The 221,645-nt window shown below is 61.9% G+C and carries 198 protein-coding genes, 8 tRNA genes, 3 rRNA genes, 6 pseudogenes and 1 riboswitch (2 of these 216 cut by a window edge); of the genes and pseudogenes, 98 read left to right on the top strand and 117 right to left on the bottom strand.

Annotation, left to right across the window (positions count from 1 at the left end; all coding sequences use genetic code 11):
• Positions 1–335, top strand: a pseudogene (locus VXM67_RS22570) (RHS repeat-associated core domain-containing protein) (its annotated part extends 873 nt beyond the left edge of the window); the annotation flags it as partial.
• 368 nt (positions 336–703) lie between these two features.
• Positions 704–1,054, top strand: a complete 351-nt coding sequence (locus VXM67_RS22575; RefSeq protein ID WP_023382277.1) for a hypothetical protein — start codon at positions 704–706, stop codon at positions 1,052–1,054.
• A 145-nt stretch (positions 1,055–1,199) separates the two neighbouring features.
• Here VXM67_RS22575 and VXM67_RS22580 read toward each other — a convergent pair whose 3' ends face one another.
• Positions 1,200–1,409, bottom strand: a complete 210-nt coding sequence (locus VXM67_RS22580; protein ID WP_041925546.1) for a hypothetical protein — start codon at positions 1,407–1,409, stop codon at positions 1,200–1,202.
• A 5-nt stretch (positions 1,410–1,414) separates the two neighbouring features.
• On the opposite strand from VXM67_RS22580, the pseudogene VXM67_RS22585 reads away from it, so the two are divergent.
• The 9 genes and pseudogenes from VXM67_RS22585 to VXM67_RS22625 form a co-directional block, all read left to right on the top strand.
• A pseudogene (locus tag VXM67_RS22585) lies at positions 1,415–2,679 on the top strand (RHS repeat-associated core domain-containing protein); the annotation flags it as partial.
• Positions 2,680–2,880: 201 nt separating this feature from the next.
• Positions 2,881–3,111 (top strand): annotated as a pseudogene (locus tag VXM67_RS22590) (HNH/ENDO VII family nuclease); the annotation flags it as partial.
• A gap of 2 nt (positions 3,112–3,113) precedes the next feature.
• Positions 3,114–3,578: an SMI1/KNR4 family protein gene (locus VXM67_RS22595; protein ID WP_104883325.1), complete on the top strand. Its 465-nt coding sequence runs from the start codon at positions 3,114–3,116 to the stop codon at positions 3,576–3,578.
• Between the two features lie 231 nt (positions 3,579–3,809).
• Positions 3,810–4,787, top strand: coding sequence for an IS5 family transposase (locus VXM67_RS22600; RefSeq protein ID WP_367237383.1), 978 nt, complete (start codon positions 3,810–3,812; stop codon positions 4,785–4,787).
• Positions 4,788–4,991: 204 nt separating this feature from the next.
• Positions 4,992–5,381 (top strand): hypothetical protein, encoded by a 390-nt coding sequence (locus VXM67_RS22605; protein ID WP_367237384.1) that lies wholly within the window; start codon positions 4,992–4,994, stop codon positions 5,379–5,381.
• A gap of 2 nt (positions 5,382–5,383) precedes the next feature.
• Positions 5,384–6,007 (top strand): hypothetical protein, encoded by a 624-nt coding sequence (locus VXM67_RS22610; protein ID WP_023382284.1) that lies wholly within the window; start codon positions 5,384–5,386, stop codon positions 6,005–6,007.
• A gap of 76 nt (positions 6,008–6,083) precedes the next feature.
• Positions 6,084–6,620: pseudogene (locus VXM67_RS22615) on the top strand (RHS domain-containing protein); the annotation flags it as partial.
• Positions 6,621–6,656: 36 nt separating this feature from the next.
• Positions 6,657–6,854 carry a hypothetical protein gene (locus VXM67_RS22620; protein ID WP_148299933.1) on the top strand — a complete coding sequence of 66 codons (198 nt, stop codon included), beginning with the start codon at positions 6,657–6,659 and terminating at the stop codon, positions 6,852–6,854.
• 66 nt (positions 6,855–6,920) lie between these two features.
• Complete coding sequence (locus VXM67_RS22625) at positions 6,921–7,463, top strand: hypothetical protein (protein ID WP_148299934.1); 543 nt, start codon at positions 6,921–6,923, stop codon at positions 7,461–7,463.
• Here the strand turns inward: VXM67_RS22625 and VXM67_RS22630 are convergent.
• On the bottom strand, positions 7,457–9,040 hold the full coding sequence (locus tag VXM67_RS22630; RefSeq protein WP_367237385.1) for a PAS domain-containing methyl-accepting chemotaxis protein: 1,584 nt from the start codon (positions 9,038–9,040) through the stop codon (positions 7,457–7,459). The genes VXM67_RS22625 and VXM67_RS22630 overlap by 7 nt on opposite strands.
• A gap of 224 nt (positions 9,041–9,264) precedes the next feature.
• On the opposite strand from VXM67_RS22630, the gene VXM67_RS22635 reads away from it, so the two are divergent.
• The 7 genes from VXM67_RS22635 (at position 9,265) to VXM67_RS22665 (ending at position 19,161) form a co-directional block, all read left to right on the top strand.
• The gene (locus VXM67_RS22635; RefSeq protein WP_027907447.1) at positions 9,265–10,428 is read left to right on the top strand and encodes an efflux RND transporter periplasmic adaptor subunit; all 1,164 of its coding nucleotides are present in this window, start codon (positions 9,265–9,267) and stop codon (positions 10,426–10,428) included.
• Positions 10,425–13,517 (top strand): multidrug efflux RND transporter permease subunit, encoded by a 3,093-nt coding sequence (locus VXM67_RS22640; protein ID WP_367237386.1) that lies wholly within the window; start codon positions 10,425–10,427, stop codon positions 13,515–13,517. Before VXM67_RS22635 ends, VXM67_RS22640 begins: the two co-directional genes overlap by 4 nt.
• A 9-nt stretch (positions 13,518–13,526) precedes the next feature.
• The gene (locus tag VXM67_RS22645) at positions 13,527–14,201 is read left to right on the top strand and encodes a heavy metal response regulator transcription factor (protein WP_023382289.1); all 675 of its coding nucleotides are present in this window, start codon (positions 13,527–13,529) and stop codon (positions 14,199–14,201) included.
• The gene (locus VXM67_RS22650) at positions 14,176–15,588 is read left to right on the top strand and encodes a heavy metal sensor histidine kinase (RefSeq protein ID WP_023382291.1); all 1,413 of its coding nucleotides are present in this window, start codon (positions 14,176–14,178) and stop codon (positions 15,586–15,588) included. The genes VXM67_RS22645 and VXM67_RS22650 overlap by 26 nt, the downstream gene beginning before the upstream one ends.
• A gap of 132 nt (positions 15,589–15,720) precedes the next feature.
• Entirely contained in the window at positions 15,721–15,942 is a 222-nt protein-coding gene (locus tag VXM67_RS22655; RefSeq protein WP_023382293.1) for a hypothetical protein, read from the top strand.
• Positions 15,943–16,147: 205 nt separating this feature from the next.
• Complete coding sequence (locus tag VXM67_RS22660; RefSeq protein WP_023382294.1) at positions 16,148–17,479, top strand: OprD family porin; 1,332 nt, start codon at positions 16,148–16,150, stop codon at positions 17,477–17,479.
• 185 nt (positions 17,480–17,664) lie between these two features.
• On the top strand, positions 17,665–19,161 hold the full coding sequence (locus VXM67_RS22665) for a sensor domain-containing diguanylate cyclase (RefSeq protein WP_023382295.1): 1,497 nt from the start codon (positions 17,665–17,667) through the stop codon (positions 19,159–19,161).
• Here VXM67_RS22665 and VXM67_RS22670 read toward each other — a convergent pair.
• Complete coding sequence (locus tag VXM67_RS22670) at positions 19,158–19,634, bottom strand: PA2169 family four-helix-bundle protein (protein ID WP_023382296.1); 477 nt, start codon at positions 19,632–19,634, stop codon at positions 19,158–19,160. The genes VXM67_RS22665 and VXM67_RS22670 overlap by 4 nt on opposite strands.
• A gap of 200 nt (positions 19,635–19,834) precedes the next feature.
• Between VXM67_RS22670 and VXM67_RS22675 the strand changes: the two genes are divergently transcribed.
• Complete coding sequence (locus VXM67_RS22675; protein WP_023382297.1) at positions 19,835–20,056, top strand: DUF3820 family protein; 222 nt, start codon at positions 19,835–19,837, stop codon at positions 20,054–20,056.
• 83 nt (positions 20,057–20,139) lie between these two features.
• Here the strand turns inward: VXM67_RS22675 and VXM67_RS22680 are convergent, their stop codons facing one another.
• Genes VXM67_RS22680 through ptsP form a run of 3 tightly spaced genes read right to left on the bottom strand, consistent with a single transcriptional unit; the run spans position 20,140 to position 25,676 of the window.
• Positions 20,140–21,879, bottom strand: coding sequence for a PTS fructose-like transporter subunit IIB (locus tag VXM67_RS22680; RefSeq protein ID WP_023382298.1), 1,740 nt, complete (start codon positions 21,877–21,879; stop codon positions 20,140–20,142).
• Positions 21,876–22,823: a 1-phosphofructokinase gene (pfkB, locus tag VXM67_RS22685; RefSeq protein ID WP_023382299.1), complete on the bottom strand. Its 948-nt coding sequence runs from the start codon at positions 22,821–22,823 to the stop codon at positions 21,876–21,878. The genes VXM67_RS22680 and pfkB overlap by 4 nt, the downstream gene beginning before the upstream one ends.
• The gene (ptsP, locus tag VXM67_RS22690) at positions 22,824–25,676 is read right to left on the bottom strand and encodes a phosphoenolpyruvate--protein phosphotransferase (protein ID WP_023382300.1); all 2,853 of its coding nucleotides are present in this window, start codon (positions 25,674–25,676) and stop codon (positions 22,824–22,826) included.
• A gap of 284 nt (positions 25,677–25,960) precedes the next feature.
• On the opposite strand from ptsP, the gene cra reads away from it, so the two are divergent.
• Together cra and VXM67_RS22700 are read left to right on the top strand one after the other, a co-directional pair.
• Positions 25,961–26,956: a catabolite repressor/activator gene (gene cra, locus VXM67_RS22695; protein WP_023382301.1), complete on the top strand. Its 996-nt coding sequence runs from the start codon at positions 25,961–25,963 to the stop codon at positions 26,954–26,956.
• A gap of 2 nt (positions 26,957–26,958) precedes the next feature.
• Entirely contained in the window at positions 26,959–27,735 is a 777-nt protein-coding gene (locus VXM67_RS22700; RefSeq protein ID WP_023382302.1) for a TatD family hydrolase, read from the top strand.
• Positions 27,736–27,819: 84 nt separating this feature from the next.
• Here VXM67_RS22700 and VXM67_RS22705 read toward each other — a convergent pair whose 3' ends face one another.
• The 4 genes from VXM67_RS22705 to VXM67_RS22720 all read right to left on the bottom strand — a co-directional run bounded on the left by VXM67_RS22705 (position 27,820) and on the right by VXM67_RS22720 (position 33,633).
• The gene (locus tag VXM67_RS22705) at positions 27,820–29,832 is read right to left on the bottom strand and encodes a methyl-accepting chemotaxis protein (RefSeq protein ID WP_027907449.1); all 2,013 of its coding nucleotides are present in this window, start codon (positions 29,830–29,832) and stop codon (positions 27,820–27,822) included.
• A gap of 135 nt (positions 29,833–29,967) precedes the next feature.
• On the bottom strand, positions 29,968–30,798 hold the full coding sequence (ampE, locus tag VXM67_RS22710; RefSeq protein ID WP_027907450.1) for a regulatory signaling modulator protein AmpE: 831 nt from the start codon (positions 30,796–30,798) through the stop codon (positions 29,968–29,970).
• Positions 30,795–31,361, bottom strand: a complete 567-nt coding sequence (gene ampD, locus VXM67_RS22715; protein WP_287170118.1) for a 1,6-anhydro-N-acetylmuramyl-L-alanine amidase AmpD — start codon at positions 31,359–31,361, stop codon at positions 30,795–30,797. The genes ampE and ampD overlap by 4 nt, the downstream gene beginning before the upstream one ends.
• Positions 31,362–31,458: 97 nt before the next feature.
• Positions 31,459–33,633, bottom strand: coding sequence for a DUF1631 domain-containing protein (locus tag VXM67_RS22720; RefSeq protein WP_023382306.1), 2,175 nt, complete (start codon positions 33,631–33,633; stop codon positions 31,459–31,461).
• 242 nt (positions 33,634–33,875) lie between these two features.
• On the opposite strand from VXM67_RS22720, the gene nadC reads away from it, so the two are divergent.
• Positions 33,876–34,724, top strand: coding sequence for a carboxylating nicotinate-nucleotide diphosphorylase (nadC, locus tag VXM67_RS22725; protein ID WP_027907452.1), 849 nt, complete (start codon positions 33,876–33,878; stop codon positions 34,722–34,724).
• 86 nt (positions 34,725–34,810) lie between these two features.
• Here nadC and trxB read toward each other — a convergent pair whose 3' ends face one another.
• Positions 34,811–35,773 carry a thioredoxin-disulfide reductase gene (gene trxB / locus VXM67_RS22730; protein WP_023382308.1) on the bottom strand — a complete coding sequence of 321 codons (963 nt, stop codon included), beginning with the start codon at positions 35,771–35,773 and terminating at the stop codon, positions 34,811–34,813.
• A gap of 328 nt (positions 35,774–36,101) precedes the next feature.
• On the opposite strand from trxB, the gene cysZ reads away from it, so the two are divergent.
• The gene (cysZ, locus tag VXM67_RS22735; protein WP_023382309.1) at positions 36,102–36,830 is read left to right on the top strand and encodes a sulfate transporter CysZ; all 729 of its coding nucleotides are present in this window, start codon (positions 36,102–36,104) and stop codon (positions 36,828–36,830) included.
• Positions 36,831–36,904: 74 nt separating this feature from the next.
• On the opposite strand, the gene VXM67_RS22740 is transcribed toward cysZ, so the two are convergent.
• Positions 36,905–38,221, bottom strand: coding sequence for a PAS domain-containing methyl-accepting chemotaxis protein (locus VXM67_RS22740; RefSeq protein ID WP_023382310.1), 1,317 nt, complete (start codon positions 38,219–38,221; stop codon positions 36,905–36,907).
• 178 nt (positions 38,222–38,399) lie between these two features.
• Between VXM67_RS22740 and VXM67_RS22745 the strand changes: the two genes are divergently transcribed.
• Positions 38,400–39,602, top strand: a complete 1,203-nt coding sequence (locus VXM67_RS22745) for a glycosyltransferase family 1 protein (RefSeq protein ID WP_027907453.1) — start codon at positions 38,400–38,402, stop codon at positions 39,600–39,602.
• Here the strand turns inward: VXM67_RS22745 and VXM67_RS22750 are convergent.
• The 3 genes from VXM67_RS22750 to VXM67_RS22760 form a co-directional block, all read right to left on the bottom strand.
• Complete coding sequence (locus VXM67_RS22750; protein ID WP_023382312.1) at positions 39,571–40,674, bottom strand: NADH:flavin oxidoreductase; 1,104 nt, start codon at positions 40,672–40,674, stop codon at positions 39,571–39,573. The genes VXM67_RS22745 and VXM67_RS22750 overlap by 32 nt on opposite strands.
• A gap of 181 nt (positions 40,675–40,855) precedes the next feature.
• Complete coding sequence (locus tag VXM67_RS22755; RefSeq protein ID WP_023382313.1) at positions 40,856–41,338, bottom strand: glutathione peroxidase; 483 nt, start codon at positions 41,336–41,338, stop codon at positions 40,856–40,858.
• Positions 41,339–41,483: 145 nt separating this feature from the next.
• Positions 41,484–41,969, bottom strand: a complete 486-nt coding sequence (locus VXM67_RS22760; protein ID WP_023382314.1) for a peptidylprolyl isomerase — start codon at positions 41,967–41,969, stop codon at positions 41,484–41,486.
• On the opposite strand from VXM67_RS22760, the gene VXM67_RS22765 reads away from it, so the two are divergent.
• Positions 41,933–42,271, top strand: coding sequence for a DUF3565 domain-containing protein (locus VXM67_RS22765; RefSeq protein ID WP_104881259.1), 339 nt, complete (start codon positions 41,933–41,935; stop codon positions 42,269–42,271). The two genes, VXM67_RS22760 and VXM67_RS22765, sit on opposite strands and share 37 nt — an antisense overlap.
• Before the next feature lie 31 nt (positions 42,272–42,302).
• Entirely contained in the window at positions 42,303–44,390 is a 2,088-nt protein-coding gene (gene pta / locus VXM67_RS22770) for a phosphate acetyltransferase (RefSeq protein WP_023382316.1), read from the top strand.
• 81 nt (positions 44,391–44,471) lie between these two features.
• Here pta and VXM67_RS22775 read toward each other — a convergent pair whose 3' ends face one another.
• The 8 genes from VXM67_RS22775 to VXM67_RS22810 form a co-directional block, all read right to left on the bottom strand.
• Complete coding sequence (locus VXM67_RS22775; protein ID WP_023382317.1) at positions 44,472–45,191, bottom strand: OmpA family protein; 720 nt, start codon at positions 45,189–45,191, stop codon at positions 44,472–44,474.
• A gap of 109 nt (positions 45,192–45,300) precedes the next feature.
• Positions 45,301–45,942, bottom strand: coding sequence for an MBL fold metallo-hydrolase (locus VXM67_RS22780; protein ID WP_041925550.1), 642 nt, complete (start codon positions 45,940–45,942; stop codon positions 45,301–45,303).
• A 356-nt stretch (positions 45,943–46,298) separates the two neighbouring features.
• Complete coding sequence (locus VXM67_RS22785; RefSeq protein WP_023382319.1) at positions 46,299–46,991, bottom strand: sensor histidine kinase KdpD; 693 nt, start codon at positions 46,989–46,991, stop codon at positions 46,299–46,301.
• Complete coding sequence (locus tag VXM67_RS22790) at positions 46,988–48,595, bottom strand: tetratricopeptide repeat-containing response regulator (protein ID WP_023382320.1); 1,608 nt, start codon at positions 48,593–48,595, stop codon at positions 46,988–46,990. The genes VXM67_RS22785 and VXM67_RS22790 overlap by 4 nt, the downstream gene beginning before the upstream one ends.
• A 162-nt stretch (positions 48,596–48,757) precedes the next feature.
• A complete protein-coding gene (locus VXM67_RS22795) occupies positions 48,758–51,475 on the bottom strand; it encodes a LuxR C-terminal-related transcriptional regulator (RefSeq protein ID WP_367237387.1) in 2,718 nt (905 codons plus the stop codon).
• A 315-nt stretch (positions 51,476–51,790) separates the two neighbouring features.
• Positions 51,791–53,155 carry a DUF1329 domain-containing protein gene (locus VXM67_RS22800; RefSeq protein ID WP_027907455.1) on the bottom strand — a complete coding sequence of 455 codons (1,365 nt, stop codon included), beginning with the start codon at positions 53,153–53,155 and terminating at the stop codon, positions 51,791–51,793.
• 17 nt (positions 53,156–53,172) lie between these two features.
• Positions 53,173–55,110 carry a DUF1302 domain-containing protein gene (locus VXM67_RS22805; RefSeq protein ID WP_023382323.1) on the bottom strand — a complete coding sequence of 646 codons (1,938 nt, stop codon included), beginning with the start codon at positions 55,108–55,110 and terminating at the stop codon, positions 53,173–53,175.
• Positions 55,111–55,440: 330 nt separating this feature from the next.
• Positions 55,441–57,123 (bottom strand): fatty acid--CoA ligase, encoded by a 1,683-nt coding sequence (locus VXM67_RS22810; protein ID WP_023382324.1) that lies wholly within the window; start codon positions 57,121–57,123, stop codon positions 55,441–55,443.
• A gap of 160 nt (positions 57,124–57,283) precedes the next feature.
• On the opposite strand from VXM67_RS22810, the gene VXM67_RS22815 reads away from it, so the two are divergent.
• The 3 genes from VXM67_RS22815 to VXM67_RS22825 all read left to right on the top strand — a co-directional run bounded on the left by VXM67_RS22815 (position 57,284) and on the right by VXM67_RS22825 (position 60,133).
• Positions 57,284–58,249 (top strand): 2-hydroxyacid dehydrogenase, encoded by a 966-nt coding sequence (locus VXM67_RS22815; protein WP_023382325.1) that lies wholly within the window; start codon positions 57,284–57,286, stop codon positions 58,247–58,249.
• Positions 58,250–58,302: 53 nt separating this feature from the next.
• On the top strand, positions 58,303–59,298 hold the full coding sequence (locus tag VXM67_RS22820) for a class I SAM-dependent methyltransferase (RefSeq protein ID WP_104883316.1): 996 nt from the start codon (positions 58,303–58,305) through the stop codon (positions 59,296–59,298).
• A gap of 42 nt (positions 59,299–59,340) precedes the next feature.
• A riboswitch (yybP-ykoY riboswitch) is annotated at positions 59,341–59,460 on the top strand.
• 91 nt (positions 59,461–59,551) lie between these two features.
• On the top strand, positions 59,552–60,133 hold the full coding sequence (locus VXM67_RS22825) for a TMEM165/GDT1 family protein (protein WP_177325268.1): 582 nt from the start codon (positions 59,552–59,554) through the stop codon (positions 60,131–60,133).
• 38 nt (positions 60,134–60,171) lie between these two features.
• Here VXM67_RS22825 and VXM67_RS22830 read toward each other — a convergent pair whose 3' ends face one another.
• The 4 genes from VXM67_RS22830 to VXM67_RS22845 all read right to left on the bottom strand — a co-directional run bounded on the left by VXM67_RS22830 (position 60,172) and on the right by VXM67_RS22845 (position 62,143).
• A complete protein-coding gene (locus VXM67_RS22830; protein ID WP_023382328.1) occupies positions 60,172–60,987 on the bottom strand; it encodes a M48 family metallopeptidase in 816 nt (271 codons plus the stop codon).
• Positions 60,988–61,061: 74 nt separating this feature from the next.
• The gene (locus VXM67_RS22835; RefSeq protein WP_023382329.1) at positions 61,062–61,682 is read right to left on the bottom strand and encodes an SOS response-associated peptidase; all 621 of its coding nucleotides are present in this window, start codon (positions 61,680–61,682) and stop codon (positions 61,062–61,064) included.
• A 15-nt stretch (positions 61,683–61,697) separates the two neighbouring features.
• A complete protein-coding gene (locus VXM67_RS22840; RefSeq protein WP_023382330.1) occupies positions 61,698–61,958 on the bottom strand; it encodes a DUF2007 domain-containing protein in 261 nt (86 codons plus the stop codon).
• On the bottom strand, positions 61,958–62,143 hold the full coding sequence (locus VXM67_RS22845; protein ID WP_023382331.1) for a CPXCG motif-containing cysteine-rich protein: 186 nt from the start codon (positions 62,141–62,143) through the stop codon (positions 61,958–61,960). Before VXM67_RS22845 ends, VXM67_RS22840 begins: the two co-directional genes overlap by 1 nt.
• Before the next feature lie 122 nt (positions 62,144–62,265).
• On the opposite strand from VXM67_RS22845, the gene VXM67_RS22850 reads away from it, so the two are divergent.
• A complete protein-coding gene (locus tag VXM67_RS22850; protein WP_162144447.1) occupies positions 62,266–63,435 on the top strand; it encodes a 1-acyl-sn-glycerol-3-phosphate acyltransferase in 1,170 nt (389 codons plus the stop codon).
• A 36-nt stretch (positions 63,436–63,471) separates the two neighbouring features.
• Here VXM67_RS22850 and VXM67_RS22855 read toward each other — a convergent pair whose 3' ends face one another.
• A complete protein-coding gene (locus tag VXM67_RS22855; protein ID WP_023382333.1) occupies positions 63,472–63,732 on the bottom strand; it encodes a hypothetical protein in 261 nt (86 codons plus the stop codon).
• Between the two features lie 165 nt (positions 63,733–63,897).
• Positions 63,898–64,482 carry a YajG family lipoprotein gene (locus VXM67_RS22860; protein ID WP_023382334.1) on the bottom strand — a complete coding sequence of 195 codons (585 nt, stop codon included), beginning with the start codon at positions 64,480–64,482 and terminating at the stop codon, positions 63,898–63,900.
• Between the two features lie 764 nt (positions 64,483–65,246).
• Here VXM67_RS22860 and mqo point away from each other — a divergent pair.
• Positions 65,247–66,752, top strand: a complete 1,506-nt coding sequence (mqo, locus tag VXM67_RS22865) for a malate dehydrogenase (quinone) (RefSeq protein ID WP_023382335.1) — start codon at positions 65,247–65,249, stop codon at positions 66,750–66,752.
• A 122-nt stretch (positions 66,753–66,874) separates the two neighbouring features.
• Here mqo and VXM67_RS22870 read toward each other — a convergent pair whose 3' ends face one another.
• The 4 genes from VXM67_RS22870 to VXM67_RS22885 all read right to left on the bottom strand — a co-directional run bounded on the left by VXM67_RS22870 (position 66,875) and on the right by VXM67_RS22885 (position 68,850).
• Positions 66,875–67,165, bottom strand: a complete 291-nt coding sequence (locus VXM67_RS22870) for a PA4642 family protein (protein ID WP_023382336.1) — start codon at positions 67,163–67,165, stop codon at positions 66,875–66,877.
• 68 nt (positions 67,166–67,233) lie between these two features.
• A complete protein-coding gene (locus tag VXM67_RS22875) occupies positions 67,234–67,704 on the bottom strand; it encodes a hypothetical protein (protein ID WP_023382337.1) in 471 nt (156 codons plus the stop codon).
• Positions 67,705–67,816: 112 nt separating this feature from the next.
• Entirely contained in the window at positions 67,817–68,290 is a 474-nt protein-coding gene (locus VXM67_RS22880; RefSeq protein ID WP_023382338.1) for a WbuC family cupin fold metalloprotein, read from the bottom strand.
• 2 nt (positions 68,291–68,292) lie between these two features.
• Complete coding sequence (locus tag VXM67_RS22885) at positions 68,293–68,850, bottom strand: hypoxanthine-guanine phosphoribosyltransferase (protein ID WP_023382339.1); 558 nt, start codon at positions 68,848–68,850, stop codon at positions 68,293–68,295.
• Positions 68,851–69,012: 162 nt separating this feature from the next.
• Between VXM67_RS22885 and upp the strand changes: the two genes are divergently transcribed.
• On the top strand, positions 69,013–69,651 hold the full coding sequence (upp, locus tag VXM67_RS22890) for a uracil phosphoribosyltransferase (protein ID WP_023382340.1): 639 nt from the start codon (positions 69,013–69,015) through the stop codon (positions 69,649–69,651).
• 2 nt (positions 69,652–69,653) lie between these two features.
• Positions 69,654–70,928 (top strand): uracil-xanthine permease family protein, encoded by a 1,275-nt coding sequence (locus VXM67_RS22895; RefSeq protein ID WP_023382341.1) that lies wholly within the window; start codon positions 69,654–69,656, stop codon positions 70,926–70,928.
• 77 nt (positions 70,929–71,005) lie between these two features.
• On the opposite strand, the gene hemH is transcribed toward VXM67_RS22895, so the two are convergent.
• Entirely contained in the window at positions 71,006–72,019 is a 1,014-nt protein-coding gene (hemH, locus tag VXM67_RS22900; RefSeq protein ID WP_023382342.1) for a ferrochelatase, read from the bottom strand.
• Between the two features lie 13 nt (positions 72,020–72,032).
• On the bottom strand, positions 72,033–72,938 hold the full coding sequence (locus tag VXM67_RS22905; protein ID WP_023382343.1) for a TIGR01777 family oxidoreductase: 906 nt from the start codon (positions 72,936–72,938) through the stop codon (positions 72,033–72,035).
• Between the two features lie 199 nt (positions 72,939–73,137).
• Between VXM67_RS22905 and VXM67_RS22910 the strand changes: the two genes are divergently transcribed.
• From VXM67_RS22910 to VXM67_RS22930, 5 genes are all read left to right on the top strand, one after another.
• Positions 73,138–74,124 carry an NAD(P)/FAD-dependent oxidoreductase gene (locus VXM67_RS22910; RefSeq protein ID WP_023382345.1) on the top strand — a complete coding sequence of 329 codons (987 nt, stop codon included), beginning with the start codon at positions 73,138–73,140 and terminating at the stop codon, positions 74,122–74,124.
• A 106-nt stretch (positions 74,125–74,230) separates the two neighbouring features.
• Complete coding sequence (locus tag VXM67_RS22915; protein WP_023382346.1) at positions 74,231–75,199, top strand: DUF523 and DUF1722 domain-containing protein; 969 nt, start codon at positions 74,231–74,233, stop codon at positions 75,197–75,199.
• Positions 75,189–76,085, top strand: coding sequence for a MerR family transcriptional regulator (locus tag VXM67_RS22920; protein WP_023382347.1), 897 nt, complete (start codon positions 75,189–75,191; stop codon positions 76,083–76,085). The genes VXM67_RS22915 and VXM67_RS22920 overlap by 11 nt, the downstream gene beginning before the upstream one ends.
• On the top strand, positions 76,076–77,518 hold the full coding sequence (gene phrB, locus VXM67_RS22925; RefSeq protein WP_367237388.1) for a deoxyribodipyrimidine photo-lyase: 1,443 nt from the start codon (positions 76,076–76,078) through the stop codon (positions 77,516–77,518). Before VXM67_RS22920 ends, phrB begins: the two co-directional genes overlap by 10 nt.
• Positions 77,515–78,213: an SDR family oxidoreductase gene (locus VXM67_RS22930; protein WP_186598710.1), complete on the top strand. Its 699-nt coding sequence runs from the start codon at positions 77,515–77,517 to the stop codon at positions 78,211–78,213. The genes phrB and VXM67_RS22930 overlap by 4 nt, the downstream gene beginning before the upstream one ends.
• Positions 78,214–78,250: 37 nt before the next feature.
• On the opposite strand, the gene VXM67_RS22935 is transcribed toward VXM67_RS22930, so the two are convergent.
• From VXM67_RS22935 to hemA, 6 genes are all read right to left on the bottom strand, one after another.
• Complete coding sequence (locus VXM67_RS22935) at positions 78,251–78,769, bottom strand: acyloxyacyl hydrolase (RefSeq protein WP_367237389.1); 519 nt, start codon at positions 78,767–78,769, stop codon at positions 78,251–78,253.
• Positions 78,770–78,873: 104 nt separating this feature from the next.
• Positions 78,874–79,671 (bottom strand): glutamate racemase, encoded by a 798-nt coding sequence (gene murI, locus VXM67_RS22940; RefSeq protein ID WP_023382351.1) that lies wholly within the window; start codon positions 79,669–79,671, stop codon positions 78,874–78,876.
• Positions 79,664–80,419, bottom strand: a complete 756-nt coding sequence (locus tag VXM67_RS22945) for a molybdopterin-synthase adenylyltransferase MoeB (protein WP_023382352.1) — start codon at positions 80,417–80,419, stop codon at positions 79,664–79,666. The genes murI and VXM67_RS22945 overlap by 8 nt, the downstream gene beginning before the upstream one ends.
• Positions 80,413–81,243 carry a peptide chain release factor N(5)-glutamine methyltransferase gene (gene prmC / locus VXM67_RS22950; RefSeq protein ID WP_027907460.1) on the bottom strand — a complete coding sequence of 277 codons (831 nt, stop codon included), beginning with the start codon at positions 81,241–81,243 and terminating at the stop codon, positions 80,413–80,415. Before prmC ends, VXM67_RS22945 begins: the two co-directional genes overlap by 7 nt.
• Positions 81,243–82,325, bottom strand: a complete 1,083-nt coding sequence (prfA, locus tag VXM67_RS22955; protein WP_023382354.1) for a peptide chain release factor 1 — start codon at positions 82,323–82,325, stop codon at positions 81,243–81,245. Before prfA ends, prmC begins: the two co-directional genes overlap by 1 nt.
• A complete protein-coding gene (gene hemA, locus VXM67_RS22960; protein ID WP_023382355.1) occupies positions 82,322–83,599 on the bottom strand; it encodes a glutamyl-tRNA reductase in 1,278 nt (425 codons plus the stop codon). The genes prfA and hemA overlap by 4 nt, the downstream gene beginning before the upstream one ends.
• Before the next feature lie 187 nt (positions 83,600–83,786).
• Here hemA and VXM67_RS22965 point away from each other — a divergent pair, with 187 nt between their 5' ends.
• The 9 genes from VXM67_RS22965 to VXM67_RS23005 all read left to right on the top strand — a co-directional run bounded on the left by VXM67_RS22965 (position 83,787) and on the right by VXM67_RS23005 (position 92,523).
• The gene (locus tag VXM67_RS22965; RefSeq protein WP_023382356.1) at positions 83,787–85,508 is read left to right on the top strand and encodes a tetratricopeptide repeat protein; all 1,722 of its coding nucleotides are present in this window, start codon (positions 83,787–83,789) and stop codon (positions 85,506–85,508) included.
• A 4-nt stretch (positions 85,509–85,512) separates the two neighbouring features.
• Positions 85,513–86,130, top strand: a complete 618-nt coding sequence (lolB, locus tag VXM67_RS22970; RefSeq protein WP_023382357.1) for a lipoprotein insertase outer membrane protein LolB — start codon at positions 85,513–85,515, stop codon at positions 86,128–86,130.
• A gap of 4 nt (positions 86,131–86,134) precedes the next feature.
• A complete protein-coding gene (gene ispE / locus VXM67_RS22975) occupies positions 86,135–86,995 on the top strand; it encodes a 4-(cytidine 5'-diphospho)-2-C-methyl-D-erythritol kinase (protein ID WP_023382358.1) in 861 nt (286 codons plus the stop codon).
• 19 nt (positions 86,996–87,014) lie between these two features.
• Positions 87,015–87,089, top strand: a tRNA-Gln gene (locus VXM67_RS22980).
• 47 nt (positions 87,090–87,136) lie between these two features.
• Positions 87,137–88,078: a ribose-phosphate pyrophosphokinase gene (locus VXM67_RS22985; RefSeq protein ID WP_016391678.1), complete on the top strand. Its 942-nt coding sequence runs from the start codon at positions 87,137–87,139 to the stop codon at positions 88,076–88,078.
• A gap of 121 nt (positions 88,079–88,199) precedes the next feature.
• On the top strand, positions 88,200–88,793 hold the full coding sequence (locus VXM67_RS22990; RefSeq protein ID WP_023382359.1) for a 50S ribosomal protein L25/general stress protein Ctc: 594 nt from the start codon (positions 88,200–88,202) through the stop codon (positions 88,791–88,793).
• A 79-nt stretch (positions 88,794–88,872) separates the two neighbouring features.
• Complete coding sequence (gene pth / locus VXM67_RS22995; RefSeq protein WP_023382360.1) at positions 88,873–89,457, top strand: aminoacyl-tRNA hydrolase; 585 nt, start codon at positions 88,873–88,875, stop codon at positions 89,455–89,457.
• 22 nt (positions 89,458–89,479) lie between these two features.
• A complete protein-coding gene (ychF, locus tag VXM67_RS23000) occupies positions 89,480–90,580 on the top strand; it encodes a redox-regulated ATPase YchF (RefSeq protein WP_023382361.1) in 1,101 nt (366 codons plus the stop codon).
• Positions 90,581–90,801: 221 nt separating this feature from the next.
• Positions 90,802–92,523, top strand: coding sequence for a SulP family inorganic anion transporter (locus VXM67_RS23005; protein WP_027907461.1), 1,722 nt, complete (start codon positions 90,802–90,804; stop codon positions 92,521–92,523).
• A 102-nt stretch (positions 92,524–92,625) separates the two neighbouring features.
• On the opposite strand, the gene VXM67_RS23010 is transcribed toward VXM67_RS23005, so the two are convergent.
• The 8 genes and pseudogenes from VXM67_RS23010 to ycaC form a co-directional block, all read right to left on the bottom strand.
• A complete protein-coding gene (locus VXM67_RS23010) occupies positions 92,626–93,645 on the bottom strand; it encodes a DUF2955 domain-containing protein (protein ID WP_367237390.1) in 1,020 nt (339 codons plus the stop codon).
• Positions 93,635–94,735 (bottom strand): HlyD family secretion protein, encoded by a 1,101-nt coding sequence (locus VXM67_RS23015; protein WP_027907463.1) that lies wholly within the window; start codon positions 94,733–94,735, stop codon positions 93,635–93,637. The genes VXM67_RS23010 and VXM67_RS23015 overlap by 11 nt, the downstream gene beginning before the upstream one ends.
• Positions 94,732–96,246: an efflux transporter outer membrane subunit gene (locus tag VXM67_RS23020; RefSeq protein ID WP_027907464.1), complete on the bottom strand. Its 1,515-nt coding sequence runs from the start codon at positions 96,244–96,246 to the stop codon at positions 94,732–94,734. Before VXM67_RS23020 ends, VXM67_RS23015 begins: the two co-directional genes overlap by 4 nt.
• A gap of 12 nt (positions 96,247–96,258) precedes the next feature.
• Entirely contained in the window at positions 96,259–97,356 is a 1,098-nt protein-coding gene (locus VXM67_RS23025) for an AI-2E family transporter (RefSeq protein WP_023382366.1), read from the bottom strand.
• 82 nt (positions 97,357–97,438) lie between these two features.
• Positions 97,439–97,993 (bottom strand): NAD-binding protein, encoded by a 555-nt coding sequence (locus tag VXM67_RS23030; RefSeq protein WP_315693589.1) that lies wholly within the window; start codon positions 97,991–97,993, stop codon positions 97,439–97,441.
• A pseudogene (locus tag VXM67_RS23035) lies at positions 97,982–99,160 on the bottom strand (monovalent cation:proton antiporter-2 (CPA2) family protein); the annotation flags it as partial. The gene VXM67_RS23030 and the pseudogene VXM67_RS23035, both read right to left, overlap by 12 nt.
• Before the next feature lie 99 nt (positions 99,161–99,259).
• Positions 99,260–100,078, bottom strand: coding sequence for a polyphosphate kinase 2 (gene ppk2, locus VXM67_RS23040; RefSeq protein WP_023382368.1), 819 nt, complete (start codon positions 100,076–100,078; stop codon positions 99,260–99,262).
• Positions 100,079–100,183: 105 nt separating this feature from the next.
• A complete protein-coding gene (gene ycaC / locus VXM67_RS23045; RefSeq protein WP_023382369.1) occupies positions 100,184–100,804 on the bottom strand; it encodes an isochorismate family cysteine hydrolase YcaC in 621 nt (206 codons plus the stop codon).
• 242 nt (positions 100,805–101,046) lie between these two features.
• On the opposite strand from ycaC, the gene VXM67_RS23050 reads away from it, so the two are divergent.
• The 3 genes from VXM67_RS23050 to VXM67_RS23060 all read left to right on the top strand — a co-directional run bounded on the left by VXM67_RS23050 (position 101,047) and on the right by VXM67_RS23060 (position 104,476).
• A complete protein-coding gene (locus VXM67_RS23050) occupies positions 101,047–101,436 on the top strand; it encodes a nuclear transport factor 2 family protein (protein WP_027907466.1) in 390 nt (129 codons plus the stop codon).
• A gap of 96 nt (positions 101,437–101,532) precedes the next feature.
• Positions 101,533–103,032 carry a cytosine permease gene (locus VXM67_RS23055; protein ID WP_023382371.1) on the top strand — a complete coding sequence of 500 codons (1,500 nt, stop codon included), beginning with the start codon at positions 101,533–101,535 and terminating at the stop codon, positions 103,030–103,032.
• Between the two features lie 13 nt (positions 103,033–103,045).
• Positions 103,046–104,476, top strand: a complete 1,431-nt coding sequence (locus VXM67_RS23060; RefSeq protein ID WP_027907467.1) for an aldehyde dehydrogenase family protein — start codon at positions 103,046–103,048, stop codon at positions 104,474–104,476.
• Positions 104,477–104,705: 229 nt separating this feature from the next.
• On the opposite strand, the gene VXM67_RS23065 is transcribed toward VXM67_RS23060, so the two are convergent.
• From VXM67_RS23065 to VXM67_RS23075, 3 genes are read right to left on the bottom strand one after another with little or no spacing between them, the layout of a single operon-like run.
• The gene (locus VXM67_RS23065) at positions 104,706–107,108 is read right to left on the bottom strand and encodes a DUF3772 domain-containing protein (protein ID WP_023382373.1); all 2,403 of its coding nucleotides are present in this window, start codon (positions 107,106–107,108) and stop codon (positions 104,706–104,708) included.
• Between the two features lie 56 nt (positions 107,109–107,164).
• A complete protein-coding gene (ada, locus tag VXM67_RS23070; protein WP_023382374.1) occupies positions 107,165–108,223 on the bottom strand; it encodes a bifunctional DNA-binding transcriptional regulator/O6-methylguanine-DNA methyltransferase Ada in 1,059 nt (352 codons plus the stop codon).
• Between the two features lie 35 nt (positions 108,224–108,258).
• Positions 108,259–108,885, bottom strand: coding sequence for a DNA-3-methyladenine glycosylase (locus VXM67_RS23075; RefSeq protein ID WP_023382375.1), 627 nt, complete (start codon positions 108,883–108,885; stop codon positions 108,259–108,261).
• A 173-nt stretch (positions 108,886–109,058) separates the two neighbouring features.
• Between VXM67_RS23075 and VXM67_RS23080 the strand changes: the two genes are divergently transcribed.
• The 3 genes from VXM67_RS23080 (at position 109,059) to VXM67_RS23090 (ending at position 113,079) form a co-directional block, all read left to right on the top strand.
• Positions 109,059–109,574, top strand: coding sequence for a sigma-70 family RNA polymerase sigma factor (locus VXM67_RS23080; RefSeq protein WP_023382376.1), 516 nt, complete (start codon positions 109,059–109,061; stop codon positions 109,572–109,574).
• Positions 109,561–110,511, top strand: coding sequence for a DUF4880 domain-containing protein (locus VXM67_RS23085; RefSeq protein WP_367237391.1), 951 nt, complete (start codon positions 109,561–109,563; stop codon positions 110,509–110,511). The genes VXM67_RS23080 and VXM67_RS23085 overlap by 14 nt, the downstream gene beginning before the upstream one ends.
• Positions 110,512–110,607: 96 nt before the next feature.
• Positions 110,608–113,079, top strand: coding sequence for a TonB-dependent siderophore receptor (locus VXM67_RS23090; RefSeq protein ID WP_367237392.1), 2,472 nt, complete (start codon positions 110,608–110,610; stop codon positions 113,077–113,079).
• A 70-nt stretch (positions 113,080–113,149) separates the two neighbouring features.
• Here VXM67_RS23090 and VXM67_RS23095 read toward each other — a convergent pair whose 3' ends face one another.
• The 3 genes from VXM67_RS23095 to VXM67_RS23105 all read right to left on the bottom strand — a co-directional run bounded on the left by VXM67_RS23095 (position 113,150) and on the right by VXM67_RS23105 (position 115,882).
• Positions 113,150–114,310 (bottom strand): MFS transporter, encoded by a 1,161-nt coding sequence (locus VXM67_RS23095; protein WP_023382379.1) that lies wholly within the window; start codon positions 114,308–114,310, stop codon positions 113,150–113,152.
• 84 nt (positions 114,311–114,394) lie between these two features.
• The gene (locus tag VXM67_RS23100; RefSeq protein ID WP_167332800.1) at positions 114,395–114,538 is read right to left on the bottom strand and encodes a hypothetical protein; all 144 of its coding nucleotides are present in this window, start codon (positions 114,536–114,538) and stop codon (positions 114,395–114,397) included.
• Between the two features lie 129 nt (positions 114,539–114,667).
• A complete protein-coding gene (locus tag VXM67_RS23105; RefSeq protein WP_367237393.1) occupies positions 114,668–115,882 on the bottom strand; it encodes an MFS transporter in 1,215 nt (404 codons plus the stop codon).
• 181 nt (positions 115,883–116,063) lie between these two features.
• Between VXM67_RS23105 and VXM67_RS23110 the strand changes: the two genes are divergently transcribed.
• Both VXM67_RS23110 and VXM67_RS23115 read left to right on the top strand, forming a co-directional pair.
• A complete protein-coding gene (locus VXM67_RS23110; protein WP_238346454.1) occupies positions 116,064–116,996 on the top strand; it encodes a FecR domain-containing protein in 933 nt (310 codons plus the stop codon).
• A 95-nt stretch (positions 116,997–117,091) separates the two neighbouring features.
• Positions 117,092–117,168, top strand: a tRNA-Met gene (locus tag VXM67_RS23115).
• Between the two features lie 63 nt (positions 117,169–117,231).
• Here the strand turns inward: VXM67_RS23115 and VXM67_RS23120 are convergent.
• A complete protein-coding gene (locus VXM67_RS23120; protein ID WP_023382383.1) occupies positions 117,232–117,843 on the bottom strand; it encodes a LysE family transporter in 612 nt (203 codons plus the stop codon).
• A gap of 217 nt (positions 117,844–118,060) precedes the next feature.
• Between VXM67_RS23120 and VXM67_RS23125 the strand changes: the two genes are divergently transcribed.
• Positions 118,061–118,969, top strand: a complete 909-nt coding sequence (locus VXM67_RS23125; RefSeq protein WP_023382384.1) for a LysR substrate-binding domain-containing protein — start codon at positions 118,061–118,063, stop codon at positions 118,967–118,969.
• Here the strand turns inward: VXM67_RS23125 and VXM67_RS23130 are convergent.
• Complete coding sequence (locus VXM67_RS23130; protein WP_027907638.1) at positions 118,909–119,487, bottom strand: D-Ala-D-Ala carboxypeptidase family metallohydrolase; 579 nt, start codon at positions 119,485–119,487, stop codon at positions 118,909–118,911. The two genes, VXM67_RS23125 and VXM67_RS23130, sit on opposite strands and share 61 nt — an antisense overlap.
• Positions 119,488–119,554: 67 nt before the next feature.
• Between VXM67_RS23130 and VXM67_RS23135 the strand changes: the two genes are divergently transcribed.
• A complete protein-coding gene (locus VXM67_RS23135) occupies positions 119,555–120,712 on the top strand; it encodes a hypothetical protein (protein WP_023382386.1) in 1,158 nt (385 codons plus the stop codon).
• An 84-nt stretch (positions 120,713–120,796) separates the two neighbouring features.
• On the opposite strand, the gene rimI is transcribed toward VXM67_RS23135, so the two are convergent.
• Positions 120,797–121,252, bottom strand: coding sequence for a ribosomal protein S18-alanine N-acetyltransferase (gene rimI, locus VXM67_RS23140; RefSeq protein ID WP_023382387.1), 456 nt, complete (start codon positions 121,250–121,252; stop codon positions 120,797–120,799).
• Positions 121,249–122,037: a hypothetical protein gene (locus VXM67_RS23145; RefSeq protein WP_023382388.1), complete on the bottom strand. Its 789-nt coding sequence runs from the start codon at positions 122,035–122,037 to the stop codon at positions 121,249–121,251. Before VXM67_RS23145 ends, rimI begins: the two co-directional genes overlap by 4 nt.
• Before the next feature lie 298 nt (positions 122,038–122,335).
• Between VXM67_RS23145 and mksB the strand changes: the two genes are divergently transcribed.
• From mksB to mksF, 3 genes are read left to right on the top strand one after another with little or no spacing between them, the layout of a single operon-like run.
• A complete protein-coding gene (mksB, locus tag VXM67_RS23150; protein WP_023382389.1) occupies positions 122,336–123,613 on the top strand; it encodes an Mks condensin complex protein MksB in 1,278 nt (425 codons plus the stop codon).
• On the top strand, positions 123,603–124,310 hold the full coding sequence (mksE, locus tag VXM67_RS23155; RefSeq protein WP_023382390.1) for an Mks condensin complex protein MksE: 708 nt from the start codon (positions 123,603–123,605) through the stop codon (positions 124,308–124,310). The genes mksB and mksE overlap by 11 nt, the downstream gene beginning before the upstream one ends.
• Positions 124,307–127,138: an Mks condensin complex protein MksF gene (gene mksF, locus VXM67_RS23160; protein WP_104881248.1), complete on the top strand. Its 2,832-nt coding sequence runs from the start codon at positions 124,307–124,309 to the stop codon at positions 127,136–127,138. Before mksE ends, mksF begins: the two co-directional genes overlap by 4 nt.
• A 119-nt stretch (positions 127,139–127,257) precedes the next feature.
• Here mksF and VXM67_RS23165 read toward each other — a convergent pair whose 3' ends face one another.
• The 5 genes from VXM67_RS23165 to rplU form a co-directional block, all read right to left on the bottom strand.
• Positions 127,258–127,719, bottom strand: a complete 462-nt coding sequence (locus VXM67_RS23165; RefSeq protein WP_023382392.1) for a CreA family protein — start codon at positions 127,717–127,719, stop codon at positions 127,258–127,260.
• Entirely contained in the window at positions 127,716–128,834 is a 1,119-nt protein-coding gene (gene proB, locus VXM67_RS23170) for a glutamate 5-kinase (RefSeq protein WP_023382393.1), read from the bottom strand. The genes VXM67_RS23165 and proB overlap by 4 nt, the downstream gene beginning before the upstream one ends.
• 87 nt (positions 128,835–128,921) lie before the next feature.
• Complete coding sequence (cgtA, locus tag VXM67_RS23175; RefSeq protein WP_023382394.1) at positions 128,922–130,148, bottom strand: Obg family GTPase CgtA; 1,227 nt, start codon at positions 130,146–130,148, stop codon at positions 128,922–128,924.
• 188 nt (positions 130,149–130,336) lie between these two features.
• Positions 130,337–130,594, bottom strand: a complete 258-nt coding sequence (gene rpmA, locus VXM67_RS23180) for a 50S ribosomal protein L27 (protein ID WP_023382395.1) — start codon at positions 130,592–130,594, stop codon at positions 130,337–130,339.
• A 37-nt stretch (positions 130,595–130,631) separates the two neighbouring features.
• A complete protein-coding gene (gene rplU, locus VXM67_RS23185; RefSeq protein WP_011532169.1) occupies positions 130,632–130,946 on the bottom strand; it encodes a 50S ribosomal protein L21 in 315 nt (104 codons plus the stop codon).
• Between the two features lie 245 nt (positions 130,947–131,191).
• Here rplU and VXM67_RS23190 point away from each other — a divergent pair, with 245 nt between their 5' ends.
• The 3 genes from VXM67_RS23190 to VXM67_RS23200 all read left to right on the top strand — a co-directional run bounded on the left by VXM67_RS23190 (position 131,192) and on the right by VXM67_RS23200 (position 132,985).
• Complete coding sequence (locus VXM67_RS23190; RefSeq protein WP_023382396.1) at positions 131,192–132,160, top strand: polyprenyl synthetase family protein; 969 nt, start codon at positions 131,192–131,194, stop codon at positions 132,158–132,160.
• A gap of 153 nt (positions 132,161–132,313) precedes the next feature.
• Positions 132,314–132,655: a zinc ribbon domain-containing protein YjdM gene (locus VXM67_RS23195; RefSeq protein WP_023382397.1), complete on the top strand. Its 342-nt coding sequence runs from the start codon at positions 132,314–132,316 to the stop codon at positions 132,653–132,655.
• A gap of 84 nt (positions 132,656–132,739) precedes the next feature.
• Positions 132,740–132,985 (top strand): hypothetical protein, encoded by a 246-nt coding sequence (locus VXM67_RS23200; RefSeq protein ID WP_027907643.1) that lies wholly within the window; start codon positions 132,740–132,742, stop codon positions 132,983–132,985.
• Positions 132,986–133,073: 88 nt separating this feature from the next.
• On the opposite strand, the gene VXM67_RS23205 is transcribed toward VXM67_RS23200, so the two are convergent.
• The 5 genes from VXM67_RS23205 to VXM67_RS23225 form a co-directional block, all read right to left on the bottom strand.
• Complete coding sequence (locus tag VXM67_RS23205) at positions 133,074–133,691, bottom strand: FKBP-type peptidyl-prolyl cis-trans isomerase (RefSeq protein ID WP_023382399.1); 618 nt, start codon at positions 133,689–133,691, stop codon at positions 133,074–133,076.
• Positions 133,692–133,776: 85 nt separating this feature from the next.
• Positions 133,777–134,082 carry a DUF6482 family protein gene (locus tag VXM67_RS23210; RefSeq protein WP_023382400.1) on the bottom strand — a complete coding sequence of 102 codons (306 nt, stop codon included), beginning with the start codon at positions 134,080–134,082 and terminating at the stop codon, positions 133,777–133,779.
• A 141-nt stretch (positions 134,083–134,223) separates the two neighbouring features.
• Positions 134,224–134,712 carry a TIGR00645 family protein gene (locus VXM67_RS23215; protein ID WP_023382401.1) on the bottom strand — a complete coding sequence of 163 codons (489 nt, stop codon included), beginning with the start codon at positions 134,710–134,712 and terminating at the stop codon, positions 134,224–134,226.
• 131 nt (positions 134,713–134,843) lie between these two features.
• Positions 134,844–135,182 carry a hypothetical protein gene (locus tag VXM67_RS23220; protein WP_023382402.1) on the bottom strand — a complete coding sequence of 113 codons (339 nt, stop codon included), beginning with the start codon at positions 135,180–135,182 and terminating at the stop codon, positions 134,844–134,846.
• Between the two features lie 161 nt (positions 135,183–135,343).
• Positions 135,344–137,782 (bottom strand): Lon protease family protein, encoded by a 2,439-nt coding sequence (locus VXM67_RS23225; RefSeq protein ID WP_367237394.1) that lies wholly within the window; start codon positions 137,780–137,782, stop codon positions 135,344–135,346.
• Positions 137,783–138,034: 252 nt separating this feature from the next.
• Between VXM67_RS23225 and VXM67_RS23230 the strand changes: the two genes are divergently transcribed.
• The 4 genes from VXM67_RS23230 (at position 138,035) to VXM67_RS23245 (ending at position 141,528) form a co-directional block, all read left to right on the top strand.
• Positions 138,035–138,523 (top strand): DUF3015 domain-containing protein, encoded by a 489-nt coding sequence (locus tag VXM67_RS23230; protein WP_023382404.1) that lies wholly within the window; start codon positions 138,035–138,037, stop codon positions 138,521–138,523.
• Between the two features lie 75 nt (positions 138,524–138,598).
• Entirely contained in the window at positions 138,599–140,452 is a 1,854-nt protein-coding gene (locus VXM67_RS23235; RefSeq protein ID WP_027907644.1) for a DUF4105 domain-containing protein, read from the top strand.
• Positions 140,453–140,605: 153 nt separating this feature from the next.
• Positions 140,606–140,962, top strand: a complete 357-nt coding sequence (locus VXM67_RS23240; RefSeq protein WP_023382406.1) for a hypothetical protein — start codon at positions 140,606–140,608, stop codon at positions 140,960–140,962.
• A 68-nt stretch (positions 140,963–141,030) separates the two neighbouring features.
• Entirely contained in the window at positions 141,031–141,528 is a 498-nt protein-coding gene (locus VXM67_RS23245; RefSeq protein ID WP_367237395.1) for a GreA/GreB family elongation factor, read from the top strand.
• Positions 141,529–141,557: 29 nt separating this feature from the next.
• Here VXM67_RS23245 and gdhA read toward each other — a convergent pair whose 3' ends face one another.
• From gdhA to VXM67_RS23260, 3 genes are all read right to left on the bottom strand, one after another.
• On the bottom strand, positions 141,558–142,898 hold the full coding sequence (gdhA, locus tag VXM67_RS23250) for an NADP-specific glutamate dehydrogenase (RefSeq protein WP_023382408.1): 1,341 nt from the start codon (positions 142,896–142,898) through the stop codon (positions 141,558–141,560).
• A 313-nt stretch (positions 142,899–143,211) separates the two neighbouring features.
• Entirely contained in the window at positions 143,212–144,879 is a 1,668-nt protein-coding gene (gene ettA, locus VXM67_RS23255) for an energy-dependent translational throttle protein EttA (RefSeq protein WP_023382409.1), read from the bottom strand.
• Between the two features lie 316 nt (positions 144,880–145,195).
• Positions 145,196–145,591: a hypothetical protein gene (locus VXM67_RS23260; protein ID WP_023382410.1), complete on the bottom strand. Its 396-nt coding sequence runs from the start codon at positions 145,589–145,591 to the stop codon at positions 145,196–145,198.
• 258 nt (positions 145,592–145,849) lie between these two features.
• Between VXM67_RS23260 and VXM67_RS23265 the strand changes: the two genes are divergently transcribed.
• From VXM67_RS23265 to VXM67_RS23280, 4 genes are all read left to right on the top strand, one after another.
• Positions 145,850–149,680, top strand: a complete 3,831-nt coding sequence (locus VXM67_RS23265; RefSeq protein ID WP_367237396.1) for an EAL domain-containing protein — start codon at positions 145,850–145,852, stop codon at positions 149,678–149,680.
• 186 nt (positions 149,681–149,866) lie between these two features.
• On the top strand, positions 149,867–151,120 hold the full coding sequence (gene glyA, locus VXM67_RS23270; protein ID WP_023382412.1) for a serine hydroxymethyltransferase: 1,254 nt from the start codon (positions 149,867–149,869) through the stop codon (positions 151,118–151,120).
• Between the two features lie 139 nt (positions 151,121–151,259).
• The gene (locus tag VXM67_RS23275) at positions 151,260–151,853 is read left to right on the top strand and encodes a hypothetical protein (RefSeq protein WP_023382413.1); all 594 of its coding nucleotides are present in this window, start codon (positions 151,260–151,262) and stop codon (positions 151,851–151,853) included.
• Positions 151,854–151,977: 124 nt separating this feature from the next.
• Positions 151,978–152,931 (top strand): arsenic resistance protein, encoded by a 954-nt coding sequence (locus tag VXM67_RS23280; protein ID WP_023382414.1) that lies wholly within the window; start codon positions 151,978–151,980, stop codon positions 152,929–152,931.
• Between the two features lie 183 nt (positions 152,932–153,114).
• Here the strand turns inward: VXM67_RS23280 and VXM67_RS23285 are convergent, their stop codons facing one another.
• A complete protein-coding gene (locus VXM67_RS23285) occupies positions 153,115–153,999 on the bottom strand; it encodes a homocysteine S-methyltransferase family protein (protein ID WP_177325269.1) in 885 nt (294 codons plus the stop codon).
• A gap of 118 nt (positions 154,000–154,117) precedes the next feature.
• Between VXM67_RS23285 and VXM67_RS23290 the strand changes: the two genes are divergently transcribed.
• Together VXM67_RS23290 and VXM67_RS23295 are read left to right on the top strand one after the other, a co-directional pair.
• Positions 154,118–154,939, top strand: a complete 822-nt coding sequence (locus tag VXM67_RS23290; protein ID WP_023382416.1) for an ABC transporter substrate-binding protein — start codon at positions 154,118–154,120, stop codon at positions 154,937–154,939.
• A complete protein-coding gene (locus VXM67_RS23295) occupies positions 154,936–155,757 on the top strand; it encodes an amino acid ABC transporter permease (RefSeq protein WP_023382417.1) in 822 nt (273 codons plus the stop codon). The genes VXM67_RS23290 and VXM67_RS23295 overlap by 4 nt, the downstream gene beginning before the upstream one ends.
• A 41-nt stretch (positions 155,758–155,798) precedes the next feature.
• On the opposite strand, the gene arsH is transcribed toward VXM67_RS23295, so the two are convergent.
• The 5 genes from arsH to VXM67_RS23320 all read right to left on the bottom strand — a co-directional run bounded on the left by arsH (position 155,799) and on the right by VXM67_RS23320 (position 160,371).
• Entirely contained in the window at positions 155,799–156,500 is a 702-nt protein-coding gene (gene arsH, locus VXM67_RS23300; protein WP_023382418.1) for an arsenical resistance protein ArsH, read from the bottom strand.
• 82 nt (positions 156,501–156,582) lie between these two features.
• Positions 156,583–157,866, bottom strand: a complete 1,284-nt coding sequence (locus VXM67_RS23305) for an arsenic transporter (protein ID WP_367237397.1) — start codon at positions 157,864–157,866, stop codon at positions 156,583–156,585.
• 17 nt (positions 157,867–157,883) lie between these two features.
• Positions 157,884–158,231, bottom strand: a complete 348-nt coding sequence (locus tag VXM67_RS23310) for a metalloregulator ArsR/SmtB family transcription factor (protein WP_277686583.1) — start codon at positions 158,229–158,231, stop codon at positions 157,884–157,886.
• A gap of 72 nt (positions 158,232–158,303) precedes the next feature.
• Positions 158,304–159,926: a methyl-accepting chemotaxis protein gene (locus VXM67_RS23315; protein ID WP_027907651.1), complete on the bottom strand. Its 1,623-nt coding sequence runs from the start codon at positions 159,924–159,926 to the stop codon at positions 158,304–158,306.
• 208 nt (positions 159,927–160,134) lie between these two features.
• Positions 160,135–160,371, bottom strand: a complete 237-nt coding sequence (locus VXM67_RS23320) for a hypothetical protein (protein WP_023382422.1) — start codon at positions 160,369–160,371, stop codon at positions 160,135–160,137.
• 1,878 nt (positions 160,372–162,249) lie between these two features.
• On the opposite strand from VXM67_RS23320, the gene VXM67_RS23325 reads away from it, so the two are divergent.
• From VXM67_RS23325 to VXM67_RS23340, 4 genes are all read left to right on the top strand, one after another.
• A complete protein-coding gene (locus tag VXM67_RS23325; protein WP_023382423.1) occupies positions 162,250–162,903 on the top strand; it encodes a hypothetical protein in 654 nt (217 codons plus the stop codon).
• Positions 162,904–163,770: 867 nt separating this feature from the next.
• Positions 163,771–165,060 carry a hypothetical protein gene (locus VXM67_RS23330; RefSeq protein ID WP_367237398.1) on the top strand — a complete coding sequence of 430 codons (1,290 nt, stop codon included), beginning with the start codon at positions 163,771–163,773 and terminating at the stop codon, positions 165,058–165,060.
• Between the two features lie 398 nt (positions 165,061–165,458).
• Positions 165,459–165,683, top strand: coding sequence for a hypothetical protein (locus VXM67_RS23335; RefSeq protein ID WP_367237399.1), 225 nt, complete (start codon positions 165,459–165,461; stop codon positions 165,681–165,683).
• A 167-nt stretch (positions 165,684–165,850) separates the two neighbouring features.
• The gene (locus VXM67_RS23340; RefSeq protein ID WP_367237400.1) at positions 165,851–169,102 is read left to right on the top strand and encodes an ATP-binding protein; all 3,252 of its coding nucleotides are present in this window, start codon (positions 165,851–165,853) and stop codon (positions 169,100–169,102) included.
• A gap of 266 nt (positions 169,103–169,368) precedes the next feature.
• Here the strand turns inward: VXM67_RS23340 and VXM67_RS23345 are convergent, their stop codons facing one another.
• Together VXM67_RS23345 and VXM67_RS23350 are read right to left on the bottom strand one after the other, a co-directional pair.
• Positions 169,369–169,668: a hypothetical protein gene (locus VXM67_RS23345; RefSeq protein WP_367237401.1), complete on the bottom strand. Its 300-nt coding sequence runs from the start codon at positions 169,666–169,668 to the stop codon at positions 169,369–169,371.
• Between the two features lie 206 nt (positions 169,669–169,874).
• Positions 169,875–170,330 (bottom strand): hypothetical protein, encoded by a 456-nt coding sequence (locus VXM67_RS23350; protein ID WP_367237402.1) that lies wholly within the window; start codon positions 170,328–170,330, stop codon positions 169,875–169,877.
• A gap of 581 nt (positions 170,331–170,911) precedes the next feature.
• On the opposite strand from VXM67_RS23350, the gene VXM67_RS23355 reads away from it, so the two are divergent.
• The gene (locus tag VXM67_RS23355; protein ID WP_367237403.1) at positions 170,912–171,505 is read left to right on the top strand and encodes a hypothetical protein; all 594 of its coding nucleotides are present in this window, start codon (positions 170,912–170,914) and stop codon (positions 171,503–171,505) included.
• 99 nt (positions 171,506–171,604) lie between these two features.
• Positions 171,605–172,141, top strand: coding sequence for a super-infection exclusion protein B (locus VXM67_RS23360; RefSeq protein ID WP_081337071.1), 537 nt, complete (start codon positions 171,605–171,607; stop codon positions 172,139–172,141).
• Positions 172,142–172,409: 268 nt separating this feature from the next.
• On the opposite strand, the gene VXM67_RS23365 is transcribed toward VXM67_RS23360, so the two are convergent.
• The 11 genes from VXM67_RS23365 to VXM67_RS23415 all read right to left on the bottom strand — a co-directional run bounded on the left by VXM67_RS23365 (position 172,410) and on the right by VXM67_RS23415 (position 181,081).
• A complete protein-coding gene (locus tag VXM67_RS23365; protein WP_367237404.1) occupies positions 172,410–173,267 on the bottom strand; it encodes a hypothetical protein in 858 nt (285 codons plus the stop codon).
• An 89-nt stretch (positions 173,268–173,356) separates the two neighbouring features.
• Entirely contained in the window at positions 173,357–176,251 is a 2,895-nt protein-coding gene (locus tag VXM67_RS23370) for a DUF927 domain-containing protein (RefSeq protein ID WP_069943421.1), read from the bottom strand.
• A complete protein-coding gene (locus VXM67_RS23375; protein WP_069943422.1) occupies positions 176,248–176,532 on the bottom strand; it encodes a DUF3077 domain-containing protein in 285 nt (94 codons plus the stop codon). Before VXM67_RS23375 ends, VXM67_RS23370 begins: the two co-directional genes overlap by 4 nt.
• Entirely contained in the window at positions 176,529–176,813 is a 285-nt protein-coding gene (locus VXM67_RS23380) for a hypothetical protein (protein WP_069943423.1), read from the bottom strand. The genes VXM67_RS23375 and VXM67_RS23380 overlap by 4 nt, the downstream gene beginning before the upstream one ends.
• Positions 176,810–176,974 (bottom strand): hypothetical protein, encoded by a 165-nt coding sequence (locus VXM67_RS23385; RefSeq protein WP_192441623.1) that lies wholly within the window; start codon positions 176,972–176,974, stop codon positions 176,810–176,812. Before VXM67_RS23385 ends, VXM67_RS23380 begins: the two co-directional genes overlap by 4 nt.
• A gap of 379 nt (positions 176,975–177,353) precedes the next feature.
• Positions 177,354–177,686, bottom strand: a complete 333-nt coding sequence (locus VXM67_RS23390; RefSeq protein ID WP_367237405.1) for a hypothetical protein — start codon at positions 177,684–177,686, stop codon at positions 177,354–177,356.
• Positions 177,683–177,943, bottom strand: coding sequence for an AlpA family transcriptional regulator (locus VXM67_RS23395; protein WP_069943425.1), 261 nt, complete (start codon positions 177,941–177,943; stop codon positions 177,683–177,685). Before VXM67_RS23395 ends, VXM67_RS23390 begins: the two co-directional genes overlap by 4 nt.
• A gap of 69 nt (positions 177,944–178,012) precedes the next feature.
• Positions 178,013–178,801 carry a hypothetical protein gene (locus VXM67_RS23400; RefSeq protein WP_141729078.1) on the bottom strand — a complete coding sequence of 263 codons (789 nt, stop codon included), beginning with the start codon at positions 178,799–178,801 and terminating at the stop codon, positions 178,013–178,015.
• Between the two features lie 271 nt (positions 178,802–179,072).
• Positions 179,073–180,362 (bottom strand): integrase arm-type DNA-binding domain-containing protein, encoded by a 1,290-nt coding sequence (locus VXM67_RS23405; RefSeq protein WP_270149557.1) that lies wholly within the window; start codon positions 180,360–180,362, stop codon positions 179,073–179,075.
• 161 nt (positions 180,363–180,523) lie between these two features.
• Positions 180,524–180,599 (bottom strand) — tRNA-Thr (locus VXM67_RS23410).
• Between the two features lie 71 nt (positions 180,600–180,670).
• Positions 180,671–181,081 (bottom strand): pilin, encoded by a 411-nt coding sequence (locus VXM67_RS23415; RefSeq protein ID WP_023382437.1) that lies wholly within the window; start codon positions 181,079–181,081, stop codon positions 180,671–180,673.
• Positions 181,082–181,295: 214 nt separating this feature from the next.
• Between VXM67_RS23415 and VXM67_RS23420 the strand changes: the two genes are divergently transcribed.
• Genes VXM67_RS23420 through yacG form a run of 4 tightly spaced genes read left to right on the top strand, consistent with a single transcriptional unit; the run spans position 181,296 to position 184,193 of the window.
• Entirely contained in the window at positions 181,296–182,504 is a 1,209-nt protein-coding gene (locus tag VXM67_RS23420; protein WP_027907763.1) for a type II secretion system F family protein, read from the top strand.
• A 2-nt stretch (positions 182,505–182,506) separates the two neighbouring features.
• The gene (locus VXM67_RS23425; RefSeq protein WP_023382439.1) at positions 182,507–183,373 is read left to right on the top strand and encodes an A24 family peptidase; all 867 of its coding nucleotides are present in this window, start codon (positions 182,507–182,509) and stop codon (positions 183,371–183,373) included.
• On the top strand, positions 183,373–183,996 hold the full coding sequence (coaE, locus tag VXM67_RS23430; RefSeq protein WP_367237406.1) for a dephospho-CoA kinase: 624 nt from the start codon (positions 183,373–183,375) through the stop codon (positions 183,994–183,996). The genes VXM67_RS23425 and coaE overlap by 1 nt, the downstream gene beginning before the upstream one ends.
• On the top strand, positions 183,993–184,193 hold the full coding sequence (yacG, locus tag VXM67_RS23435) for a DNA gyrase inhibitor YacG (RefSeq protein WP_023382441.1): 201 nt from the start codon (positions 183,993–183,995) through the stop codon (positions 184,191–184,193). The genes coaE and yacG overlap by 4 nt, the downstream gene beginning before the upstream one ends.
• 135 nt (positions 184,194–184,328) lie before the next feature.
• On the opposite strand, the gene VXM67_RS23440 is transcribed toward yacG, so the two are convergent.
• Positions 184,329–185,012 (bottom strand): energy-coupling factor ABC transporter permease, encoded by a 684-nt coding sequence (locus tag VXM67_RS23440; protein ID WP_023382442.1) that lies wholly within the window; start codon positions 185,010–185,012, stop codon positions 184,329–184,331.
• Between the two features lie 105 nt (positions 185,013–185,117).
• Between VXM67_RS23440 and VXM67_RS23445 the strand changes: the two genes are divergently transcribed.
• The 3 genes from VXM67_RS23445 to VXM67_RS23455 all read left to right on the top strand — a co-directional run bounded on the left by VXM67_RS23445 (position 185,118) and on the right by VXM67_RS23455 (position 187,433).
• Positions 185,118–185,747: a DUF1780 domain-containing protein gene (locus VXM67_RS23445; RefSeq protein WP_023382443.1), complete on the top strand. Its 630-nt coding sequence runs from the start codon at positions 185,118–185,120 to the stop codon at positions 185,745–185,747.
• 132 nt (positions 185,748–185,879) lie between these two features.
• A complete protein-coding gene (locus VXM67_RS23450) occupies positions 185,880–186,053 on the top strand; it encodes a DUF3094 family protein (RefSeq protein WP_023382444.1) in 174 nt (57 codons plus the stop codon).
• A gap of 84 nt (positions 186,054–186,137) precedes the next feature.
• Complete coding sequence (locus tag VXM67_RS23455; RefSeq protein ID WP_023382445.1) at positions 186,138–187,433, top strand: NAD(P)/FAD-dependent oxidoreductase; 1,296 nt, start codon at positions 186,138–186,140, stop codon at positions 187,431–187,433.
• Positions 187,434–187,604: 171 nt separating this feature from the next.
• Here the strand turns inward: VXM67_RS23455 and VXM67_RS23460 are convergent.
• The 6 genes from VXM67_RS23460 to rluD form a co-directional block, all read right to left on the bottom strand.
• Positions 187,605–187,680 (bottom strand) — tRNA-Lys (locus VXM67_RS23460).
• A gap of 6 nt (positions 187,681–187,686) precedes the next feature.
• A tRNA-Pro gene (locus VXM67_RS23465) sits at positions 187,687–187,763 on the bottom strand.
• Between the two features lie 4 nt (positions 187,764–187,767).
• A tRNA-Asn gene (locus VXM67_RS23470) sits at positions 187,768–187,843 on the bottom strand.
• Positions 187,844–188,192: 349 nt separating this feature from the next.
• Complete coding sequence (clpB, locus tag VXM67_RS23475) at positions 188,193–190,757, bottom strand: ATP-dependent chaperone ClpB (protein WP_104881231.1); 2,565 nt, start codon at positions 190,755–190,757, stop codon at positions 188,193–188,195.
• A gap of 263 nt (positions 190,758–191,020) precedes the next feature.
• Positions 191,021–191,758 carry a peptidoglycan editing factor PgeF gene (gene pgeF / locus VXM67_RS23480; protein WP_041925555.1) on the bottom strand — a complete coding sequence of 246 codons (738 nt, stop codon included), beginning with the start codon at positions 191,756–191,758 and terminating at the stop codon, positions 191,021–191,023.
• Positions 191,755–192,717: a 23S rRNA pseudouridine(1911/1915/1917) synthase RluD gene (gene rluD / locus VXM67_RS23485; protein ID WP_023382448.1), complete on the bottom strand. Its 963-nt coding sequence runs from the start codon at positions 192,715–192,717 to the stop codon at positions 191,755–191,757. The genes pgeF and rluD overlap by 4 nt, the downstream gene beginning before the upstream one ends.
• A 147-nt stretch (positions 192,718–192,864) precedes the next feature.
• Between rluD and VXM67_RS23490 the strand changes: the two genes are divergently transcribed.
• The 10 genes from VXM67_RS23490 to VXM67_RS23535 all read left to right on the top strand — a co-directional run bounded on the left by VXM67_RS23490 (position 192,865) and on the right by VXM67_RS23535 (position 202,640).
• Positions 192,865–193,884 carry an outer membrane protein assembly factor BamD gene (locus tag VXM67_RS23490; RefSeq protein WP_023382449.1) on the top strand — a complete coding sequence of 340 codons (1,020 nt, stop codon included), beginning with the start codon at positions 192,865–192,867 and terminating at the stop codon, positions 193,882–193,884.
• Between the two features lie 94 nt (positions 193,885–193,978).
• Complete coding sequence (locus VXM67_RS23495; protein ID WP_023382450.1) at positions 193,979–194,209, top strand: PP0621 family protein; 231 nt, start codon at positions 193,979–193,981, stop codon at positions 194,207–194,209.
• 181 nt (positions 194,210–194,390) lie between these two features.
• Positions 194,391–195,155 carry a FadR/GntR family transcriptional regulator gene (locus tag VXM67_RS23500; protein ID WP_023382451.1) on the top strand — a complete coding sequence of 255 codons (765 nt, stop codon included), beginning with the start codon at positions 194,391–194,393 and terminating at the stop codon, positions 195,153–195,155.
• Positions 195,156–195,245: 90 nt separating this feature from the next.
• On the top strand, positions 195,246–196,448 hold the full coding sequence (locus VXM67_RS23505; protein WP_023382452.1) for an ABC transporter substrate-binding protein: 1,203 nt from the start codon (positions 195,246–195,248) through the stop codon (positions 196,446–196,448).
• A gap of 65 nt (positions 196,449–196,513) precedes the next feature.
• Positions 196,514–197,374, top strand: a complete 861-nt coding sequence (locus VXM67_RS23510) for a branched-chain amino acid ABC transporter permease (RefSeq protein WP_023382453.1) — start codon at positions 196,514–196,516, stop codon at positions 197,372–197,374.
• A gap of 1 nt (position 197,375) precedes the next feature.
• Positions 197,376–198,395: a branched-chain amino acid ABC transporter permease gene (locus tag VXM67_RS23515; RefSeq protein ID WP_023382454.1), complete on the top strand. Its 1,020-nt coding sequence runs from the start codon at positions 197,376–197,378 to the stop codon at positions 198,393–198,395.
• Positions 198,395–199,147 (top strand): ABC transporter ATP-binding protein, encoded by a 753-nt coding sequence (locus VXM67_RS23520; protein WP_023382455.1) that lies wholly within the window; start codon positions 198,395–198,397, stop codon positions 199,145–199,147. The genes VXM67_RS23515 and VXM67_RS23520 overlap by 1 nt, the downstream gene beginning before the upstream one ends.
• On the top strand, positions 199,147–199,842 hold the full coding sequence (locus VXM67_RS23525) for an ABC transporter ATP-binding protein (protein WP_023382456.1): 696 nt from the start codon (positions 199,147–199,149) through the stop codon (positions 199,840–199,842). Before VXM67_RS23520 ends, VXM67_RS23525 begins: the two co-directional genes overlap by 1 nt.
• A 100-nt stretch (positions 199,843–199,942) precedes the next feature.
• Entirely contained in the window at positions 199,943–201,220 is a 1,278-nt protein-coding gene (locus VXM67_RS23530; protein WP_367237407.1) for a Zn-dependent hydrolase, read from the top strand.
• Between the two features lies 1 nt (position 201,221).
• Positions 201,222–202,640, top strand: a complete 1,419-nt coding sequence (locus tag VXM67_RS23535) for an amidase (protein WP_367237408.1) — start codon at positions 201,222–201,224, stop codon at positions 202,638–202,640.
• Positions 202,641–202,732: 92 nt separating this feature from the next.
• Here VXM67_RS23535 and thiO read toward each other — a convergent pair whose 3' ends face one another.
• Genes thiO through VXM67_RS23560 form a run of 5 tightly spaced genes read right to left on the bottom strand, consistent with a single transcriptional unit; the run spans position 202,733 to position 205,594 of the window.
• Positions 202,733–203,830 (bottom strand): glycine oxidase ThiO, encoded by a 1,098-nt coding sequence (gene thiO, locus VXM67_RS23540; RefSeq protein WP_023382459.1) that lies wholly within the window; start codon positions 203,828–203,830, stop codon positions 202,733–202,735.
• A gap of 55 nt (positions 203,831–203,885) precedes the next feature.
• Positions 203,886–204,275, bottom strand: a complete 390-nt coding sequence (locus VXM67_RS23545; protein WP_023382460.1) for a type IV pilin protein — start codon at positions 204,273–204,275, stop codon at positions 203,886–203,888.
• Between the two features lies 1 nt (position 204,276).
• Entirely contained in the window at positions 204,277–204,750 is a 474-nt protein-coding gene (locus tag VXM67_RS23550; protein ID WP_367237409.1) for a hypothetical protein, read from the bottom strand.
• Positions 204,747–205,400: a PilW family protein gene (locus VXM67_RS23555; RefSeq protein WP_023382462.1), complete on the bottom strand. Its 654-nt coding sequence runs from the start codon at positions 205,398–205,400 to the stop codon at positions 204,747–204,749. Before VXM67_RS23555 ends, VXM67_RS23550 begins: the two co-directional genes overlap by 4 nt.
• The gene (locus tag VXM67_RS23560) at positions 205,397–205,594 is read right to left on the bottom strand and encodes a prepilin-type N-terminal cleavage/methylation domain-containing protein (protein ID WP_027907756.1); all 198 of its coding nucleotides are present in this window, start codon (positions 205,592–205,594) and stop codon (positions 205,397–205,399) included. Before VXM67_RS23560 ends, VXM67_RS23555 begins: the two co-directional genes overlap by 4 nt.
• Positions 205,595–205,705: 111 nt before the next feature.
• On the opposite strand from VXM67_RS23560, the gene VXM67_RS23565 reads away from it, so the two are divergent.
• Positions 205,706–206,197 carry a GspH/FimT family pseudopilin gene (locus VXM67_RS23565; protein ID WP_027907755.1) on the top strand — a complete coding sequence of 164 codons (492 nt, stop codon included), beginning with the start codon at positions 205,706–205,708 and terminating at the stop codon, positions 206,195–206,197.
• On the opposite strand, the gene ispH is transcribed toward VXM67_RS23565, so the two are convergent.
• The 6 genes and pseudogenes from ispH to murJ all read right to left on the bottom strand — a co-directional run bounded on the left by ispH (position 206,198) and on the right by murJ (position 213,532).
• Positions 206,198–207,145, bottom strand: coding sequence for a 4-hydroxy-3-methylbut-2-enyl diphosphate reductase (gene ispH, locus VXM67_RS23570; protein ID WP_023382465.1), 948 nt, complete (start codon positions 207,143–207,145; stop codon positions 206,198–206,200).
• Between the two features lie 14 nt (positions 207,146–207,159).
• Positions 207,160–207,597, bottom strand: a complete 438-nt coding sequence (gene fkpB, locus VXM67_RS23575) for an FKBP-type peptidyl-prolyl cis-trans isomerase (RefSeq protein ID WP_023382466.1) — start codon at positions 207,595–207,597, stop codon at positions 207,160–207,162.
• Complete coding sequence (gene lspA / locus VXM67_RS23580) at positions 207,590–208,105, bottom strand: signal peptidase II (protein WP_023382467.1); 516 nt, start codon at positions 208,103–208,105, stop codon at positions 207,590–207,592. The genes fkpB and lspA overlap by 8 nt, the downstream gene beginning before the upstream one ends.
• A pseudogene (ileS, locus tag VXM67_RS23585) lies at positions 208,098–210,928 on the bottom strand (isoleucine--tRNA ligase). Before ileS ends, lspA begins: the two are co-directional and overlap by 8 nt.
• Positions 210,925–211,875, bottom strand: coding sequence for a bifunctional riboflavin kinase/FAD synthetase (gene ribF / locus VXM67_RS23590; protein WP_023382469.1), 951 nt, complete (start codon positions 211,873–211,875; stop codon positions 210,925–210,927). The pseudogene ileS and the gene ribF overlap by 4 nt, the downstream one beginning before the upstream one ends.
• 118 nt (positions 211,876–211,993) lie before the next feature.
• Positions 211,994–213,532, bottom strand: a complete 1,539-nt coding sequence (gene murJ, locus VXM67_RS23595) for a murein biosynthesis integral membrane protein MurJ (RefSeq protein WP_023382470.1) — start codon at positions 213,530–213,532, stop codon at positions 211,994–211,996.
• A gap of 250 nt (positions 213,533–213,782) precedes the next feature.
• Here murJ and rpsT point away from each other — a divergent pair, with 250 nt between their 5' ends.
• Positions 213,783–214,061 (top strand): 30S ribosomal protein S20, encoded by a 279-nt coding sequence (gene rpsT / locus VXM67_RS23600; protein ID WP_023382471.1) that lies wholly within the window; start codon positions 213,783–213,785, stop codon positions 214,059–214,061.
• Positions 214,062–214,187: 126 nt separating this feature from the next.
• Here rpsT and VXM67_RS23605 read toward each other — a convergent pair whose 3' ends face one another.
• The 8 genes from VXM67_RS23605 to VXM67_RS23640 form a co-directional block, all read right to left on the bottom strand.
• Positions 214,188–216,488 carry an MlaD family protein gene (locus tag VXM67_RS23605; RefSeq protein ID WP_023382472.1) on the bottom strand — a complete coding sequence of 767 codons (2,301 nt, stop codon included), beginning with the start codon at positions 216,486–216,488 and terminating at the stop codon, positions 214,188–214,190.
• Complete coding sequence (locus tag VXM67_RS23610) at positions 216,481–217,104, bottom strand: paraquat-inducible protein A (RefSeq protein WP_023382473.1); 624 nt, start codon at positions 217,102–217,104, stop codon at positions 216,481–216,483. Before VXM67_RS23610 ends, VXM67_RS23605 begins: the two co-directional genes overlap by 8 nt.
• Positions 217,091–217,750 (bottom strand): paraquat-inducible protein A, encoded by a 660-nt coding sequence (locus VXM67_RS23615; protein ID WP_027907754.1) that lies wholly within the window; start codon positions 217,748–217,750, stop codon positions 217,091–217,093. Before VXM67_RS23615 ends, VXM67_RS23610 begins: the two co-directional genes overlap by 14 nt.
• A 148-nt stretch (positions 217,751–217,898) precedes the next feature.
• Positions 217,899–218,014: ribosomal RNA gene (gene rrf, locus VXM67_RS23620) — 5S ribosomal RNA — on the bottom strand.
• Positions 218,015–218,144: 130 nt separating this feature from the next.
• A 23S ribosomal RNA gene (locus VXM67_RS23625) occupies positions 218,145–221,036 on the bottom strand.
• 233 nt (positions 221,037–221,269) lie between these two features.
• Positions 221,270–221,345: transfer RNA gene (locus VXM67_RS23630), tRNA-Ala, on the bottom strand.
• Between the two features lie 6 nt (positions 221,346–221,351).
• Positions 221,352–221,428, bottom strand: a tRNA-Ile gene (locus tag VXM67_RS23635).
• Between the two features lie 77 nt (positions 221,429–221,505).
• Positions 221,506–221,645, bottom strand: a 16S ribosomal RNA gene (locus tag VXM67_RS23640); it runs 1,397 nt beyond the window's last position.
• Together the 16S, 23S and 5S rRNA genes with 2 tRNA genes alongside form the textbook arrangement of a ribosomal RNA operon.

Raw genomic sequence — 221,645 nt, forward strand, 5'->3', positions numbered from 1 at the left:
ATACGATTGCCTGGCACCACTGCGATCACCTCGGCACGCCGATGGAGCTGACCGATCCGCACGGCAACGTTGCGTGGGCGGGGCAGTACAAGGCATGGGGTGAGGTGCGGGAGGAGCGTTCGGAGTGGGCCAAGCAGCATAGTCTGGGTAACCCGATCCGCTTCCAGGGGCAGTACCACGATCATGAGACAGGGCTGCATTACAATCGACATAGATACTATGATCCCAATGTAAGGCGGTTTGTTAGCAAGGATCCCATCGGGCTCGTCGGCGGCATTAACGTCTATCAGTACGCGCCCAACCCGACGCAGTGGATTGACCCGCTGGGGCTGGCTCGATACCCTTGCGATCCGTGCTCGAAGTACGATGTTGGTACCTACGACGATCTCAAGAAGCGTTCCGCTTCTGGCGACGGTCTAGATATTCACCACGCGATGCAAAGCAAGCCGGCTGGTCAGGTCGTGCCGAATTACGATCATCAGACCGCACCGGCAATTGCTGTTCCGAGGCCAGAGCATTTGCGAATTCCGACGATCAAAGGCTCTTATACTGGCACCGCCCGGGATCTGCTCGCGAAAGATATTCGCGATCTCAGGAGCCGCACCGGAGCATCAAACGAATGCTTGCAGCGCTTGATTGACCTGAACAAGCAGACGTATCCCGGTGCGTTCGCGAGGAAATTACCAACGTGTGAGCTAAGCACATGAACACAGCCGAACTACTTTCATTGATAGACGAGCACGTGAGGGACGCGACGATCAATGACTTAATCGCACTCTTCACGTCTCCTCCCGGCAGGAAACCGGAAAAGTTCTTGGTAGATGTAGCCGCGTGGCGTTCGAACCTCAACGACCACGATCGTGAGCTGTTGGATCGGGTAATCGCGGAATCCGTAAAAGGCGCACTTTTTGGCCTATTTGCAGTTGTCGATGGTGCGCGCGTGGTAGATCAAACCGTTGAACGATTCGTTATCTGTACCGAAGACCATGACGGGAACAGAGTTCCAATCAACGATATGGGTTCGGATTTGCATAGCCACTTTGCGCCAGATTGATTGATGGACCGCATCCGAAAAGAGCGGTGAAACAACAGGGCTGCGTAAGGGGCCCTTGTTGTTGCCCAGAAATCGACCTCCGCGCGGTCACTTGTTTCTCCCTGATCGGGGAGAAGCGCAGCGGCAGCCGTCATTCTGTTGGTGACTAGAAAAGTCGTTCCGCAACCACCTGGCGCGCGTCGTCGTTGAGGTGCATTTGCTGAATTCCGGCGATCGCACGGTGCAGCCAGGTATCGGCAATTGCACGATGCTCGTCGTTCGTGTCGGCCAGCGCCGCCGACAATTGCCGAATTCCGGTGCTGGCCGTCGCGCTGTCGTCGGCGTTGTTTGCAGTGGAAATATCGTGCCGGCCCAAAACGCGAGCTGATCCAGGCCATCAATGCCGACAGCAAGCTGCAATGGTTCCATGACGAAGCGGGAAACCTCTCTCACGAGCATCAGTACTACCTCAAGACCGCTGTGCCGATGGTCGCATTGTGGAAGCAAGAGTACGACGCGCTGAACCTTCGCCCCGATGGCCATAAGTTCAGAACGCTCACCTACGGGAGCGGTCACGTGCTTGGCGTGACCCTTGACCAGCATGAGCTGCTGGCCTACGAGCGCGACGACCTGCACCGTGAAGTGGTCCGGCGGGTCGCCTGCTGCCAGCCACCAGTTGCCTGAGGGTCGAAACCTTCGCCTTCGACCCCGCCGGCAACCTGTTGGACCAGAAGCCCCAGGAGCTGAACCGCCCGCTGGAAGCCGACCCACGTCGCAACAAGTTGATGGACAACCTGCTGCGCGAATACGCCGGCACCCACTACAAGTACGACGAACGCGGCAACTTGGTGCACCGCTTACAAAACGGCGCGCACGCCCACTTCACCTGGGACCTGTTCGACCGGTTGGCCAGCTACAGCGACGACAAGCTCAAGGTCGACTTCGCCTACGACGCCTTGGGTCGACGTCTGTACAAGAACTCGGTCGCACATTACTGGGATAGGCCGGAAGCGGGTACCGGCTGGAACCAGATGCAGCGGGCCAAGCGCCAACGTGATCTCGGCTGTGGCTTCACCCTGTTCGGTTGGGACGGCGACACCCTGGCCTGGGAAAGCTCACCGCCAAGGGACGATGGCGATACCGGGCGCACGGTGCACTACCTGTATGAACCGGGCAGCTTCGTGCCGGTGGCCCAGGCCCTGCGCAAGCGCCCGATCGTGCTGCACAGGCAGCCGGATTGGCGTCAGCGGGAGTACGACTTCGATCAGGATCCGTTGTGGCAAACGACGATGCCGCCGCAGGCGTTCGATACGATTGCCTGGTACCACTGCGATCACCTCGGCACGCCGATGGAGCTGACCGATCCGCACGGCAACGTTGCGTGGGCGGGGCAGTACAAGGCGTGGGGTGAGGTGCGGGAGGAGCGTTCGGAGTGGGCCAAGCAGCATGGCCTGAGTAACCCGATTCGCTTCCAGGGGCAGTACCACGATCATGAGACTGGGCTGCATTACAATCGACATCGGTATTATGATACTCGGGGTGCTCGATTCATTTGTAAAGACCCCATTAGCTATGCCGGGGGGCTAAATCAATATGTACATGCTCCAAACCCTATAAGTTGGATTGATCCACTAGGACTAGCAAAAGAATGTTGCTGTGGTGCAAAAGGATTAGGGAACGCTACAGAGGCGGGCTCTGTTTTTACTCAGCAACGTAATTTTTGGTCAAAAGATCCTATTCAGTTTAGTGGGAATAAGGTCTATCAGCGGAATGATTTATTTGATCCTAATTTGCAAACTAGTTGGCGTGAAGGTGGCAAGGTCATAACCGGTAGTAATGCTGAGCGTATGGCCTCTGGTCGAGCGCCCATAGGTGTAGATGGCAAGTCGGTGAACCTGCACCATATGACACGAACACAGTCAGGGCCTATTGCAGAAATGACGCAAAGTTTTCACCAAACCAATAGCGCAACTATTCACATTAACCCTAATATAATTCCTTCTGGTAGTGATAGGGCAGCTTTTGATAAGTGGAAGGTGCAGTACTGGAAGCAACGACCTGCAGACTTTAGGAATTGAGAATGAGCCAAGTTACGACACATCAAATTGAGGAATTAGTATCACTGCATCCTGATATCGTGTGCTTTGGTAGCCAGGCCGATTGCGTGAGTGATGACTGGATTGAGAAGGCCGAGCAGCGGCTAGGGCTTGAACTGCCAGGGTCGTACAAGTGGTTTTTAAAGACGTATGCGGGTGGCGAGATTGGTACTGAAGAAATTTACAGTATCTATGGCGTGGACTTTGAGGGTGTCAATGGAGGGGATATTGTCTATCAGCATATTGTGGGCATAAAAAATAATCTGATAGATGGCAAAAAGCTTGTGATTAGCGAAACTGATATGGGGGAAGTCTTTTTCTTTGACTATTCGAAGTTTAAAGATGGTGAGTGCCCCGTGAGTCTTCGACTTCCGTCTGGTGAAAACGTTAATTACGCTTCAGATTTTTATGAGTTTTTATATAAACGAATTTCTGCTCATATTAGATAGATATTCTCATCCTGCACCGGCCATGCGCCGGTGTTGTTTTATCTGCTTACTGCAAAATCTCCTGTCCTTCGTTGCTGGCTTTAGTCGTGGCCTGAGCGATCAGGGCATCAAGCATCTGCGCAACGAATTTCTGTTGGCTCTTAGGGAGACACTGCATAAATAGCCAGCCGCCCCCACCCTTGGCACACTGAGCCCCCTCAACCAGCCTCCTCCGTGAGCTTTGTTACGCGCATGCAAAAGACCTTCTCCGAACTCGAATACACCGGCAAGAAAAAGCAGACTCGCCGAGATCGCTTCCTGGCGGACCTTGAACAGCTGGTGCCCTGGGCACAAGTGGAGGCGCAAGTGGCGCCGTTCTATAGCGACACCACAGGCACGCGTGGACGCCCTGCGATTGGGTTGTCGCGCATGCTGCGCATGTATGTCGTGCAGCAGTGTTTCGGTCTCTCCGATGAAGGTACCGAAGATGCCGTCTACGACAGCCAGGCCATTCGTGGTTTCATCGGCATCGACCTGGGCAGTGAGTCGGCACCGGATGCCACCACCTTGTTGCGGTTTCGCCGCTTGCTGGAAACCCATCAGCTAACGCGGGTGCTGTTTGAAACGATTAACCAGCATCTGGCCAGCCAGGGTCTGCTGCTCAAGGAAGGCACTATCGTCGACGCTACCCTGATCGCCGCGCCGCCTTCGGTCAAGAACCGAGAAGGCAAGCGTGATCCTGAGATGCATCAGGCCAAGAAAGGCAATCAATGGCACCTCGGGATGAAGGCCCACGTTGCTGTCGACGCCACATCGGGACTCGTGCACAGCGTGGTAGGGACTGCCGCCAACGTGGCGGATGTCACCCAGGTCGATCAGTTGCTGCACGGCGCCGAAACCTATGTTTCGGGTGACGCTGGATACACTGGTGCGGCCAAGCGACCGGAGCATGCTGAACGGGACGTTATCTGGTCGATTGCAGCACGGCCAAGCAGTTACAAACATCACGGCAAAGACAGCGTGCTGTACCGAGTCAAGCGCAAAATCGAATACGCCAAGGCGCAGCTGCGTGCCAAGATCGAGCATCCCTTCCAGGTGATCAAGGTGCGCTTCAATCATCGCAAGGTTCGCTACCGTGGACTGGAAAAGAATACGGCGCAGTTGTTCAGTCTGTTGGGGTTGGCCAATCTGGTACTGGCCAAGCGGTATTTGCAACGGACGGCGGGATAAGTCCGTCCGAAAGGCGGGGCTGGCCCGCTAATCAGCAAAATCAGGGTAGAAATCGGCCCAAGAAACGCAGAATAAGGCCGGTAGGTTGAAAAACCGGCTTGAAAATGGGGACGGTGAGAATTGGCTAATTGTTCAGCGCCTCCCTAACAAACCTACTTGTAAAAGTTGCAGAGATGCATTGACACACCTAGGAGTGGAATGGGAATGAGCTTTGCTTACGGTGAAATTGTGTGGCCCAATGATGGTCGAGAGGCAAATATTGTACTGAGAAAATTTATGCTCATAGCCCTTGCAGCAATTAATTATACGTTTCCAGAAGACTTGCCAAGCCCAATAAATTTTGTTGAAAAATACATTTCACGAGAAATCGACCAGTTGGAGTGCCGGAAATTAGCAGCGCAGTGGCGAATACAGATACCGGGTCTTGAAGGTGTTCGTGATTTCCATAGCAGAGATGCATTAAGCACTCGATTGGCAATGCTGTTACTAAGCGACTCTGTGGCGAGAGAAAGGATTGTTGTACTCCAAAATCGAAATCGTAAAATGCTGCAGGCGCCTGGAACTCTAGATTTGAAACCAAAAAGGTTGGATTGAATATGAACTTTTATGCGATTAGCCAGAAAAAAGACGTAGGCTCGCATCTGGGTCTGCTAGATGCCGCACTCTATGATAAAATATACGAAAATTGGGGTGAGGTTGAATATGGGTATTTCCCTTGGTATAAAAATGCGCCAGTTAATGGTGGGCATGAAAAAATGCCTGCGGGGATGGTGCTTGTAGGGGAGTCAAAAAAATATTATTTCGGTGCTCGTAGTTTGGCGGAGGGACTGTATGCAATTAATGAAAAATTCTATGCTGCATGTGTAGAAACCGGGGTGCATTTCATTGATGTGGTTAAGGTGGATTGCAAAGTCAATGGTGGGCGGACGGATAATCCTATTGGTTACTATGCTGCTGTTTTCAAATCTTATAGCCCTGATGATGTGATTGATTTGTCGTCAAAAATTATTGGTGACGAGTATGGTCGAATGCAGTCTTTTGAGTCGTTAATGCTTAAGAAAAAGGACAGTGCAGTGTTTCGAATTGATAGGTTTTCACCGTACATAGATACTCTTTACTGCACAGAGGATTTCAAGGAGAAGGCTGAAGCGCTCGGCGTGTTAGGCGTTGAATTTATCTCTTTAAAAGAAAGTGACTCAAAGGGGATTTTGCCATTATAGCTATATCGCTTGAGGTCTAGATAAAATATGTTTTTTGAGCAGGCGCAAGTTTATAACTTGCGCCTGGGTGAACGGGAAGATGCAGCGGGCCAAGCGCCAACGTGATCTCAGCTGTGGCTTCACCCTGTACGGTTGGGACGGCGACACCCTGGCCTGGGAAAGCTAACCGCCAAGGGACGATGGCGATACCGGGCGCACGGTGCACTACCTGTATGAACCGGGCAGCTTCGTGCCGGTGGCCCAGGCCCTGCGCAAGCGCCCGATCGTGCTGCACAGGCAGCCGGATTGGCGTCAGCGGGAGTACGACTTCGATCAGGATCCGTCGTGGCAAACGACGATGCCGCCGCAGGCGTTCGATGCGATTGCCTGGTACCACTGCGATCATCTCGGCACGCCGATGGAGCTGACCGATCAGCACGGCAACGTTGCCTGGGCGGGGCAGTACAAGGCGTGGGGTGAGGTGCGGGAGGCGCGTTCGGAGTGGGCCAAGCAGCATAGTCTGGGTAACCCGATCCGCTTCCAGGGGCAGTACCACGATCATGAAACAGGGCTGCATTACAACCGGTATCGCTACTATGATCCGAGTTCTGCGCGATTCATTGCTCAAGATCCAGAATTTTGAACGTTTTATTGACTACTTTTATGGATAGTGAACGAGTCCCTTGAAAGTGGGGTGATTACTATTGGAAATATTGGCGATGAACATGATCTGGAAATTCCAGCGGGTGTTTACAAATTGATCTATGAACTCGGGCAAAAAAAGGCAACCATGGTGTCGCCTCAAAATGACGCTCAGACGCTGAAGGGGATTGTTGAAAAGGCAAGATTGCAACTAAGAATTACTTGACCTCGAGTTCACCCAGCCGCGCTCTTTACTCGTAGCCACGCCGACATCGCCCTGACCACCTTGGGCATGCGCTCTCTCGTGCAGGGCCTGGATTGGCGGTTGGTGGCGGGTGCCGGTGACATCCGCGTCACCCGGCAGAAGCTGCGGCGCAACCCCCGGGCCAACTTGGGCGCGGTGTTCCTGGAAATCCTCGAAGGCCACCTGCAGGCCAACCTTGGCGGCGAGCTGGAGCACTACGTCGACGGCGCCCTCGAGCAATTGCCTGCCATGCTCGAAGCCGCCGGCCAGACCGCCAGCCAACTGTTCGGTGGGCTGGCCGGGCTGCTCAAGGACGCCGCTAGCGGCAACCTCGACGCCGAGGTCAATCATGCCCGGGCCCGCCAGCAACTGGCCCAGGTGGCGCTGTACGACTCCATGTTTGAAGTCGACGCCTGGACCCTGGCCGCCGCGCCCCTCGCGCCAACGGATGGTCAAGTGGCGTTGGATAACTCGACCCAGGTAAAAGCTACATCTGCACGACGTGTAGGCGTTGACTCAAAAAATATGGAGCTAGTCGTTTTGGATAGAACTGAGGTGCATGTAAATGGGGGCGCCCAATCCCCCTACTGACAACGCCGCCAAAACTCATCCGCCAACCGCCGCAAGTCCTGCGCCAAATACGCCACATCACTGGCACGTGAGTGGCTATGCTGCCCCACCTCCACCGTCGCTTCACTGGCCAGACGAATGCTGACGATATTGCGGTTTATGCTCTCGCTGACCTGGCTTTGTTGCTCCACCGCCGCGGCAATCTGCAAGCTCATCTCGTTGATCTGGTTGACCCGGGCGCTGATGCCATCCAGGGCGCTGCTGGCCAGTTGCGCCTGCTCGACGCTGTGTCCGGCATGCTCGCTGCTTTGCTGCATCACTTCTACCGCGGCGCGGGTGCCGTCCTGGAGGGCACCGATCATGCGCTGGATTTCATGGGTCGACTGCGCGGTGCGCTTGGCGAGGTTGCGTACTTCATCGGCCACAACGGCAAATCCCCGACCTTGCTCGCCGGCTCGGGCCGCCTCTATCGCCGCGTTCAATGCCAGCAAATTGGTCTGTTCGGCAATACCGCGGATGACATCGAGCACACCCGATATCTCGCTGCTGTGGGTTTCCAGCCGGTGAATCACCTGACTGGCCTCGGCCAACGCGCCGGCCAGACCCTGGATGGCGTTGCGGTTACGGTCCACCAACCGATGCCCGGCCTGGGTCTCGCCCTCGGCCTCATCCGCCGCCACCGCTGCCAACTGCGCGCTGCTCGCCACCTGGGCAACACTGGCGCTCATCTGGTGGATCGCCGTGGCTACCTGGTCGGCTTCGCCTTGCTGCTCGAGGCTATGGCTATGACTGGTGAGCAAGGCGTCGACCAAGGCGCCGGAATGGGCCGCCAGGCGTGTCGAGGTGTCGCCGATACGCCCCACCACCGCGCCCAGTTGGGCCTTGAGCATGCGCATGGCGAAAGCTACCTGGCCGATGTCATCACGTCGGCCGGTGTACAACTGCTGGCTCAAGGGGTTGTCGGCTATGGCCAGGGCCTGTGCGCGCAGGCGTTCGAACGGGCGTAGCAAGACGACGATCACCAGGCCGCTCAAGCCTGCAGCCAGCCCCAACTCCAGCAGTGCGGGCAAGCCGCCTATACCCAGGCCCCAATGGCCCAGCGCGGCCACCGACGCCAATACCGTGCCGACGCTGAGCATCAGCCGGCTGCGTAACCCCAGCACCGGTATGCGCTGGCGCCAACCGCCACGGCCCTGGCGCAACTGCGCATAGCAACGCTCAGCCGCCGCGACCAGCTCGGGGCTGGGCTTGGTCCGTACCGATTGGTACTCGATGGTCTGGCCGCCACTGCTGATCGGCGACACGAATGCACTGACCCAGTAATGATCGCCATTCTTGCAACGGTTCTTCACCAGCCCCATCCACGAACGCCCGCCCTTGAGCGTCTGCCACATCTGCTCGAAAGCCTGGGGCGGCATGTCCGGGTGGCGGACGATGTGGTGGGCATTGCCCAGCAACTCATCATGGGAGAACCCGCTGACCTTCACGAAATCCTGGTTCGCATAGGTGATACGGCTGTCCAGGTCAGTGGTGGAAAGAATGTTGGCATCGCCGGGGTAATCCACTTCGCGACCGGTAACAGGCAAATTGCACTTCATCGGAGGCACTCGTTGTTGTAGTTGGGAAGATCGGCAGGGCATTCGACTCTAGGGGTAAAAACCGGCGTTGAATTGATCCAGCGCAGGATATTGGCAATTGGCCACCAACGAGCCGAAACTGTCGGCGCTGTCAGCCAGGCGTCACGCTGCCGACCCGGTCAGGGGGCTATAAGCTTCACTACGGACACGTGTTTCCCACCCCTCTTGGCCAAGGTGCTTGCCCCATGCGACGCCCGTCCCGCTCTCTTTTTCTCGCCGCTGTGGCGCTCCTGGCGCTGGCTGCGCTGGGCCTGTGGTTCGGCCAGCGCGAGCAAGCGCCCGGGCCACGTGCGCAGGCGGCGATTCCGGTACGGGTGGTCAGCGTCGTTCAGCAGGACGTGCCGCGTTATGCCAGTGCCATCGGCTCGGTGCTGTCGCTGCACAGCGTGGAAGTGCGGCCCCAGGTGGAGGGGGTATTGACCCAGGTGCTGGTCAAGGAGGGGCAATGGGTGAAGCAAGGCGACTTGCTGGCCACCCTCGATGACCGGGCGATTCGCGCCAGCCTGGACCAGGCCCGCGCCCTGCTCGGCCAGAGCCAGGCGCAGATCCAAGTGGCCGGCGTCGATCTCAAGCGCTACCGCCTGTTGAGCGCCGATGACGGCGTTTCGAAACAGACGCTCGATCAGCAACAGGCGCTGGTCAACCAGTTACAGGCTACGGTCAAGGGCAACCAGGCGGCCATCGCCAACGCCCAGGTGCAGCTGTCGTACACCCAGATCCGCTCACCGGTGACCGGTCGAGTCGGTATTCGCAACATCGACCCTGGCAACCTGGTGCGTACCAGCGACACCCAAGGCCTGTTCAGCGTCACCCAGATCGACCCGATCGCCGTCGAATTCTCCCTACCGCAGCACATGCTGCCGACCCTGCAACGCCTGCTCAAGGCCCCCGCCCCTGCTCTGGTCCAGGCCTACATGGACGCCGACGGCGAACGCAACCTGCTGGGCGAAGGCCACCTGGCCCTGATCGACAACCAGATTTCCGCCACCACCGGCACGGTGCGGGTCAAGGCCGAGTTCGACAATAAGGATGGCCGCCTGTGGCCCGGACAACTGGTCACCATTCGCCTGCGTACCGCCGTGGACGAAAACGCCCTGGTGGTGCCGCCTCCGGTGGTGCAACGTGGCGTCGATGGGCACTTTGTCTACCGCCTGGACGGCGACAAGGTCACCAGCGTGCCGGTCAAGCTGATATACCAGGACAGCGAGCTGAACGTCATTGCCGGGGTCAAGCCCGGTGAGCGCCTGGTACTCGATGGCCAGTCACGGCTTAAGCCGGGGTCGCGGGTCGAGGTCACCCCTGACGCCCCTGCCGCGTCGGCAATGGCCGACCGCAGGAGTCAGCCATGAATACGCGCAATGGCGTTTCGGCCTGGTGCATCGACCACCCGATCGCCACCCTGCTGCTGACATTCGCCCTGGTGCTGCTGGGCGCCATCGCCTTCCCGCGCTTGCCGGTGGCACCGTTGCCGGAAGCGGACTTCCCGACCATCCAGGTCACCGCCCAGTTACCCGGCGCCAGCCCGGAAACCATGGCATCGTCGGTGGCGACGCCGCTGGAGGTGCAGTTCAGCGCCATTCCGGGCATGACCCAGATGACCAGCAGCAGCGCCCTGGGTTCGACCAACCTGATCTTGCAGTTCACCCTCGACAAAAACATCGATACCGCTGCCCAGGAAGTGCAGGCGGCGATCAACACCGCCACCGCACGCCTGCCCCAGGACCTGCCCAACCCGCCGACCTGGCGCAAGGTCAACCCAGCCGACAGCCCCGTTCTGGTGCTGACCGTAAGCTCCTCGCAGATGCCAGGCAATGACCTGAGTGACTATGCCGAAACCCTGCTGGCCCGCCAGTTGAGCCAGATCGAAGGCGTCGGTCTGATCAACATCACCGGGCAGTTGCGCCCGGCAATACGGGTCCAGGCGCAGCCGGAGAAACTCGCAGCCATCGGCCTGACCCTCGCCGACCTGCGCCAGGCCATCCAGCAAACCAGCCTGAACCTGGCCAAGGGCGCTTTGTACGGCGAGCACAGCGTGTCGACCCTCGCCGCCAACGACCAGCTGTTCCACCCGCAGGACTACGCCAAGCTGATCGTCTCCTACCGCGACGGCGCGCCGGTGTATCTGCAGGATGTGGCGAAAGTGATCCATGGCGCCGAAAACGCCTACGTCAAAGCCTGGTCCGGCGCGCAACCAGGGCTGAACCTGGTGGTGTTCCGCCAGCCCGGTGCCAATATCGTCGACACCGTCGACCGGGTGCTGGAAGCGCTGCCAAGGCTGCAGGAGATGCTGCCTGCGTCGGTCGAGGTCTCGGTGCTGCAGGACCGGACACAGACCATCCGCGCCTCGCTGCACGAGGTGGAGCTGACCCTGTTGATCGCCGTGGTGTTGGTGATCGGGGTGATGGCGTTGTTCCTGCGGCAATGGTCGGCGACGCTTGTGGTGTCCAGTGTGCTAGGGGTGTCGCTGATCGCCAGTTGCGCATTGATGTATGTGTGCGGTTTCAGCCTGAACAACCTGACCCTGGTGGCCATCGTCATTGCCGTCGGCTTCGTGGTGGACGATGCCATCGTCGTGGTGGAGAACATCCACCGCCACCTTGAAGCGGGCGACGACAGTCGCACCGCCGCGCTCAAAGGTGCCGGGGAAATCGGCTTCACCGTGATCTCGATCAGTTTCTCGCTGATCGCTGCGTTCATTCCGCTGCTGTTCATGGGCGGTGTGGTCGGCCGGTTGTTCAAGGAGTTCGCCCTTACCGCGACGGCCACCATCCTGATCTCGGTGGTGGTGTCGCTGACGCTGGCGCCCACGTTGTGCGCGCTGTTCATGCGCCGCCCGCCTCGCGAGCAACACGGCGGCCTTGGCGAGCGCCTGGTGCGCCGGTACGCGCGTGCCCTGGACCATGCCCTAGCCCACCAGCGCCTGACCTTGGGTGTGTTCGGCATCACCCTGGCGTTGGCAGTGGCCGGATACGTGGCAATCCCCAAAGGTTTCTTCCCACTGCAGGACACCGGTTTCATCCTCGGCACCACCGAGGCGGCGGCGGATGTGTCGTACCCGGCCATGATCGAGAAGCACCAGGCACTGGCCAGGATCATCGAAGCCGACCCAGCCGTGCGCGCGTTCTCCCATTCCGTCGGCGTGACCGGCAGCAACCAGACCATCGCCAACGGCCGATTCTGGATCGCCCTGAAACCCCGTGGCGAACGTGACGTTTCCGCCAGCGAGCTGATCGACAGGCTGCGGCCAAAGCTGGCCCAGGTGCCTGGCATCGTCCTGTACATGCGCGCCGGGCAAGACATCAACCTCAGCTCCGGCCCTTCCCGCACCCAGTACCAGTACGTGCTCAAGAGCAACGATGGCATGGCCTTGAACCTATGGACCCAGCGCCTGACCGACCGCCTGCGGGAAAACCCGGCACTGCGCGACCTGTCCAACGATCTGCAATTGGGCGCCAGCGTCACCCGCATCGACATCGACCGCCAGGCCGCGGCGCGCTTTGGCCTGACCACCACCGACGTCGACCAGGCGCTGTACGATGCCTTCGGCCAGCGGCAGATCAGTGAATTCCAGACCGAGACCAACCAGTACAAGGTGATTCTCGAACTCGACGCCCGCCAACGAGGCAAGGCCGAAAGCCTGAACTACTTCTACCTGCGCTCGCCGCTGACCCACGAAATGGTCCCCCTGTCCGCGCTGGCCCATGTCGCCCCGCCCAGCACCGGGCCGCTGTCGATCAGCCACGATGGCCTGTTCCCGGCCGCCAACCTGTCGTTCAACCTGGCGCCAGGCGTGGCCCTGGGCGATGCCGTGCAGATCCTTGAGCGCACCCAGCGCGAACTCGGCATGCCCGACTCGATCAGCGGCAACTTCCAGGGTGCGGCCCAAGCCTTCCAGAGCTCGCTGTCGAGCCAGCCGTGGCTGATTCTGGCAGCACTGGTGGCGGTGTACATCATCCTGGGCGTGCTCTACGAGAGCCTGGTCCACCCCCTGACCATCATTTCCACCCTGCCATCGGCGGGCCTGGGCGCGCTGATCCTGTTATGGGCCATGGGGCAGGACTTCAGCATCATGGGACTGATCGGCGTGGTGCTGCTGATCGGCATCGTCAAGAAGAACGGCATCCTGCTGATCGACTTCGCGCTGGACGCCCAGCGCACGCAGGGCATCACGCCCGAGCAGGCGATCCACCAGGCCTGCCTGACGCGCTTTCGGCCGATCCTCATGACCACCCTCGCCGCCCTGCTCGGTGCCGTACCGCTGATGTTCGGCTTCGGTACCGGCGCCGAGCTGCGCCAGCCCTTGGGCATCGCCGTGGTCGGCGGGCTGTTGGTGAGCCAGGCCCTGACGCTGTTCACCACCCCGGTCATATACTTGGCCCTGGAACGCTTGTTCCATCGCCGCCGGGCCATCCAGGCGGCTGCGTCCAGTGCCACTTGAGACAAGACCATGCGTGTGCTGATCATCGAAGACGAAGAAAAAACCGCCGACTACCTGTATCGCGGCCTGAGCGAACAGGGCTTCACCGTGGACCTCGCACGCGACGGCATCGACGGCCTGCACCTGGCCCTGGAAGGCGACTACGCGGTGATCGTGCTCGACGTGATGCTGCCTGGCCTGGATGGCTATGGCGTGCTGCGTGCACTGCGGGCGCGCAAGCAGACGCCGGTGATCATGCTGACCGCTCGCGAACGGGTCGAGGACCGTATCCATGGCTTGCGCGAAGGTGCCGACGATTATCTGGGCAAACCGTTCTCGTTTCTGGAACTGGTCGCTCGCCTGCAAGCCCTCACCCGCCGCAGCAGCAGCCATGAACCTTTGCAGGTCCAGGTCGGCGACCTGTGGATCGACCTGATGGCGCGCAAGGCCAGCCGTGCCGGCCAGCGCCTGGACCTCACCGCCAAGGAGTTCTCGCTGCTCAGCGTACTGGCCCGGCGGCAGGGCGAGATCCTGTCCAAGACCGCCATTGCCGAACTGGTCTGGGACATCAATTTCGACAGCGACGCCAATGTGGTCGAGGTGGCGATAAAACGCCTGCGCGCCAAACTCGACGGCCCGTTCGACAACAAGCTGCTGCACACCATACGAGGCATGGGCTATGTCCTGGAAAACCGTGCCGGCTAACTCCATCGCCCTGCGATTGTCGGCGCTGTTCATCCTGGTGGCGATGGGCGTGTTCCTGTTGATTGGCTCGGCGTTGTACCGCCAGGTCGATCGCAGCCTCGACCTGCTGCCCGCTGCCGAGCTCGATGCGCGTTTCAGCGTGCTTGAGTCGACCCTCAACCGCTATGGCACCCCTGAGCACTGGGCCAAGATCACCAACAAGCTCAACCTGCTCAGCGAAGAAGACCGGCGCATCCGCTTCTGGGTGGTCAGCCAAACCCCGGCATTCGAGTATGGCCAGCCGGACGCGCTTATCCGCACATTTGCCGAAGGGCCGCAGGGTATGCGCGAGCTGCGCCTGCCCGATCGGCCCTACCCCTACAAAGTGCTGGTCAGCGAACTCCCACCTTTGGCGGGCCGCCCCGCGTTGCGCTTTCTGATCGGCATCGATACCGAAACCTTCTGGCAGGCCCAGCACAGCTTGTTGGTGGCCATCGTTGGTCTTGCCGTGCTCGGTGTGCTGTTGGCCTCGCTGCTAGGCTACTGGGTGGCGCGCATTGGCCTGCGTCCGCTTCTGGCCCTCTCCAACGAAGCCCAGGCGCTGGCGCCGCCACGTCTGGACGGACGCCTGCAAACCCACGACCTGGCGCCTGAGCTGGCGCAATTCGCAGGCGCCTTCAATGCCGCGCTCGACCGGGTCAGCCAGGCGTATTCGCGGCTCGAGGCCTTCAACGCCGACGTCGCCCATGAATTGCGCTCGCCACTGACCAACCTGATCGGCCAGACCCAGGTCGCCCTGACCCGTGGTCGCAGCGCCGAGCACTACTTCGAAGTGCTGCAATCGAACCTCGAAGAGCTGGAGCGACTGCGCAGCATCATCAACGACATGCTGTTCCTGGCCAGCGCCGACCAGGGCAGCAAGGCCACGGCCCTGACCCAGGCCTCGCTGGCCGAAGAGGTGGCGACCACCTTGGACTACCTGGACTACATCCTTGAAGACGCGCAGGTCAGCGTCACCGTCAGCGGCGACGCCCAGGCGCCCATCGAGAAAGCCCAATTGCGCCGGGCACTGATCAACCTGATCAACAATGCCGTGCAGCATACCGCGCCCAAGCAGGTGATCCAGGTGCACATCGCTGCCGACGCCGAACAGGTCAGCATCGCCGTGAGCAACCCCGGCCCCGCCATCGAGGGTACCCACCTGCCGCTGCTGTTCGAGCGCTTCTACCGGGTGGACGCGGCGCGCAGCAACAGTGGCGGCGGCAACCACGGCCTGGGGCTGGCCATCGTCAAGGCCATTGCCCTGATGCATGGCGGCGATGTTTTCGTGCGCAGCGAAGCCGGCGCCAACACCTTCGGCATTCGCCTTCCAAGCGCTCAACTACGCGGGTTTGAGGCAAAAATCTAAGCCAGTTCAGCGGCGATCATTACTTTTTGTGCAACAGTGCTTATCGTACCCGATACTGTTTCCCGGGCATTGAAAGGACTAACTTTAGTCCTGTCTCAATCAGCACTTGCCAAGCAAGAAGGTAGTTTCAAAATGTCCAACAGTATGGGTATTGCCAGCGTCTTCATCCTGTCTTCCCTGTTGTTGTCGCCCCTGGCCATGGCCGAAGAATCCCAGGCTTTCGTCGCCCGTAACGCACAACTGGCCGCAGCTCAGCAAGAAGCTCGCGAAGCCGTGGCACACAAGGCAGACACTCTGAAAGACGCCAAGCAGACAGCTTCCAAAGCTTCTGTCGACGCCAATGCCGACAGCTGAGTTGTCGCTGTCACCGTTTCCGATTTCCCTTGGCTACGCCATGGGCACCTCCCGTGCCGGTATGTTAGCCTTTTAAAGCCGCTGATCGCTCAGCGGCTTTTTTTATGTGCTTTAACCATCAGCGCGGCCGAAGCGTCACTAATAAGAAAGTTGCACATTCAAAAATAAAAACTGCCCCACCGATAGACCAAAGGAGCTCATACCGGTGCTTACCGCGTATCGTCTTACCCCGTTATTCGTTGCATTGGCCGCAACGATTCCCTTCGCCGCCCAGGCCGATGAAGACAAAGCTGAAGGCTTCATCGAGGGTTCTTCGCTGAACCTGCATTTCCGCAACGCCTACTTCAACCGCGATAACCACCTCCCCGGCGTGCGTGACACCCGTGAGTGGGGCCAGGGCGCGGTTGCCCGGTTCGAGTCCGGCTACACACCGGGTGTCGTCGGCTTCGGCCTCGACGCCCATGCCATGCTGGGCCTGAAACTCGATGGCGGTGGCGGCCATGCCGGCACCAGCATCCTGCCTACGCACTTCAAGAACGAGGACGAACTGGGTGCCGCGCCGCACTCGTTCTCGACCGCAGGTGCAGCCGTCAAGCTCAAGGCTTTCGACACCGAGCTCAAGGCCGGTGACCTGTTCCTTACCAATCCGGTGATCGCTGGCGGTGAAACCCGCATGCTGCCGCAGACGTTCCGCGGCGTGCATCTGACCAACAACAGCATCGATGGCCTGATGCTCGAAGCCGGTCAGGCCAGTTTCACCAAGCCGTACAACCAGAGCGGACACCGCCGCATCGACACCTACTACGGCAAGCTGGGTGACAACGAGAGCAAGCACCTGAACTGGGCAGGCGCGTCCTGGACGGGCACCGAGAACATCACCGCCAACCTGTATGCCGCAGAGCTGAAGGACATCTGGAACCAGTACTACGCCGACTTCGACTACACCTACGTAGTCAACGACCTGGTCAGCCTGAACCCAGGCGTGCACTTCTACCACACCCAGGACACCGGCCAGGCGCTGCTGGGCAAGATCGACAACAACACCTACAGCGTGCACTTCACCGTCAACGCCGGGTTCCACAGCGTCACCGCCGCTTACCAGCGGGTCAACGGCAACACGCCGTTCGACTACATCAACCTGGGTGACAGCATCTACCTGGACAACTCGCGTATGTACTCGGACTTCAACGCCCCCAACGAGAAGTCCTGGAAGCTGCAGTACAACTACGACTTCGCAGGCCTGGGTGTACCGGGCCTGACGTCGTCACTGTCGTACTCGCGCGGTGAAGCGGACCTGACCAAGGCTGACAAGGACCTGACCCACTACGACTACTACCGCGCGGACGGCAAGAACGCCATGCACTGGGAACGTGACCTGGACGTGAAGTATGTGTTCCAGGAGGGCAACCTGAAGGATCTGTCGGTACTGCTGCGCTATGCCACCCACCGTGGCAGCCAAGGCTATGCGTCCATCGACAGCAACAGTGACAACGATGAACTGCGGGTGATCGTCGATTACCCGGTGAACATCTTCTGACGCATTGATCGCCAGCCAGCCGACGACTACCGGGTTGCAAACGCTCAGTAGGAGCCGGTTGGCCGGCGACTTGGGCTGAAAAACAGCCCCCACAGGTAATTCCGTCGGACAAATCTTGTCCGACAATCCTCGCTTCCCTAGAATACTGCCGCCGCATAACGGCCCCTGCCTCAGCAGTAGCGAGCATGCCCACCCGATCTCCGCGTATCGCACTCTACAGGTCGCACCCCGAACTGATCCTGAACCTGGCCAGTTGCCTTGCCGTGCTCGCTATCGTGGCCATCGTCAGCTACCTGCTGGCACGCGAAAGGGACAGCGTCGAGCTGTCGGCCATTCGCTCGTCCAACAACATCGTCCAGCTCATCGAAAGCGATATCCTGCGCAACGTCGAGCTCTACGATCAGTCCTTGCAAGGCCTGATCTGGGCCGTAAGCCGAAAGGAATTGCCGGACATACCCACCAGCTTGCGCCAGCGTCTGCTGTTCAATGGCGCCTTCGTCGACCACAAGCGCGGCGATCTGCTTTGGCTCGACAAGCAAGGCAACGTAGTGGGCGATTCCACCAGCACCGTCCCACGCACGGCCAACTTGGCCAACACCAGCATTTTTCAGGCCCACCTGCATAACCCCAATCTGGGGTTGCTGGTCGGCCCGCCCTTTAAGTCCAAACTCAGCGACCTGGATTGGTGCATCAGCTTCAGCCGACGTATTTCAGGGCCTGACGACGCGTTCGTTGGGGTAGCTGCCGGCGCACTGCGCCTGTCGTACTTCAGCGAGCTGTTCCGGCGACTGGATATCGGCGACGACAGTAGCATCAACCTGATCAACACCGACGGACAACTGCTGGCGAGACAACCGACGCGCCCCCAGGACCCGATGATCGGGACCAACGTCAACGACAGCCCCAACTTCAAGCGCATCCTCAGTGAGCACCGGGGCAGCTTCACCGCCCGCTCCAGCTTCACTGGCGCACCCCGTATCTACACCTTCGCACGTGTTGCCGACCTGCCATTGATCGTGCTGGTAGTGCACTCGGCCGACGAGGTGTTCCAGTCCTGGCGACGCACCGCGATTCTGGTCAGCGGTGCCACCGGTGTGCTGTGCATCGGTATCCTCTGGCTGAGCCTGTTGCTGGGCCGAGAGCTGCGCCGCCGCCAGGAAGCCGAACAAGGCCTGGCGACACTGGCCGCCACCGACAGCCTGACCGGACTGGCCAACCGCCGCCGCCTGGACCAGGTGCTGCGTCAGGAATGGGCTCGTGCCCAGCGAAATCGACAGCCATTGGCGGTGCTGATGGTGGATGTGGATCACTTCAAGGCCTTCAACCAACGTCACGGCCATGCCGGCGGGGACCATGCGCTACGGGAAGTGGCCAAGACGATCGAACAGTGCATCCGGCGCCCGGCAGACCTTGCGGCACGCTATGGCGGGGAGGAGTTCCAGGTGGTGCTGCCGGAGACCGACCTGGCCGGCGCCAAGCTTCTTGCCGAACGCATCCGTTCGAGCGTGCAAGCACTGGCACCTTTTGCCGACGATGCCCATTCGGTGACGGTGAGCATTGGCATCGGCCTGTACCTGCCGGGCACCCAGCACGATCTGGCAAGCGTGCTGGGTGCGGCAGATGAGGCGCTCTACCGGGCCAAGGCCAATGGCCGTAACCGGGTCGAGGCGCCTGCGGTTTAGGAACGTGCGCGAGCAGCGTCGCGCAGTGCCTTCACCTGGTCGTGGTTGCGCTGCACACCCTCGAGTTGCTTCTCGACGATCATGTAGGTCTGGTCGTTGGCGCCCCGGCCCAGTTTGACCAGTTTTTCGCGGGCTTCCTTATAGGCCTTCAAGGCGTGGTCTTCACCGCGCTCGACTTCGTTGAGCACCGCTTCTTCATCCTTGCCGGTGACCATCGACTTGAGGTTGACCCAGCCACGGTGCAGGTCGCCGCTGATGCTGGTGGAAGTTTCCGGATCGCCACCCAGGCGGCGCACATCACTCTGCAACTCTGCGGCGGCCGAGGCGCATTCGCCTGCGCGCTGCACGAAGAAGGCTTTGAGCTCAGGGTTCTTCACGTCTTCAGCCGACGTCTTGAATCCTTTCTCGCCATCCTTGCTGTACTCGATCAGGTCGTTGAGCACGTTGATAACGTCTTTGTTCGGGTTGCTCATGGCATGAACTCCTTGGCAGGTGGAAGTCCCTAGGAACAGAGCAGCGTTCATGCCAAGCGCCAACGAATCGTTAAAACGTTGTAAATCAATAAGTTATCTAATGAGGCAAACGAACTGGAAGCGGCGTTCTGCATGATTGCCGCTTGGGCACCCGTGCAGATTGCAGTATGGTCTGCGCTTTTACTCAGCCAGATGCGCCCATGAAACCGGAAACCCTCGAACTACTGGTCACCCGTACCATGCCCTTCGGCAAATACCAGGGCCGGATCATCGCCGACCTGCCTGGGGATTATTTGGCCTGGTTCGCTCGCAAGGGGTTTCCCACTGGAGAGCTGGGCGGGTTGCTGGCATTGATGCACGAGATCGACCACAACGGGTTGATGGACCTGCTGGTGCCGTTGCGTCAGAAGCACCGGCGATAAGGCCCCCGCAGCGTCGATGCTGCGGGATTCTGGATTGTCTTGCGCGGCCTCATCGCCGGCAAGCCGGCTCCTGCAGGGCATACCTAGCCTTTGGCAGGCGCTACCGCCAGTTCCACGCGCTCGCTCTTCTTGATCACGGCATACACCACCGCTGTCAGCAGGCTGCCCGCCACGATCGCCAGCAGGTAGAGCAGCGCGTGGTTGATCGCATTAGGGATCAGCAGCACGAACAACCCACCATGCGGTGCCATCAGCTTGCACCCGAAATACATCGACAAGGCACCGGTCAACGCACCGCCTGCGATACTCGCCGGAATCACCCGCAAGGGGTCTTTGGCAGCGAATGGGATGGCCCCTTCGGAAATGAAGCAAAGCCCTAGTACCAGCGCAGCCTTGCCGGCCTCACGCTCGCTCTGGGCGAACTTGCGCCGGGCGAGGAAGCTGGCGATGCCCAGTCCAATCGGCGGCACCATGCCGGCAGCCATGGTCGCGGCCATCGGTGCATAGCTGGACGAAGCCAGCAGCCCCACCGAGAAGGCGTAGGCCGCCTTGTTGATCGGGCCGCCAAGGTCCACGCACATCATGCCGCCCAGCAACAGCCCGAGAAGAATCGCATTGGTGGTGCCCATACTGTCGAGGAAGCGGGTCAGGCCTTCGAGCATGGCCGCCACCGGCTGGCCAACCACATAGATCATCACCAGCCCAGTGAACAGGCTGGCCAGCAACGGAATGATCAGAATCGGCTTGAGGGCATCGAGACTGCTGGGCAGACGCGCCCAGCGGGCAATGGCCTTGGCGCTGTAGCCGGCGAGAAAACCGGCGACGATGCCGCCAATGAACCCAGCCCCCAGGGTGCTGGCCAGCAGGCCACCGATCATGCCGGGGGCCAGCCCCGGGCGGTCGGCAATCGACCAGGCGATATAGCCGGCCAGCAAAGGCACCATCAGCTTGAACGCGGCCTCACCCCCGATCTGCATCAACGCAGCCGGCAAAGTGCCTGGTTCCTTATAGGCTTCGATACCGAAGACGAACGACAACGCGATCAACAAGCCGCCAGCCACCACCATCGGCAGCATGAACGACACCCCGGTCAGCAGGTGCTTGTAGATACCCGTTTTCTCGGCTTTGCCGGCAGTCGGCGCACCAGCGACATCGGCGGCGCCCTCCAGCTTGCCTTCGGCCAGGGCCTTGTCCAGCGTGGCACGGGCCTGCTTGAGGGCGGTGCCGGTGCCACAACGATAGATGCGCTTGCCGGCGAAGCGTGCCGTCGGCACCTCGATGTCGGCCGCCAGCAACACCACATCGGCTTCGGCGATGGCTTCGGCGGACAGCGGGTTGCGCGCGCCCACCGAACCCTGGGTCTCGACGGTCAGCTGGTAACCCAACTGCTGGGCAGCCTGTTGCAAGGCTTCGGCCGCCATGAAGGTATGCGCTACCCCAGTCGGGCAGGCCGTGATCGCCACGATGCGCGGCGCAACGGCAGTTGCCGATGTGGGGCTGGTGGCAGACGCCCTCAGCACTTGCGCATTGGCCGCGGCTTCATCGAGGAACCCCTCACGGTCGGCCAACGCCTGGGATGGGGTGCTCTGGTACAGGCGCTTGCCGACGAAACGAGCCAGATCGACCGGGCCCGTGCTGATCACCAGCACACAGTCGGCGTCGGCGATCTGTGCAGGCGTCAGTTGTCGCTCGGGATGTTCGCTGTCCTGTACTTCGACACTGGTGCTCCAGCCCCGGCGCTGAGCCGCCGCGGCCAGCAGGCGAGCACTGAGCACGCTCGACACCTGCCCGTTGGGGCAAGCGGTGACAATGGCAATGTTCATCGGCAACCCTCTTGTTGTTCTGTCAGTTGCACACCCGCTTCCAGGCGAGCCAGCTGCTCGCGATCACGAATGCCGAAGCCGACCTGGGTGACGGCCTGGGCAGCAATCGCGGTGGCCCGGCGCAAGGTATCGGTCGGCGCTTCGCTCTGCAGCAAGCCATGCACCATGCCGGCTACCAGGGAATCGCCCGCCCCCACCGTGCTGGCGACCCGCACTTTCGGCGGTCGAGCCTGCACCGTGAGGTTATCGGCGAACCAACGGACCCCTTCCGCCCCATCGGAAACCACCACATGCTCGACGCCATCGGCCAGCAGGCGCAGGGCCGCCGCGCGCTGCTGCGCTGCACTGTCCACGGTCAGGCCAAGCACTTCGCCCAACTCCTCGGTGTTGGGCTTGACCAGCCACGGCGCGCTGCGCAGCCCGGCGCGCAGGGCTTCGCCGCTGCTGTCGAGCGCGACTTTCAGGCCCAGGCCCTTGAGGCGCACGAGCAATTGGTTGAACCACTCAGGGCTCACTCCACGCGGCAGGCTGCCTGCGACCACCACGGCATCCTGTCCGGGGGCCACCTGCTCCAACACACGCAGCAGGGCCTCCTGAGCCGCTTCGTCGACTTCAGGCCCCTGCCCGTTGATATCGGTCACGCGGCCGTCGGCCTCGACCAGCTTGATGTTGCTACGGGTTTCGCCTGGAACGCGTACGAAGCAGTCGGTAAAACCGCGCCTCTCGATCAGGGCTTCGAAGGCCTGGAGGTTGTCGCGGCCAAGGAAGCCGCCGACCGTGACGCTGTGCCCCAGGTCAGCCAGCACCTGGGCAACGTTCAGGCCTTTACCGGCGGCATGACTCTGCTGGGCCTGGCTGCGGTTCACGTGGCCGGGACGCAGGGCATCGAGGCTGACTGTGATGTCCAGCGCCGGGTTCAGGGTCAGGGTGAGGATCTTGGCCATTCAGTAACGCTCCACCAGCGCGCGAACCGCCGCGGCGCTGTCTTGTTGCAGGGCCTCGCGCGCCAGGGCGCGGGCCGTCTGGTGATCGGCCTGGCGAACCAGGGCTTTGACTTCTGCAATGCTGCGGGCCGCGACGCTGAGCTCGTCGACGTCCAGGCCGAGCAGCACGGCGACTGCCTGCGGGTCCGCGGCCAGCTCGCCGCACACGCCCACCCACTTGCCCTCGGCATGGGCGGCGCGCACGGTCATGTCGATCAGGCTCAACACCGCCGGGTGCAGGCCATCTGCCTGGGCCGATAGGCTCGGATGGCCACGGTCGATGGCCAGGGTGTACTGGGTCAGGTCGTTGGTGCCGATGCTGAAGAAATCCACCTCACGGGCCAGCTGTGCGGCCAACAAGGCCGCCGAAGGCACCTCGACCATGATTCCGACCTGCAGGTCTGCCACCGGGATTTCCTCGCGCAGACGTTCGACCATGGCCCGGGCTTCGCGCCATTCGTGAATCTGGCCGACCATCGGGAACATGATCCGCAGCGGCCGTTGATCGGCCGCACGCAGCAGGGCGCGCAGCTGCTCTTCCATGACCTGCGGCCGTTGCAGGGTCAGACGCACGCCGCGCACACCGAGGAAGGGGTTCTCCTCCGCGGCGATGGGCCAGTAAGGCAGCGGTTTGTCGCCTCCCACATCGAGAGTCCGCACCACCAGTGGCCGACCCTGCAGGCCGTCGAGCACGCGGCGGTACTCGGCCTCCTGGGTGGCGACGTCGGGTGCTTGGGGGTGGGCCATGAAAATCAGTTCGGTACGCAGCAGGCCGACACCTTCGGCGCCTTGATCCACCACCTTGTCGATACCCGTGCTTTCACCGATATTGGCGAACACTTCGACGGCATGGCCGTCGCGGGTCACCGCCGGCTCATGACGACTGGCCCAGGCCGCCTGCAAACGCTGCTCGCGCAGGTCGCGTTCGGCCAGGGCACGTTGCAGCTCGTCAGCGCCAGGCGCGACGCTGACCAAACCACGCTGGCCGTCCAGCAGCAGCGCGGTGCCAGGCGCCAGCAGCAGAATCGACTCGCCCACGCCCACCACCGCCGGAATGCCCAAGGCACGGGCGACAATCGCGCTATGAGCGGTGGCCCCGCCGTGCGCAGTGACGATACCGGCGACCCGGGCCGGGTCCAGCCGGGCGACATCGGATGGGCCAACTTCGGCCATCACCAGCACGTAGGGTTGCTCCGGGGCCTCCTGGGTCTGCACGCCGCACAGCTGGGCCAATACCCGCCGACCGATATCGCGCAGGTCGGCCGCGCGCTCAGCGAGCAGGGCATCGTGCAGCGCTTCCTGCTGGCGCGCAGCCGCTTCGATGACCGCCATCCATGCAGCCGCGGCGCTTTCGCCCTGAGCCAGACGCAGTTCGACATCGTCGGTCAGCGCGGGGTCGGCGAGCATTTCCTGGTGGGTGACGAAGATCTCGCCAATGGCCTTTTCGCTACGTTGTACCAAGGCCTGGAGTTCAGCATTCACCGCCTCCAGCGCTTGGCGCAGCTTCACCCGCTCCTGGGCGGGCGATTCGCCGCGCAGGGGGTAATCGATGTCACGCTCGACACACAGGTGCGCAGGGCCAGCGGCAATGCCTGGGGCAGCACCGACGCCCTGGATATGGCTACCGGCCAGCGGAGGCTGAAGCGCGTCGGCCTCTACCATAGGCTCCGGCACCACACATTTGGGCAGAGGCTCCACCTCTTCGCCAAGGCCTTGCTCGATGGCGGCCAGCAACACCGGCAGCGCATCGGCGGCGATGCCAGGCTCGGCGATCAGTTCGAGCGCCTGGCCTCGCCGCGCCCCTAGGCTCAGCAGCTTGCTCAGGCTCTTGACCGATACTGCTGGCTGCGCGCTGTCCAGCAGACGCACCCTGATTTCCCCCTCGAAGCCCTTTGCAAGCTGCGCCAGCGCTTTGGCCGGGCGGGCGTGCAGACCATGGGGGTTGGCCAGCACCACCCGTACGCTCGGCCAGTCGGCCGGCACCTCGCCGCCCAGCACCTCGAGCACGGCACGGCTGCTGGTGGCCTGGTAGAGCATCTGTCCACGGCCCTCGATCAACACTTCGCACAGGCGTTCGAGCAAGGCCTGATGGGCGGCGCCAAGGCTGGCCAGGCAGAACAGACCGTTGAGCGGTTGCTCACGGTAGCGCAGTGGCTGCTGGGGCGTGATGAAGGCCAGGCCGGGCTGCAACACCTGACGCTCGCTGTGCAGCCACCACAACCCTTCGCCCAAGGGCAAGGGCTCAGCCTGTTGCAGCGCGGCGGCAAAGCCATTGTCGACACACCCGGCGCGTTGCAGCAGGCGCGAGCCACGCCAGGCCAGTTCGTCGAAGTCTTCGGCAGCAAGGTTCAGGCTGACCAGTTGGGCGTCCAGCGCCAATGCCTGGGGAGCACCCTGCAGCAACTTGAGCAGCGCTTCGGCAGAACTGGCCCGACGCAGGGCCTCGGCCAGGTCGGTTTCGCCCAACGCGCGGGTCAGCAGTTGCAGCAGGCGCAGGTGCTCGTCGGAGCGGGCCGCGATGCCGATGGCGAGGTAAACCCTCTGCCCATCGCCCCAGTCCACGCCTTCGGGAAACTGCAGCAGGCGCACGCCGGTGGCGAACACCAGGTCGCGGGTCTGCGGTGTGCCGTGGGGAATGGCAATGCCCTGGCCAAGGAAGGTCGACCCCTGCGCCTCGCGGGCCTGAAGCCCCTCCAGATACCCTTCGGCGACCAGGCCGTCAGCGACCAACCGATCCGCCAACAGGCGCAAGGCCTGGGCCTTGTCGGCGGCCTTCTGGCCCATGGCTATCTGCTCTTTGGCGAGCTCGAGCATGACCTTCTCCTTTTGCAGTTCCCAGGTGGGTACTGAGGTATTGTTGTGAAATTCACGAAAACGACCAGTGCTACAGTCGGACGCAGGCAACGACCCCGGCAGAAAATTTGCCTGCTGAAACGATTAATCTGACCAGGCGGCCACGTTACTCGATAATCTGCCGAGGAAAAAGCCCCATCCTGTCGGACAATTGCGACAATGGTCGTCTGCGCGCGGTGCCTGTCCTGGGTCAAACTACCCGGTCTGGCTTCGCGGTCAGCCCCGGTAATAACAAGGAAAACTCGGTGAAACTCAGCGATATCGCCCGTCTGGCCGGTGTGTCCGTGACCACTGCCAGTTACGTCATCAACGGCAAGGCCGAACAGCAGCGCATCAGTAACGCCACGGTCGAGCGGGTACGTGCGGTGGTCGAGGCTCACGGCTTCACCCCCAACCCCCAGGCTGCCGGCTTGCGCAGCCGCCATACCCGCACGCTTGGCTTCATTCTCCCGGATCTGGAAAACCCCAGCTATGCCCGCATTGCCAAGCAGCTGGAGCAAGGCGCCCGCGCCCGTGGCTACCAGCTGTTGATCGCCAGCAGCGACGACCAGCCTGATAGCGAACGTCAGTTGCAGCAGCTGTTCCGCGCCCGCCGCTGCGACGCCCTGTTCGTCGCCAGTTGCCTGGAGCCGCACGACGAAAGCTACCGAGAGCTGCTGGACAAAGGCCTGCCGGTAATCGCCATCGACCGGCGCCTGGATCCAGCCTATTTCTGCTCGGTGATCAGTGACGATCGCGATGCCAGCCGACAGTTGGCCCAAAGCCTGTTGGCCACGCACCCACGCAGCATCGCCCTGATCGGTGCACGCCCCGAACTGTCGGTCAGCCAGGCCCGTGCCGGCGGTTTCGATGAAGCCCTGCAAGGCTTCGGCGGTGATGTACGCCGTTACCAGGGCGAAGCCTTCAGCCGGGAATGCGGGCAGCGCCTGATGCAGCAACTGACCGACGAACTGGGCGGCCTGCCCGATGCGCTGGTAACCACCTCCTACGTGCTGCTGCAAGGCGTGTTCGACGCGCTGCAAGCGCGCCCTGCCAATTCGCGCCAACTGCAGTTGGGCACCTTCGGCGACAACCAGTTGCTCGACTTCCTGCCGCTGCCGGTCAATGCCATGGCCCAGCAACACGCACTGATCGCCGCCACAGCCCTGGAGCTGGCCCTGGCCGCCATCGAGGACAAGCGCTACGAGCCTGGCGTACATGCCATAGGCCGCACCTTCAAGCAACGCATCGCGGCTGCCTGACCATGCGCCTGATCGACACCCACACCCACCTGGACTTCCCCGATTTCGACCCTGACCGCCGGCGCCTGCTGGACGATGCGGCAGCGCGCGGGGTCGAGCGGATGGTGGTGCTGGGCGTGTATCAGGCCAACTTCCAGCGGGTATGGGACCTGGTCTGTGGTGACCGACGCTTGTTCGCAGCCCTGGGCCTGCACCCGGTCTACCTCGACCAGCACCGTCCCGAGCACCTGACGCAATTGCGCGACTGGCTGGAACGCCTGCGTGGCGATCCACGGTTGTGCGCAGTCGGCGAGTTCGGCCTGGACTACTACCTGCCGGCGCTGGACAAGGCGCAGCAACAGGCGCTGTTCGAGGCGCAGTTGCAGATGGCCTGCGACTTCGAACTGCCGGCCCTGCTGCACGTGCGCCGCAGCCACGCGCAGGTGATCGCCACGCTCAAGCGCTACAAGCCGGCGCGGGCAGGCATCATCCATGCGTTCGCGGGCAGCTACGAGGAGGCCCGCGAATACATCAAGCTGGGCTTCAAGCTGGGGTTGGGCGGCGCCGGCACCTGGCCGCAGGCGTTGAGGCTGCGCAAGACCTTGCCGAGGCTGCCGCTGGAGTGTGTGGTGCTGGAAACCGACTCACCCGACATGGCGCCGGTGATGTTCCCAGGGCTGCGTAACAGCCCGGAGCACTTGCCGGAGATCGCCGCGGCCTTGGCGGAGTTGATTGGCATCGATGTACAGCGGTTGGCCGAGGTCAGCACGCACAATGCGAGTGAATTGTTTGGCTGGTAGTGGCCGGCAATGCCCTATCGCCGGCAAGCCGGCGCCCACAGGCATTGCCCTCGACCCAAGCGAGGGCGGTCCCGCAGGACCGACCTAGACCCGAAAAGCTCCGATCAAACGCTTCAACTCGATTACCTGTGCCGACAGCGCCCGGCTGGCATCTTCGGTCTGGCAGGCTCCCTGGGTGGTGTCCTGCGCCGCCCGGTTGATCGCCACGATATTCTGGTCGATGTCATGGGCCACCGCTGTCTGTTGCTCGACGGCAGCTGCGATTTGCTGGTTCTGCTCGACGATCCCGCCAACCGCGCCGAGGATATTGCCCAACGCCTGCTGTACCTGGCGTGCCTCATCCACCGTGCCCGACGCCATTTGGTGACTGCTGCCCATCGCCTGGACTGCAGCGGCCACGCCGGCTTGCAGGCGCTGGATCATCAGCGCGATTTCTTCGGTGGAGTCCTGGGTGCGTCGGGCCAGCGTGCGCACTTCGTCGGCGACCACGGCAAAGCCCCGGCCCTGCTCGCCGGCGCGGGCCGCCTCGATGGCGGCGTTGAGTGCCAGCAAGTTGGTCTGCTCGGCAATGCTGCGGATCACCTCCAGCACTCGGCCAATCGCCTGGCTGTCGCCGGCCAGTTGGTTGATCGCCGATACCGTCTCGTCGATTTCCGCCGCCAGACGGTCGATGCTGCCTTGCTGGTGCTCCACCAGGCCTCGGCCATTGGCACTCTCACGGTTGACCTGCTGCGCCCCCTCGGCTGCCAGCGCCGCACTGCGCGCCACTTCCAGGGCGGTCGCGCTCATCTGGTTCATCGCCGTGGCCACCTGTTCGATCTGCTCACGCTGACCACTGACCGCCAGGTTGCTGCGAGCCGACACAGCCAGCACCTGCTCGGCCTGCTCCTCGACCGTAGCCACGGTGCGCCCCACCTGGTCGATCAACCCCCGGATGCGCTTGACGGTTTCGTTGAAGCCCTGGCCCAGCTCGCCCAGTTCATCGCGGCTATGGGCCTGGAAGCTGACCGTCATGTCACCGTCCGCGACCTTGTCCATGGCACTGCCCAACTTGCGCAAGGTGGCCTTGGTCGAGACGAAGAAACCACCATAGAGATAGAGAATCAGCGCAAAGACGCCCGCCAGCACGCCGACCAGGCCCACCATACGTAGGCGCTGCTCGCTCAGGCGCGCCTGCAGTTGCCCTTGCAACTGGGCAAGAATGGCATCGTTGAGCTGGTAGGTCTGGCCGATCAGGTCGCTGACTTGTTGATAGAACGTCGCCCAAGGCGCATCCAGGGTCTCGGCCACCACCACCTGCTCCTCGAACAATGCCGCCGCCTGCTTGACCGTGGCCTGGCTAGCCTGCGCGGCCCCTGCCAAGCCTGCCTTCACGGCCTGGTCCCCGGCCAGTGCATCGTCCAGGCGAATGGCATAGTCGGCGGCCAGGCGCTCCAGACGTTGCAGCAGGTCTTCGAACCGAGCGCTGCCGGCAGAGTCGATGAAGCCCCGGCCCAACGCCACGGCACCCATGGCCCTGCCTTCGCCCAGGGTCTGGGTGACCTGGGCCGTAGCAGTGCCTACCAGCTCGCTCAGCTGACGGACCGACGCCTGGTCGTCCTGGCCCAAGCCGGACTGGTTGACCTGCAATTTGCCAAACACTTGGGCAAGGCCCAGCAGCTTGTCGAACAACGCGACCTTGTTCTGCAGCGAGGACTCCACCCGGGCCTGGGCAAAGGCTGCCGACAGCTCCTCGCGCTTGGCCTCCAGCAGTGGGTCATGGCCTTGCAAGGCAAGCAATTGCGCCTGGACCCTGTCCTGCAGCGCAGCGATGCGTGACTCGATGTCTCCAGCCTGACCCGACTGGCCAAGTACCGCGTTGATCTGCAACAGGTTGCCCAGTGATTCCAGATCGCCTCGCAGCGCCAGGCTGCCAGCCAGGGGTGAAATACCCTCGAGTTCGACGCGAGTGGACTGGAATTGCTGGTAGGCATCACGGACCAGATAAAAGCTGGTCACCAGCATGGGCAGGAAGAACAGGACACTGATGAGGCTGAATTTCTGGCCGAAGCTCAGCCGATTCATCAATGCGATGGCCGGATAGAGCAAACGCTTCACAGGTCACCTCCATGGATTCTTATTGTTCTGCGAGATAGCACCAGGCCACTGGTATAACGCAGATCGAATCGGAGGTTTGTAAAGTAAGGTTAACCGATGGCGGCAGGGCCGCAGTGCAAGCCGGCCCCTCCAGGCTCAAACCAGCACGGTCCACAGCGCGAAGCACGCGTACCACAACACGGCGGTGCGCAACAGCAGCTCCCAGAGGCTGTCCAGACGGCCAAGCCCACGCTGACTGTCTTCCTCATCGGGAATGTCGTCGGCAACTCGACCCACTCGGGTCACCAGGTGCGCGGCACTGATGTGCCAGTTCAACAGTTCGTGCAGCATCAAACGCATCACGGCAACGAAATTGCCCACCAAGGCGAAGCTCACGGCGATGATCCGCACCGGCAGCCAATCCATGACATGTCGCAGTCGCTCGGCGCTGGCCTTCAATGCGGGCTGACCGCTGTGCGCGATGCTCAGCGACAACAAGCGGTAGGCCAGCGCGGCAGCGGGGCCGAGCACGAAATACCAGAAGATCACTGCGAAGAAGCTTTGGTAGGCCTGCCACAGCAAATACCCCTGAACCTGCACCAGCAAGGCCCGAGGCTCCTCGGCAACCAGGCCCAGGTCCCGCTCGGCCACATGCAACGCGGCCTGCTCGTCGCCCCGGCGCCAGGCGTCACGAAACGGCCCCAGCGCAGCCTTGGCATCTCCCCGGCCCAGACTGTAGATCAGCACCAACAGGTGCACCGGCATGGCCAGCAGGCCATAGGCCACAGGCTCCAGCACATGCAGTAGCAGGGTCAGCAGGATGACCGGTGCCAGCACCAGAATGGCCAGCGTCCACCAGGGATGGACCTTGCCGCTGCGCTCCAGGCGCACCAGCTCTCCCAGGAAAAAGCCATCGCGCTGCAGTCGATGACGCAAGGCCGAAAACTTCTCGACCCAAAGCACCAGCACCAACACCAGAAAACTCATGCGTTCTCCTCGTTTTCCTTGACAGCTTTTCGGTAGCGGGGCCAGTCGAATGCCGGCCCTGGATCGGTCTTGCGTACTGGCGCGATGTCGCTGTGACCCTGGATCCGTGCTAGGTCGATGGCCGGCCAGGCGCGGCGTATCTGTCGCGTCAGTTGCTCCAATGCAGCGTACTGGGCATCGGTGTACGGTTGGTCGTCAGTGCCTTCGAGCTCGATGCCGATGGAGAAGTCGTTGCAGCCTTCACGCCCATCGAACGACGACACACCCGCATGCCAGGCGCGATCGAGCAGTGACACGAACTGGGTAACGGCGCCATCGCGCTCGATGAACAGGTGCGCCGATACCGTCAGGTGGCAGATGCCTTCGAAATAAGGGTGCGCCTTGGGATCGAGCTGGTTCTGGAAGAATGCCTGGACATTGCCCGTGCCAAAGCAGGCAGGCGGCAAGCTGATGTTGTGGATAACCAGCAGGGAAATCGACTCACCTGCAGGGCGCGCGTTGAAGTTCGGCGAGGGGCAATGGGTGACGCCGTCGAACCAGCCTGTCGCACGGTTCAGTTGCATGGGGAGTTCCTGAATAGCAGGGGTTACCCGCGCAGTATGCCCTGCCACCGACACCGGGTGCATGTAAATCATTGTGACGATTGGCCAGCGGGCCGTTTCAGTGGGCGTGTTGCTGCCGCAAGCGGTCCAGGACAGTCTCGAGCGCCCGCTCGAACAGCTGGCCGTCGTCCAGCAGGCGGGCTTCTCCATGGCGCAGGGCTTGTGCCAGGCCCGCCGTGCTCCACTCGCGCGCTTTCATTCCGGTGCGGTTGGCGAACACCAGGCGGTCAGTGCCGTCGATGCGCGCCACCAGCTTGCAGCGCAGCGGCTCCTCGTCATCGAACACCTCGACCCAGCTGCCGATACGCAGGCGCTGGACCTGCTGCATGTGCATGGCCAGGCCATCGGACTGACGCAAGGGCGCACAGGCCGGTTCTTCGGCAATCGACAAGACGATGTCGTCGCCGACCAGCACCTCTGCCAAGGCCGGATCGTCGTCGACTGTAGACGGCTCTCCCCCGGCGCAAGCACGCAGGTGCAACCGCTCCAGGGCAAGGAAGAATTCGCGAGTGGCGGCCGAATCCTGCGCCACGCCCGCCAGGCCGTCGCGCAGGGCCTTGAGCAGCCCCGGCACCTGCTGCAACAGGCGCTCACAAGCCCGCGGCCCGTGGTGGGGGGCAATACTGGCCAGCAATGCGTCCAAGGTTGCCAAAGCGTTGACCCAGGCCAGGGACGCCTCGCCTTGCTTGAGCCATGCCAGCATCATCACCTGGCTCCATGACTGCACCAGCATCTGCACCACCACCTGCGGCCATACATGCCCGCGCAAGCGCTGATTGAGCGCCTGCTGCACCTGCTGTCGGGCCTGCAAGGCACGCGCACGGCCTTCCTCGGCATCGCGGGTGCGCTGCTCAAGCAGTTCGTTGCGTCGCCGTTCGTCCTGGTTGAACGTCACGAAGTCTTCCAGCAGTTCGGCAAACAGACCCACGTCGTCGGTGAAATCGTTCAGCAGCCGCTGGACGATGCGCTCCACACGCAGATGCAGGCTGTCGCGCAGGCCCTGCGCATGGGCATCCCAGCCGAACGAGGCAGCGGCCAATTCGTTGAGCAAGCGCCGCACGGGATGGCTGGGCCGGCTGAACACGCCCTTGTCGAGCAGCGCGACCTTCAGCACCGGTATATGCAAACGGCCCAGCAATGCGCGCAGGGATGGCGGCAAGTTGTCGTCAGCCAGGATGAAGTCGAACAGCAGGCCGACGAGGTTGATCATGTCTTCGTCGGCCGTGGCGATACGCCTGCGGGTACCGCTGCGAACACTGACACGCAACAACAGCTGCTCGAGCTGCTGGCCAAGGACGAAGTCCTCAGGCTCGTAGGTGGCCGGTACGTACTGTTGAAGGTGCGACAGCAGGCGCAACAGGTCGGCGGTGCTGATCGGATGGGCAGTCGCCACCGCTTGCAAGCGCGGCGCGAACCGCCCGCGTTCGGGTGCCAGCAGGCCTTGCAACGAATCGAAGAACGCCTGACCGGCCGCATTCTGGCCGGTAACATCCTCGCGGACCTCGGCTGCCAACGCACGCCGGGATGCCCGTTGCCGATCTTCTGCCCGGCGGCGCGGCGCAGGCTGCAGGTCGGGCAGCACGCCTGCCGCGGCGAGCAACTGGTTCGCCTCGCCATATAGCACGTCGATGTCACGCAGAACGTAGCGTTCGAACAACTTCAACAGCACCAGCTTGACCCGCAGCCCGACCCCCAGGCTGCGCCCGGCGTCGAGGAAGTAGCCGCACAGCGCGCCAGGCTCCAGCGGGTTGTGCCAGTCGTCCAGCGCATGGCCAAGCAAAGTCTGGAACCGAAGGTTCAGTTGCCCCAGCGCAAGGCCATCGCGCGACAGCACCCGCGCGATCATGCCATCGACCGCGGCGGCCCGCTCCAGCTGCGCCTGTCCGCGCGGGCTGTCAGGCTGACTGAGGCCAGCCAAGGGGTCGACCCGGCCCAGGCGCGCGAAGGCATCGTGGTAGATATCGAGAAAACCGCGCTCGATGCTCTTGCGCTTGAGCCGCAAGTCGCGCATCGCTTCGAAGTACAGGTTCTGGTCGAAACGCTCAGCGGCCTTGTCCGCCATTTCGAAAAGGGTGTCGTCGGCATTGTCGAACAAGTCCTGCAGGGCCTGGCGCAACTGCAAGGCAGCTTTGTCGCGTACCTGCAGCAGCAACATGGGGAGGCAAGGCAAAGGCGTACGCACGCCACGATCGATGGCCGCCGCCAAGGGCACCACCTTGCCTTCTTTTTGCATCCCTGACTCCTTGCTGGGTGTTTTCAAGTCTTAGCGCGAAAATCGTCAAAGCTATGACGCCAAATATTGGTCGATATTATCGGTAAAAAAGCGGGCCTCTGCCAGCATCCATTGCATCGCAGGGTAAAGACCATGGGTTGAAGCGAATGCTCGGCGCACCTGACCAAAGGTCACCTGCAAGGCGGCTGTACACACCGTCCCCCTGCCCTATAATCGCCGGCACCTAGCTTGTGGAGCCGAACATGCCGAACCTACGCCTCGCCGACCTGACTGCCGAAATCGAAGCCAATGTGCGCCGTGCGCTGCTGGAGGACATCGGCAGTGGCGACATCACCGCACAGCTGATCCCGGCCGAGCGCCTGGCCAAGGCCACCATCATCACCCGCGAAGACTGCGTGATCGCCGGCACTGCCTGGGTCGATGCGGTGTTCCGCCAGCTCGATCCGCGGGTGGCCGTGCACTGGCAGGTTGCCGATGGCGAGCGGGCCAAGGCCAACCAGGCCTTGTTCCACCTCGAAGGCCCGGCACGCTCGCTGCTGAGTGGCGAGCGCTCGGCGCTGAACTTCCTGCAGATGCTGTCGGGTGTCGCTACCCGCGCGCAGGCGCTGGCCGACAGGGTGAGCGATACCCAGGTACGCCTGCTCGACACCCGCAAGACTTTGCCCGGCCTGCGCCTCGCGCAGAAATATGCGGTCACCTGTGGTGGCTGCTACAACCACCGCATCGGTCTGTACGACGCCTTCCTGATCAAGGAAAACCACATCGCCGCCAGTGGTGGCGTCGCCGAAGCCGTGGCGGCGGCGCATCGCATCGCTCCGGGCAAGCCGGTGGAGATCGAAGTGGAGAGCCTGGACGAGCTGCGTCAGGCACTTGATGCCGGGGCCGATATCATCATGCTCGACGAACTGACCCTGGACGAGATGCGTGAAGCGGTGCGGATCACGGCGGGCAAGGCGAAGCTCGAAGCCAGCGGCGGGGTGAACGAGAGCACGCTGCGGGTGATTGCCGAGACGGGCGTGGACTACATCTCGATTGGTGCGATGACCAAGGATGTGAAGGCGGTCGACCTGTCGATGCGGTTGAGCCTGTAAGAGGCGGTTGAGCCTGTAAAAAGTCCAGATACGAAAAGGGGCTGCCTAGCAGCCCCCTTCCGGTTCGGTCGTGAAACGCCCTGCGATCAGTGCGAGGCGTTTGCCAGGCCATCCAGGTAGCGCTCGACGTCCAGCGCTGCCATGCAGCCTGCGCCGGCCGAGGTGATGGCCTGACGGTAAACGTGGTCTGCCACATCGCCGGCCGCGAACACGCCCTCGACATTGGTGGCGGTGGCGTTGCCGTCACGGCCGCCGTTGACCACCAGGTAGCCGTCCTTGAGGGTCAGCTGGCCTTCGAACAGCGAAGTGTTCGGGGTGTGGCCAATAGCGATGAACACGCCGTCGACCTTGATTTCGTCGCTGCTGCCATCGTTGTTCTTCAGGCGCGCACCGGTGACGCCCATGTTGTCGCCCAGCACTTCATCCAGCGTGGCGTTGAGCTTGAGCTCGATCTTGCCTTCGGCGACACGGGCGTTGAGCTTGTCGACCAAGATCTTCTCGGCGCGGAAGGTATCGCGGCGATGCACCAGGGTGACCTTGCTGGCGATGTTGGCCAGGTACAGCGCCTCTTCCACGGCAGTGTTGCCACCGCCCACCACCGCTACCGGCTTGTTGCGGTAGAAGAACCCGTCGCAGGTAGCGCAGGCAGAAACGCCTTTGCCCATGAAGGCTTCTTCCGACGGCAGGCCCAGGTAACGAGCGCTGGCGCCGGTGGCGATGATCAGTGCGTCGCAGGTGTACTTGCCGCTGTCACCTTGCAGGGTGTAGGGCTTGTTGGCCAGGTCGACGGCATTGATGTGGTCGAAGACGATTTCGGTCTCGAAACGCTCGGCGTGCTCCTGCATGCGCTGCATCAGGGCTGGGCCGGTCAGGCCGTGGGGGTCGCCCGGCCAGTTGTCGACTTCGGTGGTGGTGGTCAGCTGGCCACCGGCCTGCATGCCAGTGATCAGCAGGGGCTTGAGGTTGGCGCGGGCGGCATAGACCGCGGCGCTGTAACCGGCAGGGCCGGAACCGAGAATGATGACGCGCGAATGACGTACTTCGGACATGTCGAACTCCTGTCGAGCCGGCCGCACAGGGCCGGTATCGGTGTACCAGCTGCGCAGCTGAAATTAAAAGGACCTACGCAACACTTGGGGAAGTGCTACATCGCGCAGGCCCGAAACCTGAAAAGTTGAGCGCACTGTAGCGAGGTCGCAGAGATTAAGGAAATATCCTTCGACAATCCACCTCATAGGCATCCTCTATACCCCAATTTCGACGAAGGAAAACACCTGGCGCTTTTGTTACAGCCGGTTTCCCAACCACCGTCCGCCTTTCGTCGGCGCCGCAAACTCGGTAAGGTCAGCGCGTTTTCCCTCTGTGCGGAGTGTCCCGATGCAAGCCCCTGTCCTTTCCGGTCCCCAGTACCTTCGCGAAGGGTTGAAACTGGTGCTGAGCCCGAACCTTCGGTTATTCGTGCTGCTGCCCCTGGCGGTCAACCTGCTGCTGTTCGGCGGGCTGATCTACTTCGCAGGCCATCAGTTCAGCCTCTGGGTCGACGCCCTGATGCCGACCCTGCCTGAGTGGCTGAGTTTTCTGACATACATTCTATGGCCACTGTTCGTCGCCCTCGTGGTGTTGATGGTGTTCTTCACCTTCACCATGCTGGCCAACGTGATCGCCGCGCCGTTCAACGGTTTTCTCGCCGAGAAAGTCGAAGTGGTGGTCCGCGGCCAAGACACCTTCCCGCCGTTCAGTTGGGGCGAGCTGGTGGCGATGGTGCCGCGAACCCTTGGCCGCGAAATGCGCAAGCTGGGCTACTTCCTGCCACGGGCCATCGGTCTGTTCATCCTGTCGCTGATCCCGGTGGTCAACGTGATAGCGGCGCCTCTGTGGCTGATCTTCGGTGTGTGGATGATGGCCATCCAGTACATCGACTACCCGGCGGACAACAACAAGATGAGTTGGCAGGACATGCTCGCCTGGCTACGTAGCAAGCGCTGGCAGTCGCTGGGCTTTGGCGGCATCACTTACCTGGCGCTGATGGTGCCGCTGGTGAACGTGCTGATGATGCCGGCGGCGGTGGCGGGGGCTACGTTGTTCTGGGTGCGCGAGCGTCATTGAGCTCAAGGCGCCGCAAAGCGGCGCATCGCCGGCAAGCAGGCTCCTGCAAACCGCACGGGAGCCGAGCGCCTGACTCAGTGGCTGAGCTGGCTGGAGAACTGCCCCACCGCATCCACCACTTTCTTCGCCCCTTCCTGAATCTCGACGATCACCCCACCGGTATCGGCCGCCAGCGCCAGCCCCTGCTCTGCCTGGCGCTTGCTGGTGTCGATGATCTCTACCGCGGCCTGGGCAAGCTGCTCGTTCTGCTGCACGACCCTGGCGATCTCCTCGGTGGCGGTACTGGTGCGCGAGGCCAACTGACGCACTTCGTCGGCTACCACGGCAAAGCCTCGGCCCTGCTCGCCTGCGCGGGCTGCCTCGATGGCGGCGTTGAGGGCCAGCAGGTTGGTCTGGCCAGCGATGTCGCTGATGGTCTTGATGATCGAACCGATCACCCGCGACTGGGTGTCCAGCGCCTTGATCCCTTCGGCAGCCTCCTGCATGGACGTTTCCAGGCCCCGCATCACGCTTACCGACTGGGTCACCACGTCAGTGGCCTTGCGCGCGCTGGAGTCCGTCTCCAGCGACGTGTTGTAGGCAATATCGGCCGCCTGGGCCACCGCCAGTTCCTGATTGACCTGGTCGGTGATCACCGTGGCGAACTTCACGACTTTGTACAACACATCCTGGGCGTCGAAGATCGGGTTGTAGGAAGCTTCCAGCCAGACCACCCGACCGTGGGCATCGACACGCTTGAACCGGTCGGCCACGTATTCGCCACGACGCAGTTTTTCCCAGAATGCCTGGTACGCCGTAGAGTTCGCTTCTTCCGGCTCGCAGAAAATACGGTGGTGCTTGCCACGCACTTGCTCAAGGCTATAGCCCACCGACTGCAGGAAGCGGTCGTTGGCCGTTAACACATAGCCATCGAGGTTGAACTCGATCACGGCAGTGGAACGCATCAGCGCGTTGATCAGGCTCTCGTGCTCGCGCGACGTTTCGATGGTGCGGGTCAGGTCGCTGGAGTGCATGGTGAAATGCTTGATCCGCCCATCGCTGCCCTTGACCGGCTGCAGGATCGAACGCAGCCAGGCCTCCTGGCCGTTGCCACGCAGCAGCCGGAAAGCGCCGTTGAGGTGTTCGCCACGGGTGATGGCGTTCTTCATCCGCTCATAGAAATCAAGCTTCTTCACGTGCGCGGGGACGATCTCTTCGATATTGCGTCCTATCAACTGCTCGCTGCGGTACAGCATCTCGCTTTCGAAGTTGCTGTTGACCGCGTCGATGCGTCCCTGGGGGTCGAGCTGGAGCACGAGCATCTCGCTGTCGAGGCTGCACTTGACCTGCTCGATGGACAACAGGTCCTCGCGCAACTGCTGGATTTCTTTCTTGAGCTTTCTGTTGAACATCACCGCTCTCCCGGAGCGCGACCCATGATGGAATGCATCTGCATCGGCTACAGGTCCACGGTTCTTGAGCACTTTGCAACGAAATATTCACAGCGCCGGCGTCGCCGGAAATCAGGCGTCATCCGTGCGTCACTTCATCGTCACATGAGCGCAATGAAGCAGGCGGAAACTTTTTGTCATGAATATGCCAGCCCTTCGCATCGCCCTTGTCAGTGAAACCTTCCCACCCGAGATCAACGGTGTGGCCAATACCCTTGGCCACTTGAGCGAAGGGCTTCGGCAACGCGGCCATCAGGTGGAAATAGTACGGCCACGCCAGGCCGGTGATGGTCGTGACGAAAGTGACCAGGACCTGCTGCTGTGTCGAGGCTGGGCCCTGCCCGGCTACCCTGGGCTGCAATGGGGCGAAGTATCGATGCATACCCTGTGGCGCCGCTGGCGCAAACTGCGCCCGGACGTGCTGTACATCGCCACCGAAGGGCCGCTGGGGCTCAGCGCCTTGCGCGCAGCGCGGCGCCTGGGCATCGCGGTCGTCAGCGGCTTTCATACCAACTTCCCGCAGTACTCCGGCCAGTACGGGCTGGGCTTGTTGGCACGGCTGCTGACCCATTACCTGCGCTGGTTCCACCGGCGCACCGCCGCCACACTGGTACCCAGTGCCAGCCAGCAGCTTGAACTCGAGCGCCGGGGGTTCGAACGCCTGGCATTGATGGCCCGGGGCGTCGATGCCTGCCTGTTCAACCCGGCGCGACGCAGCCAGGCGCTGCGCGACAGTTGGGGGCTGGGGCCCCATGACATTGCAGTCCTGCATGTCGGGCGACTGGCCGCGGAAAAGAATCTCGGCCTGCTGCGGCCCTGCCTGCAAACCTTGCAGAACACTTATCCACAGCTGCGCCTGCGCCTGGTGGTGGTGGGTGACGGCCCACAGCGAGCAACCCTCGAGCAGCAACTGCCGGAGGCCGTCTTCTGCGGCGCGCAACGAGGCGAATCCCTGGCCGAACACTATGCCAGTGGCGACCTGTTCCTGTTTCCGAGCCTGACCGAGACCTTTGGCAATGTCGTGCTCGAAGCGCTGGCTTCCGGCCTGGCGGTGGTTGCTTATGACGAGGCCGCCGCCGCCCAGCACATTCGCCATGGTCACAGCGGCGCCCTGGCCATGCCAGGAGACCAGGCCGCCTTCATCGACGCTGCCTGCTGGTTGCTGGAAGAGCACGAAACCCTGCGCCGTGTGCGCCTGAACGCTCGCCAGCATGCCAGCCGTCAGGGCTGGCCGGCGATTGTCGAGCAGTTCGAGGCGCACCTGCAAAGCGCCTGCAACCAGGCGCTAGCGACAGCCCCTGCGCTGACGATCAAGCCAGGGTCGACAATGCCTCGCGGCTAAAGGGCAGTACCTCCGTCTCACGCCCCTCGCGGACCTTGAGTGCCCACTCGGCATCCACCAGCAGCGCCCTACCCACTGCCACCAGGTCGAACTCTTCATCGCCGAGGCGACGCAACAGCCCTTCGAGGCTGGCCGGCTTGGCCACTTTGTCGGTGTCGACCATGAACTGCAAAAACTCCCCCTCCAACCCGACGCTGCCCACGGTGATGGTGGGCTTGCCGGTGAGCTTGCGGGTCCAACCCGCCAGGTTCAGTTCAGAGCCTTCGAACTCAGGCTCCCAGAAACGTCGAGTTGAACAGTGGAAGATATCCACACCGGCTTCGGACAACGGCTTGAGGAAAGCGCCCAAGGCCTCCGGGGTGTCTACCAGTCGTGCACTGTAGTCCTGCTGCTTCCACTGCGAGAAACGCAAGATGATCGGAAAGTCCGGGCCGACCGCGGCGCGTACTGCCTGGATCAGCTCGATGGCGAACCGCGAACGGGCGGCCAGGTCGCCGCCGTATTCATCCTCGCGCTGGTTGCTGGAGGCCCAGAAGAATTGGTCGATGAGGTAGCCATGGGCACCGTGAATCTCCACCCCATCCATGCCAATGGCCTGGGCATCGCTGGCGGCCTGGGCAAAAGCGCTGATTACCTCACGGATATCGTCATGGGTCATTCCATGCACCAGCACCTGGCCGTCTTTTACCTTCTCGCTCGGCCCGTAGCCCGGCACACTGGCATCTGGCTCGGTACCCAGGCGGCGTACCGCGCCCACGTGCCAGAGCTGCGGCACGATGCGCCCGCCTTCGGCGTGAACCGCATCGACCACCTGTTTCCAACCCGCCAGGGCATCCGCGCCGTAGAAACGTGGAACGTTGGGGTAGCCATTGGCCGCCCGGTGACCCACTGTGGTGCCCTCGGTGATGATCAACCCCACACCTGCGGCCGCGCGGCGGCGGTAGTAATCGACGACGCCATCGTGAGGAACGCCACCCGGGCAGAAGGTCCGGGTCATGGGGGCCATGACGACGCGGGTCGGCAACTGCAGGGCGCCGAAGGTAAAGGGTTGGAACAGCGGGTTGGTTGACATGGGGGCGCGTCCGTCTGGGGAGGAATTGCGCCTGAGGTTAGGGGGAGAGGAAGGCCTGGCCCAGTATTATTGATCTGGGTGATTCTGGGGTATCGCCGGTACCGGCCTCATCGCCGGCGAACCGGCTCCCACAGGACCTGCGCGGTCCTCTGTCGGAGCCGGCCTGCCGTCGATGAAGACTTCAACCCAGCGCTTTCTCGATGGCCTGCACCACGGACGGATCATCCGGCGCGGTACGCGGTGCGAACCGGGCCAGCACACGCCCGTCCTTGCCCACCAGAAACTTTTCGAAGTTCCAGGTGATATCCCCCGGGAACTCGGCGCCCTCGCCCGCCAGCAGGCGATACAACGAGTGACGTTGCGGCCCGTTTACTTCGAGTTTGCTTCCCAAAGGGAAGCTCACGCCGTAATTCAGGCTGCAGAACGCCTGAATCTCCTTTTCGCTGCCCGGTTCCTGGCCGGCAAACTGGTTGCATGGCAGGCCAAGCACGTTGAAACCTTTGTCCTTGTAGTCCTGGTAAAGATTCTCCAGGGCTTTGTACTGCGGCGTCAGACCACACTTGGAGGCAACATTGACCACCAGCACCACCTGGCCCTTGAACGGGGCCAGGGGCAGGTCCTCGCCGTTCAACGCCTTCAACGTCAGGTCGTGAAATGCACTCATGATAAATCCCCTCTGAGGTTCCTGGTTGCCGCTGGGGCGAAACCCGCCCACTAAAAAGGCGCTCGTTCAAGCCGTCCACCTTCCGTTGGGAAGGCTGGTCGGCTTGCCCGAGCGCCTGGCGACTTTCTGAGCTTAGCGCAGAAAATCAGTGGTGATGGCCACCTTCACCATGGATGTGACGGTGAGCGATCTCTTCCTCGCTGGCGTCACGCACGTCGACGACCTTGACCTTGAAGTTCAGGCGCTGGCCAGCCAGAGGGTGGTTGCCGTCGACAGTGACGTCATCGCCGTCGATGTCGCGGATGGTGACGATCTGCATCTGGCCGTCCGGCGCCGAAGCGTGGAACTGCATGCCGACTTCCAGCTCGTCGACGCCTTCGAACATGCTGCGGTTCAGGGTGCTGACCAGCTCGGCCAGGTATTCGCCGTAGGCTTCTTCCGGCTCGATGGCAACGGCCAGCTCGTCACCGGACTCTTTGCCTTCCAGGGCTTTTTCCAGGCCCGGGATGATGTTGGCGGCACCGTGCAGGTACACCAGCGGCGCGCCGCCGACGGAGCTGTCGATGACCTCACCGGCGTCGTTGGTCAGGGTATATTCGATGGAGACAGCCTTGTTGGCGGCGATCAGCATGGGGGCACGACCTTTTGCAAAAGTATGTAGAGGACACCAGTGTAACCAAGGCACCGTCCGAATGCGAACGCACCGCGGACCAGGAGCGGCCCATCAGTCGGATCACCGGCTTTCACCAGGACGAAGAAGGCCACTGGGTGGTCGAGCTTTCCTGCGGCCATACCCAACATCTGCGCCACCAACCCCCTTGGCAGGCTCGCCCGTGGGTGCTCGACGCCGGACAAAGGCGACAGCACATCGGACAGGCTTTCGCCTGCGGCTGGTGCGCACAGGGGGCCGATAGCGCTACCCTTGGCCGTTGATTCCTTGCACCGCTTATTTCGAGAAGCACGCATGCAGACATTTTTCATTGCGCCGACCGACTTTGGTGTCGGCCTGACCTCCATCAGCCTGGGCCTGGTGCGCACCCTGGAGCGCGCCGGGCTGAAGGTGGGTTTCTTCAAGCCCATTGCCCAGCCTCATCCGGGCGATACCGGCCCCGAGCGCTCCAGCGAGCTGGTGGCCCGCACCCACGGCATCAAGCCGCCTGTTCCGCTGAGCCTGGCCCATGTGGAACGCATGCTCGGCGACGGCCAGCTGGACGAACTGCTGGAAGAGATCATCCGGCTTTACCAACAAGCTTGCGTCGGCAATGACGTGGTGGTGGTCGAAGGCATGGTGCCAACCCGGCATGCCAGCTATGCGGCGCGGGTCAACCTGCACCTGGCCAAGAGCCTGGACGCCGAAGTGATCCTGGTTTCGGCGCCGGAAAACGAAGTGCTCAGCGAGCTCTCCGGCCGCGTCGAGTTGCAAGCCCAGCTGTTCGGTGGCCCACGCGACCCGAAAGTGCTCGGGGTGATCCTCAACAAAGTGCGAACCGATGAGAGCATGGCCGAGTTCGCCACGCGCCTTCGCGAGCATTCGCCCCTGCTGCGCGGCGATGACTTCCGACTGCTCGGCTGCATTCCCTACCAGCCCGAGCTCAATGCCCCGCGCACCCGCGACGTGGCCGAGCTGCTGGGTGCGCAAGTGCTCAACGCCGGCGACTACGAGCAGCGGCGCATGAACAAGATCATCATCTGCGCCCGCACAGTGGCCAATACCGTCCCCTTGCTGACGCCGGGCACCCTGGTGGTCACGCCAGGCGACCGTGACGACATCATCCTCGCAGTGAGCCTGGCGGCGATCAACGGCGTCCCCCTGGCCGGGCTGTTGCTGACCAGCGACAGCAAGCCAGACACCCGCATCCTTGGCCTGTGCCGTGGCGCCCTGCAGGCTGGCCTGCCGATCCTGTCGGTCAGCACCGGCTCGTACGACACCGCCAACCAGCTCAACTCGTTGAACCGCGAGATACCGGTGGATGACCGCGAGCGCGCCGAATTCATCACCGACTTCGTGGCCAGCCACCTCGACGCCGCTTGGCTGCACCAGCGTTGCGGTACCCCGCGCGAGCTGCGCCTGTCACCCGCGGTGTTCCGCTACCAGTTGATCCAACGCGCCCAACAAGCCAACAAGCGCATCGTGCTGCCCGAAGGTGCCGAGCCGTTGCTGGTGCAGGCGGCTGCCATCTGCCAGGCGCGCGGCATCGCCCGCTGCGTGCTGCTGGCCAAACCCGAGGACGTCGAGGCGGTAGCCCGCGCGCAGGGCATCAGCCTACCGGCGGACCTGGAAATTCTCGACCCGGAACAGATCCGCGGGCGCTATGTCGAACCGATGGTCGACCTGCGCAAGAGCAAGAACCTCAATGCGCCCATGGCCGAGCAGCAACTGGAGGACCCGGTCGTGATCGGCACCATGATGCTGGCACTGGATGAGGTCGACGGCCTGGTTTCTGGCTTGGTGCACTCCACCGCCAACACGATCCGCCCTGCCCTGCAACTGATCAAGACCGCCCCGGGCGCCAGCCTGGTGTCCTCGGTGTACTTCATGCTGTTCCCCGACCAGGTGCTGGTGTACGGCGATTGCGTGATGAACCCGCACCCCAGCGCCAGCGAACTGGCCGAAATTGCCCGGCAGAGCGCCGAATCCGCGCAGGCGTTCGGCATCGCGCCACGGGTTGCGATGATCAGCTATTCGAGCGATTCGGCGAGCGATGATGAAGTGGAAAAAGTGCGAGAAGCGACACGCCTGGCACAGAGCGTCGAACGTAACCTGCTGATTGACGGCCCGCTGCAGTACGACGCGGCAGCCAACCCCGAGATCGCCCGTCAGCTGGCACCGCAAAGCCCAGTGGCCGGGCGTGCCACGGTATTCGTATTCCCCGACCTGAATACCGGCAATACCACCCACAAAGCGGTGCAGCGCAGCACCGACGGGGTCAGCCTGGGACCTATGCTGCAGGGGTTGCGCAAGCCGGTGAACGACTTGCCGCGTGGAGCACAGGTGGACGATATCGTGCACACCATTGCCTTGACGGCGATTCAGGCCAGCGTGGTGCGCTAGAGAGAAGGGGCTGCATGGCAGCCCCGGATCAAGGCCGCTGCGACAGTGGTTGAAGACACTGCGCAGCAGCCCCTATCTCAATCAAGGGTACTGCTGAACCTGACCCTGCTGGTCATACTGCTGGCCAGGAATCGGCTTCAGGTTGACCTCGACACGGCGGTTCTGCGCCCGGCCATTGGCATCGGCATTGCTGGCGATCGGTTGGTCCGGGCCCATACCGCGCACCGTGACGCGCGAGGCATCGACACCTTGGGAGGTCAGGTAGCTGCTGACTGCCTGGGCACGGCGCTGGGACAGGTCCATGTTGTGCTGGCGGCTGCCGGTGCTGTCGGTGAAGCCAACCACTTCGATGGTGTTCTGGTTGAACTGCTTGAACGAACTGGCCAGGTTGTTCAGCGGTGTGTAGAAGCTAGGGGCAATGTTCGCCGAATCGGTAGCGAAGGTAATGTTGCCTGGCATGATCAGCTTGATCTGGTCACCCTGACGCTGAACCTCGACGCCGGTGTTTGCCATTTGCGCGCGCAGCGCGGCTTCCTGCTTGTCGGCGTAGTAGCCATAGCCTGCGGCAGCGGCACCGACGGCGGCTGCACCGATCAACGCACCCTTGCCACGGTTGTTGTGGTCGATGGCGGCACCGGCGATAGCACCGGCCAGCGCGCCCAAGCCACCGTACTTGGCGGTTTTGCTCATCCCGGTGGAGCCCTGCGCCTGACCCTGGCTGTCATAGGGGTTCTGGTTGGCACAGCCGGCCATCAGGGCCGCGGCGGTTGCGACGATAATCAGACGACGCATGGTGAACATGGACAAGCTCCTACTGAAATTCATGTGTACGGCAGAGCGCGAATGGATCTTCGCCAGCCTTGGATGGGTAATTTACGGAAAAATTCCATGAAAGGCTTTTCATGATGGCTCACGCCCGCACGAAAGGGTTCTCGCGCATTTCGTCGCCCAGGCGTGTGTCAGGGCCGTGGCCAGTCACCACGATGGCCTCTTCATCCAGGCGATACAACCGTTCCTTGATAGAGCGCACGATGGCCCGCTGATCGCCACCCCACAAATCGGTGCGGCCAATTCCACGGCGGAACAGGGTGTCACCGGCTACCAGCAGCTTGGCCTCGGCGAACCAGAAGCTCATCGAACCCGGCGTGTGTCCCGGGGTGTGCAACGCCACGCCACAACCGCAGGCCAGTTCCTCGTCGTCCCCAAGCCAGCGGTCTGGCGAAGGCACCGGCGTGTAGGGCACCCCGAACATCTGGCACTGCATTTCCAGGTTGTCCCACAGCGGCTGGTCATCCTTGTGCAGATGCAGGGTGGCGCCAGTCAACTCCTTGAGCTTGCCTGAGGCAAGGAAATGGTCGAAGTGCGCGTGGGTGTGAATGATGCTCACCAAGGTCAGGCCATGGGCCTGCAGGCGGGCGAGAATCTTGTCCGGGTCACCCCCAGGATCGACCACGATGGCTTTTTTGCTGACAGGGTCGCCGATCAGCGTGCAGTTGCACTGCAGGGGGCCGACGGGGAACGTTTCGCGGATGAGGGTGGTTTGCGGGGGCATCTGGCTACCGGGCATGTCCGAGTATGTTTTGGGCGATTCAGACGAGAGCCTACCATCAGTTCTGTAGTGAGGCGCAGATCGAGCGCCGCCCGCGCAGCGAATCGCGAGCAAGGCTCGCTCCTACGTTTGTTTCGGGCCAGTCATGGCTACGGGATTTGCGCGCGACCGCTTTGGTGCACGGCGCGAAACCGAGTCTTACGAACAAGGCGGTCGCGCGTGTCTGCCACTGGTGTTACTGGCCAAAAAAACGTAGGAGCGAGCCTTGCTCGCGATGCGCCGCGCGGGCGGCGTTCGCATTCATAGGCGCTAAAAATACATGCGTACGCCAATACCCTCAACGCAATTCACCACCAGCCTCAAGGCAAATACAACCGGAACAACCCACCGCCAAGCGCCCCGCCATTGGCAATCTCGATCCGTCCGCGTACGCCATTGCGTTCATGCAGTGCCGCAATCCTGGCCGCGAAGTAAAGACCAAGCCCGGTGCTGCCACTCTGCGGGTCGATCCCTTGCACATAGTCCAACTGCCGTTCGAGCATGCGTGGCGGGTAACCCGCGCCATCGTCGTTGACGCTTATCACCAACTGCTCACCGTCTTCCTCGATGCTGATCAGCAGCGCATGGCCGGCATAACGGATGGCGTTGGTGAGCACATTGGCCACCACCGTGGCGACCAGTTCGCGGTCGAAAAAACCCAGCGGGTTGTCGCTGTCGATACGCCAGGTAGCGAGGATATCGCGGTGCTTGAGCACCTCCTCGTGAGCGGCGAGCTGGGCCTCGATGAAGTCGTCCAGCTCGTGGTAGTCCGGGCATACCGGCAACTGGTTGACGCCCAGTTTGTAAAGGCCCAGCAGCTGCACCAGCATGCCGTTGAGATGACGAAACTCATGTTCCATGACCCCTTGCTCGGACCCGCCGCGCAGCTCCTCGGGCAAGCGCGCCAGCCACTGGTCGTGTGCCTGGATCAACGCTGACAGCGAGTTCTTCACGTCATGCACGGTGGAGGCGATCACCGTGGAGAAATCCAGCCCCTGGTTGTCCTGGTTCATGCGCCGAATATCCGAACGTGCAATTTGCGATAGCGGTCGTAGCGGCTATCGCTGGCGGGGATGCCGGCCACGCTGTTCAGGCAACTGCGGCACTCTTGCATGATGTCGGGCGATGGCGTTTCACCCCCGATGCGCAACAACGCCTGGGCCGTGTTCAGCGCGATACTGATGTTCTTCGGTTGCAGCCCCAACGCCTTGCGGAACATCTCCAGCGCCTCGTTCAACTGCCCGCCCTGGTAACTGCGCACACCCTGACGGTTGAGGTCGACAGCCTCGGTGACAGCGCCAAGCACCGCCGGGTCGTCAGTCAGCTTGGCGACGCTTTGCATGACCTTGGGGTCGTCGCCATAGGTTTCCACGCAACCTTTGAGAATGGCGCCGCCCGCTGCCTCCTGGCCAAGCGCTTGCAACTGCTTGGCCACGGTAAGGGCAGCCTCGACCGAGAAGAACTGCTCCATCTTGTCCAGACGCTGCATGGCTTGCTCAGTCAACTTGGCGGCGGTTTCGGCATCACCTGCCTGCTGCAGGCTGGCGGCCTTCATCAAGCGGGCGCGAACCTGCAGACCCTGGTCCTCGACGTTCTCCTTGGCCACCTCGCTGAGCACGGTATTGATCTCGACGCGAGTACGCGCATCGAGGCCAAAACCCGCGTTCTTGTTCATCAATGCCTGAACCAGGCCAAGGTTGCTTTCGGCATCCTTGTAGCGCGAGCTCTGCCCCTGGTTCACCGCATGCCGATAAGCCTTGGAGGCACTTTCGAAATCTTCGTTGCTCAACGCCAGCTTGCCCAGGGCCGCCTGACGCCTTACCGCGAGGGGCGACAGGCGCACGGCTTCTTCCAGCATGTGCTGGGCACGCTTGGTTTCGCCTTGGGCGACCAGCACCTCGGCCATGCCGTCGTACAGCGCCGGCATGATCGGGAAGGCTTTGAGCGCCTGTTCATACACGCCCTGGGCCTGGGCATGCTGACCACGCTTGTGCAGCAGGCTGCCCAGCGCCGAGTACGCCCACGGCTGCGGTCGGCTGGCGAGAATGGCCTTGAGGAACTTGTCCAGCTCGTCGAAGCGGCCGAGATCGCGCAAGGCATCGGCCCGATAGCGCAGGCACAGCGGGGCGAAGCGCGGGTCCTGCTTGCACAGCTCGGCGCACGCGGCCAGCACTTCGGCCGGACGACCGCGGTCCAGGGCCTGGAGTATCGGCTTGAGCAGGGTCTTGCGCTGCACCAGCTTTTCCAGGCGCTGAGCCAGGCCAACGCGGTTGAACGGCTTGGTCAGGTAGGCATCGGGCTCATGTTCGATCGCGCTGAGCACGATGGCTTGGCTGCTTTCGGCCGTCACCATGATGAAGACGCACTCGTGGCTGATCAGCTTGTCGAGGATCAGGTCCTCCAGCACCTGCTGGCCGTTCTTCTTGCCGTCGCCCAGGTGGAAGTCCTGGAGGATAAAGTCGTAGCGCTTCTGCCCGCACATGCGGATGGCCTGCTCGCCACTGTCGGCGGTGTCCACATCACGCACGCCCAGTTCGCGCAGCATGGAACGGGTCGACGTGCGAAAGTCGGTGAAGTCGTCGACGATCAGAAAGCTTTTTTGCCCGTACTGCAGCATCAACACGACCTGTCTTGGGATAATTGGAAAATGGCGCGTGGCGATGCATACCGCCGATTTTTTTATCGGCAGCACTTCAGGAAAGATGAGCCCGGAGAACGCGACGCCCAATTAATGGCACTGAGCCATCATTTTACAAGGCGACAGCCTGCAGAACCAGCTTCAGGCCAGCAGGCCAAGGGACTTGGCCTTGGCCACGGCCTGGGTGCGCCGCTCTACCCCCAGCTTGCTGTTGATATGACTGGCGTGGGTCTTGACGGTGTGCAAGGAAATGAACAACCGCTCGCTGATCTGCTGGTTGGAACAACCTTGGGCGATCAGCTCCAGTACGGCGAGCTCCCGGCTGCTGAGGGCTTCAGCATTGCCAGCGCTGGCCAGCGGCAGTTCGGGTAGACGCGCAAGCAATTGGGCCTGGGCATAACCGCCTGCATTCGCCAGCAACTGTTCGCGCAGCCAAAGCGGATGCGCCTCGATCAAGCGCTGGAAGGGCTGCAGAATGCCACCTTGAGCCGCCGTCAGCGCCTTGGGCAACAGGGCCGAGGCCTGCGCCTCCAGCCCCTGCTCCAGCAGCAGGGCCATCCACTGGCACAGCGCAAACACCGTCAGCATCATCCCGCCGCTGGCCTGGCCTCGCTCGACCAGGCTCGAAAGGCGCCGCACCGCCTCTTCGCTGCGCGATTGGATACGCTCGAGCAGCGCCTGCTGCAGCTCGATGTGCAGTGGCAGCAAGGGGTGGAATTCCGGGGGCGCCGCCGCATGCTTGCCACCGTAGGTCTGGCCCAGCCGCAGCAACCAGGACTCGGCAAGGTCGGTGCGCCCCTGGGCCAGCCACAATTCACATTTCACCAAGGTGATCATGGCCAGGTAGTAGATCGGCGGCACGTCCCAGATGTGCATCAACCGCTCTGCCTCGGCCAGCTCGGCGAACGCTTCGGCAAACTGGCCTTCGCGGCCATCGAGCGAGGCGATCACGCAGTGCCCGATCAGTACGCTGATATCACGACAGGCGCGCGCTTCGCCGAGCCCCGCCCGCAAACGCGCCCGGCCCTGCGCCGGCTGCAGGTTCGAAGCGAGCAGGTATCCTTCATACAGCGTCAACCGCGCGCGCACGGCATAGAGCCGCTGGCCCGACAGCCCTTGCAGACGCTGCAACCCCTGGCGAACTTCATCCAGAGCCCGCAACACTTCGCCACGGGCATGCAGGACACGGGCACGGTCGTAATGAGCAAGCGCCTCGAACAACGGGTTACCGACCCGCTGGGCCAGCTCCAGCGCCTCGCGGTTCCAGCCCCTGGCACGCCAGAAGTCGGAATCGGCGATGGCCAGGTTGGAGAGCGTCGAAAGGCATACCAGGCGCTGGCCATAGCGTTTGTTCGGCAGACTCTGCAACGCCTCGCCGCAGTAAGTCAACGTGCGCTCACGGTCACCACGCCCCCGGGCGATCACACCGCTCAGCGCCAGCCACTGAGCCAGCATGGACTTTTGCGCAGTGGCCGATGGCGCAGGCAGGAAGCGGCTCAGATACCCCGCCAGTTCCTCCGCGGCATCCAGCTGACAGGCCAGCCCCAACGCCCAACTGTACAGCACGATCAGCCGCGGCGTGCTGATCAGCAGGCTGTCCGGCAAGTCCATCTTCCAACGCAGCAACATGCCGACATTCTGTTCGGCTAGCAGTTGTTCTTCCGACAGGCTCTGCACCAGATCGGCAGCCACATCCAGGTGGCCGGCGCGCAGGGCTTGCTCCACCGCTTCATCCAGCAGGCCTTGGGCCTCGAACCAACGACAGGCACGCAAGTGCAGTTGCGCCAGCGGTTCACTGGCCTGGCGACTGCGCAGCAGGTCCGAGAACAGGTGGTGGTAGCGGAACCAGTGGCCGTGCTCGTCCAAAGGCACCAGGAACACCTGGTGAGCCTGCAGGTAACGCAGGATCGTGGCGCTGTCTTGACGCTCGCGCAGGGCATCGCACAGCGAAGCGCAGAATCGCTCCTGGCAGGCGGTGTCGTACAGGAACGTCTGCACATCGGCCGGCAGGATGTCGATCACTTCTTCCAAGAGGTAGTCGCGGATCAGCCCCTCGCCGCCATGCAGGGCCTGGGGTAAGGCATGTTCATCGCCGGACTCGCTGGCCGCCAACTGCCAGAAGCGCAGCCCGGCCACCCAGCCATCGCTGCGCTGGATCAGGTTGTCCAGGGCCTGGCCACGCAGCCCAATGGGTTGCCGGCCAATGACCGCCAGCGATTCATCAGGCGTAAGTCGCAAGTCCTGCTCGTTCAGTTCCACCAGTTGCCGCGACAGGCGCAGGCGCGCCAGGTGCCAGTCTGGTCGTTGACGGCTGGTGATCAGCAACACCAGCCCATTGGGCAAGTGATTGAGGAAAAACTGCAAGCACCGGTCGAGTACCGGCCCCTGCGCCAGGTGATAGTCATCCAGCACCAGCAACAACGGGGTGTCGGGTTGCAGGTACAGCGCCAATTCGTCGAGCAGGCCGTCGATCCACTCCTCGAACGCGAACGGCTGATGGCGCTGGCGCATTTTCAGCAGCCCCATGGCCTGGCCACCCAGCGCCGGACAGAACTGCTGGAGGCCTTCGAGCAACCGTTCGAGGAAACGCCCAGGATCAGCATCGCGGCGGCTCAACCCGAGCCAGAGGCTACGCCAGTGATCGGGCAGTGCCTGGCTGAACTCGACGGCCAGGGAGCTCTTGCCGAACCCGGCCGGGGCATTGACTAACAACAAGCGCCCCGCCAACCCTGCATGCAGGCGCTGGCACAAGCGTGGGCGCGGTACATGGCCCTCCGGCAGCGGTGGCCGGAAGAAACGCCCGTCCAGCAGGCCCGAAGCCTGGCTGGCGAATCCATTCATACGGGACAGATCTGTCATGGCCGGCTCGTTCTAGTTGGAAGACTTCGGCAGTACGGATTGCTGCGAGACTAGCGGGTAACTCGGCGTATTTGAAGATGATGGACGCTACAGGCACAAAAAAGACTACGACAAAAAGCAACAGCACCGATGGACAAAGGCTGGAGCGGGGGTTTGCCAGGGTATTCAGCACAATGATGGGGGACTTATCGCTGGCCAGCCGATGCCCATGTGCAGCGCGACGACCTTGCGGGCGGCGGGGCCTGTGGCAAAAACAGAAACGCCCCGGCAAGCCGGGGCGTTCTGGGAGATAGCAAGGTGTTTTCAGGTTGGGGTTCAGCGTACCCCTGTCTGGCGCAGCGCAGCAGGCTGGAAGTCGGCCTTGCTGGCACTGAAGCCGAAGTCGTAGGCACGTTTTTCCTCGTTCTTCATGCCCAACGCCAGGTAACGGCCCGACTGCAGGTCGTAGATGGCTTCCAGGGTGTACCACGGCACCTGCACGTTGTAGTAGTCCTGGGAGTGGGCTTCGGAGACGCGCCACAGCTGGCCACGGCCGTCGTACTGGTCGATCACCGCCGCCTGCCAGGTGTCTTCGTCGATGTAGAAATCACGCTTGGCGTAGATGTGGCGCTGGCCAGGCTTGAGGGTCGCAACCACATGCCACACTCGGCGCAGCTCGTAACGCGCCAGGTCCTGGTTGATGTGACCGGCCTTGAGGATGTCGGCGTACTTGAGCTTCGGGTCATCGAGCTTGTAGGCGTTGGAGGCGATGAACATCTCCTTCTTGCCTTCGAGCTTCCAGTCGTAGCGGTCGGGTGCGCCGTTGTACATGTCCAGGTTGTCCGAGGTGCGCAGACCGTCGGCCGCGGTACCCGGGCCGTCGTAGGACACTTGCGGTGCCTGGCGAACACGACGCTGACCGGCGTTGTAGATCCAGGCCTTGCGTGGCTCCTTCACCTGGTCCAGGGTTTCGTGCACCAGCAGTACGGTCCCCGCCAGGCGCGCCGGCGCGGTCACTTCCTGCTTGAAGTAGAACAGGATGTTGCCGGGGTTGTTCGGGTCGTAGTCCTTCATCTTGTCACGGAAGACGAACTGGTCCGCGAAGTACACCAGGCTGTAAGAGCCGTTCTGCTGCGGTGTGGCCTGGGTTACCAGACGGCTCACGCTGCCGCCGCGATAGCGAGTGATGTGGTTCCAGACCACTTCCAGGCCACTTTTCGGAATTGGGAATGGCACAGCGGTCTTGAAGTTGTTCAGACCATTGCCACCTTCGACCAGGGTGGTCTTGGTAGCGTTTTCCTTGATGGCGGCAAACACCTCATCAGGCACGGTGGCCCCGCGGTGGGTCGGGTAGACCGGGATCTTATAGGTGTCGGGGTAGCGCTTGAACATCGCTACCTGGCCGGGAGACAGCTTGTCCTTGTACTGGTCGACGTTCTGCGCGGTGATGGTGAACTTGGGCTTTTCGCTGCCGTACGGGTCCGACAGGAAGCCTTTGCTGTCGACACTGCCGGCAGTCTTGGACAGCGGCTGCCAGGCCGTGATCGAGCCGTCGGCGTTTCCGGCCTTCTCGGCGCCCATTGGGGTCAGGGTACTGCCCAGCTTGGCCGCTTCGTCGGCGGAAACCGCAGCCATGACGCTGGTCGCCAGCAGGGACAGGCCCAGTACCCCGGCTTTCAGCAGACTTTTGGTTGTTTTCATTGTCTGTCTCGTCCTGATTAGAAGTTCATGCCGAAGCTGAGGGCGACGAAGTCGCGATCATCCACGGTGGTGTACTTGCCGTCGAAGAAGTTGGTGTACGACAGGCTGGCGGTGTAGGTGTTCTGGTACTCGGCGTCCAGGCCGAGGCTGACTGCCTTGCGGCCTTCCTCGAAGTTGCCGCCTGGGCCTGGCGAGTAACCGTCGACGTCGTGGGACCACGCCACGCTGGGGCGCAGGTTCACGCCAGCGAAGACGTTGTTGTAGTCCCAGATGGCCCGCACGCGATAACCCCAGGAGTCGGACGTGGTGAAGCCATCGTTTTCACAGTAACGCGACAGGTTGTTCTGCGGACCACCGGCCAGCGTGCTGCCGTTGAGCGCCTGGCAGGTACCATTGGGCAGCGGACCCGGACCGTACACCGGGTCACGCCCGTAGCGCGCCTTGGAGGTGCTTTCCAGGCCACCGACGTGGGTCCAGCCAACCTCGCCCACCATGGTCAGGCGCTCCGCGCCCATGACCTGGTCGAAGAAGTGGGTGAAGGTGGTTTGCAGCTGGGTGATTTCCTTGCGGCGATAGCCTGGCTGGTCGGTGTCGGCCTTCCCTTCCAGGACCGAGGCATTGGGGTTGAGCGGGGTCAGGCCCGAGTAGAGGATATCGGTGGTGTTCAACTGCACCGGTGCGTTCGGCCGGTAGCTGATCTCGCCGCTCCACGCCGTGCCGGTGGGCAAGGTGGTGGAGAAGCTCAGGCCGTACAGGCGGATGTCCTCCGGATACTCCACGTAGTAGCTGGAGTTGCCCGCCACATACAGCGGCATCAGCGCCTGGAGCAGCGCCGGGTTGGTCGCGGCAGCGGCCGGAACGCCCGCAGCGATCAGTGCCCCGGCCAGGTTGCCTGGCTGGTAGAAGCCGGCAGCCGCGCCACGGCCGCTGAAGATCGGCGCACGGCTGTGGTAGTTCATGAAGTAACCACCGAACTCGGTGTTCAGCGGCTCGTACATATAGCGCAGGGCCACACCGAACTGGCCGCTGTCACGGGCGTCACGGTCGGCGTCACGCTTCACGATCACACCCTCGTCAGGCGAGCCCCAGGTCACGCCTTGCCCGGCCAGCGCATTCATGGCCGGGCCGGCGAATGGGCCGATCTGAGCGCCAAGGCGGCTCGCCACGGCATCCTGGGTGGCCAGCACCGCCAGGTTGTTGTTGCAACCATCGGCAATCACGTCGGGCTGGGAGAAGAAGGTGCCGCAGTTGTCGACGACGGTCTGGTCCCACTCCAGTTGGTAGAAGCCTTCCATGGTCAAGTTGTCGGTGACGCTTTGCGACAGGTAGAACATGTTGACCGGGATCAGGCCTTCCTTGATTTCCGCGCCAGGCCGGCGGAACGCCGAGACATCGATTGGGTTGATGGCGTTGATGCCGCCGCCGATGAAGGTACTTTCGCCCCAGCTCACGACCTGCTTGCCGAAACGAACGGTACCCGGCAAGTCACCCAGGCTGTAGTTGTGATAGATGAATGCGTCGAGGATTTCCCCGCCTGCGGACTTTGCACCTTCCTTGCGGTTGGAGTCACTGATGTCCTTGAACTCGCGGTGCTCGTCCTTCAGTTCGAAGTCGTACCAGTACTTGCCACGCACGAATACGCCCGTGTCGCCGTACTTGAGTTCGAGATCGTGAATACCCTTGAAGATCTTCGAGAAGGTCTCGCCCTTCTTGAAGTTCAGGTGGCCATCGTCGGAGGTCTGCGACAGCCCCCGGCCGCCATTGTTGACCCCGATGAGGTTCTTGTTAGGGTTGGCGGTCGACCAGCTGGCGCCAATGGAGAGCGACGAGTCGAACTGGCCTTCGATTTCTCCGATGTTGAAACTGACCGCGAAAGCTGGACTTGCGAGCGTAGAAGCGAGGCTGACGGCCAGGGGCAGCTTGGCCCGGCGCCAGAACAGGTTTGCAGATTTCATCGACGCTACTCCATGTACTTTTTTGTTATGGCAGTGAGTCCTTTCAGAAACGGCCCGTGCGACCGGTATGCAGGCGTTTACCTGCGGCGACACGTGTTGCGCATGTCGCCCTCCCCCATTCCTGAAAAATCCCCTGGCCTCGACTATAGCCAGCAGGCACAGGTGCTTGATCCCTCTAAAGTGTGATTTGCGTTCCGTGCCTGCAACGCGACCCGTGGCAGTGATCACGGCGCGCCAGCAGAGCGAAGCATGGCGCATTTTCGCCGTTTGGCAAGGCGCTGCCTCTCTAGCATGCGGGTCGCGACCGTTTGGAGGCGACCCGCGACAGTGTTACAGGGTCGACAGGAACGCACTGTTACTGGCTTGCCACTGAACGATGTCCTGGCGGATACGCTTCTTGTCGAGCTTGCCGACACTGGTCTTGGGAATTTCAGTAACAACGGCGATCTGGCTTGGAATGGCCCACTTGTTGATATGCCCTTCTTCGACGAACGGCTTGAGATGATCCTTGAGTCCCTTGGCATCGATTGCCTGCCCGTCGCGTACCACCAGCAAGGCAAATGGACGCTCGCCCCACTGCGGGTCGGCAACCCCCACTACCGCCACCTCGCGTACCGCCGGATGACGGCTGATCAGGTCCTCGAGGTCCAGCGACGAAATCCACTCGCCGCCAGTCTTGATCACGTCCTTGATGCGGTCGCGGATGTCGATGTAGCCCATGCCATCGAGGGTCGCCACATCACCGGTATGCAGCCAACCGCCCGCCCACAGCTCCTGGCTTTTTTCCGGTTCTTTGAAGTAGCCCATGGTCAGCCACGGCGCGCGCAGCACCAGCTCGCCCTGGGTCTCACCGTCGGCGGGGAGGAAATTGCCGTTGCCATCGACGATAGCGGCCTCCACCAACGGCACCGGCACACCGGCCTTGATCCGGTAGGTGACCCGTTCGTCCTCGCTGCCAGCCTGCAATTCGTCGTTCAGGTGCGCGGCGGAGATCAGCGGGCAGGTTTCGGACATGCCGTAGGCGGCCGTGAGCTGGATGCCACGGGCCAGGGCAGCGTCGTACAGGGAACGGTTGAGCGCGCTGCCGCCAATGATGATTTTCCAACCGCCGAAGTCCTCGCCTTGCGACGACGGACAGTTGAGCAGCATCTGCAAAATGGTCGGTACGCAGTGGGAGAAGGTGACTTTTTCCTCGCGCCACAACTTGACCAGCATGTCCGGTTCGTAACGCCCTGGGTACACCTGCTTCATGCCAAGCATGGTAGCGGCGTAGGGAATACCCCAGGCATGCACATGGAACATCGGTGTGATGGGCATGTACACGTCATTGCTGCCCAGCAGCCGCACGCTGTCGATGCTACCGGTGACCGAGGCTTCGGCCAGGGTGTGCAGCACCAGTTGCCGATGGGTGAAGTAAACCCCTTTGGGGTTACCCGTGGTGCCGGTGGTGTAGAACGTGGTGGCTACCGAGTGCTCGTCGAAGTCAGGGAAGTCGTAATGCGGGCTGGCGGCGGCCAGCAACTGTTCGTATTCGCCCACCAGGTTGGGCAAGTCGGCGGTTTTGTCCGGGCCGTCGGTCAGCAGCAGCGTCTTGTCGACTGTGGTCAGTTGCCCCGCGATAGCTTGGTAGAGGCCGACGAAGTCACTGTTGACCAGCACGAAGCGGTCTTCGGCATGGTTCATGGTGTAGAGGATCTGTTCGGGCGACAGGCGTACGTTGATGGTGTGCACCACTGCCCCGATCATCGGGATGGCGAACATGCATTCCAGGTAGCGGTGGCTGTCCCAGTCCATCACCGCGACAGTGTCGCCGGCCTTGACCCCGGCTTCGCTCAACACGTTCGCCAGCCGGGCGATCCGCTCGTTGAGTTGTGGATACGTCAGCCGCACCTGGTCGCGATAGACGATTTCACGCGTCTTTTCGTAGCGGCTGCCCGACATCAGCAGGCGTTTGATCAGGAGCGGGAAGGCATAGGCGCCCTCGGCGGGCTTGATGATGCGAGTCTGCAGCATGGGTATCCCTTTTCTTGAAAGCGTGTCGGACAACTCTGATACCAACTCTAGTTGGCCAATGTGACGGCTAAATCAGCCAAAGGAATGATTTGGCTCAACCAAGGTATGAGTGGCATTGTTCGGGTGTTGGCCCTTCTCAACCCTCCACCGGAGCTTCCTGATGCCAAGCCCGCGTCGCGCCGTGTTTCTCGACCACCTGTCCCTGGACCTCGGTGACCTCGACCTGTCGCCGTTGCAAAGCCAGTTCGACGAATTCCAGCTGTTCGATTCGACCCGCCCTGACCAGGTAGCCGAACGCTTGCACGGTGCCATCGCAGTCATCAGCAACAAGGTCGTGCTCGACGCCGCGGCCATGGCCGCCAACCCGCAGCTCAGGCTGATCCTGGTGGCCGCGACCGGCACCAACAACGTCGACCTGGCGGCGGCCAGGGCCCAGGGCATTACCGTGTGCAACTGCCAAGGCTACGGCACCCCTTCGGTGGCCCAGCACACCCTTGCCCTGCTGCTGGCCCTGGCCACGCGCCTGTGTGACTACAACCAGGCAGTAGCCGATGGCCGCTGGGCCAAGGCCAGCCAGTTCTGCCTGCTGGACTTCCCGATCGTTGAGCTTGAAGGCAAGACCCTCGGCCTGCTCGGTCACGGTGAACTGGGCGGTGCGGTGGCGCGCCTGGCCGAAGCTTTCGGCATGCGCGTGCTGAGCGGGCAGATCCCCGGTCGCCCGGCGCGGGACGACCGCCTGCCGCTGGACGAGCTGCTCCCGCAAGTCGATGCCCTGACCTTGCATTGCCCGCTGAACGAGCACACCCGGCACATGATCGGCGCCGATCAGCTGGCCCTGCTCAAACCCGGCGCGTTGGTGGTCAATACCGCACGCGGCGGCCTGATCGATGAACAGGCCCTGGCCGACGCCCTGCGCAGCGGTCACCTGGGCGGCGCTGCTACCGACGTGCTGAGCGTCGAGCCACCGGTCAACGGCAACCCGTTGCTGGCCACCGACATTCCCCGCCTGGTCATCACTCCGCACAGCGCCTGGGGCGCGGTGGAGTCACGCCAGCGCATCGTTGGCCAGCTCAGCGAAAACGCCCAGGCCTTTTTCGCCGGCCAGCCACGGCGCGTGGTCAGCTGAGCCGCACGCCGGCCTCTGCTACACTGCGCCACTTTTTTCAGGAGGCGTCGTCCATGGACCCGCGCAGTGAAGTATTGCTCCGCCAGGCGGACCTGTTCCAGGGGCCGCTGCTGATCGCCGGTGCGCCCGCCGACGACTTGCTCGGCCAGTTGCCCAGTGCCCATGGCTGGACCTGGCATGCGGGCGACCAGTCCGTGCTCGACAGCCGCTTCCCGGGGCGCAGCCATTACGCGGTGGAAGCGCCTGAGGTGGCATTCGAGGCGGCGGTGCTGTTCCTGCCCAAGTCCCGCGAGCTGGCCGCCTACTTGCTCAACGCCCTGGCTTCGCGCCTGAAAGGACGCGCGCTGTACCTGGTGGGCGAGAAGCGAGGCGGCATCGAAGGCGCGGCCAAACAGTTGCAGGCCTTCGGCAAGCCCCGCAAGCTCGACAGCGCCCGTCATTGCCAGCTGTGGCAAGTGACGGTGGAAAACGCCCCCGAGGCCAAACCGCTGGAAACCCTTGCCGAGCGCTTCGAACTGGACCTGGAGGATGGCCCCCTGCACGTGGTCAGCCTGCCGGGCGTGTTCAGCCATGGCCGACTCGACCGTGGCACCGCCCTGTTACTCAAGCACTTGGACGACCTGCCTGTGGGCCATGTGCTGGACTTCGGCTGTGGCGCCGGTGTGCTGGGGGCCACGGTCAAGCGACGCTACCCGCAAAGCAGCGTGACCTTGCTCGACGTCGATGCCTTCGCAGTGGCCGCCAGTCGCCTGACCCTGGCCGCCAACGGCCTGGAAGGTGAAGTGATCAGCGGTGACGGGATCGACGCAGCGCCCCGCGACCTGAGCTTGATCCTGAGCAACCCACCGTTCCACACCGGCGTCCATACCAATTACCAGGCATCGGAAAACCTGTTGAAAAAATCAGGCGAACACCTGCGAAAAGGCGGCGAAATCCGCCTTGTGGCCAACAGTTTCCTGCGCTATCAGCCGCTGATCGAAGCGGCCTTGGGCCAGTGTCACACGCTCGCCGAGGCGGATGGGTTCCGGATCTACAAAGCGACCCGCTGATAAAAACAGGGCTTGCCGAAACCGTTTCGACTAGGCAGAATCCGCACCGTCCTAGGGGAGTAGTCTCCCGCGAGCGCCCTGCTCGCCCGGTACGCGTCAACACACTTGGCCCACAGGCCATGGCGCGTGCGACCCATGATCTGCGCAGACAGGTCCAGGGTTTGACAAGACCTATGACACGCACACCTTACCCGGGGCGGGGAGGTCGTACGTGTCATAGCCGTGTCGACCCGCCCCCGTAGGAAACCTGATGCTGGAATCTTTGCTCGTACCCACCGCAATCGTTGCCCTGGCCGAAATCGGCGACAAGACGCAACTGCTCGCACTCATCCTCGCTGCACGCTTTCGCAAGCCCTGGCCAATCATCGCCGGCATCATTGCAGCCACGCTGGCCAACCATGCCGCTGCCGGCGCGGTAGGCGCCTGGGTCAGCGGGTTCTTCAGCGAGACGACGCTGCACTGGATTCTGGCCGCGAGCTTTGCCGCCACGGCGCTGTGGACCCTGGTACCGGACAAGATGGATGACGACGAGAATCCGGCCCGCCGTTTCGGGCCGTTCCTGACCACGCTGATCGCCTTCTTCCTCGCCGAAATCGGTGACAAGACACAGGTAGCCACCGTAATGCTGGCCGCTCAATATCCGCACCTGATCATGGTCATCATCGGCACCACCCTGGGCATGCTGATTGCCAACGTGCCGGTGGTACTGGCGGGTAACTTCGCGGCGGAGAAACTGCCGTTGGCGCTGATTCGTCGCCTGGCAGCTGCTGCGTTCTTCGTGCTGGCGATCGTCGCCGTCTACTCGGCGATGAAGGCCAGTGGCTGGGTGGGGTAAGGCAGTGCCCTGGGGCCGCGTTGCGGCCCCAGGCAACCTTACTTCTTGGCAGCTTCGTACAGAGGCATCACCTTCGGAATGGCCGCCTGCAACGAAGCGATCCGACTGCTGGACGCCGGGTGGGTGCTCATGAACTCGGGCGGTGCGCCTTCGGACGCCTTGCTCATCTTGTTCCACAGGGTGATCGCGGCATTCGGGTCGTAGCCGGCACGTGCCGAAAGCTCCAGGCCAATCAGGTCGGCCTCGTTCTCGTTGGCACGGCTGTTGGGCAACGTCATGGCGTAGTTCACCACGGTGTCGGCCAAGGCCATGCCGCTCTGGCCGAGGCCGAACAGCGCGCCAGCACCCTGGCGGGCCATCTCGACCCCATAGGCCTTGGACATCGCTTCGCGGCTGTGCTCGCGCAGGGCGTGGGCGATTTCGTGGCCGACGACCGCGGCAATCTCGGCGTCGGTGAGCTTGAGCTTATCGATCAGGCCGGTGTAGACGATGATCTTACCGCCTGGGCCGCAGTTGGCGTTGAGCTCATCGCTCTTGATGACATTGACTTCCCATTTCCACTGCGCGGCATCCGGGCGGAAGATCGGCGCCTGGGCAATCAGACGGTCTGCGATGGCGCGAACCCGCTTGGCATCGCTGCTGGACTTGTCCAGCACACCCTTGCTCGAAGCCTCACCCAACGTTTGCTGGTAAGACTGCGCGTACATCTGATTGACCTCATCGGTCGAAAGCATACTGAACATGTACTGCTGGCGCTCGACACCGACGGCACCGCCGCTGGTGGTGTTCACCGCCTGGCAGCCAGCCAGCAGGATGCCAGCACTCAACAGGCTGACAACGAATGACTTACGCATGAAAACACTCCCTTTTTACATGCGGCGTATCCTAGGACGAGTCCCCTGCCCCTTGCCATAGCCGCAGGTAAGATTTATGCCGGGGTCAGACACTCGGGCGCATCCAGCTTCGGGTCGTTGACGAAATTGGCCAACGCCCGCTCGCGCAGGGTAACGGTCGGCAAAGCCAGCAACTCGTGCAACCGCAGCACCGGCGTGTCCGGATCCAGCCACGCCGCCTGCGCTGCCTCGTCGAGAATCAGCGGCCGGCGCTGGTTCATCGCTGCCTGGGTCACCACCGCGCAACTGAGCCACACCTGGTCCTGCACTGGATACGCCTCCCAGATCGCGGCGAAGTACAGCGACGAACCTTCTGCCGGCGTCAGCCAATACGGGCGCTTGCGCACCGAACCGCGCCACTCGTAGAAACCATTGGCAGGCATCAGGCAACGGCGCTGACGAAAGGCCTCACGGAACATCGGCTGTTCGGCGAGGGTTTCGGCGCGGGCATGGGCAGGCGTGCGGGAAAGGTCGGTAAGCCAGGCTGGGGTCAGCCCCCAGCGAGCCTTGTCCAGTTGCTGCCGACCGTCGAGCTGTCGCTGGATCAGCACCGAGTGGCCGGGGGAGATATTCCATTGCGCCGGCTGGCCGGCAGGGAAGCCCGGCAGGCTGGCAAGCGCCTGGGGCCAGCGAAACAGGGCATAACGTCCACACATGGGCGAATTCTGAACCTAGCAGATCAAGGTACCGGGAAAACTCTCCGGTTCGTCGCCGGCAAGCGGCTGGGCATCATTGTACGCTTCGATCAGATGCCGTGCGTAACCGGCCTGCTCATCCGGCACGGCAATGCCGAGCAGGCCGTATACCGGCAACTCGCCTACACCACCCACAAGGTCGCGCCCAATCAGGTGCACCTCGATGCCTTCGCTGGTCAGCATGCCCAACAGCATCTGCGCCTCCAGCAGGTTTTCCGGATCGTAGATTCTCTGCATCAGGCATCATCCTCGCGTCTGACGTCGAGCATCCATTCGTCACCGTGCACCTGCAGAATGAACACGACAGGCTGGCAACACACCTGGCAATCCTCGGTGTAGACCTGATCGCCACCGGACAGGTCGACTGTGGTTTCCACCCGTTCACCACAATAAGGACAATCGTAGAAGTCGGTTTCCAGCATCGCGGCCTCCGCAGTGACTTATGCGTATAATTGCCGGTCTGTTTACAGGGCCTGTGAGTGTCCGAGCCGTTTTTCGGACCCCATCCCTACTTTATTACCCTAGCCGTTTCCAACAAGAGAGCATGATGGGCGAATTCGATGCCATCCGACCGTACGACGACGCTGAGGTCCCTGCCGTTCTGGCACGCCTGCTCAGCGACCCGGCATTCCTCGATATCCTCACCCACTTCCGCTTCCCGCGTGCAGCGGGCCCGCTCGGCTGGCTGCTCAAGCCGCTGATCGCCCGCCGCCTGCGCAAGGAGTTCGCGGGCGTCACGTGCGTCGCGACCTTGCAGGACAAGGTCGAGTACTACGTCGACCACACCATCGAACGCGCCACCGACGGCGTGACCTATTCCGGCGTAGAGCAACTCAAGTCCGGTACGGCCTACCTGTTCCTGGCCAACCACCGCGACATCGTCATGGACCCGGCCTTCGTCAACTACGCGGTGTACCATGCCGGCCTGCCGACCCCGCGCATCGCCATTGGCGACAACCTGCTGCAAAAGCCCTTCGTCAGCGACATGATGCGCCTGAACAAGAGCTTCATCGTGCACCGTTCGCTGACCGGTCGCCGCGAAAAGCTGGCCGCCTACCAACTGCTCTCGGCCTATATCAACCACTCGATTCGTAATGACTGCGTATCGATCTGGATCGCCCAGGCCGAAGGCCGCGCCAAGGACGGTGACGATCGCACCGATTCGGCGATCCTCAAGATGTTCCACATGAGCCGCAAGGACGAGCCGTTCGGCGCAGTGATCCAGGGCCTGAACCTGATTCCGGTCTCGATCAGCTACGAGTATGACCCGTGCGACCTGGCCAAGGCGCGCGAGCTGTACATCCGCGCCACCACCGGCACCTACAAGAAGGCGCCTGGCGAAGATGACAACAGCATCGCCAAGGGCATCACTGGCTACAAAGGCCGGGTGCACATCAACTTCGCTCCGCCAGTGACCGAGTATTACGAAGACACCAAGCAGTTGGCGCAGGAAATCGACCGGCAGATCCTCGGCGGCTACCGGTTGTTCCCGGTGCACTACCTGGCCTACGCGATGTGGGCAGAGAAGGATGAAGCGCTGCACGTGCCGAGCGCCGAGACCCTGTTCCCGGCAGACGAACTGGCCCGAGCCAAGGAAGAGTGGCAGCGCCGGCTGGAGGCATGCCCTGAAGAGCAGCGACCGTACCTGATATTGCAGTATGCGACGCCAGTACGTAACCAGTATCAGGTCAAGCAGCAGGCGCCCGTGGCCTGATCGGCCGAACCCCATCGCCGGCGTGCCGGCGATGGCTCAGATCCAGGTGCTGAACCAGGACAGCAGCAGTGCCATGGCCAGGCAGGAAAAGCCCAGGATGTAGTAGTAGCGCGGCACGCGCAGGTCGAAAGCCTCCACCACGCCTTCGTCCATCGCCAGGCTTTCGCGGGTTACGGCTTCGCGCCGCCGGGCGCTGTGCAGCAACAATCCGCCCGGGCACGTCATCAACAGTGCCAGCAGATTGATCAGCTTGGTCGGGTGGGCAACCAGGAAGCCCCAGAGCACTTGCAACGACATCACGCAACCTCGGTTAGAACGACAGCGAAGGCCGGCATTCTACCCAACTCCGCTTGCACCGCCCGGCCCAGGCGACAAAGTGTCATGCGATTTCATGTCGAGGCCGTTTGAAACGTGTCGACCCCATCCCCGGCGAGCCGGCGATGGGGCCGATCGAGCCGAAGGTTACTCGCCCAGGACCTGGCCGATGGTCGGGTCCTTGAACAGGCGCGTGAGGGCATCGCTCAGCACGTCACCGACCAGCTTGGTGTTGGTTTCCTGATTCGGCGCCATGCCGAAACGCTGGTCCAGCGATGCACCGTAGCGGCCGCTGTAGCGACGGTTGGCATTGGACACGTCGGCACGGAAGGTGGCACCGATGGTAGCCTCGGTCACATACAGGTTGTCCTTGGGCGACTGGTATTTCAGCTCGGCCAGGGTCACGGTCAGTTGCGGTGCGTTGTAGGCGTTGGGGGTCGGGGTGAAGCCAAGCAGGCGCACGGCTGCTTCTGCCTGGGCTTGCAGCTTGGGCACGATGTCGTTGCCACTGACGCTGATGGTGCTGGTTTCAGGGTACATGCCACCGCGAGTACCCAGCGATTGCGAAGCCCGCCCATCGACGACCTTGACCACCACGGGCTGGCCATGACCGACCGGCGCGAGCTGGGCAGTGAGTTTGGGTTGCGGGCTGAGTTGTTGCGGGCTGTGGGCACAACCGACCAGGCTGAGGCTGGCCACGGCAATCAAACCGAACAACAGACGTTGCAACATGCGCGTTTCTCCAGAAAATGCGGCAAAGGCCCCCAGTATACTCAGCCAGGCCCTGACCAGTCATCGGCCTGCCCCGTCGTAAAGCCACTCTGGCACCCGACCAAAGCCGGGATTTGCACCCGCGCAAGCCCCGATGGCACCCACGCACCGCATTTCCCAGACAAACGCTGCAATAAAAACTACGAATTACGACCTTTCTGCCCGCGACATCGTTATAATCTCCCCCCGATTATAAGGACGTCTCCTGATCGGGCCCCGCATTCGCCGATTGACCCCGGCACCTTCAACGCTTCGCCCACAGAGAGCCTTCCACTCAGGTCTTGCATCGGCTGTCGTGCCTGCTTTTCCGGCCCTTCGCACTGCATGAACCTGTGGGTTGCCATCGCGCAGTCCCCTTTTGAGGTTCACGTCTCCAAAAGAGCGTGAAAAAACGGTTTTTCACAACTTCACGAGAGTGTGGCGAGCAAATGAACAGTCTGGCATGTGTAAAAGCGGCAGATGTGTCCCGAACAGCCCTGAACAGGCGGCTAACGCGTTCATCCCGGATGGATGTCTGAGGTCGTTCCATAACGCACGCACGACACCTTGACCATTAGTCGAATTGCCGCACCTGTGGCAAGCGGCGTTCAATAGCCGAACCCGAAGACTGATTGGCGGTGTCCGCGGAAGTTGCAAGAACTGCGAAAAGTCGGACATGGCGATCCTGGCGACCCTGGGGTCCTATGCTGTCAATTAGGTAGCTGTAGATTGTGGAGACGCGTTAAATGGCGCAGAACGAATCGGTTGATGTGGTACTGGTAGGCGCGGGCATCATGAGTGCCACCTTGGCCGTACTGCTCAAGGAGCTTGACCCGACCCTGAAGCTTGAGGTCGTCGAGGCGATGGACTCCGGAGCCGCGGAAAGCTCCAACCCCTGGAACAACGCAGGTACCGGCCATGCCGGGCTGTGCGAGCTGAACTACACGCCCCAGGCCGCCGATGGCAGCATCGACATCAAGAAGGCCGTGCACATCAACACCCAGTTCGAGGTTTCGCGCCAGTTCTGGGCCTACCTGAGCAAAAAAGGCAGCTTCGGCTCGCCGCGCGCCTTCATCAACCCGGTGCCGCACCTGAGCTACGTCGAAGGTGACAAGGGTATCTCCTTCCTCAAGAAGCGCTTCGAGCTGCTCAAGCAGCACCATGCCTTCGCCGAGATGGAGTACACCGAAGACAAGGAAGTGATGAAAGAGTGGATGCCGCTGATGATGCCGGGCCGTCCGGCCGACCAGCGCATCGCCGCCACTCGCGTGCTCAAGGGCACCGACGTCAACTTCGGCGCCCTGACCAACAAGCTGCTCAAGCTGCTGAGCACCAGCCAGGACGCCCAGGTCAAGTACAGCAAGAAAGTCGTCGGCCTGCGCCGTAACGGCAGCGGCTGGACCGTCAGCATCAAGGACGTCAACAGCGGCGGCAGCCGTGAAGTGGACGCCCGTTTCGTCTTCCTCGGCGCCGGTGGCGCGGCCCTGCCGCTGCTGCAAATGTCCGGCATTCCGGAAAGCAAAGGTTTCGGCGGTTTCCCGGTGAGCGGCCAGTGGTTGCGCTGCGACAACCCGGAAATCGTCAAGCAACACCAGGCCAAGGTCTACAGCCAGGCCGCGGTTGGCGCGCCGCCCATGTCGGTACCGCACCTGGATACCCGTGTGGTAGATGGCAAGAAATCGCTGCTGTTCGGGCCGTACGCCGGCTTCACCACCAAGTTCCTCAAGCACGGCTCGCTCATGGACCTGCCGCTGTCTGTACGCATGGGCAACATCGGCCCGATGCTGGCGGTCGCGCGCGACAACATGGACCTGACCAAGTACCTGGTCAGCGAAGTGATGCAGTCGATGGAGCAACGCCTGGAATCCCTGCGTCGCTTCTACCCGCAGGCCAAAGCCGAGGACTGGCGCCTGGAAGTGGCCGGTCAGCGCGTGCAGATCATCAAGAAGGACCCGAAGAAAGGCGGCATCCTGCAGTTCGGTACCGAGCTGGTCTCGGCCCAGGACGGCAGCCTCGCAGCCTTGCTGGGTGCATCGCCAGGTGCTTCGGTGACCGTGTCGATCATGCTCGAACTGATCGAGCGCTGCTTCCCCGAGCAGGCCAAGGGCGCCTGGGCTGCCAAGCTCAAGGAGATCTTCCCGGCTCGCGAGAAGACCCTGGCCAACGATGCCGCGCTGTACCACAAGATCAGTGCCGACAACGATGCGGCCCTGGATCTGGTCGAAAGCAGCCCGGCCAAGCACTACGCCTGATCTGGCTGAAACGAAAAAACGCCCCTCGGGGCGTTTTTTTGTGTCTGCTCGCTGTGCCGCCTATACCGCCCTGCCCCTTTAGGAGCCGGCTCGCCGGTGATAGGGCCGGTTCAGGCGGCCGATCAGCCGCGGGCTTTATCGATGATCTCGATGTACTCCGGCGCATTGCGCTGGTCGGCGATCAACTCGACGAAGGTCTTGCCGTGCTCGTCCTTGCCGTCCAAGTCATGGCCGGCCTCGACGAAGAAACCGACAAAGCGCTCGAAATCGTCGACACGCAGACCACGATAGGCCTTGACCAGCTTGTGCAGCGACGGCGAGGTCACGCCATCGGCCGGCTCGAACTGAAGGAACGTCTTGACGTAGTCATCGCTGATCTCGTCACCAATCACCTGCTTCTTGTCTTTGCGCATTGCCGGCTCCAACTGGACCATCACGGGATTTCGAAGGCCGGCAGTTTACCCCCCTCAGGCGACAGGCCTCAACGCGTACGTACAGTGCCGGTGTGCAGGTCGGCCCAGACATGGCCGTTGGCGTAGGTCAGAAATTGCACGTAGACAGTTTCGTTACGCAGCAGGTCCATGACCACGCGATAATCGCTGACCGGGTAATTCAGGCTCAGCGTGCGGGTCTTTTCGTCGTACACCGGCTTCTTCAAACTCTTGCCGGCCTCACCGTCGAAGGTCAGCAGCACCTGGCCGATGGTCGCGCCCTTGCTCAGCGGCTTGCCCTTGAGGCGCATCTGCAGCGAGGCGGTGATCGGGATCGGTTGCTGGTCGGACTGACGTTGGGCTCCCACCACCACCGAGTAGTCGGTCACTTGCAGCAACTGCTGACCGGTCGGCGCTTCCTGGCGCAATGACAAGTCATCGGGTGGGAGAAACTGGCTGTGCAACGGTGCGGCGCAAAGCGGCAGGCTTACGACCAGCAACAGGGAAAGAATCGCACGCATGTGAGGCTCCTTGGCATGAAGGAGCACTCTAGCACGCCGGGTTTTGGCTGTACGGCCCTATTGCCGCGGATCGGCACCAGCACACGCCGGCGTCCTGGCTGGGCAGCACGCCTCAATCGAATTGCGCGATCATCCAGGCCAGGTATTGCGCCACGCCCTCGTCGCCTTCACGCGGCGCCCAGTGGGCATGCTCGCCTTCAGCCAAGGCCCGGTACGGCCCAGCCTTGCACTCGAACAGAATGCTGTCAGGCTCCAGTACGACCAGCCCGTGATAAAGCCCAGGCACAAGATCCACGCCCAGGCAGTCGCCACCGGCCTGCAGCACGCGCTTGTCGCATACCTGGCCGTCTTCATTGAAAATCAGCAGGCCCAGGCGCCCCTTGAGCACCAGCAGGGTTTCAGCCTTGTCGGCGCTCAGGTGCCGGTGCGGCGCGATGTAGGTGGAGGGCTGCAAGCCGACCGCCACCCGGTGGCACGGCTCATCCATTTCATGAAAGGTGTGATGATGCCGCTGGCGCGGCACCTCGGCGGCTGTGCTGGCCAGCCTGGCGAACAGCGTTTGGTCGATGAACTCAGGCCGGCGCATGCTTACAACCCCTTGACCGCGAAGATGCCGTTGGCGTTGCGCCAGTAGCCCTTGTAGTCCATACCATAGCCGAAGATGTAGCGATCGACGCATGGCAGGCCGACATAGTTGGCCTTGAGGTCCGGGCTGGCCTTGCGGTCGTGGTCCTTGTCGATCAGCACGGCAGTGTGTACCGAACGGGCGCCGGCATGCTTGCAGAAGTCGATGATGGCGCTGAGGGTGTGGCCTTCGTCGAGAATGTCATCGACGATCAACACGTCGCGGTCGATGAACGACACTTCCGGCTTGGCCTTCCAGAACAGCTCGCCACCGCTGGTTTGATTGCGGTAGCGGGTAGCGTGCAGGTAAGAGGCTTCGAGTGGGAACTGCAGGTGGGTCAGCAGCTTGCCGGCGAAGATCAGGCCACCGTTCATCACGCAGAAAACCACCGGGTTCTTGTCGTGCAGGTCCTTGCAGATCTGCTCGCCGACTTTGGCGATGGCCGCTTCGACCTCAGCTTCGTTGTACAGGCAGTCTGCTTCGCGCATGACTTGACGGATGTGCTCGAGATCAGCGGACATGGCGCTCTCCAGGGGGTGCATTTTGGAAAAGCGGGCAAAGGTACGCATCCGCTCGTCCCGAATCAAGCATTTATGGACTAACGTCCAGAATGACTGCACGACAGCACAGGCTGAATAGATTAATCTAGCGCGGTTTTTTTGCCCGCCTTTCGGAGCCCCCCTATGCCCACTCGTGAGATCCGCCATCCGCTGATCCGCCATAAGCTCGGCCTGATGCGCCGTGCCGATATCAGCACCAAGAATTTTCGCGAACTCGCCCAGGAAGTCGGCGCGCTTCTGACCTACGAAGCCACCCAGGACCTGCCGCTCGAAACCTACGAAATCGACGGTTGGTGTGGCAAGGTCCAAGTGGAAAAAATCGCCGGCAAGAAGATCACCGTGGTGCCAATCCTGCGGGCCGGTATCGGCATGCTCGACGGCGTGCTCAGCCTGATTCCGGGCGCCAAGGTCAGCGCCGTGGGCGTTGCGCGCAACGAAGAAACCCTCGAAGCGCACACTTACCTGGAAAAGCTCGCCCCGGACATCAACCAGCGCCTGGCCCTGATCATCGACCCGATGCTGGCCACCGGCGGCTCGATGGTCGCCACCATCGACCTGCTGAAGAAGGCCGGCTGCAAGGAAATCCGCGCCATGGTCCTGGTCGCCGCGCCAGAGGGCATCGAGGTGGTGGAAAAAGCCCACCCGGACGTCCAGATCTACACCGCGTCGATCGACCAGCACCTGAACGAGCACGGTTACATCGTTCCAGGCCTGGGCGACGCTGGCGACAAGATCTTCGGCACCAAGCAGAAGGACGCCTGACCATGCAGGACGGCTTCAACGACCCGCTCTGGCGCCAGGTCGTTTCGGGCGCGCAGATGCTCTTCGTGGCATTCGGCGCGCTGGTGCTGATGCCACTGATCACCGGCCTCGATCCGAACGTCGCGCTGTTCACCGCAGGCATCGGCACCTTGCTGTTCCAGTTGGTCACCGGTCGGCAAGTGCCGGTATTCCTGGCGTCGAGCTTTGCCTTCATCACCCCGATCATTCTCGCCAAGGGCCAGTTCGGCCTGGCCGAGACCATGGGCGGCGTGATGGCCGCAGGCTTCGTGTACACCTTCATGGGCCTGATGGTGAAGATCAAGGGCACCGGTTTCATCGACCGCATGCTGCCGCCTGTGGTCATCGGCCCGGTGATCATCTCCATTGGCCTGGCCATGGCCCCGATCGCCGCGAACATGGCCATGGGCAAGGCCGGTGACGGCAGTGTGCTGCTGCCGTACAAGACCGCCATGCTGATCTCCATGCCGGCACTGCTGACCACCCTGATCGTCGCCGTGTTCGGCAAGGGTATCTTCCGCCTGGTGCCGATCATCGCCGGTGTACTGGTGGGCTTCGCCCTGTCGTTCGCCTTCGGCGTGGTCGATACCGCCAAGATCGCCGCCGCGCCATGGCTGGAGCTGCCCAACTTCACCGCGCCCGCGTTCAACTGGCAGGCCATCCTGTTCATCGTGCCCGTGGCGCTGGCCCCGGCCATCGAACACATCGGCGGCGTGATCGCCGTCGGTAGCGTGACCGGTCGCGACTACCTGAAGAAGCCAGGTCTGCACCGCACCTTGCTGGGCGATGGCCTGGCGACCACCGCGGCCGGCCTGTTCGGTGGCCCGCCCAATACCACCTACGCCGAAGTGACTGGCGCGGTGATGCTGACCAAGAACTACAACCCGAAGATCATGACCTGGGCGGCGATCTTCGCCATCAGCCTGGCCTTCATCGGCAAGTTCGGCGCATTGCTGCAGAGCATTCCGGTTCCGGTGATGGGCGGCATTCTCTGCCTGTTGTTCGGCTCGATCGCGGCGGTAGGCATGAACACCATGATCCGCCACAAGATCGACCTGGCCGAGGCGCGCAACCTGGTGATCGTGTCGGTAACACTGGTGTTCGGTATCGGCGGCGTGTTGATCGGCAGCGGCGACGGCCCGGACGACTGGGGCCTCAAGGGCATTGCCCTGTGCGCCATCGTGGCCATTGCGCTGAACCTGATTCTGCCGGGCAACGACAGCTGGAAGCACAAGAAACTGGACGACCAGTTGCCCTGAGTGACTGAGCCCCCATCGCCGGCAAGCCGGCTCCTACGGGAGCCGGTTCACGGCTGAGAGAGGGGGGCGCAAACGCCTTATACCTTCTCGCACATTCCCGCCAGCACCCTCACCCACTCCGGGTGGTCATTCAGGCAAGGCACCAGCACCAACTCCCCGCCCCCCGCCTCGACAAACTGCTCACTCCCCCGCTGGCCAATTTCCTCCAGCGTTTCAATGCAGTCGGCCACGAATGCCGGGCACATCACCAACAGCTTCTTCACACCGGCCTTGCCCAGTTCGTCCAGACGCGTTTCGGTGTAGGGCTCGATCCATTTGGCCCGCCCCAGGCGAGACTGGAACGACACTGACCATTTGCCATCCGGGAGGCCCATCCTGGCTGCAAACGCCTTGGCCGTGGCCAGGCACTGCCCGCGATAGCACACCGCGCGCATTTCGGCGCTGGCGTCCTTGCAGCAATCGGCGGCCTGGAAATCGTGCTGGCCGGTCGGATCGAGCTTTTTCAAATGGCGCTCTGGCAGGCCATGGAAACTCAGCAACAGGTGATCGTAGTCCTGCTGCAGATAAGGCTTGGCACTGGCCACCAGGGCGTCGATGTATTCGGGGTGATCGTAGAACGGTTGCAGCACACGCATCTGCAAGGGCAATTGCTTATCGGCAATCGTCTGGTTCGCCAGCGTCACCACGGTGGTGACCGTGCTGTCGGCAAACTGGGGATACAGTGGCGCCAGGGTAACCTTGCGCACCCCCTGTGCGGCCAATCGCGCCAGCACATCGGGCAATGCCGGCTCGCCGTAGCGCATGGCAATTTCAACGGGGCCGTGGGGCCAGTGCTCGACCATGGCCGCCTGCAAGCGTCGGGTCAGCACCACCAGAGGCGAACCCTCGTCCCACCAGATCGAGGCATAGGCATGGGCCGACTGCTCCGGGCGCTTGATCAGGATCAGCGATACCAGCAGACGCCGCACCGGCCACGGCAGGTCGATCACATAAGGGTCCATCAGGAACTGGTTGAGGTAACGGCGTACATCGGCCACCGAGGTGCTGGCGGGTGAACCCAGGTTGACCAGTAGCAGGGCGTGATCGGTCATGCAGCGTCCTATGTCAGAGGCGGCTGGACAGGCTGTCCAGCGCCGATTGCAGATCGTTGAAACGGAACGTGAAGCCCGCCGCCAGCAAGCGCGCTGGGCGGGCCCGTTGGCCGCCGAGCAGCAGGATCGACAACTCGCCCAGGCCTGCCTTCAGCAGCAGCCTGGGTACCGGCAGCACTGCTGGCCGGTGCAGGGTCCGGCCCAGACGCCTGGCGAACTCGCGGTTGCGCACAGGTTCAGGGGCGCAGGCATTATAAGGACCGCTAGCGTCCTTATGCTTCAACAGAAAATCAATCAAGGCGATTTCATCGTCTATGTGGACCCAGGGCATCCACTGCCGGCCATCGCCCAAAGGCCCGCCCAGGCCGAGTTTGAACGGCAGGCGCAGGCGCGACAAAAAGCCGCCATCGGCAGCCAGTACCAAGCCGGTTCGCACCAGCACCACACGTATGCCCAAGGCTTGGGCGCGCGATGCGGTTTCTTCCCAGGCGATGCACAGCTGGCTGGCGAAATCCTCACGCACAGGCGGCGAGGACTCGGTCAGCTCACGCTCACCGCCATCTCCGTACCACCCCACGGCGGACCCTGAAACCAGCACCTCGGGACGTTGTGCCCTGGCCTCGAGCCAGGCCAGCAATTGTTCGGTCAGGGTGACCCGGCTGGCCCAGAGCACGCTGCGCCGGCCCGCCGTCCAAGGTCGGTCCGCAATGGGCGCGCCGGCCAGATTGACCACCGCATCAAGCACTTCGTCGGCGGCCAGGTCTTCCAGCCGGGCTATCCCACGCACCCCACTGCCACACAACCTGGGCACTTGTTCGGGGCGGCGGCTCCAGACCGTGAGACGATGACCCTGGCTTGACCAGAGTTGGCACAGGTGCTGGCCAATCAAGCCGGTACCGCCTGTCAGCAATATATGCATGGCTGTGTCCTCGTGGAGTGCCGCTGTGGTCTATTTTTAAGATCAAGGCACTTTCCTGACCAGATGTTTGACCCAACGCTCTCGTTAAACATAGGCCACCCTGTTCCATGAAGCAGCATAACCTTATACAAAAATTATGCATTGTACAGGTTTGCCTGACAGCGTAGTCTGCGTAACAGCACGGTTCGAAGAGGCCATCATGACAGTACCAATCGCTATCATCGGTGCCGGCATAGCCGGCCTGTCCGCCGCCCAGGCCTTGCAGAAGGCCGGGCAGGCCGTCCATTTGTTCGACAAGGGCCATGGCAGTGGCGGTCGCATGGCCAGCAAACGCAGTGAGGCCGGTGCGCTCGATCTGGGCGCCCAGTACTTCACTGCCCGCGATCGACGCTTCGTCGAGCAGGTGCAACAGTGGGTCGCCAACGGCTGGGCCGCGCAATGGAAGCCGCAGTTGTACAACTACCGCGACGGCGAACTGACCCCCTCCCCCGACGAGCAGACCCGCTGGGTCGGCGTGCCTCGCATGAGCGCGATCACCCGTGGGCTACTCAAGGATGTGACAGTCAACTTCGGCTGCCGCATCGCCGAGGTCTTCCGTGGCAAACAGTTCTGGCACCTGCAGGACACCGAAGGCTGCAGCCATGGTCCCTACAGCCGCGTGGTCATCGCAGTGCCGGCGCCTCAGGCCACTCCGCTGCTTGCCGCTACGCCCAAGCTCGCCGCCGTCGCGGCAGGGGTGACGATGGAGCCGACCTGGGCCATTGCCCTGGGCTTCCAGACACCCTTGGACACCCCGATGCAAGGCTGCTTCGTCCAGGACAACCCGCTCGACTGGCTGGCCCGTAATCGCAGCAAGCCAGGACGGGACGGGCATCTCGATACTTGGGTCCTGCACGCCACCTCCACCTGGAGCAGACACCACATCGACCTGCACAAGGACGAAGTGATCGAACAACTGTTGGGAGAGTTCGCCGAGTTGATCGGTTGCGTGGTGCCACCTCCGACGTTCTCCCTCGCCCACCGCTGGCTATACGCGCGCCCAGCGGGCAATCACGAATGGGGCGCCCTGGCCGATGCCGACCAAGGCCTGTATGCCTGTGGCGATTGGTGCCTGTCCGGACGGGTCGAAGGTGCCTGGCTCAGTGGCCAGGAGGCCGCACGCCGCCTTCTGGAACACCTTGAGTAAGCGAGCGCTAAACCTATACAAAAAAAACCAGGTTGCATAAATTTCTGGTTGTGCTGGAATAGCCTTGTACACACATTTATTTCTGTACAGGTCTCCGGAGACAACCATGCTCGAGCCTTCTGCCCACCGTAAGCCTCGAATCGGCATCAGCGCCTGCCTTACCGGGCACAATGTGCGTTACAACGGCGGGCACAAGGCGTCCGAATTGTGCCTCGGCCAGCTCGAACAGCACTTCGAATGGATGCCGGTGTGCCCTGAAGTGGCCATCGGCCTTGGCATTCCCCGAGACGCCATCCGTCTGGTGGGCGACCCCGAAAAGCCTGAAGTGGTCGGCACACGCAACCCCGGTACCGACCTGTCAGGGCCGCTGCGTGCCTACGGCGAGCAGATGGCCACTCAACTGCACGATATCTGCGGCTACATCTTCATGCAGAAGTCCCCCTCGTGCGGGCTGGAACGGGTCAAGGTCTATCAGGAGGCCGGGCACCCAGCGCGCAAAGGCGGGCGTGGCGCGTTCGCGGCGGCTTTCTGCGAACGGCGCCCAGACCTGCCGGTGGAGGAGGAAGGCCGCCTGCACGACCCGGTGCTGCGGGAAAACTTCATCAGCCGCGTCTACGCCTACGCCGATTGGCAACACCTGCTGGCCGAGGGCCTGAGCCGTGGTGCACTGATCCGCTTTCACTCGCGCTACAAGTACCTGCTGATGGCCAACAATCCCCAGGCCTATCGCGAGCTCGGCCGCCTGCTTGGCAACATGCGCAAGGACGACGACCCGTTGGTGATAGGGCCGCGTTACTTCAGCCTGCTCATGCAGGCCCTGCGTCGCTGTGCCAGCCGCGGCACCCATGGCAACGTCCTGCAGCACCTCACCGGCTACCTCAAGGACTCACTCAGTTCGCAGGACAAGGCCGAGTTGCAAACCATCATCGGCCAGTACCAGCAGGGCGTGATACCGCTGGTGGTACCCCTGACCCTGCTCAAGCACCATTTGCGCAAGCACCCGGATCCTTACTTGCTACAGCAGGCCTACCTGCAACCTCACCCCGAGGACCTGGGGCTGCGCAATGCCGTCTGAACTGCTACCCATCGGCGAGCTGGCTCGCCGCACCGGCGTAAACCCAGTCACCCTCCGGGCGTGGGAACGGCGCTATGGTCTGCTCAAGCCGCAGCGCACCAGCAAAGGCCACCGGCTGTATCCGCTGGACCAGCTGGCGCGCGTCGAGGCCATTCTTGCCTGGTTGGAACGCGGTGCATCGGTCGGCCAAGTACGCGAGCTGCTCGACCAGCCTGCCAACAGCGCGCCCCAGGGCGACTGGCAGGCCCGTCAGGAACACTTGATCGAGGCCGTCGCCAGCCTCTCGCAACGCGCACTCGACCAGCAACTGAACCAGGTGATGGCCCTCTACCCTGCCATCACCCTGTGCGAGCAATTGCTGCTGCCCTTGCTCGACAGCCTCGCACAGCGCTGGCGCAGCTACTTCAACGCCCGCCTTGAGCAGGTGTTCTTCCACACCTGGCTGCGCAGCAAACTGGGCGCTCGGGTCTATCACGACAACCAGTTGCTGTCCGGCCCGCCAGTGCTGCTCGCCGAAGACAGCGAACGGCCTTTCGACATCAGCTTGTGGCTGTATGCCTGGCTCCTCAGCAGCAACGGCATCGCCGTGGAGGTGCTCGAATACCCCGTCAGCGGGCCAGAGTTGCAACGCGCCGTCGCCGCCCTGCGGCCCCGCGCACTGTTGCTGCACCTGGGCCCACGCGTCGACCTGAAAGCCCTGCACCGGACCCTGGCCGAAGTGGACGGGATGAAGTTGCTGGGCGGCTTGACCGTTGCCCTGCATACCCCACCGTTGCAGGCGCTTGATCTTGACCAGCTGTTTCTGTTCGATACACCACAGGCGGCCCTGCGTTTGCTCCAACGCCAGGGCCGTCTGCCTGAAGAGTTGACCCTGCCATGCAATTGATCTGGCTGCGCACCGACCTGCGCGTTACCGACAACACTGCCTTGAGCGCCGCCTGTGAGCGCGGCCCCACCGTGGCCATCTGGCTGGCCAGTCCCGGCCAATGGCAGGACCACGACGATGCCCCCTGCAAGGTCGACTTCTGGCTGCGCAACCTGCGCACGCTGCGTCAGTCGCTGAAGGCCCTGAACATCCCGCTGCTGATCCGCACGGTCGAACGCTGGGACCAGGCCCCCGAGACCCTGCTCGCGGTCTGCAAGCAACTGCAGGTAGAAGCCGTGCACTGGAACGAGGAGTACGGCATCCACGAACACCGTCGCGACGAAGCGACGCGTCGCCTGCTGGAGCAATCCGGCATACAGGCGCACAGCTACCTCGACCAGTTGCTGTTGCGCCCCGGCACCGTCCTGACGCGCAGCGGCCAGTACTTCCAGGTGTTCGGCCAATTCAAGAAGGCCTGCTTCGAGCGGCTGCATCTGGGCCTGCCGGCACTGGCTGGCCGGGTGCAATGCCAGGCCCCGCTGAACATTCCGAGCGACCCGGTCCCGGAGCGGATCGAAGGTTTCGATACGCCAACCGATACCCTGCGAACGCTCTGGCCTGCGGGCGAGGATGAAGCACAGAAGCGGCTCCAGCGTTTTCTCGATGAAACCATCGAGAACTACCAGCACCTGCGCGACCTGCCAGCTGAGCCGGGCACCAGTCAACTGTCTGCCTATCTGGCCGCTGGCGTGATCTCGCCCCGCCAGTGCCTGCACGCTGCACTGGCCCGCAACCGAGGCGAATTGGACAGTGGCAGCGCAGGTATACAGACCTGGATCAACGAGTTGCTGTGGCGGGAGTTCTATAAACACATCCTCAATGGTTATCCACAGGTCTCCCGACACCGTGCCTTCCGCGACCAGACCGAAGCCCTGCCATGGCGCGACGCCCCTGCCGACTTCAACGCCTGGAAGGAAGGCCGTACCGGTTTCCCGATCATCGATGCCGCCATGCGCCAACTGCTGGAAACCGGTTGGATGCACAACCGTCTGCGCATGATCGTCGCCATGTTCCTGAGCAAGAACCTACTGATCGACTGGCGCCTGGGCGAGCGGCACTTCATGCGCCACCTGATCGATGGCGACCTCGCCGCCAACAATGGGGGCTGGCAATGGAGCGCCTCCACCGGCACCGACTCGGTGCCGTACTTCCGTATCTTCAACCCGGTCTCCCAGTCGCAGCGCTTCGACCCCCAAGGGCGCTTCATCCGCCACTGGCTACCGGAATTGTCGGACCTGGGCGACGAAAGGGTTCATGAGCCGATGAAGGCGGCCGATCTTTTTGCTAATAAATCCTATCACCATCCAATCGTCGATCTCACAAGCAGTCGCCAGCGCGCCCTGGAAGCTTTCAAAGGCCTTCCGCGCCGGCAGGATCAGAGGGCAGCACATTGAACAACACACTGGATTTCTGGGTAACAGGCGCCAGTAATGGACTAGGGCTGGCCTTGGTGGAGCAGTTGCTGGAAGGCGGGCACCGCGTCGCCGCCAGTGGCAGGGACAGCGAAGCGCTGGATGGATTGGCAAAGCGGTACCCCCAACAGTTGCTGCGCGTACCAGGGCAATTGCCGCTGCTCGAGCAGGCTCAGGCAGCCGCGGCGTCGATCCTGCGCAACTGGGGGGGACTGGACTGCCTGATCCTCAATGCCGGAACGTGCGACTACCTGGCCGATGACCTCCCTGAGGCCGAGCTGTTCGAAGCCATCGTCAGCACCAACCTGCACGCCAGCGAGCACTGCCTCACCAGCGCCCTGCCCTTGCTGGTCAAGCGCGATGCGCCACAAGTAATGGCGTTGCTCAGCCGTTATTCCGCCCTTCAGTTGTACTCGCCGACACGCGTGCCCAGCGGCGCCAACAGCACCGCGCAGTGGCTGCGCGAACAGCGTCAAGAGCTGCAGATCCTTGGAGTCGGGTTGACGCTGGTGGCGCCGCAGGCCATGCAAAGCCCGGCATCATCGGCCCAGGCCATACCTGAGCAGTGGACGCCGGAGCGTACGGCCGATGAACTGATACGTCGGCTGCCTCAGCGTGAGCCTGAACTGGTGCTCGAAGCCCTGACGCTGAGCAACCTGTGGCCCTTGCCACGCTGAGGACACACGCCAGCATGGCCCCGCGGCGGGGCCGTGCTTACAGCAGCATGCGGTAATGCAAGCTGTAGCTTTCTACACCATCGTTGGGCTGCCTGATGCCCGCGTTGGAATAGTGAATGGCCCGGATACCCAACTCATGGCCACCGGCAAAGCGCAGGCCCACGCCGATGCGATCTTCGAACTGGAAGGACGAGCCAAGTTCGTTGCTTTCCAGCTCGGTGCTGGAGAACAACGCAACGCCAATACCGGCCTCGATGTAAGGCTTGACCGACTCCCCGGCGAACTCGTACACGAAGACAGGCGCAAACGACAGGCTGTGGTTGCTGGCGGTTTCGTCACCGTCCCAATAGCTGTAGGCCCCATCCCAGTAGCCCGTCAGCCTGCCCACGCGGGTTTGCCACCAACTGGCGTCCCAGTTCGATTGCAGCCCCAGGCGATAGACCTGTGTGGAGTCACCGGTCTGGCCCACCGAAAACGAAACATCGGCGGCCTGCGCCGTTACCACATGCCCCAGAATCCAGGCGGCAGCCGCCGCCACGCCAAGCCGTTTCTTCATGGGAAACTTCCTTCTTCCTGATGTGTTATGACTGTTCGCCTTGTGCCAGGCAAATAGTAGAAATCGGCGATAGCACGATAGTTCAGCTTTATTCCGCGCTGTGGTTACAACGGGAAGCGTTGCACACGATCGGACTCATGCCATAGCAAAGGCAGGATATCGCTCAGGGCTTGCGGGTCGGCACTGCTCCAGAAGCGTGCCGCCTGCGCCGGCCCGTCGGCCAGCAGATCGCGAGCGGCCAGCAAACGGTGCAACTGCCGCGCAACCGCGGCGCCGGTGTCGATGATCGCAACGTCCGCCGGCACCATTTCAGCCAGCAGCGGGCGTAGGAAGGGATAATGGGTGCACCCCAGAATCAGCGTATCGCAGCCCGCGTCCAACAGCGGCTGTACGTAGCCCAGCAGCAACTGGCGCAGCTGCGCACTGCCAAGGTCGCCGGTTTCGATCCGCTCGACCAGTCCCGGGCACGGCTGGGTGACAACCTGCACGTCATTGGCAAAGCGGTCCAGCAAGGCGGCGAACTTGGCACTTTGCAGCGTGCCGGTGGTGGCCAGAACACCGACCACCCCGGAGCGAGTCGCCGCCGCAGCCGGTTTTACCGCAGGCTCCATGCCCACCAGCGGCCAATCCGGGTAGCGCTCACGCAGGTCGGCCACCGCCGCCACCGTGGCGGTATTGCACGCCAGGACCATGGCCTTGGCCCCTTGTGCGTGGAAGAACTCGGCAATGTGCCTGCAGCGTTCACGGATGTACTCCGCCGATTTCTCACCGTAGGGCACATGGCCGCAATCGGCCACGTACAACAGCGACTCGCCAGGCAGCAGGCGCTGGATTTCGGCGAGCACCGACAATCCGCCGACCCCCGAATCCATCACGCCGACCGGCGCCGAGCGTTCAGCCATGCCGGTTACCACACACGGCACAAGCCGGGTCGCGCTTGACCCGCAGCTCGCGCATGCGCGTGCCCAGTGCGTCGATCAACAGCAAGCGCCCCACCAGCGGCTCGCCGAAACCAGCCAGCAGTTTCATCGCCTCAAGGGCCTGCAAGCTGCCCACCAGCCCGACCAGCGGCCCGATGACGCCGGCCTCGCTGCAGGTCAGCTCGGCCTCGCTGCCATGGCCATACAGGCAGTGGTAGCAAGGGCTGTTGTCGCGGCGCGGGTCGAACACCGAAAGCTGCCCTTCCAGGCGAATGGCCGCACCGCTGACCAACGGCTTGCAGGCGGCCACACAGGCCGCGTTGACGGCTTCGCGGGTGGCGAAGTTGTCCGAGCAGTCCAGCACCAGGTCAACCGCCGCCACCGCCGCAGCCAGGGAGTCCTCGTCTAGTGCATGGCGATGGGCAACCAGGTTCACTTCGGGGTTGATCGCCTGCAGACGCTGGATCGCCGAGTCCACCTTGCTCATGCCGACGCTGGTGCTGTCGTGGATCACCTGCCGTTGCAGGTTGGTCAGGTCTACGGTGTCGAAGTCCGCCAGGTGCAGTTCGCCCACGCCTGCCGCCGCCAGGTACAGTGCGACCGGCGAGCCGAGGCCGCCGAGGCCGACGATCAGCGCCTTGCTGCGCTTGAGCCGCAGTTGGCCATCGATATCGACTTGGGCCAGCAGCACCTGCCGGCTATAACGCAACAGTTCCTGGTCACTCAACATGGCAGACGTCCCATCGTGATGCGTTCGTGGCCGCCCAGGTCCTTACGGCTGGCGACCTCGGTAAAGCCCCGGGCAGTCAGCAACGCCTGCACCGAAGTCGCTTGATCATAACCGTGCTCGAGCAACAACCAACCACCCGGCAGCAAGTGCTCCGGCGCCTGGTCGACGATTATCCGCAGATCATCCAGGCCATCGGGCCCCGCCACCAGGGCGCTGCTCGGTTCGAAGCGCACGTCGCCCTCCGCCAGGTGCGGGTCCTCGGCGGCGATGTAGGGCGGGTTGCTCAGGATGAGGTCGAAGCGTTGCCCCGCCAGGCTGTCGAACCAATGGCTGGCCATCACCTTCACGTTATCGAGGCCCAGGCGCTGGCGATTGCGCTCGGCAAGGGCCACTGCCTCGTCGACACGGTCCACCGCCGTCACCTGCCAGGCCGGGCAGTCGCTGGCCAGCGCCAGGGCGATGGCACCGGTACCGGTACCCAGGTCGAGCACCCTGGCTGGCGAGGCTGGCTGCAGCTGGAGGGCTGTTTCTACCAGCAGCTCGGTATCGGGACGCGGAATCAGGGTGTGTGGCGCGACCTCCAGGTCGATCTTCCAGAAGCCCTGCTGCCCGAGGATATAGGCCACCGGTTCTCCTGCGCGACGGCGCTCGAGGTAACTGGCGAAGACGTCCGCCGCCTCGCTGCTGACGATCCGCTCGGGCCAGGTGTGCAGGTAGCTGCGCGACTTACCGATGGCCGCGGCCAGCAACAGTTCGGCATCCAGTCGCTCAGTGGGCGAATCCGGCAGCTGCGCGTTGCGCAGCAAGCTGGCGATGATGGTCATTATTCCCCCAGGGCAGCCAATTGATCGGCCTGGTACTCGGCCAGCAACGGCTCGATCACGGCCTCCACGCCACCGGCGAGGATGTCGTCGAGGGAATAGAGAGTCAGGTTGATACGGTGATCGGTCACCCGGCCCTGTGGATAATTGTAGGTACGGATACGCTCGGAGCGGTCACCCGAGCCGACCAACAGCTTGCGCTCGCTGGCGATGGCGTTTTGGGCGGCACTGGTCTGCATGTCATTGAGCTTGGCTGACAACCAGGACATGGCCCGCGCACGGTTCTTGTGCTGCGAACGCTCCTCCTGGCACTCGACCACGATACCGGTCGGCAAGTGGGTGATGCGGATTGCCGAGTCGGTCTTGTTGACGTGCTGGCCGCCAGCACCCGAAGCACGGTAGGTGTCGACCCGCAAGTCAGCGGGGTTGATCTCGATGGCCACTTGCTCGTCGGGCTCAGGCAACACCGCCACCGTGCATGCGGAGGTATGGATGCGGCCCTGGGACTCGGTTTCCGGCACTCGCTGCACGCGGTGCGCGCCAGACTCGAACTTCAGCTTGCCGTAGACATTGTCGCCTTCGACACGCGCGATGATCTCTTTATAGCCGCCATGCTCGCCCTCGTTCTCCGAGAGGATCTCAAGGCGCCAGCCGCGCCGCTCGGCATAGCGTGAATACATGCGGAACAGGTCACCGGAAAAGATCGCCGCCTCATCACCGCCGGTACCTGCGCGAATCTCCAGGAACACGTTGCGACCGTCGTTGGGGTCCTTGGGCAGCAGCATGCGCTGCAGTTGCGACTCCAGGCCCACCAGTTGCTCCTTGGCCTCCCGCACCTCCTCCACCGCCATTTCGCGCAGGTCGGGGTCGGCATCCTTGAGCAGAGCCTGGGCGCCTTCGAGGTCGTCCTGAACCTTGCGCCACTCTTTATAGGCAGCGATCACCGGCTCGACTTCGGCGTATTCACGGGAATAGGCGCGGAATCGGGTCTGGTCGGAAATGACTTCGGCGTCACCGAGCAGGGCGGTGAGTTCCTCGAAGCGGTCCTGGAGCGTGTCCAGTTTGTTCAGCAGCGACGCTTTCATTGCGGGGTTTTGTCCGTCGAGCCCTCGTTGAGGGCAAAGAGTTCCTGGGCCATGGCCAGCGCATCGAGGCGGCCCTCGGCCGAGAGCTTTTTCAGTTGCACGCTGGGCGCATGCAGGAGTTTGTTGGTCAGCCCCCGGGCCAGTTGGGCCAGTACATCTTCGGGGTTGCCGCCGTTGGCCAGCAATCGCTGGGCCTTTTGCAGTTCTTCGTCGCGCAGGCGCTCGCTTTGCTGGCGATAGGCACGCAGCACATCAACCGCCGCCAGCTCGCGCAGGCGCGCCATGAAGTCCTCGGCGCCCACCGAGACCAGCTCTTCGGCAGCCTGCGCCGCACCCTGGCGGCTCTTGAGGTTTTCGGCGACCACTTCGTGCAGGTCATCGACCGTGTACAAGTACACGTCATCGAGCTCACCGACTTCAGGCTCGATGTCTCGCGGCACGGCGATATCGACCATGAAGATCGGCTTGTGCCGACGTTGTTTCAGCGCGCTTTCCACCGCGCCTTTGCCGAGGATCGGCAACTGACTGGCAGTGGAGCTGATGACGATGTCGCTGTTGGCCAGTTCCTGCGGAATGTCCGCCAGCAGCACGGCATGGGCACCGAACTGTTCGGCCAGGATACTGGCCCGCTCCAGGGTCCGGTTGGCAACCACGATCCGGCGCACGCCTTGCTCGTGGAGGTGACGGGCGACCAGGGTAATGGTCTCGCCCGCACCGATCAGCAGGGCCTGGCTGCGGCCCAGGTCGCTGAAGATCTGCCGCGCCAGGCTGACGGCGGCGAAGGCAACCGACACCGGGTTCTCGCCGATCGCGGTATCGGTCCGTACCTGCTTGGCGGCGCTGAAGGTCGCCTGGAACAAGCGCCCGAGCAGCGGTCCGATGGTGCCGGCCTCGCGGGCCACGGCGTAGGCCGACTTCATCTGGCCGAGGATCTGCGGCTCGCCGAGCACCAGCGAGTCCAGTCCGGAGGCCACCCGCATCATATGCTTCACGGCATCGTGCTCTTCATGGATGTAGGCGCTGGCGCGCAGCTCATCCAGGCTCAGCCGGTGATAGTCGGCCAGCCACTTCAGGACGGCATCGGCGGACAGGTGGTCCTGCTCTATATAGAGCTCGCTACGGTTGCAGGTCGACAGAATCGCCGCTTCGCGGCTGGCGGTCAGTCGACAGAGCTGCTGCAGGGCGTCTACCAGCTGCTCTGGGGTAAACGCCACGCGCTCGCGTACGTCTACCGAGGCAGTCTTATGGTTGATACCAAGTGCAAGAAAGGCCATGCAAGGTCGCTGGTTGTGACGAGAAGCCGATAATTGTCCTCTTTCACAGGTTTTAGAACAACCACCGTTCGCTATTGTCCCAACAATCCCAGGCTATCCCTGTAAACCACGACCTTCGCCGGTGGGTTTGCCCCCGCGCTTGTGTCATCATGCTCCGACCGCCGGTTAGTCCTTCTAAGCCTCATTTATGAACAGACCCTACGCATTGCTGCTTGCCTTCGCCCTGCTCCAGGGCTGCCAGAACCTGGCCCCGCAACAAGCCGAACCGCCCGTCGCCGAGGCGGGCAAAGCCGCGGCCGACAAGCCCGTGGTGTATGGGTCATTCAAACAGGACACGCTCTACAGCCTGTTGGTCGCGGAGCTGGCCGGCCAGCGCAATCGCTTCGACATCGCCCTGGCCAACTACACCGACCAGGCGCAGAAGACCCAGGACCCAGGCGTGTCCGAGCGTGCCTACCGCATCGCCGAATACCTCGGTGCCGACGAGCCGGCCCTGGACAACGCGCTCATCTGGGCCCGCAACGACCCGCAGAACCTCGACGCCCAGCGCGCCGCTGCCGTCCAGTTGGCAGGCGCCGGCCGCTATGACGAATCCATGGCCTACATGGAAAAGGTGCTTCAGGGCCAGGGTGACACCCACTTCGACTTCCTCGCCCTGTCGGCCGCCGAAACCGATCAAGGTACCCGCGACGGCCTGTTGCAGAGTTTCGAACGGCTGCTGGTCAAATACCCGGACAACAGCCAGTTGGTCTTCGGCAAGGCCCTGCTGCTGAACCAGGACGGCAAGCCCCAGCAAGCCCTCGACCTGCTGGAGGAACACCCGCCACAAAACGGCGAAGTGGCGCCGATCCTGCTGCGCGCCCGCCTGCTCCAGGCCCTCGACCGCGGCCCCGAGGCGCTGCCGCTGCTGCGCGGCGCCATCCGCGACAACCCGGACGACAAGCGCCTGCGCCTGACGTACGCCCGAACCTTGGTCGAGCAGGACCGCATCGCCGACGCCAAGGGTGAATTCCTCGGCCTGGTCCAGCAGTACCCGGAAGATGACGAGCTGCGTTACTCCCTGGCACTGGTCTGCATGGAGAACAAGGACTGGGATGAAGCCGAAAGCTACCTGCAGGAGCTGATCGAGCGCGACAGCAACGTCGATGCCGCCCACCTCAACCTGGGCCGCATCCGCGAGGAACGCAACGACCCCGAGGGTGCCTTGCGCGAATACGCCCTGGTCGGCACTGGCCCCGATTACCTGCCAGCGCAACTTCGCCAGGCCGACATCCTGATCGCCAACGGTCGCGGCACCGAGGCCTCGCGCCTGCTGGCCGAGGCCCGCGAAGCCCAGCCGGACCTCGCGGTCCAGCTGTTCCTGGTCGAGTCGGAGAGCTACAGCAACAACAACAAGGACGCCCAGGCCAACCAGGTGCTGCAGCAAGCCATCAAGCGCTTCCCGGACGACCTTAATCTCCTTTACACCCGCGCCATGCTGGCCGAAAAGCGCGACGACCTGACGCAAATGGAACAAGACCTGCGCGCCATCATCGCCCGCCAGCCGGAAAACGCCATGGCACTGAACGCGCTCGGCTATACCCTGGCCGATCGAACCACCCGCTACACCGAAGCCAAGGCGCTGATCGACAAGGCCCACCAGCTCACCCCGGACGACCCGGCGGTGCTCGACAGCCTGGGCTGGGTCGCCTACCGCCTGGGCAACCTCGACGAAGCCGAGCGCTACCTGCGCCAGGCCTTCGAGCGCTTCCCCGACCATGAAGTCGCCGCCCACCTGGGCGAAGTGCTGTGGGCCAACGGCAAGCGTCGTGAGGCCCGCCAGGTCTGGGCCAAGGCCTTCGAGGCCCAACCCGACAGCCCTATCCTGCGCAAGACCGTCTTGCGCCTGACCGGATCCGAGACTCTTTAACGCCATGTTCCTGCGCCATTGCATTACCTTTTCCCTGATCGCCCTGCTTGCCGGCTGTGCCGGCTTCGGATCCCGCGAAGCCCTGCATGGCCAAGGCAACCCACAACAGTGGCGAGCCCACAAAGAACAGCTGAGCACCCTGGACGGCTGGCAGATCAACGGCAAGGTCGGTATTCGCGCCCCCCGCGACTCCGGCAGCGGCACCTTGTTCTGGCTTCAGCGCCAGGATTACTACGACATCCGTCTGGCCGGGCCGCTTGGCCGTGGCGCCGCACGCCTGACCGGCCGCCCTGGCGGCGTGGTGCTGGAAGTCGCCAACCAGGGCCGCTTCGAGGCCAACAGCCCCGAAGCCCTGCTCGAAGAACAACTGGGCTGGCAATTGCCCGTTTCGCACCTGGTGTGGTGGGTGCGCGGACTGCCGGCCCCGGACAGCAAGAGCCAGCTCACCCTGGATGACGACAGCCGCCTGGCCAGCCTGAACCAGGATGGCTGGCAGGTGCAGTACCTGAGCTACACCCAGCAGAACGGCTACTGGCTGCCCGAGCGCATGAAACTGCATGGCGAAAACCTGGACGTGACCCTGGTGGTCAAGGACTGGCAGCCACGCCAGCTGGGGCACTGAAACTATGCAAAAGCTCACCCTGCCCGCGCCGGCCAAGCTCAACCTGTGGCTGCATATCATCGGTCGTCGCCCGGACGGCTACCACGAACTGGAAACCGTGTTCCAGTTCCTCGAACACGGTGACGAGCTGAGCTTCGCCCTACGTGACGACGGCCAGGTCCGCCTGCACACCGAGATCGACTCGGTGCCACATGACAGCAACCTGATCGTGCGCGCCGCCCGTAAACTGCAGGAGCAGTCTGGCACCCACCTGGGCGCCGACATCTGGTTGACCAAGGTTTTACCCATGGGCGGTGGAATCGGTGGCGGCAGTTCCGATGCCGCGACCACCCTGCTGGCCCTGGACCACTTGTGGCAGCTGGGCTGGGATGAAGACCGACTGGCGAGCCTGGGCCTGTCCCTGGGCGCCGATGTCCCCGTATTCGTTCGCGGTCATGCAGCTTTCGCCCAAGGTGTCGGCGAGCAGTTGACCCCGGTCGACCCCGAAGAGCCCTGGTACGTCGTACTGGTGCCGCAAGTCTCTGTCAGTACTGTAGAAATTTTTTCGCATCCACAGTTGACACGTGATTCCCTCCCCCTTAAGATGCGCCCCGTTCCCGAGGGAAACAGTCGAAATGACTGCCAACCGGTGGTAGAGCAGAGTTACCCAGAAGTTCGCAATGCGTTGAATTCATTGGGTAAATTCACTGAAGCTCGACTGACCGGCACTGGAAGTTGTGTGTTTGGGGCCTTCCCAAGCAAAGCCGAAGCTGATAAAGTTCTGGCCCTTCTTTCAGAGACCCAAACAGGGTTTGTGGCGAAAGGAAGCAATGTTTCGATGTTGCATCGCAAGCTGCAAAGTCTGATCAAGAAGTCGAGTGCCTAGCGCTCGCAGCAACAGATACAGGGGCGTCGCCAAGCGGTAAGGCAGCAGGTTTTGATCCTGCCATGCGTTGGTTCGAATCCAGCCGCCCCTGCCATTTTCCTTATACTCATCCAGGTTACCCTCAGCCTTCAGGTACTGCGCGTGTCCAAGATGATGGTCTTTACGGGGAATGCCAACCCCGATCTGGCTCGGCGTGTCGTACGTCAGCTGCACATTCCACTGGGTGATGTTTCTGTCGGCAAATTCTCCGACGGCGAAATCAGTGCTGAGATCAATGAAAACGTTCGCGGTAAGGACGTCTTCATCATCCAGCCAACCTGTGCCCCAACCAACGACAACCTGATGGAACTGGTCGTGATGGCTGATGCCTTCCGCCGCTCCTCAGCGTCGCGAATCACCGCCGTGATTCCTTACTTCGGATACGCCCGCCAGGACCGCCGTCCGCGTTCGGCACGTGTAGCCATCAGCGCCAAAGTCGTCGCTGACATGCTCACTGTCGTGGGTATCGACCGTGTTCTCACCGTCGACCTGCACGCTGACCAGATCCAGGGTTTCTTCGATATCCCCGTCGACAACATCTACGGCTCGCCCGTACTGGTCGACGACATCGAAGACCAGCGTTTCGAGAACCTGATGATCGTTTCCCCGGACATCGGTGGTGTCGTGCGCGCACGTGCCGTCGCCAAGTCCCTGGGTGTCGATCTGGGTATCATCGACAAGCGCCGCGAGAAGGCTAACCACTCCGAGGTCATGCACATCATCGGCGACGTCGAAGGGCGCACCTGCATCCTGGTAGACGATATGGTCGACACCGCCGGCACTCTGTGCCACGCGGCCAAGGCCCTGAAAGAACACGGCGCTGCCAAGGTTTACGCCTACTGCACGCACCCTGTCCTGTCGGGCCGCGCGATCGAGAACATCGAGAAGTCGGTACTGGACGAGCTGGTGGTGACCAACACCGTTCCGCTGTCCGCCGCTGCTCAAGCCTGTGACCGTATCCGCCAGTTGGATATCGCACCGGTTGTCGCTGAAGCGGTACGCCGCATCAGCAACGAAGAATCGATCAGTGCGATGTTCCGCTAAGCGGAACACCTGCTGACGAAAAGCGCCCCGCCCCAACACCTGTTGTTGGGGCGGGGCTTTTTTGCCATCCCCGTTGGCGCTGGTCGCAAACGCCCTCGGGAGGCTATTTTGGAGATACAAAATGACTGACTTCATCCTGAACGCCCAAGCGCGTACTGACCTGGGGAAAGGTGCGAGCCGCCGCCTGCGTCACTCCGCCAACATCCCTGCCGTTGTCTACGGTGGCGATAAAGAAGCCCAATCCCTGACCATCCTGGCCAAGGAAATCACCAAGCTGTTCGAAAACGAAGCTGCCTTCAGCCACGTTATCGAACTGAACGTCGACGGCGCCAAGCAGAACGTCGTGGTCAAGGCCATGCAGCGCCACCCGGCCAAAGGCTTCATCATGCACGCCGACTTCGTTCGCGTCGTTGCAGGCCAGAAGCTGACCGCCAAAGTGCCGGTTCACTTCATCAACGAAGAAGCCCCGGTCAAGAAAGGCGGCGAAATCTCCCACGTAGTGGCCGAGGTTGAAGTTTCCTGCGAAGCCAAGGACCTGCCTGAGTTCATCGAAGTCGACCTGGCCAAGGCTGAAATCGGCACCATCATCCACCTGTCGGACCTGAAAGCTCCGAAAGGCGTAGAGTTCGTCGCTCTGGCCCACGGTGATGACAAAGCTGTTGCCAACGTTCACGCTCCGCGCGTTGCTCCAGAAGCTGAAGGCGCTGCCGAGTAATCCACTCGCGCGCCGGTGTTGACCGGGTTACAGTGCCCCGCGCCCTGTAACCCACCAACTCCAAGGAAGAGCCCCTGACGTGACCGCCATCCAGTTGATCGTTGGCCTGGGTAATCCCGGCCCCGAATACGAACAGACCCGGCATAACGCAGGGGCTCTTTTCGTTGAACGCCTTGCCAGCGCCCAGCGCGTGTCGCTGACCGCTGACAAAAAATATTTCGGCCTGACGGCTAAGTTCAGCCATCAGGGTCACGACGTTCGTCTGCTGATCCCCACCACCTACATGAACCGCAGCGGCCAGTCCGTGGCGGCATTGGCCAATTTCTTCCGCATCAAGCCGGAGGCCATTCTGGTGGCGCATGACGAACTCGACCTGCCTCCGGGCGTTGCCAAGCTCAAGCGCGGCGGCGGCCATGGAGGGCACAACGGCCTGCGCGACATCATCGCGCAGCTCGGCAACCAGAACGACTTCCACCGCCTGCGGCTTGGCATCGGCCACCCGGGCGACGCCAAACTGGTCTCCAACTTCGTCCTGGGCCGCGCGCCGCGCGCCGAGCAGGAGAAGCTCGACGCCAGCATCGATTTTGCCCTCGGCGTAATGCCGGACGTGCTCGCTGGCGACTTCGCCAAGGCGATGCGCGAACTGCACAGCCAGAAGGCCTGATTTCCTAGAGAGGGGAACACCCATGGGTTTCAATTGCGGCATCGTCGGCCTGCCCAACGTCGGCAAGTCCACCCTGTTCAACGCCCTGACCAAGTCCGGCATCGCGGCGGAGAACTTCCCTTTCTGCACCATCGAGCCGAACAGCGGCATCGTGCCGATGCCTGATGCGCGCCTGAACGCGCTGGCGGAAATCGTCAAGCCGAACCGCATCCTGCCGACCACCATGGAATTCGTCGACATCGCCGGCCTGGTGGCGGGCGCATCCAAAGGTGAAGGCCTGGGCAACAAGTTCCTGGCCAACATCCGCGAAACCGACGCAATCGCCCACGTGGTGCGCTGCTTCGAAGACGAGAACGTGATTCACGTCTCCAACAGCGTCGACCCCAAGCGCGACATCGAGATCATTGACCTCGAACTGATCTTCGCCGACCTCGACAGCTGCGAAAAGCAACTGCAGAAGGTTGCCCGTAACGCCAAAGGTGGCGACAAGGAAGCCCTGGCACAGAAGGCCATCCTTGAGCAGCTCATTCCGCACTTCACCGAAGGCAAGCCTGCGCGCAGCCTGATGAAGAACATGAGCGCCGAAGACAAGGCCGTGATCCGTGGCTTCCACCTGCTGACCAGCAAGCCAGTCATGTACATCGCCAACGTTGCCGAAGACGGCTTCGAAAACAACCCGCACCTGGACGTGGTCAAGGCCATCGCCGAGGAAGAAGGCGCGGTCGTGGTGCCGGTGTGCAACAAGATCGAGGCGGAAATCGCCGAACTGGATGAAGGCGAAGAGAAGGACATGTTCCTCGAGGCCCTGGGCCTGGAAGAGCCTGGCCTGAACCGCGTGATCCGTGCCGGTTACCAGTTGCTGAACCTGCAGACCTACTTCACTGCCGGCGTGCAGGAAGTACGTGCCTGGACCGTACGCGTCGGCGCTACCGCGCCTCAGGCCGCTGGCGTGATCCACACCGACTTCGAAAAAGGCTTCATCCGCGCTGAAGTTGTCGCCTACGACGACTTCATCCAATTCAAGGGTGAAAGCGGCGCCAAGGAAGCCGGTAAATGGCGTCTGGAAGGCAAGGACTACATCGTCAAGGACGGTGACGTGATGCACTTCCGCTTCAACGTCTGAGACCAGGCCAGTCGCGATACGAAAACCCCTTGGGCAGCAATGCCCAAGGGGTTTTCTTTTGCCCGCTGGGCAGCCGTGAGCCCTTCCTGGCCCCGGTAAGCCAATTCCCAAGCTGATGTGACCTCAAGCAGCGGGTTGCAAGTTCGCAAATGTCTTGCATCCTTGAGGTTGATGGGGGCGCGCTAGTGCTGTAGAGCCCCCCACTTCCCGGAGCCTGCACCATGGAAAAATCGCCTCGCGCCTCCCGCTTCGACTGGCAACGCTGGCTCCCCGGTCTGGCCACCCTGCTCCACTACCAACCCACCTGGCTCCCCAGGGACCTCGCCGCGGGCCTGGTCCTGACCACCATGCTGGTCCCCGTGGGGATCGCCTACGCCGAAGCCTCCGGGGTACCGGGCATCTACGGCCTGTATGCCACCATCGTCCCGCTGTTGGCGTACGCCCTGTTCGGCCCCAGCCGCATTCTGGTGCTCGGCCCGGACTCGGCACTGGCGGCCCCCATCCTCGCCGTGGTGGTGCAATACGCCGCCAGCGACCCACAACGGGCTATCGCCATCGCCAGCATGATGGCCCTGGTGGCCGGTGCGTTCTGCATGGTCGCCGGCCTGCTGCGGCTGGGCTTCATCACCGAACTGCTGTCCAAACCAATCCGCTATGGCTATATGAACGGCATTGCCCTGACGGTGTTGATCAGCCAGCTACCCAAGCTGTTCGGCCTTTCGTTCGACAGCCAGGGCCCTTTGCGCGATCTCTGGCAACTGGCCCAGGCCTTGTTCGCCGGCCAAGGCCATTGGCCAAGCTTCGCGGTGGGTGGCGCCAGCCTGGCGTTGATCGTGTTGCTCAAACCCTACAAACGTCTCCCCGGCATCCTCATCGCGGTGGTGCTGGCCACCGTGGCCGTGAGCGTGCTGAACCTGGACCAGCAGGGCGTGAAGGTGCTCGGCGAGCTGCCCCAGGGCCTGCCCAGTTTCACCTTTCCATGGCTGAGCGACATTGATCTGGTGGAGGTGCTACTGGGCGGCATCGCCGTGGCACTGGTGTCCTTCGCTGACACTAGCGTGCTGTCGCGCACCTACGCCGCTCGCTTGAAGGCTCCGGTGAACCCGAACCAGGAAATGTTCGGCCTGGGCGTGGCCAATCTGGCGTCCGGGTTGTTCCAGGGCATCCCCATCAGCAGCAGCTCGTCACGCACCCCAGTCGCCGAAGCTGCTGGCTCCAAGACCCAACTGACCGGCATCATCGGCGCGCTGGCAGTCACGCTCCTGTTGCTGGTGGCGCCCAACCTGATGCGCTATCTGCCCAACAGCGCCCTGGCGGCAGTGGTGATCGCCGCCGCGCTGGGGCTGTTCGAGTTCGCCGACCTCAAGCGCATCTTCCGTATGCAGCAATGGGAGTTCTGGTTGTCGTTCACCTGCTTCGTCGGCGTGGCGGTGTTCGGCGCTATTCCTGGCATCGGCATCGCGGTGGTGATCTCGGTGATCGAATTTCTCTGGGACGGCTGGCGTCCGCATTTCGCCGTGCTGGGCCGTGTGGATGGCACCCGCGGTTACCACGACATCGAGCGCCACCCGCACGCACGACGGATTCCGGGGCTGGTGCTGCTGCGTTGGGATGCTCCGCTGTTCTTCGCCAATGCCGAGCAGTTCCATAACACCGTAATGGCAGCGATCGACGAGTCGCCGACCCCGGTACAACGCCTGGTGGTGGCCGCCGAGCCTGTGACCAGCATCGACATCACCTCCGCTGACATGCTCGCCGAACTGGACCGCATCCTTGAATCCCGCGGCGTTGAGCTGCAATTTGCCGAGATGAAAGACCCGGTCAAGGACAAGATGAAGCGCTTCGAGCTGTTCCATTGCATTGGTGCGCAGGCCTTTCATCCCACGGTAGGCGCCGCCGTGGATGCCTACCTGAAGGATACCGGCGTCGACTGGCAGCCCTAGGGTCTACATGAAACGTCTTGAGACGAACGTCAGGCCCGAGGCTGTTTTCAACGCAGCATCACCGAGTATCAAAGCTTTTCATACAAAGCCTGGCGGATGACATCACGGCGTGACGACCTGCCTGGCACGACGCCTGTCGATCCAGATCAGCATCGCGCTGGCATACAACGACACCGCGACGAACAGTGCCATGCGCACGGCAAACGCACGGTACACATCCTGCCCGGCTGCACTGTCCTGCACCGATTGCCCCAGAAGGATCAGGAACGTCGTCAGGCAACTGATCCAAAAAGCCGGCGTCTGCTGCGTCATCACTGCCTGGTAGAGCCTGCGCGCCTGCCAAAGACAGAACAGCAGCCCCCACAAGAAGAACATCCACAGGTGCACGAACAGGCCAAGCGCACCCCACAGCAGGATCGCCAGCGCCCCGGCCAGCAGGGTCGAACCGATCAATTCGCGGCTGGCATGCCGCGCGTGGGTCTCGCCGGCCTGTTGCCCCAAGCTCACCGATTTCATGATCAGCGGCATGAACGTGTCCGGTGCGATCAATGCCAACAGAAACGCTGGCATCACGATCAGGGTGGCACGCAAGGCCACCCACCCAACCTCATTGTCATTCAGCCGTGCCGGGGGGGATGGGACGGGAGCATCGGCAGGTTCGGGGAACAACAGATGCGCCAGGGCACAGCCCAGGGTTGCCAGGAGCATGCCCTTGGCCATGGCCTCGACCACCGACAGCGCCAGGGTGAAGTCATTTGTGCCTGCCGCGGCGATCATGGTCAGGCCGATGACCAGCAGGTTCGCCAGCAAGCCGTTGCCCCCCAGCAGGGCATAGCGCAGTACCAGGTATACGCCGGTGCCAACCACCAGCACCCCGCTGACCGGGGCATGGCGCAGCAACGGAATCAGCAACAGGCCACTGCCGCAACTGAGCAGCACCAGCAGCGCCAGCAACGGCGCGGCGCGCAACGGCAGAGGTTGGCTGCGCATCGCCAGCAGCAGCACGGCGAACACAGGCGCCAGAATCGGCACCGGCAGGCCAAGGCCGAAACTGACCGCCAGGCACAACGCCGTGCCCCACGCCAAGCGCAGGGCGCGCAAGCGACGCAGCTCAATAGGCATAGGACATCCAGCTCATCAGCCACATGAACACCCTGGCCAACAGGTTCAGCGGGTTGCCTTCGCGAGGCAGCGCCATGACTTCGGCCTGACCGCCTACCCGCAGGCCGGCAGCGCTTTGCAGCTGATCGCGTTCCAGCTCGACGATTACCGGAAAGCGTTGCGCCGAACGCAACCACTCACGGCTGTTCTGCACCGTCGGTAAGCTGCCCGGCGGGGTACTCTGACCAACGCTCACGCCACGGCCAATACTGCGCACACGCCCGCGCAGCACCTTGCCCGGTAGTGCATCGAGCACCACCAGTACCGGCGTACCGGACTGCAGGTAGCCAAGGTTGTTCTCGGTCATGTCGGCACTTATCCACAGATCATGGATGGCGATCAGGGTCATCATCGGGCTGCCTGCCGCGACGTAGTGGCCCACATCGGTACGCAGGTCGGTGATCAGGCCATTGGCCTCGGCCCGTACCACGGTGCGCGCCAGGTCCAGACGGGCCTTTTGCACATTGGCCGCGGCACTGCGCAACTGGGCGTTGTCCGCTTCAGCCCCACCCTGCTGTTCACGGGCCCGCTCGACTTCCGCGCGGGCTGCGGCGACCTGGCTGATGGCCTGGTCGCGGGTCGCCTGGGCCCCTTCCAGACGCCGCACCGACACCGTGCCGGGGTCCTCGTCGATCAGCCGCTTCAACCGTTCGGCATCTTGCCGCGCCTTGCGCTCGTTGGCCTGGGCGGCCACCAGCGCGGCCTGGGCCGAGTCGATGCCAGCAGTATGGGCGCCGATCTGCCGGCGCATGGTGTCCAGGTCCGCTTCGGCCCGTGCCAACGCGATGCGGTACTGCTCGGGGTCCAGTTCGAATAGCACATCGCCCCTGCGCACTTCCTGGTTGTTGCCCACCGCCACCCGCCTGATCTGGCCTGCCACTTCGGCACTGACCGGTACCACGTAGGCCTGCAAGCGGGCCTGCTGGGTGTAAGGCGTGAAGCGGTCGGCCAGCAGGTACCAGACCAGGCTGACGACAATCAGCAGCAGCACCCAGCGCATGCCCCGGTCCGGTGCTGCTGGTGTCGGCGGTGTACCCTGGGCGTCGCTCATCTTCGCGTACCTGTTTCCTGATGTTCAGGGGCTGGCCCATCGAGCAGCGTTCCCCAGTCGGTGCGTTGTTGCATCTGCTGGCGGGTCGCCGGCGGGATCGGCTCACCAACCTGCTCCCAGCCTCCACCTAGCGCCTTGTACAGGCTCACCAGGCTGCTGACGGCGTTGCCTCGGCTGACCAGGTAGCCGTCCTGCTGCTGCAACAGCAGCTGCTGGGCATCGAGCACCCGCTGAAAATCGGCGAAGCCCTCACGGTACTGCGAGCTGGCCAAGCTCAACGAACGTTGCGCGGCCTGCGACGCCTGCTGGCGAATACCGGCGCTTTCCAGCGAGCGCACCAGGCCGCTGGCGGCATCGTCCGCCTCGCGTGCAGCGTCGCGCACATTCTGGTGATACCGCTCGATCAACTGCTGCAAACGCGCATCCTCCACCCGCACGGCGTTCTTGCGCCGGCCATAGTCGAACGGGTTCCAGATCAGGCTCGGTCCGGCTGCGAGGTCGAACGTATCGGGCACGTGATTGGCCGTGACGAAGCTCCAGCCAATGCTGCCCAGCAAGCTCAACGACGGATAAAGATCAGCCTCGGCCACGCCCACCAGGGCCGACTGCGCCGCCACCGCCTGCTCGGCGGCGCGGATATCCGGGCGGCGTTGCAGCAGGTTGGCGGGCACGTCCTGCAGAACCGCCCGATCCGGCAGAGGCAACTGGCCATGGCGCGCTTCGAGCTCCGGCAACGGACCAGGCGGCCGGCCGATCAGCGAACACAGCACATTTCGCAAGGCATTCACCTGGTTCTGGAACTCGGGAATGGTCGCCTGGGTGGCCAGGTACTGCGTGCGCGCCTGCTGCCAGTCCAGCTCGTCGTTTTCGCCATGGCGGAACAACCGCTCGGTGATTTCCAGGCTGCGGGCCTGGCGCCTGGCGTTTTCTTGGGCGATGGCCAGGCGCGCCTCGGCGGTGCGCAAGCCGAAATAGGTGTCGGCCACCTGCGCGCGCAGCAGCACCATGGCGTCGGCATAGTTGGCCTGGGAGGCGAAGTAGGCGGCATCGGCCGACTCGATGGCGCGGCTGAATCGTCCCCAGAAATCCACCTCCCAGGCAATGTCGAAACCCAGGCTGGACTGCCAGAACACCGAGTCACGAGCGGTCGGGGTGCCGGACTGGTCCTGCTTGAGGTACAGGCTTTGCGCACGTAACTGCTGCAACTGGGGATAGCGTCCGGTCTGCACAATGGCCAGTTGCGCACGTGCCTCGACGATGCGCAGGCCTGCCACCCGCAGGTTGGTATTCTGAGCGTCAGCCTCGGCAATCAGCGCATCCAGCGTCGGGTCGGCGAACACCGCCCACCACCGGCTCAGATCAGGTGTCGGTGCGGTACGCCCCGCCTGTTCCAGCAGGGGTGTGCTCCAGCCTTGCAACCACCGGTCCTGGGGCGCCGCGAAATCCGGGCCGACCTGGCTACAGCCGGTGAGCACCAGCAACAGGATCAGGCCATGGCAGCGCTTGGGCATGACAGGCCTGGCTCATGCTGCTGGCGGCACAGGTTGCTCCGGCACCTGCAACGCCACCCACTGCCAGAAAAGCACATAGGCAACGCCGAGGATGACTGGGCCTATGAACAAACCGATGATGCCCTTGACCACCATGCCGCCCAAGGCTCCGATCAACACCACCGGCATCGGCACGTCCACCCCGCGCCCCAGCAGCAGCGGTTTGAGCACGTTGTCGGCAAGCCCCGCGACGAAGGTGTAGACGGCAAAGACAATGGTCGCAGCGGTGAAACCCTCGACATTGAATACGTAGATGATCACCGGAACGGTCACCAGGGTCGCTGGCGCCTGGGCGATCCCCAGCATCAACACAACGATCGCCAACATGCCCGCCCCCGGCACGCCCTTGACCACGAAACCGACGCCAATCAGCAGCATCTGGATAAAGGCGATGCCAATCACGCCCTGGGCGACCGCCCGTATCGTCGCGGTGCACAGTTTGGCCAACGGCTTGCCGCGCTCTTCGCCGGATACCCGCATGGCGATGCGCTGTGCTGCAATCTCGCCACGCTCGCCGAAGGCCATGATCACACCCGAGATGATCACGGCACCGATGAACAACAGGAACGCCCCGCCCGCACTCGCCGCGGCGCCCAGCATGCTCAGCCCTACGCCTTTGAGATGTGGCATCAGGTTGTTCATCACCGGGGCCAGGCTTTCGGAAGCCGACTGCCAGAAGGCATACAGCCGAGGGCCGATGAGGGGCCAGCCTGCCACTGATTCCGGTGGCGCAGGCACACTCCAACCGCCCTCCTTGAGCAGCGCCACCAGGCTATGAACGGACTCGCCAATGGAAACCACCACCAGATAGATCGGGACCAACAACACCACCAGCACGAGCAAGACCACGAGCGTTGCGACATACCCGTTTTTCAGACCGATACGGCGCTTGATCCGGCTATAAAGCGGATACAAGGTGACCGCCAGGATCACCGCCCAGAGCATTAGCTCCAGAAACGGCTCGAACACCTGAAAGGCAAAGATCACCAGGGCCGCCACCAGCCCGGCCTTGATCAGCACGTCGAGCAGCCCTCGCGACAGGGCGCTGTCCAGCTTGAAACCCGACTGCATGGTTCACCTCCTGGCCGCATTCAGCGGATGAACGATCAGTGCGCCCCATGGCGCGTGTCTGTGCTGCGAAGCTTCAGGGCGCTCAGCGAGCACCTGGAAAATCACCCTTGCCGTGCTGCTGATCCAGCAGCCTGCGTGCCTCTTGCCGTTGGTATCGCTGAACCCAGGCCGACGCCTGCTCTTCGCTGTACCCCAACGCGATAAGGGCCCGGCGCGCCATCTCCAGGCTGGAATGGAAGGTCTCGCGCACTGGATCGACGCCCATGGCAAGCAGCCGCAGCGCCTCCTGGCTGTCACGCGCAGCGGCGATCACTGGGGTCTGTGGATAAAGATGCGCCAGCACATCGGCAGCCTTGAGGTTGGCCTGCGGGTCGTCGGTAGCGACGATCACCAGCTTGGCCTGGTCGACCCTGGCCGCCCGCAGGATCTCCGAGCGAGACGGGTCGCCAAAGAACACCAGTGGGCCATCCGGCTCGCTGCTGCGGCTTACTGACTCGATCGAAGTGTCCAGCGCCACCAGGCGCACGCCCTCGCCATGCAGCATGCGCACGATGGCACCGCCCATGCGCCCGAGGCCGGCCACCACTACCTGGGGTGTTTCGTCGACTTCCGGCAGGGCCGCAGCGGCTGCGGCCACCGTCGCGTCATCGCGCAACTGGCGGGCCAGGGCCATCATCACCAGCGGCACCACGGCCATCGACAGGGTGATGGCGAGCACCAGCAGGTCGTGTACCTGCTGCTCCAGCACTCGATGCTCCAACGCCAGCTTGAACACCACGAAGGCGAACTCACCGCCCGAGGCCAGCACCACCGCCAGGCACAGTGCCTGGGCCCGCTCCAGGCCGCCCGCGGTGCGTCCAAGCATGAACAGCAGCGGTAACTTGACCCCCACCAGCAACACGGTGAGCCCCAACACTTGCACCGGCATGCTCAGCAGCAGGCGCAAGTCGGCGGTCATCCCCACGCCGACGAAGAACAGCCCCAACAGCAGCCCCTTGAGTGGCTCGACCTGGGACTCCAACTCATGGCGAAACGGCGAATCGGCCATCACCACACCCGCGAGGAAAGCGCCCAAGGCCATGGAAACCCCGACATGCTCCATTACCCAGGCGGTGCCCAGCACCACCAGCAATGCCGTAGCGGTCGACAGTTCATGCAGCCCCGAGCCGACGGTCCAGCGGAATACCGGTTGCAGCAGGTAGCGACCCGTCACGATCACCAAACCAACGCCCAATGCCACCGCCAACAATGGCCAACTACCCTCCTCCGGCGGACTGATACCGGTACCAAGCAGGGGTACCACGGCGATCAGCGGAATGGCCGCGATGTCCTGGAACAACAGGATACTCACAGCCAGTCGCCCTTGCGGCTTACCCAGTTCCCGGCGCTCTGCCAGCACCTGCAAACCGAAGGCGGTGGACGACAGCGCCAGGCCCAGGCCCAGCACAATCGCCGCCGCCCTCGGCTGGCCGAACACCAGGTACGCCAGCAACCCCAGCACCACGGCGGTCAGCGCCACCTGCAGCGAGCCGACGCCGAACAGCGACCGGCGCATGGTCCACAGGCGGCGCGGCGAAAGCTCCAGGCCAATCACGAACAACAGCATCACCACGCCCATTTCGGAGAGGCGGGAAACGTTCTCGGGATGGTTGATCAAGCCCAACATGGATGGGCCGATGAGGATACCGGCCAGCAGATAGCCCGGTACCGCCCCCAGTTTCAGACGCTGCGCCAGTGGCACCAACAGCACCACGGCCAGCAAGAAGACCACTGTCGCCTGTAGCAGACTGCCGTCGTGTGGCATGGCCGCTTATCCCCTGGCTTTGTCGGAAGCGAACTCCGACTGTCGATACGGACCCTCTTGCCAACGCCGACTGCCAACTGACGGGCTGTTTCACACGTGTCAAAACCGTTCCGGCACCACCTTGAAGGGGTAGTCCACGGACTTGTACTTGCCGATCTTGCCGCGCTTGGGCAGCTTGACGATCTCTTCGCGGGTCACGTCCTTGTACTCGATGCGCGACAGCAGGTGGCTGATGATATTGAGCCGCGCGCGCCGCTTGTCATTGGAGTGCGCCATGAACCAGGGCGCCCAGGATGAGTCCGAGGCGGCGAACATTTCGTCACGGGCATGGGTGTAGTCGTCCCAACGTGAATAGGACTTCAGGTCCATCGGCGACAGCTTCCACAGTTTGCGCCCATCGTTGATGCGGTCCTGCAGCCGTCGGGTCTGCTCCTCTGCACTGACTTCAAGCCAGTACTTGATCAGAATGATCCCAGACTCGACCATCATCTTCTCGAACAGCGGCACCACGGTGAGGAACTTGTTGGCTTGCTCCTCGGTGCAGAACCCCATCACCCGCTCGACCCCGGCGCGGTTGTACCAGCTGCGGTCGAAGATCACCACCTCGCCAGCGGCAGGCAGGTGGCCCAGGTAGCGTTGCACGTACATCTGGGTCTTTTCCCGCTCGGTGGGTGCCGGTAACGCAACCACCCGAAAGACTCGTGGACTGACCCGCTCGGTGATGGCCTTGATGGTCCCGCCCTTGCCCGCGCCATCACGGCCTTCGAAAACGATGCATACCTTAAGGCCCTTGGCCACGACCCATTCCTGAAGCTTGACCAGTTCGACGTGCAGGGACTTGAGCGCTTTCTCATAGTCCTTGCCGCTGAGCTTTTCGTCGGATGACTGGGTGGCTTTCTTTTTGGCCGACTTGGACATGGCCTGCTCCCGGAGGCGAATGATGACTGAGTATGGTCGATTAATGGGGGTTTGCTGGATGGCTCGCGGGGCTCGCTGCTGCCCCGCAAGCGTCGCACCGCTGCTTTACTTGGCCAGCTTGTTGTAACTGGTCATCAGGTTGCGGTAGTCGGGGATGTGGTTGGAGAACAGCGTCCCCAGCCCTTCGATGTCGTTGCGCCAGTCGCGGTGCAACTCGCAGGCCACGCCGAACCAGGTCATCAGCTGTGCCCCGGCCGCTTCCATGCGGCGCCAGGCCGAGTCGCGGGTGAGTTCGTTGAAAGTGCCGGAGGCGTCGGTGACGACGAACACCTCGAAGCCTTCTTCCAGTGCCGACAGCGCCGGGAAGGCCACGCACACCTCGGTGACCACGCCGGCGATGATCAGTTGTTTCTTGCCGGTCGCTTTCACCGCCTTGACGAAGTCTTCGTTGTCCCAGGCGTTGATGTTGCCGGGACGGGCGATGTACGGGGCGTCGGGGAACTGCGCCTTGAGCTCGGGCACCAGCGGGCCATTGGGGCCGGTTTCGAAACTGGTGGTGAGGATGGTGGGCAGCTTGAAGTACTTGGCCAGGTCCGACAGGGCCAGCACGTTGTTCTTGAAACGGTCGGGGTCGATATCCCGTACCAGCGAGAGCAGGCCGGCCTGGTGGTCGACCAGCAGTACCGCGGCATCGTTCTTGTCCAGGCGCTTGTATTGGAACGTCATGGCGCAACTCCTTGCTTCTGTGCGTGGGTAATTCAGCGTAGGCAAGGATGCGCAGACAGGATGACCGCCAGTCGGCAAGGGCTGCGCAGCGCGCTGGTTTCGGCAATACGCCACGGATGGGCATCCTCCCCTGGTCACTTCACAAATTCCTGAACTAATTATTTTCTGCCAGCGATTTTTCCCGTCAGCGCCCCCCACCAGAATCGCTTCACCACAATCACAAAAACCGTGAGGCCACTCCCGTGGACCAGACACTCCAGGTACGGCAGGCCGCTGCCGACCTCGTCGAAGCCTTCGCCAGCAACGATACCGCCCGCTACTTCGCCTGCTTCAGCGAAGACGCCACCTTCCTGTTCCATACCTTGCCGCAGCCGCTGCTTTCTCGTCGCGCCTACGAAGACCTCTGGGCGCAATGGCAAGCCGAAGGGTTCGCCGTGCTGGCATGCCGGTCGAGCAATGTGCAGGTGAGCCTGCAAGGCGATGTGGCGGTGTTCATGCACGATGTCGCCACGCATATCCGAATGGCCGATCAAGAGCACCAACTGGCCGAGCGCGAAACCATCGTGTTCCGTCGCCAGGGCGAACGCTGGCTGGCGTGCCACGAGCACTTGTCGGTCGTCACCGCCGCCTGACCTACACCTTTTACGCGGCCTTGCCGCTCTGCCATCGCACCCACAAGAGGGTCCGCGCACCGCGCCGACCTACAACAACCGCGCTGGAGCATCATCATGAGCCACTCGACCGGTATCGAGACCAATGGCGTCGAACAGATCCCCGACGATCAACGCGACGCTTCCCCACTGGACCTGTTCCGCCTGATCTTCGGCGGCGCCAACACATTCGCCACGGCGGTACTGGGCAGCTTCCCGGTGCTGTTCGGGCTGTCGTTTCAGGCCGGGGTCTGGGCCATTGTGCTGGGCGTCGGTGTCGGTTCGCTGATCCTTGCGCCAATGGGCCTGTTCGGTGCACTCAACGGCACCAACAACGCAGTGTCCTCGGGCGCGCACTTCGGCGTGCATGGACGAATCGTCGGGTCGTTCCTCTCACTGCTCACGGCAGTGGCGTTCTTCTCGCTGTCGGTCTGGAGTTCGGGCGACGCCCTGGTAGGTGGTGCCAAGCGCCTGGCCGGGCTGCCGGAAACCGACCTCACCCTGGGCCTGGCCTACGGTCTGTTCGCCGTGCTGGTGCTGGTAGTGTGCATCTTCGGCTTCCGCTTCATGCTGTGGGTCAACAAGATTGCCGTGTGGGCGTCGAGCCTGCTGTTCCTGCTGGGCATCTTCGCCTTTGCCGGGCCTTTCGACGCGGACTTTGCCGGTAGCGTGAACCTCGGCCAGCCTGGCTTCTGGGCAGCGTTCGTCGGTGCAGCGATCCTGGCCATGAGCAACCCGGTGTCGTTCGGCGCCTTCCTTGGCGACTGGTCGCGCTACATCCCGCGGGAAACGCCAAAGGCACGCATCATGCTGGCGGTCATCGCCGCCCAGGTCGCAACGCTGATCCCGTTCCTGTTCGGCCTGTGCACCGCCACCCTGGTGGCCAGCCAGGCGCCCGACTACATCGCCGCCAACAACTACGTCGGCGGCCTGCTGGCGATTTCGCCAAGCTGGTTCTTCCTGCCGGTATGCCTGATCGCGGTGATCGGCGGCATGTCGACCGGCACCACCGCGCTGTACGGCACCGGCCTGGACATGTCCAGCGTGTTCCCACGCCTGCTCAGCCGCGCCGGGGCGACCCTGCTGATCGGCGTAGCCGCGATCGCCTTCATCTTCATCGGTCGCTTCACCTTCAACCTGGTGCAGAGCGTGTCGACCTTCGCCGTGCTGATCATCACCTGTACCAGCCCTTGGATGGTGATCATGATCCTTGGCCTGATCACCCGCCGTGGCTTCTACCACGCCGACGACCTGCAAGTGTTCACCCGCGGCCAGCGCGGCGGTCACTACTGGTTCCTGCACGGCTGGAACTGGCGAGGCATGGGCGCATGGATCCCGAGTGCGGCGGTGGGCCTGTGCTTCGTGAACCTGCCTGGGCAATTCGTCGGCCCGCTGGGCGACCTGGCTGGCGGCATCGACCTGAGCTTGCCGGTGACCCTCGGGCTGGCCGGAGTGCTGTACCTCATTCTGCTCAACGTGTTCCCTGAACCTGCAGGCGTGTATGGCCCCAATGGCCCTCGCTGGGTGCCCAGCAAACGCACCCCGCACCTGCCCGTAACCACTGCCGAAATGGCCTGACCGGAGTCCGACCATGACCCATTCCCACTACATCGCTGGCCGCTGGGTCGAAGGCCAGGGCAGCGATTGCATCACCGTCAACGACCCGTCGCTCGGCCAGCCGTTCGCCGAGCTGAGGGCCGCCAGCGTGGCCCAGGTCGACCAGGCGGTCGCCGCCGCCCGCCAGGCACTGACCACCTGGAAAGCCGTCAGCGCCGCCGCACGCGCGGCGTTCCTGCGCGGCTTTGCCGAGCAGCTTGGGCAACGCCGTGAAGAGCTGATCGGCTTGCAGATGCGCAATAACGGCAAGCCACGCCACGAGGCCGAAATTGACCTGGACGACGCCGTGGCCACCTTTGCCTACTACGCCGACCTCGCCGAACAGCTGCCGGCAAAGAACCGCGACGTGCCACTGGCCGCGCCCGGCTTCACCGCCCGCACGCGGCTGGAGCCGGTGGGCGTGGTGGGCCTGATCGTACCGTGGAACTTCCCATTGGTGACCAGCGCCTGGAAGCTCGCCCCAGCCCTAGCGGCCGGCTGCACCGTGGTGCTCAAGCCATCGGAAGTGACCCCGCTTATCGAACAGGCCTACGGCCAGATCGCCGACACCCTGGGCCTGCCTGCAGGGGTGCTGAACATCGTCAACGGCAAGGCTGAAACCGGCGCTGCCCTGAGCGGCCACAACGGCCTGGACAAACTGTCGTTCACCGGCAGCAACAGTGTCGGCAGCCAGGTGATGCGCAGCGCTTCGGCCCAGTGCCGGCCGGTGACGCTGGAGCTGGGTGGTAAATCGGCCATCGTGGTGTTCGATGATTGCGATGTCGACCAGGCGGTCGATTGGATCGTCGCGGGTATCACCTGGAATGCCGGGCAGATGTGCTCTGCCACCTCACGACTGCTGGTGCAGGACGGCATCGCCGATGCATTGCTGCCGCGCCTGCAGCAAGCCTTGGACAAGCTGCGGGTTGGCAATCCGCTGATTGAGGAAGTGGACATGGGGCCGCTGACTAGCCAGGCGCAATGGCTGAAAGTGGCCAGTTACTTCGCCACGGCGCGTGAAGAGGGCTTGCAGTGCCTGGCCGGTGGCAAGGCGCTGGACCGTGACGGTTGGTTCGTCAGCCCCACGCTGTATGCCGAGGTGCCGAAGGACAGCCGCCTGTGGACGGAAGAAATCTTCGGGCCGGTGCTCTGTGTTCGTCGCTTCTCGACCGAAGCGCAGGCGATTGCCGAAGCCAATGACAGCCGCTTTGGCCTGGTCGCTACCGTCTGCTCCGCCGACCTTGAGCGCGCCGAGCGTGTGGCCGATGCGCTGGAGGTCGGGCACGTGTGGATCAACTCGGTGCAGGCGGTGTTCGTCGAAACGTCGTGGGGCGGGACCAAGGGCAGCGGCATCGGGCGCGAGCTCGGGCCTTGGGGGTTGTCGGGGTATCTGTCGGTCAAGCATGTGACGCGCTGCTTGGGTTAAGGGCAATACGGGGGCTAGCCAGACCAGCTTGGGTGCCTGGGAGACCGAGCGCCGCCTGCGCGGCGCATCGCGAGCAAGGCTCGCTCCTACGAGTCGCGCGCGCCCGTCACTGCCGTTACTGGCCCGAAACAAACGTAGGAGCGAGCCTTGCTCGCGATGCGCCGCGCGGGCGGCGCTCGATTTGCGCCCCCCACAAATCCCAAGCCAGCCCCAAGAGCAGCCCCACACCTCATGCCTGTTCGTCAGCCGGACGCGCCCCCTCCTGCACCAGCACCATACTCTGCGGCGAAGACAGGGAAATCCCTTCGTCACGCAAGCGGCCCAGGATGGTGAACAGCAGATCACTGCGCGTCCCCGACACCTGGCGCGGCCCCGCTACATAGCCACTGACCGCGATCACCATGCCGCTGGCCGTGAGATCCTTGAAGGTCACCGAACTGGCCGGCGCATCCAGAATCGACTCGTGCTCGCGATACGCCGCCAGCAACAACTCACGCACCCGATTGGCATCGGTCTCCAACGGCAGGGTCAGGCTGATGCCGACCACACCCAGGGCATTGCCCATGGTGACGTTACGCACGTTCTGCGAAATGAACTGCGAGTTGGGCACGATCACCGTCGAACGGTCAGACATCTGGATTTCGGTGGCGCGCACGTTGATACGGCGAATATCACCCTCGACCCCAGCCAAGCTGACCCAATCACCCACCTTGACCGGACGCTCGGTGAGTAGAATCAGGCCAGATATGAAGTTCTGCACGATCTGCTGCAAGCCGAAACCGATACCAACCGACAGGGCACTGACTACCCAGGTCAGGCTGGTCAGGTTGATGCGCAAGGTCGACATCACCAGCATGGCCAGGAACAGGAAGCCCAGGTAACCGACCAGGGTCACCAGGGACGCGCGCATGCCGGCATCCATGTCGGTCTCCGGCAGCAGGCGCTCGCTCAGCCAACGCTTGACCACGCGGATACCAAACAGGCCGCCGAAGAACATCACCAAGGCCAGCAGGATGTCTTGCGGCACGATGTTCAGGTTGCCCAGCACCTTGCCGCCCGTGCCATCCCAGTCGCCCAAGCTCAACAGCAGCTCGCCCGGGCTGGTGCCCGATGGCATCAGCGCCAGCAACAACGCCAGGAACAACAGCGCGGTGCGACCGATACCGGCCAGGATAGTGCTGGCCTGGGCCTGGTGACGCGGCGCAAGGCCCAGCGCCGAGGCCAGGGCCAGGCCGCCAGGCTGGCGTGGCGACAGCAAGGTTTCGCAGAGGTCTCCCAGGAATGTGGTCAGCAGGTAGGCGCAGGTGGCGACCACGCTGATCCACAGCAACTTGGCCGTGAGGAAATAGGCCAAGGTCAGGTAGCCGGCGAGCAGCGCCAACAGAATCAGCCCCACCCACACCACGATCACGAAGGGTATCAACCCGGCCAAGCCGGTCGGGCGCTCCAGCTCATGCTTGCGCAGGGTACGACGGTAGCGCAGCAGCGCTGCCGAGAAGATCAGCGCCACCACCAGCGCGGTCAGGCCGTTGGTGGCGACGGTCAGCGCCAGACTGGAGCCGATCACGCTGTTGATGCGCTCCTGGGTCAGCATCACCATCAGCGCCAGGGCCAGCAGCTTGGGGAACCAACCCAGGGCACTGGCGACTTCGTCGTGAATCGGCGGCAAGCGCCAGGACGGGCGCTGCAGCATCAACATGGCGCGGCCCAGTCCCGAAATGAAGGCGCTGAACACGACCAGGGTGAGAATATGATTGGTCAGGCTGGCCAGGTCCGCGCCCAGCTCGGCGCTGCTCTCAAGGCCCCAACGCAGCAGCGAGACGGAGCCTGCGATGGTGCCGAGGGTGGCCAGGCTCACACTCAAGGCCAACGCACTACGCCGCAGACGCCCTTCCGGCAACCAGCGGACCATGGCATCGGCAAGCAGACGTTCGAGTACGCGACGGACCAGCGTCCAGACCAGAATCGCAGCCACCAGACTGGTGATGAACAGCCAGCGATGCTCGGCGCTGAAGGCACTGGCCACCGCATCGGCCGCTTCGCTGCGCAGGTCGCGAAGGCGCAGTACGTCCTCTTCGGTGGGGCGGATCAGCGTTTGCCAGAAAGCCGGGCTCAGTGGGCTGGCAGCGCGACTGGTGACCTGCGAGTTGAACTGGCTGCGGCGCAGGTTGACGATCTGCGTGGACAGGTCACGGGCCGACTGGGTCAGCTTGGTGGCTTGCTCCTGCTCGGCGAGCACTGCCTTGTGCTCGGCTTCGAGCTGCTTGCGCTGCTGGGCAAGGCTCTGGGGTTCATCGGGTTGCGCGGGGCCGATGACCTTGAGCTGGTCGTCGAGTTTCTGCACATCGGTGGCCCGCTGAGAGCTCAGGACATCGGCTTGACGCTGGACCTGAATGGCCGCTTGGCGCAGCTGCGACAGCAAGTCATCGTTGGCGTTGCTGGTCACGCCCTGGCGAATGAAGTCGAGCCGTTCGTTCAATTGGTCAAGGCTGGCGTCTTCAGCCAACACCGGCAATTCACCGCCCGCCAGGTTCGAAACCGGCGTAGCCGGTGCCGACCAGGCTGGGGTGGCCAGCGCCAGCATCAGGGCGATTACGCCCAGGCAATAACGGGCAAGGCTTACACGCCTCATCGAAAATTCCTCTTCACAACGCGATTTGGCGGGGGATTCTACGCTGCTCCAGGCAATCAGGAGAGTGCCGTTTCTCGCGTCAACAACTGGACCTTGCGCTCCACTCCCCAGCGGTAGCCGCTGACATCACCGTCGCGGCGCACTACCCGATGGCACGGAATGGCCACCGCAATGCGGTTGGCGGCGCAGGCCTGCGCCACGGCGCGCATTGCCTTGGGCGCGCCAATGCGCTCGGCGATGTCGGTGTAGCTGACCCGGCTGCCCGCCGGAACTTCGCGCAGGGCCTGCCAGACCCGCTCCTGGAAGGCCGTGCCCTGGACGTCCAGGGGCAATGCCAGGCCGATGGAAGGGGCTTCGACGAACCCCACCACTTCAGCGACCAGTCGTTCGAATTCGCTGTCGCCGCCGATCAGGCTGGCCTTGGGGAACTGGTCCTGGAGCTCATGCAACAGCGCTTCGGGGTCGTCACCCAGCAAAATCGCGCAAATACCCTTCTCGCTTTGCGCCACCAGAATCGCCCCCAGTGAACATTCACCCAGCGCGAAGCGAATCGTCGCGCCAGCGCCGCCAGCCTTGTAGGCCTTGGGCAGCATGCCCAGGCGCTGCCCGGCGGTTTCGTAAAAGCGGCTGTTGGAGTTGTAGCCGGCCTCGTAGATGGCCTCGGTCACCGAGCGTTGCTCATCGCCCAGTTGCTCGCGCAAGGCGCGGGCACGAAATGCGGCGGCATAGGCCTTGGGAGTAAGGCCGGTCTCGGCCTTGAACAGGCGATGCAGGTGAAAAGGGCTGACGGCCAGTTGCGCGGCAAGCTGATCGAGGTTGGCGGCACTGTCGCCAGCTTCGATCAGGCGACAGGCCCGGGCGATCAGCTGGGTGCGCCGAGCCGCTGCAGCGTCATGGTCGACGCCGCAGCGGCGACAAGGTCGGTAGCCGGCCGCTTGAGCCGCTGCGGCATCGTCGAAGAACACGACATTCTCACGCTTGGCCATGCGCGATTTGCAACCAGGGCGGCAGTACACTTGGGTGGTGCGCACGGCATAGACGAAATCGTCGGCGGCTGCGCTGTCGCGGCTTTGAACGGCTTGCCAGCGTTGGGCATCGGTGATGTAAAGGCTCATGATTTCCTCTGTCTGTTCTTGCCTGCCGCTGGCTTTCAAGCCCGCCACAGGTACCACGCAGCTACCGTCCGATAGGGGCTCCAGGCGCCGCCGAGCGAGCGCAGCTGTGCGGGCGTCGGTGCCTTGTCCCAGCCTTTGAGCCGGCGGTAACCCTCGCGCACGCCGAAGTCGTCCACCGGCAGGATATCCGAGCGCTCCAGGCAGTAGATCAGCAACATTTCAACGGTCCAGCGCCCTACCCCACGCAAGGCGACCAGACGCTCGATCAACGCATCGTCGGTCAGGCTCAATGCTTCCTGCCGGTCAGGAATCACGCCGTCCATCCTGGCCTGTGCGATGCCATGGATGGTCGCCAGTTTGCTGGCAGAAAAACCGCATGCACGCATCGCCTCCGGCGTGGTCGCCAACAGTTGGCTCGGTTCCGGAAACGCCACATCGGGAAACAACGCCAGCAACCGCGCCAGAATCGCCTCAGCGGCGCGGGCATGCAGTTGCTGGTAGGCGATGGCCCGCACCAAGGCTTCATATGGCTCGCGTTCCGGTGTGGCCTGGTGCAAGCACGGGCCGGTGGCGGCAATGTGGCGTGCCCAGTCAGGGTCGAGCGATGCCAGGTAGTCGGTGGCCTCACTAAAGGCTTCGGGTGAAAGGTCGGCCAGAATCATTGGGGGCTCCAGAGGTCCGCTGCGGGTCCAGCTTAGTTCAACCGTCGATCAGGGAAACGCCGGATCTTGCGCGGCTAATTCCGGGACTGCCATTGCCCTGCGCCCAGATCCCCGCATAGAATTGAGAACCATTAACAGTCGCACCTCTTTCACGAGACCGGGCCTTCGTCACGATGCAGATGAACGACACGCTCAAGCCTACCGAGGTCGCGCTGCTCTATCAGTCGCACCATGCCTGGCTTCGCGGTTGGTTGCGCAGCCGGGTCGGTTGCCACGAACACGCCGCCGACCTGGCTCAGGACACCTTCGTGCGCCTGCTGCGTGCGCGCCAGGTTTCACCGCTCAAAGAACCCCGCGCCTACCTCAGCAGTATCGCCCGGGGCCTGATGATCGACCAGTTCCGACGCCGGGCATTGGAACGGGCCTACCTGGAAAGCCTGGCCACCCTGCCAGAGGCGGAAATACCCAGCGAAGAGCACCGGCTGGTCATCCTCGACACCCTCGAACGCCTCGACCGCGCTCTGCAGCAGCTCAAGCCCAGGGCGCGCCAGGCCTTCCTGTTGGCCCAGCTCGATGGCCTGAGCATTGCCCAGATCGCCCTGCGCCTGGACGTATCGCGTGCCACCGTCGAACGCGACCTGGCCAAGGCCCTGGGCGTTTGCTACCGGTTACGCTATGCCGACCTCTGACAGCACCCCGAATCAAGCCCAGGTCGACCAGGCCATCGACTGGCTGGTGCGTCTGCGCTTCGACACCCCCTCCCCGCGCACCCGGCAACGGTTCCAGCAGTGGTTGGCCAGCCATCCGCACAACGCCCATGCCTGGGAACGCGTCAGCCACCTCAGCGATGAACTGGCCGGGCTCCCCAGCGAACTGAGCCGCCGTACCCTGGAGGGCAGCCAGCGCATCAGCCGGCGCGACCACCTCAAGCTGCTGGCCGTTCTGGCGGTCGGTAGCAGCCTGGGCTGGGCCGCGCGCGAGCCCCTGGGCTTGCCGGCGCTGTTGGCCGACACCCACACCAGCACGGGCGAACGCCGTCAACTGCTGGGTAGCGATGGCAGCCGTATCCAGCTCAACACCGCCAGCGCCATCGACCTGCGCTACAGCGACACGCAGCGAGAACTGAAGCTGGTGCATGGTGAAGTCAGCCTGGCCTGCAACGCCAACGACAACCGTCCGTTCCTCCTCGGCACGCGGATCGGCGCCTTATCCACCCGCGACGGGCACTTGCTGCTGCGGGAGAACGACCAAGGTGTATTGCTCGCCGTGCGCAGCGGCGAAGTGACGATGTTCCCCGATTCGAGCGCACCACGCCGGGTGCAGCCCGGCGAAGTGCTTCAGGTTGCTTCGGCGGCTAGCTACGCGCCGGCCACCCTGTATGCCGATCCGTGGGGCTGGACCGATGGCGTGCTGAGCGTGCAGCAGATGCCGCTTGGCGAGTTCGTCGCCGAACTGTCGCGCTATCGCCCTGGCTTGCTGCGCTGTGCGCCTGAGGTGGCGGGCCTGAAAGTGTCCGGCACCTATCAGTTGGCGGACACCGAGCGAATCCTGCTGCTACTGGCGCGCAGCATGCCTGTGCGCGTCGTTTACCGCACGCGTTACTGGGTCAGCATCGGCGCCGTGTGAAAAAACTCAAAAAATAATGAGGTGGAATCTCATTCTCGTCCGGCCTGAAGGAACAAAAGCCCCAACAGTGGTCTGTGAAACCTTCAGGAGCCGTCCATGATTCACCCGTGTTCCCCTCGTAACGACAGGTTGCGCCATGCCGTGCGCGCCGCGGTGTTCGGCCTTGGCCTGGGCGCTGGCCTGGCCGCTTCGGTGACGGCATTGGCTGCACCGGCCAGCCAGCGCCAACAACTGGACTGGCGCATCGCGGCGGGGCCATTGGCACCGGCACTGGACCAACTGGCGCGCCAAGGCGGCCTGAACCTGTCGTTCGATGCGAACAGCCTGCAGGGAAAGACCACCCAAGGGGTGCAAGGCCGTCATGACGCCGCCCAAGCCCTGTCGATCCTGTTGCAGGGCAGCGATGTGCAAGTGCAGCAGGAAGGCGACAACAGTTTCCTGCTGATCCCGGCCATGGACGTGGGCGACGCGCTGGAGCTCGGTGCCACCAGCATTTCCAGCAATCGCCTGGGCGAGACCACCGAGAACACAGGCTCGTACACCACAGGCGCGGTCACCATCGGCAAGATCCCGCAGTCGTTGCGCCATACGCCGCAATCGGTGAGCGTGGTCACTCGCCAGCGGATCGACGACCAGAACATCACCAACCTGACCAACCTGCTGGAGCAGACTCCCGGCGTGGTGGTCAACTACACCGACAGCGAGCGGGTCCAGTATTTCTCCCGTGGCTTCCTGATCGATGCCATCCAGTACGATGGCGCCACCGTGGTGCAGAGCAGTGGCGGCGGCTCGTTCATCCAGAGCGATTCGGCCTTCATCGACCGTGCCGAAGTATTGCGCGGCGCCACCGGAATGCTGCGTGGCGCGGGTAACCCATCGGGGACCGTGAACCTGGTGCGCAAGCGCCCGACCCATGAGTTCCAGGCTTCCGGCACCGCCACCCTCGGCTCATGGAATGCCCAACGTTACGTCGCCGACATCTCCGGCCCGCTGACCGACACTGGCAACGTGCGTGGCCGAGTGATCGCCGTGCAAGACGACCGCGACCTGTTCCAGGACTCGCGCATGGAGCGCAAGGAGGCCTTCGGCGGCTCCCTGGCCTTCGACCTCGATGACAGCACCACGCTGACCACCGGTTTCGAATGGACCAAGCTCGATGCCACTGGCGCCTGGGGCAACCTGCCCGCCGACTATGACGGCTCGCCCCTGCCACTGGGCCGCAGCACCTACCTGGGTGCCGACTGGAACCGCTGGGACCGCAGCAACCTCAACACCTACGCCGAACTCGAACACCATTTCGACAACGACTGGACGCTCAAGCTGATGGCGCTGCGCAGTCATTTCGAGCTGGATGACAATGGCTTCAAGCAAACCTACATGACGCGCGCGCCCGCTCGCTTGAACCCCACCAACAACCCTTACCTGATGCAGTACCAGGTGACCGAGGGCGATGGCGGCGAAAGCCTGCAAAACAACCTCAGCGCCACGCTCAACGGCCCGTTCGACCTGTTTGGCCGCACCCATGAGCTGATGCTCGGGGTCGAACGCATTCGCAACGACTCCTATGCCTCCGGGACCAATCGCGTGGTGTACTCCGACGTGGTCGATATTCGTGACTGGGACCCCAGGACCAGCCTCGACGAGCCGACCATCACCGATATCCCCCACCCGGTGCGCACCCGCACGACCCAGCAAGCCGTGCACGCCACCTGGCGCATTTCGCTGGCCGACCCGCTGACCGCCATCATCGGCGCGCGGGCCAACTGGTACGACTACGAGCAGGAGAACAATGCAGGCGCCAGCGGCAAGTTCAGCGTCGACGAAAAGATCGTGCCTTATGCCGCGCTGATCTACGACCTGAACGACAACTTCAGCGTCTATGCCAGCTACACCGAAATCTTCAACCCTCAGACGGTGGTGGACAAGAACAACAAGGTGCTCGACCCGATCGTCGGCGAAGCTTATGAAACAGGCATCAAGGGCGAGTTTTACGATGGCCGCCTGAACACCTCGCTGGCGTTCTTCCGGATCAACCAGGTGGGTACGCCCATCGACGACACGTCGGTCCCGATCGGCTGCAACGGCAGCACCGGCTACTGCAAGATCGCCTCTGGCAAGAGCCGCAGCGAGGGCATCGACCTGGAAATCTCCGGCGAAGTGCTGCCAGGCTGGCAAGTTACCGGGGGCTACACCTACAACACCACCGAATACGTGAAGAACACCGCCCAGACCAATGGCGACGCGATCCGCACCACCGACCCCGAGCATATGCTGCGCGTGTTCACCAGCTACCGCCTGCCAGGCACGCTCGATGCCTGGACCATCGGCGCCGGTGTGCAGGCACAAAGCGACATTTATTCGCAAAGCGGCAGCGCGAAGGCCACCCAGGCGGGTTATGCGGTGTACAACGGCCTGCTCAAGTACCGTATCAACGACAATTACTCGGTGCAGTTGAACGCCAACAACCTGTTCGACAAGCATTACTACCGCCAGATCGGCACTACCGCGACCGGCTACTACTGGGGCGACCCGCGCAACGTGTCGGTGACCTTGCGCGGAAGCTTCTGACCTGGCCTGCAAGACCTGATCGCTGACGCCTGCAGAACCTGCAGGCGCCGCCTTGCCGGCGACAGGTCCATCAATCAGCGAGCGCCCGCAGCTTCCCTGCCCGTCGGTACGACTGCCGGGCGAAGCACACGAACATACCGGCCATCAGCGCCAGCGCCATGGGCAAACCATGCGGTGCAACGTCCATCGCCGCGCCACTGACCAGCGGCCCGACCAGGCTACCGACACCCCACAGCAAGCCCACACTGGCATTGGCCGTCACCAGGTCCTGCCCCTTGAAGCGCTGCCCGATCAGCACCAGCGCCAGGGTGTAGATGCCCCCCGCCACCGCGCCCAGCAACACCAACAGCGGCCACAGCAACCAAGTCATCTGCAGCAACCACGGCAGCGCGATACCGATGGACATCGCCACCAGCCCACAGACCAGATGCAGCCCGGTACGCTCGACCCGGTCGGCAAGCCAGCCCAATGGCAGCTGGAAGACCATGTCGCCAGCGAACACCACCGTCACCATCAAGGCTGCCACGCCCACGGCAAAACCATGGCTGGTGGCATACACCGGCAGCAACGACAGCACCACGGCATCGAAGAACGAGAAGAACAGCACCGCCACGCACAGCGCCGGGGCGACGCGAAAGAAGCCGGCCAGGCCGAAGCTCTTCTCGCCTTCGTCGCCATGCTCGACGTGATCGTTGGGTACGGTGAGCAGAATGCACAGCAAGGCCAGGCCATAACAGGCGGTGACCACCCCGGTGATCCACGGGCTGTTGGCACCGATGATCGCCAGCATCGCCGGGCCCAGCACCTGGAATCCGGTGAAGCTGGTGGCGTACAGGGCCATGATCTTGCCGCGGTTGTGGTCCGGGCACAGTTCGTTGACCCACGACTCGCCCAGGATGATGGCGATGCCCATGCCGACACCCAGCCCCAGGCGCAGCAGCGCCAGCCACAGCATCGAGTCGAAGGCCCACTCCAGCAAGGCGATGCTCAGCGTGCACAGGCTGAAGCTGAGCAGGTAGATGACGCGACGGGTCAGGTGCCGGCAGCAGGCATCGACTAGGAACGCCGAGAGCATCATCCCCGCAGCGGGAATGGCCGAGATGATGCCGATCTCCAGGGTTCCGGCACCTGCTTCATGCAGGCGCAACGACACCAGCGGCAGGCTGGCCCCCAGGCTGAAGCCCACCACCGAAACGGCGAACAGAAGGCCCGCCAGCAAACGCATGTTCATGTACCACTCCTTGCAAACCGAAAAGACGCGCAAACGCAGGCGCCCAGGCGCACACCGGGACGGTGGACGACGCAGGGGCGCGGATCAGTTCAGTGCAGGGTGTGGCGAGAAGGTGAAGGCGAACAGCACACTGCGCCGACGCTTGAGCACCGTGTCGCTCGGCCACGCGCGACGCATGGCCTGAAAGGCAGGCGGGCGTGCATGAGGGAGGCTTTGGGTACGGCGCATTGCTGAGACTACTACGCAGGTGTGTCGAAAAAAGAGGCGGCACTCTAGGCCAAGGCGAGTTGGTTCGTCAAATACCCAGGTGGGAGAGGCCTTGTGTCGCGAAAGGGCTGCAACGCAGCCCCAGCGTTCTCAACGCTTACCGGTATTGGGCAAGAACACCGCCAACAACCCGAACAACGGCAGGTACGAGCACACGCCATACACATACTCGATACCGCGCAGGTCAGCCACATACCCCAGCAGCGCAGCGCCAATTCCACCGAAGCCAAACATCAGCCCGAAGAACACCCCGGCAATCATGCCCACGCTCCCCGGCACCAGTTCTTGGGCATACACCACGATGGCCGAGAACGCAGACGCCAGGATGAAACCGATCACCACACTCAGCACGGTGGTCCAGAACAGGTCGGCATAGGGCAACGCCAGCGTGAACGGGGCCACGCCCAGGATCGAGAACCAGATCACCGCCTTGCGCCCAATGCGGTCGCCGATCGGCCCGCCAAAGAAGGTGCCAGCGGCCACCGCGCCAAGGAACAGGAACAGATGCAGCTGCGAGCTGGCCACCGACAGGTCGAATTTCTCGATCAAGTAGAAGGTGAAGTAGCTGGTGAAGCTGGCCATGTAGAAATACTTGGAGAACACCAGCAGGCCAAGCACGATCAGTGCCGCGATCACCCGCTGGCGCGAGATGCCATGGAGGGCCTGCACCGCCTTGCGCGCCTTGGCCTGACTGAGGTGGTCCTTGTACCAACGGCGCAGCATCAAGGTCACGCCGAAGAAGAACAGCCCCGCCAGGCCGAACCAGGCGACGTGACTCTGGCCGAAGGGAATGACGATGGCCGCTGCCAGCAACGGACCGAATGCAGAGCCTGCATTACCACCGACCTGGAAGGTCGACTGCGCCAGGCCGAAGCGTCCCCCCGAGGCCAGGCGGGCGATCCGCGAGGTTTCAGGGTGGAAGGTCGAGGAGCCGATACCTACCAGCGCCGAAGCCAGCAGAATCATCGGGAAGCTACCCACGAACGCCAGCATGACGATGCCCACCAGGGTACACAGTGTGCCCATCGGCAGCAGATTCGGCGTCGGCCTGCGGTCGGTGAAGAAGCCTACCCAGGGTTGCAGCAACGACGCGGTGATCTGGAACGTCAGGGTGATCAGGCCAATCTGCGCGAAGCTGAGGTCGTAATTGGCCTTGAGCATCGGGTAGATCGCCGGCAGTACCGACTGGATCAGGTCGTTGATCAGGTGCGCCAGGGCACAGAAGGCGATGATGCGCATCACCAGCGGATTGGCGTGGGAAGCCGAGCCGCTGGCAGAGGCGGTTGAGGCGCTACTGGTGGCCATGAACTGGTGTCTCCGTCGGCAGGTTGGGATCCGATTATCAGGAAACGAATAGATACATAGCTACCTTTTTATCACCCTATCGGCGCACGCTTGTAAATGGTTCTCAATATATTTAGCATCCTCACGCTCTATCCCTGTATTCGTTGGGCGAACCCGCCCTCTTCGTGAACTGATCGACACCATGAGCCCGATGCCAGCCCAGCAGACCCAGCGCGAGGCCCAGCAACAAGCGCTGGAGTGGTTCTCGCGCATGCGCCAGCCTGGCTGCGACGACATCGAGCGCCGCGAATTCGCTGCCTGGTGCCAAGACCCGCTCAACGCCCATGCCTATGCCGAACTCGAGGCCCTCTGGCAGCACCTGCAACCGCCACAGGTTCGCCCGCGCCCCCTGCCGGCGAAGCCCCGTCGCAGTCACCTGGGCAAAGCGATGGCGCTGTTGTGCCTGTTACTGGCCGGCGCCCTGGTCTACCTGTACTGGCCGTTGATGCAACGCTGGGGCAGCGAACTGCATACCGAGGCCGGCGAACGGCGCAGTGTGCGCCTGGCCGACGGTTCGACCCTGCACCTGGACAGCGCCAGTGCGATGAACGTCGACCTGCGCAGCCGTACCCGCCAACTGCAGCTGGTGCAGGGCCAGGTCTACCTGGAAGTGATGCTCGATGGCCGGGCCATGGACCTGCAGGTCGATGACGCGCGCATCCAAGTGTTCGGTAGCCGCCTGATGGTGGCGCGCCACGCGGACCACGACGAAGTGGTGGTGATCAACGGCAAGGCCATGGTCATTCAGGGAGGGGACCAACGAATGGTCTCTTCGGGCGAGCGCGTGACCTTCAACCAGGCACGCATCGACACGGTGCAGAAGGTCGACATCGACCGCGCTACAGCCTGGCGCAGTGGGGCTTTGCGCGTCACCGACATGCCGCTGGGCCAGGTACTGGAACGTCTGGCCGGCTACCAGGGTAGGCGCGTGTGGTTGATGGACCAGCAGGCCGCCTATCGGCGCATCAGCGGCGACTTCAGCCTCGACCGTGCGCAAGACAGCCTGGACAAACTCGCCGCCGCGCAGCGATTGACGCTCAACGGCCTGCTTGGCCACTGGCTGATCGTCCGCTGAAACCGGGCTTTGCGGCTAAGTTTTTGAAAGCGTGCAAATTTTTTTTGAAATGAGTGTTGACACAGGGTCATCACAAGGGAATAATGCGCGCCATCGGCTACATAGCTCAGTTGGTTAGAGCATAGCATTCATAATGCTGGGGTCCGGGGTTCAAGTCCCTGTGTAGCCACCAAACAAGTGAAAGGGCTTACCGCAAGGTAAGCCCTTTTTCTTTACCCGCGACACATCTCCCCGCTCAGCGCACACCGCTGATTGCAACCGCCAGCCCCAGCCCGATCAGCGCTACGCCTATCATTCGGTCGACCATCCGCTGACGCTCGATCATCGCCCTGCGCAAACCTTCACCGGAAAAGAACACCGCCACCAGACTGAACCAAGCCCAGTGGGCGAACGACATGAACGCGCCGTAGGCAAAATCCAACTGCAATGCACTGCCCGGTTTCACCACCTGGGTATAGGCGCTGATCACAAACAGCAGGGTCTTGGGGTTGAAGGCGTTGGTCAGAAAACCAGTGCGCATGGCCTGCAGCATACCCGCACGACTGCTGCCACCTTCAAGACGGATCCGGCGGGTGTTGGTCAACGACTGGTAACCCAGGTAGATCAGGTACCCCGCCCCCAGCACCTTCATCCCCATGAACAGCGTTGGGCTGCGGCTGATGATCACCGCGATTCCCAGCACCGTGTACAGCACATGCACCTGTACGCCCAGGGCGATACCCAAGGCGGCGGCCAAGCCCGCCTTGCGGCCCTGTGCATAACTAGTGCGCGTGACCATGGCGAAATCAGCGCCAGGGCTGATGACTGCCAACACGGTGAACACGGCGATAGCGACCAATTCATTCACGGAACAACTCCTCGATAAGCGATGAAAATGCACGGATGCGCGATTATCGAGGCCTGATGCCCTGGCGAAAAATCGATTTATAGTGAAGGAAATCTGATAGTTTTCCTGTCAGATTTTTATGGCCTCTTCATGAGCAACCGTCCTTCTACGGGGTCAGCGCCAACCTTATGAAGGGTGATGCATACGCCAAGGCGCAGGAATGGATAACGACCCTTCGATGAAACTGCCCCCACTCAATGCATTGCGTTACTTCGACATCGCCGCCGAAACCGAAAACTTCGTGCGCGCCGCCGAACGCCTGCATGTCACCCATGGCGCCGTCAGCCGCCAAGTACGCCTGCTGGAGGAAAGCCTGGGCATCGAGCTGTTCGAACGGCGCAACCGGGCCATCTTCCTCACACCTGCAGGCCGCGCGCTGCACGGCACCACCCAAGCCATCTTCGAGCAGCTCGAAGGCGCGGTGCAGCGCCTGCGGCAGCAGGAAAGCAACAACGTACTGGTGCTGTCCTGCGAGCCCACCATTGCCATGCGCTGGCTGATCCCACGCCTGCCCCGCTTCCACGCCGCCCACCCCGACCTGCAACTGCACCTGGTGGCAGCGGGCGGCCTGCCGGACTTCACTCGCGGGGGCATCGACCTGGCCTTGCGCCGCGACGACTTCCACTGGGATCACACGCTGCACAGCCTGAAAATCTGCGAGGAATGGATCGGCCCGGTAGGCCACCCCACCACTGCTGACAACCAGCGCCTGCTGCACAGCGGCACTCGCCCCAGCGCCTGGCCGACCTGGCTGCGCCTGAGCGGCCAGCGGCTCGGGCACACCGAGCGCAGTGACTACGAACATTTCTACCTGTCGATCCAGGCCGCCAGCGCAGGCCTGGGCCTAGCCATCGCCTCAGCCCTGATGGTGCAAGACGAACTGGAAAGCGGGCAGCTGAAAGCCCCCTTCGGCTTTCTGCGCGACGGCTCTGCCTATCACCTGCTCAGCCCCCATCCGCTCAACGCTGGCGGTAAACGCCAGCGCTTCGCCCAATGGGTGGCCGATGAGTGCCAGCGCGGCCTGACTCAACTGGGCTTGATGCAGAACGACGAACCGGCACCACCATCCCCACCCCAGGTGCGATAGCCTGCGGTGTCGATGTGGATACGCCCCGTCGGATAGCGCCCCAGGCCCATGTTCCAAGCCTGGCCATGCTGTTGCCAGAAGCGGCATAGCGGCTGGGGATCAGCCCAGCGCGGCAAGAGGATGTCGACCGCGAACGCACGGGTATGCGCACTGCCCACAGCGCCACCCGCACAGGCATTGAGGCCTGGCTCGCGGTAGGCCGAGACCACCTCGTACTGACGCAGGATGCCTTGCTGGTCGAGGGTCTTGAGCAGCGACAAGGTGGAGCGCACCGCCGGCCAGTGACTGATTGGCGGCACGGCGAAAGGCGACGCCCGGCATACCCGCCAGTCCGAGGCCGAGCGCAGCAACTGCGCGATCGGCACCACACCGTACAATCGGGCATCGACCAGCATCTCGCGAAACGGTCGGGTCTGATGATCCCCCGCCCATTGCGCGAACATCCACACGTCCCGCTCATCGGCCTGTGCCACGCCGCCCGCCATCGCCGCCATCAACACCCAACCTGCCCTTCTCATCGCCACGCTCCCTGCCCCAGTATTAGCACCGGCCGCCGGATCGGGCGGCAATGACAAGGAGTTAAGCATGCACAAGATTGCCTTATCGAGCCTCGCCGTCGTCGCCTTCAGCAGCCTGGCCCTGGCTGACGCGCATATCGACCTGGGCGATAGCCAGCGCGTCACCCGATTGTTCGCCTACCCCAACAACTGCAACGTGGTGTGCTACCGCAACTGGTCGCTGGAACAGACCGTCGAGCACTACCTGACCCAGAGCGTGCGCCGCGACGGCTATGCCGATGCAGGGGTGCACGTCAGTCGCGACAACGACAGGCTGTACGCCACTATCAGCAAGGTGCCCGCCAACTACGTCGCGCCACTGCGCCAGCTGCTCGACAGTGGTGAGCTGGCCTACGATGGCGCCACACAATTGAACAAGGACGGCAAATGGTCCTACGACTGGTACCTGTTCCTGCCGCTGGGCATGGCCCTGCAGAACCGTCGCAGCATCGAGCTGCTGCACTTCCCGCCTGACTATTCGCTGACCCAGGCCCAGGACTACCTGCGTTCGAACACCACCGACCGCTGGGCCGAACTGCTGACGTTCAACGGCGTCGCTACCAGCCAGACCCCGGCCTACCAGACCATCATCGACATCGCACCCATCGCCGCCCCCGCCAGCGCTGGCGAGTCATTGAAGGACACCTATAGCTACTTCAAGGACTACCAGGTCCGCATGGTCCGCGAGATGACCCTGCAAAACCCCGCCAAACCCCTGCCGATGGTCGCCTTCGGCGCCCCGGTGCGCAGCTGGATCCAGCAGCAGTACGGACCGCAGGTCGGCGTACTGGGCCTGGTCGGCATCAGCCCGCAAAAGGGCACGACGGTGCCGGTGCTGGGGGCCAACCACCCCAGTGCGATCTGGTATGCGGCGGACAAGGCCAGCCATGGTGGCGATCAGGATGCAGCCGATACGGCCGGGCTGAAAATGATGGGGCAGGACCTGACGGCGGCCTGCTGGCAGGCCGGGATGGGGCGCAACCCGGCGGCAGAGCCGAAACTGACACTCGAGGCCTGTGCCACCAAGTGGCAAGTCACGCAGAAGAAACAGACGTGCGAGCTGTTCTTCCGCACCGTACGCAAGTACACGCCGGAACAAGCAGCGGCGAAATGCAACAGCGCGGCGGTGACCCGATCGCTTCGGGACCTGCGCAAGCCCGTCGAGGCGCTGCCTCCAGCGCTGTGATCGACATACCGGCCTCTTCGCGGCGCGAGCCCGCGCCCCCAGGCTTCACGCCACGATCGAGGCCGGCTCAGGCCTGACCCAGGCTCACTCTTCGAGCAGGGTACAGGCCATCACCAGGGCATCTTCGCGCCCACCGGCGATCGGGTAGTAGTCACGTCGGCGGCCAATCTCGTTGAAGCCATAGCGCTCGTACAAGCGATAGGCCGACTGGTTGCTGGCCCGCACCTCCAGGAAACACTCCCGGCCATTGAGCTGGTAGGCACGTGCCATCAGGTGCTCCAGCAGGCGCAGCCCCAGGCCACGGCCCTGGTTCTCCGGCTTGACGGTAATGTTGAGCAGGTGCGCTTCGTCGATGATCACATTGATCACGCCATGGCCGACCTGCTGCTGGCCATCGAACATCAGCCAGACTTCGTACGACTTGAGCGCATCCTGAAAGATCCCACGGGTCCAGGGATGACTGAACGCTGCATATTCGATTTTAAGCACGGCATCCAGATCCGCCTCGGTCATCAGGCGGAAGCTGATCGAGTCACTCATTCAACGCTCTTCCAGCGCGCCATCAGCTGGCGCATCGCTTTCCAGACGTCCGCCTTGCGTTGCGGCTCGTCCATCAACAGTTCAAGGCCCGGCAACGCCCAGGCATCGCCCAGGCCTTCGACCTTCAGTACTTGGTAATACGCATCGGCGTCGGCATTGGCGGCAAAACGCAGCGCCGGCATGCCGACCAGCCAGAGGCAGGCGCCCGGCACTTCTTCGAGGCGCGCCTGGAGGAAGCCCTGGACGAAGTCCCGAGCGGCATCCGGGCCCTGATCCATGTTGCCGCGCACCAGCAGCGGCCAGCGTACCGGCTCGCCGATGATCTGCGGCGCATCGGGCAGACCGGCGGCACGCAGCATGTCCTTGAGCAGCAGGTAGGACGGATCGCGGCTCTGGAACGGTTGGCCGGTGGCCAACTCGATCAACAGCAGGCAACCGCCAGCGCGCAGCAACTGCAGCGAGAACCGTGGCGGCGGCACCGGAGCCGGACGTGGCGCCGGGGCGGCCTCTTCGGCCTCCACCGCCTTGGCGACAGGTTTGGGCGCACTGCCCGGCCGCGGAATTTCGATCTTCGGCCGCTCGACGGAACGGGCCTGGGGCGCAACCGGCGTCTCGCTGGCGACAGGCGCGGATGGCCTGGCTTCGAACTCGAGCGCCTCCACCGGCACCTGCGGCAATAACAGCTCTGGGCGCGACGGTGCGGCGAACGGCAGTTCGGCACGCGGCAGCCAGTGCACCACTTGCATGGCGGAGAGGTAGGCGCGGCGGCGGGGTTCGGTCAGCAAGGCACGGGTATCCGGGTCGAAACAGTGGGCCATTCTAACGTTGTTGGCAGGCATGCGCTGCAACTGGTCAGCGGATTTTTGTCGCCTGACCAGGGCCATCGCAGGTAAACCCGCGACCACAGGTTTCCCCTGCATTTCGACTAGGCCGCAACACCTGCAGGCGCCGGCGTGCCGGCGAACTGGCCAGTGAAACCCCCAGAAAAGCCAGGGTTATCCCTCATTACAGACCAAGGGGTGAAATCCTCCCCCAAGGATGCAGTACAATCGCCCCCTTTTATTTGGCAACGAGTCGACGCCAATGATCGAACCCAAGCGCGTCCTGCGCGCCCTAGCCGAACACTGGGCCTTGATCGAGCCGCTGTGCGAGCGTTTCGACCAGGGCACCCTGAGCCTGGTCGAACTGCGCCAACAGCTGGCCCGCCAGCAGGTCGAGAGCACCCCGCAGGACATCACCCAGCTGCTCGACGTGTGGATCCGCCTGGATATCCTGGTCCCGGTGGCCAAGAGCCCGAACCGCTTCGAGCTCAACGCCCAGATCCACGACTTCCTCGCCTACCTGCGCCGCGAGCACCGCCTGGGCCTGTGCCTGGAGATCGAGGCTTACCTGCGCCACCTCGAACGCCTGGCCGGACATATCCAGGACGCTTTCGACAACCGCGACAGCGATGACCTGGCGCGCCAGTTGCGCCTGCTCGACATGCGCGTGCGTGACGTCCTCAAGAAGCTCGACAACGACGAACAGGCCCTGGTGGCCGTGGCCGAGCGGGCCAAGACCAGCAACCGCCAGATCCCGCTGCGCCAGCGCTATGCCGAGGTCCTGGCGACCTGGGACGAGTACGTCGAGCCAATGATCCAGTTGGTCAACGCCGACGGTGCCTTCGAACAGGGCGTGCGCAAGGTCGAGACCGTGCTGCTGAAACTGCTCGGCGAGCAAGCCCGCCTCGGTCACCTGGTCGACGACGACATGCTGCTGCGCACCCATGCGCGCATTCTGGAAATGCAGACCAGCGCCCAGCTGACGCTGCGTCATGCCCGCGAATTGCTGCTGCCGCTGCGCGAAGAAGCACGTCGGCACAACGCCGTGACCCGTGGCGCGGCCCTGGCGCTGTCGGTGATCCGCCGCAAGGGCATCGACGCCGTGCCCCACGCCGCCATGCCACTGTTCACCCGGCCGCAGAGCACTTTCCTGGGCAGCGCCAGCCAGGTCGAAGCGTATGTCTACGCCCTGGCCCGTTTCGAGCCCAAGCCGGCGCGCTTCCCCAAGGCGCACAAGACCCAGAAAGGCCCGCTGCCGCGCGCGCCACGCACGGTCAAGGAAATGCTCGAACGCTGCGAAGACGCCCTGCCGCTGCCCGACCTGATGGTCTGGTTGTTGGAGCAGGAGCCCGAAGGCGCCACCGACGAATTGCTGTACTGGTTCTCGCGCCTGTCGCGGGAAAAACGCTTCAAGCGTGAGCGCCTGGAACGGCGCGAGTACACCACCCAAGAACACCTGGTCAGCCTGCGCTCGTTCGCCCTGACATCCAGCCGCGAACCATCGCCTGAAACCAACGCGAGCCCAGCCAATGCATCTTGATCTTTCCGAACTGTCCCAGCTCGCGCCGATCTTCCGCGAGCTGTTCAAGGGCTTCCACGTCAGCCGCCGTGACCCTGAAATGTACGGCCAGCTGTCGAACTTCCAGGACCAGTACCGCACCCTGTTCAAGGCCCTGGGCTTCGAGCTGGTGTGCGACACCCGTGGTTTCTACTACTTCGTCCCCGAGCAGGCCGCCGCGCAGGTCAACAAGACTGCCCAGCGCTTGTCGCTGTTCACCTTCATCCTGGTCGAGCACCTGGCTGACCAGGGCCGCGACCCGATGGCCGTGCTTGACGGTGGCAGCATCGGTCGTGACGAACTGCCCTCGCTGCTGGACAAGTACCGCGACCTGTTCCTGCAGGCCGAAGTGCAGACCGTCGACGAGCTGGAAGAAAAGATCATGCGCCGCATGACCCAGCTTGGCTTCGCCCACGAGGAAGGCGGTATCTACCGCTTCCTGCCGCCCATGCACCGTTTCCTCGACGTGTGCCTGTCGGTCCAGCAGGACCGCGACCTGGCGGCCAGTCTGCACAGCGACTTGCCACTGCCGACGCCGGTGCTGGTCGAGGAAGAGAGCCCGGAAGCACTCAACCGCACCGACGACCCGCTGGATCTGGCGCCGTTCGACGACGAGGAAAGCGAGGAACAGGCCCTTGCCCGGGCCATCCGCGAAGAGCAACAGGAGAATGAAGCATGAGCCAGGAACGCTACGGCATCCGCCGCTTCGCACTGCTCAACACCGCCGGCTACAGCCTCGGCCTGTTCCCGCTGGAACACCCGCTGTCGGTCTACGGTGCCAACAACCTGGGTAAATCAGCGTCGATCAACGCGCTGCAGTTCCCGATCCTGGCGCGCATGTCGGACATGAGCTTCGGCAAGTACAGCCTCGAACAGTCGCGTCGCTTCTACTTCGCCAGCGACACCTCGTACATCCTCTGCGAACTGAACCTGCCCCATGGCCCCCACGTGATCGGCGTGGTCGGCCGGGGCCCGGGCGGCGGCTTCGGCCACCAGTTCTTCGCCTACAAGGGCGAGCTGGACCTGGCCCATTACCAGAAGAACGACACCTGCCTGCGCCAGAAAGAGCTGTTCACCAACCTCGAGCGTCTGGGCCTGAAGGCCTACGAGCTCAAGCCGGACGAACTGCGCCGGCTGCTGGTCGGTGGCCACACCTCGGTACCGCTGGACCTGACCCTGATTCCGCTGCGCTCGACCAGCGAGCAGAGCCTGAAAACCTTCCGCGCACTGTTCATCAACCTGCTGCACATGCGTGAAATCACTGCCGCCAAGCTCAAGCAGCTGTTCCTCGATGCCTTCGAGCACAGCCTGCGCTCAGGCAGCGTCGACTACATCGCCGCTTGCGAAGAGGCGTTCCGCGATGTGCGCCGTATGGAGCAGGACTACAACGCGCTGGTCGCGGCCGGCCCACTGGTCGAAGCCCTGGCCGGCGGCGTGGCCCAGCGCGACATCCTGCGCGGCAAGCTGCACCGCCTCTCGCCCCTGCTCGACAATCTGCTGGGCACCTGGCAGGACTACGCCATGGCGCGCAAGGAAGAGCTGGTCATCCAGGCCGAGCACTACCGCAGCGAGCAGGACAGCCTGCAGAACGACCAGCGCAGCGGCACCCAGGAATTGATGCGCCTGGAGCGCGAGATCACCGGTATCCAGCGTTGGCTCGGTGAGCTGTCGGTGCTCAAGCACCGCTTTGCCCTGGTCGATGACGTCAAGGTCCTGGAACAGCAGCTGCTGGCGGCCAAGGACGCCCACGACGAGCTGGCCGGTGCCCTGGCCCAGTCGCGCCAGTTCTCCGCCGAAGACCTCGACGAGCGGGTGCGTGACCTGGAAAAACGCCTGAAACAGGTCAAGCAGCAGCTCGAGCACGCCGACAACAACAGCTACGCCCGCCTGCGCGAGGAGTTCTCGCAGCAGGATGTCGACCGCCTGATGCGTCTGTTCAACGGCGCGCTGTTCAGCCTGCCGCTGGGCGAGCGCGGCATCGAGCTGGACGACAGCGACCTGTGGGTGAAGTCCCTCGAAGCCGTGCTCGATGGCTTCAAGGGCGAGCGTTTCGAGGCCCCTGGCCTGTCCATCGACCTCTCCCACATCGACCCGCCAGCCCTACAGGCCCTGGCCGACCGCGCCGCCCTGCGCGACCAGAAGGACCGACTGGAGCGTGAACTCAAGCAGCTCAAGACCCAGCAGGCCGTCGCCGCCGACCGCTCGGCTTCGAAAGCCCAGACCGAAGCCCTGTACCAGCAGGTGCTGGATGCCCAGAAAGCCCTGGAAGACTTCCGCCGCACCGAGACGCTGAGCGCCGAAGAGCCCGAGAAGATGGAGCAGTTGGCGCAACTGGAAGCCGCCCAGGACGAACTCAAGCGCTCCAGCGACGCCTTCACCGAACGCGTCCAGCAGCTGTCGGCCAAGCTGCAACTGGTCGGCCGCCAGATCGCCGACCTCGAAGCCAAGCAGCGCACCCTGGAAGACGCCCTGCGCCGCCGCCAACTGCTGCCCGCCGACCTGCCCTACGGCACGCCGTTCATGGAAGCGGTCGACGACTCCATGGACAACCTGCTGCCGTTGCTCAACGACTACCAGGACAGCTGGCAGAGCCTGCAGCGCGTCGACAACCAGATCGAGGCGCTGTACGCCCAGGTTCGCCTCAAGGGCGTGGCCAAGTTCGACAGCGAAGACGACATGGAGCGCCGCCTGCAACTGCTGGTGAACGCTTACGCGCACCGCACCGACGAAGCCCTGACCCTGGCCAAGGCACGCCGCGCCGCAGTCACCGACATTGCCCGGACCCTGCGCAACATTCGCAGCGACTATGACAGCCTCGAGCACCAGCTGGCTTTGTTCAACCGCGAGATCAACCGCCGCCAGGTCTCCAACCTGGAGAGCTTCCGCGTGGTGCTGGCGCCGAACAAGGAAGCGCTCAAGCACATCGACCAGATCATCCACAGCGCCGGCCAGTACGAGGAGGGCGAGACTCTGTCGGTGTTCGACCTGACCCAAAGCGCCGAGCAGGATCACAAGAACGAAGAGGCCAAGGAGTACCTGGCACGGTTGGTGGCGGCCAACCACAACCAGCTGGGCCTGAAAGACCTGTTCGAGCTGGCCTTCGAGATCACCAAGGTCAACAGCCAGCCAGTGATCCATGCCGACATCGACGGCGCCGCCTCCAACGGCACCACCATGACCATCAAGGCGCTGACCAACATGTACCTGTTGCTGCACCTGATGGACCGTGACCTGGCCGGCCGCATTCGCCTGCCCTACTACCTCGACGAGGCAGCGGACATCGACGAACGCAACCAGGCCGCGCTGCTGGAGACCAGCCTGCAGCTGGGCTTCGTGCCGATTCTGGCGAGCGTGAAGCCGCAGGTATCGGCGCGAGTTGCGATCGACCTGGAAGGTGGCAGCGGCCCGAATGGCATCTACATCGACGAGGCGGACTGGAAGTTCATCAGCCGTCTGGATGTGGAAAAGGCGATCGTGCGTGAGGATCAGGCCGAAGAGTTGGCCTGATTCGGTGTGACGGGGCCGCTTTGCGGCCCCTACGCGTGTTTTGCACACGCCCCAACGGCAGTGGAGTGCGTGCAGGAGCGGGTTTACCCGCGATGGAGGCCAAAGGCCTCCCAACTACATCAATGCGCCCAAGGCAGGATCGGGATCGCCGTCACCGCATTCTGCGGGCTGCCTTCGATCATGCGGTCGCTGTACACCAGATACACCAGCGTATTGCGCTTCTTGTCCAGGAAGCGCACCACCTGCATGGTCTTGAACACGAGCGAAGTGCGCTCCTTGAACACCTCCTCGCCATCCTTCAACTCCCCTTTGAAGTTGATCGGCCCAACCTGGCGGCAGGCAATCGAAGCTTCCGCCCGATCCTCGGCCAGCCCCAAACCACCTTTCACACCGCCTGTCTTGGCACGCGAGAGGTAACAGGTCACCCCCTCGACCTTAGGATCGTCGAACGCCTCGACCACGATACGATCGTTCGGCCCAAGGAACTTGAACACAGTGGACACCTGGCCGATTTCCTCGGCGCCGGCGAGCACGGGCAGCGCCAGCGCCGCCACGGCCACAAACCGCTTGAGCAATCTCATACCAGCACCAGGTTGTCGCGGTGCACCAGTTCGGGCTCGGCAATATAGCCAAGCACGGCTTCGATGGCGTCGGACGGCTGGCCAATGATCTTCTGGGCCTCCAGTGCACTGTAGTTGGCCAAGCCACGGGCGACTTCAACACCATCCGGGCCGACACAGACCACCATCTCGCCACGGCGGAAGCTGCCCTGCACGGTCTTCACGCCCACCGGCAGCAGGCTCTTGTTGGCCTCGCGCAGCGCCTGCACGGCGCCTGCGTCGAGTACCAGCGTGCCGCGCGTCTGCAGGTGGCCGGCCAGCCACTGCTTGCGCGCGGCGAGCATGCCGCGCTCAGGTGACAGCAGCGTGCCCAGGCGTTCACCGGCCTTCAGACGGTCGAGCACGCGCTCGATGCGCCCACCGATGATGATGGTGTGCGCGCCAGAACGGGCCGCCAGGCGCGCGGCGCGCAGCTTGGTCTGCATGCCCCCACGGCCCAGGGCACCACCGGTACCCCCGGCCACGGCATCGAGCGACGGGTCATCGGCGCGGGCCTCGTAAATCAGTTGCGCCTCGGGGTTGTTGCGGGGGTCGGCGTCGAACATGCCGTCGCGGTCGGTGAGGATCACCAGCAAGTCGGCCTCCACCAGGTTGGCCACCAACGCCGCCAGGGTGTCGTTGTCGCCAAAACGGATCTCGTCGGTGACCACCGTGTCGTTTTCGTTGATCACCGGTACCACGCCCAGGTCGACCAGGGTGCGCAAGGTGCTACGGGCGTTCAGGTAACGCTTGCGGTCGGACAGGTCGTCATGGGTCAGGAGAATCTGCGCGGTGTGCTTGCCGTGCTCGCCGAAGCTCGACTCCCAGGCTTGTACCAGGCGCATCTGGCCGATGGAGGCCGCGGCCTGCAGCTCGTTCATCGCGCTCGGTCGCGAGGTCCAGCCAAGCTGGCTCATGCCGGCAGCCACGGCCCCGGAGGAGACCAATACCAACTCCACGCCCGCTTCGCGCAGCGCCACCATCTGCTCGACCCAGACAGCCATGGCGCCGCGGTCGAGGCCCTTGCCATCGGCCGTCAGCAGCGCACTGCCGATCTTCACGACCCAGCGCTTGGCGCCTGTCACCTTGCTTCGCATCTTCTCTTCCAACCTATGTCGAATCTGTAGATACCGTAGATACCAAAACGCCGCTTGAAAAAGCGGCGTTTAGTGTACTGCAACCGGTCAGTCGCGCACGTAAATGATTTCCGGACCGTCTTCGTCGTCCTCGAAATCATCATCCCAATCGTCATCGTCGCCGATGTCGTGCACGCTCTTGACGCCGGTGCGACGCAGGGTACGGGCGTCGTCCAGGGCCTGCAGCTGAGCACGGGCTTCGTCTTCGATACGCTGATCGAGGTCGGCCAACTCTTCGGCGTAGGCCGGGTCGTTCGCCAGGCGATCGGCGCGCTCTTCGAGGTAGCGCATCAGGTCGTGGCTGAGCTGCTCGGTACCCTGCTTGGCGATGGCCGAGATCATGTAGACCGGCCCCTCCCATTGCAGGCGCTCGATCACGGCCTTGGCCCGCTCGTCGCGCTCGTCGTCCATCAGCATGTCGCACTTGTTCAGCACTAGCCAACGCTCGCGCTCGATCAGCGACGGGCTGAATTGCGCCAGCTCGTTGATGATGACTTCGGCAGCATCGGCAGGGTCGCTGTTGTCCAGCGGTGCCAGGTCGACCAGGTGCAGCAGCACGCGGGTACGGGCCAGGTGCTTGAGGAAGCGGATACCCAGGCCAGCACCGTCGGAGGCACCTTCGATCAGACCGGGGATGTCGGCGATGACGAAGCTCTTCCAACGGTCGACGCTGACCACGCCCAGGTTCGGCACCAGGGTGGTGAACGGGTAGTCGGCGACTTTCGGCTTGGCGGCCGAAACCGAGCGAATGAAGGTGCTCTTGCCAGCGTTTGGCAAACCGAGCAGGCCAACGTCGGCCAGCACTTTGAGCTCCATCTTCAGGTCACGTTGCTCGCCCGGCTTGCCCGGCGTGGTCTGGCGTGGCGCACGGTTGGTGCTGGACTTGAAACGGGTATTGCCCAGGCCATGCCAGCCGCCCTGGGCGACCATCAACTTCTGGCCCGGAGCGATCAGGTCACCGATCACTTCCTGGGTCGAGGCGTCGATCACGGTGGTGCCGACCGGCACCCGCAGGATCAGGTCATCGCCCTTCTTGCCGGTGCAGTCGGTGCTGCCACCGTTGGAGCCGCGCTGGGCTTCGTGGTGACGGGTATAACGGTAGTCGACCAGGGTGTTGAGGTTTTCGTCAGCCACCATGTAGACCGAACCGCCATCGCCACCGTCGCCGCCGTTGGGGCCGCCGTTCTCGATGAATTTCTCGCGGCGGAAGCTCATGCAACCGTTACCGCCGTCACCGGCCTTGACCCGAATGGATACTTCGTCAACAAACTTCATTCAAAACCGCCTCTCGTCGGACGACGAGCTGAATACTAAAAAACCTGAGGCTCTTGCAAAAATGAGCGCGGCGGCCCCGTACGACCGTAGAAACCAACGCCGGCAGCCCATACAAACAGCTTTGCAAGAGGCTCACCACAAACGAAAAAGCCCCGTCGCATGACGGGGCTTCTGGAGCGACGTCGCGATTAGGCTGCGACGATGCTCACGTAACGGCGGTTGAACTCGCCTTTCTTCTCGAACTTGATCACGCCTTCGATCTTGGCGAACAGAGTGTGATCCTTGCCCATGCCAACGCCGTAGCCGGCGTGGAACTGGGTGCCGCGCTGGCGGACGATGATGTTGCCGGCCTTGATGACCTGGCCGCCATACATCTTCACGCCAAGGCGTTTCGATTCTGAGTCGCGACCGTTACGAGTACTACCACCAGCCTTTTTGTGTGCCATGGTTCAATTCTCCAATAAATTCAGGGGATCGAGGGGATTAAGCCTGGATACCGGTGATTTTGATTTCGGTGAACCACTGGCGGTGGCCCATACGCTTCATGTGGTGCTTACGACGACGGAACTTGATGATGCGGACCTTGTCGTGACGGCCTTGCGAAACGACTTCGGCTACAACTTTAGCACCAGCGACGACTGGAGCGCCGATGGTGACGTCGTCGCCATTGGCAACCAGCAGAACGCGATCGAAGGTCACGGATTCGCCAGTAGCGACTTCCAGTTTTTCGATCTTGAGGAATTCACCTTCAGCGACTTTGTACTGCTTGCCGCCGGTAACGATTACTGCGTAAGACATGGGTATTTCTCCGATAATCCTGCTCACCCAGCGCTTTATATGATGAGTATTGGCTGGCATGGCTGCATGGGGCTGGAACGGCCCTGTGCAATTGCGTAAGGCAGGTGCTGCCCAGGAAGTTAGGGTGCGCGATTGTACGCAACCCAGGTTTTGCTTGCAAGTGCCGCCCCAGGCCCGCAGGTACCGCGCCTTGACACACCGGGACCCGCGACCTAGCATGCCGCGCAACCTCAATGGAGCAGCCGATGCAACCCCAATCCTTCTACCGCGCGGTGGCTGACGATTTCAGCGCCGTCGACGAGATCATCAAGAAGCAGCTGACCTCGCGCGTGCCGCTGGTATCGAAGATCGGCGACTATATCACGTCCGCTGGCGGCAAGCGCCTGCGCCCCCTGCTGGTGCTGCTGTGCGGCAAGGCGCTGGGCCGTGAAGGCAACGACCTGCGCCTGCTGGCCGCCACCATCGAGTTCCTGCACACCGCCACCTTGCTGCATGACGATGTGGTCGACATGTCCGGCATGCGCCGTGGCCGCTCCACCGCCAACGCCCTGTGGGGCAACGCACCGAGCGTGCTGGTGGGCGACTTCCTTTATTCGCGCTCGTTCGAAATGATGGTCGAGCTGGGCTCGATGCCGGTCATGAAGATCCTGTCCCAGGCCACCCGCGTCATCGCCGAGGGTGAGGTGCTGCAGCTGTCGCGCGTCCGTGATGCCAGCACCACCGAGGAAATCTACATGGACGTCATCCGCGGCAAGACCGCGATGCTGTTCGAAGCCTCGACCCACAGCGCAGCGGCGCTGGCGGGCGCCACCGAGGAGCAGCGCGAAGCACTGCGCACCTTCGGCGACCACCTGGGCGTAGCTTTCCAACTGGTCGACGACCTGCTCGACTACGAAGGCGATGCGCAAGCCCTGGGCAAGAACGTCGGCGACGACCTGGCCGAAGGCAAGCCGACCCTGCCGCTGATCTACACCATGCGCGAAGGTACGCCCGAGCAGGCGGCCCTGGTGCGCAAGGCGATCCAGAAGGGTGGCCTCGATGATCTGGAGCAGATCCGTGAAGCGGTCAGTGCATCGGGCGCCCTCAAGTACACTGCCGAGCTGGCCCGTGACTACGTCAAGCGTGCCATTGCCTGCCTGGAAGTGCTGCCTGCCAGCCAATACCGGGATGCCCTGGTCGAGCTGAGCGAATTCGCCGTCGCACGCACGCACTGAACACCGCTTCGCCCTCCTTCGCGGGTAACCCGGCTCCGATGCTGTATCGGGAGCGGGGTTACCCGCGAAGGCATTTGTACGGACAGAAACACTTGCCGCACAAAACCTTATACAATATGGGCCTTTAACCGTCCGTCTGTTTAAGGAACCGAAGTGAGCACTCTGCCACCCTGCCCCAAATGCAACTCCGAATACACCTACGAGGATGGCACCCAGCTGATCTGCCCTGAGTGCGCCCACGAGTGGTCGGCCAGCGGCGAAGCCGAGGCCGCCAGCGATGACGTGGTGAAAAAGGATTCTGTCGGTAATGTCCTGCAGGACGGCGACACCGTTACCGTGATCAAGGACCTCAAGGTCAAAGGCTCCTCCCTGGTCGTCAAGGTTGGCACCAAGGTCAAGAACATCCGCCTGTGCGACGGCGACCACGATATCGACTGCAAGATCGACGGCATCGGCGCGATGAAGCTGAAGTCCGAGTTCGTGCGTAAGGTCTGATGACGCGCCTGTCCGGCAATTGGCGCTTGCTATTTAGATAATAAGAATTATTCTCACTGGAACCGCTATCCAAGGAGAATAGCCATGACTTATCTGATCGACGCCTGGCTGGACCGCCCTCACCCCTACCTGCGCATACTTCATCGCGAAACCGGCGAAGTGTGCGCGTTGCTTGAAGCAGAAGCGCTCGATGAACTGCGTGACCAGGGCGACCTGGACATGAGCGGGTTGAATTCGAGCGAGCCGATGGTGCTCAAGGAGCTGGTGCGAAATGTGTTTCTGTTCTGCTATGCGCGGGCGTTGCGCCCCGGTGGGACAGACTGGATGTGAAGCTCGCAGGTCTTTGAGTATTCGCGGGTAAACCCGCTCCCACAGGCCCTGTAGGAGCGGGTTTACCCGCGAATGGCATCAGCAGGTCTTACAGAACGTCGAGCAGCTCGACGTCGAACACCAGTACGCTGTGCGGCGGGATGCTGCCCACGCCTTGAGCGCCGTAAGCCAGTTCGCTCGGCACGTACAGACGCCATTTGCTGCCAGCGTTCATCAGCTGCAGGGCTTCGGTCCAACCCGCGATCACACCGCCCACCGGGAATTCAGCCGGCTGACCACGCTCGTACGAGCTGTCGAACACGGTGCCGTCGATCAAGGTGCCGTGGTAGTGGGTACGCACGTTGTCTTCGCGGGTCGGCTTGGCGCCTTCACCTGCGGTCAACACTTCGAACTGCAGGCCCGAAGCCAGGGTGGTGATGCCTTCACGCTTGGCGTTCTCGGCCAGGAATGCCTTGCCTTCGGCAGCGGCGGCTTCAGCCTTGGCGGCCGCTTCGGCTTGCATCACTTCGCGGATGACTTTGAAGCTGGCCGACAGGTCGGCTTCGCTGACGCGGCTTTCAGCACCGTTGAAGGCGTCGGTCAGGCCAGCCAGGATCGCTTCCAGGCTGACGCCGGGTGGCGGGTTGTCACGCAGCTGGCCGCCCAGCTGACGGCCGATGCCGTAGCTGACGCGAGATTCGTCGGTGGTCAGGTTGAGTTCGGACATTGTCGTGCTCCACTGCAGGGCGCAGTGAGGCCGCGCCCTTGATGAAAAGGGCGAGCAGCCTAGCACACTGGGACGCTGCGAGCAGCTACCAGGCCGAACGCTGGGAAATCGGAACCTTGAGGTCTTCTTCAGGATGGGTGCCCATGCCGACCATTTCATCCTGGACGGACCAGTGCACCAGGTTCATGGAGACCATCGGAATGGTTTGCAGCAACTTGCGCGCATCCTCCACCGAATGCACCCGCAAGCGTTCTCCCCGCGTGTCGGACAAAGGATGGGCATGCCCCTTGACCCGAGCCTCGAGCAGGTAATCGCCACCTTCGATGGCGATCAGGTTGACTTCATCGACATGGCCGGCCCTGGCCTCGGAATTGAGCTGATGCAGGTTCATGAGAGCACCTCGCAATGGGAACCACGCATGACTGCTCATTTTTTGTACGGAAAAGGGCAATACACAAGGCATTACCGCCGCCGCTCGTCCGTTAGTGTGCATTTGCCGTGGGAGCAAGGGCGGCTCCCACAGCGCCAGCCGTCAATGCTTGGTGACTTTGTCCAGGTAACCCATGACGAACGCCGAGATGACGAAAGTCATGTGGATGATCACGTACCACATCAGGTAGTCGGTGGAGATGTTCTGCGCATCCATGAACACCCGCAGCAGGTGGATGGAGGAGATCGCCACGATGGACGCCGCCACTTTCATCTTCAGCGACGAAGAATCCATCTTGCCCAGCCAGTTGAGCTTCTCCTTGCTTTCGTCGATGTCCAGCTGCGAGACGAAGTTCTCGTAGCCCGAGATCATCACCATCACCAGCAGGCCGCCAACCAGCGACATGTCGATCAGCGACAGGATGACCAGGATCAGGTCCGCCTCGGCCAACGAGAACACGTTGGGCAGGACGTGGATGATTTCCTGGAAGAACTTCAACGCCAGGGCGAGCAAGCCCAGGGACAGGCCGAAATAGATAGGAGCGAGCAGCCAGCGAGAGGCATACATCGCGTTTTCGAGAATACGTTCCATGGAGGGATTGGGACTCGTCAGGTGACTAAAAAAGCGAGGGCGAGTATAGCCAGCCACCTGTGACAGCAAAAGCCTTGGGCAGTTGCGCGAGCCAATCGCCAGCGCCTTCCGAAACGAGCAGCGGCGGCTGCTCAGGTTTCAGGATGGAACTGGTAATCCCCAAGGTTGCGACAACGCTCGCCGTTGATCCGTCGCAACTGCGCCTGCAGGTGCAGCGCCCAGATCTGTGGATCGTGCGCCACCTGATACCCGTGCAAGGTCAGGCTGTCGACGATGGCATGGAGCACCGACTCGGCCACCGCGGGCCCATGGAACGGTCCCTGCGCCTTGATGGCCGACGGTTGTTCACCGGCCATGCCGGCAGCGAACAGCAGGGTCCACATGCCGTTGTCACCGGCCAGTGGGCGAATGCTGCATTCAATGCGGGTCACCAGGCCCAGGCACTGGCGAGTAAGGCTGAGGTTGCGCATGGCCGCGTCCCCTCCAATGAGCCCTGTTCAGCCTGGAATCACAGGCTGTTTCCATCCTGAACCCTGATACCGTCCTACGTTCCAGCATAGAATAGCGACGGAAAAAGATGGAAAACCGGCGCTGAACGGTAGCACATCGCCTTCAGCGCCGTTTTCTTGACTCAAGCCGGCTTGGCTTGGGCAATCATGTCCTCCAGACGTTCTTTTTCTGCCTCTTTGATGTCTTCTTCGCTGATCATCTCGGCGATTTCCCGCAGGCGCTCCACCACCCGGGCATTGACGCTGCCTTCGGTGAACTGGCCCTTGTCGTCCAGTACGCCGGCCTCCTCACCCACCAGCAAGCTCAACGCCTCGTCGGCCTGGCTCACCGCGTAGACGTGGAACTGCCCGGCCTCGACCGCCTGCAACACCCGCTCGTCGAGCATCAGCGTGGCGACGTTGGCCCGCGGGATGATCACGCCTTGGTCGCCCGTCAGGCCTCGGGCATCGCACAGGCGGAAGAAGCCTTCGATCTTCTCGTTGACCCCACCCACAGCCTGCACTTCACCGAACTGGTTGATCGACCCGGTGATGGCGAAGCACTGCTTGAGCGGCGTGCGCGACAAGGCCGAGATCAGCGTGCACACCTCGCCCAGCGAAGCACTGTCGCCGTCGACATAGCCGTAGGACTGCTCCAGGGCGATGCTTGCCGAGATCGCCAGCGGGAACTCCTGGGCGTAGCGGCTGCCGAGGTAACCGGTGAGGATCATCACCCCCTTGGAGTGAATCGGCTGGCCCAGGTTGACCTCGCGCTCGATATCGACGATGCCGCTGCCACCGGGGTACACCGTGGCCGAGATCCGCGCTGGCATACCGAACGCCGAGTCACCGACCTCCAGCACCGTCAGCCCGTTGCACTTGCCGATGGCCGCGCCCTCGGTGTCGATCAAGATGATGCCGGCGAGCATGTCGTCCAGCACCCGCTGCGAAACCCGACCGGTACGGGTGGCCTTGGCCTTGAGCGCACGTTCGATGTGCCCCGCGTCGGTCATGGTGTCGCTGGCCAGCTGGCGAATGAAATCGGCCTCGCTGACCAACTGGAAGAGATCGCCGATACGCGCCGACAGCCGCGACTGGTTTTCCGCCAGGCGGGCGCTGTAGGTGGCCAGGCGTGCCACCGCATCGCTGGTCAGCGGCGCCATGCCCTCTTCGTTGGTACGGGTACGCAGCAACTGGGCGAACTGCTCCAGGTTCTCGTCGACCATGGGCATGTCTTCGTCGAAGTCCACCAGCACCCGGAACATCTCCTGGAAGTCCGGGTCGTGGTCCTGCAACGCGTAGTACAGCTGACGCGAACCGATGATCACCAGCTTGACATTCAGCGGGATCACCTGCGGCGTAAGGCTGACGGTGGCCACGCGGCCCAGTTCGCCCAGGGGCGACTCCATCTTCAGCTTGCGCGATTGCAGGGCGCGCTTGAGCGCGTCCCACACGAACGGCTCACCCAGCATTTTCTCGGCTTCCAGAATCAGGAAGCCGCCGTTGGCGCGGTGCAGCGCACCGGGGCGCAGCTGGCGGTACGAGGTGTACAGGGCCCCCTGGTCGGTGCTGTATTCGATACGGCCGAACAAATTGTCGTAGGTCGGGTGCGGCTCGAACACTACCGGCGCGCCGCCATCGGCATGGTGGCCGACCACCAGGCTGGGGGCGTATTGCTCTTCCAGCAGCTTACGCGCGGCGGCATCGGACTTGCTGTCGTCGACCAGTTGCTCGACCACCGTTCGCAGCAGGTTCAGCTGCATGGACTGCAGGTAGGCGCACACGGCCGCATTCTCGGCGTACTTCTGCGACAACGGCGCCAGCAGCGGCTGCAAGGCCAGGGTGATGGTTTCTTCGTTGAGCTGGCGCAGCTGGTTGTTCGACTCACGCTTCCATTGCGGCAAGCTGGCGAGTTCTTCGTTCAAGCGCTCTTCCAGCAGGGCGATGTCTTCGTGGAACTGCTCGCGAACCTCTTCTGGCAACTGGGCGAATTCGGCTTCATCCAGTGCCTTGCCGTCGGCCATGGGGGTGAAGGCGACGTTGCTGGCGTCGCGGTACAGGGCCACGTCCTTCTCGAGCGAGGCACGTTCGATCACGTCCAGGGCGCGGTCATAGCGCTGGTTGAAGGCGCGGTCGATGGCGCCTTTCTTCTGCTGGTAGGACGGGTGCTCGAACACCGCCGGGAAGGTGGACAGCAGGTTGTCGATCAGCCCCCCCATGTCGGCGATGAACTCGGCGGCGCTGCCCGACGGCAGCTCCAGCGCACGCGGCTCGCGGGTGTCGTCGAAGTGGTTGACGTAGACCCAGTCGGACGGGGTCTGCTGACGCTTGCCCTCGGCCTTGAGGTAGCGTTTGACGAACGAGAAGCGGCCAGTGCCCGGCTCGCCCATCACATACACGTTGTAACCAGGGCGCGGCATCGCCACGCCAAATTGCAGGGCCTCTACAGCGCGCTCCTGGCCCAGTACTCCGCGAAACGGCTCCAGATCGTCGGTGTTGGTGAATGCAAACTGCTCGGGGGAAAAACGCCGGGTCAGGGCTTCGGGCGCGAGACGCAGGCGCGCAGCGACAGGATCGGGCATTGTGTTTCCTTACTTCGGCGGGCGGATAGCAGCATTCTGGCGCTGCCCGCGCGCGCCTTGCAAGGCTCGGCGGGACTTTATGTCGCAGCCGCATCGCCCACCGAAGGCAAGCAAATTTTTCGCAATCAGCGACGCAACCTTTAGATCGTGCCTAAACTCCAAGCTGCGCGGGTGGGTGAAAAGCTTTCCCGACCTGGCAACCGAGTTGCCAGATAACCCTGACCCTTGGTTTAGACGAAGAGAACAAATGCTATGAAACGGATTCTTCTGGGTACTCTGTTCACCGTGGTCTCCATCAACGCCATGGCCGAAGCGCCAGGTGGCCCGAACTGCGGCTGGGGTAACCTGCTGTTCGAAGGCCAACGCGGCACTCCGGCGCACTTCCTGGCCTCTACCACCAACGGCACCTCCGGCAACGCCACCTTCGGTATGACTTCCGGTACCAACGGCTGCTCGACCAAGGCGGCACTGACCTATGGCGGCAAGTCGTGGTTCGCCATGAATGGCATGATGAACGAGCTGTCCGAAGACATGGCCAAGGGCCAGGGCGAAGCCCTGACCACCTATGCCGTGGTACTCGGCGTGGCTCCGGAAGACCGCGGCTACTTTGCATCGGTCACCCACCAGCACTTCGACCAGATCTTCAGCAGCGCCGACGTCACTGCCGAGACTGTCCACAACAACACCCTGGCCGTTCTGAAGAACGACCCACGCCTGGCCAAGTACGCCACCGAGGCCTAAGCGCAGCTGCTCCCGCCCCTTCTCGGGGCGGGTTTCGCCTTTTCTTTCGGCATCGTTGAGAAGTAGTTGCCCGACATGCTCAAACGCCTCGCTTACCTGGCGCTGGTTGCCTGCGCCCCTGTTCATGCCATGCCTGCGCTGGAACAAGGCCGTATCCAGCAACTGGCCAATACCCCTTACTGGATTGCCCTGGGCCATTACGAAACCGCCAAGCTCGGCGGCTGGCGCAGCTATGTCGACGATGACGCGTTCTTCCTCGCCGAGGACGGCGCGCACCACCCCGACCAGGAGCTCAAGGCCACCGTCGAAGCGCTGTATGCCCCGGCCAGCCAAGGCGACAAGCACGCCCAGTGCGTATTCCCCGCCCGCACCCGCTGGCTGCGCGAGCAACTCGACCTGCAAGACCTGCCGCAACCGGACTGCCAGGCGTTCAAGACCTGGTACCAGTCGATCGACCCGCACAGCGCAGCGTTGATCTTCCCGGCGGCCTACCTGAACAGCCCATCGTCGATGTTCGGCCATACCCTGCTGCGCATCGACCAGTCCCACACCCGCAGCGACGACACCACGCTGCTGAGCTATGCGATCAATTTCGGCGCCTACATCGAAGGCAGCGACAACAGCATCCTGTATGCCTGGAAAGGCCTGATGGGCGGTTACCCAGGCCTGTTCGCGCTGATGCCTTACCAGGAGAAACTGTCCGAATACCGCAGCCTGGAAAACCGCGACCTGTGGGAATACCAGCTGGACCTCACGCCCGAAGAAACCGGGCGCATGGTCGAGCACGTGTGGGAACTCAAGCAGATCCAGTTCGATTACTTCTTCTTCGATGAAAACTGCTCCTACCGCCTGCTCGAACTGCTGCAAGTGGCCCGCCCAGGCCTGGACCTGACCTCGCAGTTCCCCCTGACCGCCATCCCCACCGACACGGTCAAGGCCGTCAAGCAGTCTGGTTTGGTCAGCAGCATCAACTACCGCCCCTCGCGCGAGCGAGAACTGCTGGCCCGGGCCGAGCCCCTGGATCACGACGAAAAGCGCCAGGTGCTGGCCGTCAGCGCCGACACGGCACAGCTGCAAAGCCCTGGGTTCACCGCCCTGCCCCGCGAGCGCCAAGCCCTGGTGCAGGATGCCGCGTACCGCCTGGAGCGTTACCGCGCCAACGGCCAGCAACGCGACCCCGCGCAGGCCAAGCGCAGTTTCGAACTGCTGCGGGCGATCAACCGCAACCCGCCGCCGGCGCTTGAAATAGAGCGACCCGGCCTGCCGGAGGATGGCCACGACTCGCGTACCTGGCAACTGGGCGTCGGCACCCGCGAGGACCGGGCCTTTGCCGAGTACGGCCTGCGCATGGCCTACCACGACCTCAACGACAACGCCTACGGCTTCCCGCTGGGCGCACAGATCGAAATCCTCCAGCTCAAGCTGCGCCAGTACGAAGGCAACGACTGGCAGGTGCAGCGCCTGGACCTGGCCACCATTCGCTCGCTGACGCCTCGCAACGCGCTGCTCAAGCCGTGGTCATGGCAGGTTGCCGGTGGTCTGGAACGGGTGCCGGGCAAGCATGACGACGAAGTGCTGGTCAGCCACGTGAACGGCGGCGCCGGTGGCACCTGGCAGTTGTCCGACGGCTTGCTGGGCTTTGCCCTGGGCACGGTACGGGTCGAGCACCATAACGACTTCGCCCCGTTCATCGCCCCGGCAGCGGGCTTCAATGGCGGGCTGTTGTGGCGCAATGGGCTGGGCAACATGACGCTGGAGGCCAAGGGCGATTACTTCACCCATGGCGAAGTGCGGCGCAGCGTGAGCCTGAACCAGCAATGGGAGATCAGCCAGAACCTCGGGTTGCGCCTGAGCGCCTCGCGGGCATTCAGCCACCTGGCCACGGCGCAGAATGAGGTGATGCTGGAGTTGAAGTGGTATCACTATTGAGTCCTCTCAGCGCGCCTGCAGGCATCGGCTGGCCCTGCAGGCGCGACTTTACCCGCGACCAACGTGACCCAACCGACTCTTTGACACTGTTTTGACGACTCCCCGACAAAACGCCACCTAGACTTTCCACGATCGTTGGGAGGTGTTGTGGATATGTCGCGGTACTGGTTTGGGTTGTGCATCGCCTTGCTGCTGACAGGTTGCGAAACCACCCATGAGCAAATGGTCAAGCAAGGTTATCCCCCCGCCTACGCCGACGGCTTCCAGGATGGCTGCAGCAGCGGTCGCCAGGCTGCCGGGCTGATGGTCGGCGATTTTCGCAAGGACGTGCCCCGCTACCTGCACAACCGGCAATATGAAAGTGGCTGGGACGATGGCTTTCGCCAGTGCCACGCCATGCAGGACAGCGAAGACCTGCGCCAGTACCGCGAGCGCTATTGGGATGAGCGTGACCGTGAATGGCAGCAGGAAAAAGACCGCGACGCGGGACGTGCCTATCGGCGCAACTAGGTCGCAAACGGACATCCCCCGAAACCACTGACCTGTCACCATGGTCCCCTGCATAAGGAGGCCCCAGCATGAGCCGAGCATTCGTCAACGAAGACCAGGCCGCCGCCCAGGCAGACCCGCTGGTAGAGCGCCTGGTGAGCGAGCAGCCCAACTACGTCACTGCCAACGGCCTGAACCAGCTGCACCAGCGGGTGGCCGCGCTCAATACCTTGCGCAGCGAACTACAGGCTCAAGGCGAGCGTGCCGACCAGCAACGCCTGGCCGATACCGAACGGGACCTGCGTTATTTCAGCGCGCGCGTACAGAGCGCGCAGGTGGTGCCTGCCGCGACCTCGCGCAGCAAGGTGCAGATCGGGAGCCGAGTGACGTTCGCCGATGAGCAGGGCCAGGAGCATTCGGTGCAACTGGTCGGGGAGGACGAGGCGGATGCCAGCCAAGGGTTGATCAACTGGGGCTCGCCGCTGGGACGGGCATTGTTGGGTTCAGCGCCTGGGGATGAAGTGTTGTGGCGACGGCCAGCGGGGGATCAACTGATCGAGGTCGTCGACATCGAAGGCGAACGGTAGGGGCCGCGCTGCGGCCCCCGGGCCTGCGATCAGACCACGCCTTGCGCCAGCATCGCGTCAGCCACTTTCACGAAGCCTGCGATGTTCGCGCCTTTGACATAGTTGACCTTGCCATCGGCCTCTTCACCGTAGTGCACGCACGCATGGTGAATCGACTGCATGATGTTGTGCAGCTTGCTGTCCACCTCGCCGGCGGTCCACAGCAGACGCATCGCATTCTGCGACATCTCAAGACCCGACACGGCCACGCCACCGGCGTTGGACGCCTTGCCCGGCGCGTACAGGATACCGGCGTCCAGGAAGATATCCACAGCTTCGAGGGTGGTCGGCATGTTGGCGCCTTCGGCTACGCAGATGCAGCCGTTTCGCAGCAAGGTGCGAGCGTCTTCGCTGTCCAGTTCGTTCTGCGTGGCGCATGGCAGGGCGATATCGCACGGCAGGCTCCACGGTGTCTGGCCCTTGCGGAACTCCAGGCCGAACTGGCTGGCCAGCTCGCTGATGCGGCCGCGCTTGACGTTCTTGAGCGCCATCAGCGCCTCCCACTGGGCATCGGTCAGGCCCGCTTCGGCGTACAGCGTGCCTTCGGAGTCGGACAACGAGATCACCTTGCCGCCCAGGTCCATGACCTTGCGCGCCGCATACTGGGCAACGTTGCCGGAACCGGAGATCGCCACGCGACGGCCGTCGATGCGCAGGTTCTGGCGCTTGAGCATTTCCTCGGCAAAGTACACGCAGCCATAGCCGGTGGCTTCCGGACGAATCAGGCTGCCGCCGTAGGTCATGCCCTTGCCGGTGAGTACCGAGGTGAACTGGTTGGCCAGGCGCTTGTACTGGCCGAACATGTAGCCGATTTCGCGGGCGCCGACGCCGATATCACCGGCCGGCACGTCGAGGTCGGCGCCGATGTGGCGGTAGAGCTCGCTCATGAAGGCCTGGCAGAAGCGCATGACTTCGGCATCGCTCTTGCCCTTGGGGTCGAAGTCCGAGCCGCCCTTGCCGCCGCCCATGGGCAGCGAGGTGAGGGAGTTCTTGAATACCTGTTCGAAGGCCAGGAACTTCAGCACGCCGAGGTTCACCGACGGGTGGAAGCGCAGGCCGCCCTTGTAAGGGCCAATGGCACTGCTCATCTGGATGCGGTAACCGCGGTTGACCTGGACCTTGCCCTGGTCATCGACCCACGACACTCGGAACAGCACCGCGCGCTCCGGCTCGACCATGCGCTCGAGAATCCCGGCCTGCAGGTAGCGAGGGTTGGCTTCGAGGAACGGCCACAGGCTGCGCAGCACCTCTTCCACCGCCTGGTGGAATTCGGGTTGGGCCGGATCGCGCTGTTTCAGGCGCGCGAGGAAATTGTCGACGGATTCGATCATGGTAGACATCTCACCAAGAGGGATTGGGCTTATTGGTTTTTTCTGGAATGTACCAAGAAGCAATCGCACTGGAACAGGGCGAAATGTCGTTTTTATGAAATTTTTTGGTGCGTATTATATAACTGTATACAAAATAGCCCTTCGGCGGCGGCCGCTCCGCGGCTACCCCACCCCCACAAGGAGCCTGCAAGTCCTGAGGTTAGCGCCGCATCTCCAGTAGCAGGAATGCCCGCGCATGAAGCCAACATCGCTCCCCAATCAGGCACAAAAATGGGGCCGCTAGGGCCCCATTCTTGTGCATCAAAAGACCAGCTTACTGGGCCAGTTTCTTGTGGCGTACACGGTGCGGCTGGGCAGCTGCGTCACCCAGGCGCTTCTTGCGATCGGCTTCGTACTCGGTGTAGTTACCTTCGAAGAACACCACGTTCGAGTCGTCTTCGTACGCCAGGATGTGGGTCGCCACACGGTCCAGGAACCAACGGTCGTGGGAAATCACGATGGCGGCGCCTGGGAAGTCCAGCAGGGCTTCTTCCAGCGAACGCAGGGTTTCGACGTCGAGGTCGTTGGACGGTTCGTCGAGCAGCAGGACGTTGCCACCCTCTTTCAGGGTCAGCGCCAGGTGCAGACGGCCACGCTCACCGCCGGAGAGGTCCTTGACGAACTTCTGCTGGTCGCCACCCTTGAAGTTGAAGCGGCCAACGTAGGTGCGCGACGGGATCTCGTAGTTGCCGATGCGGATCATGTCGGAACCGTCGGAAACCTGCTGGAACACGGTCTTGTTGCCGTCCAAGTCTTCACGGCTCTGGTCGACGCAGGCCAGTTGCACGGTTTCGCCGATCTCGATGCTGCCCGAATCTGGCTGTTCCTTGCCCATCAACATGCGGAACAGGGTCGACTTACCGGCACCGTTACCGCCGATCACGCCAACGATGGCGCCCTTGGGCATGGAGAACGACAGGTTGTCGATCAGCACGCGGTCGCCATAGCCTTTGGTGACGTTCTTGAACTCGATGACCTTGTCGCCCAGGCGCGGACCGGCCGGGATGTAGATCTCGTTGGTCTCGCTGCGCTTCTGGAATTCCTGCGACTGCATTTCTTCGAAGCGTGCCAGACGGGCCTTGGACTTGGACTGGCGGGCCTTGGCGCCTTTGCGCACCCACTCCAGTTCCTCCTTCATGGCCTTCTCGTGGGCGCTCTGCTGCTTGGACTCTTGCGCCAGACGCTCGGACTTGGCCTCCAGCCAGCCCGAGTAGTTGCCTTCGTACGGGATACCGGCACCGCGGTCCAGTTCGAGGATCCAGCCGGCGACGTTGTCGAGGAAGTAACGGTCGTGGGTGATCGCCACCACGGTGCCGGGGAAGTCGTGCAGGAAGCGCTCCAGCCAGGCCACCGAGTCGGCGTCCAGGTGGTTGGTCGGTTCGTCGAGCAGCAGCATGTCGGGGGCCGACAGCAGCAGGCGGCACAGCGCCACGCGGCGCTTCTCACCACCGGACAGGTGCTCGATGCGGGCGTCCCAGGCCGGCAGACGCAGGGCGTCGGCGGCGACGTCCAGCTGACGCTCCAGGTTGTGGCCGTCGGCGGCCTGCAGGATAGCCTCCAGCTTGGCCTGTTCGGCGGCCAGCTTGTCGAAGTCGGCGTCGGGTTCGGCGTAGGCCGCGTACACTTCGTCCAGGCGCGCCTGGGCGTCCTTGATCACGCTGACCGCTTCCTCGACCACTTCACGGACCGACTTGGTCGGATCCAGTTGCGGCTCCTGCGGCAGGTAGCCGACGTTGATGTCAGGCATCGGACGGGCTTCGCCGTCGAATTCCTTGTCGACGCCCGCCATGATCCGCAGCAGGGTCGATTTACCCGCACCGTTCAGGCCGAGTACGCCGATCTTGGCGCCTGGGAAGAACGACAGGGAAATATTCTTGAGAATTTCCCGCTTCGGCGGCACGACCTTGCTCAGCCGATGCATGGTGTAGACGTATTGAGCCAAAACCAAGCCCTCTATCAGATAGGTAAAGACATCGACGTACGCCCCGGCCTTGTGACCAGGGGGATGTGTTTACGGGGGTGTCATTGAACAAAGTCGACCATTCTACGCCAAGACGCGGCATTGCGCAGGGTGGTCGGATGGTGGGATGAAGTCGCAGGGATCGAGCGCCGCTTCCAGCGTCCGTGACGGCCCTTTCGCGGGTAGAGCCCGCCCCCACAGGTTCGATCGTTTGCCGGACCGCACCCGCTTGGGGGCAGCCCATTGCTGTGGGAGCAGGTTTACCCGCGCATTGGCCCTTACCGGCTCGATAAGGGTGTCAGACGTGACGCTGCTTGGCCTTGCCCCGCGGCAAGCGGCAACGGTCGCCCTGCTCGGCAAGACGCGCGGCCCAGGCGGCCTTGACGCTGAAGCCACCGCGACGGGCAGGCTGCTCGGCGGCCTTGGCCGGCTTGCCGACCGGCGCGCTCACGACCTTGGCGGCTGGCTTGGCAGCGACGGACTCGACGGCCGGCTCTGCAACCGCCTTGGCGGTTTTGCGCAGCTCGGCCAGCGACGGGCTCTTGCTCTTCGGCGCGCTAGCCGCGCCAGATTTGTCCAGCGAACGCTGGCAAGACTTGCAGGATACGTCCTCGGTCACGGCAGTGCTGACAAGGGTCTGACTGCTGCGCCCGCAGGCGGAATCGAGGCCATTGGTGGAATAGTGGGTAACCAAAACCGAACATCTCCGATGCGTTGTCATTGAAGCGGCCGGCATTCTCGCACAGGTTGCAGGGGCTTGCCGAACCCCCCCAGCGGGCGACGACCGTCGGCACAGGACAGCAGCGCTGGCACTTTGCCATAATGATTGGCATGCTAGCCCCTTTCCGGTGTCCCGCCGTATAGTGCGCCACGCCAGCACGGCCACGGCCTTGCGGCACACACCGTGCATGATCAAACCCTGCCATCGCCAGCCCAATTGCAGGACCACCGCTTGACCGATCTCACACACTCGCCCTCGCTGCGACCTGCCTCCTCCGCTCCGGCTGCGTCCGTGCGCGGCTCGGTCAAAGGTGCGCTGGCCCTGCTGGCCCTGGTTCTGCTGGGTTTGCTGCTGTGGCAGCTGTTCGCCCAGTTCCATCACACGCAGGCGGAGCTGCGTCAACAAAGCCTGGCGACCAGTGCCGACCTGGCGGACCACCTGGGCCTGAACATGGCGCTCAAAGCCCAGGAGGCTGTGAATGTGGTCCAGCCCTATGTCAAAACGCCGACGCCCGCAGCACTGCCCAGCCTGCTGCAAACCCTGCGCGAACGCCTGCCCGAGCTGCGGGAACTGGCCTGGCTCGATGCTGCCGGTAACGTGCGCGGCGACAGCCTGGCGGGCAGCCCAGACCGCCAGTGGATTGACGAGCTGGTCGAACTGGCCAAGGGCCGCGCCTACTTTTTCTCCAACTCGGACGATAACCGTACCGTCTACCTGCTGTTGCGCCAGTCGACCGAGCAGGATCGCGGTTACTGGCTGCTGCGCCTTGCGCCCTCCTACTACAGGACCCTGACGATTCACCTCGATGGCGTAAGCCACCCCTTGTGGCTGCTGGAAAACAGCCGCAGCGGCGATATGCTGGAGCGCCATGCCCCGGTGCAAACCAGCAATGAGCCGTTGCAAAGCGTCATGCTGGCTTTCATCGACAACAGCGCATGGCAGTTGCGCGGGCTGTTCGATGCCGGCCTGGCCCGGCAGAAGCTGCTGCCGGCGCTGATCGGCAAATGCATGCTGGTGCTGTTCTGCGCGCTGCTGCCGGTGCTGGCATTGATCAACATGCGCCGACGCCAGCAGGCCCTGCAGGAGGACCGCCGCCGCTACCAGGACATCTTCGAGGGCACGGGCGTGGCCTTGTGCGTGCTCGACCTCTCCAGCCTGCCCGGCCAGCTCGACCGCTACCACCTGCGCAACCTGGCCGCGCTCAAGCAAAGCCTGGCGCTGGACCCGAACCTGCGCCGCGCCCTGCTGCTGGAACTGAAAATCACCGAAATCAACCAAGTGGCGCGCCAGTTGCTCAATGTCGACTGCAACGAAGGCGCCTGGCAGCGCCTGATCGACGGCAGCGGCGATGGCCGCGACAGCGTTGGCATGCAACTGATCGACGCGCTGATCGAACAGCGCCCTGTGCTGGAACTCGAAGTCCGCCTGCCCGCCCCGCTCGGTGGAGAACTGCACCTGTGGCTGATGGCCCGCCTGCCGCAGCAGCGGCGCAACTACCAGGCGGTCATCCTCAGCATCAGCGACATCACCAGCCGCAAGCAGGTAGAGCTGTCGCTGCTCGAACGCGAAAGTTTCTGGTCGGACGTGGTACGCACCGTACCCGACCAACTGTATGTGCAGGACGTCTTCAACAAGCGGATGATCTTCAGCAACCGCCACCTCGGCCAGACCCTGGGCTATGACCGCAGCGAGCTGGCGCAGATGGGCGACCGCTTCTGGGAGCTGCTGCTACACCCCGAAGACGCCGAACACTACAAGGCACTGCTTCAGCATCAACGCGAGACCGGCCACAGCGAGTCGCTGCATTGCCAACTGCGCTTCCGCCACCGCGACGGCAACTGGCGCTGCTATGAGATTCGCGAACAGGTGCTGACCCGCGACGCCGATGGCGTCGTCACCCGTATCATCGGGGTGGGCAAGGACGTGACCGTGCAGATCGAGGCCAGCCAGTCTCTGCGCGACAGCGAACAACGCTACCGCATGCTCGCCGAGAGCATCAGCGATGTGATCTTCTCCACCGACAGCCAGCTGCAGCTCAACTACGTCAGCCCGTCGGTGCATGCCGTGCTGGGCTACCGGGCCGAGTGGATCTTCGAGAACAGCTGGCAGTCGATCGTCGCCAACCCGGCCCAGCTCACCGGCATCTATAGCCTGATGGAACGGGTCAGCAAAGCCATGGGCGACCGCGAACAGCTGGCGCAGCTGCGCAGCCAACTGCCCTCCCAGCTGTTCCTGTTCGACTGCCTGCGTGCCGATGGCCGCAAGATTCCCATCGAACTGCGCCTGGTACTGGTGTGGGACGAGCACGAGCGCTTCGAGGGGGTACTGGGGGTTGGCCGCGACATCAGCCAGCAGCGCCGCGCGGAAAAAGACCTGCGCATGGCCGCCACGGTATTCGAGCACTCGACTTCGGCCATTCTGATCACCGACCCGGCCGGCTACATCGTCCAGGCCAACGAAGCGTTCAGCCGCGTCAGCGGCTATGCGGTGGAGGAAGTACTCGACCAACTGCCCGGCATGCTGACCGTCGATGAGCAGCAGGAAGGCCACCTTGCCTACGTGCTCAAGCAATTGCACCAGCGCGGCAGTTGGGAAGGCGAAGTGTGGCTCAAGCGTCGCAATGGCGAGCCGTACCCGGCATGGGTCGGCATCACCGCCGTGCTCGACGACGAAGGCGACCTGGCCAGCTACGTGTGCTTCTTCACCGACATCAGCGAGCGCAAGGCCAGCGAGCAACGCATTCATCGCCTGGCCTACTACGATGCCCTGACGCACCTGCCCAACCGCACGTTGTTCCAGGACCGCCTGTACAACGCGCTGCAGCAGGCCGATCGGCAGAAGGCCTGGGTGGTGCTGATGTTCCTCGACCTGGACCGCTTCAAGCCGATCAACGACTCCCTCGGCCACGCCGCGGGCGATCGCATGCTCAAGGACATGGCCCTGCGCCTGCTGGCGTGCGTCGATGACGACGACACCGTGGCGCGCATGGGCGGCGACGAATTCACCCTGTTGCTGCAACCGCGCGCCACCCGTGAAATGGCGCTCAACCGCGCCATCCACGTGGCCGAAAACATCCTCGCGAGCCTGGTGCGGCCGTTCGTGCTGGAAAACCGTGAGTTCTTCGTCACCGCCAGTATCGGTATCGCCCTCAGCCCGCAGGACGGCAGCGAACTGAGCCAACTGATGAAGAACGCCGACACGGCCATGTACCACGCCAAGGAGCGCGGCAAGAACAACTTCCAGTTCTACCAGGCCGAGATGAACGCCAGTGCCCTGGAGCGCCTGGAACTGGAAAGCGACCTGCGCCATGCCTTGGAGCAGAACGAATTCATTCTGTACTACCAGCCGCAGTTCAGCGGCGACGGCAAGCGCCTGACCGGTGCCGAAGCGCTGCTGCGCTGGCGCCACCCCACCCGTGGCCTGGTGCCGCCGGGCGATTTCATTCCGGTGATCGAGGAGCTGGGCCTGGTGGTGGATGTGGGTGACTGGGTGCTGCGCGAGGCCAGCCGCCAACTGAAGGCCTGGCACAAGGAGAAAGTCCGTGTGCCGAAGGTGTCGGTGAACATTTCCGCACGGCAGTTCTCCGACGGCCAGCTGGGCACGCGCATCGCCACCATTCTGGAAGAGACCGGCCTGCCGCCGGCGTGCCTGGAGTTGGAGCTGACCGAAAGTATCCTGATGCGCGAGGTCAACGAGGCGATGCAGATTCTCGACAGCCTCAAGAACCTTGGCCTGAGCATTGCCGTCGACGACTTCGGCACTGGCTACTCGTCGCTCAACTACCTCAAGCAGTTCCCCATCGACGTGCTGAAGATCGACCGCACCTTCGTCGATGGCCTGCCCGAAGGCGAACAGGATGCCCAGATCGCCCGGGCGATCATCGCCATGGCCCATAGCCTCAACCTGGCGGTGATCGCCGAAGGCGTGGAAACCCATGAGCAGTTGGAGTTCCTGCGTGAGCACGGCTGCGACGAAGTGCAGGGCTACCTGTTCGGACGGCCGATGCCGGCCAACCAGTTCGAGGCGCAATTCAGCAACGAAACGCTGTTCATGTTCCAGTGATCCGATGCCAGCACAGAGGCGGCGGAAACGGACTTTCGAGTCAACTCACGCCCCCAGCCAGCCCAGACACGGCGCGGGATCCAACATGAAGGCCATTGGTCCGCGACTTGATGCCACTTCATATGCCAGGCGCGAATCAATCGGTTAGAATGCCCCCCCAATTCACCCCGATCCTTGAGGACCGCCATGTTCAGCCGTGATTTGACCATTGCCAAGTACGACGCCGAGCTCTTCGAAGCCATGCAGCAAGAAGCTCTGCGCCAGGAAGAGCATATCGAGCTGATCGCTTCGGAAAACTACACCAGCCCGGCAGTCATGGAAGCCCAGGGCTCGGTCCTGACCAACAAGTACGCCGAAGGCTACCCAGGCAAGCGCTACTACGGTGGCTGCGAATACGTCGACGTGGTCGAGCAACTGGCCATCGACCGTGCCAAGCAGCTGTTCGGCGCCGACTATGCCAACGTCCAGCCGCACGCCGGTTCCCAGGCCAACGCTGCCGTCTACCTGGCCCTGCTGTCGGCCGGTGACACCATCCTGGGCATGAGCCTGGCGCACGGTGGCCACCTGACCCACGGTGCTTCCGTGAGCTCTTCGGGCAAGCTGTACAACGCCATCCAGTACGGCATCGACGCCAACGGCCTGATCGACTACGACGAAGTCGAGCGCCTGGCCGTCGAGCACAAGCCTAAGATGATCGTTGCCGGCTTCTCGGCCTACTCGCAGGTTCTGGACTTCGCCCGCTTCCGCGCCATCGCCGACAAGGTCGGTGCCTACCTGTTCGTCGACATGGCCCACGTTGCCGGCCTGGTTGCCGCTGGCGTGTACCCGAACCCGGTTCCGTTCGCCGACGTGGTCACCACCACCACCCACAAGACCCTGCGTGGTCCGCGTGGCGGCCTGATCCTCGCTCGCAAGAACGAAGAGATCGAGAAGAAGCTGAACTCCGCCGTCTTCCCAGGCGCCCAAGGCGGCCCGCTGGAGCACGTCATCGCGGCCAAGGCCATCTGCTTCAAGGAAGCCCTGCAGCCTGAGTTCAAGGCCTACCAGCAGCAAGTGGTGAAAAACGCCCAGGCCATGGCCAGCGTGTTCATCGAGCGTGGTTTCGACGTCGTTTCCGGCGGCACCCAGAACCACCTGTTCCTGCTCTCGCTGATCAAGCAGGAAATCTCCGGTAAGGACGCTGACGCCGCGCTGGGCAAAGCCTTCATCACCGTCAACAAGAACTCGGTACCGAACGACCCACGTTCGCCGTTCGTCACCTCGGGCCTGCGTTTCGGCACCCCAGCCGTCACCACCCGTGGTTTCAAGGAAGCCGAGTGCCGCGAGCTGGCCGGCTGGATCTGCGACATCCTGGCTGACCTGAACAACGAAGCGGTCATCGATGCCGTGCGTGAGAAGGTCAAGGCCATCTGCAAGAAGCTGCCGGTTTACGGCAACTGATTGGCGATTGCCTGATGTGAAGAAGCCCGGCCTCGTGCCGGGCTTCTTCGTTTCTGCGCCCTGTACGGAACCCGTTCCGCGTGGGCTAGCCCGGCAAAGCCCCCTAGCCTGAGGCCTCCCCAACCTAGTGGAGCCTCCCATGACCGATCACGTCGCACACTCGTTCACCGCCACCCTGGAAGTGGCCGAGTCGCCCATCAACACGCTCGGCAGCATGACCACAGGGCAGGTAGCCCTCGACAGCCCACAGCAAACGCCAGGGTATGCCGTGCAAGGGAACCGCACCCTTGGACTGCTCAATGGCTCGGACGCCGACTGGCAGCACGGCCAAGAGCTGGGGCTGGTCAATTTCGACAAAGGCGAACAGCCGGTCGCGCTGGTGCTGTATTTCCGCCATAGCGACGCCGGTTATCGGCTGTACGTTCGCAGCGGCCCCCACTTCGGTGAAGGGGTGTTCACCACCTCCGACGGTTTGGTCAATGTCGAACCCATTGGCAGCCAGGACCCGGCGCTGTGGACTTTGACCGATGTGCAGCTGGGCGAGCCGTTCGATGTCACGCAGCTGGAAGAAGGGCGTCGGGAAATCCAGTTGGTCAATGCCAAAGGGCATGGCCTGGAGATCCACAACCTGTATCCAGTGGGTGGGTTCCTGGCGTGCCATCAGGCTGCGGAGCACAGCACCGTGAGCCTGGTGATCAAGGCGCGTGGTGTGGATTGGGCGAACCTTGGTTGAGCGTGTGCTCATCGCCGGCAAGCCGGCGCCAACAGGCGGCATGTCACCTGCGGGCGCTGGCTTGCCAGCGGCCAGACCCGCACAATAGCCACGCCTTGCGTACCCGCGATCACAGGACCTCGCCTTGACCAGAGAGCAACTCGAAACCCAGCAGATTCCGATCTACTTCGCCACCGTCGCCGTCGCCCTCACCTTCGGCCTGCTGGCCCCCGACACCGCTCACCCTCTGCAAGCGCTGGTTACCCCGGCCATTGCGGTATTGATGTATGCGATGTTCCTGCAAATCCCCTTCCTCGACCTGCGCCAGGGCCTGGGCAACCGCCGCTTCATGGCCGCGCTGCTGCTCGCCAACTTCGTTTTCGTCCCACTGCTGGTCTGGGCGACTACCCGGGGGTTGGTCGAGCATCCGGCAATTCTTGTCGGCGCCCTGCTGGTGCTGCTCACCCCCTGCATCGACTACGTCGTGGTGTTCACCCACATTGGCCAGGGCGATTCGCGCCTGACCCTGACCGCCACCCCCCTCCTGCTGCTGTTACAACTGGTGCTGCTGCCGGTTTACCTGACGTTGATGCTCGGTGCTGGCGCACGGGTGACGATCGCCATCGCCCCGTTCATCGAAGCCTTCGTACTACTGATCGTGCTGCCGATGGTACTCGCCGTGCTCACCAGCATCGGCGCCCGTCGCTCCCGTGCCGTGGCGACATGGAACGACGCCTGGGCGTGGATGCCGGTGCCGGCGATGGCGTTGGTACTGCTGGTGGTGATCGCTTCGCAGATCACGGTGGTGATGCGCGACTTCGACAGCCTGTTGCCGGTGATTCCGGTGTATATCGGCTTCATGCTGCTGGCGCCGGCCCTCGGCTTGGTGTCTGCGCGGCTGTTCCGCTTGCCAGTGGCCGAGGCGCGCTCGGTGACCTTCAGCGCATCGACCCGCAACTCGCTGGTGGTGCTGCCTCTGGCATTGGCGCTGCCCGAGGAAATACGCGCATTGGCAGCGGCTGCCGTGATCATGCAGACCCTGGTGGAACTGGTGAGCGAGCTGATCTACGTCAGGGCCGTGCCACGGCTGGTGCGGTGAGCCCAGCTCGACGCCAACTCAGGCCACTGCCGGTGTGGCACCGCCCTCCCGCCAGGCAGCAGGCAATCCACGAAAGCCTCCAGGCAAACCGATGCCTGGACACCCGGGCCTCAGCGATCCGCGCCCCGATGGCCGAGTGCGGGCGTACGTTGCCTGTACAGCAGCCGCCCGCCCTTTTCAGCTTCAGGCCAGATGGCGTTTCAGCTCGGCGATGTGCTCCGGGCCGATGCCACAGCAGCCACCGATCATGCTCGCACCGCGCTTGCGCCAGTCATTGGCCCAGGCCAGGTAGCCGGGCGGGTCAAGGTCTTCGCGCAGTTCATCGAGGCCGTCGTTGGCGGTGGCTTCCTTCGGCTGCGGCGGGAAGGCATTGGCATAGGCGCCAATGACGATATCGGCAGTGTGTCGCTCGATCACCGAGCGCGCGACATCCACCGCCGCGCCAATCACCTCAGGCTGGCTGCAGTTGAACAGCACCGCGTCGGCCCCCAGGCCAACCACGGCTTCGATGGCATCGGCCACCGGCTCGCCGGAACGCAGGCGCGGGACGTCGTCGACTTCTTCGTCCTGCAAGGTGAACGAGACCCAGAACGGCTTGCCGTCTTCCGGCAGGTGGGCATGGATGGCCCGCACTTCGGCAACCGAGCTTTGGGTTTCCGCCAGCCACAGGTCGACATGCGGGGCCAGGCCCTGCAGCAGCGGGGACAGCACTTCCTCTACTCGCTCGGGCTGGAACAGGTCTGGGCGATACGAGCCGAACAGCGGCGGCAGCGAACCGGCCACCTTGACCGGATGCGCCCCTGTATCGGCGGCGTGACGTGCCAGCTGGCCGGCGATCGTGGCCAGTTGGCGGCCTTCCTTGGCAAAACGCTCCTCGCCGATGTGGAACGGCACCACCGCATAACTGTTGCTGGTGATGACCTGGGCCCCTGCGGCAATGAACGCTGCGTGCACGCCCACCACCGCTTCGGGCGCCTCGCTCAGCGCCAGCGCCGACCACTCCGGCTGGCGAAACGGCGCGCCACTGCGCTGCAGTTCACGGCCCATGCCACCGTCCAGAATCACCATCGCTCGCTGTTTCATATAACTACTCTGAAGGTTCTTATGAATAAAATTCATTATGAGAGGAACATTTATAACTATTAAATACCCTTTATCTCCTTTGTCCAACATTTCAGGTATGTACATGCGATTTTCTACTCTGCTCGGTGCGGGCCTCGTGCTGCTCGCGACTGCTTCCCAGGCCTTGGCCGGCGCCACGCTGGAGCGGGTCGAATCGCGCAAGGAACTGGTCAACGTGCTGATGGAGAGCTACCCGCCGTTTTCTTTCCTCAACGACCAGAACCAACTGGACGGTTTCGACGTGGATGTCGCCAAGGCCGTGGCAGACAAACTGGGCGTCAAGCTGCGCCTGGAAACCCCTTCGTGGGACGTGATCGCCGCGGGCCGCTGGAGCGGCCGCTACGACATCTGCATCTGCTCGATGACGCCGAGCAAGGCCCGCGCCGAGGTGTTCGACTTCCCGGTGGAGTACTACGCATCGCCGGCGGTGATCGTGGTCAACGCCAAGGATGACCGGATCCATGGCGCGAAGGACCTGGACGGCCGCAAGGTAGGCCTGACCAGTGCATCGAGCTACGAGAGCTACCTGAACAAGAACCTGGTGATCGAAGGCAACGAAGACAAGAAGATCGAATACCCCTTCGACTTCGTGCAGATCGCGCCGTACGACACCGACAACGTTGCCTTCCAGGATTTGGGCCTGGGCGCCGGCGTGCGTCTGGATGCCATCCTCACCAACCTGGTGACAGCGCAGCCGCGCCTGGATCAGGACAAACGCTTCAAGCTGGCCGGCGCCCCGCTGTACGAAGAGCCGAACTCGGTGGCCATCGAGAAAGGCGACCCCGAGTGGGATGCCAAGGTGCGCCAGGTGTTTGCCGAACTGAAGGCTGATGGCACCCTGGCCAAGCTGTCGCAAAAATGGATTGGCGCCGACATCAGCAAATGAGCACCTTCCCTCCCTCCCCCAAGCCCGTGGTGAAGGCCACGGGCGCCGGCCTGTTCGGCTTTCGCACACGGTTACTGCTGACCTGGCTGGCGCTGTTCGGCCTGTTCGTCGCGTTTTTCCTCAGCTTCGACCTGAAATTCTCGATCATCCTGGAGAAGTTTCCGAACCTCGCCGGTTTCAGGCTGGGGCCCAACGGCTTTCTGCAAGGCGCGGCACTGACCTTGTTCCTGTGCCTGTGCTCGATGGTGGTGTCGGTGCTGTTCGGCTTTGCCGCCGCCCTGGCCCGCTTGTCGAACAGCGCAGTGCTGGTGGGTGTCGCCAGCTTCTATACCTCGTTCTTCCGCGGCACACCGCTGTTGATCCAGATTCTGCTGATCTACCTGGGGCTGCCACAGCTGGGCTTGGTGCCGGGCGCCATCAGTGCCGGCATCATCGCCTTGTCGCTGAACTACGGCGCCTACCTGAGCGAAATCTTCCGCGCCGGCATCCTCGGCGTCGCCCGGGGGCAACGTGAAGCGGCGCTGGCGCTGGGCATGCGCCCACGGCAGATCTTCTGGCACATCGTCCTGCCCCAGGCCATGCGGGTGATCATTCCGCCCAGCGCCAACCAGTTCATCTCGATGCTCAAGGATTCATCGCTGATATCGGTGATGGGGGTGTGGGAGGTGATGTTCCTGGCGCAGTCGTATGGGCGGTCGAGCTATCGGTATCTAGAGATGCTGACCACGGCGGCGGTGATCTACTGGCTGCTGTCGATCCTGCTCGAACTCGTACAGGCGCGGCTGGAGCGCCACTATGGCAGGGCTTATCAGCGCTAGCCACCGGACACTCCACCCCCCCAGGGGCGCCGAACGCGCGATCAGATCGAACGCTGGTTCACGCGCGCAGAAAGCTGTTCGGCGCTTTCCTTACGCTCGGAATAACGATCGACCAGAAACGCCGCACGGTCGCGCAGCAGCACGGTGAACTTCACCAACTCCTCCATCACGTCCACGACACGGTCGTAATAAGGCGAAGGCTTCATGCGGCCCGCATCGTCGAACTCTAGATACGCCTTGGGCACCGATGACTGGTTGGGGATGGTGAACATGCGCATCCAGCGGCCCAGCACCCGCAGCTGGTTGACCACATTGAACGACTGCGAGCCGCCGCACACCTGCATCACGGCCAAGGTCTTGCCCTGGGTGGGACGCACGGCCCCAAGAGCGAGGGGAATCCAGTCGATCTGCGCCTTGAACACGGCCGACATCGCGCCATGACGCTCTGGCGAGCACCACACCTGCCCCTCCGACCACAGCACCAGCTCACGCAGCTCCTGCACCTTGGGATGCTCGACCGGCGCATCGTCTGGCAGGGGCAGGCCAGAAGGGTTGAAGACCCGCACCTCGGCACCGAAATGCTCCAGCAGGCGCGCCGCTTCTTCGACCAGCAGGCGGCTGAAGGAACGTTCGCGGGTCGACCCATAAAGCATCAAGATACGCGGCTTGTGGTCGCTGACGCGGGTTTCGGCAGGCGGCGCCTCGAACAGGGAAAGGTCCAGATTGGGGAGTTGCTCAGACATAGGTCCTCCTGGAGCAGGCCAACGCGGTCCAGCGTGTGTGGGCAGCGGCGGCATCGGTCGCTCCTCTACGTGGTAACAGGCTTCAGAGGCTCAGGCGCAGGGCCAGGGCCGACAGGGTGATCAACAGCACCGGCACCGTCAGCAGGATGCCGACCTTGAAGTAGTAACCCCAGGTGATGCGCATACCCTTGCGCTCCAGTACATGCAGCCACAGCAGCGTGGCCAGGCTGCCGATGGGGGTGATTTTCGGGCCCAGGTCACAGCCGATGACGTTGGCGTAGATCATCGCCTCGCGCACCAGCCCCTCCACCCCACTGGCATGGATCGACAGCGCGCCGACCAGCACGCTGGGCATGTTGTTCATCACCGACGACAGCAAGGCCGAGAGCAAACCCGTACCGATGGCCGCACTCCACAGCCCCAGCCCGGCCAGCCGTTCGAGCAGCATGCTGAGAAAGTCGGTGAGGCCGGCGTTCTTGAGCCCATACACCACCAGGTACATGCCCAGGGAGAAAATCACCACCTGCCAGGGCGCCTCGCGCAGCACACGGCGGGTGGAAATTCGGTGACCACGGGCAGCCACCGCGAACAGAATCGCCGCACACACCGCCGCCACCGCACTGACCGGCACGCCCAAGGGTTCCAGCACGAACAGGCCCGCCAACAGCACCAGCAGCATCCAGCCACCGACGATGAAGGTGGCACGGTCATGGATAGCGGCCTTCGGCGCTTTGAGCGCCGCCAGCGAATACTGCACCGGCAGGTCGCGGCGGAAGAACAGGAACAGCACCAGCAGCGTGGCGGCCACGCTGGCCAGGTTCACCGGCACCATCACCGACGCATATTCGGCAAAGCCCAGCCCGAAGTAGTCCGCCGAAACGATGTTGACCAGGTTGGACACCACCAGCGGCAAGCTCGCCGTGTCGGCGATGAAGCCCGCGGCCATGACGAAGGCCAGGGTCGCAGCCGGCGAAAAACGCAGGGCCAGCAGCATCGACATGACGATGGGCGTAAGAATCAGCGCCGCACCATCGTTGGCGAACAACGCCGACACCGCCGCCCCCAGCAGCACGATGAAGGCGAACAACCGGCGCCCATCGCCACCGGCCCAGCGCGCCACATGCAGCGCCGCCCACTCGAAGAAACCGGCCTCATCCAGCAGCAGGCTGATGACGATGATCGCGATGAACGTCGCCGTGGCGTTCCACACAATGGCCCAGACCGCAGGAATGTCGTGCAGCGATACCGCGCCGACCGCCAGGGCGATGATCGCCCCCAGGGCCGCGCTCCAGCCTACGCCGAGGCCTCTGGGCTGCCAGATGACCAAAATGAGGGTGAAGATGAAGACAGCAGCAGCAACCAGCATGGGAGCGACCTCGAAGTTCAGCAGCAAGCGCTGGCGCGCACGGGGCGGTCATTCATGTTCTGCAGGCGCGAGGTGTTGTCCTGCAGCCACGCGGCGTTGGCCTTGAGCGTAACCTGCAGCATCTCGTGCACCCAGGCGGGCAGTTGCGGGTTGAGGCGGTAATACACCCACTGGCCCTGGCGACGATCCAGCAACAGACCACTGCTGCGCAGTTGCGCCAGGTGGCGGCTGATCTTGGGTTGGCTGTCGCGCAAGGCGCACATCAGCTCGCAGACGCACAGCTCGCCGAGGCTGGCGATCAGCAAGGTGGCGCGGGCGCGGGTCTCATCGGACAGGCTTTTGAAAACCTCGGTGGGCGCGATCATGGGGGCTGCCTTTTACATATGGATAACCGAATATACGGATTTCCATATGCAAAGCACAACCCCCAAGGGCTATCAGAAGCGGAAGCGCTTCATCATGTCGTTCAAGCCAATCGACAGGCTGGCCAGCTCCTGGCTGGCGCTGCTGATCTGACTGGCGCCGTCGGAGGTTTGCAGCGACAGGTCACGGATGTTCAGCAGATTGCGATCGATCTCGCGCGCGACCTGCACCTGCTCTTCAGTGGCGCTGGCCACCACCAGGTTGCGCTCATGGATGGTGCTTGCGCCCGAGGTGATCTCATCCAGGGCCTGCCCGGCCAGCTCGGCCACTTCCAGGGTTTCGCGCACCTGCTGGCTGTTGCTCTGCATCGAGGTCACCACACGGGCGGTGCCATTGCGGATGGCGTTGACCATTTCTTCGATTTCCAGCGTCGAGCTTTGGGTACGCGCCGCCAGCGCCCGCACTTCGTCAGCCACCACCGCGAAACCACGCCCGGCCTCGCCCGCCCGCGCCGCCTCGATGGCAGCGTTGAGCGCCAGCAGGTTGGTTTGCCCGGCAATGGCCCCGATCACGTCCAGCACCTTGCCCACCTCCTGGGACTGTTCGGACAGCTCGCCGATCTGGCGGCAGGCCTCGCCGACATTTTCGTTCATCTTGTCGATCGAACTGATGACCTGCCCTACCCGCTCGCGGCCCAGGCGCGCGGCGTCTTCGGACTGGCGCGACACCTCGGAGGTGCTGACGGTGTTGTGCGCGACCTCCTCCGCCGCGGCGCTCATCTCGGTCACCGCCGTGGCCGCCAGCTGGATCTCGTCGCTTTGGCGATTGAGGTCGCTGGACGTCTGCCGGGTGATGGCCGACATCTGCTCACTGGCCGCCGCCAGTTGCTGGGACGAGTCGGCGATCAGACGCAGGGCATCCTTGAGGCTGTCCTGCATCGCCGCCAGCGCCGTCATCAATTGCGTCGCTTCGTCACGGCCATCGGTGCGCACCACCCGGGCCAGGTTGCCACCGGCGATGCCCTGGGCCACGTCGATGGCCTCGCGCAGCGGGCTGACGATGCTGCGGGTCAGCAGCCAGGCCAGGCCAACCGTGAGCACCACCACCAACCCCAGAATCGAGTAGGTGAGGTACAGCGCGCGCTGGTATTCGGCGCTGGCATCGGCGGTGTAGCGCGCAGCGACATCGCGGCTGGATTTCACCAGCGTGTCGTAGAGCTCGCCGATACGGTTGGAAATGTCCTGCATCTCACCGCTGAGCATGGCCTGCATCTGCGGTACCTGGTTCTGGTCGGACAGCAGTTTGTACTGGTCGATGAGCACACGGTACTTGCCGATCAGTTGCTGCATTTCCACGAAAGCAGGTTGCGCCGAGGGCGGCGCCACGGCGCCGAAGTCCTTCATCCCGGCGTCCAGCAGCCCCTTCAACTCCTCCAGCCGCGCCAGCGTCGGCGCCAACTGCGCCGGGGCACGGGCCAGGGTCATGCGCATGGTGATGACCCGCAGGCCCAGCATGTGGCTGCGGATCTCGCCCAGGTAGCGCGTGCCGGCGTTGGTGACCTGCTCGGTGTACACCACCGCTTCGCGCATGGAAGAGATTTTGTTGATGGAGAACAGGCCCAGGAAGACCACCAACACGGCGATCAGGCTGAAACTCAGGTAGGAGCGAGTGGCGATGTTGAGACTGCGTACGGACATGGCAGGTTACCGGAGGCTGGTGGACTGCTCGTACGATCGGCAGGAAGCGCGCAGTGTTTACCTCGGGTTGGTGGGCTTTGTGCGGTGATCGAACACAATTATCGGGCGGGGGCGCTGGTGGGGTGAGGCGGCGCGCAATGGGGCTTGGGCACATGCTGGCTTCGGTCGGTGTCGCCTGGGTTTGGCCGAGCCAGCATGGTGGTGGTTTTTACTCGGTTGGAGGGTGTGTGCCGGTGTCGCTCTGCTGGAGGACTTTTCCGCATTGCTCACTGGCCAGGCGGCTGATGATCCGGATGGCCTGGTGGATGCCAGCGGTGTTGCGGAAGCTCAGGCGTGGGTTGTGTTCGCATTCCAGCATTTCGTCGTGCTGGACCAGCGCTTCGCCGAGGAGTTCGAGGGTCCAGGCGTAGCTTTGCAGGTTGGAGAGGCGTTCTTGGTCAGTCATGGGGCACCTGCTTGGGTGCGGGGGTGGTTTGGGTGTGGATGGGGTAGAACGCTGGAGGGGTGTGGGCCGGTTTGGGGCGGCGGCGGAGAGCGGATGCGAGGATCCTTATCGGATTTTTGATGGGCATGCATGAGTTCCTTTCGTTGTGGAACTGCCACCGCTCGCGGCCAAGCAAGTTTAGGTGGCAGCAGTACGCGGGTTGGCCGACCGGGACGAAAGGAGCCCGGCACACCCGAGGGTGTCCCGCGCACCACCGCCATAACACATCATCACAGACACAAAAAGCGCCTGTGGTGAGGACTGGGCGCTGATGCGCCTTTCGATTCCGACCGGCCAAGGTCGCATCGCCGATGCTTCGACGACGAGGGGAATTTATCCCGATGCGCTTGCTGTCGCAAGCACCACGGCTGTGCGAAACGTCCTTGTTTGAGTTGGGAAAAACTTGGATGTGGACTGGGCTGAACACTGAACGTCTGCTCGGCCAGAGAGAACGCGGGAGCGCGCACTTTTGATTTTCCAACAATACAAAGAGCAGCTATACGATCGCCTTGTCAAGAGGACCAACGGCCTGGCCAACCCTTTCGCCTGTGCAGCTTTTCAAGTTGCCCCAGCATGCAGCGCATACTCGTCCATGTACATTATTCTGCCCATGCAGAACAATAGTTTTAGTTACACCATCGCCAGCCAGTCCCTGTGTGGCATTCATGCGCTCTCCGGTTGTGGAGGTAAACGCCAAGCCATCTCGACCAATGGATTCATAGACTTGCTTGAAGGTGTGCTTGATAGGTAGAGGAGTTCCGTCGCTACCAATGGGATGGGGCATTTTTATTTTCCTCTAATACATAGATACAGTGGTGTCGCTTGGACCTGTTACCAAGGACGAAAAATGAGCAAAAACATGATCCGCTTTGCACCCTGGGTGGGGCCTCACTACGAGCGTGGGTTATACGGATTACGCATTCTCTTGGTCTGTGAATCTCATTACGGTGGCAAGCAGCATGAACGGCCAACCGTGACCCCCGAGATTGTAAAGGCTCTTGCCCTAGGCGACAAATATCCTCGAGCAACGAAAAAGCTACGCCGACACCCGCATTTCACCAAGATAATGGCCGCTGTACAAACATGTCAGCCACGGCTTCTCCAAAACAGAAAGAGTCGCCTTTTGAAGTAGCGTTGCTTACTATAACTTCCTACAGGAGCTAATCAGCGATAGCCGCATCCCGCCACCAGCAGCTGCATGGGAGCACGGCAAAGGTGCATTTTCCGAAGTCCTGACTGGACTGGCGCCAGACTTGATCATTTGCTTTAGCTTACGCACCGAAAAACGGATTCGATCACTTGCCAATGGAGTGCCGGTAGCTGTCGTAAACCACCCATCCCCACGCTTCGCATATTCTAGAGTCAAGCCGATAATTGCCGCACATATCGAGATGGCCTTGAATCGGAAGGCACAGACGTCAGCATTCGTTGAAAATGAGTCCTATAAAAACAGTGGTGCGAGGCAACGACGTCTGCTCTACCTACCCCGGGGTCACATCTCACAGAAGCGGACAAAGCTGCGCTCTTGGTCGAGAGAGGAGAAGCTATGGCGGTGCTTGACAGTGCCCGAGAATAAATAGCTTGTTCGTAAGTCCACCTAGTATCCATAGGAGCAAGCAGACAGCCCTAGTTTATAGTGCTTCACGAATGGACCAAATACATAAAGTGGACGTCAGAAGCGATGGTTTTCGTCTGAGCCCATGTCTTCTTCAGCTAAAAACGTTAAGGTGAGCGCGCGGTAACGCTCATTACCTCTTGTCACTCCTTTACCGAGCCAGCATGATGTCGTTAAGAAACCTAAGCATATTTCGCATCACGTACAAATAGCAGACACCCTCAATGTCCTTCGTACCCAGCTTTTTTGATTTTCTGATCACTCATCTACAACAGGATGAACGCCGTCGCATGCTTGCATCTATTGCGGTAACAGCGGCCCCTGAGCATTGGCTCAGTCTTGAAGCCGCTGCGCTGCTCGACATCCACCGAGACCGGTTCGACCTCGGAGAGCCGCTCAACGAGCGTAAAAACGTCCCCCGTTGGCTGGTGGCGGCCGAACGAAAGAAGGTGGATATCTGGGTCGCAGATCAGCTCGACGAACAAGCACCGCACGCGTTGGAGTTCAAAGTTGTCCACAACAACAAGAATGCTTACCAGAAAATTTATGAGATCCGATGCGATCTGGAAAAAGTGATCCCGAATACAAGGTGGAATGAGCAGGCCAATCGATGGGGCTTCGTCTTGTTGGTATTTCACCACTTCTACGATGACCAGAGCGGTGGTTACTCGGTAAATCGGAAGTTCAAGGATTGCCAAGATATGCTTGCAACCTTCCAGAACGCGCTCGGAGATGATGATGATTGGTACGGTGGCGCGCCAAAACTGGAGCTGGTTGCGGAACCCACCTTGCTTTGCGACATGACCGCTGCGAACTATATAGATGCTGCTAAAGGACAGTCTGCGCTCTACATGGCCTTAGTCAGAAAGAAACAGTGAGGTAGACGTGATGTTCAATTGCCAGCGGAATCCCATAGATTCTCTGGACTGTGGTGGTATCGAAGACAGACGGACGGTTGTTGGTCGTGAGGGCCCGATTTTCGCGGGGCTGGAATTTGATGGTTTTTTTGATTTACCCCATAGGGTATCTACAAATAAATCAGCTAGTTATGGCTTTCCGTGGAATCGAACTGGAAATTTTTGGGCTCATCGGGATCCGTTTAACCAACCAGCTCGGCGCAGTTGTCGCGTCAATTAGAAGACCCCTTGCGCTCCGCCGCCTACTTCGCCGTCCGTGTGATGCCCTCTTCTTCCAGGGTCATTGGCGCGAGGTCATGCATTGGCGACAGACGAAAACTCTCAGCCATACGCATGAGGGAGGTGATTGTGCATTCACGGTGCGCGGAACTGGCTGTGATTCGGTCAGGTGGGGGATGGCACGGGCTTCGCCCGTGATCGCGGGCAAAGCCCGCTCCTACAAGGATGGGTTGCCTGTGAAAATGGGGCTTTGATCGAGAACTGGGTAGGTTTGCTGTTGGGATTGCTCTGGGTGTGGTCGCGATGAATACAGTGGGTGGAACGGTTAAGTCCGAGGTTCGCAGGCCTGCTGGGAAAAGACAGGCGCAAAAAAGCCCGCACTAGGCGGGCTTTTTGTGATGGCCCGGGGCGAGAAACCACCATCGGCCAAACGGTCTGGTGCGGAGACAGGAATCGAAAGACTACCATTTCAACCAGCAAAATATGGCAAAAATAGGTAAAGCAATCGCGGCGTATCCCTAAACGTATCCCTAAAAGAAAATCCACCTTGAGATGTGCCGACTCACGCACTGAATTTCGGAAGCCTTGCTCCCCCTACCCGATCCACCGTTGATTCGCATCAAAATCGCGACTACCTTCGATGGCACTTTGATAACACCAGAAGGTACGCTGATGAACCGTAGGGAAGTAAGGGATTACCTTTTTAACGACGGTGATGGTTCGCACTCAATCTCAGCCCAGATAAACGCCGCATGCACTGAGGTGAGCCAGCTGCCGGAACGCAGGCTCTTGGAGACTGATGTCGAGGCTTTAGTCCAGTATTTTGTAGAAAAATACGACGTTGAGATTCCCACTCTCCTTCGAGATGAGATCGTTGCATCTCAGCATGAGCGGCAGGTGGAGGTCTGGGATCACTGGGATAGGCAGATGAGATCTGTTCCTGGTGAAGCGTACGACTTCGAGGTCCCTTTTCAAGGGGAAGCAGATATCTTTAAGCTGCGTCCCAGCTCGTTCGATTTCAATCCTCCTCGCGCCCAGGTTCGCAAGCAACATTTGGCCTTCACCATAGCCGATCGCTCGCTAACCCCTGAGACCATCAAGGCAGAACTCGATTCGACGCTTGCGTCCATTGAAAAATATTTAGAATCGCATCGCCGCCAGTGGTCTGGATTCAAGCAGCAAATCGAGAATGCCGTAAGAGCAGAGATAGACGCCCGCCGCACTAAGCTACTCGCCCAAAAGGAAAATGCTTCAAAGCTATCTGGGCTGGGCATTCGTTTGAAAGAAAAGGCTGGGGATGCACGCAGCTATATCCCGCCAACGGTCAAGCAAAAAGTCGTGCCACAGCTCCCGCCGATGACTCCAGCAACTCCACCCGAACCAACGCTTGATATGAAGCAGTATGAAACAATTCTTGGCCTGGTTCGTGGAGCTGGTCGGAGCATTGAGCAAAGCTCATCGCGAACGAGGAAGCTAGACGAAGAATCGCTCAGGGACCTATTCCTGGTACCACTTAATGCCCATTTCGGCACAGCGACAGGGGAGGCGTTCAACTATCAAGGTAAAACGGACGTCCTCATACGCCATGAAGAGGGCAACCTCTTTGTAGCTGAGTTCAAGATCTGGGGTGGAGATAAACGCTTTCTAGCAACCATTGACCAATTGCTCAGCTACTTAACATGGCGTGATACCAAGACGGCAATCGTCATGTTCAACCGAAATGCCGACTTCACAGCAGTGGTCCAGAAAATGCGGGACCTAGTGAAAAGTCATCCCCGCTATCTCAGCGGACCGGTCAGCTTGGATGAAACGAGCGACCGCTATGTATTTTCCCTCCCCCAAGACAGTGGTCGTAAAGTGACTATCTCCTTGCTCGCCTTTGACTTGGGTCGAGACTGATAGCCGGCCTCGACCGCGATCCTTACCAGCACCGTAAGGATCGCGCTTGATGTTCAAAAATTTGCACAATTCACTGGAGTTCACCGCGTTCACCGGTTCACTAAGCTGGGAGGACACTCGCTAACGAAGAGCCGCGGGTTTCCTGCCCCGTATCTGACCACATCTCTCAGGGTCCCCGGCGGCTCCTAGGATCCGGGAGGTGGGGAGTGCCTCAGCCGCTGAAGGCACGCCCAGATAGGGGGCATGGGGTCGCTAGATGACTACCAATCCAAAGCGGTGTAACAGGTGTAATGGGTGTAACGAATACGAGCACCCCATTGTTCTTAAAGGAAAAAATAGCGTTACACGTTCATGCCTTCGCTTTGCCCTAGCAGTGTAACAACAGATCCGGTGTAACCATGGTAGGCCGCTATCGACCCAAAGCGGACAGTCAGCGTCGATTGATATCGGCCAGCAAACCAGCAGCTAGCTTTGCGCAATCGGCAACTCAAGCGCTGAGTGAAACCAAGATCTCTGCCTACGCTGCAATCGAATATTGGGCAAACATGTTCATCAGCTATGGCGTCGCCACCGTTCCACTGATGGCGGGGAGCGCTTCAGAAGAATTCAATCTTACCTCTTAAGCCCGCCCAGCTATTGACGCCGCAGCTGCCTAGAGCTAAAAATCCAAGTTGGAATAGCGCCCCTGCCAAAACGAGTTTGTCCCGGAGCCAAAGAGACTTTCTGCCGCCCGAGAACAATCAGGCAAAAAACAATAAATCAACAAATTTTTTAAGAGCTCGAGCAGAACATGGAAAGTACATTAGTGATCAATGAAGAAAGCTGCCATCTGGAAGGCTTAAATCTAGCGTTGTTTGAGCTCGAATCTGAAATCAGAAAAATAAATAACGATCCTGGAGGGTCAAATAACTATGAGCATGCACGAGATCTTTTGGTGCAAGCCCTAGTTAATGCTTGCCAAATCACTGGGAATCATTGCGGACAAAATTTAGAGCGCATTTTAGGGCGGGTAGAGTCTGCTACTACTGGACATCGGATTGCAGCAATTATATTGATAAGATGTATGGCAGTTGACGGACTGCTTCCACTAGATGAGCAGCCCAACGTAATAAATCGGAAGCTGGTGGCTATAATTGAACCGCACGCTCCTGATTTAGCCCGCTTCGTGCGAGCTGAAAAAGCCACACAGACGTATGAGAAAATAAACTTAATTCGCTCATTTCATGGCAGTGCTTGCAGTAACTATTTGCCACTATCTCAAGTGTCAGGAACTATTGCAGAGATAGCCACTCAAAAGCCAATTCTCACAAAAGCGCTTAAACACAAGCAGTTTCAAAGTTATCTTCAGCCTTTCAACTATGTACCCATTAAAACAAAAATTGAAAGCTTAATCGATTGCTTAGACGGTCTTTCTACGTGCAACGGGTCGGAGTACAAGCAAAGACTTGATGAGATTGAAGATACCATTCGGGAAGCGCAAGAACTTATAGATGCATCTCAATCGTTTTTCACATATCAGTTCGCGCAACCATTTTTGGAGTCGGTTAAAAAATCCATTGTAACAATAAAAACAACTTCGTCTGAGAGACTCTCTTCATTTATTGAACCACTCAGGACTCCACCAGGGGCAGCGGAAAAAAAATACCCTCTGCACCTCCAAGATCGCTGGATAAACATTACTATACCATTGATAAACAAAGGCCCAGGAACAGCTATTGATGTCACGATTGAGGTAGACACAGGCGAAGACTCCTGCATATTGCTTGAGAATGATATGCACCGGATTGGTGATGTTTCGCCGGGAGCATTTGCAATTTGCTTACGAGCCTGCATTATTGTGCCTTGTAAAAAAACCGGATTGACTATAGCTATTACTTGGGCTGAAATATTCGGGGGGACAAAAAATCAAATATTTGATGTGGTCTTGGAAGGCCAAAATGAAAAAGTCGATTGGCTGACATTAGAGTCGCTCGAACCATATAGCCTTGAAGTTGCCGAAGGTGACATGTTTGTCGGTCGCAGTGCTAAAGTAAAGGCGATCGCAAGCAAGCTGCTAAAAAAACCTATGGCGTCTACTTATATAACAGGGCAGAAGCGAATTGGCAAAACGTCTCTTGCCAAAGCGGTGGTGGATTTTTTGGAGAGCGACAATTCCGACTTCCATAGTCTTTATCTTGAGTACGGGGAGTACAGCTCGATAACCCCGCAAAAGACTTTGAAATCACTAGGGGAAAATATCTTCTCTTTCCTTAGTGGCTTCCTGTCAATAAATGACTCAATTACTCCGGATTTCAGTGAGTCTTTGTCTGACCTGAATCTGGCCGCAAAAAAATTAGAGATAGCTAGTCCAAATAAGAAGTTTGTCATAATTCTTGATGAGTTCGATGAAATCCATCCGGAGATGTATAGGTCAGGCCCCCTTGCGGAAACTTTTTTTGCCAACTTACGAACTCTGGCAGCACGAAAAAATTTGGCATTTATATTGGTCGGCGGTGAGAAAATGCCTTTTATAATTGGGGCTCAAGGCGACCAGCTAAATAAGTTCTCCAGGGAAAAAGTTGATTTCTTTTCACGGAGCGACGAATGGCCTGAATATCTTGAGCTAATAATAAATCCGGTAGAGGGTCAGCTAAACTGGAATGATGCTTCAATTAATGAGATCTTCAAGCTAACAAACGGTCATCCATACTACACTAAGCTAGTATGCTCAAAGATTGTAAGCGCAACGGTCAGTGAGCGTGATACTGAGATAACTGAGTCAAATATTAAAGCGGATTTGCCCTCGCTTCTGTCGGATCTCGACACAAACGCCTTTGCGCATTTATGGAAAGATGGGATTAGTTTTGAGCGAGAGTACGCTGAGGTGACTGAACTGAAGCGGCTTCGCCTGCTGGTCGGAATAGGCCGGTCCTTTAGAGAGAACAAAAAGTCTGAGGAAGAAGCAAAGCGTCGGGCCACTAGCCCTCAACTTCCCGAGCATGAAATTCCGGCACTCATTGCAGATTTTAAGCGCCGTGAAATTCTAAACGAAAAAGATGGAAACCTTTTTTTTACAATTCCATTGTTTGAGCTATGGCTTAAAGAGTTCGGATTGAACAAGCTCATTACCAGCACGCTAGGCGATGATCTTGAAGCCAGCTTGAAAGCCGCAGAAGACTTAGCTCATGTGTCGGCGCAAGAAATTCAGGAGCTCGTGAATAGGTGGCCGACTTATCGAGCCCAGAAAATTAATGGCGAACAAATCCGTGCCTGGCTTGATCAAGCCTCTAACATACTTGATCAACGACTTCTTTTCAAAATCCTAAAAAACATACGCTTTATAAATCCAACAGAGATTGATGATTATCTCAGGTCTGCACATGATCGCTTTGTTCGACCGCATATTGGTGCGACGACCATTACGAAAAGAACGGATCGCCGCAATGATGTTTGGATTACGTTTGTAGACGCCGTCGGAAAGAGCGGCCTACAATATGCACGAATGTATGCAAAAACAAACTCAATATCAACCACATGTATCTACGACCCTCCAGCCATAGCAAAGAAATTATCTGCACTCAAATATGACAGCCCTCCAAAGGCAGTAATTGTTATTGATGACGTCATAGGTAGCGGTGAAACATTGGCGGGCGGAATCAAGTCCTTTTCCGAAACGTGCTCAGAACAGCTCTGCACCCACAATATCCCACTACTTATCGTGTCATTAGTTGCGACCGAGGAGGGAGAGAAAAGAGTTAACAGCACTTTGGATAAGTTAGATATTAGGTCTGAACTGTTTGTGTGTGAGATTTTACCTAAATCTGCCTACGCCTTCCCCGAAGAGGGTTATAATTTTTGGGCTGACAACGATGAGATGCATAGGGCCAAGTCAATGTGCCGAGTTCTGGGTTCTAAGCTTTACAAGGACCCTCTTGGCTTCAAGGGACAGGGCCTGCTGCTAGTTTTGCCAGAAACCTGTCCTAATAATTCCTTACCAATACTTTATCGTTCAAAGCCAGCCGAACCAGCTTGGACTGCATTATTCCCTAGGCCAGCTTCTTGAGCAGGCAATGGCAAACTTAGTTTTTTGAAGTAATGACACTAGCGGGGCAAGAGCCGCGCTAATGTCATACTCCTAACCTAATAACATTTAGGCGTGCATTAACTGTCACCATGAATACAAAATATCGCGCTTTGTCGCACCTAGGTGGCGAGTAATTGGCATTGGTCGATGTCTGTCGTTCGTGAAGGGCAGTTATGGGTCGAAAGCAGCCGTTCGCGAGTGACCGCTACCGACCCAAAGCTGACGTTCAGGTAGGTGAACCTAAGTCATCTCGTGGATGGCATCTCCAAGGACTTTGCGATCCGGTCTAGAATGGCCATGCACTTTTCAGAAACAACAAGCGGTGGTTCGTCAATCATGTAAAGCAGATGCTCGAGCGCTAACCCAGCCTCGTGGTGATCGACATAGTCAAGAACGATTTCACCCCCGTTCTCCAAGCCTGCTTGAGCTAATGCATGGTCTTGCGGTACTGGGCCAAGCTGTTCGTATGCCATGGACATCAGCGTCGAGATCTCCTTAAGTGCTTCAACGAAATCGGCCCTCAAGTCATTGCCAAGGTGGCTCATCACAAATATTCCTTCGATCAAGGTGATCTGGGTTCCGTTCTTGCCTGGTCGACGGTGCCCAAAACCAAGTCTTTGTGCAGGCACTTGGAGAGCTAAGTTCGACTGCCTGCTCTTGGGTTACGCTCCTCGTACGAGGCATCGACGAACGTGATGTGTTCGCCCAAAGCGGACGCGACAGAAAGAGGCGGTCTCATCCATCCGCCAATTCACATCTCAGACGCAGCTTTGACAGCGCGTGCATACGGGGCTGAGCTGAAGCTAAATGGGCCAAGATCAGGGATCACGCGAGGCTCTTCATATCCATTTTCGTACGCAAATGCCTCCCAAATAATCTCGGTACTCAGCCTGCGAATCTGCACTGAGTAGGCTCCGCACCCGATGTCGCCGCACTCTGGGCAGATGTAAATGAGCACTCGATAAGGTTCCACTTCAGGCTGCTCGCATCGAAGCAGGCTATTGGCGAACCGGAGATTCTGTTCTGAAAAACCCGATACGAAACCGCTCATGAAGTCAGAGTGCCCCCCACCAGCGGTCACCAAAATTTCCAGTAAGGAACGCCCGTCGATTCGAAAATCGGAAAAGCAGCGCTCAACGGTGGTACAGCCGTTTGACGAGGTTCCGGGGCGAACAGTGTTCTGAAAGGTCAGTGTGCTGCGATGCATGCTGTGCTCTTTGCGTAAAAACGATCACGATTACACACATCGGGCGTGAATCAGGCAAGCCTGCAGCTTCCAGCGATTGTCCGCTTCTGGCCGTTTGCTGCTTTGCACGAACGGCCGCTATGGGTCGAAAGCAGCCGTTCCCGTATGGCCGCTATCGACCCATAGCTGCCATTCACGGAAGGTAGCTAACGGAGAGAAGAGGCACGCAGAGCCCTCCCATAATCGGCATGGACATACAGCAGGCGACTTCGTAATATCAGTATAAATTCTGTCGATTTTTTCTTCTTGCCAATATCGCGTTTCAAACGATCCATTAAGTTGGTTTGAAGGCTACGCATCGACAAGGAGTATTAACTAAATGCTAGCATTTGGAGGCAAGATTGAAAATCAGAAGGGATCTTGAGCCTGTAGCGCCTTACATATCTAGGCTTTTATCGATCGGAGAGGAGTTTAGGGTGTGCGAGAAGAACTGGAGTCACTTAAAAAATGAAGAGGACTTCCGGTTTGTATCGAGAATCCCACATCAGGAGCGGCACCTTGTAGAGGCGTTGTATGCAGATGGTCGAGACATGGCGATCTACATGTACGATTCTCTGCTTGCTATAAACTATGACTTCAGTAGATATCCAACGCTCACGGCACTTGTCGAAGCATTCAAAAGCTCTTGGGTTTACGGTGGTTACAATCAAGACGTGCCAATCACTGCGAAAGACACATGCAATAAATACGACGTCAATCTTTGGTCTGTGGATCAAATGGTTACTCTTTTCAAAAGTCAAGAGAGATTATTGGCGGCAGTGCGCATAACCCTGCAGATGCTGAAAGATAGCGATCTCTATAAAATGGAAAATGGTATTCAGACAATGAAACAAGTTGCAGGCATTCACATAAGCAGTGTTTCTGGTTCCAGTATTAATATTAACTCCGCTGACGCCACAGCAAGCATAACAACTAACTATAACGAGCCGGCTATCTTTGCTGATTTGATCTCGGCAATTAAGTCTAATGGCTTCGATAGTGAAACCGAGGCAAGGCTAGTAGATAATGTGCAAGCACTCGCCGTCAGCCACCAGAAAGGTGGCTTTACAGAAGCATACAGGGACTTTATGCAAAACGTCTCTGCGCACATCACTGTATTTGGTCCATTTATTGCTGGCATATCCGCATTATTGTAGTGCTTCGAAACTTCTTAAAGTCGTTTGATGCCTTCACCGGGGCGGGTTGGAGCACGCGCCTCAACCAAAAATTGGTACCACATAAGGAATTGTACAGTCATGGGGAAAATAACAGAAATTGCTGAGTATTTTAGAAAAATACCAGCGGCATTCTTAGTGGCAATTCTAACGGTTTTGGGACTAATCCTGTTCCTACCAGAGGACTATGCCAGTACCGTTGCTGTTGATGGGTTTCGTAAAGATTTCCGAGTATATCTAGGTCCCGCATTCTTGTTTGTGCTTTCGTTTTGCGTCGCCAGAATATTCACTTCCTTTAAACAGCGACATGAGCAAAGACAGGTAACCAAATCACGTCAAGAATTGCTTCATAGCTTAACTCCAGAAGAAAAGGGTTATCTGATTCCATACCTTGAGAATCAACAAAACACCGTTCATGTTGGAATGGAAGATGGGGTCATGGCTGGGCTAAGGTCGAAGGGTATTACATATTTAGCCTCAAGCGTTGGGAGCCTCGTCGATGGCTTTGCATTTAATTTGCAGCCGTGGGCTCGCCAATACCTAGAGCTGAATCCTCACTTACTAGACGGATATGCGGGTCAACCTCAAACCCCAAGGCAAAAAATTGGGTTTAGGTAGCAAGGCCAACAATTTCCTCAACTATCACCCACTTCGTCTGCTGGGCGTCTTAACGCTGCGCTTTTGGACTTTCGTGCTCTTAATCGTCAGCTCATGCTTTTGGCCGTTAGCCGCCTGTCGCGTAAGGCGGCTACAGGTCGAGAGCGGTCCGTCGTAGCTGGCTGTTCTCGAACCCTATTGGACCGCGAGCTTGGCCAAGCTGCTTTATGACGGAATCAACGTAACCATAGCAATAACAAACAGCCCGCATCTGCGGGCTGTTTCGGGGTTACGCTTCGATCAGGTCTGTTAGGGTGATGCCTTTAGCTCCCTCTAGCACGTCGTCGCGGTCGAGCCCTCTGCCTGAAGGGCCGAAGAGCGGGATCGACAGGTCTGACAACATCATGCTCCCGCTACCTCGATGATGGTCTGCGGCGAGAATTCGAGAGCCCACAGCGGCAAGTTGCTTGGCCAAGCGATTCCATTCATCGCCGAGGGCCAAAGCGGTTGCGCGTAGAGCGCTGTCCTGAGCTTGGCTAGACTCCTGCTTAACCTTGGAGATCTGAGCATCAAGCGCCTCAATTTCCGCCTGCAATGCAGCGACAATCAGTTCTTGGCGCCTTGCATGTTCATCAGCCTCAATGAGCAAGGTGCTAGTTCTCTCCATCGCAATGCTTGCGGCCTGTTCGCCCTCACTATTACCGGTTGCGACGTTGCGTGCGTAGAGGTTCGCAGCCTCAATCTCAGCTTGCTGCGCCCTCTCGATGGCTAGATTTGATTCTTTTTGGATCGTTTGTAGGCGCTCAAGAATAAGAGTACGAGTGCTCTCCAGTGAAGTTACCGTGTTAACTGAATCTGACATGACTTGACGAGCCTTTGTCTTGGCCTGCTTCGCATTCGCCAAACTTTCCTGATAGCTGATCTCGCGTTCGATTCGCTCAATAGCACCAGGAATACTGCGCAAGCGACCCTCTGCGCTGGAAAGCTTATTCATAGCCGCCGTACTTTCAGGGCTGCCAATACAATTGCCATGACGGTCCCAGTTACTCGGTGTTGCCTCCCACGCAGCTCTCAGGCCCGGAATGCTATCTTCGAGAGAATCCCGCTCTGCAATCAATTCGTCACGCTGCTTTTTCAGTTCTTTCATGATCAATACCTAATGATTGGAAGTGGTTTGTGCGAGGCTGGCAAGGCCATATGTTGCCGACACTACCTCGTGGGTTTAGAGGTAGTAGTTCAAGCAGCCTGTGCTTCGTTCTCAGCCAGTTCAGGGATCGTCACGACGACGTAGCAGCGCTGTAGTCCGAGGCCGGGCAGGCGCACAGAGGTGGAGGCCTTGCCATCTTTGCCAGGCTCTAATACCCGACGTCTCAGCAGCTCTTTGTTCACTGCATTGATATTCATGCCTCGGAAGATTTCAGAGCGCCAAGCTTCGGGAAGTACGTAATACGTCGTCGTCGTGTGCGACGTGTCACCCATGCCGTGCTCCATCGACTTGCGAAAGCCGAGCCGGTCAATAGTGCGGGGGCCGTGCTCGTCTACCTTGGCAGCGGTCGACTCCCAGCGTGTAAAGCGGCTCTCCCCAAAACGCTCAATCACCTGGCGCAGGCGGGCGAGAATCGCATCACCTTCCATGTTTCCAGCCCCTCCTCGCTCAGCCAGCCAGGCATTCAGACACACGCGGGCGGAGTCGAGTGCCAAACCGTCCGGCCACCCCGTAACGCCCAAGGCGGTGGCCAGCTCTCCCGCCGCCGCGGCCAAACCGAAGCGGGTTGCGGCACGCTGGGCCTGGCCGCTAGCGCTGGCAGGTAGGGCTTCAGTCGTGAAGCGCTCCACTGTGCTGCGCACCATGGCTGTATAGGCGCGCAACTTGGTCGGGTCGCAGAGGGCCGACAGGAAGGCAAGGGCAGGCGAGCCGTAAAACTTGGCCACCCGCGCCTTAAGCGCATCCGACAAGGCAGCGGCATCGTCGAAGCCATGCAGCTCCTCGAACAGCCCAAGCCCTTTGCTAGCATCGGCTGGGACGGCAAGTAGCCGCACCTCCATCCCTGCTTTCAGGTCCTTGTTTGCTTCGGCCATGTGTTGCGCAAGGGTCTTTTCTCCCGTGGAAAGGAACAGCAACCGCCATTCTTGTACTTGGCGCCCGCTCAACCCGCGATCATTGGCCCGCGCCTTGCCGGTGCCGTTGCCCAACATATAGACCGTTTCCCCGATGATTCTCGGGTCACACATCCCGATCTCATCGAGCACCAGCAACCCGTCCGAGTGCGCTGCCGCGATACTTTCCAGGGCGTTATCAGTAGAGCGCCAGGAGCGCACCAGGCGCGGCCCACCCCAAACTGAGGCCGCGACCTGCAAGTGGGTGGTCTTTCCGCCCGAGCTGTCGCCGTACAGATGGAAACCGCCCGATTCATGCCCGAGCAAGTGCAGCACTGCCCCAGCAAAAGCCACGCACACTACGAATGCCAAGCGGTTATTGCCCACACACAATGCGCCGATGTGCTGTTGCCACTGCTCCAGCGTGCCCGATTGAGTGACGGGCGGGAGCTGGGCGCCGGCCTCGTAGAAATGGAGATATTCAGTACTGGCCCCTATCTGCCGATCCGGCACCAGATAGGCGTCCCCATGCCAGCCCAGGCGAGTTACCAAGCGGGCGCGCTCGGAACCGTCATAGCCTTGCAGGTAGCTCTGTAGGTCGTTGCGCGAATTGCGAGCAGTGCGCACGGGTGCCAGGCGCAGCCCCATATCAACCAGTGGCGCAAGTACTTCCTTGCCAAAGTCGCCCGCCATTGCCCTGGCCGGAATGTTAAGGCGCTTGCTGGCCCCGTCGGGATCATCGAACTCCACCAGCAGGCCCCAACCGTGGCCCTTTTCGTCTCGGGTGCGAGCCAATATCTCTAACCGTGAACAAACCGGTCGTGCTTCGCCATCTTCACCGGCATAGAACACCCCATCCTTTGTGACACGAAAGCCGCTCGGGGCCGGGGCGGTTTTCTTCTCGGATTGGGGCTTGGCCTGGTCAGTGGCTTTGCTCTGCTTGGTGGGGTTGGGCGTGGTGGCGGGTGCGAGGGCAGACAGCTCCCCGGTGCGTTGCAGCTCCGACAAGTGTTGGGCTGTCCAGCCTTTGGATTGGGCATCCGCCGCATCGTCACCCTCGCGCCACTCACCGCCTGGCGCGAAAGTGGGGCGCTCACCGTCCATACCTGGGAGTTGCCTGAATACAGTCAAAGCTACCGTCTGAACCGAGGCAGTTCCAAGCTTCCGAAGGTGATCGGCCAAGGCATCCATGCACTTCAAGCCTGGAGCGTCGTTATCTGGCCACAGCAATACGTCACGCCCGGCTAGCGCCGCGAAATCAGCCTTCTGCCAAGAGTTCGTCCCGTTAGGCCAGCAGGTGGCAACGTACTCGGGCAACAGCTCGGCAGCGGCATCGGCGGCCTTTTCACCCTCGCACACTACGACTGGTGCCGAAGGACGTTTAGCCAGGTCATCGAGGCGCAGGAGCGGGCGTGGCTCCGGTAAGCCCTGCCAGCGCCAGGCCAGCGAGCCGTTAGCGGAGTGTTTACACCAGGTGAGAGGCGCGAAGACTTTGCGCGCCGTGCCGCTCTCATCCGGCCCGAGGTCGAAGCGGTACAGCACCAGAAGTGGCTGACCGTTGGCGTCACGGTAAATCCAAACCTTGGAAGGTTTACCGTGCTGCCGGTGCGCTTGCAGCACCTTCTGCATTGCCTGCTCAGGAATGGGCAACATGGGCACCCACTCGGGCTTTTTGGCCTGGCCAGTGGGTGGTGTGACATTGGTGCTATTCGTTGCCTCGACACCGAGGAAAGCCGCCAGCTTGTTGCAAGCTTCCACATCTGTGCCGCGATCAAGGTAGCGTACCAGGTCGATCAAATCGCCGCCTTTGTCACCGGTGGCGAAGTCGCACCAGGTAGCTTTGGCCAGGTTCACCTTGAGCGATCCTGAATGCTTGTCAGCTCGGGTTGGGTTGGGGGCGGTGTATTCCTTGCCGCCGTCTACACGCTTGCCATTGGGAAGCCAGTGAGCTAACACGCGATCAATCGCCGCCAGGGAGGCCGCTTTGACCTGGGCAAAGGTCGGATGTCGGGAGTTGGGTCTGGTCCTGCTCATGCTTGGCCACCCTCGGCAATCTGAATTCCAGTGGTTACATCATCGACAAGCGCCTTTGCCTGCTCGCCCAGATAATGTGCCGCCCACACCAGTGCATTGTTGTCTTCGCTCACGCCAGCCAGCTGGGTCAGTTTGTTCACGCAGTTCATGAGCACCGATGCCTGCTCCAATGCTTCCTCACCGGAAACACCCGGGCAGACCTTGAAGAGCGGTTGATTCAACGAGTTGTGCTTAGAGAAGGTGGCCCCACCTACGGTATTGACCTGAAAGTGCCCGTTCATTTCCGGCCCCCTTCCGCGACCTGTGTCGAGTCATCGGCATGCACGACCAGGGTACGAATCTGCTCCAGCGTTCCGCGCACATCCCACAGGGCGCCGAGGATCACACTATTCGCCAGGCGTTGCCCGTGCTCACTCTCAAACTGATCCTCTACCAAGCACAGCACTGCTTGGGCTCGCTCAATGGCGCAGGTGAGCGCATCAATCGGGACGCCTACCGGCGCATTTGCTGTGATGCATAGCAAGTCTTCTGGCTGAGAAAAGTGCTGTGTTGGATTGGTCATTGGGCACCCCCGTTTGCTTCCAGGGCGCGAGCACGGGCCATCGCAGCGTTGTAACGCGCCAAGCGGACGGAGAGGGACGAGTCGGCGTGCAGTGCCGCAATGGCACGGGCCTTCAGGGCAGCAATGTGGTTCTGGAGGGCAGACGGATTGAGGGCGTGCATGGGCGGAGCTCCTTGATTTGAGGAGCTGCCACTGATCGTCGCCAAACGATTTAGGGTGGCAGCTGTGCGCAGGTTGGCGAACCGGGAATCAAGGAACCCGGCAGACCCGAAGGTCTCCCACGCACAGCCGCCATAACACGGGAATGCGGGCACAAAAAAAGCGCCTGCATTCGTGATAGGGGCGCTTGTGCGCCTTGATTTCGTCGGGTCGCCAAACCCGGTCGCTGAATTTGCAGCGACCTGCGAAGAGTAACGTGTGAGCCGACGAGGCGCAAGCTGATAGGTGCGGGCAGGTTGCATGGCTCTGGGCCATGGCATAGAGTAGGCGGGCAAAGTGAATATCCTCAGACGCCCTCGGTTGCAGCCGGGGGCGTTCTCGTTAGTGGGCGGCGACCGGGCGGCGCTCAAGCTTGAGCCAGGTGAGATTGCGGCCTTGCCGCGCCTTCTCATACATCTGCCCTAGTGCATCGGGATTGGCGAGCACGTTGGGAACCAACTGCGCCGCATCTCGAATCGTCACGTCGCCAGGCGTCTCGATAGCCAGTAGCCCCCAATCGAGAGTCGGCCAAATCAGCAGCAGAACGTGCGCCCCTTTGGCCAGCGCTTCGTCCCGAAGTTTTTGCAAGCGCGCCAACCGCCCATGTGTTGGAGCCTTTTGACCCAGTTCGGCGATTGCATCGAGCGCTGCGTGAGGGAGGAAAATGGGCGTCATGCGGCCACCTTGTCACGCGCAGCGATACGAGCGTGCGTCCAGGCCTGAACTTCAGATAGAACCCAAGCCACGGGAGCGCCGCGGGCGGTGCTGTCAGTGAGTTTCACAGGCTGAGGGAAGGTGCTTTCAGGTTGACTCATCAGCTTGTAGATCGTTGGGCGTGCAAGCCCCACGAGCTCTACAACTTCTTTCATGCGAATGAGCCTGGCCGGCTGATCGATTGCGGCGCCGGCCAGCGGTGCGGATTGGAGTGTCATGGCTGTATCCCTGTATTGGTTTTACAGGGCGGAGCCTATGCAGGGGCTACCTAGCTGTGAACGTTCACTTTACTTTTTGCTTAGTGAACTGGGAGGGTTATAACCCAGCCAGGGAATGCGCTTTAGGATTGTCCCCATCTGAACTTTCGATAGCGACGCCCCTGTTTCGCGCTCCTGCCAGGCACGTAGCTTGCTGTTCAGATTGTGCATGGCTGTTCCTGCGTTGATGAGTTCCAGCGCTTTCGCTTCGATGGATTGATCACGGCTCTCCAAGCCTTCCCGACGCCGAGCAATCCTACTCAACACCCCGTCGATTTTGGTGTCCGCATGCCTCGACGCTGCGTTGGCCAAGTCGCCTATCTCGCAGCATGCTGCATTTTCATCAGGATCTAGCCAGGCGCTAGCACCAGGCACGTAGTTCTCAATGCAGTTGAGGTGCATCTGATAATACTCAAGTGCCGGTATTTCCTGCCCGGGTGTACTCAGGTGCTCGGCTAAGCCGCATAAGGCATGGACTGCACTTGCCAGTGCGAAAGCGGCAATAAGCTGTATATCTGTTGCCGCTTCGAGGTCGGTGAAGCTGCGAAGCTGGGCCGCTAACTGGCTAGCCCCATAGTGAGAAATCACCTGATAAATCGCGTCATTGTGTCGCAGCGCAGCATTGCTCAGCTCTGCGCCGATTTCTTCCGGGAGCCAGTGGCGGCAGATCTCCATGATATTCAGCACGGCATCAACCTCTGGAGCGTAGCCGCTGAAAATTGGAAGACGCTTCAGATGTTCCCTTATGGTCCTGGATTCAGTCCGGGTTGGGTGGATGGCCAGCCCTTCAATAGACCACGAGTCACGCTGCATCAACATTCCCCCACGCCCCGGAAGTTTGCGCCGAGCCCGCGATTTGCATTGACCTTAGAGAGCATGCGCATAGGCCAGCAGGCGGGCGAGGGGCTATTGGCGTTACACGGGACGGCGAGGTTACACCAGGTGTACGAAAATATTTTGGCCTGTGTTACGTGCCTAATCCCCAATGATTTCAGCGTCTTGGCCTGATCCGTTACACGGGTTACACCTGGTACACCGGCTTTTGATGGGACAAGCATTGTCATGCCCTCCACCATCATCTCAGTCTGCTTCATGGATGGAGGGACCTCCCATGGGCAAAATCATAGGGAGTAATTGCATCCCTGCGATTAGCATCCAGATAGTCGGCCCACCACTGCACCATAAGCCTCCGCTCTTGTAAGTGCTCAGCCTTGTGAATGTAGGCGGCACGTACTGTGTTTCTCTCTTGGTGGCTCATTTGCCGCTCGACCGCGTCTTTACTCCAAAGTCCAGACTCAACCAGTGCAGAACAGGCCATTGTCCGAAAACCATGGCCGCATACCTCTGCTTTGGTGTCATACCCCATTCGTCGCAGCGCTTTGTTCACGGTGTTCTCGCTCATGGGCTTCCAGTGATTGTGATCACCCGCAAACACCAGATCGAAACGACCAGTGAGGTTACGAACTTTCTCCAGCACCTCTACAGCCTGTCGGCTGAGCGGCACCAAGTGTGGCGTGCTCATCTTGGAGCCTCGATGGGAGTTCTTCACCCCCTCAATAGCCACCCTTTCGCCAGGGATTTCCCACATCAGCCTCCCCATGTCTATCTCTCCCCAGCGAGCGAAGCGGAGCTCGCTGGAGCGGATGAACACCAACATGGTTAGCTGCACCGCAAGCTTGGTCAGGCCGCGCCCGCTGTCGGCATCTATCCGCTGGAGAAGCTCAGGTAAGCGCTCGAATGGCAAAGCAGGCCGGTGCGCTGTTTTGCGGGTAGCCGTGGCGCCTTGCAGATCGATCGCAGGGTTGAAATCTAGATGACCATGCTGAACCGCCATACGGAGGATGCCCGTCATGTACTGGCGTAGGCGTGCAGCCGTATCCAAGGTATCCCGCTTTTCCGCCGCTTTCAGCGGAACAAGCAGATCCCGTGTTTTCAGCTCCGCGACCGGACGATCACCGAGAGTGGGCAACAGGTGGGATTCAATGCGTCGCCAAACTGTGGAGGCATGACCAGGTGTCCACTTACGAGCGCAGGCCGCATGCCATTCCTGTGCAAGCAAACGGAAGGTATTCGCCCGGGCATTGACCGCTTCCTGTTTGTCCAAGCGCGCCTGCTCGATGGGGTCTTTCCCAGCAGCAAGGAGTTCAAGCGCCTGAGCGCGTCGCTCCCTGGCCGCTTTCAAGCCGAGCGCCGGATAGTTGCCAAACGTTGCTAAACCATCACGGCCATCAGGTTTGGTGTACTTCATACGCCAAGTCTTGACGCCTGACGGCTTCACCAGCAGGTAGAGGCCTTTGCCATCGAACAGCTTGTAGTCTTTCTCCCGAGGCTTGGCCGCATCACATTTGGGATCGGTGAGAGGCACCACTGTGCGCGCCATAGGGATACGTTTCCTTGTCGAACCGAGATATCCCTAACCATATCCCTAAATCGCATAGATGCCCAGAGACAAAACGAGACAGACAGAAACAACAAAGCCCGCGCTAGGCGGGCTTTGCGGGGTGTTTCGTAGACAGTCATAGACTTCTGGAAACTGGTCTCTGGTGCCGGAGACAGGAATCGAACCTGCGACCTTCGCGTTACGAGTGCGCTGCTCTACCGACTGAGCTACACCGGCGTGTAGCGCAACGTACCACTGCTCGCACCCGTTACGCAAACTCCTGTTTCCCCTGACTTATTGCCCTGCCCTCAAGGCGCCTTGCACCCCTTCGGCGCGAGGTCTTCTTCGATGTTGGTCGCACAGCTCCAACCTGTGGCCGAGCGGGTCAGGGTGACGGTCTTGCCCAGCACGTTGGCCGGTGCATCCGCCAGGGTGCATTCGAGCGTGGCGCTGCCGTCGGCGGCCTTGCCGGTGGCGGTGATGGCGCAATGGGAGGTGGCGGGCTGGCCGCCGAGGGCGGCGACGTCGGATACGTCCTTGCCTTCGTTCAAGCGCAGGTCCATCGCGGTCTTGAGCGCTGAAATCTCCAGCAAGCCTGCCGCCGCCTTGGTGCGGGACTGGTGGTTGGTGTACATCGGGATGGCGATGGTCGCCAGGATGCCAATGATCGCCACGACGATCATCAGTTCGATCAGGGTGATACCTCGTTGCCCTTTCATGAACATCTTCCTTTTCGATACGCGTACTCGTTGAGGTCACTCTCGACCCCGGCTGACAGCGGCGCAGTAGGCCTGATCAGACACCTTTTGTCACCCCTGCCCGTCTGGGCGTCATGTTCGCTGAACTACTCTAGTGAGCATCAGGCAAGCGCGCCCGACAATGGACTCGGCAAGCTGTTTCCAAGCTTGTCGCACAGGCACCCAAGGACTGTTCATGAGCTCATCGACACACCTCTACAGCTGGCATGGCACCGATACCGATGGCACGCCGGTCAGTGGCGAAACCCGCGGGCGCAGCCCTGCCTATGTGCGGGCGGGGCTGCTGCGCCAGGGTGTTCGGGACGTGCGGGTGCAGCGGGCGGGTTCGCGGGGTTGGCAATGGCCGAAGGCTCGGGAAAAAACCGATGCGCCGGGCTTCAGCCGGCAATTGGCGACGTTACTCAAGGCGGGCGTGCCGCTGCTGCAGGCGTTCGAGGTGATGGGGCGCAGCGGCTGTGGTGCGGGGCAAGCGGCATTGCTGGGGCGATTGAAACAGGATGTGGCGGCGGGCTTGGGGCTGGCCGATGCGCTACAGCGCCACCCGGGCTGGTTCGATGCGTTGTACTGCAACCTGGTAAGGGTGGGTGAGCAGTCCGGCACGCTCGACCGGCAACTGGAACAGTTGGCGGGCATGCTGGAACAGCGCCAGGCGCTGCGCAAGCGGGTGCGCAAGGCCATGCTGTACCCGGTGCTGTTGTTGCTGACGGGGTTGGGCGTTTCGGCACTGCTGTTGCTGGAGGTGATTCCGCGCTTTCAGAACTTGTTTGCGGGGTTCAACAGCGAGTTGCCAGCTTTCACTCAGTGGGTCATCGACTTATCCACAGCGCTGGGGCGTTATGCGCCGGGGTTGCTGATTGGCGCGCTGGTTCTGATGGCCGGCGTGCTCCGGCTCTATCGGCAGCATGCGTCGGCGCGGTTGTGGATAACGCGCTACGCGCTGCGCTTGCCGGTGTTCGGCACATTGCTGGGGCAAGCGGCCTTGGCGCGTTTCGCCCGCAGCCTGGGCACCGCCTACGCGGCGGGCGTTGCGCTGCTGGATGCGTTGGTAACGGTGGCGAGGGTGAGCGGCGACCCTGTGCACGAGCAGGCCATCCTGCGCTTGCGTCAGGGCATGGCCAATGGGCAGGGGCTGAATCAGGCGATGGCCAGTGAGCCGCTGTTTGCGCCGTTGCTGGTGCAGCTTGTGGCCATCGGCGAATCCAGTGGCACGCTGGACGTGATGCTAGAGAAGGCCGCCAGCCATTACGAAGAACAGGTCAGCCAGACACTGGACCAGTTGACCAGCCTGCTGGAGCCGGCCATCGTGCTGGTCCTGGGCGTGCTGGTTGGCGGCCTGGTGGTAGCCATGTACCTGCCGATTTTCCAGTTGGGTAGTTTGATCTGAACATGACTTTATGGACTTTCCTGGCTGCGCAGCCGGCTTACCTGATGACCTTGGCCGCCCTCCTGGGGTTGCTGGTCGGCAGCTTTCTGAACGTGTTGGTGCACCGCCTGCCGATCATGCTCGAACGCCAATGGCAGCGCGAAGCACAGCAGGTGCTGGGGCTGCCGACCTCGGTGCATGAACGCTTCGACCTGTGCCTGCCGGCCTCCCGCTGCCCGGGCTGCGGGCACCCGATTCGTGCCTGGGAAAACATCCCGGTGCTGAGTTACCTGGCCCTGCGTGGGCGCTGCTCGGCGTGCAAGTGCCGCATCAGCCCGCGTTATCCACTGGTGGAGCTGGCGTGCGCGGCCGTTTCGCTGGTAGTCGCGTGGCATGGCGGCAGTGCCGCGCAGCTGCTGTTGCTACTGTTGCTCACCTGGTGCCTGCTGGCCTTGAGCCTGATCGATATCGAACACCAGTTGCTGCCCGACGTGCTGGTGCTGCCAATGCTGTGGCTAGGCTTGATCGCCAATGCCTTCCACACCTTCGTCCCCCTGAGCCATGCGCTGTGGGGCGCGATTGCGGGTTACCTCTGCCTGTGGAGCGTGTACTGGGTGTTCAAGCTGCTGACCGGCAAGGAGGGCATGGGCTATGGGGACTTCAAGCTGCTGGCGTTGATCGGCGCCTGGGGCGGGTGGCAGGTGCTGCCGCTGACCTTGCTGTTGTCATCGGTGCTGGGGGTGCTGGTTGGCCTGTGCCTGCTGCGTGTGCGTCGGCAATCGCTGAGTACGACGTTGCCGTTTGGGCCTTATCTGGCCATTGCAGGGTGGATTGCGTTGCTCTGGGGTGATGAAATATACGCCTCTTACATGCAACTACTGGGACTCTGATGACCACTGCGGCCTTCACCCCCTGGATTCTGGGCCTGACTGGCGGTATTGGCAGCGGCAAAAGCGCGGCTGCCGAACGTTTCGTCGAACTGGGCGTGCACCTGGTCGACGCCGACCAGGCTGCGCGCTGGGTGGTCGAACCCGGGCGCCCTGCCCTGGCCAGCATCGTCGAGCGTTTCGGCCCTGGCGTGCTGCAGGAAGATGGCCAGCTCGATCGCGCCGCCCTGCGCCAGCTGATCTTCGCCGACCCGACGCAGCGCAAATGGCTGGAGCAACTGCTGCACCCGCTGATCGGGCAGGAGATCTTCAGCTACCTGGCCAAGGCCAAGTCGCCTTATGCGGTGTATGTTTCGCCGCTGTTGATCGAGTCTGGTCAGCACCAGAAAACCCAACGCGTGCTGGTGATCGATGCTCCGCAAGCGCTGCAGATGGAGCGCACGTTGAAGCGGGACAACACCAGCAGCGAGCAGGTGCAGGCGATTCTCAAGGCCCAGTTGGCCCGTGAGGAGCGCCTGCGCCATGCCGACGATGTGGTGGTCAATGATCGCGACCTGAGCGCGCTGCATGCGCAGATCGACCGCCTGCACCACTTTTACCTGACTTTACGAGGAGGCCAGCCATGAGCCAGCCATTGACCGTCGATTGCCCGACCTGTGGCGCACCTGTGGAATGGAACGAGCACAGCCCGTTCCGGCCGTTTTGTTCGGACCGCTGCAAATTGATCGACCTGGGCGCCTGGGCGGCGGAAGAACACAAGATTCCTGGGGCGGATGAGTCGGAGGATGAGCTGTATTCGGGGGATCTGGAGTCTCGGCATTGATCCGATAGCACGGTGCTCGTAAGGGCCCTTTCGCGGGTAAACCCGCTCCTACAGAGATCTCATGGTTTTCAAGATCGGTGCAGTACCTGTGGGAGCGGGTTTACCCGCGAAGAGGCCGGAACAGCCAACACACAATCACCGCTCATCCTCCTTCCACGGCGCCTGCAAATACCGCGTGCGGTTGAACGTCTCCAGCCACTCCGGGCAGAACACCACCAGCGCGCTGATCACCGTGCCGTTGATGAACGCCTCCGGGAACATCATCAACCACAGGTAGCCCACGAAGTCGCTGAGCCATTCCGGCATGGCGAATCGCCCATCCAGCCACAGCAACCCCAACCCCGCCACCAAACAGGCCAACACTGTCAGCGCTGCCGGGAAGAACCCGGAACAGAAGATGTAGACGAACAGGTTACGCGGCTGCGCCCGCTCGACCAGGATCGCGCACACTTCGGTAATCAGCACCGGCAAGCCAATCAGCAGCAGCCCGTTGACCCCCAAGGCCGCCATGTCTTGGCGGCCAAGCGCCAGCAACCCGAGCTGGGCGAGAAAGCCGCCAAGCATCGCCAACGGCCAGTCCAGCAGCAAGGTCACGGCAGTCATGCCGATGAAGTGGTAAGACACGCCGGTGTCGAAGTCGCGCCTGACCAACCACAGCGCGAACAGGCAAAAGACCGTGCCGAACAGCAGGTGCTGACGGCGGCTGTCGGTGAACAATTCCACCCAGCGCGTGCGCGTCGCCGCCCAGATCAACAGCGGTACGTATGCCAGCCAACCCACGGTCATGCTGGTGGAAGACAGGACCTGTGCGCTGATCAACTCAAGCTCGCTCCCGTTTCAGATACCCCGAGTCTACACCTTGATGACGTTTCCCACGGGCAAACAAGCTCTTACCGTTCACAATTGCCGACTAAGCTAGTTCACATGGATGACTCAGACTACCTGCGCCTGCTTACCATCCAGGCCGAACAAGCCAATGCATTCCTGTCCAATGCCCGCAAATGGGAGCGCGAGCGTTGGGTCTGCCAGCGTCTGCTGCAAGGCCTGAACATTCCCTACCGCAGCGAGGACTTTTCCCCCGCCGGCCAGGAACCGCCCGACGTACTGTTCCGCGATGCGGCGTTCGAGGTGTTTTTCGTGCTCGATGAGGGGCGCCGGCTGAATGACGAATGGCGCGAAGAGCTGCAACGCCGGCGCAGCGCCTTTTCGCTGGCGCAGTTGGTGCGGCGTGAAGCGCGGCCAAGGCGGATCAGTGCCGCCGAACTGCTTGGGCGCCTGGCCCCGACCTTGCGCAAGAAGGCGCATAACTACCGCGAACGCGGGCTGGACCTGAGCGAGCTGGACATCATCGCCTTCTCCAGCCTCAAGCGTGAGGTGCTCGACCTCAACACGCACTTCCCGCCGCCCACCGAATACCTGCGCCAGGGCTGGCGCTCGCTGTCACTGGTCGGGCCGACCTTCGCCCGGGTGTTGTTCGCTCACCCCGATGCGCCGGACTTCCTGCGCGGCAACCTGGGGCGCAGTATCGTGTTCGATGTCGGAATCAGTCTTTGATCCAGTGCCGAGAGTCTTTGCAATGGCGTAAACTCGGCGCCAGGGATAGAAAGCATTATCATTTGTTTCAAGCGCTTGCGTGAACGCTGTGGCGTTCGCGCAGTCACAAACGTCTATCTGACGAGGCCCACCATGACCAGCCGACTGAATCCGGAAGATCAGCGTCGTGTCGATGAGTACCTGCGAGCCCCCCAGCACCAAGTCGAGCGCAAGCCTTTCAGGCCGTGGCTGCTCCTTGTCCTGGTGGTGGCCGTGACCATCGCCCTGGGCCTCATTAGCCGCCTGTTGAGTGGACTGGTGCTATGAGCTGCCTCGCGCTCGCCCTCCTCTCGCGCAGTTTGCGGCCGGCCCCCAGGGCCAGGAATTCCGTAAACCTTATGAGATATCCCCATGACTCATCGCATCGTGATTGTCGGCGGCGGCGCCGGCGGCCTGGAACTGGCGACCCGCCTGGGTAAAAGCCTGGGCAAGCGCAAGCGGGCCGAGATCACCCTGGTCGACGCTAACCTCACGCACATCTGGAAACCGCTGCTGCACGAAGTGGCCGCAGGCTCGCTGAACTCTTCGGAAGACGAACTGAACTACGTGGCCCAGGCCAAGTGGAACCACTTCAACTTCCAGCTGGGACGCATGAGCGGCCTGGACCGTGAGGGCAAGCAGATCCAGCTCGCCGCCACCCTCGATGAAGAGGGCCGCGAGTTGCTGCCGGCGCGCACGCTGGGCTACGACACGCTGGTGATTGCCGTCGGCAGTAACACCAACGACTTCGGCACCCTGGGCGCGGCGCAGCACTGCCTGTTCCTGGACACCCGCAAGCAGGCCGAGCGCTTCCACCAGCAGTTGCTCAACCACTACCTGCGTGCCCACGCCGGCGATGTGGCAAGCGAGAAAATCAGCGTGGCCATCGTCGGCGCCGGTGCCACCGGTGTGGAACTGGCCGCCGAGCTGCACCATGCCGCCCATGAACTGGCGGCCTATGGCCTGGACCGCATCCAGCCCAAGGACATGCACATCACCCTGATCGAAGCGGGCCCACGGGTGCTGCCGGCACTGCCGGAGCGCATCAGCGTGCCGGTGCACAAGACCCTGGAAAAACTCGGGGTGAAGGTGATGACCAACGCGGCGGTCAGCGAAGTGACGGCCGAGGGCCTGAAGACCAAGGATGGCGAAATGATCCAGGCCAGCCTGAAGGTGTGGGCGGCGGGCATTCGTGCGCCGGGCTTCCTCAAGGACATCGACGGCCTGGAAACCAACCGTATCAACCAGCTGGTGGTGCGCCCTACCCTGCAGACCACCCGTGACGACGACATCTTCGCCTTCGGTGACTGCGCCGCCTGCCCGCAACCTGGCAGCGACCGCAACGTGCCGCCACGGGCCCAGGCGGCACACCAACAAGCCTCGACACTGGCCAAGAGCCTGAAGGCGCGCCTGGAGAACAAGCCGCTGCACACCTATGCCTACAAGGATTACGGCTCGCTGGTATCGCTGTCGCGCTTCTCGGCGGTGGGCAACCTGATGGGTAACCTGATGGGCAGCGTGAAGCTGGAAGGCTGGCTGGCGCGGATGTTCTATGTGTCGCTGTACCGGATGCACCAGATGGCGTTGTATGGGGTCTTCCGCACGGCGATGCTGATGCTGGGCAGCAAGATTGGTCGCGGTACCGAGCCGCGCCTGAAGCTGCACTGACAGCGCGCTGAAACACCCTGTGGGAGCGGGCTTGCCCTCTCCCACTTTTTTTGCCCGCCAATCACCCGCCCCCGCAGGAGCCGGCTTGCCGGCGATAAAGCCAGCAAAACCCCAAAACCTAAATTCGAGACAAAAGAAAAAGGGCATCTCATTAGAGATGCCCTTTTTACATGGTGGGTCGTGTAGGATTCGAACCTACGACCAATTGGTTAAAAGCCAACTGCTCTACCAACTGAGCTAACGACCCGGAAAATGGTCGGGGTGAGGGGATTCGAACTCCTGACATCCTGCTCCCAAAGCAGGCGCGCTACCGGACTGCGCTACACCCCGAGATTGGCTCCGCGACCTGGACTCGAACCAGGGACCCAATGATTAACAGTCATTTGCTCTACCGACTGAGCTATCGCGGAACTGAACTTCGGTACAACTTCGAAGGCTGTGTTAGCTTCGAACCCTTTAGCTTCTTCGCTTTCGCGTTGTCGCTGCTGAGGCCGGCTATTCTACATTCTTCGTTTTGCTTGTCAACCACTTTTTTTCATTCAACTTACTGATTTGTAAGTTGTTTTGCGATCCCCGGTGTTGCTGGTGATTCGCTTAGTGCCTGACAACGCGGCGTATATTAGGGGCACTCGATTTTAGATGCAAGCAAAAATTTCAAAATTTTCAGCAAGTTATCTGGGAGTGCCGAAAAGCCTGGGTTTTCGGGGGGCCGGCTAAAAAAAAGCCCCGCGAATGCGGGGCTCGTGGCACAGCGGTGAATCAGGCGAAGACGATCTCGTCGCCCTCGACCGTGGCGGTAATCGCCGTGCCTGGCATGAACGTGCCTGCCAGGATCAGCTGCGCCAGCGGGTTTTCGATCCAGCGCTGGATCGCCCGCTTCAGCGGCCGTGCGCCATACACCGGGTCGTAACCCACGGCGATCAGCTTGTCCAACGCCTCCGGGCTCAGGCTCAGCGTCAGCTCGCGTTCGAGCAGGCGGCTGCGCAGGCGGCCCAGCTGGATCTCGGTGATGCCAGCGATCTGGTCGCGGCCCAGGGGCTCGAACACCACCACTTCGTCGATCCGGTTGATGAACTCCGGACGGAAGTGCGACCCCACCGCATCCATAACCGCCGCACGCTGGGCTTCGCGATCGCCCACCAGTTCCTGGATCTGCGCCGAGCCCAGGTTGGAGGTCATCACGATCACCGTGTTGCGGAAGTCCACGGTACGGCCATGGCTGTCGGTCAGGCGGCCGTCCTCCAGCACTTGCAGCAGCACGTTGAACACATCCGGGTGTGCCTTCTCCACTTCGTCGAGCAACACCACCGAATAGGGCTTGCGGCGTACGGCTTCGGTCAGGTAACCGCCCTCTTCATAACCGACGTAGCCTGGCGGGGCACCGATCAGGCGAGCCACGGAGTGTTTCTCCATGAATTCGGACATGTCGATGCGCACCATGGCCTCTTCGGTGTCGAACAGGAACTCGGCCAGCGCCTTGCACAGCTCGGTCTTACCCACACCGGTCGGGCCGAGGAACAGGAACGAACCACTTGGCCGGTTGGGGTCGGACAGCCCTGCACGGGAACGGCGCACGGCGTTGGCAACGGCGGTGACCGCTTCGTGCTGGCCAATCACACGCTGGTGCAGCAGCGCTTCCATCTTCAAGAGCTTCTCGCGTTCACCTTCGAGCATCTTGGAAACGGGGATGCCGGTCCACTTGGACACCACTTCGGCAATTTCTTCCTCGGTGACTTTGTTACGCAGCAGCTGGTTATCCGACTTGCCGTGCTGGTCGACCATCTGCAGGCTGCGCTCCAGGTCTGGAATCACTCCGTACTGCAGCTCGGCCATGCGGCTCAGGTCGCCTTTGCGACGGGCGGACTCCAGCTCCTGGCGGGCTTGCTCGATCTTTTGCTGGATCTGCGCCGAGCCCTGTACTTCAGCCTTTTCGGAAGCCCAGATTTCTTCAAGGTCGGAGTACTCACGCTCCAGACGCTCGATTTCTTCGGTCAGCTTCTCAAGGCGCTTCTTCGCGGCCTCGTCTTCTTCTTTCTTCAGCGCCTGGGATTCGACTTTGAGCTGGATCAGGCGGCGGTCGAGGCGGTCGAGCACTTCGGGCTTGGAGTCGATCTCCATACGGATGCGGCTGGCCGCTTCGTCGATCAGGTCGATGGCCTTGTCGGGCAACTGACGGTCGGTGATGTAGCGGTGGCTGAGCTTGGCCGCGGCGATGATGGCGCCGTCGGTGATCGCCACCTTGTGGTGCACTTCATAGCGCTCTTTCAGGCCACGCAGGATCGCGATGGTGTCCTCTTCGCTCGGCTCTTCGACCAGCACTTTCTGGAAGCGCCGCTCAAGGGCTGCGTCCTTCTCGATGAACTGGCGGTATTCATTGAGCGTGGTAGCGCCAACGCAGTGCAGCTCGCCACGGGCCAGGGCCGGCTTGAGCATGTTGCCTGCGTCCATGGCGCCCTCGCCTTTACCGGCGCCGACCATGGTGTGCAGTTCGTCGATGAACAGGATGATCTGGCCTTCCTGCTTGGACAGCTCGTTGAGCAGCGCCTTGAGGCGCTCTTCGAACTCGCCCCGGTATTTGGCGCCGGCAATCAGGGCACCCATGTCCAGGGCCAGCAGGCGCTTGCCTTTGAGGCCATCGGGCACTTCGCCGTTGATGATGCGCTGGGCCAGGCCCTCGGCGATGGCGGTTTTACCCACGCCAGGCTCACCGATCAGCACAGGGTTGTTCTTGGTACGACGCTGCAGCACCTGCACGGTGCGGCGGATTTCGTCGTCACGGCCGATCACAGGGTCCAGCTTGCCTTCCTCGGCGCGCTTGGTGAGGTCGACGGTGTACTTGTCCAACGCCTGGCGCGATTCTTCGGCATTGGCGTCATTGACCGCCGCGCCGCCGCGCAGGTTGTTGATGGCATTTTCCAGGGCTTTCTTGGTCACGCCCTGGCCGAGCAGCAACTTGCCGAGCTTGCTGTTCTCGTCCATGGCGGCCAGCAGTACCAACTCGCTGGAGATGAACTGGTCACCTTTCTGCTGGGCCAGGCGGTCGGCCTGGTTGAGCAGGCGCGCCAGGTCCTGGGACATGTTCACGTCGCCCGTAGGGTTCTGGATCTTCGGCAGCTGGTCGAGCTCTTTGACCAAGGCCTGGCGCAGGCTGTTGACGTCGAAGCCGACTTGCATCAGCAGCGGCTTGATCGAACCACCTTGCTGCTCGAGCAGCGCTTGCATCAGGTGCACGGGCTCGATAGCCGGATGGTCCATGCCAACGGCCAGGGATTGGGAATCGGATAAAGCCAGCTGCAGCTTGCTGGTCAAACGGTCTATTCGCATGGGGTACCTTCCTTTAAAGGGCAGGTCGGAGCGATGGACAGCGCCTGTTGATGAAGAAACCTGCCTGAGATGACCTTATAGATAAGGTTGATTCTGGAAGATTCAAGCGTAGCGGGCTTGACGTGGATCAGCTTTGAGAGTGCAAGAGGGAGTCGCTTCGCGCCCCATCGCAGGCTGTCGCCAGCTCCCACGAGTGACCGCGCAAAATCAGAGGCAGGCGCTGGCGCTAGCCTGCGATGAGCCGCGAAGCGGCCCCGCCCATCTCAAACCTGCAACCAGACCAACGAAGCGAACCGCCCACCCTGCGGGGTCCGGCGATAGGAGAAGAACCGCGGGTCACTCACCGTGCAGAGGCCACCGCCATAAACGGCAGTGACCCCACGTGCCGCCAGGCGAATACGCGCCAGCGCATAAATGTCCGCCATCAGCTTGCCGGGGCGCTCGCCGTCGACGAAGGCCGTGGCCGCTTGCGGGTGCACAGCGGTGAATGCATCGCGCACTTCCGGGCCCACTTCGAATGCCGTTGGTCCGATGGCCGGCCCCAACCACACCAATACCTCTTCAGCGGGCAGCGCCAGGCGGTCCAGGGTAGCCTCCAGCACGCCCCCGGCCAGCCCGCGCCAGCCGGCATGGGCTGCCGCCACACGGGTACCGGCGCGGTCGCAGAACAGCACCGGCAGGCAATCGGCAGTCATCACGGTGCAGGCGATGCCGGGCTGGTCGGTCCAGCTGGCGTCGGCTTCGGCAACGATAGAGGGGTCTGCATCGGCCACCACCAGCCCGTGCACCTGTTTCAACCAGGCAGGCTCGATGGCGAATTCATCGCTCAGGCGGCGGCGGTTCTCGGCGACCGCTGCAGGGTCGTCGCCCACATGGTCGCCAAGGTTGAAGGATTCGTAGGGCGGCAGACTCACGCCGCCCTGGCGGGTGGTGACGCAGGCGCGAACCGAGGCTGGGGCTGGCCAGTCGGGAATCAACAGCGACTGCATCAATTCACTCATCCGATGAAACTCTCGCGGTCCTGGTTGAGCAGCGATAGCAGCCAGACGAAATCATCCGGCAGCGGCGATGCCCATTCCATGCGTTCACCGGTGGTGGGGTGATCCAGTGCCAGGAAACGCGCATGCAGGGCCTGGCGCGGGAAGTTCTTGACCGCGTCGACCATGGTCGGGCTGGCCGCAGGCGGAATGCGGAAGCGACCGCCGTAGGTCTGGTCGCCGACCAGCGGGAAGCCAACGTGGGCCATGTGCACGCGGATCTGGTGGGTACGGCCGGTCTCCAGCTTCACCCGTACGTGGGTGTGCGAGCGGAAGCGCTTGAGCACGCGGTAGTGGCTGACCGCCGGCTTGCCGCCGTCGGTGACGGCCATGCGCTGACGCATGCCGCCATGGCGGCCGATCGGGGCGTCGATCTTGCCGCCCGCGGTCACCACGCCCACCACGATGCACTCGTAGATACGGCTGACGCTGCGTTTTTGCAGTTGGTCGACCAGGTTGGTCTGCGCCTGCAGGGTCTTGGCCACCACCATCAGACCGGTGGTGTCCTTGTCCAGGCGGTGGACGATGCCTGCGCGCGGCACATTGATGATGTCCGGCACGTGGTGCAGCAGGGCATTGAGCAGGGTGCCATCGGCATGGCCTGCCGCAGGGTGGACCACCAGCCCGGCAGGCTTGTTGATCACCAGGATCTGGTCGTCTTCATAGACGATGTCCAGCTCGATGTCCTGAGCCACCCACTCGCCCTGGGCCTCTTGCTCGGCATCCAGGGCCAGCAGCGAGCCGCCGTGCACGGTGTCGCGGGGGCGCAGGACCGCGCCGTCGACCGTCAGGCGGCCCTCTTTGATCCACGAAGTCAGCCGCGAGCGCGAGTACTCGGCGAACAATTGGGCTGCGACCTGGTCGAGGCGTTGGCCGCCCAGTTCGGACGGTACCTCTGCGCTAAGTTGAATGATCTCGGACATGCTCGATTCGGCGGGCGCACAGCCTTTGGTTTCGGCTGCGAGCTTGTGGTTAAATACGGCTTCTTTTGTCCCGGGGTTGGCCGGGGCGCTCATCATAACAGGACGGCACCGCCCAAGACAGCGGCCGTCAAAGGGACGCAAGCCGCCATGCAAGTGAAACACCTGCTGCTGATCGCCATCCTCGGGCTCACCGCGGCCTGTTCCTCTAACAAAGAAGTGATCGACGAGAACCTCAGCGAGGCCGAGCTGTACCAGCAGGCCCAGACTGACCTGGACAACCACAGCTACAACAGCGCCGTGAGCAAGCTCAAGGCCCTGGAGTCGCGGTACCCGTTCGGCCGCTACGCCGACCAGGCGCAGCTCGAACTGATCTACGCCAACTACAAGAACTCCGAGCCTGAAGCTGCCAAGTCGGCTGCCGAGCGCTTCATCCGTCTGCACCCGCAGCACCCGAACGTCGACTATGCCTACTACCTCAAGGGCCTGACTTCGTTCGACCAGGACCGTGGCCTGCTGGCGCGATTCCTGCCGCTGGACATGACCAAGCGCGACCCAGGTGCCGCGCGCGACTCGTACAACGAGTTCGCCCAGCTGACCAGCCGCTTCCCGAACAGCCGTTACTCGCCGGACGCCAAGCAGCGCATGATCTACCTGCGCAACCTGCTGGCCTCCTATGAAATCCACGTGGCCGACTACTACCTGAGCCGCCAGGCTTATGTCGCCGCGGCCAACCGTGGCCGTTACGTGGTGGAAAACTTCCAGGAAACCCCGTCGGTCGGTGACGGCCTGGCGATCATGGTCGAGTCCTACCAGAAGATGCACCTGGACGACCTGGCCGCCACCAGCCTGGAAACCCTCAAGCTCAACTACCCCGACCACCCAAGCCTGGTCGATGGTCAGTTCCAGCCCAAGCAGGACGAGGCTGATGGCCGTTCGTGGCTGTCCAAGGCCACCCTGGGCCTGATCGAGACCGAAACGCCGCTGCCACCGGGTGAAACCCGCGCCAACCAGGACGTGGTCAAGCAGTTCCAGGACGCTCGCTCGGAAATGCCGGAAGAGCTGCTGCCCAAGGACGAAGACGGCAATCCGATCCTGCCGGAAGGTCCGAAGGAAGCCGAGAAAGACCGTTCGTGGTTCAGCTACATGACCTTCGGTCTGTTCGACTGATACACGGCACTACAAGAAAGGGAGGCTCAGGGCCTCCCTTTTTCGTGGGGGCCGCCCTAGACTGGTGGCTTCCTCTCTGAACAAGCTGGACACCATGGTTCGCCTACTCTTCTGGATCGCCCTGATCGCCGCCGCGTTCTGGCTGTGGCGCAAGTTCAAGATCAGCCAACAGTCGCATCCCGAGCCCAAGCTCGACGACCCGCTGAAGATGGTGCGCTGCGCCCATTGCGGGGTGCACCTGCCCAACGACCGGGCACTGCGCCAGGGTAACGAGTGGTATTGCAGCCAGGCGCACTTGCAGCAAGGCCCTGGCCGCCAAAACTGAACACACAGCCCTGTAGGAGCGGGTCACCCGCTCTTACAGGTTGCGCGGTAATTTTCTTGCGCTCTTATCCCTCCCCGACGCTTTCGCACCGTTTACGACCCCTCCCCAGCCTTCGGCATTGACCCCTATGGGCAAAACTCGCTAAATCCTATTTATCCGCATAAATATGAAAAATAGCGAAATGCTCAAACCCAAACGCAAGCGCCAGAAGCTGTCGGATGTGATCGTCGAATCGGTCAAGCGCTCTATCGTCACCGAAGCGCTGCACCCTGGCGATCGGCTGCCCACCGAGCGTGAGCTGATGGAGCATTTCGAATGCTCCAAAGGCACCGCCCGCGAAGCGCTCAAGGCCCTTGAAGTGGAAGGCCTGGTCAGCACCCGCACCGGCCCGAGCGGTGGCGCCTACCTCAATGAGGTCGGCACCGAGCCGGCCAGCCGCGCACTGCGCAACTACTTGCACTTCCAGCACCTGGACGGCGAGCAGGTGTACCAATTGCGCAAAGTCATCGAGGTCGAGCTGGCGGTGTCGGTCATGGGCAAGCTGAGTGACGCTGACTATGCGGCCCTGCAAGCCAACATAGACTTCTGCAGCGCGCCGGAAGACAGCGAAGAAGGGCAGCGCGAACAACGGCTGGCGGAGCTGGAGTTCCACACGCTGCTGGCCGACCGTTGCCCCAACCCGCTGCTGCGTTTCATGGCAGTGTTCCTCAACGACCTGCTACGCGACCTGGTGGTGCTGAAAAAGGCCTACCTGCCCAAGCGCCAGCAGTTCGCTGCCGCCAACATCGCGTACCACAAGCAGCTGCTGACAGCCTTGCGCGCCAGCGACGAACCCGCTGTACGCCGGTTGATGCACGAACACATGTGCGACGCCGAGCACCACATGACCGCGCTCGAAGGCGAGGTTGCCCGCAACTTCCTGCTGGAGTTCGAACACCACCACTGATGCGCCTGGAAAGAGGCCTGCACACAGGCCCGGCCGTACCCGCTTTGTCATTGCCACTCCTGCCTAATAACCAGAACCAAGGAGTTACCCATGCAAAGACGTACCCTGCTCAAGGCAGGCCTTGCCCTGGGTGCCCTAGGAGGCCTCCCCTTGGGGGCGCACCGGGCATTCGCCGACCAACCGCTGACCTTCTATGGGCTCAAGTCCATGTCTGGGGCCTTCGCCAGCTACGGCAAGTACGCCGACATGGGCTCGCGTCTGGCCATCGCCGAGTACCCACAGTTGCTCGGTCACCCGCTCAAGTACAAGGTCATAGACACCGAAGGCAACGCCGGTAAAGCGGTGCGCAAGGTGCAGGAAGCCATCGGCCAGGACGGCGCGCGCTTCTTCCAGGGCTGTACGCTGTCGTCCTCGGCATTGGCGGTGTCGAAGGAAATCCACAAGGCCGGCGGCGTGTTCATGACGCCAGTAGGCGCCGACGAAATCACCGGCAAGGACTGCAATGCCTCGACCTTCCGATGGTCAGTGCCCACCTACGGCGCTATCCGCGAAACATTGGTGCCGATGATCCGCCAGCTGCCGCAGGCCAAGCGCTGGTACACCATCACCCCGCAATACGTGTTCGGCGATGCCCTGCTGGACAACGCCCGCAAGGTATTCTCCGAGTTCGGCGTCGAACACATCGGTAATAGCTACCACTCGCTGCAGGAGCAGGAGTTCTCCGGGTACCTGACCAACGCCATCGCCGCCAAACCCGATGTGCTGGTGCTGCTCAACTTCGGTAGCCAGGCATCCAATGCACTGCGCCAAGCGGTGAACTTCGGCATCAAGGACCGCATGAGCGTGCTGATGGTGTGGTCAGCGGGCCTGGACCAGTTCCAAGAGTTGGGCAGCGACGTGCTCGAAGGCGTCTATCTGGGCGCTCAGTACTGGCATCAGGTCGACACGCCGCTGAACAAGCAACTGGTCGCAGCCACCCGTAAAGCCTACGGCATCAACCCCAATTACCCGTTGGCGGCCGACTACATCGGTACCAAGGTCATGCTCGAAGCGATCATCAAGGCCGGCAGCCTCGAAGGCGCCGCGGTGTCCGCCGCACTCCAGGGCATGCGCTTCCAAGGCCCGACAGGCGATGAACTGATCCGCCCGGGTGACCACCAGGTGCTCAAGGATTACTACCTGCTGCGCGGCAAGCCCCAAGGGCAGATGCGCGACGAGGACGACCTGGCCGAAGTCATCAGCTCGGGGCGCTCGTTCATCGAGGTCGACCACACCGGTTGCGCCCTGGCCTGAAGCCAAGGCGTTAGTCAAACACACTCGTACAGGCAGCCGCACCGCGCGCTGTCGAGGGCACGCTCATGCTCGATTTGTACCTGTTCCAACTGCTCAACGGCCTGGGCCTGGGGATGATCTACTTTCTCATCGCCGTCGGCCTGACGATCATTTTCGGCTTGCTGAACTTCGTCAACTTCGCCCATGGCGCGTTCTTTCTGCTGGGGGCCTACCTGTGCTACACCGCCGTGGCTGTTACCGGCAACTTCTGGCTGGCGCTGCTGATCGCGCCGCTGGTGGTGGCCGCGCTGGCCTGGGCGGTGGAGCGCCTGCTGATCAAGCGCATCTACCACTTGCCGCACACCTTCCAGATCCTCGTCACCCTCGGCATCGCGCTGATCATCCAGGAAGCCTCGGTGCTGATCTGGGGCCCAGTGGGCAAGAACATCGCCGTGCCGCCGGAACTGCGCGGGGTGCTGATCCTCGGTGACTTCATCTACCCCTACTACCGCCTGTTCCTGATCGGTTTCGCTGCCCTGATCGGCCTTGGCTTGTGGCTTCTGCTGGAGCGCACCCGCTTCGGCGCCTTGGTTCGGGCCGGCAGCGAGAGCACCGAAACCGTATCGCTGCTGGGCACCAACATCTTCCGCCTGTTCTCTTTGACCTTCGCCCTGGGCGTGGGCCTGGCCGGCGTGGCGGGCGTCCTTTTCGCTCCGCTGCGGGGTGCCCAGCCTTTCGTCGGCCCGGAAATCCTCGGCATCGCCTTCGTGGTGGTGGTGATCGGCGGCATGGGCTCGTTCGGCGGTGCGCTGGTCGGCGGCCTGCTGGTGGGTGTGGTGCAAAGCATGATGACCAGCCTCTGGCCGCAAGGCGCCAGCCTGATGATCTATGGCGCCATGGCCGCGGTCATCCTGGTCCGTCCTTATGGCCTGTTCGGGAGAGCGTGAGATGAGCGAGAAAAACCCATTACCCGTTGCCAAGGGCCGCGCGCCAGCTCTGCTGTCGCTGGTCGTCGCCAGCCTGGTTGCGCTGCCGCTGCTGCTGCCGTCGGCCACCCTGGCAACCGAGATCCTGATCTTTGCCCTGGCAGCGCTGGCCTGCAACCTGCTGCTCGGTTACACCGGCCTGCTCTCTTTCGGCCAGGGCATCTTCTTCGGCGCCGGTGCCTACGGTGCGGCGCTATTGATGATTCACCTGCAGTGGGGGCTGTTCGCCGCCCTGCTCGGCGCAGCCTTGTTCGGCGCCTTCCTGGCGCTGCTGGTGGGGGCCCTGGCGATTCGCCGCAAAGGCATCTACTTCGTCATGCTGACCCTGGCCTTCAGCCAGATGGCCTACTTCCTGGCCTACACCCTCAGCGGTTGGACCGGCGGTGACAATGGCCTGCTCGACGTGCCACGCCCGAACATCGAAATGGCCGGCCACGTGCTGGTGGACCTGGGCGACCCTCGGCACTTCTACGTGTTCGTCGCGGTGCTGTTCCTGCTGATCTTCGCCGGTGCCCTGCGGGTAATCCGCTCGCCATTCGGCAGCACCCTGCTGGCCATCCGTGAGAACGAAACCCGCGCCGCGGCCATTGGCTACGACATCCGACACTTCAAGATCCTCGTTTTCATGCTGTCGGGTGCCATAACCGGCATCGCCGGTGCGCTGTACGCCATGCTGCTGCATTTTGCGCCGCTGTCGAACATCGACCTGATGATGAGCGAGAACATCCTGATCATGACCATCGTCGGCGGCACCGGCTCGCTGTTCGGCTCACTGCTCGGCGCTGGCGCCATCGTGTTGCTGGGCGATGTGCTGTCGGAGCTGTGGCCACGCTGGCTGATGTTGCTGGGGGTGATCCTGATCCTGGTGGTGGTCTTCATGCGCGGCGGCCTGTGGGGCGGTCTGGCCGAGTTGGGCAAGCGCCTGCTGGCGCCACGCAGTGCCAGCGACAAACCCCAGGCCAACACCAAGGAGACCCTGTGATGAGCGACTACCTTCTGCAAACCCGCCAGCTGGAGCTGGCCTATGGGCCGTTCAAGGCGGTCGCAGGCGTTGACCTCAAAGTGAGCGCCGGCACCATTCATACCGTCATCGGCCCCAACGGCGCTGGCAAGACCAGCCTGTTCCACTGCCTGACCGGTGAGCGTCAGGCCACCGGCGGCCAGATCCTGTTCAACGGCCAGGACATCGTCCGCAAACCCTCCCACGGCCGCGTTGCGCTGGGCATGGCGCGCTCGTTCCAGCTCACCAGCCTGTTCCAGAACCTGTCGGTTCGCGAGAACCTGCGCCTGGCCGCCCAAGGCCGCGACGGCCTGGGTGCGCTGAACTTCTGGCGCAGCGTCGAGCACAAGCGTAGCCATTGGGACACCGCCGACCAGGTGCTCGAGCGCCTGAAACTCACGGCCCGCGCCGAGACGCTGGCCGGCGAGCTGTCGCACGGCCAGCAGCGGGTACTGGAAGTCGGCATGTCGATCTGCGCCAGGCCCACCCTGCTGATGCTCGACGAGCCCACGTCGGGCATGGGCATCGACGATATCCCGGTCATGACAGCATTGATCAGCGACCTTGGGCGCGACCACACCGTGCTGCTGATCGAACACAACATGAGCATCGTCATGTCGATCAGCCAGCGCATCACCGTGATGAGCCACGGCCAGATACTGGTCGAAGGTACCCCTGAACAGGTGCGCAACGACGAACGCGTACGCACCGCTTACCTTGGAGAGGCCGCCTGATGCTCAACGTCGACTCGATCCACTCCTATTACGACAAGAGCCATGTGCTCGAAGGCGTCTCGCTCAAGGTCGAGGCCGGCGAGCTCGTGACCTTGCTTGGGCGCAACGGTGCCGGCAAGACCACTACCCTGCGCAGCATCCTCGGCATCGTCCGCCCGCGTCAGGGGCAGATCACCTTCAACGGCCAGCAACTGGTTGGCCGCGAGATCTTCGATATCGCCCGGCTCGGCATCGCCTTGGTGCCCGAGCACCGTGGCATCTTCCGCCAGCTCAGCGTGGAGGAAAACCTCAAGATCGCCCTGCGCAAGGACAGCCGTTGGCAGCTTGAGGATGTGTACAGCATGTTCCCGCGCCTCAAGGAACGGCGCCGCAACGGCGGTTTTGCCCTTTCCGGTGGTGAGCAGCAGATGCTGGCCATCGCCCGTGCGCTGCTCAACGACCCCAAGCTTCTGATCCTCGACGAACCCACCGAAGGTCTGGCCCCGGTGATCGTCGACGAACTGGTGAAAATCCTGCGACGGATCAAGGACGAAGGCCTGTCGATCCTGCTGGTGGAACAGAACCTGATGGTCTGCGACGCCCTCGCCGACCGTCACTACGTGCTCGAACAGGGCCGCGTGGCCTATCAGGGTAGCGCTGCGCAGTTTCGCGAAGACCCGAGCATCAAGAACCGTTACCTGGCCTTGAGCGCCTGACTGTGGGTTGTGTGTACCGGCTCTTTCGACGGGACCCGGCGCAGGCCACACAGCACACCGCCATTGAATTGACCATGTTTTGCTTCAGGAGAGATGAACCATGAACACCCGCATCGATCCCTCGCAGCACCTGCTCGGCCAGGGTTCGCTGGTCAGCCGCGACCGCCTCTGGCAATCGCTGATGGACCTGGCACGACTGGGTGCCACCGCCAAGGGCGGTGTCTGCCGCCTGGCCTTGACCGACCTTGACCGTCAAGCCCGCGACCTGTTCGTGCGCTGGTGCGAGGAAGCCGGCTGTACCGTCAGCATCGACGCCATCGGCAACATCTTCGCCCGCCGCCCCGGGCGCAACCCGGCGCTGCCACCGGTGATGACCGGTAGCCATATCGATACACAGCCCACCGGGGGCAAGTTCGATGGGTGCTACGGGGTCATGGCTGGCCTTGAAGTGATCCGTACCCTGAACGACCTCGACCTGAGCACCGAAGCCCCCTTGGAAGTGGTGGTATGGACCAACGAAGAAGGCTCACGCTTCCCACCGTGCATGATGGGCTCTGGCGTGTTTGCCGGTAAGTTCGGCCTGCAGGAAACCCTGGAAAAGATCGACGACCAGGGCCTGTCGGTTGGCGCCGAGCTTCAGCGCATCGGCTATGCCGGCCCGCGCGCGCCCACCGGGCATGCCGTTGGCGCCTATTTCGAAGCGCATATCGAGCAGGGCCCGATCCTGGAAGACCAACGCACCACCATCGGTGTGGTCCAGGGCTGTCTGGGGCAGAAATGGTTCGATCTGGTGCTGACCGGCGTCGAAGCCCATGCCGGCCCCACCCCGATGCACCTGCGCAAGGACGCACTGGTCGGCGCCGCCGAAGTGGTGGCGGCGGTCAACCGCGCGGCCCATGCACACCAGCCTCACGCTTGCGGCACGGTCGGTTGCCTGACCCTGCACCCCGGCTCGCGCAATGTCATTCCCGGCCAGGTACAGATGACCATCGACCTGCGTCATCTCGACCCCGACCACCTCGCCAGCATGGTGGGCGAAGTACGTGCCGCCATCGAAGCCAGTGCAGCGAAACACGGCCTGAGCTATGAACTGACACCGACCGCGGACTTCCCACCGCTGTACTTCGCCGAGCAATGCGTCGATGCCGTGCGCCAGGGAGCCCGCGCCCTGGGGCTAAGCCACATGGACATTGTCAGCGGCGCCGGCCACGACGCGATCTTCCTGGCCGAACTGGGGCCGGCCGGTATGATCTTCGTACCGTGCGAAGGTGGCATCAGCCACAACGAGATCGAAAATGCCGCACCACAGGACCTGGCCGATGGCTGCGATGTCCTGCTGCGCGCCATGTTCCAGGCTGCCAATCCAGGAGCCCGCTGAGATGACCGAGAAAACCGCGATTGGCGAGTTCACCGCCGTCGAACTGCTGGAGCTGTACCAACGCCGGCAGTTGTCACCGGTCGAGGTGGTCGACGATGTGCTGACGCGCATCGACCTGCACAACCCGGTAGTCAATGCCTACTGCCATGTCGACGGCGAGGGGGCCCGCGCCGCGGCCCGCGCCAGCGAACGACGGTGGCTGCGGGGTGAGCCCTGTGGCCGGCTGGATGGCGTGCCTGCCTCGATCAAGGACCTGACCCTGACCTCTGGCATGCCCACGCGCAAGGGTTCGCGCACCACGTCGGCTGCAGGCCCATGGGAAGTTGATGCGCCCTTCACCGCCTTCATGCGCGAAGCCGGCGCGGTGCTGGTGGGCAAGACCACTACGCCGGAGTTCGGCTGGAAGGGGGTCACCGACAATCCGCTGTATGGCATCACTCGTAACCCCTGGGATACCCGGCTGACCGCTGGCGGATCATCCGGCGGCGCCGCGGCGGCTGCCGCGCTGAACCTGGGCGTGCTGCACCAAGGAAGCGATGCCGGTGGCTCGATCCGTATCCCCTGTGCCTTTACCGGTACATTCGGCATCAAGCCAACGTTCGGCTATGTACCGCAATGGCCGGCCAGCGCCATGACCGTCCTCTCGCACTTGGGGCCGATGACGCGCACGGTCGACGACTCGGTGCTGATGCTCGACTGCGTCGCCCGACCCGATGCGCGCGACGGGCTGGCAGGCGCACCACGCCAGACGCCGTGGCTGGGTCAGGATCAGGACCTTGGCCACCTGCGCATCGCCTACAGCGCCGATTTCGGGTATGTGAACGTCGACCCGCAGATCCAGGCGTTGGTGGCACAGGCGGTGAAGCGCCTGGCTCGGTTGGGGGCGCAGGTCGAAGCAGTCGACCCAGGATTCGACGACCCGCTGGAAACCTTCAATACGCTGTGGTTTGCCGGAGCTGCACGGTTGGCCAGCGCGTTCAGCGATGAGCAGCGAGCCCTGCTTGACCCTGGGCTGCGGTGGATCGCCGAACAGGGTGCGCGAATCAACCTGAGCGAATACACCCAGGCACTGGAGGCCCGGGCGGATCTGATCGCGAAGATGAATGCCTTCCATCAGCGCTATGACGTGCTGGTAACGCCCATGTTGCCGCTGGTGGCATTCGAGGCGGGGCACAATGTGCCGCCTGGGTCAGGGATGGCGCAATGGATGGAATGGACGCCGTTCAGCTACCCCTTCAACCTGACTCAGCAGCCCGCGGCCTCCATACCGTGCGGGTTTACCCGCGAGGGGTTGCCCGTCGGGCTGCAAGTGGTTGCCGGGCGGTTTGCCGATGAGCACGTGCTGCGGGTGTGCAAGGTGTATGAGCAGCATTATCCAAGCCGGCACCTTCAGGTGCCGCTGACAGGCTGCAATGGCTGATGGCTTGGCCGGCGCATCGCCGGCCAGCCAACGCCCACAAGGAGCGCGCGGAGCCCGAGAAGATCCCGGGCCGCATGCGGCCCAGCGCACGATCAGCCAAGGCGCCCCGCCGGCGCATAGGGCGCCGGGTCGATAATCGGCTCGGCCCCTGTCAGCAGATCGGTGAACAGTTGGCACGATGCCGGCGCCAGCACCAGCCCGTTGCGATAATGCCCGCAATTGAGCCACAGCCCATCATGCCCCGGCACCCGCCCGATGTATGGGATGCCTTCCGGTGAGCCTGGCCGCAAACCGGCCCAGTGCCCCACGACCTCGGCATCTGCCAGCGCCGGTAGCAACTCCACCGCCGAAGCCTTCAGGCTTTCCAGTGCCTCTGGCGTTGGCGTCTTGTCGTAACCGGCATGCTCCAGCGTACTGCCCACCAGAATGTGCCCATCACGTCGTGGAATTGCATAACGCCCCTTGGCCAGTACCATGCTGGGCAGGAAATCGGCGGCGCACTTGAAGAGGATCATCTGCCCCTTCACCGGTTCCACCGGCAAGGTCAGGCCCAGGGTGCCGAGCAGGTCGCCACTCCAGGCGCCAGCGCTGAGTACCACGTCATCGGCCTCGATCACCCCGTCAGCGGTCCGTACGCCTGTCACGCACCCGCTTTCTTGACGGAACCCTGTGATCTGGCAATGCTCGCGCATTGTCACGTTGGGCAGCGCCAGCAATGCCGCCTTGAGCGACTTCACCAGGCGAGGATTACGCACGTTGGCTACACCGGCCATGTAGATGGCCCGCTTGAAACCAGGCCCCATGACCGGGACCGCGTCGTAGGCAGCCGAGATGTCGACGGCACTGAGCGGGCGGCCCGCGCGCTGAGCCCAAGCCAAAGCTTCAGCTTCGTCGTCCAGGTCGAGCCAGTACAGGCCGGTGGTGTGAACTTCCGGGTCCAATCCAGTGCTGGCGAACAGACGCTCGCCAAGCTGTGGATAAAAGTCCTGCGACCAGTGCGCCAAGGCGGTGACCGCCGGGCTGTAGCGCCACGGGTACAGCGGCGAGACGATACCGCCACCGGCCCAGGACGACTCGCGGCCAACCTCGCCCTGGTCACAGACCACTACCTGGCCGACTTTCTCCGCCAGGTTGAACGCCGTCAGCAGGCCGATCACTCCGCCGCCAACAACCACTACTCGTTTGCTCATCTGTCGATCCAAACACCTGAAGTAAATCCGCGATGCACCCGGCATCATTCAACCTTCAGCTTCCCCAACAGCGTTCAGCGTCGCCGGACGCGCCGGGGTTGGCGCGCACACCGGCCTGGTCGAGCTGGAAATCGCCACAGCGATCAACGGCCATCAGGCCGCTCGGCAGCCGGCGTGCCAACAGCGTGAAGGTGTCGCTGCCACGTTGGGCGTGCAGCCTGTAGTGACGATTCCCGTCAGGTAACCGGGGGTCGCCCTCGGCATACTGGCCAGTAAGCGCACGATGACGCTCCAGGCGCAGGGCGGCTTCGTGCAGCAGGCCAACCACTTCGCTGCGTGCGGCTCGCCTGAGCTGGTCGCTGTAACTGGGGTAGGCAATGGCTGCCAGAATGCCGGTCACGGCCAGGACAATCAACAACTCGATCAGGCTCAAACCTTGCTGCATGTCAGTCCCGCCTCAGTCTCTGCCGCCAAAGGATGCGCTGCGGTACCTGCCCGTGAGCGGCTGGCACAGCGTAGACCGCCTCCACCACTTGCCTTGACTCGCTCTGGCGACTGACGGCGGTCACCCTGTACAACGTGACTTCCTCGCCCTCTGCGCGGTGGGCGGCACGGGTACTCGCGCCCAGATTCTGAAGCTGAAAGTAGCCGCTCTCGGTGCCTTGCCATGACCCCTGCAGCTCGTGCGGGCGCGAAGGGGGCTGGCAGTCCTTGCACAATGCAGGTGGCGCGCGCTCCAGCTCGGCTTCGGCGAACTGCAGGGTGGTCTCCACTTGTTCCAGCGCCTGCAGGCCATCGCGCAGGTAACCGGTCATGCGCGTCTCCAACAGCGCATCGCGCAAGGCCGACGCTGCAATCAGGGCAAGTAGCAGGCTCAGCACCAACGCCAGCAACAGCACCATGCCGCGTTGGCGTTTCATGATTCGTCCACCGGGTTGCGTACCGCAACGGTCAGTGCGTAACGCTGCTCGATACCCAAGGTTGGCTCGTACAGCGCCAGCTGGATATCCACCCGCCCTCCGCCAAGCGCTGGCACATGGACCAAGCGCAGTTCGCGCACGTGGTTGACCAGAGGCTGGAAGTTTCGGCTGTTGGCGCGCTTGAAGACCAACGTCGTGCCTTCAAGCCGGTAGCTGTGGCGGCTGATCGGAAACGCCAAAGGAAGCTGGTCGTTGCCCTCGCGCGCGCGATGCACCTGTACCTGTTCGATGCAATCGGTGCGAAGGGTCCAGTTCGGTATTCCGGTGTATCCAGGCAACTCGGCCACGACCAGGTCGAGGCTGGATGTACCGACTTGCAACGGCTGGGCGAAGGCCTGGATCGCCTCTGGTGCCTTGAAGTCGCCAGGTTGCGCTCGCAGACACCCGAACATGCCGGCCATGCGTATGCTTTGCGCCATGTGCAGCAGTGCAAACCGGGCATCGTCCTGCATATGGACCGCCGCGCCTTGCAGGCGCCAGGCCTGATGCGCGGCGACGAACACCTGGCTGACCGCCGCCAGGCACATCAGCCCGATGGCAAGCGCCAGCATCACTTCGAGCAGGCCGAAGCCTCCTTGCTCGCGGCTCATGGCTGCCTGCCCTGGACCCTACCCCGCTCGTGCTCGCTGTGCGCGCTCAACGCGGCCTGCCCCTCGTGGCGGGCGCTTTCGGTGGCTTGCATCGCTCGCAACTGCGATGCGGCCGCAGCGAACATGCTCAACGACACCACCACCACGGCCAACAGCACTTCCAACAGCGTCATCCCCTGATCCCTCGTGCGCATCCGTGCACCTCCTGCGACTTTTCCCCCTGAAGAGCGCGAACTTGGCCGACTGGACCTTGCCGCCATCGACCTTGAAGCTAAAGCGAAGCACTTCCGGGGGAGGAATGCACGGTGCGGCAACAAGGGGCAACACTGATACAAATGATGTTCGCGTTGGCGCTCGCGGCGGTGCTTACGCAACTGGGCATGCCTGCCTACATCAACATGACCGATGACCTGCATCGCTCGGCAGCCGCACGGGACCTCTTGCAAGGCTTGCGTAGCGCTCGCAGCCATGCGCTTCTGCAAAGCCGTGCGGTGGCGATTCAACCGTTGGACAGTGACTGGGGGACAGGTTGGCGAATCGTGCTCGCTGACAACGAACAAGTGCTGCGGGAACATCGCCTGGCGCGACCGCTGCGGGTCGTGGCGAGTACGAGCAGAGAGGTGGTATTCAGCGAGATCGGCATCGCGCAGGGGCGCAATGCCAGTCTGCAAGGGATAACGCTGGAGGTGTGCAGACGGGTTGCCGAAAGCACACCCTATCGGGTCATCGTGGCACCGAGCGGTCGGGTCAGGCTGACGACAGACGAACCCGACCGACCCGCTTGCCAGGCCAGCTGATCAGATCAGCGAGCGAACCCGCAGCTCCTTGGGCATCGAGAAGGTGATGTTCTCTTCGCGTCCATCGAGCTCTTCGGCACCGGTCGCGCCCCAGGACCTGAGCTGCTCGATCACGCCACGCACCAGCACCTCCGGCGCCGAAGCACCCGCGGTAATGCCGATGCGGGCCATGCCGTCGAACCAGGCACGTTGCAGGTCTTCGGCACCATCGATCAGGTAGGCCGGTGTGCCCATGCGCTCTGCCAACTCGCGCAGGCGGTTGGAGTTGGAGCTGTTGGGGCTCCCCACCACCAGCACCACATCACACTCGTCGGCCAATTGCTTGACCGCGTCCTGGCGGTTCTGGGTCGCGTAGCAGATGTCATCCTTGCGCGGGCCGCCAATGTTCGGGAAGCGCGCGCGCAGGGCGTCGATCACACGGCTGGTATCGTCCATCGACAGGGTCGTCTGGGTCACGAAGGCCAGGTGATCGGGGTTGCGCACTTGCAGCCTGGCCACATCGTTCTCGTCTTCGACAAGGTAGATGGAGCCGCCATTGCTGGGATCGTACTGCCCCATGGTGCCTTCGACTTCCGGGTGACCGGCGTGGCCGATGAGGATGCACTCACGGCCATCGCGGCTGTACTTGGCCACCTCGATGTGGACCTTGGTCACCAGCGGGCAGGTGGCGTCGAACACCTTCAGGCCACGGCCGGCAGCTTCCTGGCGCACCGCCTGGGAGACGCCATGGGCGCTGAAAATGACGATCACGTCATCCGGCACCTGGTCCAGCTCTTCGACGAAGACGGCGCCACGGTTGCGCAGGTCTTCGACGACGAACTTGTTGTGCACCACTTCGTGACGCACGTAGATCGGTGGGCCGAAGACTTCCAGGGCGCGGTTGACGATCTCGATCGCCCGGTCGACCCCCGCGCAGAAGCCGCGCGGGTTGGCGAGTTTGATTTGCATGCTCGGCTCCAGGCTCAAAGCGCCTTGACCTCGAGGATTTCCACCTCGAAGTTAAGGGTCTTGCCAGCCAGTGGGTGATTGAAGTCGATGGTCACCTGGTCGTCATCGAACGCTTTGACCACACCCGGCAGCTCGGTGTTGGCGGCGTCGTTGAAGATGACCAACAGCCCTTCGGACAACTCCATGCCCTCGAACTGAGACCGCGGCATGACCTGCACGTTCTGCGGGTTGGGCTGGCCGAAGGCATTCTCCGGGGCCACGACGACCGTGCGCTTGTCGCCGGCCTTGAAGCCGAACAGCGCATTTTCAAAACCAGGCAGCAGGTTGCCATCACCGACCTTGAAGGTCGCCGGGGCCTTGTCGAAGGTGCTGTCGACGGTGTCGCCGTTTTCCAGGTGCAGCGCGAAGTGCAGGGTCACTTCGGTGTTCTGGCCGATACGGGTTTCAGTCATGGACAGCTTCCTCGGACTTCTTGCTCTTGAACATATCCAGCGCCAGCATCACCGCACCGACGGTAATGGCGCTGTCGGCCAGGTTGAAGGCCGGGAAATAGTAACGGTTCTGCCAGTGCACCAGGATGAAGTCGACCACATGGCCGAGCACGATCCGGTCGTACAGGTTGCCCAGCGCACCGCCAAGCACCAGCGACAGGGCCACCGCCAGCCAGGTCTCGCTGCGCCCCAGGCGCTTGAGCCAGACTACCAGCACGGCACTGACCACCACGGCGATGAGGGCGAACAGCCAGCGCTGCCAGCCCGAACTTTCCGCCAGGAAGCTGAATGCTGCGCCGGTGTTGTAGGCCAGGGTCCAGCTGAAGTAGTCGGGAATGACGACGATCTGTTGGTACAGGCTCAACTTGCCTTCGAAGTACACCTTGGTGACCTGGTCAAGGACCAGGACCACCAGGCTGAGCCAGAGCCAGGCAAGGCGCCCGAAGCGCCCCGCTGCAGGGTTAGGCATAGTGGCGCACCTCACCCGAACCGCTCAGGTTGTCGACGCAACGGCCGCAGATTTCCGGATGCTCCGGGTGGCTGCCGACGTCAGCGCGGAAATGCCAGCAACGGCCGCACTTGGCGTGACCGGACTTGACCACTTTCAGCTTGAGGCCTTCGACTTCGGTTGCAACGGCATCCGCCGGTGCCTGGACGAACGGCACGACGCTGGCCGCCGAGGTGATCAGCACGAAGCGCAGCTCGTCGCCCAGCTTGGCCAGGTCGGCGCTGAGGGCGTCCTCGGCGTACAGGGTAACTTCCGCCTGCAGGTTGCCGCCGATGACCTTGGCCGAACGCTGGTTCTCCAGCTCCTTGTTGACCGCTGCCTTGACCGCCATGACGCGATCCCAATAAGCGCGGTCCAGCTCGGTGCCTTCCGGCAGCTCGCTCAGGCCTTCGTACCAGCCATTGAGCATCACCGACTCGTTACGCTCGCCTGGCAGGTACTGCCAGATCTCGTCGGCAGTGAAGGCCAGGATCGGGGCGATCCAGCGCACCAGCGCCTCGCTGATATGGTAGAGCGCGGTCTGGCAGGAACGACGGGCGACACTGTTGGCGCCGGTGGTGTACTGGCGATCCTTGATGATGTCGAGGTAGAAACCACCCAGCTCCTGGACGCAGAAGTTGTGAACCTTGGAGTAGACGTTCCAGAAGCGGTACTCGCTGTAGTTCTCTTCCAGCTCGCGCTGCAGCAGCAGGGTGCGGTCAACCGCCCAACGGTCCAGTGCGATCATGTCTTCCGGGGCCAGCAGGTCGCGGGCCGGGTCGAAACCGGACAGGTTGGAAAGCAGGAAGCGCGCGGTGTTGCGGATGCGGCGGTAGGCATCAGCGCTGCGCTGCAGGATCTGCTCGGAAACAGCCATTTCACCGGAGTAGTCGGTGGCGGCTACCCACAGGCGCAGGATGTCGGCGCCCAGGGTGTTGTTGACCTTTTCCGGCTCGATGGTGTTGCCCAGCGACTTGGACATCTTGCGGCCGTTCTCGTCCACGGTGAAGCCGTGGGTCAGCAGCTCGCGGTACGGCGCGTGGTTGTCGATGGCGCAACCGGTCAGCAAGGACGAGTGGAACCAGCCCCGGTGCTGGTCGGAACCTTCCAGGTACAGGTCGGCGCGCGGGCCAGTGGAATGACCGATGTCGTGGGAGCCACGCAGCACGTGCCAGTGGGTGGTGCCCGAGTCGAACCACACGTCCAGGGTATCGGCGATCTTGTCGTACTGGCCGGCTTCTTCACCCAGCAGCTCGGCGGCGTCCAGCTTGAACCACGCCTCGATGCCTTCTTTCTCGACGCGCTTGGCCACTTCTTCCATCAGCTCGACGGTACGTGGGTGCAGCTCGCCGGTCTGCTTGTGCAGGAAGAACGGAATCGGCACGCCCCAGTTGCGCTGACGCGAGATGCACCAGTCCGGGCGGTTGGCGATCATCGCGTGCAGGCGCGCCTGGCCCAGGCCGGGACGAACTTGGTGTCCTCGATGGCCTTGAGCGCGCGCTCGCGCAGCGGCTGGCCTGTGGTTGGCTGCTTGTCCATGCCGACGAACCATTGCGCGGTGGCGCGGTAGATCAGCGGAGTCTTGTGGCGCCAGCAGTGCATGTAGCTGTGGCTGATGGTTTCGGTGTGCATCAGCGCACCGACTTCGCTCAGCTTCTCGACGATGGCCGGGTTGGCCTTCCAGATGAACTGACCGCCGAAGAATTCCAGCGAGTCGACATACACACCGTTGCTTTGCACCGGTGTGAGGATGTCGTCGTTGACCATGCCGTAGCGCTTGCAGGTGACGAAGTCGTCTTCACCGTAGGCTGGCGAGGAGTGAACCACACCGGTACCGGCGCCCAGTTCGACGTAGTCGGCCAGGTAGATCGGCGACAGGCGGTCGTAGAACGGGTGACGGAAGTTGATCAGTTCCAGGGCCGAACCCTGGGCGGTAGCCAGCACCGTGCCTTCCAGGTTGTAGCGCTTGAGGCACGACTCGACCAATTCTTCGGCCAGCACCAGCAGGCGCTCGCCGGTATCGACCAGGGCGTACTTGAACTCCGGGTGGATGTTCAGCGCCTGGTTGGCAGGGATGGTCCACGGGGTGGTGGTCCAGATCACGATGGCAGCGGGCTTGGCCAGCGCCGACAGGCCGAAGGCGGCGGCCAGCTTGTCGGCGTCGGCAACCGGGAAGGCCACATCGATGGTCTGGGACTTCTTGTCGGCGTACTCGACCTCGGCTTCTGCAAGTGCAGAACCGCAATCGAAACACCAGTTAACCGGCTTGAGGCCCTTGAACACGAAACCTTGCTTGACCATTTCGGCCAGGGCGCGGATTTCACCGGCCTCGTTGGCGAAGTTCATGGTCTTGTAGGGGTTGTCCCAGTCACCCAGCACGCCAAGGCGGATGAACTCGGTCTTCTGCCCTTCGATCTGCTCGGCGGCGTACTCTCGGCACAGCTCGCGGGTGCGGTCGGCCGACAGGTGCTTGCCGTGGGTGACCTCGACCTTGTGCTCGATCGGCAGACCGTGGCAGTCCCAACCCGGCACGTATGGCGCATCGAAGCCTGCCAGGGTCTTGGAACGGACGATCATGTCCTTGAGGATCTTGTTCAGCGCATGACCGATGTGAATCTTGCCGTTGGCATAGGGCGGGCCGTCGTGCAGGACGAACTTCGGACGGTCCTTGCCAATTTCGCGCAGCTTCTGGTACAGGCCAATGCTGTCCCAGCGCTGCAGAATCTGCGGTTCGCGCTGAGGCAGGCCGGCCTTCATCGGGAAGGCGGTGTCCGGAAGGTTTAGCGTGGCTTTGTAGTCGGTCATTTCAGGCTCTTCGTTAGCGGTTGAGCGTGCCAATGTGCACGTGCGGCGGCGATGTCCGCGTCGATCGCCGACTTCAGCGCCTCCAGGGAGGCGAAACGCTGCTCTTCACGCAGCTTGTGGTGGAATTCCACCGTCAGGCGCCGGCCATACAGATCGCCGGCATAATCCAGCAGATGAATCTCGAGGTGCGGGCGCCCGTCACCGGATACGGTGGGGCGCACGCCAATGTTGCCAACGCCCGGCCAGGCCTTGCCGTCGATCTCGATACTGGCCAGGTAGACCCCGGACAGCGGCACGCGGCGGCGCTTGAGCTGGATGTTGGCGGTTGGGGTGCCAAGCTGGCGCGCCAGCTTCTGGCCATGCAATACCCGCCCGGTGATGCTGTACGGGCGGCCCAGCAGGTGTTCGGCCAGTTCGAAGTTGGCCTCGGACAACGCCTTGCGCACCTCGGTGCTGCTGACGCGCAGGCCGTCCTGAATCACGGTGTTGGCCGCCTCGACGGTGAAGCCGTAGCGGTGACCTGCCTCAACCAGGAAGGCGAAATCGCCGGCGCGGTCGCAGCCGAAGCGGAAGTCATCGCCCACTTCCAGATGCTTCACGCCAAGACCATCGACCAGGATCGCCTTGACGAAGGCCTCGGCGCTGAGCTGGCTCAGACGTTGGTTGAAAGACAGGCATAGAACGCGGTCAATACCTTCGCCAGCCAGCAGCTCGACCTTGTCGCGCAGGCGTGCCAGGCGCGCGGGCGCGGTGTCCGGGGCGAAGTATTCGCGAGGCTGAGGCTCGAAGACCACCACGCAAGTGGGCAGGCCCATGGCCTGGCCGCGCTCGCGCAGGCGCGCCAGGATTGCCTGGTGGCCACGGTGAACCCCGTCGAAGTTGCCAATGGTGGCGACACAGCCCCGGTGCTCGGGGCGCAGGTTGTGAAGACCTCGAACCAGCTGCATAACGCGCTTCTTGCTCATAAAGTGGCCGATTATAACCACACCCGGGCGCTGGTGACAGGCAACAGCGCCAAGGGGTGGCGTGGAATGCGAAAAACCGACGCCTGACCCGCCTTCAGCTTCAATGCAGGGCCTTGCGGGCGAAATGCCGGGGCCGGAAACCACACAGGTACAGGCAACCGAAATAGGTCACCACCCCCGCCAGGATCAATGCCCCCAGGCGTACGAAACGTTCGAGCATGCCGCCCAGCTCCCAGGCTGGCAGGTAATGCATGCCCACCAGCAACACCGCCGACATCAGCGTCACCGCCAACACCAGCTTGAACAGGAACATGGCCCAGCCTGGCTGCGGCTGGAACAATTGCTGGCTGCGCAGCTTCCAGAACAGCAGTCCGGCATTGAGGCAGGCGCCAAGGCTGATGGCCAGGGCCAGGCCGGCATGCTTGAGGGGGCCGATCAGCGCCAGGTTGAACAGCTGGGTGCAGACCAGGGTGAAAATGGCGATCTTCACCGGTGTCCGGATATTCTGCTGCGCATAGAAGCCAGGTGCCAGCACCTTGACCAGAATGATCGCCAGCAAGCCCACGGAATAGGCGATGAGCGCACGCTGGGTCATGGCCGCATCGAAGGCGCTGAACTTGCCGTACTGGAACAGTGCCACGGTCAGCGGCTCGGCCAGGATCGCCAGGGCCAGGGTGCAGGGCAGCACCAGCAGGAAGCACAGTCGCAGGCCCCAGTCGAGAATGCGCGAATACTCTTCGCGGTCCTTGTTGGCGTAGGTCTTGGCCAGGGTCGGCAGCAGGATGGTGCCCAACGCGACGCCCAGCACGCCTGACGGCAGTTCCATGAGGCGGTCGGCGTAGTACATCCACGACACCGAGCCGGCCACCAGGAAGGACGCGAAGATGGTGTTGATGATCAGCGAGATCTGGCTGACCGACACCCCCAGGATGGCCGGCAGCATCTGCTTGAGCACGCGCCAGACGCCCGTGTCGCGCAGGTTGAGGCGCGGCAGCACGAGCATGCCGATCTTCTTCAGCGCCGGCAGCTGGTAGACGAGTTGCGCCAGGCCGCCGGCCAGTACCCCCCAGGCCAGCGCCATGATGGGCGGGTCGAAATACGGCGTCAGCAGCAACGCGAAGGCGATCATCGCCACGTTCAGCAAGGTCGGGGTGAACGCCGGGACGGAGAAACGGTTCCAGGTATTGAGGATCGCGCCGGCCAGGGACGACAACGAGATCAACAGTATATAAGGAAAGGTCACGCGCAGCAGGTCGGTGGTCAGCTGGTACTTCTCGGGGCTGTCGACGAACCCGGGCGCGGTTGCCCACACCACCCAGGGCGCGGCGAGGATGCCGACGGCGGTGACCAGCGCCAAGGCCAGGGTCAGCAGGCCACTGACATAGGCGATGAAGGTGCGGGTCGCCTCCTCGCCCTGTTGAGTCTTGTACTCGGCCAGGATCGGCACGAAGGCTTGCGAGAATGCGCCCTCGGCGAAAATGCGTCGCAGCAGGTTGGGCAGCTTGAAGGCGATGAAGAAGGCGTCGGTGGCGATACCAGCGCCAAACACACGCGCCAGGATGGTGTCACGAACGAAGCCCAGTACCCTGGAAATCATGGTGATGGAGCTGACAGCGGCGAGGGATTTGAGCAGGTTCATCGAAAAGTTTCACGCCAAGGGCAGAGGACGCTGCCAGACAGCGTCCGAATGTGCGATACTCCCGCGCCTTCGCATGGGAGCCAAAAATTCCCGAGTTTACAGGTCGCGCAGCAGAAAGGAATATTTCCCTCTTGTTGGCGCACCGCTCGGCGGAACCCTGCAGGTGGCCTTGACATCCGCTCGACTGATCGGCATGATTCGCGGCCTATTTTGTTTGCTATTTACCTAAAGTCTTTCGAGGAGCTCGACGGTGGCCAACACACCTTCCGCCAAGAAACGTGCAAAACAGGCTGAGAAGCGTCGCAGCCACAACGCCAGCCTGCGTTCCATGGTCCGCACCTACATCAAGAATGTAGTCAAAGCCATCGACGCAAAAGACGCCGAAAAAGCGCAAGCCGCCTACATCCTGGCTGTGCCTGTAATCGACCGTATGGCCGACAAGGGCATCATCCACAAGAACAAGGCTGCTCGCCACAAAGGCCGTCTGAATGGCCACATCAAGGCGCTGAAAGAAGCTGCAGCTGCCTAAGCGACGCGCTTGTCGAAAAACCGACCCTAGGGTCGGTTTTTTATTGCCTGCGATTTGTGCTTCCGCAATCGCCGGTTCGCTGGCAATCAGTGGGGGCCGCACGCGGCCCCGCCTGAGAAATGCCCCTTACTTGGCAATCTGGATCTTGGGCGCCCATTGCAGCCATTCATCCTCGGCCTTGTCGAACAAGGCAAAGGTCTGCTGAGGCCGGGCTGGGGTGCCCATCTGTTCGCCATCCGGTGTCGCGAAGGCGATACCGCCATCGATCAGCGTCTCCACCGACTCGGTCCGCACCGTGGCGCCTTTGAACAGACCCCAATCGAAGCCAAAGCCGCTGCTGTTCCAGAATCGGCTGCCACTGCGTACCAAGGCGGCGTAGCGAGGCTCGATCAGGATATGGATCAGCACCCGGTCGGCATTCTGCCCAAGCTCGAAGCCGGTGACCTTGCCTACCGCCACTTCACGGTAGGTGACAGGTACGCCCGGCTTGATAGACCCACGGCGGGGCGCGCTCAGGGTCAGGGGCAAGCCGACTTCCGGCTCCGTGAACGCCGGGGCATCGGCCAGTGCAATGAAATCACGCTGCGGCCCCTTGTCCTTGGCTGCCGGCAGCACTTCCAGGTATTGCCCACCTACCAGGGTATCCAGGTTCTCGGTGCGTACGAGACCAAGTGAAGGCTTGACCACCCAGAACTGAGTACCGACACGGGCAATGCGGTCGGCTGCTTCGGTAATGCGCGCACGCAGCAGCACTGCTTGCAGGTCAGCAGTCAGGTCGACACTCTCGACACTGCCCACATCCAGGCCACGGAAGCGAATCGCGGTACCAGGCTTCAAGCCATCGGCCCGGGTGACACGGATGGTCACCAAGGTGCCGGCACGATTCACTGCCTCCTGGCTCTCATGCAGGCGGAAACGTGGAATCCGGCGTTTGAGCGCCACGTTCGCAACCGGTGTGTCGAATGCGATACCGCCGGCCATCAGCGTCTGCAGTGACTCGCTCTTGATCTTGATGCCCGACAGCCCTCCGGTCAGCGTGATACCGCTGACGTTCCAGAATCGGGACGAGCCGTTTACCAGGTTCTGGTACTCCTGCTCGATATGCACGCCAATCAGGATGCGATTGCTGTTACGGGCAAACTGGTAGCTCTGCACGCTACCGACCTTGACCTGGCGGTACATCACCGGGCTGCCGATTTCGAGCGATCCCAAGGTATCGGCGAACAGCACCATGTGCAGGCCTGGGGATTTCAGGTCGAGCGGTGGCGCCTTGGGCCTGGCCTCGAACTCGCGCAGAGGCTTGGCCCCCTTCTCGCCCGGACGAATCGCGATGTAGTTACCTTTGACCAATGCTTCCAGGCCGGTGATGCCGGCCAGGGAGATCGACGGCTTGACCACCCAGAACTGCGTGCCTTCTACCAGGTAGTCCTCGGCCAGCGGGTCGAGTGTCAGCTCGGCCGTGGCACTGCCCAGGTTGTCTTCCATCTTCAGGGCCTTGAGCGAACCGACCTGGATCCCCTTGTACATCACGGGCGTGCGCCCGGCCTGCAAGCCTTCATAGTCGGTGAGCTTGACCTTGATCCGTATTCCCGCCTGGGCTGCATCGAAGTCCTCGTACAGACGGAATGGCAGGCTCGGATCGGTGGGCGGGCTGTCCTTGCGGTATTCCGGTGTGGCGAAGGCAATCCCCCCGGCCACGATACTGGACAGCGACTCGCTGCGCACCTTCACGCCAGACAGGTCAGCGTCGATGCTGATGCCACTGGCATTCCAGAACCGCGTGTGCTTTCGCACCAGGCTGGCATAAGCCGGTTCGATGAACACTTTGATCTCGACGGTTTCCTGATCCTCGGACAAGCGGTAGCTCTTTACCCGACCCACCTGGATCTGCTTATAGAACACGGGGCTGTCACGGTTGAGCGAACCCAGCCGTTCGGCTTTGAGGGTAAGGTGCAGGCCTGGCTCGGAGTCCGACAGCGGCGGCGCCACTTTCAGCGCAGTGAAGCGCTTGGTGCGCTCACCCTCGCCTGGGCTCACCGCGATGTAGTTACCGGACACCAGTGTCTCAAGGCCGGAAATACCTGCCAGGCTGACACTGGGCTTGACCAGCCAGAAGCGCGTGCCTTTATTCAGATGAGGCTGGGCGGCCTTGTTCATCTCAATGGTGGCGATGACACCTTGGTTCTCGCCCTTGGCATCGAGCACCAGGCTCTTCACCTTGCCGACGGGCATGCCCTTGTAGATGACTTCGGTCTTGTTGGCGACGATTCCTTCCCCGCTCTCGAATCGAACTTCGATTTCAACACCCGCATCGCGATAGGCCTGCCAAGCCAACCAGCCACCGATCAGCAAGGCGATCAGCGGCAAAATCCAGATAGCCGACCAGTTCGAAGCTGGTCGGGTTCTAGCCGTAGGCACGTCACTCATGGTCGTCATCCGACTCCGTGTTATCCCAGATCAGTCGGGGATCAAAAGTTAAAGCTGCGAGCATCGTCAGGATCACCACACTGGCAAATGCAACGGCGCCCAAGTTGGCTTCGACACTGGCGATACGCCCGAAATTCACCACGGCCACTAATATGGCAATGACGAAGATATCGAGCATGGACCAGCGCCCAATGAATTCGATGAAGCGGTACATCAGGATCCTTTGTCGCGCTGACAAGGGCTGGTGACGCTGCACCGAGTACAGCAGCAGGCCGATACCCACCAACTTGAAGGTGGGTACCAAAATGCTGGCAATGAACACCACGGCGGCAATTGGCAGCATGCCGTGCTGCAGCAGGGTAATAACACCGGACATGATGGTGTCGGGGCTACCCTGCCCAAGCGTGCTGACGGTCATGATCGGCAGCATGTTCGCCGGAATGTAGAGGATCGACGCAGTGATCAGCAGCGCCCAAGTGCGCACGATACTGTTTGGCCGACGCGCATGCACGACCGCACCACACCGCGTGCAGGTCTGCGAAGTACTGTCGGCCTCCTGGCGGTTCAACTCATGGCATTCATTACAGACCAGGATGCCTGCATCAATCGCCCGCATGGAGATCCTCCCCGGAAAGTGCGCTCCAGATCTGGTGTGGAGACATCACCACTTCGAGCCAGACCTGTATCAGCAAAAGACTGATAAAGCAGAACAGGCCAAGCCCTACGGTAAGCTCGGCCAGGTCGACGAGCTTGACGATCGCCACCAGCACGCCCATGAAATAGACCTCGAGCATGCCCCAATCTCGCAAATGATGATAAATGCGATAGAACAGCAAACCGTAGCTGCGCCCTACGTCGAGGCGAATGCTCAACAGCACCAGCAACTGACACAGTAATTTCACCGCAGGGATGGCCATGCTGCAGAGGAAGACCACCACTGCCACACCCCGCATTTGCGAATTGTACAGACCCACCACACCTGTCCAGACGGTGTCATCGGAGGTCTGCCCAAGCAGGTGCAACTGCATGATCGGCAGGAAGTTGGCGGGCACGTAGAGCAACAAAGCTGTCAGCACCAGGGCCAGGCTGCGGTTGACCACGTTATGACGGTGAGCGTACAGCTCATATCCACAGCGCGGGCACTGAGCCTTTTCGTCTCGCTGCAGTACCGGCTTGCGCATCAACAGGTCGCATTCATGACAGGCGACGAGCTCTTTAAGGGGGAGTCGATCTAGCGCTTCAGGTTCTAAAGGGTTGGGCATACAGAGCTCTGAATGGGTACGTCGGCTCTATTCTAGTGATCTGGCTGCAAATGTGGGAGGCGACTAATGCGGGGGACACGCGTGCGCGACTGCGCCAGAAAGACAAAACCCCTACCTGCTCGCGCAGATAGGGGTTTTGCGAAATGAATCTTGACGATGACCTACTCTCACATGGGGAAACCCCACACTACCATCGGCGATGCATCGTTTCACTACTGAGTTCGGGATGGGATCAGGTGGTTCCAATGCTCTATGGTCGTCAAGAAATTCTGTTGCCAGAATGTCGTGTAAACACTCTTGGCCAATTCGGATATGTGAATTTGTGGTCTTGCGAACTTTCGGTCGTTTCGTCTTCACCACCGCAATCTGCGTCGGCAAATTGCTTGGGTGTTATATGGTCAAGCCTCACGGGCAATTAGTATTGGTTAGCTCAACGCCTCACAGCGCTTACACACCCAACCTATCAACGTCGTAGTCTTCGACGGCCCTTTAGGGAACTCAAGGTTCCAGTGAGATCTCATCTTGAGGCAAGTTTCCCGCTTAGATGCTTTCAGCGGTTATCTCTTCCGAACATAGCTACCCGGCAATGCCACTGGCGTGACAACCGGAACACCAGAGGTTCGTCCACTCCGGTCCTCTCGTACTAGGAGCAGCCCCTCTCAAATCTCAAACGTCCACGGCAGATAGGGACCGAACTGTCTCACGACGTTCTAAACCCAGCTCGCGTACCACTTTAAATGGCGAACAGCCATACCCTTGGGACCGGCTTCAGCCCCAGGATGTGATGAGCCGACATCGAGGTGCCAAACACCGCCGTCGATATGAACTCTTGGGCGGTATCAGCCTGTTATCCCCGGAGTACCTTTTATCCGTTGAGCGATGGCCCTTCCATACAGAACCACCGGATCACTAAGACCTACTTTCGTACCTGCTCGACGTGTTTGTCTCGCAGTCAAGCGCGCTTTTGCCTTTATACTCTGCGACCGATTTCCGACCGGTCTGAGCGCACCTTCGTACTCCTCCGTTACTCTTTGGGAGGAGACCGCCCCAGTCAAACTACCCACCATACACTGTCCTCGATCCGGATAACGGACCTGAGTTAGAACCTCAAAGTTGCCAGGGTGGTATTTCAAGAATGGCTCCATGAGAACTGGCGTCCCCACTTCAAAGCCTCCCACCTATCCTACACAAGCAAATTCAAAGTCCAGTGCAAAGCTATAGTAAAGGTTCACGGGGTCTTTCCGTCTAGCCGCGGATACACTGCATCTTCACAGCGATTTCAATTTCACTGAGTCTCGGGTGGAGACAGCGCCGCCATCGTTACGCCATTCGTGCAGGTCGGAACTTACCCGACAAGGAATTTCGCTACCTTAGGACCGTTATAGTTACGGCCGCCGTTTACCGGGGCTTCGATCAAGAGCTTCGCTTGCGCTAACCCCATCAATTAACCTTCCGGCACCGGGCAGGCGTCACACCCTATACGTCCACTTTCGTGTTTGCAGAGTGCTGTGTTTTTAATAAACAGTCGCAGCGGCCTGGTATCTTCGACCGACATGGGCTTACGGAGCAAGTCCTTCACCCTCGTCGGCGCACCTTCTCCCGAAGTTACGGTGCCATTTTGCCTAGTTCCTTCACCCGAGTTCTCTCAAGCGCCTTGGTATTCTCTACCCGACCACCTGTGTCGGTTTGGGGTACGGTTCCCAGTTATCTGAAGCTTAGGAGCTTTTCTTGGAAGCATGGCATCAACCACTTCGTCGCCTAAAGGCAACTCGTCATCAGCTCTCGGCCTTGAGATCCCGGATTTGCCTAAGATCTCAGCCTACCACCTTAAACTTGGACAACCAACGCCAAGCTGGCCTAGCCTTCTCCGTCCCTCCATCGCAATAACTGGAAGTACAGGAATATTAACCTGTTTTCCATCGACTACGCTTTTCAGCCTCGCCTTAGGGACCGACTAACCCTGCGTCGATTAACGTTGCGCAGGAAACCTTGGTCTTTCGGCGTGGGAGTTTTTCACTCCCATTGTCGTTACTCATGTCAGCATTCGCACTTCTGATACCTCCAGCAAGCTTCTCAACTCACCTTCACAGGCTTACAGAACGCTCCTCTACCGCGTCATCAAAGATGACACCCGTAGCTTCGGTGCATGGTTTGAGCCCCGTTACATCTTCCGCGCAGGCCGACTCGACTAGTGAGCTATTACGCTTTCTTTAAAGGATGGCTGCTTCTAAGCCAACCTCCTAGCTGTCTAAGCCTTCCCACATCGTTTCCCACTTAACCATGACTTTGGGACCTTAGCTGACGGTCTGGGTTGTTTCCCTTTTCACGACGGACGTTAGCACCCGCCGTGTGTCTCCCATGCTCGGCACTTCCAGGTATTCGGAGTTTGCATCGGTTTGGTAAGTCGGGATGACCCCCTAGCCGAAACAGTGCTCTACCCCCTGGAGTGATACATGAGGCGCTACCTAAATAGCTTTCGAGGAGAACCAGCTATCTCCGAGCTTGATTAGCCTTTCACTCCGATCCACAGGTCATCCGCTAACTTTTCAACGGTAGTCGGTTCGGTCCTCCAGTCAGTGTTACCTAACCTTCAACCTGCCCATGGATAGATCGCCCGGTTTCGGGTCTATACCCAGCGACTAAACGCCCTATTAAGACTCGCTTTCGCTACGCCTCCCCTATTCGGTTAAGCTCGCCACTGAATATAAGTCGCTGACCCATTATACAAAAGGTACGCAGTCACCTAACAAAGTAGGCTCCCACTGCTTGTACGCATACGGTTTCAGGTTCTATTTCACTCCCCTCTCCGGGGTTCTTTTCGCCTTTCCCTCACGGTACTGGTTCACTATCGGTCAGTCAGTAGTATTTAGCCTTGGAGGATGGTCCCCCCATGTTCAGACAAAGTTTCTCGTGCTCCGTCCTACTCGATTTCATTGACAAGAGATTTTCGTGTACGGGGCTATCACCCACTATGGCCGCACTTTCCAGAGCGTTCCACTAATCTCAAATCAACTTAAGGGCTGGTCCCCGTTCGCTCGCCACTACTAAGGGAATCTCGGTTGATTTCTTTTCCTCAGGGTACTTAGATGTTTCAGTTCCCCTGGTTCGCCTCTTGCACCTATGTATTCAGTACAAGATAACCAGCTTATGCTGGCTGGGTTCCCCCATTCAGAGATCTCTGGATCACAGTCTGTTTGCCGACTCCCCAAAGCTTATCGCAGGCTACCACGTCTTTCATCGCCTCTGACTGCCAAGGCATCCACCGTATGCGCTTCTTCACTTGACCATATAACCCCAAGCAATCTGGTTATACTGTGAAGACGACATTCGCCGAAAATTCGCATGTTGCTCAATTAAGAGCAGAACTCACAAATTTTACCTTAGCCTGACATCACACCAGTGAAAGTGCGTGTCAGTCTATCTATCACATATCCGAATTTTTAAAGAACGATCTGACAAAAGTCAGAAATCAACATTCGATTTGAATGCTCATTTCTAAGTTCTGATCAAGTAAGCGAGTGGTGGAGCCAAGCGGGATCGAACCGCTGACCTCCTGCGTGCAAGGCAGGCGCTCTCCCAGCTGAGCTATGGCCCCGCATATTGGTAGGTCTGGGCAGATTTGAACTGCCGACCTCACCCTTATCAGGGGTGCGCTCTAACCAACTGAGCTACAGACCTATATAGGGTCTTGATCGTCTTCGACAATGAATCAAGCAATTCGTGTGGGAGCTCATCAGTAGGCTGATGTCGTCGATTAAGGAGGTGATCCAGCCGCAGGTTCCCCTACGGCTACCTTGTTACGACTTCACCCCAGTCATGAATCACACCGTGGTAACCGTCCTCCCGAAGGTTAGACTAGCTACTTCTGGTGCAACCCACTCCCATGGTGTGACGG

The organism is Pseudomonas sp. Rh2 (assembly GCF_040762985.1).
GTDB classification, from domain to species: domain Bacteria; phylum Pseudomonadota; class Gammaproteobacteria; order Pseudomonadales; family Pseudomonadaceae; genus Aquipseudomonas; species Aquipseudomonas taiwanensis.

Bases quoted from the DNA above. Each gene is read 5' to 3' on its own strand.
- VXM67_RS22720 (WP_023382306.1), bottom strand. From the start codon at position 33,633: ATGCAAAAAGAAGGCAAGGTGGTGCCCTTGGCGGCGGCCATCGATCGT.
- ispE (WP_023382358.1), top strand. From the start codon at position 86,135: ATGCAAAAGCTCACCCTGCCCGCGCCGGCCAAGCTCAACCTGTGGCTG.
- hemA (WP_023382355.1), bottom strand. From the start codon at position 83,599: ATGGCCTTTCTTGCACTTGGTATCAACCATAAGACTGCCTCGGTAGAC.
- rimI (WP_023382387.1), bottom strand. From the start codon at position 121,252: ATGAGTGACTCGATCAGCTTCCGCCTGATGACCGAGGCGGATCTGGAT.
- VXM67_RS23095 (WP_023382379.1), bottom strand. From the start codon at position 114,310: ATGAACATGCGTTTGCTGGCGGGCCTTCTGTTCGCCGTTTCGGTGGTG.
- VXM67_RS23075 (WP_023382375.1), bottom strand. From the start codon at position 108,885: ATGATTCTGGCCGACCTTTCACCCGAAGCCTTTAGTGAGGCCACCGAC.
- hemH (WP_023382342.1), bottom strand. From the start codon at position 72,019: ATGACCGATCACGCCCTGCTACTGGTCAACCTGGGTTCACCCGCCAGC.
- VXM67_RS22625 (WP_148299934.1), top strand. From the start codon at position 6,921: ATGCGCTCTCTCGTGCAGGGCCTGGATTGGCGGTTGGTGGCGGGTGCC.
- ampE (WP_027907450.1), bottom strand. From the start codon at position 30,798: ATGAGTTTTCTGGTGTTGGTGCTGGTGCTTTGGGTCGAGAAGTTTTCG.
- VXM67_RS23325 (WP_023382423.1), top strand. From the start codon at position 162,250: ATGTCCTTCGTACCCAGCTTTTTTGATTTTCTGATCACTCATCTACAA.
- VXM67_RS22835 (WP_023382329.1), bottom strand. From the start codon at position 61,682: ATGTGTGGACGTTATGCCCTGTTTCGCTGGCCCCAGGCGCTTGCCAGC.
- VXM67_RS23295 (WP_023382417.1), top strand. From the start codon at position 154,936: ATGAGCACCTTCCCTCCCTCCCCCAAGCCCGTGGTGAAGGCCACGGGC.
- VXM67_RS22790 (WP_023382320.1), bottom strand. From the start codon at position 48,595: ATGCTGCAGTACGGGCAAAAAAGCTTTCTGATCGTCGACGACTTCACC.
- VXM67_RS23090 (WP_367237392.1), top strand. From the start codon at position 110,608: ATGATTCACCCGTGTTCCCCTCGTAACGACAGGTTGCGCCATGCCGTG.
- VXM67_RS23495 (WP_023382450.1), top strand. From the start codon at position 193,979: ATGGTTCGCCTACTCTTCTGGATCGCCCTGATCGCCGCCGCGTTCTGG.
- VXM67_RS22635 (WP_027907447.1), top strand. From the start codon at position 9,265: ATGCGACGCCCGTCCCGCTCTCTTTTTCTCGCCGCTGTGGCGCTCCTG.
- ampD (WP_287170118.1), bottom strand. From the start codon at position 31,361: ATGCAACTGAACCGTGCGACAGGCTGGTTCGACGGCGTCACCCATTGC.
- VXM67_RS23555 (WP_023382462.1), bottom strand. From the start codon at position 205,400: ATGAGCCGCGAGCAAGGAGGCTTCGGCCTGCTCGAAGTGATGCTGGCG.
- VXM67_RS23395 (WP_069943425.1), bottom strand. From the start codon at position 177,943: ATGACACTCCAATCCGCACCGCTGGCCGGCGCCGCAATCGATCAGCCG.
- VXM67_RS23305 (WP_367237397.1), bottom strand. From the start codon at position 157,866: ATGCTGGTTGCTGCTGCTGTCTTCATCTTCACCCTCATTTTGGTCATC.
- VXM67_RS23110 (WP_238346454.1), top strand. From the start codon at position 116,064: ATGAGCCCGATGCCAGCCCAGCAGACCCAGCGCGAGGCCCAGCAACAA.
- VXM67_RS22595 (WP_104883325.1), top strand. From the start codon at position 3,114: ATGAGCCAAGTTACGACACATCAAATTGAGGAATTAGTATCACTGCAT.
- cysZ (WP_023382309.1), top strand. From the start codon at position 36,102: ATGCAAGCCCCTGTCCTTTCCGGTCCCCAGTACCTTCGCGAAGGGTTG.
- VXM67_RS23020 (WP_027907464.1), bottom strand. From the start codon at position 96,246: ATGCCCAAGCGCTGCCATGGCCTGATCCTGTTGCTGGTGCTCACCGGC.
- VXM67_RS22745 (WP_027907453.1), top strand. From the start codon at position 38,400: ATGAATATGCCAGCCCTTCGCATCGCCCTTGTCAGTGAAACCTTCCCA.
- VXM67_RS22640 (WP_367237386.1), top strand. From the start codon at position 10,425: ATGAATACGCGCAATGGCGTTTCGGCCTGGTGCATCGACCACCCGATC.
- VXM67_RS23275 (WP_023382413.1), top strand. From the start codon at position 151,260: ATGACCGATCACGTCGCACACTCGTTCACCGCCACCCTGGAAGTGGCC.
- VXM67_RS23415 (WP_023382437.1), bottom strand. From the start codon at position 181,081: ATGAAAGGGCAACGAGGTATCACCCTGATCGAACTGATGATCGTCGTG.
- VXM67_RS23490 (WP_023382449.1), top strand. From the start codon at position 192,865: ATGCAAGTGAAACACCTGCTGCTGATCGCCATCCTCGGGCTCACCGCG.
- VXM67_RS22920 (WP_023382347.1), top strand. From the start codon at position 75,189: ATGCCGTCTGAACTGCTACCCATCGGCGAGCTGGCTCGCCGCACCGGC.
- VXM67_RS23080 (WP_023382376.1), top strand. From the start codon at position 109,059: ATGCAGATGAACGACACGCTCAAGCCTACCGAGGTCGCGCTGCTCTAT.
- VXM67_RS23310 (WP_277686583.1), bottom strand. From the start codon at position 158,231: ATGATCGCGCCCACCGAGGTTTTCAAAAGCCTGTCCGATGAGACCCGC.
- VXM67_RS23370 (WP_069943421.1), bottom strand. From the start codon at position 176,251: ATGAGCAGGACCAGACCCAACTCCCGACATCCGACCTTTGCCCAGGTC.
- VXM67_RS22785 (WP_023382319.1), bottom strand. From the start codon at position 46,991: ATGAACCAGGACAACCAGGGGCTGGATTTCTCCACGGTGATCGCCTCC.
- VXM67_RS23515 (WP_023382454.1), top strand. From the start codon at position 197,376: ATGAGCGAGAAAAACCCATTACCCGTTGCCAAGGGCCGCGCGCCAGCT.
- fkpB (WP_023382466.1), bottom strand. From the start codon at position 207,597: ATGACTGAAACCCGTATCGGCCAGAACACCGAAGTGACCCTGCACTTC.
- VXM67_RS22880 (WP_023382338.1), bottom strand. From the start codon at position 68,290: ATGCGCCGGCCTGAGTTCATCGACCAAACGCTGTTCGCCAGGCTGGCC.
- VXM67_RS23335 (WP_367237399.1), top strand. From the start codon at position 165,459: ATGGTAGGCCGCTATCGACCCAAAGCGGACAGTCAGCGTCGATTGATA.
- VXM67_RS23245 (WP_367237395.1), top strand. From the start codon at position 141,031: ATGAGCCGAGCATTCGTCAACGAAGACCAGGCCGCCGCCCAGGCAGAC.
- VXM67_RS22610 (WP_023382284.1), top strand. From the start codon at position 5,384: ATGAACTTTTATGCGATTAGCCAGAAAAAAGACGTAGGCTCGCATCTG.
- VXM67_RS23360 (WP_081337071.1), top strand. From the start codon at position 171,605: ATGGGGAAAATAACAGAAATTGCTGAGTATTTTAGAAAAATACCAGCG.
- VXM67_RS23005 (WP_027907461.1), top strand. From the start codon at position 90,802: ATGGAAAAATCGCCTCGCGCCTCCCGCTTCGACTGGCAACGCTGGCTC.
- VXM67_RS23505 (WP_023382452.1), top strand. From the start codon at position 195,246: ATGCAAAGACGTACCCTGCTCAAGGCAGGCCTTGCCCTGGGTGCCCTA.
- VXM67_RS23455 (WP_023382445.1), top strand. From the start codon at position 186,138: ATGACTCATCGCATCGTGATTGTCGGCGGCGGCGCCGGCGGCCTGGAA.
- VXM67_RS23525 (WP_023382456.1), top strand. From the start codon at position 199,147: ATGCTCAACGTCGACTCGATCCACTCCTATTACGACAAGAGCCATGTG.
- prfA (WP_023382354.1), bottom strand. From the start codon at position 82,325: ATGAAAGCGTCGCTGCTGAACAAACTGGACACGCTCCAGGACCGCTTC.
- cgtA (WP_023382394.1), bottom strand. From the start codon at position 130,148: ATGAAGTTTGTTGACGAAGTATCCATTCGGGTCAAGGCCGGTGACGGC.
- VXM67_RS22870 (WP_023382336.1), bottom strand. From the start codon at position 67,165: ATGCGCAAAGACAAGAAGCAGGTGATTGGTGACGAGATCAGCGATGAC.
- ycaC (WP_023382369.1), bottom strand. From the start codon at position 100,804: ATGACGTTCCAATACAAGCGCCTGGACAAGAACGATGCCGCGGTACTG.
- VXM67_RS22680 (WP_023382298.1), bottom strand. From the start codon at position 21,879: ATGAACATTGCCATTGTCACCGCTTGCCCCAACGGGCAGGTGTCGAGC.
- VXM67_RS23285 (WP_177325269.1), bottom strand. From the start codon at position 153,999: ATGGTGATTCTGGACGGTGGCATGGGCCGTGAACTGCAGCGCAGTGGC.
- VXM67_RS23385 (WP_192441623.1), bottom strand. From the start codon at position 176,974: ATGCACGCCCTCAATCCGTCTGCCCTCCAGAACCACATTGCTGCCCTG.
- gdhA (WP_023382408.1), bottom strand. From the start codon at position 142,898: ATGATCGAATCCGTCGACAATTTCCTCGCGCGCCTGAAACAGCGCGAT.
- VXM67_RS23380 (WP_069943423.1), bottom strand. From the start codon at position 176,813: ATGACCAATCCAACACAGCACTTTTCTCAGCCAGAAGACTTGCTATGC.
- VXM67_RS22840 (WP_023382330.1), bottom strand. From the start codon at position 61,958: ATGCAGAGAATCTACGATCCGGAAAACCTGCTGGAGGCGCAGATGCTG.
- glyA (WP_023382412.1), top strand. From the start codon at position 149,867: ATGTTCAGCCGTGATTTGACCATTGCCAAGTACGACGCCGAGCTCTTC.
- pgeF (WP_041925555.1), bottom strand. From the start codon at position 191,758: ATGAGTGAATTGATGCAGTCGCTGTTGATTCCCGACTGGCCAGCCCCA.
- VXM67_RS23085 (WP_367237391.1), top strand. From the start codon at position 109,561: ATGCCGACCTCTGACAGCACCCCGAATCAAGCCCAGGTCGACCAGGCC.
- VXM67_RS23550 (WP_367237409.1), bottom strand. From the start codon at position 204,750: ATGAAACGCCAACGCGGCATGGTGCTGTTGCTGGCGTTGGTGCTGAGC.
- VXM67_RS22650 (WP_023382291.1), top strand. From the start codon at position 14,176: ATGTCCTGGAAAACCGTGCCGGCTAACTCCATCGCCCTGCGATTGTCG.
- VXM67_RS23135 (WP_023382386.1), top strand. From the start codon at position 119,555: ATGCACAAGATTGCCTTATCGAGCCTCGCCGTCGTCGCCTTCAGCAGC.
- VXM67_RS22965 (WP_023382356.1), top strand. From the start codon at position 83,787: ATGAACAGACCCTACGCATTGCTGCTTGCCTTCGCCCTGCTCCAGGGC.
- VXM67_RS22755 (WP_023382313.1), bottom strand. From the start codon at position 41,338: ATGAGTGCATTTCACGACCTGACGTTGAAGGCGTTGAACGGCGAGGAC.
- VXM67_RS23420 (WP_027907763.1), top strand. From the start codon at position 181,296: ATGAGCTCATCGACACACCTCTACAGCTGGCATGGCACCGATACCGAT.
- VXM67_RS23390 (WP_367237405.1), bottom strand. From the start codon at position 177,686: ATGACGCCCATTTTCCTCCCTCACGCAGCGCTCGATGCAATCGCCGAA.
- VXM67_RS22845 (WP_023382331.1), bottom strand. From the start codon at position 62,143: ATGCTGGAAACCGACTTCTACGATTGTCCTTATTGTGGTGAACGGGTG.
- rpmA (WP_023382395.1), bottom strand. From the start codon at position 130,594: ATGGCACACAAAAAGGCTGGTGGTAGTACTCGTAACGGTCGCGACTCA.
- VXM67_RS23055 (WP_023382371.1), top strand. From the start codon at position 101,533: ATGAGCCACTCGACCGGTATCGAGACCAATGGCGTCGAACAGATCCCC.
- upp (WP_023382340.1), top strand. From the start codon at position 69,013: ATGCCCACTCGTGAGATCCGCCATCCGCTGATCCGCCATAAGCTCGGC.
- VXM67_RS22630 (WP_367237385.1), bottom strand. From the start codon at position 9,040: ATGAAGTGCAATTTGCCTGTTACCGGTCGCGAAGTGGATTACCCCGGC.
- VXM67_RS23190 (WP_023382396.1), top strand. From the start codon at position 131,192: ATGCAACCCCAATCCTTCTACCGCGCGGTGGCTGACGATTTCAGCGCC.
- VXM67_RS23340 (WP_367237400.1), top strand. From the start codon at position 165,851: ATGGAAAGTACATTAGTGATCAATGAAGAAAGCTGCCATCTGGAAGGC.
- murI (WP_023382351.1), bottom strand. From the start codon at position 79,671: ATGGCTGAACGCTCGGCGCCGGTCGGCGTGATGGATTCGGGGGTCGGC.
- VXM67_RS22600 (WP_367237383.1), top strand. From the start codon at position 3,810: ATGCAAAAGACCTTCTCCGAACTCGAATACACCGGCAAGAAAAAGCAG.
- prmC (WP_027907460.1), bottom strand. From the start codon at position 81,243: ATGACCATCATCGCCAGCTTGCTGCGCAACGCGCAGCTGCCGGATTCG.
- VXM67_RS22935 (WP_367237389.1), bottom strand. From the start codon at position 78,769: ATGAAGAAACGGCTTGGCGTGGCGGCGGCTGCCGCCTGGATTCTGGGG.
- VXM67_RS23445 (WP_023382443.1), top strand. From the start codon at position 185,118: ATGGATGACTCAGACTACCTGCGCCTGCTTACCATCCAGGCCGAACAA.
- VXM67_RS23220 (WP_023382402.1), bottom strand. From the start codon at position 135,182: ATGCGCAACCTCAGCCTTACTCGCCAGTGCCTGGGCCTGGTGACCCGC.
- VXM67_RS22675 (WP_023382297.1), top strand. From the start codon at position 19,835: ATGAAACCGGAAACCCTCGAACTACTGGTCACCCGTACCATGCCCTTC.
- VXM67_RS23230 (WP_023382404.1), top strand. From the start codon at position 138,035: ATGAAACGGATTCTTCTGGGTACTCTGTTCACCGTGGTCTCCATCAAC.
- rluD (WP_023382448.1), bottom strand. From the start codon at position 192,717: ATGTCCGAGATCATTCAACTTAGCGCAGAGGTACCGTCCGAACTGGGC.
- VXM67_RS23355 (WP_367237403.1), top strand. From the start codon at position 170,912: ATGTACGATTCTCTGCTTGCTATAAACTATGACTTCAGTAGATATCCA.
- VXM67_RS23365 (WP_367237404.1), bottom strand. From the start codon at position 173,267: ATGAAAGAACTGAAAAAGCAGCGTGACGAATTGATTGCAGAGCGGGAT.
- VXM67_RS22945 (WP_023382352.1), bottom strand. From the start codon at position 80,419: ATGTTGAGTGACCAGGAACTGTTGCGTTATAGCCGGCAGGTGCTGCTG.
- VXM67_RS23535 (WP_367237408.1), top strand. From the start codon at position 201,222: ATGACCGAGAAAACCGCGATTGGCGAGTTCACCGCCGTCGAACTGCTG.
- VXM67_RS22915 (WP_023382346.1), top strand. From the start codon at position 74,231: ATGCTCGAGCCTTCTGCCCACCGTAAGCCTCGAATCGGCATCAGCGCC.
- proB (WP_023382393.1), bottom strand. From the start codon at position 128,834: ATGCGAAGCAAGGTGACAGGCGCCAAGCGCTGGGTCGTGAAGATCGGC.
- VXM67_RS23375 (WP_069943422.1), bottom strand. From the start codon at position 176,532: ATGAACGGGCACTTTCAGGTCAATACCGTAGGTGGGGCCACCTTCTCT.
- VXM67_RS22780 (WP_041925550.1), bottom strand. From the start codon at position 45,942: ATGCCCCCGCAAACCACCCTCATCCGCGAAACGTTCCCCGTCGGCCCC.
- VXM67_RS23205 (WP_023382399.1), bottom strand. From the start codon at position 133,691: ATGTCCGAACTCAACCTGACCACCGACGAATCTCGCGTCAGCTACGGC.
- VXM67_RS23545 (WP_023382460.1), bottom strand. From the start codon at position 204,275: ATGCAGCAAGGTTTGAGCCTGATCGAGTTGTTGATTGTCCTGGCCGTG.
- VXM67_RS22760 (WP_023382314.1), bottom strand. From the start codon at position 41,969: ATGCTGATCGCCGCCAACAAGGCTGTCTCCATCGAATATACCCTGACC.
- VXM67_RS22830 (WP_023382328.1), bottom strand. From the start codon at position 60,987: ATGCGTAAGTCATTCGTTGTCAGCCTGTTGAGTGCTGGCATCCTGCTG.
- mksB (WP_023382389.1), top strand. From the start codon at position 122,336: ATGATCGAACCCAAGCGCGTCCTGCGCGCCCTAGCCGAACACTGGGCC.
- murJ (WP_023382470.1), bottom strand. From the start codon at position 213,532: ATGAACCTGCTCAAATCCCTCGCCGCTGTCAGCTCCATCACCATGATT.
- VXM67_RS23400 (WP_141729078.1), bottom strand. From the start codon at position 178,801: ATGTTGATGCAGCGTGACTCGTGGTCTATTGAAGGGCTGGCCATCCAC.
- VXM67_RS22645 (WP_023382289.1), top strand. From the start codon at position 13,527: ATGCGTGTGCTGATCATCGAAGACGAAGAAAAAACCGCCGACTACCTG.
- VXM67_RS22815 (WP_023382325.1), top strand. From the start codon at position 57,284: ATGCCAAGCCCGCGTCGCGCCGTGTTTCTCGACCACCTGTCCCTGGAC.
- VXM67_RS22855 (WP_023382333.1), bottom strand. From the start codon at position 63,732: ATGTCGTTGCAAGTGCTCTGGGGCTTCCTGGTTGCCCACCCGACCAAG.
- VXM67_RS22850 (WP_162144447.1), top strand. From the start codon at position 62,266: ATGATGGGCGAATTCGATGCCATCCGACCGTACGACGACGCTGAGGTC.
- VXM67_RS23530 (WP_367237407.1), top strand. From the start codon at position 199,943: ATGAACACCCGCATCGATCCCTCGCAGCACCTGCTCGGCCAGGGTTCG.
- VXM67_RS23290 (WP_023382416.1), top strand. From the start codon at position 154,118: ATGCGATTTTCTACTCTGCTCGGTGCGGGCCTCGTGCTGCTCGCGACT.
- VXM67_RS23100 (WP_167332800.1), bottom strand. From the start codon at position 114,538: ATGCGCCGTACCCAAAGCCTCCCTCATGCACGCCCGCCTGCCTTTCAG.
- ada (WP_023382374.1), bottom strand. From the start codon at position 108,223: ATGAGCCTTTACATCACCGATGCCCAACGCTGGCAAGCCGTTCAAAGC.
- coaE (WP_367237406.1), top strand. From the start codon at position 183,373: ATGACCACTGCGGCCTTCACCCCCTGGATTCTGGGCCTGACTGGCGGT.
- VXM67_RS23010 (WP_367237390.1), bottom strand. From the start codon at position 93,645: ATGCCTATTGAGCTGCGTCGCTTGCGCGCCCTGCGCTTGGCGTGGGGC.
- arsH (WP_023382418.1), bottom strand. From the start codon at position 156,500: ATGTCTGAGCAACTCCCCAATCTGGACCTTTCCCTGTTCGAGGCGCCG.
- ychF (WP_023382361.1), top strand. From the start codon at position 89,480: ATGGGTTTCAATTGCGGCATCGTCGGCCTGCCCAACGTCGGCAAGTCC.
- VXM67_RS23225 (WP_367237394.1), bottom strand. From the start codon at position 137,782: ATGCCCGATCCTGTCGCTGCGCGCCTGCGTCTCGCGCCCGAAGCCCTG.
- VXM67_RS23450 (WP_023382444.1), top strand. From the start codon at position 185,880: ATGACCAGCCGACTGAATCCGGAAGATCAGCGTCGTGTCGATGAGTAC.
- VXM67_RS23405 (WP_270149557.1), bottom strand. From the start codon at position 180,362: ATGGCGCGCACAGTGGTGCCTCTCACCGATCCCAAATGTGATGCGGCC.
- trxB (WP_023382308.1), bottom strand. From the start codon at position 35,773: ATGTCCGAAGTACGTCATTCGCGCGTCATCATTCTCGGTTCCGGCCCT.
- thiO (WP_023382459.1), bottom strand. From the start codon at position 203,830: ATGAGCAAACGAGTAGTGGTTGTTGGCGGCGGAGTGATCGGCCTGCTG.
- VXM67_RS23105 (WP_367237393.1), bottom strand. From the start codon at position 115,882: ATGGCCACCAGTAGCGCCTCAACCGCCTCTGCCAGCGGCTCGGCTTCC.
- VXM67_RS23610 (WP_023382473.1), bottom strand. From the start codon at position 217,104: ATGCGGGCGATTGATGCAGGCATCCTGGTCTGTAATGAATGCCATGAG.
- VXM67_RS23345 (WP_367237401.1), bottom strand. From the start codon at position 169,668: ATGAGCCACCTTGGCAATGACTTGAGGGCCGATTTCGTTGAAGCACTT.
- VXM67_RS23425 (WP_023382439.1), top strand. From the start codon at position 182,507: ATGACTTTATGGACTTTCCTGGCTGCGCAGCCGGCTTACCTGATGACC.
- VXM67_RS23235 (WP_027907644.1), top strand. From the start codon at position 138,599: ATGCTCAAACGCCTCGCTTACCTGGCGCTGGTTGCCTGCGCCCCTGTT.
- VXM67_RS23315 (WP_027907651.1), bottom strand. From the start codon at position 159,926: ATGTCCGTACGCAGTCTCAACATCGCCACTCGCTCCTACCTGAGTTTC.
- VXM67_RS22795 (WP_367237387.1), bottom strand. From the start codon at position 51,475: ATGACAGATCTGTCCCGTATGAATGGATTCGCCAGCCAGGCTTCGGGC.
- mksE (WP_023382390.1), top strand. From the start codon at position 123,603: ATGCATCTTGATCTTTCCGAACTGTCCCAGCTCGCGCCGATCTTCCGC.
- VXM67_RS22665 (WP_023382295.1), top strand. From the start codon at position 17,665: ATGCCCACCCGATCTCCGCGTATCGCACTCTACAGGTCGCACCCCGAA.
- VXM67_RS23125 (WP_023382384.1), top strand. From the start codon at position 118,061: ATGAAACTGCCCCCACTCAATGCATTGCGTTACTTCGACATCGCCGCC.
- pfkB (WP_023382299.1), bottom strand. From the start codon at position 22,823: ATGGCCAAGATCCTCACCCTGACCCTGAACCCGGCGCTGGACATCACA.
- VXM67_RS23520 (WP_023382455.1), top strand. From the start codon at position 198,395: ATGAGCGACTACCTTCTGCAAACCCGCCAGCTGGAGCTGGCCTATGGG.
- VXM67_RS23240 (WP_023382406.1), top strand. From the start codon at position 140,606: ATGTCGCGGTACTGGTTTGGGTTGTGCATCGCCTTGCTGCTGACAGGT.
- VXM67_RS23500 (WP_023382451.1), top strand. From the start codon at position 194,391: ATGCTCAAACCCAAACGCAAGCGCCAGAAGCTGTCGGATGTGATCGTC.
- VXM67_RS22875 (WP_023382337.1), bottom strand. From the start codon at position 67,704: ATGCGTGCGATTCTTTCCCTGTTGCTGGTCGTAAGCCTGCCGCTTTGC.
- VXM67_RS23200 (WP_027907643.1), top strand. From the start codon at position 132,740: ATGACTTATCTGATCGACGCCTGGCTGGACCGCCCTCACCCCTACCTG.
- VXM67_RS23615 (WP_027907754.1), bottom strand. From the start codon at position 217,750: ATGCCCAACCCTTTAGAACCTGAAGCGCTAGATCGACTCCCCCTTAAA.
- VXM67_RS23025 (WP_023382366.1), bottom strand. From the start codon at position 97,356: ATGCAGTCGGGTTTCAAGCTGGACAGCGCCCTGTCGCGAGGGCTGCTC.
- VXM67_RS22575 (WP_023382277.1), top strand. From the start codon at position 704: ATGAACACAGCCGAACTACTTTCATTGATAGACGAGCACGTGAGGGAC.
- VXM67_RS23130 (WP_027907638.1), bottom strand. From the start codon at position 119,487: ATGAGAAGGGCAGGTTGGGTGTTGATGGCGGCGATGGCGGGCGGCGTG.
- VXM67_RS23065 (WP_023382373.1), bottom strand. From the start codon at position 107,108: ATGAGGCGTGTAAGCCTTGCCCGTTATTGCCTGGGCGTAATCGCCCTG.
- rplU (WP_011532169.1), bottom strand. From the start codon at position 130,946: ATGTCTTACGCAGTAATCGTTACCGGCGGCAAGCAGTACAAAGTCGCT.
- clpB (WP_104881231.1), bottom strand. From the start codon at position 190,757: ATGCGAATAGACCGTTTGACCAGCAAGCTGCAGCTGGCTTTATCCGAT.
- ribF (WP_023382469.1), bottom strand. From the start codon at position 211,875: ATGCAGCTGGTTCGAGGTCTTCACAACCTGCGCCCCGAGCACCGGGGC.
- VXM67_RS22895 (WP_023382341.1), top strand. From the start codon at position 69,654: ATGCAGGACGGCTTCAACGACCCGCTCTGGCGCCAGGTCGTTTCGGGC.
- mqo (WP_023382335.1), top strand. From the start codon at position 65,247: ATGGCGCAGAACGAATCGGTTGATGTGGTACTGGTAGGCGCGGGCATC.
- VXM67_RS23060 (WP_027907467.1), top strand. From the start codon at position 103,046: ATGACCCATTCCCACTACATCGCTGGCCGCTGGGTCGAAGGCCAGGGC.
- VXM67_RS22805 (WP_023382323.1), bottom strand. From the start codon at position 55,110: ATGAAATCTGCAAACCTGTTCTGGCGCCGGGCCAAGCTGCCCCTGGCC.
- lspA (WP_023382467.1), bottom strand. From the start codon at position 208,105: ATGCCTAACCCTGCAGCGGGGCGCTTCGGGCGCCTTGCCTGGCTCTGG.
- yacG (WP_023382441.1), top strand. From the start codon at position 183,993: ATGAGCCAGCCATTGACCGTCGATTGCCCGACCTGTGGCGCACCTGTG.
- pta (WP_023382316.1), top strand. From the start codon at position 42,303: ATGCAGACATTTTTCATTGCGCCGACCGACTTTGGTGTCGGCCTGACC.
- ispH (WP_023382465.1), bottom strand. From the start codon at position 207,145: ATGCAAATCAAACTCGCCAACCCGCGCGGCTTCTGCGCGGGGGTCGAC.
- nadC (WP_027907452.1), top strand. From the start codon at position 33,876: ATGCCGAACCTACGCCTCGCCGACCTGACTGCCGAAATCGAAGCCAAT.
- VXM67_RS23510 (WP_023382453.1), top strand. From the start codon at position 196,514: ATGCTCGATTTGTACCTGTTCCAACTGCTCAACGGCCTGGGCCTGGGG.
- VXM67_RS23210 (WP_023382400.1), bottom strand. From the start codon at position 134,082: ATGAACCTGCATCAGCTCAATTCCGAGGCCAGGGCCGGCCATGTCGAT.
- ptsP (WP_023382300.1), bottom strand. From the start codon at position 25,676: ATGCTCGAGCTCGCCAAAGAGCAGATAGCCATGGGCCAGAAGGCCGCC.
- VXM67_RS22990 (WP_023382359.1), top strand. From the start codon at position 88,200: ATGACTGACTTCATCCTGAACGCCCAAGCGCGTACTGACCTGGGGAAA.
- VXM67_RS22860 (WP_023382334.1), bottom strand. From the start codon at position 64,482: ATGTTGCAACGTCTGTTGTTCGGTTTGATTGCCGTGGCCAGCCTCAGC.
- VXM67_RS23560 (WP_027907756.1), bottom strand. From the start codon at position 205,594: ATGCGCACGAGGGATCAGGGGATGACGCTGTTGGAAGTGCTGTTGGCC.
- VXM67_RS23350 (WP_367237402.1), bottom strand. From the start codon at position 170,330: ATGCATCGCAGCACACTGACCTTTCAGAACACTGTTCGCCCCGGAACC.
- VXM67_RS22700 (WP_023382302.1), top strand. From the start codon at position 26,959: ATGCGCCTGATCGACACCCACACCCACCTGGACTTCCCCGATTTCGAC.
- ppk2 (WP_023382368.1), bottom strand. From the start codon at position 100,078: ATGTCCAAGTCGGCCAAAAAGAAAGCCACCCAGTCATCCGACGAAAAG.
- phrB (WP_367237388.1), top strand. From the start codon at position 76,076: ATGCAATTGATCTGGCTGCGCACCGACCTGCGCGTTACCGACAACACT.
- VXM67_RS22905 (WP_023382343.1), bottom strand. From the start codon at position 72,938: ATGCATATATTGCTGACAGGCGGTACCGGCTTGATTGGCCAGCACCTG.
- VXM67_RS22655 (WP_023382293.1), top strand. From the start codon at position 15,721: ATGTCCAACAGTATGGGTATTGCCAGCGTCTTCATCCTGTCTTCCCTG.
- VXM67_RS22605 (WP_367237384.1), top strand. From the start codon at position 4,992: ATGAGCTTTGCTTACGGTGAAATTGTGTGGCCCAATGATGGTCGAGAG.
- mksF (WP_104881248.1), top strand. From the start codon at position 124,307: ATGAGCCAGGAACGCTACGGCATCCGCCGCTTCGCACTGCTCAACACC.
- VXM67_RS22800 (WP_027907455.1), bottom strand. From the start codon at position 53,155: ATGAAAACAACCAAAAGTCTGCTGAAAGCCGGGGTACTGGGCCTGTCC.
- VXM67_RS22810 (WP_023382324.1), bottom strand. From the start codon at position 57,123: ATGCTGCAGACTCGCATCATCAAGCCCGCCGAGGGCGCCTATGCCTTC.
- VXM67_RS22820 (WP_104883316.1), top strand. From the start codon at position 58,303: ATGGACCCGCGCAGTGAAGTATTGCTCCGCCAGGCGGACCTGTTCCAG.
- VXM67_RS22740 (WP_023382310.1), bottom strand. From the start codon at position 38,221: ATGTTCAACAGAAAGCTCAAGAAAGAAATCCAGCAGTTGCGCGAGGAC.
- VXM67_RS22885 (WP_023382339.1), bottom strand. From the start codon at position 68,850: ATGTCCGCTGATCTCGAGCACATCCGTCAAGTCATGCGCGAAGCAGAC.
- VXM67_RS23320 (WP_023382422.1), bottom strand. From the start codon at position 160,371: ATGACTGACCAAGAACGCCTCTCCAACCTGCAAAGCTACGCCTGGACC.
- VXM67_RS22750 (WP_023382312.1), bottom strand. From the start codon at position 40,674: ATGTCAACCAACCCGCTGTTCCAACCCTTTACCTTCGGCGCCCTGCAG.
- VXM67_RS23605 (WP_023382472.1), bottom strand. From the start codon at position 216,488: ATGAGTGACGTGCCTACGGCTAGAACCCGACCAGCTTCGAACTGGTCG.
- VXM67_RS22910 (WP_023382345.1), top strand. From the start codon at position 73,138: ATGACAGTACCAATCGCTATCATCGGTGCCGGCATAGCCGGCCTGTCC.
- VXM67_RS23015 (WP_027907463.1), bottom strand. From the start codon at position 94,735: ATGAGCGACGCCCAGGGTACACCGCCGACACCAGCAGCACCGGACCGG.
- VXM67_RS22775 (WP_023382317.1), bottom strand. From the start codon at position 45,191: ATGTTCACCATGCGTCGTCTGATTATCGTCGCAACCGCCGCGGCCCTG.
- VXM67_RS23165 (WP_023382392.1), bottom strand. From the start codon at position 127,719: ATGAGATTGCTCAAGCGGTTTGTGGCCGTGGCGGCGCTGGCGCTGCCC.
- VXM67_RS22670 (WP_023382296.1), bottom strand. From the start codon at position 19,634: ATGAGCAACCCGAACAAAGACGTTATCAACGTGCTCAACGACCTGATC.
- VXM67_RS23215 (WP_023382401.1), bottom strand. From the start codon at position 134,712: ATGGAACGTATTCTCGAAAACGCGATGTATGCCTCTCGCTGGCTGCTC.
- lolB (WP_023382357.1), top strand. From the start codon at position 85,513: ATGTTCCTGCGCCATTGCATTACCTTTTCCCTGATCGCCCTGCTTGCC.